The sequence below is a fragment of the Hymenobacter chitinivorans DSM 11115 genome (assembly GCF_002797555.1).
Taxonomy (GTDB): domain Bacteria; phylum Bacteroidota; class Bacteroidia; order Cytophagales; family Hymenobacteraceae; genus Hymenobacter; species Hymenobacter chitinivorans.
Genome location: NZ_PGFA01000003.1, coordinates 284,468 through 512,045, shown reverse-complemented (window position 1 = coordinate 512,045; position 227,578 = coordinate 284,468). Strand labels below are relative to the sequence as shown.

The 227,578-nt window shown below is 62.0% G+C and carries 199 protein-coding genes and 2 riboswitches (1 of these 201 only partly in view); of the genes, 96 read left to right on the top strand and 103 right to left on the bottom strand.

Annotated elements, in window-relative coordinates; translation table 11 throughout:
- Positions 1-39: 39 nt before the first annotated feature.
- From CLV45_RS19115 to CLV45_RS19100, 4 genes are all read right to left on the bottom strand, one after another.
- Positions 40-525, bottom strand: a complete 486-nt coding sequence (locus CLV45_RS19115) for a DUF5004 domain-containing protein (protein WP_100338073.1) — start codon at positions 523-525, stop codon at positions 40-42.
- A gap of 315 nt (positions 526-840) precedes the next feature.
- On the bottom strand, positions 841-2,280 hold the full coding sequence (locus CLV45_RS19110) for an SGNH/GDSL hydrolase family protein (protein ID WP_100338072.1): 1,440 nt from the start codon (positions 2,278-2,280) through the stop codon (positions 841-843).
- 20 nt (positions 2,281-2,300) lie between these two features.
- A complete protein-coding gene (locus tag CLV45_RS19105) occupies positions 2,301-3,551 on the bottom strand; it encodes an OmpP1/FadL family transporter (protein ID WP_100338071.1) in 1,251 nt (416 codons plus the stop codon).
- 131 nt (positions 3,552-3,682) lie between these two features.
- Positions 3,683-4,495 carry a cyanophycinase gene (locus tag CLV45_RS19100; RefSeq protein WP_100338070.1) on the bottom strand — a complete coding sequence of 271 codons (813 nt, stop codon included), beginning with the start codon at positions 4,493-4,495 and terminating at the stop codon, positions 3,683-3,685.
- Positions 4,496-4,963: 468 nt separating this feature from the next.
- On the opposite strand from CLV45_RS19100, the gene mgtE reads away from it, so the two are divergent.
- A complete protein-coding gene (gene mgtE / locus CLV45_RS19095) occupies positions 4,964-6,349 on the top strand; it encodes a magnesium transporter (RefSeq protein WP_100338069.1) in 1,386 nt (461 codons plus the stop codon).
- Positions 6,350-6,778: 429 nt separating this feature from the next.
- Here the strand turns inward: mgtE and arfB are convergent, their stop codons facing one another.
- From arfB to CLV45_RS19080, 3 genes are all read right to left on the bottom strand, one after another.
- Positions 6,779-7,186 (bottom strand): alternative ribosome rescue aminoacyl-tRNA hydrolase ArfB, encoded by a 408-nt coding sequence (gene arfB / locus CLV45_RS19090; protein WP_100338068.1) that lies wholly within the window; start codon positions 7,184-7,186, stop codon positions 6,779-6,781.
- Positions 7,187-7,234: 48 nt separating this feature from the next.
- Positions 7,235-7,666 carry a hypothetical protein gene (locus CLV45_RS19085; RefSeq protein ID WP_100338067.1) on the bottom strand — a complete coding sequence of 144 codons (432 nt, stop codon included), beginning with the start codon at positions 7,664-7,666 and terminating at the stop codon, positions 7,235-7,237.
- 71 nt (positions 7,667-7,737) lie between these two features.
- Complete coding sequence (locus CLV45_RS19080; protein ID WP_100338066.1) at positions 7,738-8,334, bottom strand: TetR/AcrR family transcriptional regulator; 597 nt, start codon at positions 8,332-8,334, stop codon at positions 7,738-7,740.
- A gap of 80 nt (positions 8,335-8,414) precedes the next feature.
- Between CLV45_RS19080 and CLV45_RS19075 the strand changes: the two genes are divergently transcribed.
- Together CLV45_RS19075 and CLV45_RS19070 are read left to right on the top strand one after the other, a co-directional pair.
- A complete protein-coding gene (locus tag CLV45_RS19075) occupies positions 8,415-8,777 on the top strand; it encodes a VOC family protein (RefSeq protein ID WP_100338065.1) in 363 nt (120 codons plus the stop codon).
- A gap of 93 nt (positions 8,778-8,870) precedes the next feature.
- Positions 8,871-10,931 (top strand): M13 family metallopeptidase, encoded by a 2,061-nt coding sequence (locus CLV45_RS19070; protein ID WP_100338064.1) that lies wholly within the window; start codon positions 8,871-8,873, stop codon positions 10,929-10,931.
- A gap of 327 nt (positions 10,932-11,258) precedes the next feature.
- Here CLV45_RS19070 and CLV45_RS19065 read toward each other — a convergent pair whose 3' ends face one another.
- Entirely contained in the window at positions 11,259-11,729 is a 471-nt protein-coding gene (locus CLV45_RS19065; protein ID WP_100338063.1) for a nuclear transport factor 2 family protein, read from the bottom strand.
- Between the two features lie 105 nt (positions 11,730-11,834).
- On the opposite strand from CLV45_RS19065, the gene CLV45_RS19060 reads away from it, so the two are divergent.
- On the top strand, positions 11,835-13,241 hold the full coding sequence (locus tag CLV45_RS19060) for a carbohydrate porin (protein WP_100338062.1): 1,407 nt from the start codon (positions 11,835-11,837) through the stop codon (positions 13,239-13,241).
- Between the two features lie 71 nt (positions 13,242-13,312).
- On the opposite strand, the gene CLV45_RS19055 is transcribed toward CLV45_RS19060, so the two are convergent.
- Positions 13,313-16,147: a PA14 domain-containing protein gene (locus CLV45_RS19055; RefSeq protein WP_170061899.1), complete on the bottom strand. Its 2,835-nt coding sequence runs from the start codon at positions 16,145-16,147 to the stop codon at positions 13,313-13,315.
- A 424-nt stretch (positions 16,148-16,571) separates the two neighbouring features.
- Here CLV45_RS19055 and CLV45_RS19050 point away from each other — a divergent pair, with 424 nt between their 5' ends.
- On the top strand, positions 16,572-17,570 hold the full coding sequence (locus tag CLV45_RS19050) for a DUF3667 domain-containing protein (protein ID WP_100338060.1): 999 nt from the start codon (positions 16,572-16,574) through the stop codon (positions 17,568-17,570).
- A gap of 2 nt (positions 17,571-17,572) precedes the next feature.
- Here CLV45_RS19050 and CLV45_RS19045 read toward each other — a convergent pair whose 3' ends face one another.
- Positions 17,573-18,160 (bottom strand): hypothetical protein, encoded by a 588-nt coding sequence (locus tag CLV45_RS19045; protein WP_211289973.1) that lies wholly within the window; start codon positions 18,158-18,160, stop codon positions 17,573-17,575.
- Between the two features lie 163 nt (positions 18,161-18,323).
- Here CLV45_RS19045 and CLV45_RS19040 point away from each other — a divergent pair, with 163 nt between their 5' ends.
- Positions 18,324-19,271: a 3-oxoacyl-ACP synthase III family protein gene (locus CLV45_RS19040; protein WP_100338059.1), complete on the top strand. Its 948-nt coding sequence runs from the start codon at positions 18,324-18,326 to the stop codon at positions 19,269-19,271.
- Here CLV45_RS19040 and CLV45_RS19035 read toward each other — a convergent pair.
- Both CLV45_RS19035 and CLV45_RS19030 read right to left on the bottom strand, forming a co-directional pair.
- Positions 19,268-21,370, bottom strand: coding sequence for a matrixin family metalloprotease (locus tag CLV45_RS19035; protein WP_157807651.1), 2,103 nt, complete (start codon positions 21,368-21,370; stop codon positions 19,268-19,270). The genes CLV45_RS19040 and CLV45_RS19035 overlap by 4 nt on opposite strands.
- 113 nt (positions 21,371-21,483) lie before the next feature.
- Positions 21,484-22,398, bottom strand: coding sequence for a DUF72 domain-containing protein (locus tag CLV45_RS19030; protein ID WP_100338057.1), 915 nt, complete (start codon positions 22,396-22,398; stop codon positions 21,484-21,486).
- Between the two features lie 389 nt (positions 22,399-22,787).
- Between CLV45_RS19030 and CLV45_RS19025 the strand changes: the two genes are divergently transcribed.
- The 4 genes from CLV45_RS19025 to CLV45_RS19010 all read left to right on the top strand — a co-directional run bounded on the left by CLV45_RS19025 (position 22,788) and on the right by CLV45_RS19010 (position 27,207).
- Positions 22,788-23,573, top strand: a complete 786-nt coding sequence (locus CLV45_RS19025) for a septal ring lytic transglycosylase RlpA family protein (RefSeq protein ID WP_100338263.1) — start codon at positions 22,788-22,790, stop codon at positions 23,571-23,573.
- 100 nt (positions 23,574-23,673) lie between these two features.
- Positions 23,674-24,267 carry an outer membrane beta-barrel protein gene (locus CLV45_RS19020; protein WP_157807649.1) on the top strand — a complete coding sequence of 198 codons (594 nt, stop codon included), beginning with the start codon at positions 23,674-23,676 and terminating at the stop codon, positions 24,265-24,267.
- An 86-nt stretch (positions 24,268-24,353) separates the two neighbouring features.
- Positions 24,354-26,792, top strand: a complete 2,439-nt coding sequence (locus tag CLV45_RS19015) for a penicillin acylase family protein (RefSeq protein ID WP_100338055.1) — start codon at positions 24,354-24,356, stop codon at positions 26,790-26,792.
- Positions 26,793-26,844: 52 nt separating this feature from the next.
- On the top strand, positions 26,845-27,207 hold the full coding sequence (locus tag CLV45_RS19010; protein WP_157807648.1) for a hypothetical protein: 363 nt from the start codon (positions 26,845-26,847) through the stop codon (positions 27,205-27,207).
- Between the two features lie 90 nt (positions 27,208-27,297).
- On the opposite strand, the gene CLV45_RS19005 is transcribed toward CLV45_RS19010, so the two are convergent.
- The 22 genes from CLV45_RS19005 to CLV45_RS18910 form a co-directional block, all read right to left on the bottom strand.
- Entirely contained in the window at positions 27,298-27,555 is a 258-nt protein-coding gene (locus CLV45_RS19005) for an arsenate reductase/protein-tyrosine-phosphatase family protein (protein WP_100338053.1), read from the bottom strand.
- A 113-nt stretch (positions 27,556-27,668) separates the two neighbouring features.
- Positions 27,669-28,208: a GNAT family N-acetyltransferase gene (locus CLV45_RS19000; protein ID WP_100338052.1), complete on the bottom strand. Its 540-nt coding sequence runs from the start codon at positions 28,206-28,208 to the stop codon at positions 27,669-27,671.
- 68 nt (positions 28,209-28,276) lie between these two features.
- Positions 28,277-28,867 carry an ArsI/CadI family heavy metal resistance metalloenzyme gene (locus CLV45_RS18995; RefSeq protein ID WP_100338051.1) on the bottom strand — a complete coding sequence of 197 codons (591 nt, stop codon included), beginning with the start codon at positions 28,865-28,867 and terminating at the stop codon, positions 28,277-28,279.
- A 32-nt stretch (positions 28,868-28,899) separates the two neighbouring features.
- A complete protein-coding gene (locus CLV45_RS18990; RefSeq protein WP_100338050.1) occupies positions 28,900-29,250 on the bottom strand; it encodes an ArsR/SmtB family transcription factor in 351 nt (116 codons plus the stop codon).
- Positions 29,251-29,449: 199 nt separating this feature from the next.
- The gene (locus CLV45_RS18985; RefSeq protein WP_100338049.1) at positions 29,450-31,567 is read right to left on the bottom strand and encodes a glycoside hydrolase family 97 protein; all 2,118 of its coding nucleotides are present in this window, start codon (positions 31,565-31,567) and stop codon (positions 29,450-29,452) included.
- A 243-nt stretch (positions 31,568-31,810) separates the two neighbouring features.
- The gene (locus tag CLV45_RS18980; protein WP_100338048.1) at positions 31,811-32,506 is read right to left on the bottom strand and encodes a hypothetical protein; all 696 of its coding nucleotides are present in this window, start codon (positions 32,504-32,506) and stop codon (positions 31,811-31,813) included.
- A gap of 232 nt (positions 32,507-32,738) precedes the next feature.
- Positions 32,739-33,830 carry a hypothetical protein gene (locus tag CLV45_RS18970; RefSeq protein ID WP_100338046.1) on the bottom strand — a complete coding sequence of 364 codons (1,092 nt, stop codon included), beginning with the start codon at positions 33,828-33,830 and terminating at the stop codon, positions 32,739-32,741.
- A gap of 175 nt (positions 33,831-34,005) precedes the next feature.
- Entirely contained in the window at positions 34,006-35,205 is a 1,200-nt protein-coding gene (locus tag CLV45_RS18965; RefSeq protein WP_100338045.1) for a cytochrome P450, read from the bottom strand.
- 105 nt (positions 35,206-35,310) lie between these two features.
- Positions 35,311-36,720 carry a radical SAM/SPASM domain-containing protein gene (locus CLV45_RS18960; protein WP_100338044.1) on the bottom strand — a complete coding sequence of 470 codons (1,410 nt, stop codon included), beginning with the start codon at positions 36,718-36,720 and terminating at the stop codon, positions 35,311-35,313.
- 49 nt (positions 36,721-36,769) lie between these two features.
- Positions 36,770-38,026, bottom strand: a complete 1,257-nt coding sequence (locus CLV45_RS18955) for a zinc metalloprotease (RefSeq protein WP_100338043.1) — start codon at positions 38,024-38,026, stop codon at positions 36,770-36,772.
- The gene (locus tag CLV45_RS18950) at positions 38,016-39,761 is read right to left on the bottom strand and encodes a prenyltransferase/squalene oxidase repeat-containing protein (RefSeq protein ID WP_157807647.1); all 1,746 of its coding nucleotides are present in this window, start codon (positions 39,759-39,761) and stop codon (positions 38,016-38,018) included. Before CLV45_RS18950 ends, CLV45_RS18955 begins: the two co-directional genes overlap by 11 nt.
- Before the next feature lie 449 nt (positions 39,762-40,210).
- Positions 40,211-40,375 carry a hypothetical protein gene (locus tag CLV45_RS25040; protein WP_157807645.1) on the bottom strand — a complete coding sequence of 55 codons (165 nt, stop codon included), beginning with the start codon at positions 40,373-40,375 and terminating at the stop codon, positions 40,211-40,213.
- 60 nt (positions 40,376-40,435) lie between these two features.
- On the bottom strand, positions 40,436-40,600 hold the full coding sequence (locus CLV45_RS25035; protein ID WP_157807646.1) for a hypothetical protein: 165 nt from the start codon (positions 40,598-40,600) through the stop codon (positions 40,436-40,438).
- A gap of 68 nt (positions 40,601-40,668) precedes the next feature.
- A complete protein-coding gene (locus CLV45_RS25030) occupies positions 40,669-40,833 on the bottom strand; it encodes a hypothetical protein (protein ID WP_157807645.1) in 165 nt (54 codons plus the stop codon).
- Positions 40,834-41,757: 924 nt separating this feature from the next.
- Positions 41,758-42,942 carry an ABC transporter permease gene (locus CLV45_RS18945; RefSeq protein WP_100338041.1) on the bottom strand — a complete coding sequence of 395 codons (1,185 nt, stop codon included), beginning with the start codon at positions 42,940-42,942 and terminating at the stop codon, positions 41,758-41,760.
- Entirely contained in the window at positions 42,939-44,192 is a 1,254-nt protein-coding gene (locus CLV45_RS18940; RefSeq protein ID WP_100338040.1) for an ABC transporter permease, read from the bottom strand. The genes CLV45_RS18945 and CLV45_RS18940 overlap by 4 nt, the downstream gene beginning before the upstream one ends.
- A gap of 29 nt (positions 44,193-44,221) precedes the next feature.
- A complete protein-coding gene (locus CLV45_RS18935) occupies positions 44,222-44,914 on the bottom strand; it encodes an ABC transporter ATP-binding protein (RefSeq protein ID WP_100338039.1) in 693 nt (230 codons plus the stop codon).
- A 54-nt stretch (positions 44,915-44,968) separates the two neighbouring features.
- Complete coding sequence (locus CLV45_RS18930; RefSeq protein WP_100338038.1) at positions 44,969-46,429, bottom strand: TolC family protein; 1,461 nt, start codon at positions 46,427-46,429, stop codon at positions 44,969-44,971.
- A 12-nt stretch (positions 46,430-46,441) separates the two neighbouring features.
- On the bottom strand, positions 46,442-47,593 hold the full coding sequence (locus CLV45_RS18925) for an efflux RND transporter periplasmic adaptor subunit (protein WP_245882916.1): 1,152 nt from the start codon (positions 47,591-47,593) through the stop codon (positions 46,442-46,444).
- A 762-nt stretch (positions 47,594-48,355) separates the two neighbouring features.
- A complete protein-coding gene (locus CLV45_RS18920) occupies positions 48,356-49,369 on the bottom strand; it encodes a hypothetical protein (protein ID WP_157807644.1) in 1,014 nt (337 codons plus the stop codon).
- 90 nt (positions 49,370-49,459) lie between these two features.
- Positions 49,460-50,323, bottom strand: a complete 864-nt coding sequence (locus tag CLV45_RS18915) for a 4-hydroxy-3-methylbut-2-enyl diphosphate reductase (protein WP_100338035.1) — start codon at positions 50,321-50,323, stop codon at positions 49,460-49,462.
- Positions 50,324-50,713: 390 nt separating this feature from the next.
- Entirely contained in the window at positions 50,714-51,517 is an 804-nt protein-coding gene (locus tag CLV45_RS18910) for an alpha/beta fold hydrolase (RefSeq protein ID WP_100338034.1), read from the bottom strand.
- Positions 51,518-51,719: 202 nt separating this feature from the next.
- Here CLV45_RS18910 and CLV45_RS18905 point away from each other — a divergent pair, with 202 nt between their 5' ends.
- From CLV45_RS18905 to CLV45_RS25165, 4 genes are all read left to right on the top strand, one after another.
- The gene (locus CLV45_RS18905; protein ID WP_100338033.1) at positions 51,720-53,573 is read left to right on the top strand and encodes a glycoside hydrolase family 35 protein; all 1,854 of its coding nucleotides are present in this window, start codon (positions 51,720-51,722) and stop codon (positions 53,571-53,573) included.
- Between the two features lie 144 nt (positions 53,574-53,717).
- Positions 53,718-55,868, top strand: a complete 2,151-nt coding sequence (locus CLV45_RS18900) for a glycoside hydrolase family 97 protein (RefSeq protein ID WP_100338032.1) — start codon at positions 53,718-53,720, stop codon at positions 55,866-55,868.
- A gap of 575 nt (positions 55,869-56,443) precedes the next feature.
- Positions 56,444-58,690, top strand: a complete 2,247-nt coding sequence (locus tag CLV45_RS18895) for a beta-1,3-glucanase family protein (protein WP_100338031.1) — start codon at positions 56,444-56,446, stop codon at positions 58,688-58,690.
- Between the two features lie 190 nt (positions 58,691-58,880).
- Positions 58,881-59,054, top strand: coding sequence for a hypothetical protein (locus CLV45_RS25165; RefSeq protein ID WP_170061898.1), 174 nt, complete (start codon positions 58,881-58,883; stop codon positions 59,052-59,054).
- Positions 59,055-59,161: 107 nt separating this feature from the next.
- On the opposite strand, the gene CLV45_RS18890 is transcribed toward CLV45_RS25165, so the two are convergent.
- From CLV45_RS18890 to CLV45_RS18870, 5 genes are all read right to left on the bottom strand, one after another.
- Positions 59,162-59,848, bottom strand: coding sequence for a sterol desaturase family protein (locus tag CLV45_RS18890; RefSeq protein WP_100338030.1), 687 nt, complete (start codon positions 59,846-59,848; stop codon positions 59,162-59,164).
- Between the two features lie 81 nt (positions 59,849-59,929).
- Positions 59,930-60,451, bottom strand: a complete 522-nt coding sequence (locus CLV45_RS18885; RefSeq protein WP_100338029.1) for a shikimate kinase — start codon at positions 60,449-60,451, stop codon at positions 59,930-59,932.
- Between the two features lie 147 nt (positions 60,452-60,598).
- Positions 60,599-61,654 carry an ABC transporter permease gene (locus tag CLV45_RS18880; RefSeq protein WP_100338028.1) on the bottom strand — a complete coding sequence of 352 codons (1,056 nt, stop codon included), beginning with the start codon at positions 61,652-61,654 and terminating at the stop codon, positions 60,599-60,601.
- A gap of 91 nt (positions 61,655-61,745) precedes the next feature.
- A complete protein-coding gene (locus tag CLV45_RS18875) occupies positions 61,746-62,855 on the bottom strand; it encodes a BT_3928 family protein (RefSeq protein WP_100338027.1) in 1,110 nt (369 codons plus the stop codon).
- A 269-nt stretch (positions 62,856-63,124) separates the two neighbouring features.
- A complete protein-coding gene (locus tag CLV45_RS18870) occupies positions 63,125-63,670 on the bottom strand; it encodes a DUF1599 domain-containing protein (RefSeq protein ID WP_100338026.1) in 546 nt (181 codons plus the stop codon).
- 115 nt (positions 63,671-63,785) lie between these two features.
- Here CLV45_RS18870 and folP point away from each other — a divergent pair, with 115 nt between their 5' ends.
- A complete protein-coding gene (gene folP, locus CLV45_RS18865; protein WP_317045127.1) occupies positions 63,786-64,601 on the top strand; it encodes a dihydropteroate synthase in 816 nt (271 codons plus the stop codon).
- Positions 64,598-65,434, top strand: a complete 837-nt coding sequence (gene cdaA, locus CLV45_RS18860) for a diadenylate cyclase CdaA (RefSeq protein ID WP_100338024.1) — start codon at positions 64,598-64,600, stop codon at positions 65,432-65,434. Before folP ends, cdaA begins: the two co-directional genes overlap by 4 nt.
- A gap of 46 nt (positions 65,435-65,480) precedes the next feature.
- Here cdaA and kbl read toward each other — a convergent pair whose 3' ends face one another.
- Complete coding sequence (gene kbl / locus CLV45_RS18855; RefSeq protein ID WP_100338023.1) at positions 65,481-66,728, bottom strand: glycine C-acetyltransferase; 1,248 nt, start codon at positions 66,726-66,728, stop codon at positions 65,481-65,483.
- 273 nt (positions 66,729-67,001) lie between these two features.
- Entirely contained in the window at positions 67,002-68,057 is a 1,056-nt protein-coding gene (locus CLV45_RS18850) for a patatin-like phospholipase family protein (RefSeq protein WP_100338022.1), read from the bottom strand.
- A gap of 250 nt (positions 68,058-68,307) precedes the next feature.
- Here CLV45_RS18850 and CLV45_RS18845 point away from each other — a divergent pair, with 250 nt between their 5' ends.
- On the top strand, positions 68,308-69,279 hold the full coding sequence (locus tag CLV45_RS18845; protein WP_100338021.1) for an NAD-dependent epimerase/dehydratase family protein: 972 nt from the start codon (positions 68,308-68,310) through the stop codon (positions 69,277-69,279).
- Positions 69,280-69,363: 84 nt separating this feature from the next.
- On the opposite strand, the gene CLV45_RS18840 is transcribed toward CLV45_RS18845, so the two are convergent.
- Together CLV45_RS18840 and CLV45_RS18835 are read right to left on the bottom strand one after the other, a co-directional pair.
- Positions 69,364-71,043: a T9SS type A sorting domain-containing protein gene (locus tag CLV45_RS18840; RefSeq protein WP_100338020.1), complete on the bottom strand. Its 1,680-nt coding sequence runs from the start codon at positions 71,041-71,043 to the stop codon at positions 69,364-69,366.
- Positions 71,044-71,292: 249 nt separating this feature from the next.
- A complete protein-coding gene (locus CLV45_RS18835) occupies positions 71,293-72,108 on the bottom strand; it encodes a TerC family protein (protein WP_100338019.1) in 816 nt (271 codons plus the stop codon).
- 211 nt (positions 72,109-72,319) lie between these two features.
- Here CLV45_RS18835 and CLV45_RS18830 point away from each other — a divergent pair, with 211 nt between their 5' ends.
- Positions 72,320-73,048 carry a DUF3891 family protein gene (locus CLV45_RS18830; protein ID WP_100338018.1) on the top strand — a complete coding sequence of 243 codons (729 nt, stop codon included), beginning with the start codon at positions 72,320-72,322 and terminating at the stop codon, positions 73,046-73,048.
- Between the two features lie 3 nt (positions 73,049-73,051).
- Here CLV45_RS18830 and CLV45_RS18825 read toward each other — a convergent pair whose 3' ends face one another.
- Positions 73,052-73,897 (bottom strand): hypothetical protein, encoded by an 846-nt coding sequence (locus CLV45_RS18825; protein WP_100338017.1) that lies wholly within the window; start codon positions 73,895-73,897, stop codon positions 73,052-73,054.
- Between the two features lie 142 nt (positions 73,898-74,039).
- Between CLV45_RS18825 and CLV45_RS18820 the strand changes: the two genes are divergently transcribed.
- From CLV45_RS18820 to CLV45_RS18810, 3 genes are all read left to right on the top strand, one after another.
- Positions 74,040-75,008, top strand: coding sequence for a YihY/virulence factor BrkB family protein (locus tag CLV45_RS18820; protein ID WP_100338016.1), 969 nt, complete (start codon positions 74,040-74,042; stop codon positions 75,006-75,008).
- 63 nt (positions 75,009-75,071) lie between these two features.
- Positions 75,072-76,232, top strand: a complete 1,161-nt coding sequence (locus CLV45_RS18815) for a hypothetical protein (RefSeq protein ID WP_157807643.1) — start codon at positions 75,072-75,074, stop codon at positions 76,230-76,232.
- Positions 76,233-76,304: 72 nt separating this feature from the next.
- Complete coding sequence (locus CLV45_RS18810) at positions 76,305-76,961, top strand: spondin domain-containing protein (protein WP_100338014.1); 657 nt, start codon at positions 76,305-76,307, stop codon at positions 76,959-76,961.
- Positions 76,962-77,021: 60 nt separating this feature from the next.
- Here the strand turns inward: CLV45_RS18810 and rlmN are convergent, their stop codons facing one another.
- Entirely contained in the window at positions 77,022-78,089 is a 1,068-nt protein-coding gene (rlmN, locus tag CLV45_RS18805) for a 23S rRNA (adenine(2503)-C(2))-methyltransferase RlmN (protein ID WP_100338262.1), read from the bottom strand.
- A 465-nt stretch (positions 78,090-78,554) separates the two neighbouring features.
- A riboswitch (TPP riboswitch) is annotated at positions 78,555-78,650 on the top strand.
- An 80-nt stretch (positions 78,651-78,730) separates the two neighbouring features.
- Between rlmN and thiS the strand changes: the two genes are divergently transcribed.
- The 6 genes from thiS (at position 78,731) to thiH (ending at position 84,315) form a co-directional block, all read left to right on the top strand.
- Positions 78,731-78,934: a sulfur carrier protein ThiS gene (gene thiS, locus CLV45_RS18800; protein WP_100338013.1), complete on the top strand. Its 204-nt coding sequence runs from the start codon at positions 78,731-78,733 to the stop codon at positions 78,932-78,934.
- Positions 78,935-78,968: 34 nt separating this feature from the next.
- The gene (gene thiC, locus CLV45_RS18795; protein WP_100338012.1) at positions 78,969-80,846 is read left to right on the top strand and encodes a phosphomethylpyrimidine synthase ThiC; all 1,878 of its coding nucleotides are present in this window, start codon (positions 78,969-78,971) and stop codon (positions 80,844-80,846) included.
- A gap of 89 nt (positions 80,847-80,935) precedes the next feature.
- Entirely contained in the window at positions 80,936-81,703 is a 768-nt protein-coding gene (locus CLV45_RS18790) for a hydroxymethylpyrimidine/phosphomethylpyrimidine kinase (protein WP_100338011.1), read from the top strand.
- Positions 81,690-82,310, top strand: coding sequence for a thiamine phosphate synthase (locus tag CLV45_RS18785; protein WP_100338010.1), 621 nt, complete (start codon positions 81,690-81,692; stop codon positions 82,308-82,310). The genes CLV45_RS18790 and CLV45_RS18785 overlap by 14 nt, the downstream gene beginning before the upstream one ends.
- Complete coding sequence (locus CLV45_RS18780; RefSeq protein WP_100338009.1) at positions 82,307-83,080, top strand: thiazole synthase; 774 nt, start codon at positions 82,307-82,309, stop codon at positions 83,078-83,080. The genes CLV45_RS18785 and CLV45_RS18780 overlap by 4 nt, the downstream gene beginning before the upstream one ends.
- Before the next feature lie 113 nt (positions 83,081-83,193).
- Positions 83,194-84,315, top strand: coding sequence for a 2-iminoacetate synthase ThiH (thiH, locus tag CLV45_RS18775; RefSeq protein ID WP_100338008.1), 1,122 nt, complete (start codon positions 83,194-83,196; stop codon positions 84,313-84,315).
- Positions 84,316-84,424: 109 nt separating this feature from the next.
- On the opposite strand, the gene CLV45_RS18770 is transcribed toward thiH, so the two are convergent.
- Entirely contained in the window at positions 84,425-85,039 is a 615-nt protein-coding gene (locus tag CLV45_RS18770; protein ID WP_100338007.1) for a thiamine phosphate synthase, read from the bottom strand.
- Positions 85,040-85,042: 3 nt separating this feature from the next.
- A complete protein-coding gene (locus CLV45_RS18765; protein WP_100338006.1) occupies positions 85,043-85,480 on the bottom strand; it encodes a thioesterase family protein in 438 nt (145 codons plus the stop codon).
- 19 nt (positions 85,481-85,499) lie between these two features.
- On the opposite strand from CLV45_RS18765, the gene mnmD reads away from it, so the two are divergent.
- The 5 genes from mnmD to CLV45_RS18740 all read left to right on the top strand — a co-directional run bounded on the left by mnmD (position 85,500) and on the right by CLV45_RS18740 (position 89,467).
- Positions 85,500-86,201 (top strand): tRNA (5-methylaminomethyl-2-thiouridine)(34)-methyltransferase MnmD, encoded by a 702-nt coding sequence (gene mnmD / locus CLV45_RS18760; protein WP_245882915.1) that lies wholly within the window; start codon positions 85,500-85,502, stop codon positions 86,199-86,201.
- Positions 86,202-86,248: 47 nt separating this feature from the next.
- A complete protein-coding gene (locus CLV45_RS18755; RefSeq protein ID WP_100338005.1) occupies positions 86,249-87,136 on the top strand; it encodes an archaemetzincin in 888 nt (295 codons plus the stop codon).
- 71 nt (positions 87,137-87,207) lie between these two features.
- Positions 87,208-88,422 carry a DUF2157 domain-containing protein gene (locus CLV45_RS18750; RefSeq protein ID WP_100338004.1) on the top strand — a complete coding sequence of 405 codons (1,215 nt, stop codon included), beginning with the start codon at positions 87,208-87,210 and terminating at the stop codon, positions 88,420-88,422.
- A gap of 2 nt (positions 88,423-88,424) precedes the next feature.
- Complete coding sequence (locus CLV45_RS18745) at positions 88,425-88,970, top strand: GDYXXLXY domain-containing protein (protein ID WP_100338003.1); 546 nt, start codon at positions 88,425-88,427, stop codon at positions 88,968-88,970.
- 8 nt (positions 88,971-88,978) lie between these two features.
- On the top strand, positions 88,979-89,467 hold the full coding sequence (locus CLV45_RS18740) for a hypothetical protein (protein ID WP_100338002.1): 489 nt from the start codon (positions 88,979-88,981) through the stop codon (positions 89,465-89,467).
- 77 nt (positions 89,468-89,544) lie between these two features.
- On the opposite strand, the gene CLV45_RS18735 is transcribed toward CLV45_RS18740, so the two are convergent.
- From CLV45_RS18735 to bshC, 4 genes are all read right to left on the bottom strand, one after another.
- Positions 89,545-90,063 (bottom strand): ExbD/TolR family protein, encoded by a 519-nt coding sequence (locus tag CLV45_RS18735; RefSeq protein WP_100338001.1) that lies wholly within the window; start codon positions 90,061-90,063, stop codon positions 89,545-89,547.
- Between the two features lie 14 nt (positions 90,064-90,077).
- On the bottom strand, positions 90,078-90,575 hold the full coding sequence (locus CLV45_RS18730; protein WP_100338000.1) for a biopolymer transporter ExbD: 498 nt from the start codon (positions 90,573-90,575) through the stop codon (positions 90,078-90,080).
- 71 nt (positions 90,576-90,646) lie between these two features.
- On the bottom strand, positions 90,647-91,225 hold the full coding sequence (locus CLV45_RS18725) for a 5-formyltetrahydrofolate cyclo-ligase (protein WP_100337999.1): 579 nt from the start codon (positions 91,223-91,225) through the stop codon (positions 90,647-90,649).
- Positions 91,226-91,436: 211 nt separating this feature from the next.
- Positions 91,437-93,017, bottom strand: coding sequence for a bacillithiol biosynthesis cysteine-adding enzyme BshC (gene bshC, locus CLV45_RS18720; RefSeq protein ID WP_100337998.1), 1,581 nt, complete (start codon positions 93,015-93,017; stop codon positions 91,437-91,439).
- 150 nt (positions 93,018-93,167) lie between these two features.
- Here bshC and CLV45_RS18715 point away from each other — a divergent pair, with 150 nt between their 5' ends.
- Positions 93,168-93,383, top strand: coding sequence for a hypothetical protein (locus CLV45_RS18715; protein ID WP_100337997.1), 216 nt, complete (start codon positions 93,168-93,170; stop codon positions 93,381-93,383).
- A 40-nt stretch (positions 93,384-93,423) separates the two neighbouring features.
- Here the strand turns inward: CLV45_RS18715 and rimO are convergent, their stop codons facing one another.
- The 9 genes from rimO to CLV45_RS25160 all read right to left on the bottom strand — a co-directional run bounded on the left by rimO (position 93,424) and on the right by CLV45_RS25160 (position 100,895).
- On the bottom strand, positions 93,424-94,737 hold the full coding sequence (gene rimO, locus CLV45_RS18710) for a 30S ribosomal protein S12 methylthiotransferase RimO (protein WP_100337996.1): 1,314 nt from the start codon (positions 94,735-94,737) through the stop codon (positions 93,424-93,426).
- Between the two features lie 149 nt (positions 94,738-94,886).
- A complete protein-coding gene (locus tag CLV45_RS18705; protein WP_100337995.1) occupies positions 94,887-96,038 on the bottom strand; it encodes an acyltransferase family protein in 1,152 nt (383 codons plus the stop codon).
- Between the two features lie 99 nt (positions 96,039-96,137).
- On the bottom strand, positions 96,138-96,857 hold the full coding sequence (locus CLV45_RS18700) for a hypothetical protein (RefSeq protein WP_100337994.1): 720 nt from the start codon (positions 96,855-96,857) through the stop codon (positions 96,138-96,140).
- An 86-nt stretch (positions 96,858-96,943) separates the two neighbouring features.
- On the bottom strand, positions 96,944-97,924 hold the full coding sequence (gene ftsY / locus CLV45_RS18695) for a signal recognition particle-docking protein FtsY (protein WP_100337993.1): 981 nt from the start codon (positions 97,922-97,924) through the stop codon (positions 96,944-96,946).
- Between the two features lie 195 nt (positions 97,925-98,119).
- Positions 98,120-98,281: a DUF4295 domain-containing protein gene (locus CLV45_RS18690; protein WP_073105196.1), complete on the bottom strand. Its 162-nt coding sequence runs from the start codon at positions 98,279-98,281 to the stop codon at positions 98,120-98,122.
- Between the two features lie 7 nt (positions 98,282-98,288).
- Entirely contained in the window at positions 98,289-98,471 is a 183-nt protein-coding gene (gene rpmG, locus CLV45_RS18685) for a 50S ribosomal protein L33 (protein ID WP_100337992.1), read from the bottom strand.
- Positions 98,472-98,620: 149 nt separating this feature from the next.
- Positions 98,621-100,279: an aminopeptidase P family protein gene (locus tag CLV45_RS18680; protein WP_100337991.1), complete on the bottom strand. Its 1,659-nt coding sequence runs from the start codon at positions 100,277-100,279 to the stop codon at positions 98,621-98,623.
- A 96-nt stretch (positions 100,280-100,375) separates the two neighbouring features.
- Positions 100,376-100,615 (bottom strand): 50S ribosomal protein L28, encoded by a 240-nt coding sequence (gene rpmB / locus CLV45_RS18675; protein ID WP_022825070.1) that lies wholly within the window; start codon positions 100,613-100,615, stop codon positions 100,376-100,378.
- A gap of 97 nt (positions 100,616-100,712) precedes the next feature.
- Positions 100,713-100,895 carry a DUF5522 domain-containing protein gene (locus tag CLV45_RS25160; RefSeq protein ID WP_100337990.1) on the bottom strand — a complete coding sequence of 61 codons (183 nt, stop codon included), beginning with the start codon at positions 100,893-100,895 and terminating at the stop codon, positions 100,713-100,715.
- Positions 100,896-101,028: 133 nt separating this feature from the next.
- On the opposite strand from CLV45_RS25160, the gene CLV45_RS18665 reads away from it, so the two are divergent.
- Positions 101,029-101,544, top strand: coding sequence for a DUF2314 domain-containing protein (locus CLV45_RS18665; RefSeq protein ID WP_100337989.1), 516 nt, complete (start codon positions 101,029-101,031; stop codon positions 101,542-101,544).
- Positions 101,545-101,553: 9 nt separating this feature from the next.
- On the opposite strand, the gene CLV45_RS18660 is transcribed toward CLV45_RS18665, so the two are convergent.
- Complete coding sequence (locus CLV45_RS18660; protein WP_170061897.1) at positions 101,554-102,483, bottom strand: LEA type 2 family protein; 930 nt, start codon at positions 102,481-102,483, stop codon at positions 101,554-101,556.
- Between the two features lie 204 nt (positions 102,484-102,687).
- Between CLV45_RS18660 and rocD the strand changes: the two genes are divergently transcribed.
- From rocD to CLV45_RS18645, 3 genes are all read left to right on the top strand, one after another.
- Positions 102,688-103,944, top strand: a complete 1,257-nt coding sequence (gene rocD / locus CLV45_RS18655) for an ornithine--oxo-acid transaminase (RefSeq protein ID WP_100337987.1) — start codon at positions 102,688-102,690, stop codon at positions 103,942-103,944.
- Positions 103,945-104,339: 395 nt separating this feature from the next.
- The gene (locus tag CLV45_RS18650; protein WP_157807642.1) at positions 104,340-104,945 is read left to right on the top strand and encodes an Hsp20/alpha crystallin family protein; all 606 of its coding nucleotides are present in this window, start codon (positions 104,340-104,342) and stop codon (positions 104,943-104,945) included.
- A gap of 100 nt (positions 104,946-105,045) precedes the next feature.
- The gene (locus tag CLV45_RS18645) at positions 105,046-105,588 is read left to right on the top strand and encodes a hypothetical protein (RefSeq protein ID WP_100337985.1); all 543 of its coding nucleotides are present in this window, start codon (positions 105,046-105,048) and stop codon (positions 105,586-105,588) included.
- 129 nt (positions 105,589-105,717) lie between these two features.
- Here CLV45_RS18645 and CLV45_RS18640 read toward each other — a convergent pair whose 3' ends face one another.
- Positions 105,718-105,912 carry a hypothetical protein gene (locus tag CLV45_RS18640; protein ID WP_100337984.1) on the bottom strand — a complete coding sequence of 65 codons (195 nt, stop codon included), beginning with the start codon at positions 105,910-105,912 and terminating at the stop codon, positions 105,718-105,720.
- A 192-nt stretch (positions 105,913-106,104) separates the two neighbouring features.
- Here CLV45_RS18640 and CLV45_RS18635 point away from each other — a divergent pair, with 192 nt between their 5' ends.
- From CLV45_RS18635 to CLV45_RS18605, 7 genes are all read left to right on the top strand, one after another.
- Positions 106,105-106,683, top strand: coding sequence for a hypothetical protein (locus tag CLV45_RS18635; protein WP_100337983.1), 579 nt, complete (start codon positions 106,105-106,107; stop codon positions 106,681-106,683).
- A gap of 70 nt (positions 106,684-106,753) precedes the next feature.
- Complete coding sequence (gene hemB / locus CLV45_RS18630) at positions 106,754-107,746, top strand: porphobilinogen synthase (protein ID WP_211289971.1); 993 nt, start codon at positions 106,754-106,756, stop codon at positions 107,744-107,746.
- A 228-nt stretch (positions 107,747-107,974) separates the two neighbouring features.
- Positions 107,975-108,289, top strand: a complete 315-nt coding sequence (locus tag CLV45_RS18625; protein ID WP_100337982.1) for a hypothetical protein — start codon at positions 107,975-107,977, stop codon at positions 108,287-108,289.
- A 13-nt stretch (positions 108,290-108,302) separates the two neighbouring features.
- Complete coding sequence (locus CLV45_RS18620; protein WP_100337981.1) at positions 108,303-109,256, top strand: DUF6745 domain-containing protein; 954 nt, start codon at positions 108,303-108,305, stop codon at positions 109,254-109,256.
- A 119-nt stretch (positions 109,257-109,375) separates the two neighbouring features.
- Entirely contained in the window at positions 109,376-111,223 is a 1,848-nt protein-coding gene (locus CLV45_RS18615) for a vWA domain-containing protein (protein ID WP_100337980.1), read from the top strand.
- Between the two features lie 423 nt (positions 111,224-111,646).
- A complete protein-coding gene (locus CLV45_RS18610; RefSeq protein ID WP_100337979.1) occupies positions 111,647-115,207 on the top strand; it encodes a PQQ-dependent sugar dehydrogenase in 3,561 nt (1,186 codons plus the stop codon).
- 141 nt (positions 115,208-115,348) lie between these two features.
- Entirely contained in the window at positions 115,349-115,855 is a 507-nt protein-coding gene (locus CLV45_RS18605) for a GNAT family N-acetyltransferase (protein ID WP_100337978.1), read from the top strand.
- A 23-nt stretch (positions 115,856-115,878) separates the two neighbouring features.
- On the opposite strand, the gene CLV45_RS18600 is transcribed toward CLV45_RS18605, so the two are convergent.
- Together CLV45_RS18600 and CLV45_RS18595 are read right to left on the bottom strand one after the other, a co-directional pair.
- Positions 115,879-116,574 carry a phosphatase PAP2 family protein gene (locus tag CLV45_RS18600; protein WP_100337977.1) on the bottom strand — a complete coding sequence of 232 codons (696 nt, stop codon included), beginning with the start codon at positions 116,572-116,574 and terminating at the stop codon, positions 115,879-115,881.
- Between the two features lie 183 nt (positions 116,575-116,757).
- Positions 116,758-118,218: an APC family permease gene (locus CLV45_RS18595; RefSeq protein WP_100337976.1), complete on the bottom strand. Its 1,461-nt coding sequence runs from the start codon at positions 118,216-118,218 to the stop codon at positions 116,758-116,760.
- Between the two features lie 111 nt (positions 118,219-118,329).
- On the opposite strand from CLV45_RS18595, the gene CLV45_RS18590 reads away from it, so the two are divergent.
- The 5 genes from CLV45_RS18590 (at position 118,330) to CLV45_RS18570 (ending at position 123,208) form a co-directional block, all read left to right on the top strand.
- Complete coding sequence (locus CLV45_RS18590; protein WP_100337975.1) at positions 118,330-119,271, top strand: cation diffusion facilitator family transporter; 942 nt, start codon at positions 118,330-118,332, stop codon at positions 119,269-119,271.
- Positions 119,272-119,335: 64 nt separating this feature from the next.
- A complete protein-coding gene (locus CLV45_RS18585) occupies positions 119,336-120,304 on the top strand; it encodes a cation diffusion facilitator family transporter (RefSeq protein ID WP_170061896.1) in 969 nt (322 codons plus the stop codon).
- Between the two features lie 391 nt (positions 120,305-120,695).
- The gene (locus tag CLV45_RS18580; protein ID WP_100337974.1) at positions 120,696-121,925 is read left to right on the top strand and encodes a glycoside hydrolase family 1 protein; all 1,230 of its coding nucleotides are present in this window, start codon (positions 120,696-120,698) and stop codon (positions 121,923-121,925) included.
- A 6-nt stretch (positions 121,926-121,931) separates the two neighbouring features.
- Positions 121,932-122,654: a phospholipase D-like domain-containing protein gene (locus tag CLV45_RS18575; protein WP_100337973.1), complete on the top strand. Its 723-nt coding sequence runs from the start codon at positions 121,932-121,934 to the stop codon at positions 122,652-122,654.
- A gap of 41 nt (positions 122,655-122,695) precedes the next feature.
- Positions 122,696-123,208 carry a methylated-DNA--[protein]-cysteine S-methyltransferase gene (locus CLV45_RS18570; protein WP_100337972.1) on the top strand — a complete coding sequence of 171 codons (513 nt, stop codon included), beginning with the start codon at positions 122,696-122,698 and terminating at the stop codon, positions 123,206-123,208.
- Here CLV45_RS18570 and CLV45_RS18565 read toward each other — a convergent pair.
- On the bottom strand, positions 123,205-124,089 hold the full coding sequence (locus CLV45_RS18565) for an alpha/beta hydrolase (RefSeq protein WP_100337971.1): 885 nt from the start codon (positions 124,087-124,089) through the stop codon (positions 123,205-123,207). The two genes, CLV45_RS18570 and CLV45_RS18565, sit on opposite strands and share 4 nt — an antisense overlap.
- A gap of 200 nt (positions 124,090-124,289) precedes the next feature.
- Here CLV45_RS18565 and CLV45_RS18560 point away from each other — a divergent pair, with 200 nt between their 5' ends.
- Both CLV45_RS18560 and CLV45_RS18555 read left to right on the top strand, forming a co-directional pair.
- On the top strand, positions 124,290-125,009 hold the full coding sequence (locus tag CLV45_RS18560) for a tetratricopeptide repeat protein (RefSeq protein ID WP_100337970.1): 720 nt from the start codon (positions 124,290-124,292) through the stop codon (positions 125,007-125,009).
- Between the two features lie 106 nt (positions 125,010-125,115).
- Positions 125,116-125,820 (top strand): outer membrane beta-barrel protein, encoded by a 705-nt coding sequence (locus tag CLV45_RS18555; RefSeq protein WP_157807641.1) that lies wholly within the window; start codon positions 125,116-125,118, stop codon positions 125,818-125,820.
- Between the two features lie 261 nt (positions 125,821-126,081).
- Here the strand turns inward: CLV45_RS18555 and CLV45_RS18550 are convergent, their stop codons facing one another.
- A complete protein-coding gene (locus CLV45_RS18550) occupies positions 126,082-128,532 on the bottom strand; it encodes a M4 family metallopeptidase (protein WP_100337968.1) in 2,451 nt (816 codons plus the stop codon).
- A 296-nt stretch (positions 128,533-128,828) separates the two neighbouring features.
- On the opposite strand from CLV45_RS18550, the gene CLV45_RS18545 reads away from it, so the two are divergent.
- Positions 128,829-129,596, top strand: coding sequence for an SDR family oxidoreductase (locus tag CLV45_RS18545; RefSeq protein ID WP_100337967.1), 768 nt, complete (start codon positions 128,829-128,831; stop codon positions 129,594-129,596).
- Between the two features lie 200 nt (positions 129,597-129,796).
- Here the strand turns inward: CLV45_RS18545 and CLV45_RS18540 are convergent, their stop codons facing one another.
- The 3 genes from CLV45_RS18540 to CLV45_RS18530 form a co-directional block, all read right to left on the bottom strand.
- Entirely contained in the window at positions 129,797-130,663 is an 867-nt protein-coding gene (locus tag CLV45_RS18540) for an ATP-grasp domain-containing protein (RefSeq protein WP_100337966.1), read from the bottom strand.
- 9 nt (positions 130,664-130,672) lie between these two features.
- Positions 130,673-131,989, bottom strand: coding sequence for an amidohydrolase (locus CLV45_RS18535; RefSeq protein WP_100337965.1), 1,317 nt, complete (start codon positions 131,987-131,989; stop codon positions 130,673-130,675).
- A 63-nt stretch (positions 131,990-132,052) separates the two neighbouring features.
- Positions 132,053-133,369, bottom strand: a complete 1,317-nt coding sequence (locus CLV45_RS18530) for an amidohydrolase (RefSeq protein ID WP_100337964.1) — start codon at positions 133,367-133,369, stop codon at positions 132,053-132,055.
- A 123-nt stretch (positions 133,370-133,492) separates the two neighbouring features.
- Here CLV45_RS18530 and CLV45_RS18525 point away from each other — a divergent pair, with 123 nt between their 5' ends.
- Positions 133,493-134,149: a phosphatase PAP2-related protein gene (locus tag CLV45_RS18525; RefSeq protein ID WP_100337963.1), complete on the top strand. Its 657-nt coding sequence runs from the start codon at positions 133,493-133,495 to the stop codon at positions 134,147-134,149.
- A gap of 242 nt (positions 134,150-134,391) precedes the next feature.
- Here CLV45_RS18525 and CLV45_RS18520 read toward each other — a convergent pair whose 3' ends face one another.
- On the bottom strand, positions 134,392-135,177 hold the full coding sequence (locus CLV45_RS18520; RefSeq protein WP_100337962.1) for an SDR family NAD(P)-dependent oxidoreductase: 786 nt from the start codon (positions 135,175-135,177) through the stop codon (positions 134,392-134,394).
- A gap of 96 nt (positions 135,178-135,273) precedes the next feature.
- On the bottom strand, positions 135,274-136,089 hold the full coding sequence (locus CLV45_RS18515; RefSeq protein ID WP_100337961.1) for a phytanoyl-CoA dioxygenase family protein: 816 nt from the start codon (positions 136,087-136,089) through the stop codon (positions 135,274-135,276).
- 211 nt (positions 136,090-136,300) lie between these two features.
- Here CLV45_RS18515 and CLV45_RS18510 point away from each other — a divergent pair, with 211 nt between their 5' ends.
- The 6 genes from CLV45_RS18510 (at position 136,301) to CLV45_RS18485 (ending at position 143,076) form a co-directional block, all read left to right on the top strand.
- The gene (locus tag CLV45_RS18510; protein ID WP_100337960.1) at positions 136,301-137,101 is read left to right on the top strand and encodes a WG repeat-containing protein; all 801 of its coding nucleotides are present in this window, start codon (positions 136,301-136,303) and stop codon (positions 137,099-137,101) included.
- Positions 137,102-137,559: 458 nt separating this feature from the next.
- Entirely contained in the window at positions 137,560-138,330 is a 771-nt protein-coding gene (locus CLV45_RS18505; RefSeq protein WP_157807640.1) for an energy transducer TonB, read from the top strand.
- 1 nt (position 138,331) lies between these two features.
- A complete protein-coding gene (locus tag CLV45_RS18500) occupies positions 138,332-139,117 on the top strand; it encodes an energy transducer TonB (RefSeq protein WP_100337958.1) in 786 nt (261 codons plus the stop codon).
- A 92-nt stretch (positions 139,118-139,209) separates the two neighbouring features.
- Positions 139,210-140,766, top strand: coding sequence for a hydroxymethylglutaryl-CoA reductase (locus CLV45_RS18495; protein WP_211289970.1), 1,557 nt, complete (start codon positions 139,210-139,212; stop codon positions 140,764-140,766).
- Between the two features lie 17 nt (positions 140,767-140,783).
- Entirely contained in the window at positions 140,784-141,497 is a 714-nt protein-coding gene (locus CLV45_RS18490) for a hypothetical protein (protein ID WP_100337957.1), read from the top strand.
- 10 nt (positions 141,498-141,507) lie between these two features.
- Positions 141,508-143,076, top strand: a complete 1,569-nt coding sequence (locus tag CLV45_RS18485) for a T9SS type A sorting domain-containing protein (protein ID WP_100337956.1) — start codon at positions 141,508-141,510, stop codon at positions 143,074-143,076.
- 108 nt (positions 143,077-143,184) lie between these two features.
- Here CLV45_RS18485 and CLV45_RS18480 read toward each other — a convergent pair whose 3' ends face one another.
- Both CLV45_RS18480 and CLV45_RS18475 read right to left on the bottom strand, forming a co-directional pair.
- On the bottom strand, positions 143,185-143,712 hold the full coding sequence (locus tag CLV45_RS18480) for a hypothetical protein (protein WP_100337955.1): 528 nt from the start codon (positions 143,710-143,712) through the stop codon (positions 143,185-143,187).
- A gap of 120 nt (positions 143,713-143,832) precedes the next feature.
- A complete protein-coding gene (locus CLV45_RS18475) occupies positions 143,833-145,041 on the bottom strand; it encodes a homogentisate 1,2-dioxygenase (protein ID WP_100337954.1) in 1,209 nt (402 codons plus the stop codon).
- A 256-nt stretch (positions 145,042-145,297) separates the two neighbouring features.
- Between CLV45_RS18475 and CLV45_RS18470 the strand changes: the two genes are divergently transcribed.
- A complete protein-coding gene (locus tag CLV45_RS18470; protein WP_245882914.1) occupies positions 145,298-146,329 on the top strand; it encodes a transglutaminase-like domain-containing protein in 1,032 nt (343 codons plus the stop codon).
- Positions 146,330-146,523: 194 nt separating this feature from the next.
- Here CLV45_RS18470 and CLV45_RS18465 read toward each other — a convergent pair whose 3' ends face one another.
- Positions 146,524-148,212: a S41 family peptidase gene (locus tag CLV45_RS18465; RefSeq protein ID WP_100337953.1), complete on the bottom strand. Its 1,689-nt coding sequence runs from the start codon at positions 148,210-148,212 to the stop codon at positions 146,524-146,526.
- Positions 148,213-148,622: 410 nt separating this feature from the next.
- On the opposite strand from CLV45_RS18465, the gene ruvX reads away from it, so the two are divergent.
- The 4 genes from ruvX to CLV45_RS18445 all read left to right on the top strand — a co-directional run bounded on the left by ruvX (position 148,623) and on the right by CLV45_RS18445 (position 153,732).
- Entirely contained in the window at positions 148,623-149,033 is a 411-nt protein-coding gene (gene ruvX, locus CLV45_RS18460) for a Holliday junction resolvase RuvX (protein WP_100337952.1), read from the top strand.
- Entirely contained in the window at positions 149,030-149,644 is a 615-nt protein-coding gene (gene def, locus CLV45_RS18455; protein ID WP_100337951.1) for a peptide deformylase, read from the top strand. The genes ruvX and def overlap by 4 nt, the downstream gene beginning before the upstream one ends.
- Positions 149,645-149,817: 173 nt before the next feature.
- Positions 149,818-150,795, top strand: a complete 978-nt coding sequence (locus CLV45_RS18450) for a zinc dependent phospholipase C family protein (RefSeq protein ID WP_100337950.1) — start codon at positions 149,818-149,820, stop codon at positions 150,793-150,795.
- 96 nt (positions 150,796-150,891) lie between these two features.
- Positions 150,892-153,732, top strand: coding sequence for a S9 family peptidase (locus CLV45_RS18445; RefSeq protein ID WP_100337949.1), 2,841 nt, complete (start codon positions 150,892-150,894; stop codon positions 153,730-153,732).
- A 76-nt stretch (positions 153,733-153,808) separates the two neighbouring features.
- On the opposite strand, the gene CLV45_RS25025 is transcribed toward CLV45_RS18445, so the two are convergent.
- The 3 genes from CLV45_RS25025 to CLV45_RS18430 form a co-directional block, all read right to left on the bottom strand.
- Positions 153,809-154,342, bottom strand: coding sequence for a hypothetical protein (locus CLV45_RS25025; RefSeq protein ID WP_157807639.1), 534 nt, complete (start codon positions 154,340-154,342; stop codon positions 153,809-153,811).
- A 55-nt stretch (positions 154,343-154,397) separates the two neighbouring features.
- Positions 154,398-155,366 carry a GDP-mannose 4,6-dehydratase gene (locus tag CLV45_RS18435; RefSeq protein ID WP_100337947.1) on the bottom strand — a complete coding sequence of 323 codons (969 nt, stop codon included), beginning with the start codon at positions 155,364-155,366 and terminating at the stop codon, positions 154,398-154,400.
- Positions 155,367-155,605: 239 nt separating this feature from the next.
- Positions 155,606-156,547 carry an ion channel gene (locus CLV45_RS18430; RefSeq protein WP_100337946.1) on the bottom strand — a complete coding sequence of 314 codons (942 nt, stop codon included), beginning with the start codon at positions 156,545-156,547 and terminating at the stop codon, positions 155,606-155,608.
- A gap of 324 nt (positions 156,548-156,871) precedes the next feature.
- On the opposite strand from CLV45_RS18430, the gene CLV45_RS25020 reads away from it, so the two are divergent.
- From CLV45_RS25020 to CLV45_RS18405, 5 genes are all read left to right on the top strand, one after another.
- Positions 156,872-157,051, top strand: a complete 180-nt coding sequence (locus CLV45_RS25020; RefSeq protein WP_157807638.1) for a hypothetical protein — start codon at positions 156,872-156,874, stop codon at positions 157,049-157,051.
- A 109-nt stretch (positions 157,052-157,160) separates the two neighbouring features.
- The gene (locus CLV45_RS18420) at positions 157,161-157,532 is read left to right on the top strand and encodes a DMT family protein (RefSeq protein ID WP_100337944.1); all 372 of its coding nucleotides are present in this window, start codon (positions 157,161-157,163) and stop codon (positions 157,530-157,532) included.
- Between the two features lie 125 nt (positions 157,533-157,657).
- Positions 157,658-158,398, top strand: a complete 741-nt coding sequence (locus CLV45_RS18415) for a hypothetical protein (RefSeq protein WP_157807637.1) — start codon at positions 157,658-157,660, stop codon at positions 158,396-158,398.
- Positions 158,399-158,464: 66 nt separating this feature from the next.
- Positions 158,465-159,160: a response regulator transcription factor gene (locus CLV45_RS18410; protein ID WP_100337942.1), complete on the top strand. Its 696-nt coding sequence runs from the start codon at positions 158,465-158,467 to the stop codon at positions 159,158-159,160.
- Between the two features lie 5 nt (positions 159,161-159,165).
- A complete protein-coding gene (locus tag CLV45_RS18405; protein WP_170061895.1) occupies positions 159,166-160,497 on the top strand; it encodes a sensor histidine kinase in 1,332 nt (443 codons plus the stop codon).
- Between the two features lie 133 nt (positions 160,498-160,630).
- Here the strand turns inward: CLV45_RS18405 and CLV45_RS18400 are convergent, their stop codons facing one another.
- The 5 genes from CLV45_RS18400 to CLV45_RS18380 form a co-directional block, all read right to left on the bottom strand.
- Entirely contained in the window at positions 160,631-161,374 is a 744-nt protein-coding gene (locus CLV45_RS18400) for an SDR family oxidoreductase (protein WP_100337940.1), read from the bottom strand.
- 74 nt (positions 161,375-161,448) lie between these two features.
- Entirely contained in the window at positions 161,449-162,342 is an 894-nt protein-coding gene (locus CLV45_RS18395) for a helix-turn-helix domain-containing protein (protein ID WP_100337939.1), read from the bottom strand.
- Between the two features lie 188 nt (positions 162,343-162,530).
- A complete protein-coding gene (locus CLV45_RS18390; protein WP_100337938.1) occupies positions 162,531-162,953 on the bottom strand; it encodes a hypothetical protein in 423 nt (140 codons plus the stop codon).
- A 215-nt stretch (positions 162,954-163,168) separates the two neighbouring features.
- On the bottom strand, positions 163,169-163,756 hold the full coding sequence (locus CLV45_RS18385) for a helix-turn-helix domain-containing protein (RefSeq protein ID WP_100337937.1): 588 nt from the start codon (positions 163,754-163,756) through the stop codon (positions 163,169-163,171).
- A 274-nt stretch (positions 163,757-164,030) separates the two neighbouring features.
- Positions 164,031-164,981 (bottom strand): DUF4062 domain-containing protein, encoded by a 951-nt coding sequence (locus CLV45_RS18380; protein WP_100337936.1) that lies wholly within the window; start codon positions 164,979-164,981, stop codon positions 164,031-164,033.
- A gap of 674 nt (positions 164,982-165,655) precedes the next feature.
- Here CLV45_RS18380 and CLV45_RS18375 point away from each other — a divergent pair.
- Positions 165,656-167,992 (top strand): patatin-like phospholipase family protein, encoded by a 2,337-nt coding sequence (locus CLV45_RS18375; protein ID WP_100337935.1) that lies wholly within the window; start codon positions 165,656-165,658, stop codon positions 167,990-167,992.
- A gap of 301 nt (positions 167,993-168,293) precedes the next feature.
- Here CLV45_RS18375 and CLV45_RS18370 read toward each other — a convergent pair whose 3' ends face one another.
- The 5 genes from CLV45_RS18370 to CLV45_RS18350 all read right to left on the bottom strand — a co-directional run bounded on the left by CLV45_RS18370 (position 168,294) and on the right by CLV45_RS18350 (position 173,589).
- A complete protein-coding gene (locus CLV45_RS18370) occupies positions 168,294-169,115 on the bottom strand; it encodes an MIP/aquaporin family protein (protein ID WP_100337934.1) in 822 nt (273 codons plus the stop codon).
- A 99-nt stretch (positions 169,116-169,214) separates the two neighbouring features.
- The gene (gene pulA / locus CLV45_RS18365) at positions 169,215-171,224 is read right to left on the bottom strand and encodes a type I pullulanase (protein WP_100337933.1); all 2,010 of its coding nucleotides are present in this window, start codon (positions 171,222-171,224) and stop codon (positions 169,215-169,217) included.
- 51 nt (positions 171,225-171,275) lie between these two features.
- Positions 171,276-171,773, bottom strand: a complete 498-nt coding sequence (locus tag CLV45_RS18360) for a hypothetical protein (protein WP_100337932.1) — start codon at positions 171,771-171,773, stop codon at positions 171,276-171,278.
- Positions 171,774-171,818: 45 nt separating this feature from the next.
- Positions 171,819-172,592 carry an alpha/beta fold hydrolase gene (locus CLV45_RS18355; RefSeq protein ID WP_100337931.1) on the bottom strand — a complete coding sequence of 258 codons (774 nt, stop codon included), beginning with the start codon at positions 172,590-172,592 and terminating at the stop codon, positions 171,819-171,821.
- A 64-nt stretch (positions 172,593-172,656) separates the two neighbouring features.
- Positions 172,657-173,589, bottom strand: coding sequence for a hydrogen peroxide-inducible genes activator (locus CLV45_RS18350; protein WP_100337930.1), 933 nt, complete (start codon positions 173,587-173,589; stop codon positions 172,657-172,659).
- Positions 173,590-173,728: 139 nt separating this feature from the next.
- Between CLV45_RS18350 and CLV45_RS18345 the strand changes: the two genes are divergently transcribed.
- Entirely contained in the window at positions 173,729-175,237 is a 1,509-nt protein-coding gene (locus tag CLV45_RS18345) for a catalase (RefSeq protein ID WP_100337929.1), read from the top strand.
- Positions 175,238-175,498: 261 nt separating this feature from the next.
- Here CLV45_RS18345 and CLV45_RS18340 read toward each other — a convergent pair whose 3' ends face one another.
- From CLV45_RS18340 to CLV45_RS18330, 3 genes are all read right to left on the bottom strand, one after another.
- Positions 175,499-176,836 carry a family 1 glycosylhydrolase gene (locus tag CLV45_RS18340; protein ID WP_100337928.1) on the bottom strand — a complete coding sequence of 446 codons (1,338 nt, stop codon included), beginning with the start codon at positions 176,834-176,836 and terminating at the stop codon, positions 175,499-175,501.
- 256 nt (positions 176,837-177,092) lie between these two features.
- Positions 177,093-178,769 (bottom strand): GMC family oxidoreductase, encoded by a 1,677-nt coding sequence (locus tag CLV45_RS18335; protein WP_100337927.1) that lies wholly within the window; start codon positions 178,767-178,769, stop codon positions 177,093-177,095.
- A 123-nt stretch (positions 178,770-178,892) separates the two neighbouring features.
- Positions 178,893-179,489, bottom strand: a complete 597-nt coding sequence (locus CLV45_RS18330; protein WP_100337926.1) for a gluconate 2-dehydrogenase subunit 3 family protein — start codon at positions 179,487-179,489, stop codon at positions 178,893-178,895.
- A gap of 291 nt (positions 179,490-179,780) precedes the next feature.
- On the opposite strand from CLV45_RS18330, the gene CLV45_RS18325 reads away from it, so the two are divergent.
- On the top strand, positions 179,781-183,776 hold the full coding sequence (locus tag CLV45_RS18325; RefSeq protein WP_157807636.1) for a T9SS type A sorting domain-containing protein: 3,996 nt from the start codon (positions 179,781-179,783) through the stop codon (positions 183,774-183,776).
- A 311-nt stretch (positions 183,777-184,087) separates the two neighbouring features.
- Here the strand turns inward: CLV45_RS18325 and CLV45_RS18320 are convergent, their stop codons facing one another.
- Positions 184,088-184,927 carry an SDR family oxidoreductase gene (locus tag CLV45_RS18320; protein WP_245882926.1) on the bottom strand — a complete coding sequence of 280 codons (840 nt, stop codon included), beginning with the start codon at positions 184,925-184,927 and terminating at the stop codon, positions 184,088-184,090.
- A gap of 428 nt (positions 184,928-185,355) precedes the next feature.
- Here CLV45_RS18320 and CLV45_RS18315 point away from each other — a divergent pair, with 428 nt between their 5' ends.
- The gene (locus tag CLV45_RS18315; protein WP_100337923.1) at positions 185,356-187,059 is read left to right on the top strand and encodes a hypothetical protein; all 1,704 of its coding nucleotides are present in this window, start codon (positions 185,356-185,358) and stop codon (positions 187,057-187,059) included.
- Between the two features lie 78 nt (positions 187,060-187,137).
- Here CLV45_RS18315 and CLV45_RS18310 read toward each other — a convergent pair whose 3' ends face one another.
- Both CLV45_RS18310 and CLV45_RS18305 read right to left on the bottom strand, forming a co-directional pair.
- Complete coding sequence (locus CLV45_RS18310; protein WP_100337922.1) at positions 187,138-188,256, bottom strand: alkene reductase; 1,119 nt, start codon at positions 188,254-188,256, stop codon at positions 187,138-187,140.
- Between the two features lie 142 nt (positions 188,257-188,398).
- Entirely contained in the window at positions 188,399-190,087 is a 1,689-nt protein-coding gene (locus tag CLV45_RS18305; RefSeq protein ID WP_170061894.1) for a PA14 domain-containing protein, read from the bottom strand.
- 161 nt (positions 190,088-190,248) lie between these two features.
- Positions 190,249-190,358: riboswitch (SAM riboswitch) on the top strand.
- Positions 190,359-190,429: 71 nt separating this feature from the next.
- Between CLV45_RS18305 and metH the strand changes: the two genes are divergently transcribed.
- The 9 genes from metH to CLV45_RS18265 all read left to right on the top strand — a co-directional run bounded on the left by metH (position 190,430) and on the right by CLV45_RS18265 (position 201,182).
- Complete coding sequence (metH, locus tag CLV45_RS18300) at positions 190,430-194,149, top strand: methionine synthase (RefSeq protein ID WP_100337920.1); 3,720 nt, start codon at positions 190,430-190,432, stop codon at positions 194,147-194,149.
- 195 nt (positions 194,150-194,344) lie between these two features.
- Entirely contained in the window at positions 194,345-195,301 is a 957-nt protein-coding gene (gene metF, locus CLV45_RS18295) for a methylenetetrahydrofolate reductase [NAD(P)H] (RefSeq protein WP_100337919.1), read from the top strand.
- A gap of 116 nt (positions 195,302-195,417) precedes the next feature.
- Positions 195,418-195,894 carry a tetratricopeptide repeat protein gene (locus CLV45_RS18290; RefSeq protein WP_100337918.1) on the top strand — a complete coding sequence of 159 codons (477 nt, stop codon included), beginning with the start codon at positions 195,418-195,420 and terminating at the stop codon, positions 195,892-195,894.
- Between the two features lie 251 nt (positions 195,895-196,145).
- Complete coding sequence (locus CLV45_RS18285; RefSeq protein WP_100337917.1) at positions 196,146-196,727, top strand: energy transducer TonB; 582 nt, start codon at positions 196,146-196,148, stop codon at positions 196,725-196,727.
- A gap of 53 nt (positions 196,728-196,780) precedes the next feature.
- Positions 196,781-197,317, top strand: coding sequence for a hypothetical protein (locus CLV45_RS18280; protein WP_157807635.1), 537 nt, complete (start codon positions 196,781-196,783; stop codon positions 197,315-197,317).
- Between the two features lie 59 nt (positions 197,318-197,376).
- The gene (locus CLV45_RS18275; RefSeq protein ID WP_100337915.1) at positions 197,377-198,897 is read left to right on the top strand and encodes an N-acetylmuramoyl-L-alanine amidase; all 1,521 of its coding nucleotides are present in this window, start codon (positions 197,377-197,379) and stop codon (positions 198,895-198,897) included.
- A gap of 153 nt (positions 198,898-199,050) precedes the next feature.
- Positions 199,051-200,451: an L-lactate MFS transporter gene (locus CLV45_RS18270; protein WP_170061893.1), complete on the top strand. Its 1,401-nt coding sequence runs from the start codon at positions 199,051-199,053 to the stop codon at positions 200,449-200,451.
- 33 nt (positions 200,452-200,484) lie between these two features.
- Positions 200,485-200,631: an MFS transporter small subunit gene (locus CLV45_RS25155; protein WP_170061892.1), complete on the top strand. Its 147-nt coding sequence runs from the start codon at positions 200,485-200,487 to the stop codon at positions 200,629-200,631.
- A gap of 107 nt (positions 200,632-200,738) precedes the next feature.
- The gene (locus CLV45_RS18265) at positions 200,739-201,182 is read left to right on the top strand and encodes a putative signal transducing protein (RefSeq protein ID WP_100337914.1); all 444 of its coding nucleotides are present in this window, start codon (positions 200,739-200,741) and stop codon (positions 201,180-201,182) included.
- A gap of 532 nt (positions 201,183-201,714) precedes the next feature.
- Here CLV45_RS18265 and CLV45_RS18260 read toward each other — a convergent pair.
- Complete coding sequence (locus CLV45_RS18260; protein WP_100337913.1) at positions 201,715-202,926, bottom strand: molybdopterin molybdotransferase MoeA; 1,212 nt, start codon at positions 202,924-202,926, stop codon at positions 201,715-201,717.
- A gap of 168 nt (positions 202,927-203,094) precedes the next feature.
- Between CLV45_RS18260 and moaC the strand changes: the two genes are divergently transcribed.
- Positions 203,095-203,586, top strand: coding sequence for a cyclic pyranopterin monophosphate synthase MoaC (gene moaC, locus CLV45_RS18255; protein ID WP_100337912.1), 492 nt, complete (start codon positions 203,095-203,097; stop codon positions 203,584-203,586).
- Complete coding sequence (locus CLV45_RS18250) at positions 203,576-204,766, top strand: NTP transferase domain-containing protein (RefSeq protein ID WP_100337911.1); 1,191 nt, start codon at positions 203,576-203,578, stop codon at positions 204,764-204,766. Before moaC ends, CLV45_RS18250 begins: the two co-directional genes overlap by 11 nt.
- On the opposite strand, the gene CLV45_RS18245 is transcribed toward CLV45_RS18250, so the two are convergent.
- The 3 genes from CLV45_RS18245 to moaD all read right to left on the bottom strand — a co-directional run bounded on the left by CLV45_RS18245 (position 204,763) and on the right by moaD (position 206,031).
- The gene (locus CLV45_RS18245) at positions 204,763-205,254 is read right to left on the bottom strand and encodes a DUF1905 domain-containing protein (RefSeq protein WP_100337910.1); all 492 of its coding nucleotides are present in this window, start codon (positions 205,252-205,254) and stop codon (positions 204,763-204,765) included. The two genes, CLV45_RS18250 and CLV45_RS18245, sit on opposite strands and share 4 nt — an antisense overlap.
- A 3-nt stretch (positions 205,255-205,257) precedes the next feature.
- Complete coding sequence (locus CLV45_RS18240; protein WP_100337909.1) at positions 205,258-205,674, bottom strand: molybdenum cofactor biosynthesis protein MoaE; 417 nt, start codon at positions 205,672-205,674, stop codon at positions 205,258-205,260.
- Positions 205,675-205,788: 114 nt separating this feature from the next.
- Positions 205,789-206,031: a molybdopterin converting factor subunit 1 gene (gene moaD / locus CLV45_RS18235; protein ID WP_100337908.1), complete on the bottom strand. Its 243-nt coding sequence runs from the start codon at positions 206,029-206,031 to the stop codon at positions 205,789-205,791.
- A gap of 129 nt (positions 206,032-206,160) precedes the next feature.
- On the opposite strand from moaD, the gene moaA reads away from it, so the two are divergent.
- The 7 genes from moaA to CLV45_RS18200 all read left to right on the top strand — a co-directional run bounded on the left by moaA (position 206,161) and on the right by CLV45_RS18200 (position 211,310).
- A complete protein-coding gene (moaA, locus tag CLV45_RS18230) occupies positions 206,161-207,168 on the top strand; it encodes a GTP 3',8-cyclase MoaA (protein ID WP_100337907.1) in 1,008 nt (335 codons plus the stop codon).
- Between the two features lie 286 nt (positions 207,169-207,454).
- A complete protein-coding gene (locus CLV45_RS18225) occupies positions 207,455-208,255 on the top strand; it encodes an alpha/beta hydrolase (RefSeq protein WP_100337906.1) in 801 nt (266 codons plus the stop codon).
- Positions 208,256-208,386: 131 nt separating this feature from the next.
- Entirely contained in the window at positions 208,387-208,950 is a 564-nt protein-coding gene (locus CLV45_RS18220; RefSeq protein ID WP_245882913.1) for an RNA polymerase sigma factor, read from the top strand.
- Between the two features lie 12 nt (positions 208,951-208,962).
- Positions 208,963-209,253: a hypothetical protein gene (locus CLV45_RS18215; protein ID WP_100337904.1), complete on the top strand. Its 291-nt coding sequence runs from the start codon at positions 208,963-208,965 to the stop codon at positions 209,251-209,253.
- 90 nt (positions 209,254-209,343) lie between these two features.
- Positions 209,344-210,042 carry a ClpP family protease gene (locus CLV45_RS18210; protein WP_100337903.1) on the top strand — a complete coding sequence of 233 codons (699 nt, stop codon included), beginning with the start codon at positions 209,344-209,346 and terminating at the stop codon, positions 210,040-210,042.
- A gap of 319 nt (positions 210,043-210,361) precedes the next feature.
- The gene (locus CLV45_RS18205) at positions 210,362-211,183 is read left to right on the top strand and encodes a sugar phosphate isomerase/epimerase family protein (RefSeq protein WP_100337902.1); all 822 of its coding nucleotides are present in this window, start codon (positions 210,362-210,364) and stop codon (positions 211,181-211,183) included.
- Positions 211,184-211,196: 13 nt separating this feature from the next.
- Entirely contained in the window at positions 211,197-211,310 is a 114-nt protein-coding gene (locus tag CLV45_RS18200) for an ATP-dependent Clp protease proteolytic subunit (RefSeq protein ID WP_245882912.1), read from the top strand.
- 73 nt (positions 211,311-211,383) lie between these two features.
- Here CLV45_RS18200 and CLV45_RS18195 read toward each other — a convergent pair whose 3' ends face one another.
- Together CLV45_RS18195 and moeB are read right to left on the bottom strand one after the other, a co-directional pair.
- Positions 211,384-212,562, bottom strand: coding sequence for a putative sulfate/molybdate transporter (locus CLV45_RS18195; RefSeq protein ID WP_100337901.1), 1,179 nt, complete (start codon positions 212,560-212,562; stop codon positions 211,384-211,386).
- A gap of 228 nt (positions 212,563-212,790) precedes the next feature.
- The gene (gene moeB, locus CLV45_RS18190; protein ID WP_100337900.1) at positions 212,791-213,909 is read right to left on the bottom strand and encodes a HesA/MoeB/ThiF family protein; all 1,119 of its coding nucleotides are present in this window, start codon (positions 213,907-213,909) and stop codon (positions 212,791-212,793) included.
- A 211-nt stretch (positions 213,910-214,120) separates the two neighbouring features.
- On the opposite strand from moeB, the gene fdhD reads away from it, so the two are divergent.
- The gene (gene fdhD / locus CLV45_RS18185) at positions 214,121-214,996 is read left to right on the top strand and encodes a formate dehydrogenase accessory sulfurtransferase FdhD (protein ID WP_100337899.1); all 876 of its coding nucleotides are present in this window, start codon (positions 214,121-214,123) and stop codon (positions 214,994-214,996) included.
- A 309-nt stretch (positions 214,997-215,305) separates the two neighbouring features.
- Here fdhD and CLV45_RS18180 read toward each other — a convergent pair whose 3' ends face one another.
- The 4 genes from CLV45_RS18180 to CLV45_RS18165 are packed head-to-tail and all read right to left on the bottom strand — an operon-like array spanning position 215,306 to position 222,516.
- Positions 215,306-217,741: a hypothetical protein gene (locus CLV45_RS18180; protein WP_157807634.1), complete on the bottom strand. Its 2,436-nt coding sequence runs from the start codon at positions 217,739-217,741 to the stop codon at positions 215,306-215,308.
- 36 nt (positions 217,742-217,777) lie between these two features.
- Complete coding sequence (locus tag CLV45_RS18175) at positions 217,778-218,923, bottom strand: DUF4249 domain-containing protein (protein WP_100337897.1); 1,146 nt, start codon at positions 218,921-218,923, stop codon at positions 217,778-217,780.
- Between the two features lie 11 nt (positions 218,924-218,934).
- Positions 218,935-221,694, bottom strand: a complete 2,760-nt coding sequence (locus tag CLV45_RS18170; RefSeq protein WP_100337896.1) for a TonB-dependent receptor — start codon at positions 221,692-221,694, stop codon at positions 218,935-218,937.
- A 57-nt stretch (positions 221,695-221,751) separates the two neighbouring features.
- The gene (locus CLV45_RS18165; protein ID WP_157807633.1) at positions 221,752-222,516 is read right to left on the bottom strand and encodes a hypothetical protein; all 765 of its coding nucleotides are present in this window, start codon (positions 222,514-222,516) and stop codon (positions 221,752-221,754) included.
- Positions 222,517-222,757: 241 nt separating this feature from the next.
- Here CLV45_RS18165 and CLV45_RS18160 point away from each other — a divergent pair, with 241 nt between their 5' ends.
- The 4 genes from CLV45_RS18160 to CLV45_RS18145 form a co-directional block, all read left to right on the top strand.
- Positions 222,758-223,081, top strand: coding sequence for a DUF7009 family protein (locus tag CLV45_RS18160; protein WP_100337894.1), 324 nt, complete (start codon positions 222,758-222,760; stop codon positions 223,079-223,081).
- Between the two features lie 44 nt (positions 223,082-223,125).
- Positions 223,126-225,684, top strand: a complete 2,559-nt coding sequence (locus CLV45_RS18155) for an FdhF/YdeP family oxidoreductase (protein ID WP_100337893.1) — start codon at positions 223,126-223,128, stop codon at positions 225,682-225,684.
- A gap of 107 nt (positions 225,685-225,791) precedes the next feature.
- Positions 225,792-226,136 carry a hypothetical protein gene (locus CLV45_RS18150; protein ID WP_157807632.1) on the top strand — a complete coding sequence of 115 codons (345 nt, stop codon included), beginning with the start codon at positions 225,792-225,794 and terminating at the stop codon, positions 226,134-226,136.
- A gap of 228 nt (positions 226,137-226,364) precedes the next feature.
- Positions 226,365-227,578 carry the 5' end (the start) of an FdhF/YdeP family oxidoreductase gene (locus CLV45_RS18145; protein WP_100337891.1) on the top strand. The gene runs 1,351 nt beyond the window's last position, so only the first 1,214 of its 2,565 coding nucleotides appear in the window; it begins with the start codon at positions 226,365-226,367; its stop codon lies beyond the right edge, outside the window.

Here is a 227,578-nt window from a genome sequence, read left to right as displayed (position 1 = left end):
CCACTACCGGCAGGCCACCCCGGGGGCAAACGGCCAGGCTTACTTCTTGGCGTAGGTATACGTAAATTTGTACTCGGCATTCTCAATGCGGCGAATACCACTTAGCTTCAGCGAGTTATCATTGAGCTCCACGAGGTTAAAGCTGCTGTTGCCCAGGCTTTGGATGCTGGTTTTGAGCACGGTTTCGTTGCTCTCGAACGACCAAGTGCCGGCATACTGCTGAGGACTGGTGGGCTCGCAGCGCGAGGGGCCTTCGTTGAGCACGCAGCTGCCGCTGGTTTCGTAGCGCATCAAATCGTCCTTGTCGCAGTCGTCGAGGTAGGGAAACAGGTCGGTTACGATGGTGCCGTCATCTGCCCGCAGGCCGGGGGTCACGGTCTGGCCCGTCAGCACCCAGTCTTTGCCCGACAGCATCTCGGTTTTGGTTTTGGGAGCGGGCTGGTTTTCCTTGTCTTTCGTGCAGGACGAAACCAGAGTAGTAGCGGCCAGCAAAGCCAGCATTGGGAAGCGGAAGTGCGTTTTCATAGCGCAGGTAGGAAGAAGGAGGTTGGGAAAAAGTATTGTTGCCCCGCCAGCAAGACGCCGGCTGCGAGTGTGCAACAAAGGTAGAATGCCGCCTCCGCGGCCCGCAAAAACGGCTCCTCACATGATTCGGCCCTAGCAACCTCCAGCGGCTCCCGCTATACATTTAACAATATTTTATTGCATCACATTTATATGTAGCCTTTCTCAGTTTCCGGTAGCCAGTCGGGCCCGGGGCGGTAGCAATCTGGTGTAGGGGCATAAAAAAAGCTCCTTCCCGGAAACCGGGAAGGAGCTTGTTAAGGCAGAAAGCACCCTTTATTGGGGGAACCGCACGCCCCGGTAATTACCGGCATTCACGAACGGCACCGAGGCCCCGTACGTCGCGTTGATGGCCTTGATCATCTCGTTGGCAACAATGGCGTAGCCACGGGGCGTGGGATGCACACCGTCCAGCGAGAACAGGTTGCCGGTGATGTAAGCCGACGTGTTGTTGATGTTATTGGTCACGATACCGCCGCCGCTTACTACCGTGAAGAAGGTGTTGGCATCGAACAGAGCCAGACCTTTTTCAGCCGCCTTGTTGCGGATAGTCGTGTTGAAAGACGTCAGCGCCGTGCGAATTGCGTTTTGCTCCGAGTCATCCAGTATAAAGGCGCTGGGAATCGGGTTTTCGTTGGTTACACCAAATACCTTGGTCGTATCGATGCCATAGGCTGCGAGGAACAGCGGGAAACCAATGGCGGGCTGCCCGCTCTGCCCGTAGATGTAACGCCAGGGACGACCCGTAGGCGTACCAACCAGAGGCAGAAACGGCGCGGCGGTCAGGGTGAACAGCTGCCGGCCAGTGCCGGCGGCATCCTTGATATCTGCCGTCGTGATAGGCTTGCGGTTAGTATAGCCCGGAGCACCACCGGCCGCCGAGCCCGACATTACGATGAGGCCAGGAACCTGCTTCGACTGCAGCGTGGCCTTAAACGAGGGGCCTACGGTGGTGAAGAACGGAATGGTCGTCACGTCGGGAATGGTTGCCAGCACACCTTTGGCACCATTGGCCGTCAACACGTTCACAATACGGTTGTACTTGAGCCGGAAGGTATCCGTGTTGGTAATGGTAGAAGCCGCGGCCGTGGAAGCCCCACCAGTGGTAGCGTAGCCCAGCACGTCGTTGTTGCCGAGCCAGTTAGTGAAGAACGTAGCAGTGGCGGCCTCGGCCTTCACGCGCTGGAAGTAGGTCTGGGTGGCGCTGGCCGTGGGCGTAATCCGCTCGAAGTAGGGGTTGCCCTGGGTGCTGCCGTAGCCCGGCGTCTGGATGTCGGCCAGGCGGATGCCAGGCACGCCCAGGTTGTTTACGGGGCCGTCGTAGCGCGTGTAGAGCAGCGGCGAGGCGCTGCGCACGGCCAGGTTGCTCGTCACCGAAGCCGTTACCGGGCTACCGTTGACAATGCCCACCAACCGCAGGTAGCCCGAGCCGTTGCTTTGCGCTTCGGTGAACAAAGGCTGGTTGAAGTCGCCGCCGCCGGCTTGCTTGAACTGCCCGGCCAGCAGGTTGGGATACGAGCTGAGCTGGCCTTCCAGGTACAGGCCCCCATCGGAGTAGCCGGCCGTCAGGGAGTTGCCCACCGAGATGTAGCGGGTGAAATCAGCCGAGCCTTTGCTGACCGGGTACTGATCCTCGATGTCGGGCTGACAAGCGGTAGTAAAACCCAGCCCCAGCAGTGCCACCGGCACCAACTTGCGAAACAATGTAGTATTCATGAGACGAGAGGCGATGGGAATTAGAAGTTATAATTCAGGCCCAGACCCGGAATTACGATGTTGGTCTTGTAGGTGCCGGCAATCCGGTCCGTCGTTTGGTTGTTGATCAGGTCCTGCTGGCTCTGGCTGCGCTTCTGGAAAGTCACAAACTGCGTGGAGAGGTCTACGCTGAAGTGCTCGTTCACCGCGTACGAAGCCCCAACGGTACCGCTGAAACGGTCGGCGTCGGGCGTTTCGGGCGTTACGTAGCCGTTTTTCACCGGTGAGTTGTCGTAGGCGCCACCCACGCGGGCCGTAAACTTATCCGTGACCTTGTATTGGCCGCCGAGGCGGAAGGTGAAGGCATCCTGATAGTAGCGCTTCGAGGTCGAGAAGTTCGAGGGGCCCACTACGTCGTTGAAGGCAAACTCCAGGTTGCGGTAGGCGCTCCAGTTCACGTAGTTGATATCGGCCCCGATGGTCAGCTTCTCGGTGGGCATAATCCCCAGACCCAGGCTGGTGGTAGCCGGCAGCGGCAGCGTCGCGCCAAACTTGGTGGCTTTGAACGACGAGGCGAAGGCCGCGCCGATGCCCGTGAAGGTTACGTCGCCGTCTTCTACCTGAGCGTCAATCTTGGACCGGTAGCTGATGCCCACCGACAGCTTCGAGGAAGGCTTGAAGAATACGCCGGCGTTGTAGCCAACTTTGGTCTTGGCTTTGCCGTCCAGCTCAATGTGGCCGTAGGAATCGGGCAGGGCAATATCCTTTTGCAGGTTTACGGCGCCGTAGGCCAGCACCGTCACGCCCACGCCCACGCTCAGCTGCTCGGTCAGGGCGTAGCTGAACGTTGGCTGCACGTAGATAGACTTCAGGTCGATGTCGGTCAGAGCCGTGCGGCCTTCCCAGCCTTCGGCATACTTGAGCGTGCTGCCGAAGGGCGTGTACACCGCAATGCCGGCGCGGAACTTGCCCTCGGCGGGACCGAAGCTAGCAAACAGGCCGAAGGGCGTGCTGATGGAATTGCGCAGCTCGCGCTGGGTAGTGCTACCCTCGGCCACGAAGGCGTTGCGGGCAAAGGTGAGGTTGCCGCCGAGCTGCACACCCCGCTCCCGCACCATGGCGAGGGCACCGGGGTTGTAGAACATGGCTGCCTGGTCCAGGGAAAGGCCTACACCTACGCCGCCCATGCCGTTGTTCTTTATCCCGGCCAGCGTCACTTGGTATCCACCCGCTGAGGCTGCCGTACCCGAGAGCAGCGCACCACCCGCGAGGAGTAGAGTTTTTAAATTCATAAAAAAAGGGGAAAGGGTGAGAATGAGGGGTTACTGGGATTAAATGTAGGGAGAAAAATGAATTAAATAGTCGGCGTGCCGACTATTTTCATTGGTGGGCAAACAGCGTTTGCAGCCCAAAAATGCAGCTATTATTCCTCATTTACTACCTGCCGGGTTTTCAAATTGAGCCGTTGCCCGCTCACTAGCAGGTGCACCCGGAAATCCTGGGCGGCCACGGGCTCCCCGCGGCCGATGCGGCCCAGGTTGTTGCCGTGCATGTGCTTGCCATCCACGGCCATCACCACGCCGTCGCCAAACACTTCGGCTTCCTGCCCCCGCCGGATGATAACGCCGGTTTCCTCGGCCAGGCCCAAGCCCAGGCACATGGAGTGCGTGAGCATGGCGTGGGCCAGGCGCCCAAAGCGGCCCCGCTCCACGAAGTGCTGGTCGATGAGCACGCCGCTGATCAGGCCCAGGCCGTGGTCGGTGCGGATGCCGCCCTTGCGCAGGGCCCGCCAGCCGTAGCCCGACACGAGCATGTGCTCGGGCATCACCGACGCCCCCGCGCTGGTACCGGCCACGATGAAGTCGGCCTGGGTGTGGTAGCGGTGAATCAGCTCGCGCAAAAACTCGGTACCACGCAAAAACTCGGTTATCATTTCCTGGTCGCCGCCGGTAAAAAAGACCAGGCGCGACTCTTTTAAGCGGCGCAGCGAGGCGGGCTTGTCGGCCGAGTGGCGCTCGTCGATCTTGACGTGGCACACGTTGGTGGCGCCCAGCTCCTTGAGGGCCTTGCTGTAGTTGCCGGCCGTCACGGTGGCGTCGCTGGCGGCCATGGCCAGAATCAGGATGGGCGCGGCCGGGTCGGCCAGCATATCGACGAGCAGGGCCAGCAGGGCATCGTCGTCGCCGCCGCCGAGGGCCACGAGCGTTCCGAGGGGTGACGAGGACGACTGGGGCATAATAAAAGGAGTAAGCAGGTTCAAATGTACACGGGATATCGATTTCCCAACGGGGCTGGCCGTGGGGAGTTGCCACCGTTGAGCTACTTAATAAGGTGGGTAGAAAGGGAAGGGCGTTACCAATTTGATTTATCGGGCCTTACCGAGCGGGTTATGCAAACATTATTTTTTCGAGGTGACCCAGGCAAAACCACGGCGGCTGAACCGGGCGCTAGGGCCGGCAACAGCCCTTGTCGGGCCGGCGGCAAGGGCCCAGAACCGGGTAGCAGCAGCTCGGCGGCACCGAAACCAGCCACCGCGGATAAGTCCAAGATTTGCGCCCGGGTCCGGGAATTGCCGGGCCAGGTTTGGCGTTACGGAAAATGATGGACTACCGCGCGGCCGGGCCAGTTTTTTGGTCTACTTTTGCGCGCCGAATTACTCACTCAATCTGCTGCCTAGCGAAGCACCTCCCTCCTGACTTTTTCCATGAATCAGCACCCGACCACTGACCAAATTACGTCCCTGATTCAGGAGGGCGAGTTTTTCAAATTAAAGGAAGTCCTCAAGTCGTTTGAGCCCTCGGAGCTGGTCGAGCTCATCGACAACGAGGAGGAGCGTGAGCAGCTCATCATCTTCCGCCTGCTGCCCCTCAAGCTGGCCACCGAAGTATTCGAGTACCTGGACCTGGACATTCAGCGCCACTTTCTGGCCAACCTGTCCCAGGACAAGATTTCGGACATTCTCAACGAGATGTCGCCCGATGACCGGACGGCCCTGCTGGAGTTTCTGCCCGACGACTTCGTGAAGGAGCTGATTCAGACCCTCTCGGAGCCGGAGCGGCGCGTGACCCTGGAGCTGCTGGGCTACCCCGAGTACTCGGTGGGCCGCCTGATGACGCCCGACTACATTGCCATCCGCGAGAACTGGTCCGTGCAGCAGGTGCTCGACTACATCCGGCGGCACGGCGGGCAGTCCGAAACCCTGAGCATGCTCTACGTGACCGACAACCGCGGGGTGCTCATCGACGACATCCGCATCCGGGAGTTCTTGTTGGCCGAGCCCGACCGGCGGGTGAGTGAGCTGATGGACCGCCGCTACGTGAGCCTGAACGCCATGCAGGACCAGGAAGCGGCCATCGACGTGTTTCGCAAAAACGACCGGGTGGCCCTGCCCGTCGTCAACGACGACGGGGTGCTGTTCGGCATCGTGACCATCGACGACATTCTCGACATCCGGGAAGAGGAAGACACCGAGGACATTCAAAAGCTGGGGGGCTCGGAGGCGTTGGATGAGCCGTATCTGGCCACGTCCATCTGGAGCATGGTCAAGAAGCGGGCCGGCTGGCTGGTAATTCTGCTCATCGGCGAGATGCTGACTACCTCGGCCATGCACCACTTCGAGGACGATTTGCAGAAGGCCGCCGTGCTGGGTCTGTTTATTCCCCTCATTATTTCGGCCGGCGGCAATGCCGGCTCCCAGGCCACGTCTCTCATCATCCGGGCCATGAGCCTGGGCGAGTTTACCCTCTCCGACTGGTGGCTGGTCATGCGGCGCGAAATCATTTCGGGCCTGCTGCTGGGTGGTATCCTGGGCGTGGTGGGCTCGTTGCGCATCATTCTCTGGGCCAACTACATTGACCCGGGCTACTTCGGTCCCTACTGGCTGCTGATTGCCGTTACCGTGGGCTTTTCCCTGCTGGGCATCGTGCTCTGGGGCGCTTTATCGGGGGCCATGCTGCCGATGCTGCTCAAACGCCTGGGCCTGGACCCGGCCACTTCCTCGGCCCCGTTCGTGGCCACGCTCGTGGACGTTACCGGCCTGATTATCTACTTCTCGGTGGCCACGATGGTGCTGCGCGGCACTTTGCTCTAAGCCGCCGCCGGGAGCAAAACGTCGGAAGTCCTTGCCGAGAATGCCGAAGCCCTTTACGCTGTCCAGAAAGTCACTTTCGCGGCCTCGTTAACCACTAACGTATCGTCATTAGTGACTAAGGCGTGCTCGGTAGTCATTAATGACGATACGTTAGTGACTAATGCTTCCGCAGAAGTGGCTAACGTATGTTCGGTAACCACTTTCCCTTCCCCGTTAGTGGCTAACGCGTCCTCGGTAGCCACTAAGGAGGAAGGGAAAGTGACTTTCAACGGCAAGAGAAGGGTTTAGCTGGCGGTCAGAGCCAGAATGTCGGCTTTGGAAGTTTACGCCAGCCTTTCGACAAAAGCAGCGCAAGATGCTTGAACCGCCCGGCAGCATCCTTAATGAAGCAGTGGGCCCGGGGCCGCGAATACGCCGCTTTGCTGCGGGCTAAAAATCCAGCTTGCCGCGGTTAGCCTTCTTTTCGCCGTGCTTTTTCTTGGACTCCAGGCGCTGCCGGACGGCGCCTTTGCTGGGCTTGGTAGCCTTCCGGGGCTTGGGCTTGTGCAAAGCCTTGCGCAGGGTGTCGTAGAACTTCTGGACCACGATTTCCTTGTTGCGCAGCTGGCTCCGGTCTTCCTGGGCCGTAAGCAGCAATTCACCTTCCGTCGTCAGCTTCGAGGCCAGCTTTGCCAGCAAGGTCTGCTTCTGCTCGTCCGTGAGCAGCTGGGAGTTGCCGAGGTGGAAGCGCAGCTCCACCCGGGACTCTACCTTGTTCACGTTCTGGCCGCCTGGTCCGCTGCTGCGGCTGGTTTGGAACTGGAGCTCGGGTAAGAAGGCGTCGGCGGGAGGAAGCATAGGGCAGAAACGGCGGAAACGCGGGAAAGTTAACGGAATACGGGTGGGTTAGAGCTGCTGCCAGAGCAGGAAGCTCAGCACCAGCAGCCGCAGCGTCCAGGCCAAAGTACGGAGCCAGTTGGTGCGCACCAGCCCGTCGATGGTAATGTAGTTGTAGCCGTCCCGGGTCAGGCGGTTGTGAAACGGCACCGAAATAAAGAAGGTCACCAGCCAGATACCTACTACCAGGGCCAGGCTCCACCACACGGCCGGGCCCAGCGCGCGGCCCACCCAGGCCAGCCAGCCGCTCAGTCCCAGCTCGGCCACCATCGGGCCCATCACCACCCAGCCCATGCGCCGCAAATGCGCCTGATGAAACGCCCCGAAGCCCGCGGCCGGCACCTGGGCAAAGCCGGGGTAGTGGGTGAGCTGCACCATCCAGATAACGCCGGTGAGGTAAGCCGCCAGGACCAGGTTGAGCAGCAGTAGTTTGAGGAGCATAGGGTTGGTGTTGCCGGTGAGGTGGCATCCGGGGCCACATACGCAGAAAGCCGCGGCGTGGCGCCGCGTGGTTAGGGAGCTTGCAGGGCCGCTACCACCACTTCCAGGGCTTGGTTCAGCTTCTGCTCCATGTCCTGAAAGTCGGCGGGCAGGTGCAAGCTCCCGTTCAGGGCAAAGCGGATCAGCTGGTAGAGTGGGGCAAAGGCCACGGCCCAATATACTTCGACTGGCAACTCCCGCAGCTCGCCCCGTTCCCGGGCGTGGCGGTAAAAGGCCCGGCGCTGCTCCCGAAACTCGGGATTCTCGCGGGCCGCCACGGCCGCAAAGTGGGGTGAGTTGATAAACTGCTCGGTGAAGGCAAACTCCAGCGGGTGCGCCACGAAGTAGTGAAAGGTATTGTGCCAGAGCACGCGCAGGCCCGTAGCCAGCGGCATCGTGGCGTCGAAACCCGCCAGCATGGCTGCATCCCCCTGCTGCCGCACTTCAAGGTAAAGGGTGTCGAGCAAATCCTGGCGGTTCTGGAAGTAGAGGTAAATAGTGCCGGGGGCAATGCCCGCCCGGGCCGCGAGGCGGGGCATACTCAGGCCGTGGAATCCTTCCTCCACTATCATAGCCAGGGCCGCCTGCCGGATAGCCTCGGCCTTGTCGAGCTGTTTCTGCTTAGCCATTATACAAAAATGAAAGACCTTTCATTTTTAGTTTTATCTTTGTTTCTCATCCTGTTACTCAACCTTAACTCCTGACTATCATGCAGCTCAACCACCTCAACCTGCCCGTGCCCGACGTGGCCCGGGCCCGGCAGTTTTTCGAAGAGTCCTTCGGCTTTACCTGCACCGACGTGAAGGGCGACAATGCCCTGGTGGTACTCCGCGGGCAGGATGACTTCCTGCTGGTGCTCATGCCCCTGCCCGAGGCGCAGCCCACTTACCCCAAGGCGTTTCACATCGGGTTTATGTGCGCCACCCCGCAGGAAGTGGAGCGCAAATATCAGCAACTGCAGGCCGCCGCGGTTCCTGTTGAGCAACCTCCCCGCAATCTGCGCGACACTTATACCTTCTACTTTCAGGCGCTGGATTTCCTGCTCGTGGAAGTAAGTGCCCCCGCCGCCTGAGCCGGCCGCTGGAAAGATGAGCATTTCCCGGCGAAGGAATGCGGGCGGCGCAGTATCTTGCTCTGACTATTCTTCCCCTTCTCAGCCTTTTCTATGCTTTCTGTTTCCTCGTTCCGGCCCTGGCGGCTGGCGGCTCCCCTCCTGCTGGGCCTGGCCCTGACGGGCTGCAACTCCGGCAACAAAGCCGGCGGCGCGGGTCAGCCCGACCTGCTGCAAGCCAACCTCGACACCACCGTGCGCCCCGGCGACGACTTCTTCACCTACGCCAACGGCGGCTGGCTGAAGCAGCACCCGATTCCGGCCTCCGAAAGCTCCTGGGGCATTGGTAAGGAAGTGCAGAACGAGGTGTACGCCCGCCTGCGCGCCCTCAACGAGGAAGCCGCCAAGGCCAACGCCGCGGCCGGCACGAGCCAGCAGAAAATCGGGGACTTCTGGGCCACCGGCCTCGACTCCGCGGCCATCGACAAGCAGGGCATTGCGCCCCTGAAGCCCGAGCTGGACCGGATTGCGGCCATCAAGTCGGTGGCCGACGTGCAGAGCGTGGTGGCCCGCCACAAGGTGCTGGGGGTGAATTCCCTCATTGGCCTCTACGTGGCGCAGGACGCCAAGAACAGCGACAAAATGGCCCTGCACCTCTACCAGGCGGGCCTGGGCCTGCCCAACCGCGACTACTACTTCAACAAGGACTCGCGCACCAGCAACATCCGCAAGGAGTACGTGCGCCACGTGGCCCGCATGCTGCAGCTCACCGGCCAGGACTCCGTAACGGCCCAGCGCCGCGCCGGCCAGATTATGCAGCTCGAAACCCAGCTAGCCGGCTCCTCGCGCAAGCTGGAAGATTTGCGCGACCCGTACGCCAACTACAACAAGCGCGCCGTGGCCGACCTGGGCAAAATCACCCCCGGCCTCGACTGGACGCCCTGGCTGGCCCAGATGGAGCTCAAAGCTGATACGGTGATTGTGGGTCAGCCCGAGTTTTACCAGAAAGCCGGGCAGCTGCTCAAGTCGGTGCCCCTGGATCAGTGGCAGGCGTATTTGCAGTGGCACCTGGTGAATGCCTTTGCCAGCCAGCTCAGCCGCCCCATCGACAACGAGCATTTCCGCTTCTACGGCACTACTCTGCAGGGTAGCAAGCAGCAACGGGCCCGCTGGAAACGGGTGCTGGACGAAGAGGAAGGCGGCATGGGTGAAATCCTGGGCCAGCTGTTCGTGAAAGAATACTTCGCCCCCGAAACCAAGGAGCGCTACGCCAAGCTGACTCAGAACGTGGTGGAAGCCTTCCGGGAGCATATCCAGGCCCTGACCTGGATGAGCGACTCGACCAAGCAGAAAGCCCTGGTGAAGCTGACCAAGATTACGCCCAAGGTAGGTTACCCCGACAAGTGGCGCGACTATTCCAGCCTGGAAATCAAGCGCGACTCGTACCTGGCCAACGTGATGCGCGCCAACGAGTGGCAGTACCGCTACAACATCCACAAGCTGGGCAAGCCCGTGGACCGCACCGAGTGGGACATGACGCCCCAGACGTATAATGCCTACTACAACCCCAGCAATAACGAAATCGTGTTGCCGGCCGCCATCTTCGCCATTCCCGGCCTGGAGGACAAAAACGCCGACGACGCCATCATCTACGGCTACGCCGGGGCCAGCACCATCGGCCACGAGCTGACCCACGGCTTCGACGACGAAGGCAGCCAGTTTGACGAGAAGGGCAACCTGCGCAACTGGTGGAGCAAAAAGGACCGCGCCGCCTTCCAGCAGCGCGTCAATGGCATCGTGCGGCAGTTCAACGGCTACACCGTCCTGGATTCCTTGCACATCAACGGCAAGGCCACGGCCGGCGAGAATATTGCCGACCTGGGCGGCATCGTCATTGCCTTCGACGCCTTTAAAAAGACCGAGCAGTACAAGAAGGGCGAGAAAATCGGGGGCCTGACCCCGACCCAGCGCTACTTCCTGGGCTATGCGCTAGGCTGGCAGAATCACCAGCGCAACGAGGTGCTGGCCCAGCGCATCCTGACCGACGTGCACTCCCCGGCCCAGTACCGCGTGAATGGCCCCTTCGCCGACGTGCCCGAGTTCTACGAAGCCTTCCAGGTGAAAGAAGGCCAGAAGCTCTGGCGCCCCGACAGCACCCGGGTGAAAATCTGGTAGAGGAAAAAAACCGGCCCTTGCGTGACAAAACGTGTCATTGCGAGGAGGCACGACGAAGCAATCAGTCCTCTGCGCAGTACGACCTGCCCTTTACCCAGAAAGCCCTTTCCCGCACGAGCAGGAAAGGGCTTTTTATTATCGGGATGTAGAGACGCATACTTGCGTCTCGTCGTTGAACGACGTAGTGGTTACACCGCGAAATAAATAACATCAGCAACGATTGAGACGCAAGTATGCGTCTCTACACGCAACGGGAAGGGCCTTCTGCGAGAAGAACGTTTGTTGCTAGCAGCGGACGAATTGCCGCTCTTCGCTCGCAATAACAGGCTACACCCCACGTGAAACCTTGAACTGCTGCAATCCTTCGGCGGCCGACTTGCGCACTTTGCTTTGCAGAAAAGACGTCCAGCCCAGCAGCCAGCCGATGGGGCCCAGGGCCTGCCGACTCCAGCGCCAGAAGTTGAACTGGTCGTGGTGGGTCAGGATCTTGCCGTCCTTGAAGGTGAAGCGGGCGTTGATGTGGTTGTGCACCCGCCGCTTGGTTTGGGAAAACGAGTAGTGCGCATCCCACACGGCCCGGCCCTGCTGGTCGTCGGCCTGGATGTGGTTGTAGGTCAGCTGCATGTCTTTACCCCGCTCGATGAGCATGCGCCACATGAGCCCGATATCCGCGCCTTGCAGCGAAAAGGCGGCATCGTCGAAGGTGGCCTCGGGGTGGTAGCAGGAAGCCATGGCGGCATGGTCGCGGCGCTGGAAGCTTTGGTAGAAACGGTGCAGTAGCTCTTCGTGGGGATGCATGGCGGGATGCGCAAGGTGGAGCTTAAAGGTGAACATTTTACTTCACCTATGCTTCACCGGCGGCCCAGACTTTTGCCCGCACTTCCGGCCTTTACTCTCCTGGACATGCCTACTTTTCTCCCGCGCCGAGCCGTCCTGCTCAGCGGCGGCCTGCTTTTTACCGCCGCGCTGGCCTCGGCCCAGGTAACGCCCCCGGCGGCCAGCTCCCCGCCTACTCCGCCGCCCGCCGCCCCGGCCCAGCAGCCCATTCAGGCCACTGCCACTCCCGATTCGACCCGGACCCAGCCCTGGAGCCTGCACTTTCAGCAAACCATTATCGACCAGTGGCACTCGGGCTTCTCGGCACCTTACTCGGGCCCCTACAGCCTGCAGGAGCACGAAAGCGCCAAGTTGTCGTTGACGACCACCGCCTTTATCAGCCGGCGGCTGTGGAAGGGCGGCACCGCGGTACTGAACCCCGAAGTGGCGGGCGGCAGTGGCCTGAGTAGCGCCCGGGGCATTGCGGGCTTCACTAATGGCGAAACGTTCCGCATCGGCGACCCGGCGCCAGTATTGTACCTGGCTCGGCTGTACCTGCGCCAGGAATGGGCTCTGAAACCCGAGCTACAGCCGGTGGAGGATGACCTTAACCAACTCGGCGGCGCCCACCCCACCCACTATCTGGCCCTCACGGCCGGCAAGTTCAGCGCAGCCGACTTCTTCGACCAGAACAGCTACAGCCACGACCCGCGGACCCAGTTTCTGAACTGGAGCCTGATGAGCAACGGGGCCTGGGACTACCCGGCCAACACCCGCGGCTACACCGTAGGGGCCTTACTGGAGTACGTGACGCCCGCCTTTGCCCTGCGCGCTGCCTCCACGCTGGTGCCCCAGCAGGCCAATGGCCCCGCCCTCAACTACCACTACGGCCAGGCCCACGCCGAAACCCTGGAGCTGACCTACTCCTACCACCTGGCCCACCGCCCCGGTACCGTGCGCCTGCTGGGCTTCCGCAACGTGGCCGGCATGGGCGACTACCGCCTGGCCACCCAGCGCCCCGACCACGACATCACCCAGACCCGCCAGACGGGCCGCACCAAAACCGGCTTCGGCATCAGCGCCGAGCAGGAGCTGACCTCGGACCTGGGCCTTTTTGCCCGCCTCAGCTACAACGACGGCCGCCACGAAACCTGGGCCTTCACCGAAATTGACCGTTCGGCCAGCCTGGGCGCCGTGAGCACCGGCCGGCGCTGGCACCGCCCCACCGACCGGCTGGGCGTGGCCGTGGTAGCCAACGGAATTTCGGACGAGCACCGTGCTTACCTGGCGGCCGGCGGCTACGGCTTCATCATCGGCGACGGAAACCTGAATTACACGCCGGAGCTCATCAGTGAAGTCTACTACAGCTTTGAGCTGCCCCGCTACCACGTGTCGCTCAGCCCCGACTACCAGCTAGTGCTCAACCCCGGCTATAACCACGACCGGCCCGGCCCGGTGCAGGTGCTGGCCCTGCGCCTGCACACCGAGTTTTAGGGGCCGAAGGGTCGATACAAAAAAGCCGCTACCCGGGCGGGTAGCGGCTTTTTCTGAGGAAGTAGGAAGGCTTACTCGATAACTACTTTCTGCGTGGTTACCCCGGTAGCGGCGGTAAGACGGAGCTGGTATAAGCCCGCGGCTAGGCCGGGCACGCGCAAGTCATACTCGGCAATGGCGGCGGCGGGCAGCTGCTGGCGGTACACCACCTGGCCCTGCAGGTTGAGCAGCTCCAGCTGGGCCGGGTCGGCGGTGGTTTGCTGTACCCGTACGGAAAAGGCGCCGTGGTTGGGGTTCGGGAACACCGCCGCCGTCAGGGTCGTGGGCTTGCTCACCCGCACCACCACTACGGGCGAAACCGATTCTTTGCCGTCCTTGTCAATCTGGCGGAGGCGGTAGTAGCTCAGGCCGGGCAGCGGGGCCCGGTCGGTGAGGTGGTAGCGCTGGGTTTGACTGCTGTTGCCCACGGCCGGGCGACTGTCCACGGGCTCAAAAATGACTCCGTTGCGGGAGCGTTCCACCAGGTACTTCAGGCTGTTGACTTCCTGGGCCGTGGCCCAATCAATAACCACGGAGTTGGCCGCGGCCGTGGCCTCGAAGCGCACCAGTTGCACGGGCAAAGGCTGACCAGTAGTGCCGGTGCAAGTAGCGCTGCCGGGCACTACCTGCCGGGCAATACTGGGTCCTTCGTACTCGAATACCAACCGGTTGGCGCCCGTATCTTCCCCGAACAGCAGTACAAAGTCGTGCAAGCCCGCCTCCAGCGGCAACGTCACGGAAGCGGTGGTAGGTCCGTGCCGGCCGCCGTTGTTGATGGCAGCCTGGTACACCCGCGGCGGCGACACCCGGGCGGCATTGTCCAGCCACAAGTAGGAAGCATCGTCGGAAGTGAGGTAGAACGTGTAACTGCCAGCCGTGGGCAGGGAAATACTGCCGCGGTACCGGGCGCTGTAGTGGTCAGGGTCGAGCAGGGTATTGTCGGCCGGCGGCAGCACGTTGCCCCAGCCGTCGTCGGCGCCGTAGTTCAGCCCGGGCTCCAGGCGCGTGATGAGCGGGGTATTATTTTCGAAGAAAGCCGGGTTATCATCAAAATAGCCCGCGTAGTATTCCCCGTACAGGCCAGCCGTGGGTGGGCTGCCATTCGGAGCACTCACCGAGCAGCCGGCGGGTGGTGGCGGCGCTACCGTGAAAACAAAGGCATCCTGAAAGGTAACGCTGCCCGCGGCGTTGGTCACGGCCACGTCTACGCTGTAAGTGCCCAGCGGCACGGTAGTATCCACGGCGAGGCGGCCGTTGTCGATATCAATGCTGATACCGGCGGGCAGGGCTGCGGCATTGGCCACGACGAAGGCTACGATGGCGCTTGGTGAAGCCAGATTTGGCAGCGGCGAGGCGCCGGTAGTGCCGGCCACCTGGGCCGCCATATGCGGTGAGTAGGTCAGATTGGAAGCCACGGGCCGCAGTGGCTGCACACCTGAGCACAGCGCCCCGGTGGGCACCACCTGCCGCGCCAGGCCGGGGCCTTCGTACTCCAGTACCAGGCTGCTGCCGCCGGTAGCTTCGCCGTATAGAATACGCACGTTGTGCAGGCCCGCGGCCATATACACATTGGCGGCCTGGGTAACGGGGGCGTGCAAGCCCCCGTTATCAATGGTCACGTTGGCCAGGCTGAGCGGGGTGCCCAGTGCGGCATTGTCCAGCCACAGGTAGGAGGCATCGTCGGAAGTAAGGTAGAACGTGTAGAAGCCCGGGGTGGCAATGCGCAGGCTGCCCCGCAGCTGGGCGCTGAACTCGTCGGGGTCGGCGGGGGTACCGGAGGCCGCCACCCCGGTCAGGTTGCCAAAGCTGCCGTCGGTTTCAAAATTGACCAGGGGCTCAATGCGGGTCAGGCCGGGGGTGGTGCTAAAAAAGCTCAGCGCATTGTTGAAGTAACCGGCGTAATACTCGGCGTACAGGCCGGAGGTGCCACTGTTGCCGGCCGGGTCGTAGCCGCTGCAGCCCGGCGGCGTGCCCGCAATTACCTCCACGGTCAGCACATCATCGAACGTACTGGTCCCATTGGCATTAGTTGCGGCCACGCTCAGACTGTAGGTGCCCAAGGGCGTATTGGGCGCCATGGAAATAACGCCGGTGGTGGGGTGAATGCTAATACCCGCCGCCACCGGACCCACCAGGGCATAAGCCGTTACTGCCGCGCCCCCATCCGTCACCGTGGGTGCCGCCGACGACCGAATGCTGCCCACAAAGGCCTGCAGAGTGGCCGGAAAATACGTTAGCGCCTGGGGGGGCCGGGCCGACTGGACCGTCGTGCAAAACAGCGTGGCGGGCACTACCTGCCGGGCAATGCCGGGCCCTTCGAACTCCAGCACCACAATATTGTCGCCGGTGGCCTCGCCGTAGTGCAGCAGCAGGCTGTGGACCCCGGCCGTGAGCGTCACGGTGCGGGACACCTCCTCCAGGGCATGGTAGCCGCCGTTGTCGATGGTGGCCGCGGCCGGGTCGGCGGGCAAGGCCACGGCGGCCTCGTCTAGCCACAGGTAGGAGGCATCGTCGGAAGAAAGGTAGAACGTGTACTGCCCCGTAGCCGGAATAAGGATGCTCCCGCGCAGCCGCAGGCTGAAGTAGTCCGGGTCGTCGACGGGGCCCGTGGCCACGCTGGTCAGGTCGCCAAAGCTCAGGTTGTCGGCGAAGTTGATTTGCGCGTCGACCCGGGTGAGCAGGGGCGGCCGGGTGTTGGTGGTAAAGAAGTCCGGGGCATCGTTAAAGAAGCCTGGGTAGTACTCGGCGTACAGGCCCGGGGCCGCGGGCTGCCCGGCGGGGTCACTGCCCGAGCAGCCCCCCGATTGAGCCCTGACCGCAAAGCTCAGCAACAAGCTTAACAGCAGCACAATACCGAAGCGAAGCAAGCGGACAGCAGAAATGAGAGTAAGCAACAATTTCATACTTTAGCTTTACATAGTACAACAAAAGAGCTACTTACCAAAGCTAAGCATTTTATAAATATTTGCAAGTTTTTAATTTTTAATTGGATTAAATAGTTTATAACTCCGTGATTCTATGGGCGCTGTTAGCTTGCTTCACCCGCCTACTGCTCCCGTTGGTCTACTTCTCTGGCTTTCTGAATACTTACTACTTGATTATCATATATATAAACCTGCTATTATTGCAATACCTTCTTACCCCAACACCTGGCCCGGCCTTATCCAAAAAAGGCGGCCGACGAATAACCGCTGATTTTTACCGGACTTACCGCGGAGCTGGGCTATTCCGAAACCGCGCTGTTTATTTGTGAAGACCTTACGGCTACCGGTTGCGTGGCCCTATTTCCTTATGGCCCACTCCCACGCTAAGCTTTCTGCCTGCGCCAACTGCAGCTACTCCTTCCCGGCCGAGCAGCCCGATGAGTTCTGCCCCCGTTGCGGGCAGCAGAATCAGGAAGTCAGCCTTTCCCTGGGCCACGTCACGGAAGAGTTTCTGGAAGGCATCTTTCACTTCGACAGTAAGGTATTTCGCACCGCCAAGCTGCTGCTCTTCAAGCCCGGGGAGCTGACCAAGCGCTTTTTGGCCGGCCACCGCATGCCCTACGTGCCGCCCATCCGGCTCTACATCTTTATCAGCTTCGTCTTTTTCTTTCTGCTGTCGATGAGTATCGGCCACAGCTCCAGCCGCCCGTCCAAGGAGCTTATGCAAAACAACCGGCTGCGGGCCGCGGCCGACTCGGCCCGCCAGAGTTCTAGCGGCCCGGCCAACATCATTGTTTTCGATAAGTACGATGACCGCATCGGCCTGAACGGGATGGATTTCAGGCAGGCCGAACTCATCAGCCTGAGTGAGAATCCTACCTCGGCCCGCATCGACTCCGCCATTCGCAGCCGGAAGCTAGAGCCCACGTTCATGCGCCGGCTGATGCTGCGTCAGACGGTGCGTACGTTGGATATGTCGCCGGATGAAATGACGCGGAAGTGGCTAAAAAACCTGCCCCTGCTCATGTTCGTCCTCATGCCGCTTTTTGCCCTACTCCTCAAGGGCTTGTACCGGCGGCAGCGGCAGTACTACCTCTCCCACCTGATTTTTTCGATTCACTTCCACTGCTTTGTGTTCGTGCTGTTCATTCTCAATCTGGGGGTGGGCCTCTTCACCAGCAGTGATTCAATGGACCTGCTGCTGATGCTACTGCCGGCCGTGTATTTCTTCCTGGCCCTGCGCAACAACTTTGGGCAGTCGGTGGGCAAAACCCTGGCCAAGGTGCTGCTGATGATGACCAGCTACGGCGTGGTACTGTTCACCGGCATGGTGTTGTCGGTGCTGGTGAGCGTGCTGCTGCTGTAGGTTTAGAAGTCGAACAGGCCGCGCCGCTCGGTGGTTTTCTCCTTCTTTTTGGGCTTATCCTTTTTGTCGGACTTGTCTTTGCCGCCGCCCAGAATACCGTCGAACAAGCCGGTTTTCTTTTCCTTCACAAACACGTAGCGCACCGAAAACGCCGTCGGGAACCGGGCCCAGTCGGCCGAGTTGAACTCCACGCTGGGTTTGAAGTCGAAGGACAGCACCACCGGGACAAAGGCTACTTTGTACTCGGCTCCCACGATGCCGTCGAAGCCGCCGAAGGCGCCGTCGTCCTTGTGGTTGCCCAGGTGGCCGCCGGCCCCGAGGTAGTAGTTGAGGCTGGGCCCCAGAATACCGAAGTGGCGCTCGGCCAGCACCGTGCCCGAAACCTCGCGGGTGCCCACGATGCCCAGCCCTTCCAGAGTTACCTTGTCCAGAATTTTCTGCTGCACCGTCACGCCGTAGCTACCGGCGCCCAGCCGCAGGCCCGCGGCCGTCCGGTATTTCTGGGCCTGGGCCGTGGGAGTGAGCAACATACACGCGGCGGCCAGCGCAGCGCCGCTGAGGCAGCGCGGAAAGGTGGAAGGAAATGTCATAATCTTTATGGGAAGTACTACCAACTCCGGTCGGTCATTGAGCGTTTGAACGTCCGGAGGCTGCTCAAAGTACGCGCCAACCGGGCAAAAAGTCCATTTTTCACCGGGCGCGGCGTACCTTGCCACCTCTTTCACCTGTTCTCCTACGTTTCTTTTTCCACCCGTGTACATTCATCAAGTGGCGGCCTACCTGCCGGCCCAAGTTATTACCAACGAGCATTTCACGCGGCTAAACGGCCTGTCGCACGAGTGGATTATTGAACGGACGGGAATTCGGGAACGGCGCAAGGCGGCCGTGGGCGAAAACACCAATACCATGGCCGTGGAGGCCACCGAGCGGGTGCTGGCCGACGCCCCGTTGTTTCCCGCCGCCGCCGTCGACCTGATTGTGGGGGCCACCTACACGCCCCACGACACGATTTATACCCTGGCCCACGCCGTGCAGCGCGCCATCGGCGTGACGGATATTCCGGTGGTCAGCATTTCGTCGGCCTGTTCGTCGCTGCTCAACGCCATTGAAATTGTGGAGGGCTATTTTGCCATGGGCAAGGCTAGCCGGGCGCTGGTGGTGGTGTCGGAGCACAATACGGCCTACAACAACGAGCAGGACACCGTGGCCGGCCACCTCTGGGGCGACGGGGCCGCGGCTCTGCTTATCAGCAAGGAGCGCCTCTCCCCCTCCGACTTGCTCGTGCGGGACCTGATTACGGCCGGGGCCGGGGGCATTGGTAAAGCCGACGAGGCCGTGACCCTGACGCCGGTGGCCAAGGGCATCATTATGCCCTACGGCAAAGACGTGTTTATCCACGCCTGCCAGTATATGGCCCGGGTTACCCAGCAAATTCTGGAGCGCAACCACCTGACCACCGACGAGTTGAACTGGCTGATTCCGCACCAGGCCAACCTGCGCATCACCCGCAACGTGCTCCAGACCCTGGGCTTGCCCGAGGAGCGGGCCGTTTCCAACATCGACCGGCTGGGCAACACGGGCTGCGCCGGCGCCGCCATTGCCTTGTCCGAGCAGCTGGAGCAGATTCAGGCCGGGGAGCGGGTGGTAGTAACCGTATTCGGCGGCGGCTACTCCTACGGGGCCATGCTGCTGGAGCGCTAGTTGATTTTGACGAAGTTGGTCGTGCCCGAGTTACCGTTGGAGTCGCGCCAACGCAGCACGTACCAGCCCGGGTGCAGGCTAGCCACGCTGATGGATGTCACGTTGGTGCCCGCCCGGCTGCTGATACCCTGGGGCTGGTAGCGCCGCCCCACTGCGTCGTAGATAAACAAAGATAAAATACCCTCGGCGGTGCCCGTAAACAGGAACTGCAGCTGCGTGCCCGTCACGGGATTGGGGAAAATCTGCAGGGCGGAGCGGCTCCCGGAGCCATCCTGCACCAAGCGAGGGGCCACGTTGTCGAGGCTGCCGTCGGGGCGGCGCACCCGCAGGCGGTAGTAGCTCAGGCCCGGCAGCGGCTGGGCATCGACCACGCGGTAGCTGTTATTGGCCGCCCCAGCCGCCACGGTAGCCACGGGTTGCCAGGCCGTGGTATCGGCGGCGCGCTCCACTACAAAGCTGCTCACTAGGCACTCGGCCCGCGTGGTCCAGGTTACTTCCGTGCCTGAGCCACTCACAAACGTGGCCGCTACTTTGGTCAGCGGAGCCGGCAGCATGGGCGAAGGGCCACAGCCGGCCGTCGGGAAGCTGCGGGTGCGCAGCACCAACTGGGCCCCGGTCTTATCATTAGCCGTCAACGTCCGGTTGGAGCGGCCCCGGCTTACGCCGAAATACATAACGGCCGTGTTGGTAATGACGTGGCCCAGCTGCTGGGCGTGCCCCAGCTCGTGCAGCACCACCGTTTCGAAGTCGAACTGCTGGGTGGTAGGCAGGGCCGGCCCGAACTGCCAGGCCACGCCGTCGTCGAACTGCATGTCGATTTCACTGACCTGAAAGCTGATACTACCATTGCTACCGATGCACCCTTTGTAGTAGCTCGTGGTGCGGCCCAGTACACTGGCCGGCAGCTCACTGCCGTTATCAAAGCCCACCGAGTTTTCCCCGTCGGTACCCGTGGTGGTCGTGGTGCGCACGGCCCCCACCGTCCAGTTGATGCCGGTTTGGCAGCGCCAGCCCGTTTCCAACGCCCGGCTGAAGGCGGCGGCAGCGGGCTGGTTGGCCGCAAAACCCGGCTCAAACCGAAACGTGTAGCCGCCTTCCCCATTCTGGTTGATGTGGTTGGGCCGCACAATGGTAGCGGCCCCCTGCACCTGCACGTTGGTTGCGGCATAGGGCACAATGACCGAAGCGCCGCTGGTGGCCTGCAGACTAGCCCCCGTAGTGACCCGCACCGGACCCGAGCCGGCCGGACTACCCGTGGGGCTATACGAAGGCACTCGCACCCGAATCTGGGTGTCGGTCCAGCTGAGGTAGTCGGAGGGCTGGGCCTGCACCAGGGAGGCGCCCCCATCGTCGGCGTTGCGAAACTCGACCCGGCCCGTGCCCTGGGTGGCTCCGAAGCCCGAACCGCTGATGGTCAGAACACCTTCCACGCCGGCCGGTACCACCGTGGGGCTGAGCGTGCTGACAACCGGCGCCTGGCCTTTGGCGGCTACCACGGGCTGAGTGCGGCGCTGCTGGGCCTGCTGCAGCGCCTCGTTGGGCTGTATCACCCGGCGGGGCTGGCCCAGGCTGGCGGCCAGCTCGTCGTAAAAACCAGCCCCGATAAGCGGGTAGTGGCGAAATGGCTCCGCGGCCGACGCATCGGTGAGCTGGTAGCGGATAAACCCTTGCTCACTGGCGTAGGGCGTCCAGGAGGCCGGGACGGTAGTGGCAAAGCCGGCCGATGTCAGGAAAAATACGCCCTGGTCACCGGGCTGCAGCTGCAGGGTGTTGGTCAGGCGCTGCTCGTCCAGGGCTACCCGGCCGCCCTCAGTAACGATGGTGAGCTGAGCGGGGGCCGTGCCTTTGAGCACGCTGAACACCCGCAGCTGGTGGGCTGTGTAAATGCGCTGGTGCCGGGTATCCCAGAAGCCCCGGGCATCCAGCACTTCGGCCTCCACGACCAGCGCCGCCCGCCGGGCCCGCTCGGCCGGCGCTACGGGTACCAGCAGGCAGTGCCCATCCGGTTCCTGAACTTGGGCCCGGCCCGGGGTAGCGGGCAAGCACGACAACACCAGCAAACCGGCGGCAAACCGGCGAAGAGTACTCCAAAGCTTCATAAACCAACGGTAAGGCAGCAGAACAGACGGCGTAGCCCAAGGTACGTTAATTCACGAAGTCCGGGTAGTGGCTCACCCTGGGAATCTGGTCCGCCCCCGGGGCTGGCAGTCATTTAGAACAAGCTGCCCTGCACCGGCTGCGGAATAATCTGCGGGGGCGCTATTGCCAGGCCAGTCAGGGCGTGCAGCTTCTCGATGAAAAACTGCGCCCAGAGCGGGGAGTGCATGATGTCTTTCTGGTGAATAAAGAAATACACCGTCTGCAGCCCGGCCTGCAGCCAGCCCGCAATCCGCTCGGCCCAGGCCGTGGCCCGCTCGTAGTCCGAGCCAATCAGGCCGTGGCCGTTGAAGCGGATAAAGGCCGTGGGCGTGGTCAGGCGCTGGTGCAGCACGTCGCGGCGGCCGGCTACGTCGGTCAAGACCAGGGTTTTGCCCAGGGCTTCGAGCATGGCAAACACCGAGTCGCGCACGGTGGTATTGGTGTACCAGGCCGGGTGGCGCAGCTCCACGGCCAGGGGCACGTAGTCAGGGAAGTCGAGCAGGTAGCGCTCCAGCCGGGGCAGGTGCTCGGGGCCAAACGTGGGCGGCAGCTGCAAAAAGGCCAGGCCCAGCCGCTCCTCCAGGCCGCTGATAGAGCGGCAAAAGGTCGTCGTCAGCTCGTCGGCGTTGTACAGCTCCCGGTCGTGGCTGATGCTCTGCGGAATTTTGGGGCAGAAGCGGAAGCTACTGGGCACCGCGTCGCGCCACTTGCGCACGGTGGGCGCGTCCGGAATCCGGTAATGGGTCGTGTTCAGCTCGATGCTGTTGAACTGCCGGGCGTAGTGGTGCAGGTAATCGGCGTCCTTGATTCCGGCCGGAAAATACGAGCCCAGCCAGGCCTTATTCGTCCAGATCGGACACCCTATATATATACGGGGCGCGACCGGGCCGGCCGCCTGGGCCCGGGCCAGCACGGCCGCCGTTTCGGGGTGGTCGGGCGGGAGGCGAAAATCAACGTAGCGCAGGTCGGAAAGACGGCCAAAATCCATGGGGCAAAGTACGGCAAAACCACCCAGCCGGACGCCTTACACCCTTAGCAAAATTCCGGGACTTTTACAACCCCGCTTCGAAGATAGCTCGGCCGTGAATGCCAAAATTTTTTTACCCCCGCATACTCTTATTTCTAACGCCGTTCGCCAAGCCTCTATTAATAGTGCAAAATCCGCCTTAATGAAACACAATCGGCTATTTTCCAAGTTTGAGAACAATTAATTAAATGCAAATTTTGTCAAAAAAAGACAATTTCACGCGTAGCAGCTTGACTAACGGCGTTGGAATCAGCTAGGTGGTTTGGAATCCTCTTCTAGATTTGTTCTGCTCACCAACCAGCAAACGAATGAAGTTGACACCGACACGACTGCATGTTTCCGGCTTGATGATGGCCTTGCTTTTTGCATTGTTCACGGCCCTCCCTCAAGCAGCCCGGGCTACGCGTTTCGAAGAAGAAAAACCGGCCTCGGCCTCGGCTTCCCGCGCCGTTGTGCTGCGCGGCCGGGCTTCGTGGTACGGCCGCGAGCATCAGGGCCACCGGACCAGCAACGGCGAACGGTTTGACCGCTTTAAGTATACCTGCGCTCATAAAACCCTGCCCTTCGGCACTAAGCTCCGCGTAACGAACCCCTCCAACGGCAAATCCGTGGTAGTGCGCGTTTCGGACCGCGGCCCGTTCCGCCACCAGCGGATTCTGGATTTATCGGAAGTAGCGGCCCGCCCCCTGGATATCGTGCGCCGCGGCGCCGTATCGGTCGTGGCCGAAGTAGTACCCAGCGACACGCCCCTGGGCCCGACCGACGCTCCCGCAAACCTGGCCGCTTTGGCCACCGACTCGGCCGTAACCACCCTGGCCGCCGTCACGACGCTGACGGACGTAATAGCCGGTGCTACCGAAGCCACCGACGTAGTGGTGGTTCCGGCCCCGATTCCCACCTTCGTGGTGCAGGCCGGCACCTTCGGCGACCCGCGCAACGCCCAGAACGTGCAGGCCAAGATTCAGGCCCTGGACGAGAAGCTGACCGTGACCATTGCCGAAAGCACCCAGAATGGCAAGCCCTACAACCGCGTTATTGTGGGCCAGTTTACCGACAAGGCCGAGGCCGAAGCCCTCAAGCTCCGCCTCAAGGAGCTGGGCATTGCGGGCCTGGTCCGGCAAGCCGAGAATTTGTAGCTCCGCAGGTATTTCTTCCGGAAACAGTAAAAAGGCCACTTCATGTGGCCTTTTTTGTTTTGCTTCGCCCCCAATTACACCTGTTCATCCTTTCTTTTTCATGAAAAAACTATTTGTTACCGGGGCATTGCTAGTAACCGCAACCAGCGCATTTGCCCAAACCGAGAAGGGCAGCCTGATGATAGGCTCTAATATTTCCGAGCTGCAGTATGCTTCCTCCAAGGGCGAGTCGAAGGAATTTGGCGTGGTCCTGACTCCCAACGTGGGCGTGTTCGTTGTCGACCGGCTGGCCCTGGGCGCGGAGCTTACGCTGGCCTATACTTCCACCAAGCTTCCCTCGTTTGGTACCACCTACAAAACCAGCGCCTTTACCTACGGCGTGGCGCCTTTTGCCCGCTATTACGTGGCCGATGGGCCGAAGCACAAGTTTTTTGGGCAGGCGCAATACGGCATTCTGGGCTACCGCATCAAGTATCCGGATGGGGGCCCGGCTCCGGTGGTCAAAGACTCCTACGGGCAGCTCGGGCTGAGCGTGGGCTACAACTACTTTATTTCCCCGAACGTGGCCCTGGAAGTAGCCCCTTATTACCGGCACGCCAACACGGATCTGGAGGCCGATACCCGCGCCAACCAGTGGGGCCTGGCCGTGGGCTTCCAGATTTTCTTCCCGAAAACGGCCGCCGCCGCGCAATAATCGTTTTTAACTAGTAATTATACTGGCCGTGCGGAGTTTTCCGGCGGCCAGTTTTTATTTTTAGCTACGCCCTGCCCACCCGGCTCATGAAGTGGATTAAAGCTCTCTTAGCTACTGCTCTTTCCCTGGCCCTGACCTGGGTGCTCAATACCAAACAGGGTGATATTCCACCTTTCGGCAAGTTTCTGAGCCCGTTTCAGGGCTTTTGGCGCAATGCCGAACCCGCCAACGGCTTTCCCGTGGCCCAAACCCTGACCCTGCCCGGCCTGCAGCAGCCAGTGCAGGTGCGCTTCGACGACAAGCACGTACCCCACATCTTCGCCCAGAACGACCACGACCTGTACTTTGCCCAGGGCTACCTCACGGCCCAGGACCGGCTCTGGCAGATGGACTTCGTGACCCACGTGGCGGCCGGGCGGCTGTCGGAAATCGTGGGGCCGGCCCGGCTTGAAACCGACCGGTTTTTTCGGCGCATGGGCCTCAAGTTCGGGGCCGAGAAGTCGACGGCAGCCATGCTGGCCGACCCCACGACCCGCACCGTGCTGACCTCTTACTCCGACGGCATCAACGCCTACATCCAGAGCCTGAGCCCGCGCGACTACCCCTTCGAGTACAAGCTGCTCGATTACGCGCCTGAGCCCTGGGAGCCAATAAAAAGCTCGCTGCTGCTCAAGTACATGGCCTTCGACCTGAGTGGCCGCTCCGACGACTTGCGCCTGTCCAACGCCCTGGGCAAATACGGCCCGGCAGTGGTCCAGGACCTGTTTCCGGACTACCCGCAGCGCGAAGACCCGATTGTACCCGTAGGCACGCCGCTCGATTTTAAGCCCCTGCCCGCCCCGCCCACGCCGCCTTCGTTTACGGCGGCCATGTCGAACAAAGTAGCTCAAAACGAACCCGACCCGGAGCTGGGGTCCAACAACTTCGCCGTGGACGGGAAAAAGTCGGCTTCGGGCTTCCCGATTCTGGCCAACGACCCGCACTTGCAGCTCAATTTGCCCAGCATCTGGTACCAGGTGCAGCTCTCGGCCCCGGGCGTGAACGTGTACGGCGTCACGATTCCGGGCGCCCCCACGGTTATTATCGGCTTCAACGACCAGGTGGCCTGGGGTGTGACCAACGTGGCGGCCGACGTGCTGGACTTCTACCAGCTCAAGTTTAAGGATGCTTCCCAGCGCGAGTACTGGCACGACGGGCACTGGAAACCGGTGCGCCGGGTGGTAGAGCACATTGTGGTGCGCGGGCAGCCCGACCGTTACGACACGGTGCTCTACACCCACCACGGCCCCATCGTGTACGACAAGGACGAGAAGCCCTTCATGACCCAGACGCCCACCCGCCACGCCATGCGCTGGACGGCCCACGACGCCGATAATGAGGTGCTGGCGTTTTATAAGCTGAACCGGGCCCGGAACTACCAGGACTACACCGCGGCCCTGAGCACCTACGGCTCCCCGGCCCAGAACTTCATCTTTGCCAGCAGCCAGAACGATATTGCCATCTGGCCCAACGGCCGGTTTCCGCTGAAGTGGCGCAACCAGGGCAAGTTCATCCTCGACGGTACCGACCCGGCCTACGACTGGCAGGGCTGGATTCCGCAGCAGCAGAACCCCCACGTGAAAAACCCGGCCCGGGGCTTCGTGAGCTCCGCCAACCAGTTTTCGGCCGGCCCCGACTACCCGTATTACCTCAACTGGCAGTACGGCAGCTACGAGCGGGGCCACCGCATCAACGAGCGGCTGGCCCGCATGACGCGCGTGACGCCCGACAGCCTGCGCCTGCTCCAGACCGATAACCTCAACCTCAACGCCCAGCTCATGCTGCCCCGAATGCTGAGCCTGGTGCAAGGGCAACCGCTGCCCGCTGCCCAGCAGAAAGTGTACGACGAGCTCAGCCGCTGGAACTACTTCTACGAGGCCGACGCCATTGGGCCCAGCATCTTTGAGCTCTGGTACAGCAACCTAGTGAAGCGCCTCTGGGATGATGATTTCGGTCTGCAGGCTACCGGCCTGGAAATGCGCGCCCCCAGCCGGGACCGGACCAACACCCTGCTACTGCAGGAGCCCACTTCCCGCTGGATTGACGACCGGCGCACCCCGGCCAAGGAAACCCTCGAAACCCTGGCCCGGCTGTCGTTGCAGTTTGCCACCGACTCGCTCACCCGCAAGTTTGGCGCCCTGGGCCCGGAGTGGCGCTGGGCCCACCAGAAAAGCACCGACATTCTGCACCTGGCCCAGCTGCCCGGCTTCGGCCGCCTGGATTTGAATGTGGGCGGCGGGGCTGGCATCGTCAATGCCACTTCCGAGCGGAACGGGCCGTCCTGGCGCATGGTTGTGGCGCTGGGCCCGCAGGTGAAGGCCTACGGCGTGTACCCCGGTGGGCAGTCGGGCAACCCCGGCTCGGCTTACTACGAGAACCTGATTGACACCTGGAGCGCCGGGCAGCTCACGGAGCTGGTTTTTCTGCGCAGCCCCGACGAAAAGCACCCCCGCGTGCAGGCCGCCTGGACGCTGCAGCAGAAATAACGCAGAACCCCTATCTTACCCTCGTTATTTAACCCTTTAACCATTACCCGTTATGCGTTTATTTCTAGTAATCTTCGTCTTGTGCGCCGTAGCGCAGTATTTCCTGCCCTGGTGGATTGTTACGCCCCTGGCCTTTGCCGCGGCTTTCGGGCTACCGACCTCCGGCGGCCGGGCCTTTATGGCGGGCTTCAACGGGGTAGGTATGGGCTGGTTTATGCTGGCCGTGTGGTTCAACGTCAAAAATGAGGGCCTGCTGGCCTCCCGCGTGGCCCAACTCCTTCCGCTCGGCGGCAGCAGCTGGGCCGTGGTTATTCTGGCGGCCGTGCTCAGCGGCCTGGTAGGCGGCCTGGCCGCTCTGGCCGGCTCCTGGACGCGCCAAGCCCTAGCTCCCCCGCCCGTCGCCCCGGCCCGCTAGCCGCCCGCAGGCCCCCACACAGAAGCGCCACTGCCCAAACCGGACAGTGGCGCTTCTGTGTGGGGGCCTTACTGCCCCTTAAAAACGCGGCTATGGCTTAACCGACGGGAAATAACGCGCGGTAAAAGCGTGGGCGTACTCGTTTACCAGGTTGCTGGTATGGTGGGCAATATCGACGCCGTCCTGCTGCATTACGGCAATAGCCTTCGGATTCACCCCGTGGGTTTCGATGCCGGCACTGTACACGGCGACTTGCTCGGCTAAGAGCCGGCTTAAGTATCCGTGCAACAGCTGACTACGGCAGGAATTGCCGGTGCCCAGCACCAACACGTTTGGCTTGTGGGACATACGAAGTAGCGAAAAATGACCGTCGGGGCCTGCAAAGCAGTGGTGGGTACGCCGGGTCGTTTAGTGTTAGCTTAGGAAAGGAAGGCGTAGCTGAGCGGCGGGGCCCGGCCGGCTTACCCTTCCGCGGCGGCCGGCCGCTCGGTGGTAGCCGGTAGCGGCGGCTCGGCCCCGACCACCGTGCTGCGGCGTTCCAGCAGCAGCGTGTCGCGCCAGAGGCCGTGGAGCTGCCCGATTCGCTCCCGGCGCCCCACCTGCCGAAAGCCGTGGGCCTCGTGCAACCGCACGCTGGCGGTGTTTTCGGGGAAAATGCCCGCCTGCAGAGTCCACATACCCTGCTTTTCTGACTCGGTAATCAGGGCCGCCAGCAGCTGCCGGCCCACGCCCAGGCCCCGGGCGGCAGTGGCCACGTACACGCTGACCTCCCCCACGCCTCCGTACACGCAGCGGCCCGAAACCGGCGACAGCGCCACCCAGCCCAGCACCTGCCCCGCCTCATCGAGAGCCACGAGGCGGCTGTGCGCCAAGTGGCCCTGGTCCCACTCCTCCCAGGCCGGGGCCGTGGTTTGAAAAGTAGCATTGCCGGTAGCGAGGCCTTGCTCATAAATAGTCCGCACCTGTTCCCAGTGGGCGGCGGCAAGAGGAAGAAGTTTCATACTGCAGACGATAATACATGATAAGACAAGCCCCACGCCGGGGCGGCCACGCGCGTGGAGCCGGCAAGTTAGCAGCAGGCCGGATCCAGGGCCAGCGTAGCGGGAGTACCGCAGCCGCAGCCCGGCTCGGCAGCCGGAGCAGTGGCGGCTATGGGAAAGGCCATAGCCTCGGCGGGAGCAAAGTGCAGCTCGGCGGGCACCTTGGCCGGTGGCGCAATGCAGCACTGCGAGGCGCTGGCCTGCTGGTACTCGTCCTGGTAGCGTGGGTCGTTAAATTCGGCGTCTTCGTGAAAGTAGTACACCTCCCACTCCACCCCGTCGGGGTCGTTTACCCAAAACTTGTCTTGCTTGGCGTAGCAGCAGCTGGTACCAATTTCTTCGCGCTGCACTAGCCCCGCCGCCCGCGCCACGGTCAGGCGCTCATCGAGCTCGGCCACGGTTTCTACCTGAAAGCCCAGGTGCCCAAAGTGACTGGCAACGCGCTGGGCATTTTCGACAAAGGAGATGATGAGCGAGGGTCGGTCCAGCACGTATTTGGCGTAACCCGGCCGGATTTTGGTGGCCGGCTGGCCAAAGAAGGTATTGTAGAAGTTGACCGTGGCCGTCAGGTCGGCCACATACAGCGAAACGTGCATCCGGGGGAAAACAGAGGCTGCCATACGAGTAGGGGTAAAAGGTGGGAAAATGAGAATCAGCAGGCGCAGGCGGTATCGGGCGCGCAGGGCGACGGGGCCGTGGCTTCCTGGAAAAAGGTCATAAACTGCTGCTGCACTTGCCGCAGCAGAGTCGTATTCAGGCAGTAGCACACCGTTAGGCCGTCGATTTCGCCCCGAATCATGTCCAGGGCTTTGAGCTCCTGCAGGTGCTGGGTCACGGTGGTGCGCGACAAGGGCAGCTCGGCGGCAATGTCGCCGGAAATGCAAGTGGTTTTGCTGGCCAGCAGCTGAATAATAGCCACCCGGGCCGGGTGGGCCAGGGCTTTGGCTACCCGGGCCAGCTGCTGCTGCTCGGTCGTAAAGGCGGCGGTTTTGGCGTGTGTCATAAGAAAAGCAGTGAACTATGTCGTAAACATACGACATTCTATGACGCATGTTTACGACATAGGCAAAAATATTCTCAACGGTTTCTCATCAGCCACCCAATTTTAGGCGCGCATACCTTGCGCAAAAGCACTCGGGCCAGGCTGTTCCAACAACCTGGCCCGTACTATAGGCTCCCTACTCAGCTCCGTGGCAGCCGGCTTACCGGCTCGGCTTAATGCTAATGGCCGTGCCACCCCCGGGGGCTAGTTGCAGCTTGAGCGTGGTTTTACTGGTTACTTTCTGCCGGCGAATCTGGTAGGCCTGCGGGTTTTTATCCCAGCTGCCGCCTTTGCCGTCGGCGTACAGAATGGCTTCATACTGCTGGCCCGGCGTCAGGAAGTCGAGCTTTATTTGCTGCTGCCGGGCCTGCTCGTCGGTGATGCTACCCACGTACCACTCGTCCTTGCCCTTGGCCTTGCGGGCGGTGGTAATATACTCGCCGGGCTCGGCCAGCAAGATGCGGGTATCGTCCCAGTCGACGGGTACGTCGCGGATAAACTGGAAGGCGTCGAGGTGCTGCTCGTAAGCTTCGGGCAGGTCGGCGGCCATCTGCAGGGGCGAGTACAGCGTCACGTACAGGGCCAGCTGCTTGGTAAGGGTGGTGTGCACCTGCTTGCCCTGGTTGCGCTGCGGGTTCCAGCCTTCCAGCTTGATCTGGAAGATGCCGGGCGTGTAGTCCATCGGCCCGCCGATGAGGCGGGTGAAGGGCAGAATGGTTTCGTGCTCGGGCGGGTTACCACTGCTCCAGGCGTTAAACTCGTTGCCGCGGGCCGCCTCACTGGCCAGCCAGTTGGGATACGTGCGGTGCAAGCCCGTGGGCCGCACCGACTCGTGCATGTCGACCATAATGTGGTTATCGGCCGTTTTCTGGGCCGTGCGCACGTAGTGGTTTACCATCCACTGCCCGTCGTGGTGCTCACCGCGCGGGATGATGCGGCCCACGTAGCCGGTTTTCACCGCGTCGTAGTTGTGCTCCTTCATAAAGCGGTAGGCCGCGTCCTGGCGCCGCTCGTAGTTGGTCACCGACGAGCTGGTTTCGTGGTGCATCATCAGCTTCACGCCCTTGCTTTGGGCGTACTGCTGCAACTCGGCCACGGCAAAGTCGGGGTAGGGCGTTACAAAGTCGAATACTTCCTCTTTCCAGTTGTTGGCCCAGTCTTCCCAGCCCACGTTCCAGCCCTCGACCAGCACGCTCTGCAGGCCATACTTGGCGGCAAAGTCAATGTAGCGCTTCACGTTGGCCGTATTGGCGCCGTGGTGGCCGTTGGGCGTGAGCTTGCCCCAGTCGGTATCGGCCAGCTTGATGTTGCTCACGTCGGAGTAGTTCCAGCTGGCCTTGTTGACGTGCATTTCCCACCACACGCCCACAAACTTCTGGGGCTGAATCCAGCTGGTTTCGGTCAGCTTGGTGGGCTCGTTCAGGTTGAGAATCAGCTTGGAAGCCAACACGTCCGGGGCCTTATTGCTTACAATAATGGTGCGCCAGGGTGTGTGTTCGGGCGCCTGCAGGTAGGCTTTGGCTCCGGTACCGGTGGCATCGGGCACCAGCTGGCTGCTCAGCCCGAAGGTTTTGGTATCCACGTTCAGCATCAGGGCCGGGTAGTTGACCAGGGCCGCCTCGTGAATGTTGATATAGAGCCCGTCGTCCGACTTGAGCATCAGCGGCGTCTGCACCCGCTGGGGCGCCGATTTGAGCTGAATGGCCTCGATATTGGCCGAGTTGACTTCGCTCAGGCGGGTAGTGCTGTAGGTGTACTCATTGGAGTCGTAGTCGCCCGGAATCCAGAAAGCTTTGTGGTTGGCGGGCAGGTTAAACTCGGTTTTTTCGTCCTGCACGGTGAAGTACTGCAGCGCGGACTGGGCCGGAAACTCGTAGCGGAAGCCCACGCCGTCGGCAAATACCCGGAACACGACGTCGAGCTGCCGACGGGGCGGGGCGGGCTGGCGCAGGTGCACCGTGAGCTGCTGGTAGTGGTTGCGGATGCTCCGAACCTCACCCCACACCGGCCGCCAGGTCTCGTCTACCTCTTTGGTTTCGCTGCCCACCACTTCCAGCGGTCCGTCGAATCCCTGGCCGTCGGCCAAGGCCAAGCCCAGCCGGGAGGGCTTGAGCACGGCTTGGGCACCATACTGCACGGCGTACGTGGGTTGCCCCCCGGGGCCCAGGGCAAAGGTGAGGCCTACTTGCTCCATCCGAGCCGTCAGCGGGACCGTAGTTTGCCCGTATCCGCGCAAGCCCGCGGCCAGGCCCAGCACAATCAGAAAAGTCTTCTTCATTCAATGTAGGAGTGAAATTCCAGTACCCCCTGCCCGCCGCCAGGCGAAGCACAGGTAGCCGCGTGCGTGCCGCCCGCGGGGCTTTTACCGCAGGAAAAGCGGCTACCAAAAGTAGGGAATAGTTGCGGAGTTTATTTAGCCTGCTCCCCCACCCACGGCCGACTGGCTCTACACGCAAAACGCCCCGCCGGATGGGCGGGGCGCGTTTTTTGGCGGGTAAGCTGGTCTGGCTAGCTCAATGGTCTATCCTGCGGCCAGTAGTGGTGCGCTCAGCTCCCGGCTGTAGCCCACCAGGCTCTCCAACAGCTCGTGCGGAACATTGCGCAGGCACGAAGGCGCCGTCGCCAGAAAGGCCGCGGCGGCTTCCCGAAACCGGGAGTACTGCCGCTGGTAGAATAGCTGCACCACCAACAGCCACTGCTGCAGAAACTCCTCCTGCGGTTCGTGCAGCACGAATTCCGGAGCTGCGGCCAGAATGGGGGTCATAAACGCCTCACTGTCGCGCACAAAAGACTCCGCATCGGTGCCTTTCTGCAGGTTGGTCAGCGTTTCGCACAGTATCAGGGCCAGCAGCGAGTACCGCATCTGAATCAGGTCGGCGTTGTAAACTCCCAGATAGTTGCGGTTCAGATCTGTCAGCACCCGGGCCCGCCCCGTCATCAGGAAGCAAATGGAGTCCGACAGAATTTCGAATCCCCGCTCGGGCTGCTGCAAGCCGAAATACACCTTGGCCAGGTTGTGGTACTGCGAGACCCGGTCGAAGACCAGGAACTCGAAGCCGTTGGCTTCCAGCGTAATGTTGTTGACCAGTGCGTTGTGCACCAGTTGAATGGCCTCGGTGGGGTTGCCGGTCCGATAATGGTAAAACGATTTGGAACGGTCGTAGATATTCGACAGAAATAGCTTCAGAACGGGCTTCTCTGCAGGTATTGCAGCCACGTACTTTTCTCCACGCTCAAAAAGATGGCGAGCCAGGTGGAGTCTTCGGCCCCCGGATTCGGCTGCTCCGTCGGCGAAGAGCTTAGAAACAATGAACAGAGTTTGTCGATCATGAGCAGGAAGAATACGGTTGAGGGCCTCAGTATAAACTTTGATATAGGTATTGGTTTCAATCAGCTGACTGCGGTTCCACTTCATCTTGGCGGATACCGGCGTGTTGGTCGTGGCCATACTAGCAGGATCTAACGAGGTTATACTTCAGCTCTACCTTCTTCATAAAGTTCTGCACGAAGGCGGGGCAGTCCTGGTCGTGGGCCTGGCTCTTATCGGGCCGGCCGCCGCACATGGGCAGGTAGATGCACGCCGAGCAGCGAATTTGGTGGGCCCGCAGCAAGCCGCTGATGTGCTCGTCGTAGAACCGGCGGGCCGCCAGGTTTTCGGCCGTATCCAGCTCTAGCGGGGCATGGTCCAGCTTCAGCACGGCCGCCGGCGTTTCGGCCCGGGCGTGGTAGAATTGGCCGGTATGGAAATAGGTATTGGTTGGGGCCGGCAACAGATTCAGGCACACCTTGTGCGCGCCCACCTCGTTGAGCCAGGCCAGCTCCTCTTGGGCGGCAGCCTCCGTCTTGGTCGCCGCCGCGGGCAGCAGCTGCACAAACAAGTCGGCCCCCAGCGCGTGCTTGAGCTGCTGAAACTCGTTCACAATCTCCACTACTTTCGTGCTGGCGCTGGTCGTCAGCAAGTGAATGGCTACCGGGGCCGTGGGCTGGCCGGCCATGGGGGCCTGCAGGGCCCGCAGCTCCTGAAACACCAGCGGCACCCGGGCCTGCTCCACCGGCAGCACCACCGAAACCTTGGTTATGCGGGCCTTCAGCACCCCGGCAAAAGTTGGCGCGGGCGCGGCATTTCCGGCTCCCAGGCTCACCAGCTGAAATTCCTTCGCCAGCTTGGCCACCAACGGCACATGGTCCAGAAAAGCGCTCAGCCAGTGAATGCGCTGCACGCCCGCCGCCACCGAAGTGCCGGCCACGATGAGTACCAGCTTCTTTTTCGAGGCCGCCCCGTGCTGGTCGAGCAGGTCGGCCAGGGTTTGCTGGAGTTGAGCATCCAGCACGGCCGCCGAGCCCAGGTACACCGACAGTTCAGCGCCGCTCGTGTCCAGGGCCATAAGCTGGTTGCGGGTAATAACCTCTTCCAGCTCGTCCTCATCCTCGGGCACAATCAGCTCGTGGTACATCAGCACGTTGAACAGATTGTCGGGAATAGCGGTGAAGTTGCCGGCCTGAATCAGGGACCAGACGTAGTTGGAAATGGTAATTCCCATTCCCTTCCGCGTCGAGAAAAGAATGCGCTTGGCCGTTGGGCTTTCTTCCGCTTCGAAAGCCTCCGATATCAGCGCGTATCTGGATTTCTTTAACTGCATACCCGTGTTCTTTTACACTGTAGAGTAAGATTTAGACCTGTTCGCCAAAGCACAGCGGCATATGCGCCGCTAAGCCTTACAGCGCCGGGTTCCAGCTTACGTGGAGCTTCACGGCCGCCGGGCCGCGCTGCACGTAGGGTGCGGTGCGCCACACGGTGCCGCCCTGCACGGGCGTGTAAGCCGTAGTGCGGGCAATGAATTTGCTCAGGGCCGTGCCCGCCTGCAGGTGGGCCAGGCGCGCGCCAATGCAGCGGTAGGCCCCCGTACCGTAGCTCAAGTGCGCCGGTTTGCGGGTCAGGTCCAGCCCATCGGGGTTGGTAAAGACGCTGGGGTCCCGGTTGGCCGCTCCCACGCAAATCAGGATCTGGCTGCCGGCGGCAATGGTTTTGGGGCCCAGCTGAATCGGGGCTTTGGCAAACAGCAGAAAGAACTGTACCGGACTGTCGTAGCGCAGCAGTTCGTCCACGCAGTCATACGCCCGGGCGGGTTGCTCGCGCAGGGTAGCCTGCTCCGCCTGGTGCTTATCCAGGGCCAGAATAGCGTTGCCCAGGAAGTTCATCATGTTGTCGTGGCCCGCGTAAAAGAGCAGGATCAGCATCGACAGGATAAACGACTCGTCTTCCTCTTCCCGGCGGCAGGCGTCTATTAGGGCACTGCACAGGTCGTCGCCGGGGTTGGCCTTTTTGTGCTCAATGAACGTGCGCAGAAAACTCAGAAACAATCCGCCGGCTCCCGTCGCCACCGGATTATATATCAGGCCCAGATACATACCATCTAGCTCGGCCACCGTAGTGCTGAGCGCCGGAATGTCCTCGTCGGGAATGCCAATGATCCGGCTGATGGTTTCGAACGTCAGCGGGTGTGCATAATCCCGGATAAAGTCAATTTCCTCCTTGCCGACCAGCTTATCCAGCAGCTTATCGGCCTGCTCCTGCATGGCTTTGCCGTCGAATTTTAGGTTTTTACCGGCCAGAGCGTGCATCACGTTTTTGCGGTAAGGCAGGCCGCTGTCGGGCGCAAAGGCAAACAGGGTTTTGGCTACTGCACTTTTCCCCGAAAACAAAATAGCCTGCGTCTCCGAGTCCTGGCCCCAGTGGGAGCACAACGGATTTTGCAGCAGCGACATAGCATCTTGATACCCCGTAATTACCCACTGCGTAGGCGATACCCGGTAAATTGGATTTTCCTTGCGCACTTTATGATAGGCCGGATACGGGTCAACCGTGGGAATGGGCATGGGGGCGCCTACCAGGAAGGAGGATGCTTTCGTGTTCATAAGAATAGAATAATGGTAAAATAATGAGATGGACTAATGTTGCACTAGGATATTGGGATGGCTACCCTGCCAGCTAATTCAGCCGAGTAACCGACTGGGTAGCCCTTAGCTGTAGCGTAGGAATTCTTCCTCGGCAAACGCATTTTCGAAGGCCGTCAGCACGGCGTCCAGCTCCGCCCGCGGGGTAGTAGCCAGCAGGTATTTAAACTCTACTTCCTTCTGAATATTAAACTTATACGGAGGACAGGCCGGAATTCCTTCCACCCACGACTTCGGGCAGCTGCCCCCGCAGATGGGCAGCAACCGGCAGCCGTGGCACGGGAATTTATCCGTGTCGCGCACGAGGCCATACCAATCGTTGTGGGGCTTGGAGTCGAACGTTTTGAGCGTATCCTGCTGCAGCGTACCGAGCTTATAGTTCTTATCCTCGTAAAATTCGGAATAGGATACTTCCGTGCAGTTGAAGATATTACCAAAGGCATCGTACAACTCGCCCTTGCCGCCGGTAGCCATGCAGGTGCTTTTCTTGCGCTTGTGCAGCACGGTCTGGAAGGGGTAGCCCAGCTTCACTTGAAGAATTTCCCACTGCAGCTTCAGGCGCGCAAACTGCTCCTTGGTCAGCGACTTGGTCTGGGCGTCATTGCCGCCCCACGAGTAAATTCCGATGAAATACAGGCTGTGAATCCGCCGGTGCAGGTTGTCGTCAGCAATCAGGCGAATCAGCGGCTCCACGCCTTCCACGTTGTTGCTATCCACGTTGCAGCGGATAATCATGCGGGTTTTGGCGGGGTCGAAATCGGCGGCGGAAACGATGCGCTTAATGTTCTGATAAATAATCTTAAAGGAAGGCCCGCCGGCCTTGGTAAAGCGGTGGCTGTCGTGGTACTCCTCGGCCCCGTCCAGGGTAATTTCGAACGTATCCACGTTGAGCTCCTGCACGAGCTCGGCAAAGATATTCTCCTTCAGGCTCAGGCCATTGGTTACAATTTTGCCGCCGATGTGCACGCTTGGGTCGGCAATGCGGGCGGTGAGGCGCCGGTAAATAGCCCGCATCTGGGGCAAGCCCATCAGGGGCTCAGCCCCAAACCAGCCAATATAAATTTTCTTGTAGCTACCCTGGGTAAACTTGTGGTAGATACGCTCGACGAGCTTCTCTACCAGCTCATCGGAAATACTGCTTTTCACGTGCTGCTGCCCGCAGTAGTAGCAGCCGAGCTGGCACATGGCACTGGGCTGGATTACTTCATTGAGCTGCCCTTGCTCGGATTCCCCAAAATCAATGTTTTCGTTGATAACGCTGGCCAGCTCATTTTCCTCCGCTGGTACCAGAATGCCGGCTTTGATCAGCTTTTCCTGAATATGTACCGGAATACTGCCCGCCAGATCATTCTTCAGAAAGTCGTGGCACAGACTGCTAAGTGAAACTACCTGCCCCGTCCGGGTTGCGTAAGCCAGTCGGTTGTTCTTGCTGTCGATTGGCTTCGTGATAATGGTATAATAGGAAAGCTTATACATATAGTACGGAACATAAATAGTTAATAAAATAATCCTAAACTTCTCGTAATCAAGCCCCGACGGTTACTGCTTCGGGTTGGGCCGGAGCCCGGTCTGCAAAATATTTGTCTTTTACGCCGCTAATAATAGACTTAATCAACATATAGTAGAAGACGAAAGGTACAAATAGTTTTGTAATGTTGCTCTTGAACCACAAAAAATCTATTTGCTGAAAGTCAAATAGCAGGCGGTGAACAAAGGAGTACAGATTAAGTGGGAAATACAGCAGGGAATGGTGGTTGAAAAGCAGCATGTAGCCGGCAAAGGCAATGAAGGCACCGGCTGAGACAAAGCCGTAGGCCGTCAGAAACAAAGCGCGGCGGCTATGGTCCCAGTTTTTGTTGATGCCGATGCACATACCAAAAAACTTACCCAGGGCCGTCATCGACTTGCCCTTCAGGTTGGAGATGTTCAGCGCGTCGCTCAGGGCCCAGTAGCCGTCGTAGCGCAGCAGCGGGTTGAGGTTGGCAGCAATGGAGATGCCGATGACGAAGGATACGTACAGCAGGGACTTTTCGTGGGTGAGGTAATACGCGCCCGTCAGCAGCACGCACATGAGCAGCTGCATATAAATGCCCCCAAAGTCCACAATCAGGCGCTGGTGGCGCTTCAGGCGCCAAGTGTCGGTTACGTCGGCGTAAAACACGGGCGTAAAGGCGTAGAACCCGAACCCAATGGCTCCACTGTTGGCCCCGAACCGCTCACAGGCCGCCGCGTGCCCAAACTCGTGCAGCAACAAGCTCAGGTACACCACCGAAATCAGCACGCCCAGCATTTTGGGGTTGGAATCGTGGTAAATGGCCTGAATGTCAATATTGAGCAGGAAGTTGGCCGCCAGAAACAGTAAACTGCTGATAAACACGACGACGAACAGCTTGACGTTGAAGAGAAACGTCAGGAAGGGAGTAACCTTTTTAACTACCGAGGCCGGCAGCAGCGTTACGCGCAGCTTGAGGTATTCGTCCTGGGCCTTGATGCGGTCCAGGTTGTCGGTATCGAAGATGCCGTAGCCCACCAGCTGCTTGTTGAAGATGGACACGATATCCTCCACCGAGAAGTTGACTTCGTTAGCCTGGTTAAAGGCGTAGGTGATATCCTCGATGTTGCGGTTGCCGTCAATCTGCTCGAGCAGGCTTTTGGTCAGCTGGTTGACATTCAGCTTAATGGGCGTAATTCCATCAATGCACAGCACGTAGGTATTCTTGTCGAACTGCACGTAGGTGTACTGTTCGGCCAGCTGGGGGACGTATTCCTTACTAATTTCCATAAGTGGCGGTATCTAATTGGTTATAGCGCTGCAGGGCCCGGAGCGAAACCGCAGTAGAAAACAGGTTGGCAATTTCCCCCGTAATGGAGTTACCGCCCCCGGCCTTGTTGATCTTGAGGCGCTTTTTGGACTGGTACCAATTCAGCGTCGTCGGGTTGGGAATCACCAGGAAGTTGGAGCCCGTAAAGCCCCCGTCCTCGTACTGATTGGCCAGCAGCCAGTCTTTCATCCGGGTTGCCGGGGCCTGGTAGGTGGCAAACAGCGCCGGCGAGGCCGAAATCGTGTCCAGCACCAGGGCGGTGTAGAACACGCTCTTCTGCTTTAGAATCTCGCACGAGAAGCTCCCATCCTTGTTTTGCTTGCGGATGATGTAGTCCAGGGCCTGCGTAATTTCGGCGGCGAAGTCGTCTTCGTCGCGCAGCATGGCCTGCACCACAAAGCAGGTAGGATACAGGTAGGAGGTCCACCAGTAGGGCTGCCACACGCCTTTCGCCGACTTGTTTTCCAGGATGTAGGCTTTCAATGCGGCCCGTTGGGGCTCGAAGCCGCTGCGGTCTTCCAAGTGGTTGAGGAAGTAGTAAGCCAGGGCACTGACGCAAATGTGGGCGCTGGTCCAGCCGTTGAGCTGGGTCTTTTTCAGGCCCAGCTGGCTTACCAGGTTAAAGGCCGTATCGGAGTAGGTGCGGAAACCGCCGGTGCTGGTTTGGCCCTCAAACCACGGGACCAGATAGGGCTGCACGGGCTGATCCGCGTTGTGCAGGGCAAATAGCACGCAGGTAGTCGAGTCGAAATCGAACACCCAGTCGGTATTATAGCCCCAGAGGTGGTCTTGCTGGTTAGCGAGCAAAAACTCGGTGGCCTTTACGAGGTTAGGATTGTCTTTTTCCAGGTAAGAAGCCACAAACCCCGTGGCCCAAACGTTGCTCAGGCCTTGCATGTTGGTTACCTCAAACCACGACCCATCGGTGCCCTGTAGGCGTTCTATATATTTTTTGGAGCGCGTAATGGCTTCTTGAATGCTTGTTTGAATGCCGAATTTGGTGCTGATAATCTTGTCCAGCAGCTTATTAACCCGGTAGGCTTGCACGTTGACCTTGTAGAAGTTGATCTTGTTTCTAACCAGGTCAATGATTTTGATGTAGTCCGTCAATTCGGCGCGGTAGGGCTCCACCTCGTCGATGGCCCGCTGGTAATAGCTCTTCGAGAGAGTCATCATCCGCTCGGCGGTTTCGGAGGTGAAGAGGTAGCGCTCCAGTACTTCCGGCGCATAGTCCTTCAGCTTCTTACCATTCGATTTGAGCCAGGCTTGCAGGAAAATATGGCCGAGGTTGTTTTTCTGGTACTGCAGGTCCTTTTTGAAGTCCTCCAGGTCGTCCTGGATGCAGCGCGCAATCGAGAAGTAGTCCAGTGACTGGGTCAAGGCCCGGTGCAGTTCGGTCTGGGTGCTGTTTTTGGCGTAGTAGGCATCGGCCCCCACTTTCGAGAAGGCGCACTTATTGATGGCCAGCCGGGTGTAGGTATCGAAGCTCATCTGCACGTTGTACTCCTTGTCGAGCAGAATACTGGCCAGGAACTCGTAGTTGCGCTGGTTCCACAGCACCCAAAAGGCGTCCTTCTTCCCAAAGTGCTTGGAAAGAATCTTCAGCGACTCTTCGTGGTAGATGTGGGACTGTAGCAGCAAGTGGCTCTCCCGCTCGGCGCTGGCCTTGCCGGAGATGTCATCCTTGTCGTGCATGGCGTCCAGGCACAACAGGTATTTGAAATAAAAGAAACCCGAGACGCACACTTGGTGAACAAACCAGCTGTTGCGTTCCCCAAAAGCTTTCCGGAATAAATAGGGAAAGGTTAAGTAATACTCCGAATCGAAGAAGGAATTAGGGAAAGCCAAATGCTTCAGACCACCTGGAAGTGAAACGTTGTCGTCTAAATAAGTTAAAAATGACTGGCGCAGATTCTCAGTTGTCTTTTCCAGATGAGAAAATCGCACTTTGCTAATGTCAATCATATAATTATTGTAAAAAACAGTTTCATAGTATTCTAACCAGCCCAAAATTCCTTTTCTGCAGATACCCAAAAAATGCTTAACAGTTTGCTGTTGCAGTTTACTGTTAAGCATTTTTTTACAAGCATCCATTTCACCGGCTGCGGACTACGAGTTACCTAGTCCACAGCCGGTGATTTAGATTAACCGATCCAGCATACGCCGTTAGCGGTGGCGTCAACCAGCGCTTCGGCGGAGGCCGTCATTTCCAGACGGTTTTCGAGTTCTTCTACGCTGAAGAGCTCGAGCTTCTGGTCTTCCGACAGATCCGTGATTTTGGACAGCAGTTGGGTTTGATCGTTGTTCATAAAAAAAGGAGTTAGAAAGTGGAAAAAAGGAAAAAAGGGTAAGCGGTAAGTAGATTCAGATTAACCGATCCAGCACACGCCGTTGGCGGTGACATCAACCAGCGAATCAGCCGAGGCCGTCATTTCCAGACGATTCTCGAGCTCTTCTACGCTGAAAAGTTCGAGCTTCTGGTCTTCCGACAGATCCGTGATTTTGGACAGCAGTTGGGTTTGATCGTTGTTCATAAAAAAGGAGTTAGAAAGTGAAAAAAAGGAAAAAGGGAAAAGGAAAAAGGTAAGCGGTAAACTAAAACCTAGCCGATCCAGCACACGCCGTTAGCGGTGGCGTCAACCAGCGCTTCGGCGGAGGCCGTCATTTCCAGACGGTTTTCGAGTTCTTCTACGCTGAAGAGCTCGAGCTTCTGGTCTTCCGACAGATCCGTGATTTTGGACAGCAGTTGGGTTTGATCGTTGTTCATAAAAAAAGGAGTTAGAAAAGTGGAAAAAAGAAAAAAAGGTGAAGTGCGTATTCTGTAAAAGCCAGCGACTCTTTACAGCAGTATTAATTAGACGTTTTGTGTAGTTACACGAGCCAGATCATGTCGGAAAAGCCGTTGGTTTCGGGGCTTACTGTAGCATCAGCGCCGGCAGTGCGTTCAAGGCGCTGCTCCATCTCTTCGGCATTGAAGAGTTTAAGCTTCTAATCTTTCGATAGGTCAGTGATTTGGTTCAGCAGCTGAACCTTGTTTTTGTGCACAAGAATATTGGTATGGCAAAAAATAGGAGTGCGAAATGCAATAAGAACCTTGAGCTTATATAGCAGACTGGCTTTGCCCGGTACTTCGCGCTAACCGGGGTGGGTTTAGCAAGCTGGCGTAGCGGCCACCAGAATGTCGGGGGCCATAACCCAGGGCTCGAACCCGTACTTCTAAAATCCCTCGTTGAGCGTAGCGGATGCTCCCCAAAGGCCTGAGTGGAGCGTGGCAGGCCTCTTTTGAGCTACTATGGGTGGGTGTGGAGAGGCCTGGTCCTACGCACCAGGCGTGGCAACTTGCTAATCAGGTATCCGGAGAAGAAAAGCGGCCTAAGATTTTCAGGTGGCCGCCGGTTGGCGCACTATACGCCCAGCGGTAAATAATATCCCTGTCAGTAATCAAATATCTATGCAGTAAAACTATTTATATTTAATTAAAAAACAAACTATTTAATTAAATATTTTCTATAATTTTTTAATTATTTTCCGAATGAATATTCAGCCAAAATTAAAAATAAATTACGCATCGATATTATAATTGCAGGCTATTATCCATCACCACTAATAATTTAAAAACCACCACTTAATATTGAAAACCAGCCCGAATAGCACTAGAATGTGTCTGCCATAACGCAAACGCGTGGAGTAATTACTCTTCCCGCAAGGATAGGGCTGGTCGGATGCCGGTGGCCAGCTGGCTAGGATAGAACGCGCACAAGGTTACTAGTCCGTAGATGAGGCCCAAGCCCAGAGCTATGGCTAGGAAATACACGCTGGCGGGCACATTGAAGACCCCTAGGATGGGAAATTGAATGACGGCCAATACTCCCAAACCCAGACCGAAGGTGGTGATGATTAGAATCTCGCCCAGAATCTGGCCGCTGATGGAGCCCGCACTAGCCCCAATGGCGCGGCGCAGGCCAATTTCTACCCGGCGGCGGCTGATATTGAGCCACATTACCCCAAAAATACCCAGGGCTACGTTCATCGTCAGGAACAAGCAAACGATACCGAGCATAGTGGGTAAGGCCAGCAGCATCTTGAGCTTGGCCAGGCGCTGTTCGCCCAGGGCCACAATCGTACTGTTCCAGGACGGGCTAGTCGAGTGAATTTGCTCCCCAAGCTGTTTTTTCAAAGCGGCTCCGGCCCCGGGAGCAACGCGCACCAGCAAGGTTGACAAGGCTTCCGTGGTATCATTGGGGCTTACGTAGAGCATGATGGCAGGACGGGGAGTGCTTAGCTCGCCTCCGGCGCGGTAGGAATTTGTAACCCCCACTACCTGCCATTCCTCCTGCAGCCCCCGCACGATCTTACCGATGGGCGACTCATTGGGAAACAAAGCGGCCCGCGTTGCTTCCGTAATAACAACCGGCCGGCGGGTGGCTGCTTCGTCGCGCCGGTCGAACCACCGGCCTTCGGCAATCTGCAGGTCCAGCACCTGCTGCAGCTCGGGACCCGCAAAGTAAATGTCGGTGCTGGGCGACTGGCGCTTGTTGGCGCCTTCGCCGGCGTCGAGCTTGGCGGTGCCGTTGTTAAAGGAGAAAGGCGTGTTTTCCCCGCTCCGGGCCACGCTCGTCACACCCGGTGTGGCTTTGAGGCGCTGTACTACTTGCTGCAAAGTAGCATACCGCTGCTCGCTCTGGGCTCCCTGCTTCAGGTTGATCTGCCACACGTCCTGGTAGTGAAAGCCCAGGGGCGTTTGGTAGTTCTGCCGCATGTACATAATCAGGCTAGCCACGGCAAACACCGCAATGAAGGCCAGGAATATTTCGGAAACGAGCAGGCCATTGGCCCGACGGCGGTTCCAAATGAGGGTAATGAGGTGCCGTATCATACCTTGAAATCTGCTTTGAGGGCCTGTACAACAGGCATTTTGGACATTTTATAGGCGGGGTAAGCCCCCGACAGGGCCCCGAAGAACAGGGCCGTTAGAATTCCGGCCCCGAAGACCCGCGCGTTCAGGGCGAAGTCGGAGTAGGGCATGAACTGGCTGTAGTTGAGCAGCATCAGCGCGCCGGCAGCCAGGGCCAGGCCGAGCAGCCCCCCGAGTAGGGTCAGGAAGATGTTTTCGAACAGGAACTGCGTGACCAGGGTGCGGGATGTGGCTCCGAAGGCCTTGCGCACGCCAATTTCGGAGGAGCGCTCCAGCATGCGGCTCACGTTCACGTTTACCAGGTTCAGGGCGGGCAGCAGCATAAAAAGCAGGGCCATTACCAGCGACACCTGCATCATGCGGCCCACGCCGCCTTCCGCGTCGGCGTTGTTGTTGAAGCGGGCCGTGAGCGAGGCCAGCAGCGTACGGGCATACGAGTGCACGGCTTTGTACTTTTTGGGGTCGGGCAGCGGTACTTGCCCCACAACACGCTCATACTCCTGCTGAATAGTTGCCACGTCGGAAGATTGCCGGGCCAGGGCAATAGCCTGGTAGTTGCCGATGTAGCCCGGGTCGCGCAGATCCTCGCTGGTTGTAGTCAGGGGCACCCAGAAGTCGGCGTAGGAGTTGGAGCGCGAAATCGGGACGTCGCGCACCACGCCCACGACGCGGTAGTGCACGGCGCCGGCCTCAAACGTGCGCCCGATGACGTTCGTGGTGGTGCCGAAGTACTTGCGGCTGGTGCTTTCGTTGATGACGGCCACCAGGGCGGCCTCGCGCACTTCGGCGGCAGTGTAGGGCCGGCCGGCTACGAAGTCGAAGTTGAGCACCTGCCAGAATTCACTGTCGGTGAGCTTGCGGTCCAGCTTCAGGGTGCTTTCGCCCACGTAGGCTTCCACGTTATTGTAGTTGCCTTCGCTCAGGGATATTTTCTCCGGGGTGCGCATGGGCCGCACGTAGCGGTCGAGAAAGGAGTAGCCGATAAAGCCGTTGCTTTGCCCTCCCTCCTGCGCCACCAGCTGAATCCGGTTGATGAATACCAGCCGGTCGACCTGGGTTTCGGGCGTGTGCGGGCCCACGGTGTAGTCGAAGATGGCATAGAGTACCAGCAGCACCATCAGGGTCAGGCTGGTTCCGAAGAGGCTGATGAACGTGAAAAACCGCCGCCGCAGCAGCACTTTCCAGGCTATTTTTAGATAATTGAGCAACATAGGATAGGAGGTTAAAACGCGTGCGGGCTTTAGTTTACCTGGCTGCCATCCAAGAGCCGGATCTGGCGCTTGGTGCGCTGGGCCTGGGCCTCGTCGTGGGTTACCATCACGATGGTGGTGCCCTCTTTTTCGTTGAGGTGGAGCAGTAGGTCCATGATTTCCTCGCCCATCACCGAGTCCAGGTTGCCGGTGGGCTCGTCGGCCAGGATAATTTCGGGCTCACCAGCCAGGGCCCGGGCAATGGCCACGCGCTGGCGCTGCCCACCCGAGAGCTGCTGCGGAAAATGGCTGATGCGGGCTCCCAGGCCCACTTTTTCGAGCATGGCCAGGGCGCGTTTGCGGCGGTCTTTGGCATTCATACCCGAGCGGTAAAGCAAGGGCAGCTCCACGTTATCCACCACCGACAGGTCATTGATGAGGTGGTAGCTCTGGAAGATGAAGCCGATTTTCTCGTTCCGCAGGCTGGCCAGGTCCTTCTCGGAATACGACTGCACCGGGCGGCCGTTCACTTCCACGGTGCCTACCGAGGGCTCGTCGAGCAGGCCCATCAAACTCAGCAGCGTGGATTTACCGCAGCCCGAGGGCCCCATCACGGACACAAACTCGCCGCGGTTGATACTCAGGCTCACGCAGTTGAGAGCGGACGTCTCAACGGTGCTGGTCTGGTAGATTTTCTCGATGTCAATAAGCCGCAGAACGGGCGCTTCAGCAATCTTAGTCATGGTAGTGGCTGTAAAGAGGATAGAGATAAATGAGACGAGGCTGGGCCGCCGGCGCTACTGAGCCGCCAGGGGCTGGTGCTTTTCAAAATCGTAGAGGGTGAGGGCCCGCAGGCGGTAGTAGGCCACCCACCGGGCCCGCAGGGCCGCTATATAGCTGCGGCGGGCCCCATCCTTAGCCTGGGAGGCCAGCCCCAGATCCGTGAGGCTAATGCGGCCGAGCAGGTAAGTGGTACGGGCAATGTCGTAGCGCCGCTGGGCCACGGAGTCGGCGTGCTGGGCCAGGCGGAGCTGGGCCGTGAGTTGCTCCTGCTGGCCGGCTTCGGTGAGCACGCTCTGGGCAAAGCTGCGCTCTTCCTGGGCCACGGAGTACTGCACTTGCTCGCGGGTGAGCTTGGCGGTTTTGACCACAGCCTGCCGGTGGCCCCAGTCGAGCAGCGGCATAGAAAAGGATAGCTTCACCTGCTGCTGGTTGCGCAAATCCTGCAGGCTACTATTCAATTCGGGTGCCTGGTTGACGTAGCCCAGGTTGGCCGACAACGTGGCCTGCATGCCGGTAGTGCCGCGGGCCTCGGCGACGTCGCGCTCGGCTTCGAGCAGGCGGCGCTGAAAGGCCAGAATAGCACTCCGGTGCTGGCGGGCTTGTTCCAGGGCCACTTCGGGCGCTATTACGGGCTGGGGCACTCGGCTGGGCACATCCAGGGCTGGGGCGCTGGCCAGGCCGGTGTAGGCTTGCAGCTCCACGGTAGCATTCTGGGCACTAAGCTGGGCCTGAATCTTGGCCTGCTGGGCGTCGAGCAGGTTGAGCTCCAGCTGCAGCAGGTCGCTTTGGGAGAGACGGCCCAGGCGGTAGCGCTCCTGCCCGATGCGCAGCAGCTCGTCGGTGGCCTGGGCGTTCTGGCGAGCTACTTCGGCATTTACCTGCTGCAGCAGCACGTCAAAATACAATTCGGTGGTGCGCTGGGCAATCTTCTCGCGCTCCTCCAGGTATTGGCGCTGACTTTCCTGGTAACGCAGGGGCTCAATTCGCCGGTTCCAGTGCAGCTCGTTGAACTGGCCGATGGGTTGCGTCAGCCCCAGGGTAAAGGGTTGGCTGTTGTAGCGCTTGGCTTTGCCGATAAAATCGTCGTAGCGCAGTACGTCGGCACCCACAATTACCTGGCCGCCGGTCAGGCCAATGTTCTGCTTGACCGCCAATCCCACGTTGGAGTTGTTGTTTTTGATTTGTCTGAATACGATAGAGCCGTCCTGGGGCTGCACCACGGGGGTAATCGTGCTGCTGTAGTTGGGCAGATTACCCTGCAGACCGATTTGGGGCCGGTAGGTGGAGCGGTAGTCGCGCCACTGCCAATAGCCGATTTCCCGGTCAGTATTGGCCTGCTTGCCAATAGCGGAGTGGTTCAGGGCCAGAGAAATGACCTCGTCGAGGTTGAGCGGGCGGCTGGCCGCCGTCTGGGCCGTAAGCTCATGGAGTGGCAGCCCCAGCAACGCCAGGAAAGGAAGAAAACGAAGTTTCATGGTCGTAGGGCCTTACTCGGTGATGCTCAGTTCGGGCGTATCCAGATGATCCTTCATGTCCGAGACGATGATTTGCTCGCCTTGGCGCAAGCCGCTCACAATCTGCACGTAGTCGAAGTTGCTGTCGCCGAAGCGTACGGTGCGCTGCGTGGCTTTGCCGTCCTTCACCACAAACACGGCCTGCTCCTGCCCGCCCTGGTAGAAGGCGCCGTTCTTGACCCGGACCACATTGTGGTGGCCCTTCGTCACCACGAATACATCCACGCGCAGATTGGAGCGCAGAGCCGGGTGGTGGTCCTGCTCCAGTTGGGCGTAGAACGTCACCACGCCCTTGTCTACCGCAGGGCTGATCGTACTGATCGTGCCCCGCAGGTCGGTGCCGTTGATGCGCACCACGACCGGGTCGCCCACGTGCAAAGCATCGGCGTAGGCATCGGAAATGGTGGCCCGCACCTTGAAGCTGCTCAGGTCGGCCACGCGGGCCAGCGGGGCGCCCTGCTCGACTGAGCCGCCGATGTCGTCATTAACCCAGGTGAGCACGCCGCCGTCCTGAGCACTGATGGTGGCCTGGGCCAGCTTGCCGGCCAGCTCGGCTATGGCGCGGTTCTGAATAGCCATGGTGTAGCCCAACTCCCGCACATCGGCTGCGTTGGAGCGCTGCTGGGTTTGGATTTGGCGGGCCAAACGGGCGGCCTCCAATTGGGCCACGTGCAGATTTAACTCGGCCTGGCGCACGGTTTCGGCCGTGCCGCCGCCTATTTTGAGCAGTTGTTGCTCATCCCGCAGGTTAGACTGTAGACTGCGGACCTTGGCGGCCTGCACTTCTACCTGAGTACGTAAGTCGTTCAGGTCACGCTCCAGTCCAAGCTGCAGCTGGGAGTTCTTGTTGCGGTTGCGCAGCTGTTCATCGTCTAGCTTAGCCAAGCTCGAAGCAGCGGCCTCCTTGTCCAATTCTAAGATGGTTTGGCCCGGAGCTAAATGCGCTCCTACCGCTACTACTACCTTACGAATTGTACTTTGAATAGGGCTGGTAATAACGGCCTCGTGGCCCGGAATCAAAACGCCCGCCGCAGTGAGCGAAGCTTCGACATCCCCGATTTCGACCGGCGCCGTTAGAATAACGCTCCGCTGAATACTAGGCTTCAGAAAGGAGCGGAAAGCCATAGTGCCACTCAAAAGCACTACCACCAGAGCTAAGCTCAGCAGCCAACGGCGCCGACTTTTCTGGCTTCTAACTTGGGAAGTTATAAGTCTGTCCATGTTTGTATAGAATATATGATAATTCCAAGCACAGTCACCAAGCTCCTAATTGGATTAAGTCCAACAAAGGCCAAAAGCAATAGCACTAACTGGGGATAATATAATTTTAACGCCTAACCAAGGTCAGGTAAAGTACTCCTAAGCAATAGCCCAATAATGGTGTAATGGCGAAACTACAGTACTCATGAAGCATACGCCGTAGCCTAGGCATGCTACCTTATTAGCCGAGCAGCAATCACGCATTCAGTTATTTATCAGTAACTTACTTTCGCAAGCACGACAAGACTACATAGTGGCCGTGGCTGAACAAAAGCGGCGAGAATGGGCTACCTGTTAGGCAGGTAAGACCGGAAGCTCGCCTTGCTGCGCAATGCTACCCGGCAGTGACCGATACAAGTGCAAAGCCACTTATACCAGTAAACCAGGCTAGGCTACAGTACCGAGAAAAACAAACGGGGGGTGGGGAAGCTGGGGCATATCTGCGGTGGATAAATGAAGTAAATATTAACTAACTAGCGTATCTAATAATTATGCTCCCAAATATGCAGAAATAATTTCAACAAATTCAAGAAGAGGCAAAATTTATTTTAAAAAATTTCCAAAAACAGCCTTTCAATAATATAACCAACTATCTTACAACTATTTGTGTCAACAAACCAATACTATTTAGCTTTCTATCGGGTGCGCAATGAGGCCGAATCGGCCGGCAAAGGTGTCCAGGATAAGGGTATGGTGACGGAAAGGCTCATTGCCCAGCATGCCGCCCATGCCTGATGCCCGCATTAGGACGTATTGCCACCACTTCACGCCCTGAATGTAGGTGACACGGCGCAGCGGCAGAGCAATGGCGCCCAGCTCCAGTTTGGCCTGGGTGGGCGCCGTATAGGCAGTTAGGGTATGCCCCCAGGAGTTTACGTCGCTGGTTTGCACTGCGGCCCCCACCTCGGCCAAAGCTTTCCAAGGCTTTCTATTCGTTATTAGGGCGTAAGCACTGCTACCCGAGTCGAATAGCAGTTCGTACTGCTGGCCCAGCAGCGTAGCGCGGAGCAATAAACGGCGCTTACGGAAGCGCAGCGGAATAAAAACTGCCCGGCGAGCCAGCGCTGCGGGTAGTTGAGGGAAAAGCTGAAACCGACGCTGCGCATAGTCGAGCACCAGCACCCGGTTTTCCAGCACGTCGGCCCCCAGCGTACCGATGATGAAGGGCTCGGCACTATCGGCGGGCAATTCCTCGTCGCCGTACTCTACTACCCGGACCTGGGCAGCTACTACGGTCGCCGCCCCAAGTTGGAAGCTGAAATTTGGTACGCTCGCGCCGTGTACCTGCACGACTGCCGCAGTAGCGGGATAGGCGGTTCGCAGAGCGTGCAGGGCATGCGCGTACAGCAGGGAAGAAGGCGCGCCGGTATCAAACTGGAGGTAGCAGGTAAGTGGACAACCGGGCAGCTGGACGGGCACGAGCAGGGCCGCGCAGGGCTCCGGCGGTACTGCATCCGGATCGGCCTGCCACTGGAAGGTGCACTGAGCTAGAATATTAGGCACGCTGAGCTGGTTTGGGGCCGGCTCAAACCGTTTGCGCAGGTAATAATACCCACCCAGGCCCCCGAGCAACAGCAAAGCCAGGGCGCCCGGTCCATATGTAGTAAGTTTTCCCGTCGAAGGACGAATTGCCGTAGGCATACACGTATCGTAATAATAAGTAAATCAGCTAGTAACACAGGCTAGACTTGCCCGCAGGATACTAGCTACCCCAAACCTTGGGGCGCTGACCTAACTGGCAATGGCCGGCACGGCTACCAGGGCGGCCCGGACATCTTCGAGCAGCCACATGGGCGTGCTGGTGGCCCCGCAGATTCCGACGGATTGGCCGGGCTCAAACCAGCCTAAATCCAACTCTTCGACTTTCGAAATGAAGTGCGTGTTCGGGTTGGCCGCCTTGCAGACCTGGTAGAGGGCTTTGCCGTTGCTGCTCTTGGTGCCCGACACAAAAACAATGTGGTCGAAGCGGACGGCAAAGTGACGCAGGTCTTTGTCGCGGTTGCTGACCTGCCGGCAAATCGTGTCGTTGGCTATTACCGTGTAGCCGCGCGCCTCCAGCTCCTGCTTGATGCGGTAAAAGCTGTCGGGGCTTTTGGTGGTCTGACTGTAGAGCGTCAGTTCCTGGGGCAGCGGGTGCTGCAGCAGCTGATCCAGATTTTCGAATACCACGGCGTTGCCCTGGGTTTGGCCCAACAGGCCCTGCACTTCGGCGTGGCCGTGGGTGCCGTAGATGAAAATCTTGTTTTGCTTGTCGTAGCTGGCCTTGATGCGGTTCTGGAGCTTGAGCACCACCGGGCAAGAGGCGTCAATCAGGGTCAGGTTGTTGAGCAGGGCAATCCGGTAAGTGCTCGGCGGCTCGCCGTGGGCCCGGATCAGCACCATTTCATTACGCAGCTGCGCAAAAACGTCATAAGTAATGATGCGCAGGCCCAGGGACTTCAGCCGCTCTACTTCTTCCTCGTTGTGCACGATGTCGCCTAGACAGTACAGATAGTCTTGGTCATCTAGTATTTCCTCGGCCATCTGGATGGCGTAGGTAACGCCAAAGCAAAAGCCGGAGTCCTGGTCGATACTAACGGTAAGATTATGTGCCATGTAATCGGGCTGGATAACGATAAAGGATAATTCTAAACTATAATCGAGGCGCTAAGCGCGCTAACAGGGCACCGCTTAGCGCTGCAACAAATTCACTCTACCAGCCAAGCAGCAAACAGGCGAGGCCGTGAAGCCAACTACCGAACCGACCGGGGGCTGGAATACGATAATACGCGTGAAATTATCGTCGCTGCTACGCGACTGGAAATATCAGCAGTACGGAAAAAAGGCGGAAACTACCAGGCGGGAAGCTTCGGGAGTAATACGGTAAGCGGTAATGATAGATGATATATAGCGCCGCAATATAAATTCTTTTTGTGAAATACTACAACTCGCGGCAATAATTAGCACAAAAGCCTACTTATCAGAATATTATTCACACTACCCTACTTAGTTGACGTGGCGAGACAAATAGGCTTCCAGCGCGTTCAGGGTTTCGGTGGGGGCACTGAGCTGGGGACAGTGCCCACTGACAGGCAGGGTAACCAGCGTAGCATCGGGAATAGTGGCCGCCAGGTAGTCGCCGACTTCGGGCGGGGCCACCAGGTCTTCGGCGCACTGCAGGAGCAGGCAGGGAGTACGCAGCTGGCCAACGTCCTGCCGGTTGTCGGACAGAAACGTGACGCGGGCAAACTGCCGGGCAATGGCGGGGTTGGTCTGGCAGAAGCTGTGGGTCAGTTCGGCGGCCAGCGTGGGCCGGTCGGGGGCCCCCATAATGAAGGGCGCGAAGGTATCGGCCCAGCCCACGTAGTCGGTTTCCATGAAGGCCAGCATAGCTTCCAGGTCGGCGCGGTCGAAGCCGCCGTAGTAGTTGGCATCGTTGATGTAGCAAGGCGAGGGGCAGAGCAGCAGCAGTTGCTGAAACCGCTCGGGGGCGGTAATGGCCGCCAAAGTACCAATCATGGCTCCGACGGAGTGGCCGATGAGGTAGATGGGCTGGTGGTTGAGGTGGTCACAGATTTCAAGCACGTCCTGGGCGTAGCCGTCCAGGGAGGCGTACTTGGCGGGTTCGTAGGCCGCCGCCACCGACAAGCCCGCCCCGACGTGGTCGAACAGCACCAGAGTGAAGTGTTCGGCGAAGGCCGGGGTGAGGTAGCGCCAGATGCTTTGGTCGCAGCCAAAGCCGTTGACAAAGAGCAGCGTATGGGGCCCGCTGCCGATTATATGGACGTTATTACGTTGTAGCACATTCATAGCGGCTCTACTCCTCCCTGATTAAATAAAAACGACAAGCTCAACAGTATAAATCTACTTATTCTAAAGATAATCTATTTCGTTGATTTTCTAACAAGAGCCAGTAAAGCCCAGGAGAGTGGCGGAACCGGGACCGGCTAGCTTGCAATACCGTACCCGGGATGGACGGGGCACCCTCAAAACCAGCTAACCTGAACTTGTCATGTGGAAGTTGCTACTCGGAATTTGGCTTTTGAGTGTGACGGGCCCAGTGCGGGCCCAGGCGCCGGCGCACACCTTCGCGCTGGCCGATGAGCAGTTTGTGCTCGATGGGCGGCCATTTCAAATGATATCGGGGGAAATGCACTACCCGCGGGTGCCCCGGAAGGCCTGGCGGCAGCGGATGCGCATGGCCAAGGCCATGGGGCTGAACACAATTGGAACCTACGTCTTCTGGAACCTGCACGAGCCGGCGCCCGGAAAGTTCGACTTTGCCGGCAACAATGACATTGCCGCCTTCGTGCAAACGGCCCAGCAGGAGGGCTTGTGGGTGGTGCTGCGGCCCAGCCCCTACGTGTGCGCAGAGTGGGAATTTGGCGGCTACCCGTATTGGTTGCAACAGGAAACCGGCCTGCGGGTACGCAGTAAGGACCCCAAGTTTGTGGCCGCCTACCGCCGCTACATTCGGGCCGTGGGCCGGCAGTTGGCGCCCTTGCAGGTAAACCACGGCGGCCCGGTGCTGATGGTGCAGCTGGAAAACGAGTACGGCTCTTACGGCAACGACCAGGACTACCTGAAGCTCAACCAGCAGCTCTTCCGGGAAGCCGGTTTCGACGGACTGCTCTACACCTGCGACCCGGCCAAGGACGTGGTCAACGGCCACCTGCCCGGCCTGCTGCCCGCCGTGAACGGGCTGGACAAACCCGGCCAGGTAAAGCAGCTGGTGCGGCAGTACCACGGCGGCAAGGGCCCGTACTTTATTGCGGAGTGGTATCCGGCCTGGTTCGACTGGTGGGGCACCCCGCACCACACCGTGCCGGCCGCCACCTACGCCGCCCGCCTCGACTCGGTGCTGGGTGCGGGCATTTCCATTAATATGTACATGTTTCACGGCGGCACCACCCGGGGCTTTCTGAACGGGGCCAACTACAAAGGACCCGGCAAACCCTACGAGCCCCAGACCAGCAGCTACGACTACGACGCGCCCCTGGACGAGGCCGGCAACGCCACGGCCAAATTCCGGGCGTTCCGGCAGGTTATCGAAAAGCACTTGCCGGCGGGTACCACGCTGCCACCGGTGCCGGCGGCCAAGCCCACGATGCAGCTCCCGCCCATTCCGCTGACCACGGGCCGCCGCCTCACCACCCAGCTGCCCAAGCCCCGGGTGAGTGCCCGGCCCCTGACGTTTGAGGACCTGAACCAGGCCTACGGCTTCGTGCTCTACCGGACCCAGCTCCAGGGCGGCCGCACCGGCACGCTACGCATCAAAGAGCTGCGCGACTACGCCGTGGTGCTGGTGAACGGGCAGCGCGCGGCCGTGCTGGACCGCCGCCTCAGCCAGGACAGCGTGGCGTTGACCTTGCCGGCCGGCACCGTGACGCTGGATATCCTGGTGGAAAACCTGGGCCGCATCAACTTCGGGCCTTACCTGAACGACAACCGCAAGGGCATCACCCGGCACGTCACCTTCGGCGGGCAAGAGCTGACCGGCTGGCAGCACTTCAGCCTACCCTTCGACGATATTACCAAGGCCGCGGCGACGTTGAAAGGCCCGCCGGCCAGTTCTGAAACCGGGCCGGTGCTGCGCAGCGGCAGCTTCACCGTAGCCACGCCGGCCGATACGTACTTGGATATGAGCCGCTGGGGCAAGGGCTGCGTGTGGCTCAACGGCCACCACCTGGGCCGCTACTGGGAAGTGGGCCCCCAGCAGACCCTGTACGTGCCGGCCGAGTGGCTCCGCAAGGGCCGCAACGAGGTAGTGGTGCTGGAGCTGCTCAAGCCCGGCCAAACGGAGCTGCGCACGGTGAATCAGCCGATTCTGAGCGTGGTGAAGTCGGCGGCCGGGGCTCAGCCCTAGCACGACGCGGCCGGGCTGCCGCAACCAAACCAACTGATAAAGCGGCGGATAGGAAGAGTTTCGGGGCAGGGTGGATTAGTTGCGTAATTTTTTCATTGTTTTGCCTTGCAAACCACTGAACTTCTAACGCCTACCTCCCACCCTATGAAATACAATTTACGCCGCCCGGCGGCTTTTTCCCTGCGGACTTTGGCCACCACCCTGGTGCTGCTGAGCCTGCTCTGGACCACGGCCCGGGCCGAGGAAATAAAGTCGCCCAACCAGCAGCTGGTCCTCACCTTCGCGCTGCAGAGCGACGGGGTTCCGACTTACGCCCTGACCTACAAAGGCCGGCCGGTGATTAAGACCAGCAAGCTGGGCCTGGAGCTCAAAAATGCCCCGGCCCTGACCAGCGGCTTTGCCGTGGCCGACGCCAAGCAAACTACCTTCGACGAGACCTGGCAACCGGTGTGGGGCGAAACCAAAAGCATCCGCAACCACTACAACGAGCTGACCGTGAACCTGCAGCAGGCCGCCACCAGCCGCACGGTGGTGCTGCACTTTCGGGTGTTTGATGATGGCCTGGGCTTCCGCTACGAGTTTCCGCTCCAGCCCAAGCTCGACTACTTCGTGGTGAAAGAGGAAAAGTCGCAGTTTGCCCTGGCCGGCGACCATAAGGCCTTCTGGCTGCCCGGCGACTACGACACCCAGGAATACAGCACCGTCACGTCGAACCTCTCGGAGGTGCGGGGCAAGATGAAGGCCGCCACCACGCCCAATGCTTCCCAGACGCCCTTCTCCCCCACCGGCGTGCAGACGCCGCTCATGCTCAAGAGCAAGGACGGCCTCTACATCAACATTCACGAGGCAGCGCTGGTCGACTATTCCTGCATGCACCTGGAGCTCGACGACAAGAACTTCGTGCTCGAGTCGCACCTGACGCCGGATGCCGCCGGCAACAAAGGCGAGCTGCAAACGCCCTGCGTGTCGCCCTGGCGTACGATTATCGTGAGCGACAAAGCCGGCGACATTCTGCAGAGCAAGCTGGTGCTGAACCTCAACGAGCCGAGCAAAATCAAGGATACCTCCTGGATTAAGCCCGTGAAGTACGTGGGCGTGTGGTGGGAAATGATTACGGGCAAGAGCACCTGGTCGTACACCAACCAGGAAAATATCAAGCTCGACGCCCTCGACTACGCCAGCGTGAAGCCCAACGGCACCCACGGCGCCAATAACGCCAACGTGAAGCGCTACATCGACTTTGCCGCCAAGCACGGCTTCGACGCGGTGCTGGTGGAAGGCTGGAACACGGGCTGGGAAGACTGGTTTGGCAAGCACAAAGACTACGTGTTCGACTTCGTGACGCCCTACCCCGACTTCGACGTGCAGGAGCTGAACCGCTACGCCCTGAGCAAGGGGGTGCGCATCATCATGCACCACGAAACCTCGGGCTCGGTGCGCAACTACGAGCGGCACCTGGACTCGGCGTTTCAGTTTATGAATAAGTACGGCTACACGGCCGTGAAAACCGGCTACGTGGGCGACATCGTGCCCCTGGGCCACCACCACTACGACCAGTGGGTAAACAACCATTACCAGTACGTGCTGGAAAAAGCCGCCGCGCATAAAATCATGGTGAACGGGCACGAGGCCGTGCGTCCCACCGGCCTGGCCCGCACCTACCCCAACCTGATTGGCAACGAAGCCGCCCGCGGCACCGAGTACGAGTCGTTTGGCGGCAACAACGCCGACCACACCACCATCTTGCCCTTCACCCGCCTCATCGGCGGCCCAATGGACTACACGCCCGGCATTTTCCAGACCAAGGTCAGTGCCTACAACCCGCAGAACAACTCCTTCGTGCACACCACCCTGGCCCGGCAGCTGGCCCTGTACGTGACGATGTACTCGCCCCTGCAGATGGCCGCCGACCTGCCCGAAACCTACGAGAAACACCTCGACGCTTTCCAGTTTATCAAGGACGTGGCCGTGGACTGGGACGCTACCGAAGTGCTGGAGGCTGAGCCCGGCGACTATATCACCTACGCCCGCAAGGCCAAGGGCAAGAGCAGCTGGTTTGTGGGCAGCACCAACGACGAAAACGGCCGGACCTCGAAAATCAGCCTGAGCTTCCTGGAGCCCGGCAAAAAATATGTGGCCACTATCTACGCCGATGCTAAGGACGCCCACTACGAGAAGAACCCGCAGGCTTACGCCATCCGCAAACAGACGGTGACCAGCAAAACCAAGCTGAGCCAGTACTGCGCCCCCGGCGGCGGTTACGCCATCAGCATCGTGGAGGCCGGCGCCAAGTAGCCTTTCCTCATTTCGCAGTAAGCCCCGCTTTACCAGGTGTAAGGCGGGGCTTTGCTTTTAAGAGTGCCGCGGTGAAGTTCTATTCCTGCCAACACAGGTTCTTTCCACCTCTTGTCCGGCTGCCACCTAACTGTTGCGGGTGGCTGAATGAATAACATAAGCAGGAGGAAACAACGTCCCGCATTGAAATATTTTCAAAAATATTACTTCAACAGCAGCATTTTTTACTTGTTTTTTAAACGAATAGCCTAAACACACACTTCATTGCCGGAATCCGGTATTTCTGCGCTAGTGGAAAAATGCGTGTGTGCCGTAACCAGAATGGCCGTGCGACCTAAGCGTAATTCAGGGACCTGCTTACCCGTTTTAGCAAAATGAAGTCCTTGCTTTTCTTGAAAAAGGCCTACTATATTTAAATCACACCAGCGGCTACGCAGTCTGTTTTAAACTGCTTCCTGGCTCCACCGCGGAGCTGCCGCGCTACTCCTTTCCGGCTTGTTCTACTGCCCTGCTTCCGGGGTGGTCGGCCGCGTAGTGCCCTGCTCTTTCCAATTCCCACTCTAACCCCAAACTCCATGAAAACCCGTACGCGTACCGCCTGGCGAAGCCTGTTGGTTTTGCTGAGCACCCTGCTCTTTTCGGCCACCAGCTGGGCCCAGGGCAGCATTCCGTTTACCATTGCCAACAACTCTCCCTTCCCCGACACCGACCTCTACGTGGCCATCGTCGGCATCGACCCGGCCGGCAACCACGTCTGGATCAACGCGGCCAACAGCCAGGTGCTGCCCATGTCCTCGTCGTATAACACCGTGACCGGGCCGACCTACAACGGCAACACCGGCCCGGGCGCCAACTCCAAGTACGCGGCCTGCTTTACGCGGCTGAGCAGCATCCCGAACAAGACCTTTACCCTGCCCTACATTGCCGGCTGCCGGGTGTTCATTTCCCGGGGCCAGCAGCTTTACCTCTACTTCTTCGGCGCTTCGGGGGCACCCTCGGGCTACGCGGCCCCGAACGCCCAGAACCCGAACGACCCGAACCGGGGCATCATGTACGAGTTCATCGAGCTGACCAACAACCAGTACGGCTTCTTTGGCAACACCACCCGCGTCGACGCCTTCCGCTACCCCATGGGCCTGGAATTGTTCGGCAACGGCTACCAGAAGCGCACGGGTGAGCTGAAATCCGCCGCCGACATCGTGGCCGCCTATAAGGCCAACGTGCCGACCGAGTTTCAGGGCACGGTGAACAGCACGACCGGCGAAATCACCTTCCCCTCCAAGACGCCGGCTTTCCAGGACGGCTCCAACGGCACCGTAGCCGGCCCCTACGGCCAGTACTTCAAGAGCTACATCGACGCCATCTGGAACAAGTATAAGACCACGGACCTGATTTTCTACGCCGGCAACGCGGGCGTATTCAAAGGCCGCGTCGATGCCAACGACCGGCTAGTCGTGGTAGGGCAGAATGGCGCTTTTGCCGGCCGCACGGGCATCATCAACGGCCGCCCTACTACGCAGATGGCCTTCGAAGGCAAAGGCTTGCTCGACAACCGGGTAAGCGACGGTGACTGTGACTTAGTAGTACAAGCCCAGATGACGGCCGCCATCAACCGCCACGTGGTGGACGTAACCACCGCCACGCCCGGGCAGCAGAACTGGTACGACGCCTCGAAGTACTACCAAGCAGGCCCAGCCAACTACTACGCCCGCTTCTGGCACCTGCCCGGTATCAGCGTGGATAACCTCAGCTACGGCTTTGCCTACGACGACGTGAATGACCAGTCGGCCACGCTGCAAACGGCCCAGCCCACCAAGGTTATTGCCACTTTCGGCGGCTTTGCCGGCTCCACGCCGCCTCCGGTTTCGGGCGTGGCCACCGTCTACAAGGACTGTAACTACACCGGCACGGCCGTGAACCTGCCCGCCGGCGACTACACCCTCTCGGCCCTGCAAAGCCGCGGCATCCTGAACGACGATATTTCCTCGCTCAAGGTGAATACCGGCTACGAAGTGGTGCTGTATGAAAATGACAACTTCGCCGGAGCGGCCCTCACGGTGGGCAGCGCCGGCAACGGCTGCCTGGTGAATAACCCGCTGGGCACCGGCAACTGGAACGACAAGGCCACTTCCGTGCGGGTGCGCACCGCCACCAGCTCCACGTTCAGCGTGACGCTGCAGGCCGAAGCCGCCAACGTGAACAACGGCATGACCGTGGAAACCACCACCGATGCGGGCGGCGGGCAGAACATGGGCTACGTGGACGCCGGTGACTACCTGGTTTGGAACGGCATCAACTTCCCCACCACCGGCACCTACACCATCGAGTACCGGGTGGCCAGCGGGGCCAGCGGCGGCACGATTTCGTCGGACCTCAACGCCGGCGCCATTCAGTTCGGCAACTCGGCCATCCCGGCCACCGGTGGCTGGCAGACCTGGACCACGGTGTCGAAAACGGTGACCATCAACGCAGGCACTTATAACTTCGGCATCTACGCCCAGACCGGCGGCTGGAACATTAACTGGGTCCGCATCACCAAAGCTGGGGCCGCGCGCCCGGCCCTGGCTACTTCGGCCCAGAGCAACTCCGAGGCGCTCCAGCTTTACCCCAACCCGGCGGCCGACAAGCTCTACCTGAACTCGGATACGCCGCTGGCTGGCAGTCAGTACCGGATTCTGGACATCAGCGGCCGGACCATGAGTAGCGGGGCTCTGGAGAGCAACACGGTGGAAGTAGCCAAACTGTCCGCTGGTATCTATACTCTGCTGGTAATTACGCCCGACCAGCAGCAGATTCTGCGCCGCTTTGTAAAAAGCAAATAGCACGGGATTCTGCCCCAATTAGAAAAGGCTGCCTCTGCAAAGGCAGCCTTTTCTGTTTCAACCCATCAGCTCGGTGCTCCCGGGCCGCGCCGGAGCACGGTGGGCCGGGTCAACCTTTTTGGCACGGGGTCAGTACGTAGTAAAGCAAGGCCTTGCGGGCCTCTTCCACACACTTCTCTTCGCCCTGACCATGAAAAACTACCGTTTGTACTTCCTGCCCGTTTTCCTAGTGTTGCTGACCTTTTCGCTCAGCGGCTGCGAGGTAGTTGGTGATATATTCAAAGCCGGCATGTGGACGGGCCTGATTGGCGTCGTGCTGGTCGTGCTGCTGGTACTCTTCCTGATCCGCAAGATGCGCGGGTAACACCCGGCGGGCTTTTCCCCGGCTACCCGGCAAAAAGCGCATCCTTTGACATAAAAAAAGCCCCCGGTAATACTACCGGGGGCTTTTTTTGCGCAAAGTCAAATGGGTTATTCGGCCGTGCTGGATTTTTTGCTGGGCATGGTCCCGATGATATGGTCCCAGAGCGTGGACGACACGCCGAAGGCAATTTCGTCCTGCCGGTAGTGGTGCTGGGCGTGGTGGGTCCACCACACTTTCAGGAAGTTCTTCGGGGGCGCGTAGGCGTGAATGGCGTAGTGCACAAACAGATACAGCGCGTAGCCGAAGGTGAAGCCGGCCAGAATGCCAAAGGCGTAGCTGCCGAAGGTGAAGCGGAAAATAAAGAACAGCAGCGAAGCCACGAACACCGTAATGATGGGCGGCATGGCCAGGCGGGTCTTGTCCTTGGGATACTCGTGGTGCACCCCGTGCATGGTGTACTGAAACTTGGCCCGCTTCGGCGTGGTGGCCGGAATGTGGTAGAGGTAGCGGTGCATGGCATACTCCACGTAGGTAAACATGAACCAGCCCAGCAAAAACAGCCCGAAGGCCGACAGCCCGTTGATGAAGCCGTGGGTCAGGCCGTAGTACAGGCTGCCCGCCGCCGTCAGCAGAAAGATGGATACCGGCAGGGCAATGTGGGTGTGGGTCAGGCGCTCCAGCACCGGGTTTTTGAACAGCTGAGCCGAACCCTTGTGCTTGGGTTTGATCTGGTCAGGCGTTTTTACCGGGGAAGGGGCTACTTCGGGGGCTGAGATGGAAGAAGCGGAATTCATAAGGAATGATCAGCTAGTAAGGAGAGGCAAAAGTACGCAGTGCGGCACAAACACTGCGCCGAATACGCGGCGGCGGGCAAATTAGCTGCTGGTCCGGTACTGTTCCAGCAGGCGCTGCACCACGGCCACCGTGCAGGCCAAACCCGTGCAGCGTAGCGGCGCGCGGCTATAAAACTGTTCCCGCGCGTCTAAGGTTTCGCGCAGGCGTTTCTCGAGGGCCTCGGGGCTACCGGCCTGGGCCAGCAGGGGCCGGCTGGCAGCCCCGCGCTGCAGCCGCCGCACCAGCTCTTCCAGCGGGGCGTGCAGGTACAGGGTGTAGCCAGTTTCGAGTAGCACGTCCAGGTTCTGGTGGAAGCAGGGCGTACCGCCGCCGGTGGCCAGCACCAGCCGCGGCAGCTCGGCCACCACCTCACGCAGCACGGCGGCTTCGCGCTGCCGGAAGTAGGCTTCGCCCTCGGCCGCAAAAATTTCGGCAATGCTGCGCTGCTCCCGCCGCACGATTTCGTGGTCCAGGTCCCGGAACGGCAGCCCGTAGGCCGTAGCCAACGCCCGGCCCAGCGTCGTCTTGCCCGCCCCCGGCATTCCAATCAAGTACAGACGCATGGCTTTTCTAATATGCTAATGGGTTGGAATGTGGGTAAGGTGCTAATGTAGTTCCGTCATTCTTCCTCGCAAGGACACATTCTATTCATTTCTCACATTTTCCACATTCAGCCTTAGCACATTCACCCACATTAGCACCTCAGCACATTAAGAGAGCTTTACCCGTGGGTCGAGCACGGCGTAGAGCACGTCGACAACGATGTTGACGACCACGAAGAGGAAGGCAATGAAGATAGTAGCGCCCATCACGACCGGGAAGTCCAGGTTTTCGACGGCCCGCAGCGTGACGGTGCCCAGGCCTTTCCAGTTGAAGATGTACTCGATGAAGAAGGCCCCCGCCATGAGCGAAGCCAGCCAGCCCGATACGGCCGTAATAACCGGGTTCAGGGCGTTTTTTAGGGCATGGCCCATGACGACGCGGTAGCCCGACAAGCCCTTGGCCCGGGCCGTGCGGATGTAGTCCTGGCTGAGCACGTCGAGCATGGAGCTGCGGGTAAGCTGGGTAATGACGGCCAGGGGCCGGATGCCCAACGCAAAGGCCGGCAGCAGCAGGTTGCGCAGCACCAGGTGGCGGCCCGTGAAGGGGTCGGTTTCGTAGAGCTGCCCGGTCAGGTTCAGGCCGGTCCAGTGGCTCCAGTAGAAGCCGAAGGTCATGGCAATCAGGATGCCGGCCACGAAGGACGGCACCGAAATGCCCAGCACGGACGTCGTAATCAGGGCCCGGTCGAGCCAGGAGTGGGGCTTGAGGGCCGCTAGGATACCAAAGGCAATGCCCAGCACCGCCGCCAGCAGCATGGCCGCCAGGGCCAGCCACAAGGTGCCCGTGAAATGGTCGAGCAGGATGCGCAGCACGTCCTTGTTGCTCTGAAACGAGCGGCGCAGATACGGTACTTTCAGCACCACGGCTTTTTCCCCCAGCGGCAGCAGAGCTACCCCACCGTACTTGGCCACCCCGGCCGAGTCGCGCGGGTGCAGGCCCAGCGGCGACACGTCGTTGAGGTAGCCCACCAGCTGCACCGGCACGGGCTGGTCGAGGCCCAGGTCGGCGGCAATGGCGGCACGGGTAGCCAGGTCCGAGCGTTGGCCGGCCAGCAGCGCCACCGGGTCGCCGGGCAGCACCGTAAACAGGAAGAATACCGTCAGGGCCACGCCGGCCAGCACCAGTACGCCCTGCAGCAGCCGACGCAACACAAAGGAAAGCATGGGGTAGTTGTTAGTTGTTGGTTGTTAGTTGTTAGTGGTTAGTGCAAAGGCCAACAGAACGACCTAACAACTGACAACCAACAACTAACGACTAAAGAAGCTCTTCCAGCTTGGCGCGGCTGGGAATGTCGTGGTAGTGGAACTTGCCTTTCACCACGCCGTCCTTGAGCAGCATAAAGCCGGGGTTGGAGCGAATCATGGATTTGAGCACCGTCGCGTCGGCGTAGTAGAAGGGGGCCGAGAGGTTGACTTCGTGGCGGAAGGCGTCGAACTCGGCCGGGCTGCTGCTGGTGATGATGAGCGGGGTAATCTTCTTCTTCGACGAGTCGGCCGATACGATGAGCTGGTTGATGAGCTCAAACCGGTCCCGGTCGGCGTGGTCGGTGTTCTGCACGATGAGCACCAGCTTATTGCCCTTGAGCAGTTCCTGGGTGTAGTCGCCCTGGTCGTTCCAGACCTTAAAATCGGTAATTTTCGGGGCCGACTCCGGGTTCAGGGCCACCATCTGCTTGTACTTCCAGGTCGTGTCGGTGGGGTACTCGGTAAACTCCTGGGTTTCGCCGTTGCGCTCCATGATGTACTTGTAGCGCATGGCCGCCGAGGGCTTCATCAGCTGCCCGATGTCGTTGCCGACCTTGTAGGGCAGAAAATCGAAGTAGGGCAAGTGGCCCAGGGCCCGCACCCCGATGCCGATGGCCACGGCCGAAGCCAGGGTGATGTACATGATGCCCAGCATGCCCTTGGCAAACACCCGGCGCAGGTAGCGCTGGTTGAAGAACACCACCGCCCAGAGCACGAGCAGGAACACGTCCTTGCTGAACGAGGTCCAGGGTGTGAGCTTGATAAAGTCGCCGAAGCAGCCGCAGTCCGTTACCTTGTTGAAGGCCGCCGAGTAGAACGTCAGGAAGGTGAAGAAGACCAGCAGCACCAGCAGCACCCACAGCGTTTGGCGCAGGTACCAGCGCAAGAGCAGCGCCACGCCCAGAATCACTTCCAAAGAACTCAGTGTGAGCGACAACAGCCGGGCACTGTCCTTGAACCACAGAAAGAAGCCGGCCAGGCTGGGCACGGCGGCCGCAAACACCTCAAAGTATTCTTCCAGCTTGTAGGCCGTGCCGATAGGGTCGTTGAGCTTGACCAGCCCGGAGAAGATAAACAGGCCACCCAGCAGCAGCCAGCAGATTCGGGTAATAAGTCTCATATAGGGGGTGATACTTGGGGCCTAGCGCGTGGAGTACAGGGCACCGGTACCAGTTTGGAAGTCAGAAGGCGAAGATTCGGCTATAGTACGCAGTTTTGAGCTCTGCAAGTTACTGAACCGGAGGGCACGCCCCAGGTTTTTGGCCAAAGACCGGTCAGCCCGGGGCAGAGGCGCCTAGTTGCGTGTCCTCATCCGCGCCGTACCATCGATTGTCGTTCAACGATTGAGACGCAACTATGCGTCTTTACCTCATTCGACCAACCCAAGCCCTAAGCGCTATACCCCAGCTTAATCAGGGCGAAGACGGCGTAGTTGAGCATGTCGCGGTAGTTGGCGTCCACGCCTTCCGAGACGCGGGTCAGGCCGGCCAAGTCCTCAATCTGCTTGGTGCGGTGCAGCTTCATCAGGATAATGTCGGTGATGCTTTCCACCCGCATCTGCCGCCAGGCCTCGCCGTAGTCGTGGTTTTTGGCAAACAGCAGGCGGCGGTTTTCCTCCACCTGCTCGTTGTAGGCGACCTCTACCTCGGTCGGTTCCAGGTCCAGGGGCGCGTCGGCGGGCAGGCGCAGCTGCATCAGGGCCATGACGCAGTAGTTGATGATGGCCACGAACTCCTCGTCCACGCCGTCGGCCACGAGCTGGGTGCCCTTCTCCTGGATGGAGCGGATGCGCTGGGCCTTGATGTAGATCTGGTCGGTGATGGAGGGCAGGCGCATGATGCGCCACGCGGTGCCGTAGTCGTGGGTCTTGGCCAGAAACAGGCGGCGGCATTTGCCAATCACCTGGTCGTACTCGTGCTGGGTTTGGTTACTCAAAATTTTCAGCCTACTTTTAAGAATCCCGGTTTTTAGCCTCTTTGCCATGTCTGCCCAGGCCGCGAAAGATACGTGTTTTTCTCCGAGGCAAACGCTGCGTTGCCCGGGGGGGCGCGTGCTGAATCTGGCCACGCCCCAGGTCATGGGCATCCTGAATCTGACCCCGGATTCGTTCTTCGCCAAGAGCCGGGTGGGCGGGCAGGATGACCTGCTGCACCGCGCCGAAGCCATGCTCACGGCCGGGGCCAGCATTCTGGACGTGGGCGGCTACTCTTCCCGCCCCGGCGCCGAGCACATCAGCGAAGAAGAAGAGAAAAGCCGGGTGCTGCCCGCCGTGGAGGCCCTGCGCCGCGCGTTTCCCCAGGCCTTCCTGTCCATCGACACCTTTCGCAGCAGCGTGGCCTGCGCGGCCGTGGCCGCCGGGGCCGACCTCATCAACGACATCAGCGGCGGGGAGCTGGATACCAACATGTTTGCCACCGCCGGGCAGCTGCAGGTGCCCTACGTGCTGATGCACATGCGCGGCACGCCCCAAACCATGCAACAGCTCACCGACTACCCCGACGGCCTCGTGCTGGAGTTGGTGCGCTACTTCCGCGACAAAGTAGCCCGCCTGCGCGCGGCCGGCGTCACCGACATTATTCTGGACCCCGGCTTCGGCTTTGCCAAGACGGCCACCCAAAATCACGAGCTGCTGGCGCATCTGCGCGAACTGCAACTGCTGGGCTTGCCCATCCTGGCGGGCCTCTCGCGTAAGGCCATGGTGTATAAGCCCCTGGGGCTGACGCCCGACTCGGCCCTGAGCGGAACCGTGGCCGTAAATACCATTGCCCTGCTCAACGGCGCCCGGCTCTTGCGCGTACACGACGTAGCCGAAGCCGTGCAAACCGTTCGGCTCGTTTCCCGCACCCTTCACCCCTCGTCCCCGTGATTGGCACCTTCAGCATCGGCTTCCTGCGCATTGGCTGGATAGACGTCGTGGACGTGCTGCTGGTTACGGTGCTGTTCTATCAGCTCTACAAGCTGCTGACGGGGAGTGTGGCGCTGAAGATTTTTCTGGGGCTGATGTCCATCTACTTGCTCTATCTGGTGGTGAAAGCCGCCGGCATGGAGCTGCTCACCAGCATCCTGGGGCAGTTTATGAGCGTGGGCGTGCTGGCCAGCATCATCCTGTTTCAGCAGGAAATTCGCCGCTTTTTGCTCACCATCGGCAAGGCCACGGCCTTTGATAGGATGCGAGTGTTTCCGTGGCGGCGCGACGCGCCCGCCGAGCGCATGAGCATCACGCCCTTCGTGGAAGCAGCCAAAAGCCTGGCCGGCAAAAATACCGGAGCCCTGATTGCCTTCCAGATGGTGTCGGATTTGAAGTTCTACGCCGACTCCGGCGACCTAATTGACGCCGCCGTGAGCAAGCGCCTGCTCATGTCGATTTTCAACAAGACCTCGCCGCTGCACGACGGGGCCGTGATTATCACTAATAACCGTATCAAGGCCGCCCGCTGCATCTTGCCCGTGAGCGAGAACCCCGACGTGCCCGCCTCCATGGGCCTGCGCCACCGCGCCGCCATCGGCCTCACCGAAGTCACCGACTCGGTGGTGCTGGTGGTGAGCGAGGAAACCGGGCAGATTTCGCTGGTCCGGGGCGGGGAAGTGTTCCGCAACCTGTCGTCCTCCGATTTGCGGGCCCGCCTCAACGAGTTCCTCTTCGACGCCGCCCCCAAGCCGGCCAGTACCTCGGCCTCGGCGGCGGAGGTAGCGGCGTAAAGGCCTCAGCTTGGCCCTCTCCTCGGGAGAGGGCCAAGCTGAGAAACTACGGCGTGTTCGTAACTACCTGGCCGGCTTCGGGTTGCTCGGCCGAGCGGTCCTTGAGTGTACCCAGTTCCCGACCGACTTCGATAAAGGCCTGGATGGCTTTGTCGAGGTGGGCGCGGGTGTGGGCGGCGGAGAGCTGCACCCGGATGCGGGCCTGGCCCTTGGGCACCACCGGGAAGTAGAAGCCCACCACATAGATGCCCTTGTCGAGCATCTTGGCGGCAAATTCCTGGGCCAGGCGCGCGTCGTAGAGCATGACGGGCACGATGGGGTGCTCCCCGGGCTTGATGTCGAAGCCGGCCGCGGTCATTTTCTCGCGGAAGTACTTGGTGTTTTCCTCGAGCTGATCGCGCAGCTGGGTGCTTTCGGTGAGCAGCTCCAGCACCCGCAGCGAGGCGCCCACAATGGCGGGCGCGAGGGTGTTGGAGAACAAATACGGGCGGCTGCGCTGGCGCAGCATCTCGATGATTTCCTTGCGGCCCGAGGTGAAGCCGCCCATGGCCCCGCCCAGGGCTTTACCCAGGGTGCCGGTAATGATGTCGACCCGGCCCAGCACGTCGCGGTACTCGTGGGTGCCGCGGCCGGTCTTGCCCAGAAAGCCCATGCTGTGGCACTCGTCAATCATAACCAGGGCCTGGTACTTGTCGGCCAGGTCGCAGATTTTATCGAGCTGGGCAATGGTGCCGTCCATGCTGAACGAGCCGTCGGTGACGATGATGCGGTGGCGGGTGCCCTTGGCCTGGGCGTCCTGGAGCTGGGCTTCCAGGTCGGCCATATCGTTGTGGGTGTAGCGGTAGCGCTGGGCCTTGCACAGGCGCACCCCGTCGATGATGCTGGCGTGGTTCAGGGCATCCGAAATAATGGCGTCCTGCTCGTTGAACAGGGGCTCGAACACCCCGCCGTTGGCGTCGAAGGCAGCGGCGTAGAGAATGGTGTCCTCGGTGCCCAGAAACTCGGCCAGCTTGGCTTCGAGCTGCTTGTGAATGTCCTGGGTGCCGCAGATAAAGCGCACCGACGACATGCCGTAGCCGTGGGTGTCAATGGCCTCTTTGGCGGCCTTGATTACCTCGGGGTGGGACGAGAGGCCCAGGTAGTTGTTGGCGCAGAAGTTGAGCACCTCCCCCGCTTCGTCGGTCGTGATTTCGGCACCCTGGGCGGAGGTAATTACCCGCTCCTTCTTGAAGAGGCCGTTGTCTTTGATTTCCTGGAGCTGCTGCTGCAGATCGGGCTGGAGGGTGGTGTACATGCGGTGAATGAGTGAATGAGTGACTTGGTGAGTGGGGTACGGCAAAAGTACGGACTTCGGAGGTTCTGCTCGTTCCTCGTCTGTCATCCTGAGCAGAGCGAAGGACCTTCCTTACCTACCCCACTGCTGCTCTTACCAATGTGACAAAGCCTTTTACTGCTGGTGTGGTGAAGGGCTTTGTGCATTTAACAAGTCTTGTCACTTAGGCGAGGAAGGTCCTTCGCTCTGCTCAGGATGACAGATGAAGCAAGAAGAACTTCACTCATTCACTGTTTACAGCCGGCGGCTCAGGAACTGCTGCACCCCGGCCTGGCCGCAGTCCAGGAGCTGCTGCTTCTGCTGGGCCGTGAGCCGCTTGATTTTGGGGTTGAAGCCAGCCGTGCTGATGCTCACGGTGCGGGGCCAGTCGGCGGGGCGGGCGGGGTTCAGGTTTTCCAGGGCCACGGTGTAGAGGGCGCCCACGTAGCTACCGAAGCTGTTGATGACGTACGGGGCCAGCTGCTGGCGGCCGTTGGCCAGGGTATCGTAGGCAATCTGCTCGGGCCGGTCGAGGCGCAGGCCCAGGGTTTCGGGGTTAACGGCCGGCTGGTGGGCGGCGGCCTGGGCGGCGGGCAGGTACTGGGGCTTATCGAATAAATCCACGGGGTAGTTGGCCAGCAGGCCCCCATCCACCAGCACTTCCACGGCCTGGTTCTTGGCGGGCTTATGCACCACGTGGCCCTGAGTATCAAGCAGCACGGCCCGGAAGTAGAGCGGGATGCTCATACTGATGCGTACCGCGTCGGCCACGCGCAGATCAGGATGGGTTTCGTAGCTGAAGACCTGCACCTGCTGGCGGGTCAGGTTGGTGCCGGTGGTGTACAGGTCCCGGCCTTTGCCCTGGGTTGCCAAGTCGTGGAGCTGAGCCAGGGTCAGGTCGGCCGAGCCGGTTTTGCGGGCCACCAGCTCGCCCATAAACTTGGTAAACTGGTCGCCGCGGTACCAGCCGTACTGCTTGATGAGCCGGGTGCTGCCCCCGAAGAACATCAGGCGGCCGTCGTTGAGGCGCTGCACGGGCATCTCATTCACGACGGCAATAATCTCGGCCGGCGAGTAGCCCACGGCCAGCAACGCGGCCTGAATGGCCCCGGCCGAGGTGCCGCCCACCCGCCGGATGCCGGCCAGTACGCCCTGCTGCTCCAGCTCCTGCAGGGCCCCGCCGTAGGCAATACCCCGGATGCCCCCACCTTCCATCACCAGGTTGCGGTAGGGGCGCACGGTGGTCGGTTGGGCCACCGCGGCCGTGGTCAGGCTCAGCAGCCCCAAAAACAGGCACAAATGACGCATCATACGCAGTTAGAATAAGGCCAGAAGATAAGGATACTACGGCGCTACACCAGCCGGAGCGCCATTCGGCGCGGGAGGTTGGCCACAGGGCAAAATCCTGTACGGGCCGACAAGGAATTAGCCCCGAACCACTTACCCGACCAACCCCGGTCCCGGCGACTTACGTACCAGCTCAACGGGGCAGCCCCACCCCACAAACCGCGTCTGTGCGGTATCTTTGCTTCCCCACTCCACCCTCCCACCCACTCTGCTCATGCACGCTACTCCCAGTGATACTATCCTCGTTATCGGCGCCGGCGGCCAGCTCGGGCTCGAACTAACCCACGAGCTGCGCCAGCGCTACGGCGCCTCCCAGGTGGTGGCGGCCGACGTGCGGGGCCCCAAAAACGCCGCCGTGCAGGAAAGCGGCCCGTTTGAGCTGCTCGACGTGCTGGATAAAAACCGCCTGGAAGAAGTTATCCGCCGCTACAAGCCCAAGCAGGTCTACCACCTGGCGGCCCTGCTCTCGGCCACGGCCGAGAAGAACCCCAAGTTTGGCTGGCAGCTGAATATGGACGGCCTGTTTCACGTGCTCGACGCCAGCGTAGACCTGGGCGTGCAGCGCGTGTACTGGCCCAGCAGCATTGCCGTCTTCGGCCCCGACACGCCCCGCGACAACACGCCCCAGCTCACCGTGATGAACCCCAACACGGTGTACGGCATCAGCAAGCTGGCCGGGGAACAGTGGTGCGAGTGGTACTTCCGCAAGCACGGCCTGGACGTGCGCAGCCTGCGCTACCCCGGCCTGATTGGCTACAAGAGCCTGCCCGGCGGCGGCACTACTGATTACGCCGTGGATATCTACCACAAAGCCGTGGCCGGGCAAGACTATGAGTGCTTCCTGCAGGAAGACACATATTTGCCAATGATGTACATGCCCGACGCGCTGAAGGCCACCCTGGACCTGATGCACGCCCCAGCCGAGCAAATCAAGATTCGCAGTTCCTATAACCTGGGCGCCATGAGCTTCTCGCCCAAGGAAATTACGGCCAGTATCCAGCGCCACCTGCCCGACTTCCGAGTGACCTACCAGCCCGACTCCCGCCAGCAGATTGCCGACTCCTGGCCCGCCAGCATCGACGACAGCCGAGCCCGCCAGGACTGGGGCTGGCAGCCCGACTTCGACCTGGACAAGATGACCCAGGACATGCTGCTACACCTCAAGCAACAGTTGCAGCCAGCCTAGCAGGCCATTCTGTTGCTGTAAAAAGGCCCCGTTGTCACGACAGCGGGGCCTTTTATTAAGCATTAGCGAAAAGCAGAAGGCGGGTTACTCCACCACTAGCCGGGTAACGGCCGCGCCGCAGCGCACCAGGTACAGGCCCGGCGCCAGGCCGGCTACGTCGAGTGTAGCGGTGGTAGCGCGGGCGGGCAGCAACTGGCGGCGCACCTCCCGGCCCAGGCCGTCGAGCAGCTGCACGGAGCGCGGAGCAGCCGTGGCCTGGGGCCAGATGAGGCGGGCTTGGGTAATAGCCGGGTTGGGAACCAGCGTGAATACTTCCGCGGGGGCAGTGGCCTTGGTAGCTGAAACCACGCCATTGAACTGCGCTACTAGTCCGTAAAATGAATTGCTGGAGCCGACGGTAGTAGAGCCAAATGTAACGGTAGGGCCCTGCGAATAGCCAACCATAACCCCTCCGCCGCGGCCATCGGCTACCAGCGCGTTTACAAACTGCTTATCGGCACCGCCCGCGCCCAAAGCCGAAACCCAGGTCCCCGCGGCATCGAGCTGGGCAACGAATATGTCGGCCGTAGGATCGGGAGCAGCAGCATTGGTGAGCGTGAAGGCGCCCAGAGCAAGGCTCGGGCTGCTAAAGGAGCCCGCTACTGTCACCGCGCCATTGGCACCAAGTACTAAGCGGGGATTTTCCTCATTGCCTAGGCCACCGGCCCGAACTGCCTGGGTCCACTGCCCGGCGGTGTTTCGGCGCGCGACGAAGATGTCACTGGTGTTGGAATAACCAGTGTCCGTATTGGCGGGGTCGGCGTTAACGAGCGTGGTGCCTCCGATGGTCAGTTTAGGACTTCTGAAGCTACCCACTACGGTTACGTTGCCGGCGGCGTCAAGGGCCATCTGGCCAATGGATTCAGTGTTAGGCCCGCCCAAGGAGGTTGCTTCCGACCACTTCCCATCCATGCCCAGTCGGCCCAGGAAGATGTTGGAAAAGGGCGTCGATGCGTCAGTGAAGCGGACGTTACCCATTGTAAAGGTACCGCCGTACTGCCCCGCTACCAAAACGGAACCATCGGGATAAGCAGCGAGTGAAGTAACCGATTCGTAAAAGCTCCCTTGGCAGCTGATGGCCTGCGTCCACTGTCCAGCAGGATTTAGCCGAGCCGCAAACAAGTCCGGGTAAATGGAAGCACGGGGGTCACTTGGCGTGCGAGTGACCGTAAAGGAGCCGAATGTAACCGCGTCACTATCAAAACTGCCTGCTGTTACTATTTGCCCGGCGGCATCCAGGGTCAAGGCGCTTATGCCCTCGTCTCCATAGCTCCCGGCCTGCACAACCTGGGTCCACTCCCCGGCGGGGTTGAGCCGGGCCACGAAGGCGTCACTTTTACCGTTACTGGTGGAGAGCGTGCGCGACCCAAACGTTACGGAAGTACCGTTTATCCCCCCGCCCACTGCTAGCTCGCCGCTGGGCAGTAACAGCAGAGCCGAAGCGCCATCGTCACCCTCACCACCGGCCCGCACAGCCTGCACCCACTGCCCCGCCGGGTTGAGGCGGGCCACAAAGATGTCGCGATTACCGGCGCTGTTCAGCGTAAACGAACCTAGCGTGAGAGTGCCCCCGAAGGAGCCCGCTACGACCACATTGCCGGCCACGTCGTAGCAAGTGGTGTTGCAAAAGGTAAGACCAGTGCCGGGGACAGAGGCCAAGGCCAAGGCCCGCTGCCAGCTTTGGGCGCGCAGAGCCGCGGGCAGGGCCAGAAGGAATAGCGCCAACAGGCTTATTCGCCGGTAGTGAGTACAGAAATGCATAGCAACCGATGTGGATGAGGGCGTGGTAATGCTTGAAGCAGTTACTGCTCAATAATTTGCGAGCAAGGCCCCAGCCCCGCCGGCTCCAAGAAACGGATAATTATTCGCACTGTAGTCAGCCAGAAAGCATTTCGCGGGCCGCAGTAATTCAAATTACTGCGGCCCGCGAAACGTCATTTATCAATCAATGGGGAAGCCTGCTTTTTTAGCCTTTTACCCCACCCTCTTCTTCTCCTCGGGCTTGCGCTTCGGAATCTTGGGCATGGTCATGTGCCGGGGCACGTTGAAGAGCCAGGAGGTAATGAGGGGCACTACGAAAAAGCCCACGGTAATAAGCGTCAGGCCCACGTCGGCGCCGTGGCTGCCCAGGAATACGCTGAACGGGTGGGTCGGCAGGTAATGCTCAAACAAGGACAGCATCAGCTTCAAACCCAGCACCCCGATAACGAGGAAGGCGGCCGTTTCCAGAAACGGATACTTGGCCATGAGCAGCACGAAGGCCTGGGCTACGAGCCGCATAGCCAGGATGCCGATAAACACGCCCAGGCAAATCAGAATCAGGTTGTCGGTGAAGGCCACGACGGCAAACACGTTGTCGATGCTGAAGGCCAGGTCCATGAGCTCAATCAGGGCCACGGTAGCCCAAAACTTGCCAAACAGGCCCAAGGTGCGCTTGTAGAGCCAGCTTTTCTCCTTGTCGATTTCCTCGTCCTCATCAGAGGACGAGGAGCGTTTGGGCTTAAACTGGTTGTAGGCCAAATACACCAGGTACAAGCCGCCCAAGGGCTTTAGAAACCAGAACTCAATTAGATAAGAAGCAAACAGGATGCAGATGCCGCGAAACACGTAGGCCCCGATGATGCCGTAGCGCAGGGCTTTGTGGCGCTGCTCCTTGGGCAGGTCGCCGACCATCGTGGCCAGTACCGCCGCGTTATCCACCGACAACAGGCTCTCGATAATGACCAGGTTGCCGACAATAGCCGCGGCGGCTAACGGGTTATCAAGAATTTGCTGGACGTGTGGATTCATAAAGGGAAACGAATGGTAAATCGGCGCCGGTCCTGATACGCGGCCGGAGCGGCGCTTGGTTATCTGAACACATCGGCCGCCGGGGCAAAGTTGCACAAGGTAAATTTTTCCCGGGCCAGGCTACTGGTTTGGGCGGCCCAATGCCCCAACCCGCGCCGCCGCGGGGCGTATGCCCAGCTACCCCAACGCGGGCCTATTTTGTCTTCTCCCCATGATTGTAAACCTTACGCCCGACGGCTGGCAGATTATTTACCAACAAGCCCACGCCTTGCTGGCGGCCCAGCTGGCCTGGCAGTGGCAGCCCTTCGGCCCGGCCGACCGGTGGGTGGGCCTGCTGGCCGCCATTGCCCAGCACGACGACGAGCAGGAACGCTGGGACGGGCACTACGGCCTGACGCCCGCCGGGGCTCCGGCCAACTTCACGATGAAGGAATTTTCCCTGGCCCAGGCCACCGGCGTGCTGCGGGCCGCCCGCTTCCAGGGCCAGTGGCGCAGCCTGCTTACTAGTATGCACCTGAGCTTCCTCTACGAGAGCCTGCGCGGGCAGCAGCCCGAAATCGACGCCTTTCTCGACGAGCAGAAAGCCGACCAGCAGCGCTGGCGCCGGGGCCTGAAGGTTACCAAAGCCGAAGCCCAGCAAGCCTACGACCTGATGCAGTGGTGCGACCGGCTCAGCCTGATTCTGTGCCGGCAGGAGCTACCCGAAATGGGCCGCCACCTCGAAATCAGCACCGGGCCCGATGGGCAGCGCCACGAGGTGGTGCAGCCTGCGCCCGGCGGCCCGGTGCAGGTCACGCCCTGGCCGTTTGCCACCCGGGAGTTCAGCGTGAGCGTAGAGGCCTGCCAGCTGCAACAATTGCAGTTCAAGGACGATGCGGAGCTGAGCGAAGCCATCCACCAGGCCCCGATTGTGACCCTGCGCTGGGATTTTGCCCGCTAGCCGCTATTCGAGCCGGGCCAGGGGCGCCGGGTTCTGCATCACGCCGGCGGGCACGGCGGTGCGGGCCGTAATGTGGTCCAGGTGGCGGCCGTCTTTGCCGTCGGTGCGGTCGGCGGCCAGCTTCAGGGGGCCGTACTGCTGGTAGCCGGTCCAGCGGCGGCGGAAAGCGGGCTGGGCGTCGGTGGCTTTGGGGAAGTAGGCCCACTCCTCGACCAGCTTGGTACGGGGGCTCACGTAGACTTCGTACTTATTGTCGGGCGTCACGCCCACGTTCTTGAAGGTCATGTTCAGCACCTCCGCCGGGGTGCCGTCCATCAGCTGGCCTGGGCCCTTGTAGGTCAGCGTCACGCCCGAATCCTTGAGCTTGAAGGGCATCAGCAGCCACCAGGAGTTGTTTACCCAAATCGGGTACATCCGGTCCAGCAGCTTTTTACCCTTCTCGGTGGAGGAAATATCCTGGCCTTTGCTGTAGGTGTGGCCCTGCTTGGTGGTGAGGTTATAGACGGCCACCAGCGTGTCTTTTTGCCAGCGGAAGTCCCCGGTTTGCTTGTCCCAGAGCTGGTAGGAGCCGTCCAGAAAGTCCCAGCCCAATAGCCGCGTTTGCTGCCAGGCCGCGTAGCCGCCCATCTGGTGCATCACCGTATCGGCCCAGGCCTGGGCGCGGGCGTCGGAGCCGGCCTGGTCGAAGCCCGCAGCGGCGGGATAGGGCGTGACGTTGCCGCCGGTAGCCGCCGCCCCAGCCGCCGCCGATGACGTGGTTTTGGTGGTGGTGCAGCCGCTGGGGCCGGTGAGCAGCAGAGCCAGGCCGGCGCCGGGCAGCAAAGACAGAACGTAGCGGGAAAGGAGCATGGAGCGAGAAGTAAAACGAGGCATTTGCGCCCCGCCAAAGCTAGCAACTGTAGGCACAAATGAATGGTTTTGGGAAGCTCAACCAAACGCCCCCGGCTTCGAGCCGTACTACCCCATACTTATCCTCCCAGCTTTCCGCCCCATGGCCACACACTACCGCCTTTCCGATGTTGTCGGCATTCTGAAAACCACGGCCAGCGAGTTCATGACCAATAACTCGTTTCGGCACGCTGCCGCCTTGTCCTACTACACTATTTTCTCGCTGCCGCCCCTGCTGCTCATCGTCATCACCGTAGCCAGCTCCCTGTATGGTGCCGAAGCCGTAACAGGTCAGGTCTACGGGCAAATGCGGGGCTTTTTGGGGGCCGACTCCGCCAAATTTCTGCAGGACTCCATTGCTGAGTTCACGAAGCAGCAGAAAAGCGGTGTGGCCTCCATCATCGGTATCGGCGCGCTTATTTTTGCTGCTACCACGTTTTTCGTAACGCTCCAGGAAAGTATCAACGACATCTGGAACCTGAAGGTGAAGCCCCGTAACGGCATTTGGCAGTTCGTGCGCGACCGGCTCCTGTCCTTCGGCCTGATTCTGAGCGTGGCGCTGCTGCTGCTCATCTCTTTTGTGATTAGCGCCGTGCTCAGCGCCTTCACCGGCAAGCTGCAGCAGTGGTTTCCCGAAGTAGGAGTCGTGGTTATCCGCCTGGTTGACTTCGTCTTGTCGCTCGGCGTCACGTCCCTGCTCTTCGCGCTTATCTACCGCTTCCTGCCCGACGCCATAATCCGGTGGCGCGACGTCGGCATCGGCGCTTTTATTACCGCCCTGCTCTTTGTATTGGGCAAGTTCCTGATTGCCTTCTACATTGCGAAGGCTGATCCGGGCTCGGCCTTCGGGGCGGCCGGGTCCGCTATTGTGCTCCTGGTGTGGGTCAACTATTCGGCCCTGATTATCTTCTTCGGGGCCGAGTTTACCCAGGAGTTTGCCGATGCCTTCGGCCAGAAAGTGCAGCCCAAGGCCCACGCTGTGCGCATCGAAACCCGGGAAGTGCCCGAGGGTGAAACCAAGGAGGAAATCAGCACCGGCCGGCCCCGCTCCACCGGGCGCTTTAAAAGTTAGGCTAATCCATTTTATTGGCTGACTGGCCGGAAAGGGGCTACATTTAAGGGTATAAATATCCTTATGTTGCCTTCATTCTTGCGTGGCCTGCTGCTTAGCAGTGGGGTTTATCTGCTGTTTAGTACCAGCCTTCAGGCCCAGCAAGCGGCCGTCCGGGTACTGGTCGTCAGTCCTTTAGTGGGCGAAACCATCGACCAGCAGGAAAAGCGCTACTACGGCCTGTTTCCGTATTTCTCCACTGCCGACTTTGATCAGGCCCGCTTCGAGCAAAGCTTGAGCCCCGACAGCACTATCACGTTGCAGGTTCGTTTTCTGAGTGGCACTAGTCGCAGCCGGGTCTTCACGCCGGCGCAGTTTGCCCAGGTGCGCCAAAGCATTGAGCTGCGCCAGCAGGAACTGGCCGGCGCCGGCACTTCGTCGACCGGGGCGCTGCAATACGGCCGCTCCTACGCCGTGCAAACCGCCGACGGCACCTCCTTCGTGGGTGTGCTCGTGACGGAGCGGCCCCAGGAGCTGGATTTCGACGTCAAGATTCTGGGGCCGCGCACGGTGCCGCGGGCCGACATCCGCCAATTGGAGCTGCTCACTCCCGAGCAAGCCCGCCGGGGCTGGGACCCGGTCGGCAATGGCACCCGCGTCTTTGGCATGCCCACGGCCCGGCCGCTGCGGCGCGGCGAAACCCTGGTGCAGGCCGCCGGGCTGCTGAACGTGGCTGCCAGTCACGGCTTCTCCGACCGGCTGAGCGCGGGCGGGGTCCTGGAATTGCCCGTCGGCCCCGGTTCTAGATCGTACGTCTCCCTGACGCTCACCGGCAAGTATGCGGTGCCCGTAGCGGAGAAATTCCACGTCGGGATGTACGGCGAGGTAACCCGGGCGTACGGCCTGCTGTTTGGCGCGGTCTACGGCCTGGGTACTTACGGCACTGCCGACCACAACCTGACGGCCGGCGTAGGCTACGGCTATGGTTATGGCCGCTTCGGCAGTACACCGGTTGTGGTGCTTGGGGGCGCCACCCGAATTCTGCGCCGGTTGTCGCTGCTCAACGAGACGTATATCTATGAAACCAACGTGTTTGGGGTAAAACAACGCCATTTACTCGGCTTGTTTGGGGCCCGAGTGGCAGCGTCCCGCCTAAGCGGGACCTTAGGCCTGGCCTACAGCGACGGCAGCGCCACGGCTCCCGCTTACTTGGAAGTAGCCTACCGGTTTGGGCAGGTCAAATAACCCGGCTATACCAAACCAGCAGCCGGCAGCGTTACGTTTATACTTTTCCTGCTCACCGCCAGCCGCTTACCTATGAAACAGCATTGGATGCTTATCCTGTCGGCTTTGCTGGCCGGCTGCGCCGAATCAGGCGACGACGACCAAGCTCCCGCCCCCGATACCACGGCCCTGTACCGCGTCACCTTCGAGGCCAGCTGGAGTGCCACCACCCACCCGGGTAGCTACCCGGTGGGGGCGCATTTTTCACCCCTCATCGGCGCCTCCCATGGGCACGACGCCGACGCTGGCCTGTTTCGGGCTACTGCTCCGGCCAGTCTGGGTATCAAAAATATGGCCGAGCTGGGCAACAACACCGCGCTGCGGAGCGAAATCAACACGCTCATTGCTCAGGGCAAAGCCTTTCGGCTGCTCGATGGCCGCACCGCCACCGCGTCGCCCGGCGCCCTGACCGATACTATCCGCCTGAGTCGCAGCCACCCGGCCCTGACGGTGGTAACGATGATAGCGCCCAGCCCCGACTGGTTTGCCGCCCTCGAAGTCCACGACCTGCTCACCACGACCGGCTGGGCCGCCACGCGCCGCATCCCGGCCACGTTCTACGATGCCGGCACCGACAGCGGCCCTGATTACACCTCCCCCGACCAGCCCACCACGCCGGTCGGCGTCGTCCGGGCCGTGAGCAACTCGGCTCCTCCCGTGGGGTATTTCGTGCTGGAGCGAATCAAGTAAAAACAGAAAGGCCGCTGAATTGAGATTCAGCGGCCTTTTGTGTGACTGCGCAGTCTTGATTTACGCTACCTCGGCTTTTTCCTTTACCGCCAGCTGCCCGCAGGCCGCGTCAATGTCCTTACCACGGGAGCGGCGGATGTTGGTTTGCACGCCCCGGTCGGCCAGGTACTTGTGGAAGGCCGTGATTTTATCGGCTTCGGCGTTCTGGTAGCTGGCGTTTTCGATGGGGTTATACTCAATCAAATTCACCTTGCAGGGCAGCCACTTGCTGATGGTGTACAGTTCAGCCGCGTCTTCGAGCGTGTCGTTGAAGTTCTCGAACACGATGTACTCGTAGGTGACTTTGCGGCCGGTTTTCTGGTGGTAATACTGCAACGCGTCCTTCAAAGCGGCCAGGGAGTTGGCCTCGTTGATGGGCATGATTTCGTTGCGCTTCACGTCGTTGGGCGCATGCAGCGAGAGGGCCAGATTGGCCTTCACGTCGTCGTCAGCCAGCTTTTTGATCATCTTGGCAATACCGGCGGTGCTGATGGTGATGCGGCGCGGCGCCATGTTCAGCCCGTCGGGGGCGGTGATGCGGCGCACACTTTCCACCACGTTGGCGTAGTTGAGCAGCGGCTCGCCCATGCCCATGTACACGATGTTAGTGAGCGGCGTGCCGTACTGGGCCTCGCACTGCTCCCGGATGCGCACTACCTGGTCGTAGATTTCGGCCGCGTCCAGGTTGCGCTTGCGCTCCATGTAGCCCGTGGCGCAAAACTTACAAGTCAGCGAACAGCCCACCTGCGAGCTGATGCAGGCCGTCATGCGCGTGTCGTGCGGAATAAGCACGCCTTCCACGATGTTGCCGTCGTGCAGGCGGAAGGCCGATTTGATGGTACCGTCGTTGCTGAGCTGCTGATTCTGCACCGCCACGCCGTTGATAACAAAGTACTTGGCTAGCAGCTCGCGGGTGCTCAGGGAAATGTTGTTCATTTCCTCAAACGAGCCGGCGGTATTCTTCCACAGCCACTCCAGCACCTGCTTGGCGCGGAAGGGCTTTTCGCCGTGCTCCACCATAAAGGCCTTGAGCTCGTCGGGGCTGAGTTTGCGGATGTCGCGCTTGGAAACAACGGGCAGGTCAATCATCATAACTGCAAAGATACGACAGGTGATTTAGTGAAATAGTGATTTAGTGAGTTTTAGGTTTACCTGCCCCTCACTATGTCGCTGGCCCTGAACATATCTGAGTTGGTAATAGTGCCTTCGATATAATGTGCTCAGGTGCTAATGTGTTAATGTGTTTTGAATGTGAGAAATGTGGTTGAATGTGCTGATGTGCTACTACTGGTCTGTCATCCTTCATCTGGCGTACGCTTGCGAAGGACCTTCCTCACCTGAGTGACAAGGATTGTTAAACGTGACAAAGCCCTTTACCACACTAGTAGTAAAGGACTTTTGCACGTTGGTATTCGCCTTTGTGGGACAGGCGAGGAAGGTCCTTCGGCTGCGCCTCAGGAGGACAGACGAAATAAAACCTGCCGACCCTCGCAATGACATAATTTTCACATTCCCCACATTAGCACATCAGCACATTACCCCCTACCTTGCCGGCATAAACTTTAGGGGTGTTCTGCCGCGCAGGACTGAGAAATACCCTTTGAACCTGATCCAGGTAATGCTGGCGAAGGGAAAAGTGACTGAAACGGGACCCGTCTCTGCCGGCCCGTGGCATGCGCCGCCTACTGTTTATTGTTTTGACTCCATCAACCTGCTAATCTGCTTGTTGCATGACGCTATTTGTCAACGATAAACCCCATGAGGCCCCGGCTTCCCCTACCCTTACGGCCACCCTCGACGGGCTGCAGCTCTTGCACCTGCGCGGCATTGCCGTGGCCGTCAACGACGTGGTGGTGCCCCGGCCCGACTGGCCCGCCCACGAGCTGCAGGCCCACGACCGGATTACGATTATTCGCGCCACCCAAGGGGGCTAGGCCGCGCCACGTCCCGTTTCCACTGCCTTTTCCGATGAAGAAAAAAGACCAAGCCCCCCAGCAGACGCTGGTGGAGCGCCAGCCCCTGACCGGCTCGCGCAAGATCTACGTGCCCGGCCAGCTTTACCCCGACCTGCGGGTGGCCATGCGCGAAATCGTGCTCAGCGACACTCAGCGCAAGTTCGACTTCGTGAACCCCACCGAGCAGAATTTGCCCGTGACGGTCTACGACACCAGCGGCCCCTACACCGACCCCAACGTGGCTATCGACCTTAAAAAGGGCCTGCCCCGCCTGCGCGAGGAGTGGATTCTGGGCCGCGGCAACGTGGAGCAGCTGCCCGGCACCTCGTCGGAATACGGGCAGCAGCGGGCCGCCGATACTTCACTGGACGCCTTGCGGTTTGAGCACATCCGGCGGCCGTACCGGGCCAAGCCGGGGCAGAATGTGAGCCAGATGCACTACGCCAAGCAGGGCATCATCACGCCCGAAATGGAATACATTGCCATCCGGGAAAACCAGCGCATTGATCAATTGGCCCCGGACGACCCGCTGCGGGTGCAGCACCGCGGGCACAGCTTCGGAGCCAACACGCCCCAGGGCTACATCACCCCCGAGTTTGTGCGCCAGGAAGTAGCCGCTGGCCGGGCCGTCATTCCCTCCAATATCAACCACCCCGAAGCCGAGCCCATGATTATTGGGCGCAACTTCCTGGTAAAAATCAACACCAACATCGGCAACTCGGCCGTGACTTCCAGCATCGAGGAAGAGGTGGACAAGGCCGTGTGGAGCTGCCGCTGGGGCGGCGACACGCTCATGGATTTGAGCACGGGCAAGAACATTCACGAAACCCGGGAGTGGATTATCCGCAACTGCCCGGTGCCGGTGGGTACGGTCCCGATTTACCAGGCCCTGGAAAAAGTGAACGGCAAGGCCGAGGACCTGACCTGGGAGCTGTTTCGCGACACGCTCATCGAGCAGGCCGAACAGGGCGTGGATTACTTCACGATTCACGCCGGGGTGCTGCTGCGCTACATTCCGATGACGGCCAAGCGGGTGACCGGCATCGTCTCGCGCGGGGGCTCGATTATGGCCAAGTGGTGTTTGGCCCACCACCAGGAAAGCTTCCTCTACACCCACTTCGAGGAAATCTGCCAGATCATGAAGGCCTACGACGTGGCCTTTTCGCTCGGCGACGGTCTGCGGCCCGGCTCCATTGCCGACGCCAACGACGAGGCCCAGTTTGCCGAGCTCGAAACCCTGGGTGAGCTGACCAAGATTGCCTGGGCCCACGACGTGCAGGTGATGATTGAGGGCCCCGGCCACGTGCCCATGCACCTGATCAAGGAGAACATGGACAAGCAGCTCAAGGAGTGCCACGAAGCCCCGTTCTACACCCTGGGCCCGCTCACGACCGACATTGCGCCCGGCTACGACCATATCACCTCGGCCATCGGGGCGGCCATGATTGGCTGGTTTGGCACGGCCATGCTCTGCTACGTGACGCCCAAGGAACACCTGGGCTTGCCCAACAAGCAGGACGTGAAAGACGGCGTCATTGCCTACAAAATAGCCGCCCACGCCGCCGACCTGGCCAAGGGCCACCCGGGCGCCCAGTACCGCGACAACGCCCTGAGCAAGGCCCGGTTCGAGTTCCGCTGGGAAGACCAGTTCAACCTCTCGCTCGACCCCGATACGGCCCGGGAGTACCACGACGAAACCCTGCCCGCTGAAGGCGCCAAAGTAGCCCACTTCTGCTCCATGTGCGGCCCCCACTTCTGCTCGATGAAAATCACCCAGGAAGTGCGCGACTACGCCGCCACCCAGGACATGACGGCCGCCCAGGTGCTGGCCTCGGGCATGGCCGAGAAGTCGCGCGAATTCGTGAATAAGGGCAGCGAAATCTACCTGTAGGCTAGTTGTTAGTTGTTGGTTGTCAGTTGTTAGAGCACAACCGACAGCAGAACGCCTAACAACTGACAACCAACAACTAACAACTAAACATGCGCCCTTACGCCCTGAGTATTGCCGGCTTCGACCCCAGTGGCGGGGCCGGTTTGCTGGCCGATAGCAAAACGCTGGAGGCCCTCGGCGTCTACGGGCTGGGCGTGTGTACGGCCCTGACGGTGCAGAACGACGTGGCCTTTGAGCGGGTGAGTTGGGTGCCGTTGGCCGACATTCAGGACCAGATCAGGGTGCTGCTGAGCCGGTTTGCGGTGGACTTCGTCAAAATCGGCTTGGTGGAGAGCTTGCCCCGACTGCTGGAACTGCTGCGGTGGCTGCGGCAGCACTACCCTGGTAAAAATATCGTCTGGGACCCGGTGCTGAAAGCTTCGGCCGGCTATGAGTTTCACCAGCACCCCGACGCCGCCCTGGTACAAGCCCTGGCTGCCGAGCTAACGCTGATTACCCCCAATCTGCCCGAGATGCTGCGCCTGTGGCCGGCGGCTTCGGCCGAAGAAGCAGCCGAAGCCGTGGCCGGTTTTTGCCCGGTGCTGCTCAAGGGCGGGCATGGCTCGGGAGACGAGTCGGTCGATATTCTCTTTGCCAACAATACCCAGTACCACTTCTCGCACACCCGCCTCCCCCACGGCGAAAAGCACGGCAGCGGCTGCGTATTGTCGGCTGCCATTCTGGCCCAGCTAGCCCTGGGACACGATTTGCCGACGGCCTGCCAGCGGGCTAAATGCTATACCACAGCCTTTTTGGCCAGCAACGACACGCTGCTGGGCTACCACTCTTTCCGCCACCTTCCGTATGCAGATCAGTAACCTCCATTTCATCACCAACCGGCCCGACCACGCCGAGCAAGCCTGCCGCGGCGGGGTGCGCTGGGTGCAGCTGCGGGTAAAAAACGCGGCACCCGACCACTGGAAGCAGCTGGCCCTCGACACCCAGGCCGTGTGCCGCCAGCACGGGGCCACGCTCATTATCAACGACAATCCCCAGCTGGCCCTGGAAATCGGGGCCGACGGGGTGCATTTAGGCAAGCAGGATATGCCGGCGGCTAAAGCCCGGGCGCTGGTTGGGCCCGGCAAAATTCTGGGCGGCACGGCCAACACCTTCGCCGACATCGAGCAGCTGGTGCAGGCCGGCGTGGATTACATCGGCCTGGGCCCCTTCCGCTTTACCACCACCAAGGAAAAGCTGAGCCCGATTCTGGGTTTGGAAGGTTACTCGGCTATTCTAAAGCAGTGCGCCGCGGCCGGCTTCACGATGCCCATCATCGGTATCGGCGGCATCACGCTGCCCGATGCGGAGGCCCTGCTGCTCACCGGCCTGCACGGCGTGGCCGTTTCGGGGGCCATTGCCAATCCCGCCGATATACCCGGCACGGCCGCGCAGTTTGTTCACCATTTGCAGGAACTCACTGTATGACAACTCACCCCCTGGTTATTGCCGGCCGCACGTTTTCGTCGCGGCTGTTTACCGGCACCGGCAAGTTCAGCTCGGCCCAGCTGATGGAAGAAGCCCTGCTGGCCTCGGGCTCGGAGCTGGTAACGGTGGCCCTGAAACGGGTGGATGTGACGTCGGCCGACGACGATTTGCTGCGCCACCTGGGCCACCCGCAGTTCAGCCTGCTGCCCAACACCTCCGGGGTGCGTACGGCCAAAGAAGCCGTGTTTGCCGCCCAGCTGGCCCGCGAAGCCCTGGAAACCAACTGGCTCAAGCTCGAAATTCACCCCGACCCCAAGTATCTGCTGCCCGACCCCATCGAAACACTCAAGGCCGCCGAGGAGCTGGTGCAGCTGGGTTTTGTGGTGCTGCCCTACATCCACGCCGACCCAGTGCTGTGCAAGCGCCTGGAGGAAGTGGGCGTGGCCGCCGTGATGCCCCTGGGCGCCCCCATCGGCTCCAACAAAGGCCTGCTCACCCGGGAGTTTCTGGAAATCATCATCGGCCAGAGCCGGGTGCCGGTGGTAGTCGATGCCGGTATCGGGGCGCCTTCCCACGCGGCCGCAGCCCTGGAAATGGGCGCCGACGCGGTGCTGGTCAACACCGCCATTGCCGTAGCCGGGCAGCCCGTAGCCATGGCTCAAGCTTTTAAAATGGCCGTGGAAGCCGGCCGCCTGGCCTACGAAGCCAAGCTGGCCGCCCCGGCCAGCCACGCCGTAGCCAGCTCCCCGCTCACCGCTTTTCTAGACTAGTTGTTAGTTGATTGGTGATTGTTAATTACTGATTGTTAAGTCGTTCTATTACCCCTCTGAATCAATAACCAACAATCAACAATTAACAATCAACAATTAACAATCATCAACCTATGTCCTTCCGCCCCATCTTCGAAGCCCACGCCTGGGACGACGTCAAGACCAGCATCTACGCCAAGACGGCGGCGGATGTAGAGCGGGCATTGGCGGCACCCAAACGGACGCTGGACGGCTTCCAGGCGCTGATTTCGCCGGCTGCCGCGCCTTATTTGGAGCAGATGGCCCAGCTTAGCCAGCAGCTCACGCGCCGGCGGTTCGGCAACACGGTGCAGCTCTACGTGCCGCTGTATCTGAGCAACGAGTGCCAGAACATCTGCACCTACTGCGGCTTCAGCCTCGACAACCAGATCCGGCGGCGCACCCTGAGCAGCGTGGAAATGCTGCAGGAGGCGGCCGTACTCAAAGGCTGGGGCTACGACCATGTGCTGCTCGTAACCGGCGAAGCCAACCAGACCGTGGGCGTGGATTATCTGGAAAAAGCCCTGCGCACGTTGCGGCCCCACTTTTCCCACATTTCCATGGAAGTGCAGCCCCTCGACCAGGCCGACTACGAACGGCTGATTCCGCAGGGCCTGAATACGGTGCTGGTGTATCAGGAAACCTACCACCAGCAGGACTACAAAAAGCACCACCCCAAGGGCAAGAAAAGCAACTTTCACTACCGCCTCGACACGCCCGACCGCCTGGGGCGGGCCGGCATTCATAAGATGGGGCTGGGCGTGCTCTTCGGCCTGGAAGACTGGCGCACCGACGCCTTCTACACCGCCCTCCACCTCGACTACCTGGAGCGCACCTACTGGCAAACCAAGTACAGCCTGTCGTTTCCGCGCCTGCGCCCCACCGAGGGTCTGTTGCAGCCCAAAGTGGAAATGACCGACCGGGAACTGGTGCAGCTGATCTGTGCCTACCGCCTGCTCAACGAGGAAGTGGAACTCTCCATTTCCACGAGGGAAAGCCCCACCTTCCGCGACAACATCATTCGCCTGGGCATCACCAGTATCAGCGCGGGCTCCAAGACCAACCCCGGCGGCTACGCCGTGGCCCCGGAGTCGCTGGAGCAGTTCGAGATATCCGACGAGCGCAGCCCCCAGGAAATTGCCGCCATGCTCCGCCGCCAGGGCTACGAGCCCGTCTGGAAAGACTGGGACCCGACCCTGACCGCTACCGTGCGGTAGCTGCACGGCAGTAGCGCGAACTTTAGCTGCGCTGACCTCTGGTTGTAGTTCGCGTACCTGAACGACAATCGTTGTAATGGCGCGGGGCACGCGAACTACACAGTTCGCGCTACAGCGGTTGGGCGGCCAGCTGCTGCAGCTCCCGAAACACCCCGACCGGGTCGGGGTGCTGCCAGATGGCCCCGAGCACGGCCGCGCCCGCAAAGCCCAGCTGCCGGACCGGGCCCAGGGTCGAGGCATCGATGCCGCCCAGGGCTACCACTTGCGGCCGGAAAGCGGGCCGGGCCGCCCAGCGTGCCAGGGCCGCTTGCAGCTCCTGGGGCTGGAAGGCCGCCGAGTAGCCCACTTTGCTGATGCTGTTGAAGATCGGGCTTAGAAACACGTGGTGGTAACGCCGCCGGTGGCGCTCCACTTCCTCCAGGCTGTGAAACGAGGTGGACAGGAGCTGGCCGGGAGCCGGGGTGCCGCGCCAGGCTTCCCGGGTAGCGGCGGGCAGGTGCAGGCCCTGCAGGGCGTAGTCGCGGGCCAGCTCGTGGTGCTGGTGCAGCATGATGCGGCCGTGAAACTCCCGGGGCACGGCCCGCAGGTAGGCCTCCATCTCGGCCCGGGAGGCGCCGGGCTTCCGCAGGTGGAGCGTGGGCAGGCCCGCTTCAAAGAGCCGCGCCAGCACGTGGTGCTCGTGGGGCAACAACCAGGGCGAGGAAATAAGCAGCAGCGGAAACATACCTTACGCTTGGAGGTCGGCACCGAGGCGGGCCGCCACTTCCGGGGCCAGGCTGCGCAGCTTGCGGGTGTTGTAGTCGAAGAGCAGCATGCCGGTTTTGGCCCGCGCAATTTCGCGGCCGTCCTGGTTTTTCACCCAGTACACCACGTCGAAGCCGTATTTGTTGAGGTCGGTGGCGGCCAGCTGCAGGTGCAGCACGTCGCCGTAAAAGGCCTCCCCCTTGTACTCGATGGCCACGTCGGCCATGATGGTACCCAGGCGCGTAACGTGGTCCAGCTCGTTGAGGCCCACGTGCTGCAAGAACTGCACCCGGGCCTCGTGCAGGATGCTGAGCAGGGCATCGTTGCCGAGGTGGCCGCCGTAGTTAAGGTCGGTGATGCGGACCGGCACCTGCACGGTCAGGGAATATGTGGTGGGTAACGCTACTTTTACGCGGGCCATGTTGCCAAAGACAGAAGTTATGATGCACGAAACCGAAGGCGGTGTAAAAGTAGAAGTTCGGACCACAGCCGATGGTTCGAGCACCCTGTACGTGCCCGCCCTGGATGAGCACTACCACTCCACCCACGGCGCCCTGCAGGAAGCCATGCACGTGTACCTGGCCGCCGGGCTGGAGCCCGCCCTTACCCGCGGCCCCGGCCCGGTGCGGGTCCTGGAAATCGGCTTTGGCACCGGCCTCAACGCCCTGCTCACCCTGCAGCGCAGTCTGACGGCCAGCCAGATCATCGAGTACGACACGCTGGAGAAATACCCCCTGCCGCCGGCCGTCATCCAGAGCCTGGGCGTGGAGCGCTACGTGCTCAACCCCGAGCTGCGGGCCTACCACGAGTACCTGCACGCGGCCCCCTGGCACGAAGCCGTGCACCTGACCGAGCACTTTGTGCTGCGCAAGATGCCCGCCGCCCTCCAGGATACCGCCCTGCCCGCCCAGCACTACGACGTGGTTTACTTCGACGCCTTTGCTCCCGAAAAGCAGCCCGATATGTGGACCGAAGCCGTCTTCGAGCAGCTGTTTGCGGCCACCGCCCCCGGCGGGGTACTGGTGAGCTACTGCGCCAAGGGCTCCTTCCGCCGCAGCCTCAAGGCCGCCGGCTGGCTGGTGGAAAAGCTGCCCGGCCCGCCCGGTAAGCGTGAGATGACCCGGGCCCGGAAGGATGTGTAAACTAACCCACTGGCATAAGCTGTTTACAAAAATTCTGGCTGTTCCGAATGGCGTATCTTTTTTTCCCGCTGCTGGTTTTTCTTTTTTCCTGCGGGCGCAGCTCATCTGTTGCTTCCTTTTCGTCAGCGGCGGAAAGCTACTTTCAGGCGATTCAGAAAAACGACTTTCCCCTGAAAAAGCCGCAGCCCGGCGAGTGGCTCTACGAAAATCGGGAAGCCGGGCAAAACCTGGAAGCCTACCAGCAGCTTCCGCCCTTCCGCCCCGATTCACTTACCCGAACCATTTATTTACAGCCCGTGGGCCGCTTCTCAGCCCTACAGCGCCAGGCCCTGCAAGCCACCCAGGAGTACTTGCGCATTTTCTACCAGCAGCCGGTGGTGCTGTTGCCGGCAGTAGCCGATACGCTGGTTCCGCCCGGGGCCCGGCGCCGCCAGAATGGCCATGAACAGCTGCTGGCGCCCTACCTGATCAACTACTACCTGAAAACCCGGCTTCCCCGAACCGGACTGGCCCTGATGGCTATTAGTGCCAAAGACCTGTATCCTGAAGCTGACTGGAACTACGTCTTTGGGCAGGCCTCTTATCCGCACCGGGTGGGCATTACGTCTATTTACCGGCTGCAGGATCAAACTCTAACGCCTAAAAACTACACCCGCTGTCTGACTCGGCTGCTCAGCATTTCGTCCCACGAAATCGGGCATATGGTTTCCCTCCACCATTGCACGTATGCCCGCTGCGCAATGAACGGGACTAATAGTCTGCCGGAAACAGACGCCACGCCTAACCGCCTCTGCTCGGAATGTCAAACCAAGCTCTACTGGAATTTCCGCTACGACAACGTCCGCCGCTTGCAGGAATTGGCGGCCTTCTTCCGTAAAAACCAGCTGCGGCGAGATGGTGCGCTTGCCCAAATGGACCTTCGACAGTTGCGCTGAGCCTAGTTTCATCAGGCCTTGCTTTCCCTGGTAGCGCCGGCTTTTATTCCTTTTCTGCGTAAAATTTACTTATGAGTCGAAAGCTGCTTGAAACCGACGGGCCCGAGTGGGTACGCAAGGGCATTATCACCGAGCAGCAGCACCAGCAGCTTCTGGCCCTCTACCCCGAGGACCAGCACGTGGTGGGCTTGCTGCCGCTGCTGGGCTCGTTGCTGCTGGGCCTGAGTGCGCTGAGCATAGTGGCCGCCAACTGGCAGGGCCTGCCCGAGTGGCTGCGCCTGCTGCTGCTGCTGGGCAGCATGGGCGGAGCCTACGCCGGCGGCGAGTATTTCCTGGCCCGCCGCAATGAGTCCCTGGGCATTGGCCTCATTGGGCTGGGCCTCATCCTATTCGGCTGCGGCATCATTCTCACCAGCCAGATGTACCAGCTCATCGGCTACGACGCCCCCGGCCTGCTGGCCTGGGCCCTGGCCGGCACCGCCCTCACCTACCTCTACCGTAGCCGCACCATCTTCGTGCTCATGGCCGCCATCGGCGGTATCGTGCAGGGCTACAGCACCGGGCAGCTGGGCACGTTCAGCTACCTCACCGCGGCCCTCACCGTGGTGGGCCTGGGCTACTACTGGTGGCGCCACCCCGACGCGCTGCTGGGCACCGTGCTGGCCACTGGCCTCTTATGGCAGGCTGGCCTGCTCATCGGGCATCTGCACGCCAAAATCACCTGGTTCTTCATCCCGGCCATGCTCATCTACGCCGCCGGCGACTGGCAAACGGACCGCTCGGCGGGCCGGGCTTTGCAAACTCCGCCCCTGGCTTCGGCCTTCCTCTTCACGCTGGGCCTGGCCCTCTACGGCGAGGCCGATACCTACGCCGGCATGCTGCGCCCGCCCTTCCTGGCTTATATCGGGGCTTTGCTGGGCGTATTCGCTTTGTCGCTTTGGGGCAAGTACCGCCGCAGCCGCCCCGGCAGCGCCACCGACTGGCTCCTGCTGCTGCCCGGCTTCTACCTGCACGGCGGCCTGGCCCTGGCCATTGCCACGCTGGTAGTGCTCTACGCCTACTCGGGCACTGTGCTGTGGCGGGCCCACCAGGAAAACAACGCCGACCGGGTCACCCTGGGCACGGTTCTGTTCATCGTCACTACCATGGTGGCCTACTTCAAGCTGACCTGGGCCTTTATGGATAAGTCGCTGTTCTTCCTGGTGGGCGGCGTGCTGCTGCTGGGTTTGAGCTGGTATCTGCGGCGCAAGAACGCCCAATCATTATCGGCTAAACAGCCCGAGTAAGCATGGCAACGCCCGTCTCCACCACCTCCTTCACCCACCGCCGCCTGATCAAGCTGGCCGTAGCGGCCCAGATGCTCTTCATCCTGGCCGTGGCCGGGGCCGGCTACGCCACCACCGCCCTGGGCCGCACCGTCACGCTGCGCACCACCCCCGTCGACCCGCGCGACCTGCTCTACGGCGACTACCTGCGGCTCACCTACAGCATCAGCCAGGTGCCGCCCACGCTGTGGCAAGGTCCCCAGCCGCCCCGCAAGCACCAGCCCGTGTACGTGCTGCTCCGCCCCCAAAACGGTGCCTACGAAGCCACGGCCGTGTCGGCCACTGAGCTCACCCCCACGGCTCCCGACCAGGCCGTGCTGCGCGGCTGGGTCACCGACAGCTGGCGCCACGGCCTGCGCCTGCGCTACAACCTGGAGCGCTACTACGTGCCCGAAGCCACGGGTAAGGAGCTCCAGAAAACCGGCGGCCGGCGGCCCTTACTGGTCAAGGTGAGCGTGGCGCCCTGGGGCCAGGCCCGTATTACCAGAGTCGAAGAGCTGCCGAAGTAGCCTAGCCCATGTCAGCCAAACCAGCTCCCGCAGCCATTCTCACCATCGGGCTTGGCGCCCTGCTCTTAGCCGTAGCACTGACCGGCGTCACCGTCGGCTTCGACCAGCTGCTGGCTTCCAGCATCGATATTCAGCTGCACAACACCTATTTCGTGGCGCCGCCTTACCTGCTGATACTTGGGCTGTTTCTGCCCCTGCTGATTGGTGGCGTGGGCAGCTACCTGCTTGCCCGGCGTTATCGGTCCGCGGCCTTGGCCCTGCTGGGCTTGGGAACAATGTTTATCGGCCTGTGCTCGTGGCTGCTCTACACCCTGAGTAGCCCTCTGGTAGGCACCACTGTCTACCCGCCCCTGGACCCCACCGTCCCGCTGCCCGTCAGCCCGGAAAGGACGTTCGACAGTATGCTCCTGCTGGTTATTCTACTGCAGTTTGCAGCAGTGCTGGCCGTAATCGGCGTAAGCTACAAAGCCGGCCAACGCTCCGCACGACGGGTATAGGCGTGCCTTTTAACTACGCTTCAAATAGGAGCCGGCCTAGTACAGCGTCAGTCATAAACTACAGCTCGCAAAGCGAATTACAAACCGTGCTGCTTGAGCAAGGCGTAGTCACGCTCGGACAGGTCTACTACAGCGCATCTCTTTTGGTCAGTGATATTCATTTCGTCCAGCGCATCCACCAAGTCGCGGTACTTCGCATTCGAGCTTGGCTTGATGAGCACCACGGATCTAGAGTCTTGCTGGCGTACTTCAAGCAGAAGACGCCGCAGACCAGCCGCACCACCATGGATAGTATGCAACTCGGGCAGCTCGTCCGAAAACAAACCTCCCCGATAGTAGTGTGCCTGTCCATTCTTGCCCAGTATGAGCGAGAGGCTATTATCGATTCCGAAGCAGATTGACTCATTAGGATTGCGGAGATAATTCGCCGGCATCGTCAGCTGCATCACCGTTGGCTTCACGAAATCAGCCGCCAGTAGAAAGAACGTAACCAGCAAGAAGCCCAGCCCTACCATGGGCGTCATGTCGGGGTGCAGGATACGGCGGAAGTGGCGGCGGGCGGAGCGCAGGCCGGGAGCGGATTGGGGAGTAGCCATACGAGCGAGGGGGTTTACAGACCGTTTTGCCGGAGCAGGGCGTAATCGAGCTTTTGCAAATCCACCACCGCGTATTTTCTCTGGTCGGTGATGTTCATCTCATCCAGCGCGTCCACCAGGTCGCGGTACTTGGCTCCCGGTCCGGGCTTGATCAGCACCACGACTTTAGGATTACGGTACCGGGATTCCAGCAGCAGGCGGCGCAGGCCCGGGTACCCATTACGAATGGTCTGCAGCTTCGGTAATTCCTCGGCAGAGAATCCGCCCCGGTAATAGTGAATCTGGTGCTGCCGGCCCAGCAGCAGCGTCAGGCCGTCACTGGCCGGAAACCGGTTCAGGTACTGCTTATGACTCCGGGATGGCATCGTCAGCTGCAGCACGGTTTGCTGGATTGGCTTGGCAGCTAGCAGCAGGGCGGCCAGCACCAGGCCCACACCTAACATGGGCTTCGTATCCAGGCGCGGGGTAAGGCGGATGCGGCGGCTGGCGCGGGCAGAAGTTGGGGTAGCCATAGAGCGGGCGGGTTGGTGACCAGACGCCCGGCCAACGCTCCGCGGCAGCCATTTGTTGTGGCCGGTCGGCGCTACCGCTCGAAGCGCCACACCCGGGTGGGCGTCACGCAGCAGTGCAGGCGCACGTCGCCCTCCCAGGCGTCGGCGATGCGCAGCACGGGGTCCTCCAGCGAGAGGCCGATGAGCAGCACGTCGGGGCGGCACTGCAGCAGAAACCGGTCGTAAAAGCCTTTGCCGTAGCCCACGCGGTTGCCGGCCTCGTCGAAAGCCAGCAAGGGCAGCAGCACCGCGTCCAGCTCCTCGGGCATTACCTCCTCGGCATTCAGGGGCTCGGGCACGTCCCAGGCGTTTTCGACCAGCTCGGTCTGGGGCGTGAGCAGGTAGTGGCGCAGCGAGAGGCCGTCTTCCTGCATCACCGGCACAACCACGCGCACCTGGGGAAACTCGCGCCAGAAGCGCCGGATAATGCCCCAGGTATCCAGTTCCCGCTGCCGCTGAATGGGCAAAAACACGTGCACGGCGCGCAGCTGGGTCAGATAGGTTTCCTTGAACAGGCGCGCGGCTACCTGCTGGCTGCGGGTCGCCAGCTCCAGGTCCGACATGGCCCGGCGCCACGCCAGCATCTGCCAGCGCAGGTCACTTTTCAACATAAGTCAGCATGGCACTTTAGAGGTACTGGAATAATTCTGAAACGGTACGCCAACGGGCTTTTACGCAGCTCGCCAGCCGGTGGCCCGGGGCAGCAGCAAGAAAGGCGCACAGGTAAAACGGAATTGAATAAATCCGGACTAATATAACGCAGAACGGGCGCCCCGGCAGTACCGGAAGCGCCCGTCGGCTAGCTGTGCGCTGAAGCAGGAGTTATTCCTCTTCCACAATGGCAAATTCCAGGGCCAGGGGCTCGAAGTCGGCCAGCAACTGCTCAATAAACCCGGGGTTGTTGATTAAAATGGACAGCACGTTGTCGACGCGCTCCTGCAGGTCGCCGCCGGGGAAGAGCTTGTCCTTCAGGGCCGTGAGCTGGGAATAGGCCGTTTCGTGCTTGGCTTCGGCGGCCTTGCTCAGGCGCTTTTCCAGGCCGGCCACGCCGCCGGCCGTTTTCTGGGCTTCGGCCGCCACGGTTTTCACCAGGGTCGGGTCGAGGCGCTGGGCCAGCTCGGTGATTTGCTGGAAGGCGGCGGCCAGGGCCTGCTGCTGCTCCCGCAGGCTGATTTCCTCCTGGCCCAGGGTGGCGCCCACCTGCTTTTTGAGCTCGGGCAGGGGCCGAAAAATATCGGCTGGCGTAAGGCCCAGCTTGCGCAGCTTGCCGGCGTGAGCCTTGCCCAGGTACAGGGCCGAGTTGCGCAGCAGCAGCATCGGGAAAGGCACGTTATTGTCGCTGAAGACCTGCTTGAGCTGAAACCAGTAGGCCACTTCCGCCCCGCCGCCGATGTAGCAGAGGTTGGGCAGCAGCAGTTCCTGGTACAGGGGCCGCAGCACCACGTTCGGGCTGAAGCACTCGGGCCGGGTGCGGGCCAGCGTCAGCAGCTCGTCCTGGGTGTAGCAGAGCTCGGTGTTGCGGATGGCGTAACAATCGCCTTCCTGCTCGATTCGCTCCCGCTTGCCCTCGTTGGTCAGGAAAAACAGGTTGAGGGGCCGCGAGTACACCTGGGGCTTGTAGCCGGCCGCTTCGAGCTGGGCGTTGGTGGCCTGCACGGCTTTGTTAGAAGCCTGCTCCCGGATTTCGCGCTCCAGCACCGGCACCAGGGCCTGTTTCAGCGTGGCACTGTCGCCGTCGATGCTCACCAGCCCGTACTCCCCAAACAGGGCGTGGACCAGGCGGCGGGTAGCGTCGGTGAGGGTGGCGCCGGCCTGGTACGCCTCGCGAAAAGCGGCGGGCACGTCGGCGGGCAGCTGGTCGAGAATCTGCTCGGCGAGGCCATCCAGCGCCATGCGGCCGACTGGGCCACCCACCTGCTCACTGTTCCACTCGTGCTTTTTGCCGAAGAGGTGGAAGTGGTTGATTTCGGCGAAGTCGTGGTCCTCGGTGGCCATCCAGTACACCGGCACGAAGTCGTACTGCGGGTACTGCTCTTTCAGCTGCCGGCTGAGCTTGAGCGTGGTGACAATCTTGTAGATAAAGTACAGCGGCCCGGTGAGCAGGTTGAGCTGGTGGCCGGTGGTGACGGTAAAGGTTGTGGCCTGGCTGAGCAGCGCCAGGTTGGCCGCCACGGCCGGATTGATGTCACCCAGACCTTGATACTGCTCTTGCAGGGCGGCTACCAGCCGCTGCCGGGCCTCGGGCGAGTAGGCGGCCTGCTTCTCCGTTATCTGGGCTTCAAACTCCTCCAGCTTCGGAAACCGGTGGTAATACGGCTGCAGCGCGGGCTTCTGACTGATATAATCGGCGAGAAAAGACGAAAAGGCGCCCGTGGCGGCGTAGCTAAGATGATGCAGGGGCATACAGCAGGGAGAAGTCAATTGGCGGTGCAAGGTCCGGAAAAAAAGTACAGCAAAGCCGCAACTTCCGGCACTACCGGGCGCACCTCGCAGCACGTTTTGCTGTTGACAAGGCTCTACGTCCGACTTGAATAGCTGTCAAACCACCACCGCATGAATCTGTTTCAGCTCCTGGGCCTGTGGCTGCTCATCGTGCTGCCCCTGCCCTGGATATACACGCTCATTTATATCCAACGCGGCGAATTCCCCGGGCGCTGGGAAAAGCGCCGCTGGTTCCATACCGTACTCACTCAACCACTTATCGGCCTGGTGCTCTATTGGACCCGGGGCTACCGTCGGCGCCGGTCCAAACGAAAAAAAGCTGCCTGAAGGGGCAGCTTTTTTCTTTTCTACAGGTCGGCCGAGGCCGTTACACCAGCTTGCCGTAGAGGTCGAAGTCGGAGGCGTCGGTGATTTGCACGTTGGCAAAGCCGCCGAGCGACACGTAGGTATCGGGCGTGGCCGGCACCAGCACTTCGTTGTCCACTTCCGGCGAGTCAAACTCGGTGCGGCCCACGAAGTAGCCGCTTTCCTTCCGGTCGAACAGCACCTTGTACACGTTGCCGACTTTCTGCTCGTTGAGCTCCATCGAAATGCCCTGCTGCAGCTCCATAATCTGGTCGGCGCGGTCCTGCTTTACTTCGGCGGGCACGTCGTCGGCCAGGGTGTAGGAGTGGGTGTTGTCCTCGTGGGAGTAGGTGAAGATGCCCAGGCGCTCAAACCGGGTTTTCTCCACGAAGTCGTAGAGCTCCTCGAAATCCTGCTGGGTTTCGCCGGGGTGGCCGGCAATAAGCGTAGTGCGCAAAGCAATATCGGGCACCCGCTGCCGGATGGTATCCACCAGCTCCACCGTGCGGCGCTTGCTGATGCCGCGGCGCATGGTTTTGAGCATGTTATCCGAAATGTGCTGCAGGGGCATATCCAAGTACTTGCAGATGTTGTCCCGCTCCATCATCACGTCCAGGGCATCCAGGGGGAACTGCGACGGGTAGGCGTACTGCAGCCGGATCCAGTCGATGCCGTTCACGTCGGAGAGGTTGCGCAGGAGGTCGGCCAGCTTCCGCTCCCCGTACTTCTCCAGGCCGTAGTAGGTCAGGTCCTGGGCAATGAGAATCAGCTCCTTAGCACCCATCGAGGCCAGGCGCTTGGCTTCCTTTACCAGGTCCTCGATGGTGCGGTCTACGTGCTTGCCGCGCATCAGCGGGATGGCGCAGAACGAGCAGGGCCGGTTGCAGCCTTCGGCAATTTTGAAGTAGGCGTAGTGCCGGGGCGTGGTAATGAGCCGCTCGCCCACCAGCTCGTGCTTGTAGTCGGCCTCCAGGGTTTTCATCAGCTGGGGCAGCTCCAGGGTCCCGAAGTAGGCGTCGACCTGCGGAATTTCCACTTCCAGGTCGTCCTTGTAGCGCTGCGAGAGGCAGCCCGTCACGTAGAGCTTGTCGAGGCGGCCGGCTTCCTTCTCGTCGGCGTAGCGCAGGATGGTGTCGATGCTTTCCTGCTTGGCGTTGTCAATAAAGCCGCAGGTGTTGATAATCACGATGTTGGCGTCGCTCTTGTCGGCCTCGTGGGTTACCTGGAAGTTATTGGCCTGCAATTGTCCCATCAGCACCTCCGAATCGACGAGGTTTTTGGAACAGCCCAGGGTAATGACGTTGACTTTATTGGCCAGCTGGCTTCTTACTTTCATGCGAGTGGTATAAGCGGACGACCGGGCAATTTCTTAGCAGTGAGAAAGTTGCCGGTTGGGGTCCGCAGCGGAATTTGGTGCGCAAAGGTACGAACTCGGCAACGCCTTTTCCTACTCGGATTGTTCCTTTTCCCAGTCAAGGCCCGGCGCTACAGTCCCCGGCCGCCGGTGAGCAGGCCGTATACCGCCGGGGCCACCCGCCGCAGTCCGGCCCCCAGCAGCACGGCCAGCGCCACCACGGCCAGGGGCAGCAGCAGGTACACCAGTAGGTTTTGGCCCGGCCAAAGCCGCAGGGCCGCTTCCGTGGCATAGTTTACCAAGGGCACGTGCAGGGCGTAAATCATGAAGGAAAAGCCCGTGAGCCACCCAAACCACCGCTGCCGCATGGCCCCGCGCACCAGGGCATCGGTGCCGAACCACATAACTACTACGCCCAGGCCCTCGCCGGCCCGGTGCAGCAGCAGCATCGGGATAAAGGGCGGGTGGTCGGAGGCAAAGGCCAGGTAGGTTTTCCCGGCCAGCACCGCCAGCCAAACCACCACCAGCACGCCCGGCCGTAGCCAGCGGGGCGGCGTGAGCAGGTTTACGTCGCGCTTTTGCAGCCAGATGCCCAGCGCAAAAAAGACCAGCCCCGTGCCCTCCAGCAGCGGCGGCACGCTGATTTCGAGCAGCCACAGCAGTCCGGCTACGCCAAAATAGATGGTTGGCGCCTGCAACACCGCCTTGCGCAGCCACGGGTAGGCCAGGTTATACACCAGCAGGCTGCGCAGAAACCACAGCTGAAACGGCACCGGCAGCAGCAGCCACCGCAGCAGCAGTTCCTTGGCACTGTAGCCACTCACCAGCGGATTGTCGGGCCCGAAAACGCTCAGCTCGGCGGCCAGCACCAGCTGCCGGGTGGGCGGGTACTGCTCCAGGGCCCAGGTGAAGCCCAGCCCGAGGGCACTCCAGAGCAGGTAGGGCACCAGCAGCGTCAGCACCCGGCGCTTCACCCGGACTTTGTGCGAGGCCCTAGTGTCGTGAAACGCAAACAGGTAGCCGGAAATGGCAAATAGAATCGGGATGCGGAAGCGCAGCAGCCCGTTGGCCAGGAAATACTGCAGAAAGCTGCCTACCGACAGAGGCTCGTCTACCGGCGTCCAGGGCTGCAGGTAGCGGGAGTGCAGGTTGTAGCCGTGCACGTACACCAGCAGCACCATGGCCACCAACGACCAGAACCGCAGCTTCTGGCTCAGAAATGGGTCGAGACGGGCCGGAGTAGCTTCGGCTACCGACGCTTCGGGGGAGGAAACAGGCTGCATATTCTGGCAGATGCACCTGGAAGCAAATCAGTTGTCTAGCTAGCTTTCCACTTCGCCCTAACTTAGTGGATGCGTGTACCAAAGGCCAATCAGCAGCCCTTACCCACGGTTTTCGGTTACTTGCTCGTGCTTGGCAATGAGGGCCTGCATCAGCTGCTGAGCCGCTACCAGTACGGGCCCGCCCATTTCATCCTCCCACAGCGTGTTAAACGGAGCCTGCCCAAAGTGCAGCCCCGAGGGCGTGAGTAGGTTAAGGCGCACCTGCCCCGGGCCCGGCGCGGCGGGGCGGGCCTCTTCCCAGGGCCCAATCCGGTCGGCAACCCGCTGCCCGGCCGCCCGCAAGGCCCCGATATGCGGTGCCAGCGAATCGTCGGGATTTTCCCACACCACGCCGGCCCCGCTGTAGTTGTAATAGCGCGCCGAGCCGTCGGCGTAAGCGGCCAACAGGTCCAGACCCTGTTCCAGGCCTACTTCCACCACCACGCCCAGTACCTGCTTAGCGGTTTCAGACGGCGGCGCCACGCCCAGCTCCCGCAAGGCCTGCCAGGCCTGCAAATACTGCCGCGACTCCAGCTTCGGAGTAGTCAACACCTGCCGGAGGGCTTGCTCGGCGGCAGCCGTGTCGCCCTGGGCGCGGGCCTGCTGCGCCGCCGCAAACCACTTCCAGGGCTCCTGTCCGCGCACCTCCGAGTCGGCGGCGGGCCACTGAGCCGAGGGCAGGTCGCCGAACAGCAGCTCACGGATGCTGGTGGGCGGTGGGACTGAAGCTGGAGCCGGGGCTGGCCCTTTGAGTTTGTTGAAGAATTGCCGAAAGCCCATAGCGTCGCGTTGAATGGTCGGGCCAAAGTAACGCAAAAGCGCCACCGCGGCGGGCGGTGGCGCTTTACATTGAGCAGTCGGTCAGCTTACTTTTTCGAAAACAGCGAGTTGACGTAGGTATGCCGGTCGAACAGCTGCAAATCGGTCATCTTCTCACCCACCCCAATGTAGCGCACCGGGATGTTAAACTGGTCGGAAATGCCAATCACCACGCCGCCCTTGGCCGTGCCGTCGAGCTTGGTAATGGCCAACGCCGTCACCTCAGTGGCTTTGGTAAACTCCTTGGCCTGCAAAAAGGCGTTCTGCCCCGTGCTGCCATCCAGCACCAGCAACACTTCGTGGGGCGCATCGGGAATTACCTTCTGCATCACCCGCTTGATCTTGCTGAGCTCGTTCATCAGGTTCACCTTGTTGTGCAAACGGCCGGCCGTATCAATAATGACGACGTCGGCGCCCATTTCCACACCTTTCTGCACCGCGTCGTAGGCCACGGAGGCCGGGTCGGTGTTCATGCCGTGCGAAATAACGGGTACGCCCACGCGCTGCCCCCAGATGATAAGCTGATCCACGGCGGCGGCCCGGAAGGTGTCGGCGGCGCCGAGCACCACTTTCTTACCGGCCGAGTGGAAGCGGTGAGCCAGCTTGCCGATGGTCGTGGTTTTGCCCACGCCGTTCACGCCCACCACCATAATCACGAAGGGCTGCCCGTTGTTGTCGGCCCGGTCGAGGATGGCCCGGGAGCCGGTAGCTCCGCTGTTGCCGTCGAGCAGGCCCGCAATTTCCTCGCGCAGGATGCGGTCCAGCTCGCCGGTGCTCACGTACTTGTCGCGGGCCACGCGCTTCTCGATGCGGTCAATGACTTTGACCGTGGTTTCGATGCCCACGTCGGCATGCACCAGCACGCTTTCCAGGTCGTCGAGCACGGCTTCGTCGACCGTCGCCTTGCCGACTACGGCCTTGCTGAGCTGCTCGAAAAAGCTGGATTTAGACTTCTCCAGGCCTTTGTCCAGCGACTCTTGCTGTTCCTTGCTCTCCTTGTCCTTCTTAAAGAAATCGAAAAGTCCCATTCGCTAGTGCTTGATGCTTAGTTGTTGGCGCTTAGTTGCGCAACGGCCACAAGGCCGCTGCAAGGTTGCTTTTTATCCGCGGTTCAGCACTAAGCCCAATCCGGCAAGCACGCGCAACAAATCCTTTTACACGCAAAAAAGTCCCACGGCGGCGGGACTTCTTCACTTCATTCAGGTACGCCCGAAGGCGCCGAATTACTTCGTGCCGGAGGCAATAAACTCCTGCACTTTGTCAACTGGTACCATCTCCTCGCGGAAGGTGTAAGCGCCGGTTTTAGGCGACTTTACAGCGCGGATGACCTTTGCCCAGTCTTTGCCGCCTGCTACTTTCAGGGTTGCTACTACTTTCTTAGCCATCGCTCAATTACTTGATTTCCTTGTGGACGGTCATTTTCTTGAGCACGGGGTTGAACTTCTTCAACTCAACACGCTCAGGCGTATTCTTACGGTTCTTGGTGGTAATGTAGCGCGAGGTGCCCGGCATACCCGAGTTCTTGTGCTCGGTGCACTCCAGGATTACCTGCACCCGGTTTCCTTTCTTAGCCATCTCGACTTGGGGTTTTGGATTAAGGACTGCAAAGGTACAAGTGTTTTCGGAATTGTCAAACCGTCAGCCAAATAGTAGCATAGATTTTTCCGGTTTTACGCGTAAACCCACCGAAAGCGCCCTTAATTCCCCTATTCACTCAGCAGCAGCTACTTCAGAACCGGCAGTTTGAAATTGTCCAGGGCGCTGGATTTAGCCATGGTCGCCTCGATTTCGGCTACTGTGCGCGGAGCCCCGGCCGACAGGTTCTCGTAGCCGGCCTTGGTAATTAGCACGTCATCTTCAATCCGGACGCCGATATTCCACCATTTCGGGTCGCAGGGGCTGTTGGCGGGAATGTAGATGCCGGGCTCCACGGTGATGACCACGCCGGGCTGTAGGGGCCGGTAAGTGCCCCGGTCGTGCACGTCGAGGCCCAGGTAGTGGCTGGTGCCGTGGGGAAAGTAGCGGCGGGCCTCGGCGGCGTCCTTAATGATGCCGAGCTTGAGCAGGCCCTCGTTGATAACCTGCTGGGCGGCTCTGTGGGGGCCCTGAAACTCGCTGCCGGGCTTGCACTCCTTGAAAGCGGCTTCCTGGGCGGCCAGCACGAGCTCGTAAATCTGGCGCTGGGCCGGGGAAAACTTGCCGCTGGGTGGGGCCGTGCGGGTCACGTCGGCGGAGTAGCCGTGGTACTCGGCCCCGCAGTCCATCAGGATCAGGTCGTTGCCGAGGCGGGGCTTGTCGTTGGTTTCGTAGTGCAGAATGCAGCCGTTGGCCCCGGCCCCGACGATGCTGGGGTAGCCCTCAAACTCGGCCCCGTAGGTACGGTACACGTACTCGTGGATGCCCTGCACGGCGTTTTCCGACATATCGGGCCGCAGGGCCTTCATGACTTCCTGCTGGCCGGTGGTGGAAATCTGAATGGCCCGGCGCAGCAGCTTGATTTCCTCCGGCGTCTTGATTTCGCGCAGGCCACTGAGTACTTCCGCCATGGTAGAACCGTCGTAGCGGCCGGGTACGGGCTTATTGGCAACGGCTTTCTGCCGCTCGGCCTCGGTGGTGGCTTTGCGGTAGGCCTGGATGTAGGGGTCGGCGGCCACGGCGGGCAGGGCCTGGCTCTGGGCTTCGAGGTAGGGCAGCAGGTTGGCGGCGTTGGCCAGGCCCGCCCGCTGAATCAGACTGCGCAGCTCGTTTACGGCCGGATTATAGTCGGCCGGCACGCCCGCCAGACGGCGAAAATCGGCTACAAGATTGTAGAGGTCGGCCGGGTCGCGGGCTTCGTCGCGCACATCGGCGGGCAAGTCCAGGAAGAGTACCTGGCCAAAGTCGGCCCACTTGATACCGGCGGTGGCAAAGGCTTTATTGTCGGCGGTGTACTGGAGCTGAAGCTGCTCTTTGGCCCCGGCGGCCCCCAGCCGGCGGCCGGTCCAGGACTCCCGCTGCGGGTCGCGGGGCTGGGTAAACAGGGCCTCCGTGATGCCACTCTGCCCGCCGATGGTCTGGGGCTCCTTGAAGAGCACCAGCACCGCGTGGGGCTCGGTGTAGCCGGTCAGGTAATAGAAATCCGGATCCTGGTGGTAGATGAAGTCCACGTCGTTGGCCCGGTTGCGGACGGGGGCCGCAAACAAAACGGCAACGGAGTGAGCCGGCAGCGCTTGGCGCAGCAGCTCTCTCCGTTGCCGGTGAAATGCGGGGTCCAGGAAATCAGTGGGACGTTCGGCAGCGGCAGTACGCTGAGCGCGAACTTCCGACGTGAGGCCAGCCAGTGAAGCCGTCAGGGCGACGGTCAGGAATACCCGGGACGATTTTAACAGAAGGGGATAGAGCATAAGTACGGCAAGGACCCCAAACCGCCCGGCACGTTGCGTGCGGGGTCAGTTCAGCGGATTCGGCCGTAAGATAGTGCTCCGGGCTTCCGGAAAAATCTAGTAAACGATGAAGCCCTGCTCCTTGGCCTTCTTCAGGACCGACATGATGCCGTTCTTGTTGATGGTCCGGATGGTGCTGGTAGCTACTTTCAACGTAACCCAAGAATCCTCTTCGGGGATGTAGAAGCGCTTCTTCTGCAGGTTCGGGTAGAACTTGCGCTTGGTTTTGTTGTTGGCGTGCGAAACGTTGTTGCCTACGCGGGTACGCTTGCCGGTCAGATCACAAACTCGTGCCATGATATCGAGGGACTTAGAGGTTTCAATGCTGGAAAAAGGGACGCAAATATCGGTATTTACGGGACAGTAACAAACCGGTGCGCTGAAAAATAAGCGGTTAGCCCTGGTTTGGGGCCTTGGGCGCGGGCTTACTGGTGCGGGAAAAACCCCACGGACAGTGTCGGCAGCCACTTTTACAGCAGAATCCGCGGCGCAAATGATATTGTTCGGTAAAGACCATAAAACCTTCCGGGGTCAGGTAATAGTCGCCCGGCTGCAGGGGTTGCGGTTGGAGTGCCATACGGCGGCAAGTTACCACCAAAAGCGCCGCGGCCTGCTGCCCCCGTAGCTGGCGGCCTAGCTTGGCTGGCTAAAATGGCGCCCTTTTCGTACCTTAGAACACCCGCTGCACCCCGGCTGCCGCCGGCCCTGCCATGTCCTCATTCCGCGCTGCTTTTCTGTCGTTATTGCTGCTGCCCGGCTTGGGATTCTCGGCCTGGGCCCAGCAAGCGGTGCCCGACAAGCCCGTAAGCATAGCCACCGGGACCGAGGCCGGCTCGGTGGGCCCAGCCCAGTCCATGGCTCTGTTCGACCAGCTGATTGCCAAGCCCATGAAAGAGGCCCTGCGCACGTTGCCCCAGGCCAAAAAACGGTTTGAGGCGGGCCTGAAGCCGGGCGAAACGTTCTACCTGACTACCCGCGTCGTGGACGCCGACGGCAAGTTTGAGCAGGTGTTTGTGCAGGTCCGGCAGTGGGAGGATACCTACGTGCAGGGCACCATTGCCAATGCGTTGCAAATCGTGCAGGGCTACAGCACCGGCCAAACCCTGGAATTCACGACCAGCGCCGTCTACGATTGGACCATCGTGCGGGCCGACGGCTCGGAAGAGGGCAACTACGTGGGCAAGTTCCTCGACATTCAGAACCGGCTCGACCGGCTGGGCGAGTAAGGGGGCCGGTTATTCGCCCTCACCCTTCTTGGGAATATTCTTCAAATCCTCCAGGTTGCCGGTGCTGGCGAAGTTCATGGTCATGTCCTTGGGGTTGTGCTGGCCGGCGGCTACTACTACGTGGCCGTCCAGCTTATAGGGCGTTTTTTCGGCTTTAAATAAGGTTTTGAAGGCAACCTTGGGCATGCTTTTGGGCTCGAAGCGCACCCGAATCGGCATCATTTCGGTGCCCCTGGTGCGGAACGAGACGTCCTTTTCCTCCGTGCCCTGCACCTGCATATCGTCGCTGATGCGGAAGTCGTACTTCACCTGCCGGATGGTGAAGGGAAACGGGTTGTAGTTGGTGACTTTCAGGTTGACCACGGCCTCCCCGTTTTTCAGGCCCAGGTGCTCCACGTCGATGTCGGCCACCTCGATTTTGGGCATTTTGGGCACGTAGACGCGCTTGGTGACTTCCACCGGAATCTGCTGGGAGCCGGCGACGGGCAGCGTCGTAAACAGGGTCATGACCATCTGCACGTCGACGCAGTCCTGCTGGCTGGTTTTGATTTTGTCCCGGACTTTGCTCAAATCCACGGACATGGGCACGGTTAGGTGGCTGACGCCCTTGCTTTGGAGCACGGTGCCCCGGTCTTTGGCGCCGTGGGCCAGCTCGGCGCCGTCCACCCGGGTCACGTAGCGGAAGCTGTCGACTTTGAGGGTGATGGGCATCTGGTTGCGCAAATCGACCTTCATCTGGGCCTGCAGCTCACTGGGCGTAATGTTGCCCACGGTCATGGTGGCGTTTTCCAGGGTGGGCAGCAGTTCCTTGCCTTTCTGGGCCAGCACCTGCTTGCCCTTGTCGGAGCGGAAATACAGGTAAGCGCCGGCGCCGAGCAGCAGGAGCAGCAGCAGAATCCAGAGGCCGGGATGACGGCGGGAAGCAGAACGGGTAGCCATGATGAGTAGGGTAAGAATGAGACACGGCGCCCGAAGCTCAACAATAAAACATTGATATTCAGGCACATATATTTTAAGCTTACGTATTCCGGCCATTCGTTTGTTATAGCCCAGCTGCCACTTTTCGCGCGCCTAACGCCTTGCGGGCTTTTGCGTAGTTTTGGGCTAGCTGAATTCCTTTCCTTGGCTTAACTCCCTCCCACCATGCACGCTACCCCCACCCAATCCGCCTCCACCACCAGCCGCAGCCAGGAGCTGATGGCTTTGGAAGACCGTTACGGCGCCCACAATTACCACCCCCTACCCGTGGTGCTCAGCCGGGGCGAAGGAGTGCACGTGTGGGACGTGGAAGGCAAGCAGTACTTCGACTTTCTCTCGGCCTATTCCGCTGTCAATCAAGGCCATTGCCACCCCCGCATTGTGGGAGCCATGGTGGAGCAGGCCCAGAAGCTGACCCTGACGTCCCGCGCTTTTTTCAACGACCAGCTCGGGCCGGCCGAAAAGCAGCTCTGTGAGCTATTTGGCTACGACAAGGCCCTGCTGATGAACTCCGGGGCCGAAGCCGTGGAAACCGCCCTGAAGCTGGCCCGCAAGTGGGGCTACCAGGAAAAAGGCATTGCCCCCAACCAGGCCCGGATTCTGGTGGCTGAGCACAACTTCCACGGCCGCACCACCGGCATCATCTCCTTCAGCACCGACGCCGACAGCACCGGCGGCTTCGGCCCCTACATGCCCGGCTACCAGGTGGTGCCCTACGACGACCTGGCCGCGCTGGAAGCAGCTCTCCAGGACCCGCACGTCTGCGGCTTTCTGGTGGAGCCCATTCAGGGCGAAGCCGGCGTGATGGTGCCTTCCGACGGCTACCTGGCCCACGCCCACGCCCTGTGCAAGCAGCACAACGTGCTCTTCATTGCCGACGAAATCCAGACCGGGCTGGGCCGTACCGGCGAACTGCTGGCCGTGTGCTACGAAGGCGTGCACGCCAACATCCTGATTCTGGGCAAGGCTTTGTCGGGCGGCACGATGCCGGTATCGGCGGTGCTGGCTTCGGATGCCGTTATGCTCACCATTCAGCCCGGGCAGCACGGCTCCACCTTCGGCGGCAACCCGCTGGCCTGCGTGGTGCTGCGCGCCGCCCTCGACGTGCTCCACGACGAGCACCTGATCAGCAACTCCAAGGCCCAGGGGGAAGTGTTCCGGGAGCGGATGCGCCGGGTGATGGCCAAGCGCCCCGAAGTGGTGGAGCTGGTGCGCGGCAAGGGTTTGCTCAACGCGGTGGTTATCAAGCCCCACGCCGACGGCCGCACCGCCTGGGACGTATGCGTGAGTTTGATGGAGCGGGGCCTGCTGGCCAAGCCCACCCACGGCGACATTATCCGCTTTGCCCCGCCCCTGGTCATTACCGAGGAGCAGATGCACGAGGCCTGCGACATTATCGAAGAGGTGATTCTGGCCTTCTAAGCCACCGTTTACCTTGCTTAATTAAGCGGGCCTTCCACACTGGAAGGCCCGCTTTTTTTGTTCTCGCGCCAGGGCCGGCCACCCAGCTTTTGCCCGCGGCAAAAGCTACTGCCGCGCCTACGTACTGGCCGTAAGCCCGCCTTATAAATCGGGACGAAAAGCTCAGTTTAACTACTGAAATCGGGGCAAATAGCCCGCTCGTCAGCAACATGCGGCCCGCGGCTCAGGTATCGGCAAGCAGTGGCGCTCCGACCCGCATTCCGCTTCCCGACGGTGCTTCCTGGCGTCTTACGCTCCAACTGTGGGCCCGGCGCCTTTCCTGCTCCAATTCTACCCTTTTCCCTACCAACCCAACCTACTTTTCTTTCACCCAGTCCCTTTTAACCCACTTTCGCATGGCTATTCACAAGTATCAGGACCCGTTTGCCGACATGATGCCCGCGACTTTCAGCTCGATGCTGGACCGGTTCTTCAACGACTCGTTGGCGGCCCGGGGGCGCGTGGCCAGCTTCTCGCCCCAGGTGGATGCCTACGAAACCGAGCAGGGCTACCAGATTGAAGCGGCCCTATCTGGCCTCAAGCGCGAAGACATCAAAGTGGACTTTCACCGGGGCCGCCTCACGATTTCGGGGGAAACAAGCATGCAAAGTGAGCAGAACCAGCGCCGCTACCACGTGGTGGAAAGCGCCTTCGGCTCGTTTCAACGCTCTTCCCAACTGCCCGAAACCGTGGGCCCGAGCCGCATTGAGGACTCGTTTGAGGATGGCATGCTGCGCATCGTGGTACCCAAGGACGAGCAGAAAACCATGCGGCACCAGATTCAGATTCGGGGCGGGCAGCGCGAAAACGGCGGCGCGCAACTCTCGGGCCGCGTGAGCCAGCAGGCCCCCGACGTGCCGGTGCAGAGTGATGGCACGGCTGCGGACGGGCAAAGCCCGGCGCAGGATCAGGGCCAGGAGGGCCCCGTGGCTAGTGCGGAAGACAGTAGTTCGAGCGGCTAGGTCTTCGGCTACGCTCCTGCAACCCCGCGCAACCCTGCCCCCTACTTTCCCGAAAGCTAAGCGGGCCGCCTTATCTTGGCGGTCCGCTTACTTTTTGCCCATGACCGTACTTTCCGCCCGCCGCCTGGCACTTTGCGCTATTATCCTGCTCACCAGCTGCCGCAGCGAAAAGGTGGCTTTTCAGTTCCGCCCTGCGTCAGCCGCCGCTACTTCTGCTTCCGCAGTTGCCGAAATGCCGAATTTGGCTTCCCTGACACCCGAACCCGGCCCGGAACCCGAACAACCAGCACCAGCTCAGGAAGCCCAGCCCAAGCGTAGTCGGGCCCTGGCCGCCCGCCCGACTACACCCAGCCGGCAGCTGACCCGCCCCCAGTTGCGCCCCGCCCGGCAGGAAGCCCAAGGCCTGCGGGCCCGACAGGCGGCGCGGCCCCGGCGGGCGGCCGACAACGAATCGGACGTGCTGCACGTGGTGCTGGGCTCTTTGCTCATTATCGGCGGCGTTATTCTCGGGCTGCTCATTGGGGGCTGGCTGGGCCTGGGCGTGGGCGCGGGCGTGGTTATTCTGGGCTATTACTTTCTGGTGATGGGCATCGGGGGTTCCCATGCCTGGCGGGAAATTTTCCAGGAGTTTTTCAATCTATAGCTGGAGCGCCGGCCCAGTACCCTCACCGGCCGGCATCCTAATTGTCGATAAGTAGGTTGCTAACAGAGCGAGGCCCACCCACCGTCGGCAGACGATGCGCGGGCCTCGGTGGTAAAGGGCGCGGGACGGCTAGCCGTTGCTCTTGCCTTTCTTGGCCCCACCGCTGTGGCCTTCCCGGCTGGGCTTATTCTCGCCGCGGGTGTTATCGGCGCCGCCGGCGACGGGGCCTTCGTGGGGGCCGCTGGGCTGGCCGGGGATGCCGGGGGCTTTCTTGCCGGTTTCGGCGCTGTTGGGGTGCTGGGGAGTTTGCTTGCTGTCTTTCATGGCTGTCGTCAGAATTGGTGGTAAATAGCGCAGTGAGGCGCGGACACCTCGCCGGTTTTTACGGCCAATCCGGCGGCGGGGTCCGGAAAAATTTGGTGCTTTTTAGTAGCGTTGAGCTTCGTATTGAACCCGTTACGGCATTTTGCCGGGCTGCTTTCCGGCCGCGGCCCATGCCACAGCTACTGGCTTACTATGTCTCCATTTTTTATCAACCCGCGCCAATTTACCCGCTTGCCCTACATGTGGTTTGGGCTGCTTCTACCGAGCTCTTTGGCTAGCTACCGGAGCGAAAAAGCCGCGTTTCACTTCACGGCCCCGGTCGTTTCGGCCCCGGCACCCGCCGCTTTGCCCGAGCCCCGGCCCCCCGTAGCTTCGCGTGCTGCCTCGCCCCGCACGACCAGCCCCGAGCCGGTGCTTCCCGCGCTACGCGTTGGTATTTCCCGCACTTCGCTCAGGCCGGCCACCGAAACCCAGGCGGCCCGCCACCTCACCCGGCCCATTTCCCGCGGAGCCTCCCAGGCCCGCCCGGCGCCCCACGCCCCAGTCCTGGCGCCCCACGCCCCAGTCCTGGCGCCCCGCAAGCCCCGGCAGGCCCTGTCGGCCACCGGGAGCTTCCTGCAGATTCTGGGCACGGCTGTGTTTGTGGCCGGCATTGTGCTGGGGCTGGTAATGGGGGGCTGGGCCGGTTTTGGCATCTTTGCCCTGGGCGCGGTGCTGGGTCTGCTGCTGGCGTTCTGGGGCAGCTTTATTATCGACGGTGAACTGCCGTAAGTCTGCCCGGCTGCGCAACCTTATCTTTGCCGGCGTTGTTTTGCCCGGTTGAATCTTTCCAAACGTATCAATGGCCATCCTCCCCACTCACCGCCCTCGGCGCAACCGTAAGTCTGAAGTCATCCGCAACATGGTGCAGGAAACCAACCTGACTACCCACGACTTCATCTACCCGGTGTTCCTGATTGAGGGCCAGAATCAAACCCTGGAAGTAAGCTCGATGCCGGGCATTCACCGCTTCACCGCCGACCGTCTCATCGACGAAATCGGCCAGGCCGTGGAGCTGGGCATCAAAGCCTTTGCACCTTTTCCAAGCATTAATGACGCCCTCAAGGACCGCTTGGCCAAGGAATCGGCCAACCCCGAAGGCCTGTACCTGAAAACCGTAGCCGACATCAAGCGGCAGTTTCCCGATGTGGTCATCATGACCGACGTGGCCATGGACCCCTACTCCTCCGACGGGCACGACGGCGTGGTGGACCCGGAGTCGGGTGAAATCCTGAACGATGCTTCCCTGGAAGTACTGGGCCAGATGGCCCTGGCCCAGGCCCGGGCCGGCGCCGACATTATCGGCCCCTCCGACATGATGGACGGCCGCGTGGCCTGGATTCGGGACGTGTTGGACCGCAACGCTTTTTCGCACGTGAGCATTATGAGCTACACGGCCAAGTACGCTTCGGCCTTCTATGGTCCCTTCCGCGACGCGCTGGACTCGGCGCCCAAGAAAGGTGACAAGAAAAGCTACCAGATGAACCCGGCCAACAAGCGCGAAGCCCTGCGTGAGCTGGCTCTCGACGAGCAGGAAGGCGCCGACATGGTGATGGTAAAGCCCGCCCTGAGCTACCTCGACGTGATTCACGTAGTGAAAGAAAAGACCCACCTGCCCGTGACGGCCTACAACGTATCCGGCGAGTACGCCATGATTAAGGCCGCCGCCCGCAACGGCTGGGTCGATGGCGAAAAGACCATGATGGAAGTGCTGCTCAGCATCAAGCGCGCCGGCGCTGACGCCATCCTGACCTACTTTGCCAAGGAAGCCGCCGAGGTGTTGCGCCGCGGCTAAGCTCCCTTGCTGAGCTCAAAACAAACGCACTATATATAAAAGGCCGTTCTGCTTGGCAGAACGGCCTTTTGCGCTTTTACAGAGGACTCAATACTAAATTAATTAGTAAATATTTCTTTCATATATAGCCTTAATTCGAGCCATTTCGTAATATTACGCAAGCAATGAGTAGCCATCAGCTCCACTTCTTTAGCAAATAGTTTTTAGCAAACCATTTTAGCAAACGCCATGACTCAATCCCCTTTTCAGTATCGCCACGGTGACGTCCTGATTGCTCCGGTGGCGGCCTTGCCCGCCGGCGCGGTGCCGCGGACGGGTTTGGTGCTGGCCCACGGTGAGCATACCGGGCACAGTCACCGCATTCGGGAATCTGGAGCGGCCAGCCTCTACGTGTACGGCAAGGAACTGTATCTGCTGGTTTCCGCCCCCACGGCGACGGTAGTCCACGAAGAGCACCGGCCCATTGAGTTGCCGGTGGGCGTGTACCGCGTCTGGCAGCAGCGCGAATACACCCCTTCTGCCATCCGGACCGTAGTAGATTAAAAATCTGCCGCTTATGTTCAGCATCAACGCCCGGGGCCGCCACCTGCGCAAGCCCGCTGCCCAAGCTCCGCCGGCTGCCGAGCCAGCCGCACCCTACAGCACCCGTCCGCCCAGCGCACCGGCTCCTACCTATCCACTCGTTCCGCCTACTGGCCCGGTGCGCGCTACGCCGGAGGTGGCGCGGGCCCTGCTGCTGTCGGGCCGCCAGCCCGACGAGCTGATCGTCAGCGGGGCGCTGCGGCTGAACGGCGAGCCGCGGCTGCGGGAGTTGCCCCGGTTTCTGGAATGCACCCACCTGGAAGTTAACGACTGCCCCAACCTGGAGCTGCTGCCCGAGCGCCTGCGCGCTACCAGCGTGCAGGCGGCCCGCACCGCCGTCCGGGAGCTGACCGGCGACTGGCTGGTGCGCGAAACGCTCAACCTGAGCGGTAACCGGCAGCTGCGGCGCCTGCCCGAGCGCCTCACGGCCCGCGCCCTGGACGTCTCCAGCTGCTCTTTGCTGGTGCAGCTGCCGGCCACGATTCACCTGACCCACTGGCTGGAAGTAGCCGGCAGTGGCCTTACCGGCCTGCCCAGCGGCCTGCGGGTAAATATTCACTGGCAGGGCACGGCCGTGGACGAGCGGACCGCCTTCCGGCCCGAGGATCTGAAGGCCGTCGATATTCTGAACGTGCGCAACGTGACGCGGCGACGGGTGCTACTGGAGCGGTTCGGCCTCGACCGGTTTGTGCAAGAAGTAGGCGGCCTGATTATCGACCGGGACCGGGATGCCGGCGGGGAGCGGCAGCTGCTGAGCATCCCGCTGGAGGGCGACGAGCCCATTGTGGCTCTGCGCGTCATCTGTCCCTCCACGGCCCACACGTACGTGCTCCGGGTGCCGCCCCACCTCCGCACCTGCCGCCGGGCCGCCGCGTGGCTGGCCGGTTTCGAGAATGAGCACGACTACCGGCCTTTGATTGAGACCTAAGGGGCGTGGGCATATAGCCCAAAATGAATATGTAATTTCTTAACTACTTTCCCGCCCCTGGTCCAGGTGTGGGCCGGGTTTTACTTGCCCTATTTTCCCTATTTCCTTTCCATTTCCCTATGCAAATAACTCAGCAGCCCACCACCCCGGTGCTTCTCGAAAACCTGGCCGATACGACCAGTTTGCTGTTAAAATTTCGGGAAGACGTCCCCAATCCGCAGCGCCGCCCGCTGAATGTGGCCCTCGTAATTGACCGTAGCGGCAGCATGGCCGGGGCCCCGCTTCGCTATGCCTTGCAGGCCGCCGCCAACTTCGTAGACCGCCTCACCGCCGACGACCGGCTGAGTATTGTCGTGTACGACGACGTAGTGAGCACCCTGCTAGATGCCCAGCTCGTGACCGACAAGGACGGTATCAAGCGCATGTTGCAAGGAGTGCGGGCCGGGGGCCTCACCAACCTGAGCGGGGGCTGGCTGCAGGGCTGCGAGCTGGTAGCCAAGCACAAAACCGACCAGCACGTCAACCGCGTGCTGCTGCTCACCGACGGGCAGGCCAACAACGGCATTACCAACCCCGCCATCCTGATTAATACCGCCGCCAAAAAGGCTGAGGAAGGTATTACAACGACCACCCTGGGCTTCGGGAGCCATTTCGAGGAAGATTTGCTGATTGGTATGGCCCGGGCCGCCGCCGGCAACTTCTACTTCATTCAGTCCCTGGACGATGCGGCCGACGTGTTCGGCATTGAGCTCGACAGCCTTAAAGCCATTGCTGCCCAAAACCTGACCGTTACGCTCACGCCCATCAACGCCACGGAAATCGGGGATGTGCTGAGCCTGGCCCGGCAGGAAGCCCAGTCCGATGGCCGCATGGTCCTGCACCTGGGCGACGTGTACGAGAATGAGGACAAGGTTCTGGGGCTGCAATTACGACTACCGGCCCTGCCTACCGGCGCCCACCAGCTGCTGCACGTAGCCTACCGGGCCGACGCCATTCGCAACGGTAGCATTGAGGCTATTGCCGGCGAGCATACGGTGCAAGTTACGGCTGGCAGCATTGAGGCCGTGGCCGTGGCTTCCGATGGGGGCGTCATGCTGGAACTGGCCCGCCTGCGCATTGCCCGCGACAAAGAGCGGGCCGTGGACCTGGCCGACGCCGGTAAGCACGCCGAGGCGGAGGCCTTGCTTCACCAGCTGGTGGCCGAGCTAACTGCCAAAGGCCTGCACGAGCACTTTGAGATTGCCGAGGAAATTGACCAGATCAACCACTACGCCCAGCGCATTGCCAGCCGCCACCTCGACAACGAGAGCCGCAAGGAGCTGCGCGACCAAGCCTTCCAGGGCCGCCGGGCCCGGGTTGACTTGGCCGGCCGGGGGGTGAGCGTCGACCAGGCGGCCCACGCTCTGCCGGTGGTGAGCGAGCCGGGCACGGGCGTCGAGCTGGTTTGCTTCCGCGAGGGCGGCAAGCTGCGCGTGCGGGTCGTATCGGCCGGCTTCGACGATTTGAACATCCAGTTTCCCCGGGCTATTCGGGCCGAGGGCGCCCACTATATCGTGGAGGAGCTGGAACGCAGTGCCGATGGTACTTTTTACCGGGCCAAGGGCACCATTACCCGCCTGGTGCGGCCGGGCGAAACCGATCCGCTGGCCGGCGGCCACTCTGGCTCCTCGCGCAGCCGCAGTACGGGCAGCACCAGTGCCCGGGCGGCCAAGCCCGCCGCCACCCTGGCCGATTTGGAAGAAACGGACACCATTGGCTCGGGCATCCTGATTCAGTGCGTAAAAGACGGGAGCAAGCTGCGGGCCCGCGTGGTGAGCGACGGTTTCGACCCCAACTGGAACATGCGCTTCCCCCGCGGCATCCGCGACGAAAGCACCCTGTTCGTAGTGGAGCAAGTGAATACCGCACCCGACGGCAAGTCCTACATTGCCAGCGGCGAAATCAAAAAGTTTGTGCAAACCACCTAGGCCAGCGCTAAACGCCCTAGTAAGCAGCCCGGAGTTCCTGTCGAGACAGGCGGCTCCGGGCTGTTGTGTTGGGGCCATACCACTGAATCCGTGGTTCCGGGCCGCCGTTCTGACTCAGCCCAGGCTCCGGTACCAAGGACATTACGCTCTCTGTCTGGCACTTGACTACTGTTGAGCTCCCGCAACAATGACATAATCTTAACACCTCAACGCCGGGCCAAATGGCGGGCTTTGCTTATCTTCATTAGATATAGCTAATTCTTTCTTTTTGCAGCTCAACCGTAACAGGGCCATTGCGTTACGCTTGACTTGCTTGTGCCCCGCTGCTTTTTTCTCCTCTAACCACCGGTTTTGTACCGGCGGCGACTCACCTATTGTAAACCCGCTTCAGTCCTATGTTCCACAACCTCTACCAACTCCGCTATGAAAACACGTCTTCGTATTGGGCGGCCCACCGGCCGCCAGATCCGCCCGTCGACGGCTAAGCTGCAAACGGCCATACTGCTGATTCTGCTGAGCTTACTGGCCTTAACCACCGTCAACGGCCAAACCTTCCCGGCGGGCTTCAACCAGGTGCCAGTCAGCAGTGGCATCAGCAACCCCACAGTGCTAGCCTTCGTCCCCGACGGGCGCATTTTTGTGGGGGAGCAGGGCGGGGCCTTGCGCGTGATTAAAAATGGGGCCTTGCTGGCCACGCCGTTTGTGAGCCTCAGCGTAAATTCCAGCGGGGAGCGGGGCCTGATCGGCATCACCCTCGACCCCAGCTTCAGCTCCAACGGCTACGTCTACCTCTATTACACGGTGAGTACGGCGCCGGTGCACAACCGCATCAGCCGCTTCACGGCCGCCGGCGACGTAGCGGTGGCGGGCAGCGAGGTGGTTATCCTGGAGCTGGACCCGCTCAGCTCGGCTACCAACCACAACGGCGGAGCCATGAGCTTCGGGGCTGATGGCAAGCTCTACGTGGCCATCGGGGAAAACGCCAACGGTAGCAACGCCCAGAACCTGGACACCTACCACGGCAAGTTTCTGCGCATCAACCCCGACGGCTCGGTACCGGCCGGCAATCCCTTCGCTACGGGCTCCGAGCAGCGCCGCCGGGTGTGGAGCTACGGCTTGCGCAACCCCTACACCTTTGCCATTCACCCCACCACGGGCCGGATTTTTCTCAACGACGTCGGCCAGAACACCTGGGAGGAAATTGACGACGCTACCGCCGGCGGCCGCAATTTCGGCTGGCCCGCCACGGAAGGCGCGACCACCGCGGCCGGCGTCACGAGCCCGGTCTTCAGCTACCCCCACGGCACCGGCGACGGCAAGGGCTGCGCCATTACGGGCGGCACGTTCTTCACCCCGGCCAGCACCAACTACCCGGCCATCTATGCCGGCAAGTACTTTTACCAGGACTTGTGCAATCAGTGGATCAACTACATTGACTTGTCGGGTAGCACGCCGGTCCGCTCACCCTTTGCCACGGCCCTGCCCGGCAACGCCGTGGGCCTGACCACCGGCCCCGATGGCAACCTATATTACCTGAGTCGCAGCGCCGGGGCGTTGTATAAAGTAGTATACACGCCCTCGACCAGCATTCCCGTTATTACTGGTCAACCAGCCAACGTGAGCGTGCCCCCGGGGCAACCGGCTTCGTTTACGGTAACCGCCACCGGCACGGCCCCGCTGAGCTACCAGTGGCAGAAAAACGGCGTTAACATCACCGGGGCCACCAGTGCGACCTACACCATTGCCAGCGTAGCGGCTGCGGATGCCGGTCAGTACCGGGCCGTGGTAACCAATGCCGTGGGCTCAGCTACCAGCAATGCGGCTACGCTCACCGTGACGGCGCCTAACACGGCCCCCACGGCCCAGATTCTGACGCCGGCTGCGGGCACCACTTACGTGGCGGGCACCACCATTACCTTCTCCGCCGACGCTACGGATGCCGAGGATGGGGCATTGCCGGCCAGTGCCTTCAGCTGGCGAGTCGACTTTCACCACGACACCCACGTGCACGACGGCACGGCCTTCAACCAGGGCCTGAAAACGGGCTCCTTCGCCATTCCCAACACCGGCGAAACGGCGGCCAACGTGTGGTACCGCCTGTATCTGACCGTAACGGATGCCGGGGGCCTGAAAACCACCGTGTCCCGCGACATTTACCCCCGCACCTCGGTCTTGACCCTGGCTACCAACCCGGCCGGCTTGCGCCTCACCCTCGACGGGCAGCCCTTAACCACGCCGGCCACCATCACCAGCGTGGAAGGCATTCTGCGAACCTTGGGCGTGGTTAATCCCCAAACGGTGAACGGCGTGACCTACGAGTTTACGGGCTGGAGCCAGGGCGGGGCGGCCACCCAAACCCTGACCACGCCCACCGACGACGCCACGTACACGGCCAGCTTCCGGGTAGTGCCCGCAGGTCAGGCCGTTACCAGCTTCACGCTGTTCAACGCCGATACCGACCAGCCCATTGCCGGCTACGACCCACTGCCGGCCGGCGCCGTGCTCAACCTGGCAACGCTGCCCTCCCGCAACCTGAACATCCGGGCCAATACCAACCCGGCCACCGTGGGCAGCGTGCGGTTTGGCTACGATGCCAACGCCAGCTTCCGCACGGAAAACGTGGTGCCCTACGCCCTGGCCGGCGACAATGGTCCCACCGATTACCTGCCCTGGACGCCCGCCGTTGGCAGCCACACCCTGACGGCCACCCCCTACACCGCCACCGGCGCCACTGGCACGGCCGGCCAGGCCCTGACGGTGTCATTTACCGTGACGAATGCCGCGCCCCTGCGCACTCCCGAAAACCCCACCAATACCGTGGCGGGCCTCGATTATGGTTACTATGAAGGCTCCGGCTGGAGCGTGCTGCCTACCTTCTCGGCTTTGAGCCCCGTCAAAACGGGTTCGGTAACGAGCTTCGACCTGAGCCCCCGCACCCGGAACGACGACTTTGCCTTCCGCTACACCGGCTACGTGCGCGTGCCCACCGACGGCGTGTATACCTTCTACACCACTTCCGACGATGGCAGCCAGCTGTTCATTGGCAACCAACTGGTAGTCAACAACGATGGACTGCACGGCGCCGCGGAGAAGTCGGGCACGATTGGGTTACGGGCGGGCCTCCACGCGCTGACGGTTACCTTCTTCGAACGGACCGGAGCCGAAGTGCTGGGCGTAAGCTACGCGGGTCCGGGCCTGGTCAAGCAAGCCGTACCGGCGGCGGCACTCGCCCGACCGGGCAATGCCGTAGCAGCCGTTTATCTATCTGACCTTGCCTGGGTAGCGGCTGGTAGCGGCTGGGGACCAGCAGAGCGTGACGGCAGCAACGGGGAGCAAGACCCCGGGGACGGCAAAACGCTGAGCCTGGGGGGAGTCTCGTACGCCAAAGGTCTGGGTGTGCACGCTTCCTCCGACATCGTGTATGCCCTGAACGGGGCGTATTCCCGCTTTCTGTCCGACGTGGGCGTGGATGATGAAGTAGGCAATAATGGCACGGTAAATTTCCTGGTATACCTGGATGGCGTCCTGGCGTACACGAGCGGCCCGCGCAGCGGCAGTTCGGCCACCACCAGCCTGGACCTGGATGTAACCGGTAAAAACGAGCTGCGGCTGGTCGTTACCAACGCCGACAACGATAACAGCTACGACCACGCCGACTGGGCCGGGGCGCGTTTGGTGCCCACCGGGGGCGCGCAGACGGCCTTACGTACCCCGGTTGCCCGCCCCAATCTGCTACCATTCAATCTTTATCCCAACCCCGCTCGCTCTGCCGTGACCTTCAGCTTGCAGCTGCCCGAAGCCGGCCCCCTCCGGGTCACCGTGCGCGACGCGCTAGGCCGGCAGGTAGTGGATGCTACCCAGGCAGCGCCGGCCGGATATTCAGAGCAGAGCTTATCCTTGGAACGCTTGGCGCCGGGTCTGTACTTTGTAACGGTGCGGGCTGGTAGCCAAAGCAGCACCCAACGACTGGTGGTGAGCGAATAGCCCCGCCTTCTCCTGCTCAAGTTCAACAGGGCGAATCCGGTGGATTCGTCCTGTTGAGTTTTTAGGCTCTATTGTTCCTGGCACCCCATGCGGCAGGTGTAAGCTGAATAGTGTATGTTCAGGCCGCCAAAACTGCCCCCTATGCCCGCTATTCGCCTTGCTACTCCCGCCGACGTTCCTGCCATCCTGAACCTAGTGCGCCGCGTGGTGCCGCTGATGCAGGCCAGCGGCAACCAGCAGTGGTCCGCTGACTACCCCAACGAGGCAGTGTTTCAGGATGATATTGCCCGGCAGCAGCTCTGGGTAGCCGAGTCAGACGCACAAATAGTCGGGGTGGCTGCCCTTACCCAGGACCAGGACGAAGAATATGCCCAAGCCGACTGGGACCCCACCGAAACGGCCATTGTCACGCACCGCCTGGCCGTAGACCCCGCGGCCCAGGGCCAGGGGGTAGCGGCCGCGTTGCTGGCCCAGGCCGAGGAGCTGGCCCGGGCGCGGGGCCTGAAGTCGCTTAGGGTGGATACCAACTCGGAAAACACGGCTACTCAGCGGCTATTTCCGAAGCTGGGGTATCGGTTTGCGGGCGAAATCACGCTGGGCTTTCGGCCGGGGCTGCGGTTTTTCTGTTATGAAAAGCGGCTTATTTAACGTTCAGGACGGTAACGCTTAACTTACCCAAAGAAGTAGCTGGCCAGGCTCCGGACGCTGTCGAAGAGCTCGTCGAGCTGGTAGGTCATCAGAAACAGGGCCGCGTAAAACGGGCTGGGGTGGAGCTGCTGCCAGCGCAGCAGGGGCGTAAAAAGCCGGTCGCGCACCGGGGCGTAGTTGGTAGCGCAGGCCGATAAAACGCCCAGCAGGGCTCCGGCCAGGATGTCGGTGGGATAGTGCAGGCCCAGGTACACCCGGGGCAGGCAAATCATGAAGGTGGCGTAGAGCAGGGCCAGCACGCCCAGGCGGCGCGAAACAAAGCAAAAGCCGGTAGCCAGGGCGAAAAACAGCGTGGCATGGTCACTGGGAAAGGAGTTGCTGTGGTCGGTGATATTGGCCAGGCCCGGAAACTGCTGGGCCAGGTGCAGCTCCGGATTGTGAATGGGCCGGGCCCGGAACGGCACGGTATGGGTGGCGAAGCGGGCCACGCCCATGGCCAGCAGGCAGCCCCCCAAGATGGCCAGCAACGTTTTGCGCAGCGGAAAGTCGGTGTCGGTGCTGCCCTGCTGAAACCATAGCCACCAGAGCATGATGGTAAATACCCCGCCCTTGAACAGGTTGTTTTCGCTGAGCATTATCATCAGACTATCAAAGCTGGGGGAGTGCCGCAGAAAATGATCGAGGCTAACCAGGAGGGTGTGGTCGAGAGCAGGAAGCATAGCTTAAAAACTCTTGTTGCAGTGGATGGGAGGGAGGAAACAGCCATCTATTTACTAATAATTTTTATATAAATTATTATAAAGATTATATAAAATTTTAAGTTGGTTTTACTATTCGTAGGACCAGGAGTATGCTCCGACAACGGCAAACTGGGCGCGGTACTAGCCGCAGCCAAACCGGCGTTACCCGCGCTTGGCTTCGGCCGGAATTTCCTGCTGGCCCGGCAAAAACGGCCACTGCCGCCGCTGTCGGCTCCAAAGCAGAAAGGCTACCGTACCCAGGGCCATCATGCCCAGGGCGGCCAGCTGAAAATACAGCCGGAAATGCCGGCCGCCCCACTCTACTTCTACCGGCGCAATGCCCCAGAACACGGCCAGCCACACCCCAATGGCCAGCACTACGGGCAGCGGATAAAGCGGCATACGGAAGGGCAGCCCGGCCGTGCCGCGCCGACGGCGCAGCAGCATGAGGCCCACGGCCTGGCCCACAAACTGCACCAGGATGCGCATGGCCAGAATGGCCGAAATAACCTCGCCCAGCCGAAACAGCAAACTGAACACGAAGCCCACGCCGCCCAGCAGCAAGAGCGACACGTAGGGGAAATCTTTGGTGGGGTGGAGCTTGCCGAAGATGGGGAGAAATTCGCCGTCGGCCGCCGCCGCGTACGGAATGCGGGAGTAGCCCAGCAGCACCGCAAATAGCGAGGCAAAGGCCACCAGCAAGACCAGGCCCGTGGCCACCGTGGCGGCGGCCGGCCCGTAGAGCCGCTCGACGAACACGCTGACGATAAACTGCGACTTATCCCCGGCCCCGGCCTGCCAGGCCTGCACCTCCTGCCAGGGAATCACGGTGCCCACGCTCCAGTTGAGCAGCAGATACAAAGCCGCAATGCCCAGGATGCTCAGGAAAATACTGCGCGGAATCACGCGCTGCGGCTCCCGGATTTCGGCGCCCAGGTGACACACGTTGTAATAGCCCAGGTAGGAATAGATGGTCTTGACGGCCGCCTGCCCCATGGCCACCGACAGCAGCAGGCCCGGCAGCACCGGCAGCCCGCCCGTGGGAAAAATATCGACGTGGTGGTTAGCGTGAGTTACGCCGCCCACTATCAGCCAGCCCATGAGGCCCAGTACGCCCACCCACAACGCCACGCCCAGCTTGCCGATGTCCTCGATGCGGCGGTAAAGCAGCACAATGAGCAGCAACACCACCGTGCCGGCCACCAGCTTGGGCTGCCACCACTCGGGCAGGGGCACCAGGTAGCCGAAGTACTGGGCAAAGCCGATGGCGCCCGAGGCCAGCACCAGCGGCGACTGAATCAGGGTCTGCCAGACGTAAAGAAACGACATGTAGCGGCCCCATTTCTGCTCGCCGTAGGCCAGCTTGAGAAACTTATAGGAGCCCCCGGCCTCGGGGTAAGCCGCCCCCAATTCACTCCAGATCAGCCCGTCGACGGAGGCCAGGGCCGCGCCCACCAGCCAGGCCAGCAGGAAGTTGGGCCCCATCAGCCCCATCACCAGCGGCAGGGTCACGAAGGGGCCGATGCCGACCATGTCAATCATGTTCAGGGCCGTGGCCTGCACCAGGCCCAGGTTGCGGCGCAGCTGGGGCTGGGGAGTCGAGTCGGTAGAAGGTTGGGTCATAGAGGCGTAAAAGTCGGATAAAAGCGGATTGTTCAAAGCCGGGTGCTAACCTGCGCTCTGGCCAACGCGTACCACCGGTACTTCATCCTTTCTTCATCTTTCCTTCATCCTATGGCCGGAAGCTCCTCTAAGCTGGTTGTGTACGGGGCTATTGGGGCCAACGTCGCCATTGCCATTTCCAAATTCGTAGCCGCCTACTTCACGGGCTCCTCGGCCATGCTTTCCGAGGGAATTCACTCCCTGGTGGACAGCGGCAACGGCCTGCTGATTTTGTGGGGCCTGCACCGCAGTGAGCAGCCCGCCGACGAGCAGCACCCCTTCGGCCACAGCAAGGAGCTCTACTTCTGGACCGTCATCGTGGCCGTGCTGGTATTTTCGGTGGGCGGCGGCCTCTCGCTCTACAAGGGCTGGGAGCATATTCAGCAGCCCGCGCCCCTCTCCGACCCCACCTGGAACTATTGGGTGCTGGGCCTGGCCATGCTGTTTGAGGGCATAGCCTGCTTGCTGGCCTTCCGCGAGTTTCAGAAAACCCGCGGCAACGTGGGCTTCTGGCAGGCACTGCGGGCCAGCAAGGACCCGGCCGTGTTTGCCATTCTGCTCGAAGACCTGGCTGCCCTGGTAGGCCTGGTCATTGCCCTGGCCGGCGTGTTTTTCGGGCATCTGCTCCAGAACCTTTACCTCGACGGCGCGGCCTCGATGACCATCGGTCTGCTGCTGATTTGCATGGCCGTCTTTATGCTGCGCGAAGCCAAGGGCCTGCTCGTGGGCGAAGGCGTGGATGCCCCCACCCTGGCCCGCCTCAGCGCCCTGGCCGCCGCCGACCCGGCCGTGGCCCAGGTGCGCAACCCGCTTTCCATGTACCTGGGGCCCACCGACGCCTTTCTGGCCCTCGACGTGGAGTTTCGGCGGGAGTTGAGCGTGGTGGAGGTGGAGCAGGCCGTCGACCGGCTGCAGGACGCCGTGCGGGCCACTCACCCCGAGTTCCGGCGCATTTTTATCGAACCCAAAGTCCTGCCCGCGGCCCCGGCCCCCAACCAGCCGGGCCCGGCGTAATTCGGCAGGCCCTGACTACCTTCGCCCCGGCCCTGGGCGGCTTCCACAGCACTTTTTACTCCTTATGGCAGATCCTAATTCTTCAAAAACCGCCCTGTTCGGGGGCATTGCGGCCAACGTTGGCATTGCCGTTTCCAAATTCGTAGCCGCCTATTTCACGGGCTCCTCGGCCATGCTTTCCGAAGGAATTCACTCCCTGGTAGACAGCGGCAACGGTGTGCTGCTGCTCTACGGCATCAAGCAAAGCCAGAAGCCGGCCGACCGGCGCCACCCCTTCGGGCGCAGCAAGGAGCAGTACTTCTGGGGCCTAATTGTGGCCGTGCTGATTTTTGCCATCGGCGGCGGTATGTCGTTTTATGAGGGCATCAAGCACATCGAGCACCCCGAGCCCCTCACCGACCCGCTCTGGAACTACATCGTGCTGGGCGTGGCCATCCTGTTTGAGGGCTGGGCCTTCTGGCTGGCCGCCAAAGCCCTGACTCAGGCCGGTGCCGGCAGCGGGCTGGGCTTCTGGGGGCAGCTGCGCACGAGCAAGGACCCGGCGGTGTTTGCCTCGGTGCTCGAAAACCTGGCCGCGCTGGTGGGCCTGGTGCTGGCGCTGCTGGGTGTGTACTTCGGCCACGCCCTGAACAACCCCTACTTCGACGGCGGCGCCTCGGTGGCCATCGGGCTGCTGCTGATGCTGGTGGCCGTGTTCCTGGTGAGCCGCACGAAAGGCCTGCTGGTGGGCACCGGTGTCGACGACGCCACCATCGACAGCGTGATGAGCATCGTGAGCCGGCAGCCCGGCGTGGAGCAGGTGCGCCCCCCGCTGACGATGTACCTGGGCCCGGCCGACGTGGTGCTGGCCCTCGACGTGGATTTTCACGACCATCTCTCGGCCGTGGAAGTGGAAGTAGCCGTGGCCTCGTTGCAGGACCACCTGCGGGCGGCCCATCCCGAGTTCAAGCGCATTTTCGTGGAAGCCAAGAGCCTGACCGGCAAGGACCGGGATACGGAGCTGCCCACCAACCAGGTAACACCCCAGATTTAAGGCCGGAAAAGCGGGCGGTTACGTAGCCACTTGATTAGGTATACAAAGTTTTGAAACGACCAGCATGCATACCGAATAGGTATACATACTGGTCGTTTTGGCTATGGCGGCTACCCGCTGGGTATACGCATCTATTATTTTTATTAGTGTTTATACCAGTATGGTATCCATCTGGAATAAAATTAGTGAAGCGCATACCATCGTAGCCCGCCCGCTTTATCGTGGCCTGAAGCCTAGTTATGGGGCTTGGTAAGCGCCTGCCGCGGCTGGCTTGCCTCTGCAGGGGGCGGGGTAAGCCCAACCAATCCAGCCGTTTTGAGGTACATTAGGCAGTAGTCGGGCTTGGCAAGGCCGGGCTGCCGCCTTATTTTGCCCGTAAAACCCTGCGCTTATGACGTCTTCCGCTACGACGCACACGAATCCGTTTCGCTCTTTCTGGATGGGTGGCTTTGAATGCACCGACCAGCTCAATGCCTTCGGGCACCGGGTTGATTTCCTGACCCTGACCGGCCACCTGCAGCGCCTCGACGCCGATTACCAGGACCTGCAACCCTTCAATATCGGCAGCGTGCGGGAAGGCATCCGCTGGAGCCAGGTCGAGAAAGTACCGTATCAGTACGACTGGAGCACGGTGCAAGTCATGCTCGACGCGGGCCGGCGCCACGGCATTCAGCAGATCTGGGACCTGTGCCACTTCGGCTACCCCGACGATTTGACGCCCCTGCACCCTATGTTTGCCCGCCGCTTTGCCCACCTCTGCCGGGCTTTCGTGGAGTTTTACCGCGGCCAGCGCCCCGACGATACGCTCATCGTGACGCCCATCAACGAGGTGAGCTTCATGAGCTGGCTGGGCGGCGACGTGCGCGGCACCTCGCCCTACTGCGTGGGCCAGGGCTGGGAAGTGAAGCGCGGCCTGATGCGGGCCTACATTGAAGGCGTGGCCGCCCTGCGCGAAGCCGACCCGGGCATCCGCATCCTGACCACCGAGCCCCTGATTCACATCGTGGCCGCGCCCGGCGCCGACGCCCACCTGCGGCAGCGGGCCCGAGAGTTCGACGAAAACCAGTTTCAGGCCGTCGATATGCTGTCTGGCCGCCTCTGCCCCGACCTGGGCGGGCGCCCCGAATTCCTCGATTTGCTAGGCTTTAACTATTACTACGACAACCAGTGGCAGCTCGACCCGCACCAGACCCTGCCCTGGGCCAACGACTTCAACGACCCGCGCTTCCGGCCCCTGAGCTTCCTGCTGACCCGGGCCTGGCAGCGCTACCAGCGCCCCGTGGTGCTCACCGAAACCAGCCACCCCGGCATCGACCGGCCCGCCTGGATTGAGATGATCGGGCGGGAGTGCGCGGCGGCTTTGCAGGCCGGCGTGCCCGTATTCGGGGCCTGCCTCTACCCCATTATCGACCGGCCCGACTGGGACCACCTCACGCCCTGGCACCGCGCCGGCCTCTGGGACGCCGACACTACCGCCCCCGACCCCGGCCTGACCCGCGTGCTGGACGCGGCTTATGCCGAAGCCCTGCTTCAGGCCCAGGAAACCGTGTCGGCCGCTATTCCCAAGCCTATTACGCTCGTTACGGAGTCGGATGTGGCCTTGTCGTTGTCGTTAACCTAACCCGGTATGAGCGCCTCTTCCTCCGACGCCGCGGGCACACGGGCCCTGCTGCGGCAATTTGAGCAGTCCTTTGCCGATTCAACCTTGTCGGTGGCCGAGGCGCGGGCCCTGCGCAGCCGCCTGGCCGCCCACGGGCAGCAGGGCCCGGCCCTGACGACGCTGCGCCAGCAGCTGTTTGCCCTGGCCCGGGAGCGGTTCAACTCGTTTGAGGACAAGGCCGTGGTGGAGTGGCTGGAAGCGGCCAGCGCCCTGCTGCTGCCCCTGGCCCCGCCCCAGCCGGCCCAGACCGCCGTGCATTTCAGCCCCGGCACCGAGTGCGTGGACGCCATCCGGCAGTTTATCAGCCACGCCGCCCACCAGCTCGACGTGTGCGTGTTCACCATTTCGGATGACCGGATTACCGACTCCCTGCTGGCCGCCCACCGCCGGGGCGTGACTATCCGCCTGCTCACCGACAACGACAAGCTCTTCGACCGGGGCTCCGACATCCGGCAGCTGCAGGCCAACGGCATTCCCGTCCGCATCGACCAGACCACGGACCATATGCACCACAAGTTTGCCCTGGCCGACCGGCGCCTGGTGCTTACGGGCAGCTACAACTGGACCCGCTCGGCGGCTACGGCCAACCTGGAAAACCTGCTCATCACCGACGATACCACGGCCGTGGCGCGCTACCAGGGCGAGTTTGAGCGGCTCTGGGCCGCAATGACAGTCTTCGAGGGCCACTAATTCCGACGGCCGCACTACGTTACCAGCGTTATCTTTGCGCCATGCCCGCTCCTGCCCCCGACTACGCCTATTCCTACCTGCCCACGCCCATCGGCCAGCTGGAACTGCGGGGCTCAGAGGCCGGCCTGGCCGCCGTGACCTTTCTGGACGAAGCCCAGTCCCAGCCCAATACCGCCGCGGCTGCTGTGCCGGCCTGCCTGCGGGAGGCCCACCAGCAGCTGCAGGCCTACTTCGGGCGGGAGTTGCGCGACTTTTCCCTGGTGTATGACGTGGCCCGCGGCACCGAGTTTCAGCAGCGGGTGTGGCAGGTGTTGCAGCAGGTAGGCTACGGCCGCACGGCTTCCTACCTCGATTTGGCCCGCCTGCTAAACAACCCCGGCGCGGTGCGGGCCGTGGGCGCGGCCAACGGGCAGAATCCGCTGGCCATCGTCTGGCCCTGCCACCGCATCATCGGGGCCGGCGGGCAGCTCACGGGCTACGCTGGCGGCCTGCCCCGCAAAAAGTGGCTGCTGGCCCACGAGCAGCCGGCGGCCCAGACTTCACTGTTCGGCTAGCGGGCGGCCCCCACGAATTTGAGTAGCTCCTGGTAGACCACGTTGTTTTGCCAGTAGAGCTGCAGCACCATGGGCACGTGCTTTTTGCCGGGCAGCACCGAGAATTGCGGCTCCCGCCCCAGCCCTTTGAGCTTCTGCCGGAATTTCGCACTGCTGCTGCTAATCGAAGGGTAGGTTTCGCCGCCGACAAACATCAGAAAAGGCGGCGTGGCGGCCGTGACGTAGTACATCGGCGACACGGCTTTCCAGACGGCCGGGTCTTTGCCGAAGGGCACCAAATACTGCTCGTCGCCGCCGTACTGCATTTTGCGCAGGTAGTCGTACATATCCAGGCCCGCGGGGTCGTCGAGGATGGCGCCGCGCACGGGGTTGGTAGCCAGGCCCCGGCGGGTGAAAAGCGTGTTGTCGGCGGCCAGCAGCGCCGCCAGCCCGCCCCCGGCCGAGTGACCCATGGTAAAGAGCCGCTGCGGGTCGCCGCCGTACTGGGCAATGTGCTGGGTGGTCCAGATGACGGCCCGGGCGCAGTCGTCGGCCATGGCGGGCACCAGCACCGTGGGTGCCAGGCGGTAGTTGATAACGACGGCCACTACGCCCTGCTTGGCCAGGCGCCGCCCGATAAAGGAGTAAAAGTTCTTGTTGCCGCTGTTCCAGCTGCCGCCGTGAATGAACACGACTACCGGGTACGGCGCGGCCGCCTTACGGCGCGGGGCATACACGTCGAGGCGGTGCCGCTCGGCATCGAAGCCGGCTTCGGTGGTGGGCACGTAGGTTAGGTTAGCAAAGCGGCGACTGGGGCGGGCCTGAGCCATTTCGTGGGCCACGAGCACCAGTAATACTATCAATAACACGGCTGGCAGCGCCAGCAGGCGGGAAAAACGCATAAGAGCAGGAAGGAAGGCGAAGTTTGGGGCCGGGCACGGAACCCGGCGCGGGGCTATATACTTTACTAGCACGGCTACCGGTTTGGCCGCCGCGCTAGGACCAACGCGCCCGGCCGCGCCGGGTTGCCGGCAGCCCCTCTATATTTGCCTGCTGGCCTCGGCCTTGGCTCTTCGTTCTTTTCCCTCCGTTGCTCTTTCCCATGAAAAAATACCTGTTGCTCCTCGTCTGCGGCTTGGCCCTGGCCTCAGCCCCGGCGCACGCCCAGCGTAAAACCAAAGTCAAAGTAAAAACCGGCGAGGCAGGCTCGGCTGCCAACCGCCTGCTGCCGCTGTTCGGGGGCTTGTCGGTGGAAGCAGCCCAGCAGCTGGCGGGTCCGGCTTTCCTGGCCGACATTGACCGCAATTTCCCGTCGCGCACCGAAGCCAGCAAGTTCTTTTCTACCAAGGGCTACGAGTACCTCACCGAAAACCAGGCCGACACGGCTCTGTACCGCTTTAACCTGGCCTGGCTGCTGGACCAGAAGAATGCCGATGCCTACCGGGGCCTGGGCGTTATTGCCAGCCGCAACCCCACCCCCGACGAGAGCATCAGCCTGCTGCTGCAGGGCCTGACGGTGGCGCCCACCAACGCGCTGATGCTCTCCGACCTGGGCACCAGCTACCTGATTCGGTACGGACAAACCAAAAAGAAAAAGGACCTTGACCAGGCCCAGCAGCAGCTCGAAAAGGCCCTGGCCGCCGACCCCAACAACGCCTACACCTGGCAGCAGATGGCCCGGGTGCACTACCTGCGCGAAGACTACGCCAAGGCCTGGGAGGCGGTGCACAAAGGCCAAAGCCTGAACGTGAGCAGCCTCGACCTGGACCTGGTTAGCGACCTATCCGCCAAGCTGCCCGACCCCCAGGGCATGTTCAAATAAGCTTCGCCGCGGCCCCGGTCAGCAACGGAAGGAGCTCGGCGTGCGTATTCGGGCTGCTCACCAACTGTATTTGGCCGTGAACTTTCGCCTGACTTTACTCGGCAGCTTGCTGCTTTTTTCGCTGTACGCGCACACTGCCGCGGCCCAGGGCCCGGAGCGCCGCCGCCGGCACTTTACCAACTCGGCCCGCCCTTACCACCGCGGGCCGGTGTATTTTACCCTGGGGGGCGGGGCCGCTTTTTATAATGGCGACTTGGCCGAAAGCTTTGCCGACAACCTGCCCGGCCCCAGCGGCAGCCTGGGCGTGCTCTACATGGTGCGGCCCCGGGTAATTGTGGGCAGTGAACTGTCGCTGTTTAAGCTTGGTGCCAAAGACCAGCTGCCGGAGCGGGGGTATGCTTTTCAGGGCAAAAACGGTGCCCTCACCGGCTTCGTACGCTACGAGCTAACCCGGGACGAGGCCGAGTTTGCCGATTCGCACGGGACGGCCTCCCTGATTAAACCCTACGTCAAGGCCGGCGTGGGGGTGCTGCTCTACACGCCCGAATCGTACATGGGCAACGGCCGCCCGGTGCCCAGCACAACTTTCCTGACCGCTGAGCGCAACGACTACCCGGCCACGGCCCTTATTGCGCCCGTGGGTCTGGGCCTCACGTTCCGTCTCTCGCCCCGGCTCAATGCCTCGGCCGAGGGCTCGTACTACTTTACTTCCACCGACCACCTCGACGACATCAGCCAGCGTGGCAATGCCACCCGCAACGACGGATTCGGCTTGCTGGAGCTCAAGCTGGAGTACTCGCCCTGGCAGTAAGGCTGCCGCGTTTACCACTATATCCAAACGCCCTCCCACGCACACCGGGGAGGGCGTTTTGCATCAGGCCAGGTATGCCTAGTACCTCTGCTAGCCATGGGCTGGACTTCGATAAAGCCCTGGGGCTGCCCTGTATCAGTTTTCCCCACGAGCCCAGGCCGCAGACGGCCCTACTAGAGTTCGACCGAAGCCCACCCCAACAAACGCAAAAAAGGCCCGTCAAGCGACGGGCCTTTTTCAATCCTTGGCAAGTAGACTCGCCTATTGCTTCACGAAGCGCTGACGGTAGGTCATCTGCCCGTCGCTCACGGTCAGGGTGTACATACCCTTGGCCAGGTTGGCCACGTTCAGTTGGCCGTTGCCTTCGTAGCGAGCGGCTTCGATTACGGCACCGCGTACGTCCATTACTTTCACCGAAACCACCTGCGCGTTGTTGGGCAGCGCGATGTTGAGCAGGTCGGTAGCGGGGTTGGGGTACACGTCGAACTGGGTCGAGGAGCTAACTGCCGAGATGCCATTCAGGCCGGCGAAGGCCGTGCCACCGCTGATGGTCACGCTGTAGTCTTCGGTTTCGCCGTAGCTGTAGGCGTTGCAGCTGGTCGTGGCCGAGTTGTCGCTCATCACTACCCGCATGCGGGTCTTGCCGTTCTTGGCCGTGGTGGGCACCGTGAAGGCAAAGCTGCGGGTGGCCGTCGAGGTGCTGGCAGCGGCGTTTACTACCAGTTCGCCGGCGTCGGTGAACAAGCCGTTCTGGTTGTAGTCGATGTACACTTTGAAGTACTCCGAGTAAGCCGTGCCCGTGAACCCAGCGCTAACGCTGATGGTCTGCGAGGTGCCGCCGGTCAGGGTGGGCGAAGTCAGGGCCGTGCCGTTGTAGTAGCCGGCGTCGGCGCCCGAAGTGCGGCTCAGCGTACCCAGGGCCACGTAGTCGATGTACTCATACGATACGCTGGTGCCTTTCGAGGTGCAATACGTCGGCGTGGTCGGCGTGGTGCCACCGCCGCCACCGTAGGCCGCGCCTACGCCCACGGCGTACCAAGCGTTGGTAACGGCCTGGACCTGAGCCGAACCAGCCCCGTAGAGGTCGGTAGCGGCCTGAATGGAATACGTGCGGGCTGAAGCGTAGTTCGACGAAGCCGTCAGGTACACGCTTTCGGTGCGGTAGGCAATTTTGGCGGCGGCGTCAATGCCCACGCCGGTTACGCTGAAAGCGCTGCCGATGTCGTTGGTGCCGCTGCCCCCCACGGCCACGCGGTAGAACCAGTGGTTCAGCACGCCGCTGTTGGTGTGTACTCCGCCGTAGTCGTTCGACTGGCTCGGAGCGGTGGTCGTAGCTTTCCAGTAGGTGCCTTTGTAGGTGTCGGGCTGGCCTTCGGCATTCGGGTTGCTCATCGAGCGCAGGCCGGGGCGCTGCTTGTCGATGTCTTCCCCAATCAGCCAGGTCGACTTGGTCAGGCCCAGCTGGGCGGCCGTGTAGGCTTCGATGGCGGCCCCCCAGATATCGGAGAAGCCTTCGTTCATGGCGCCCGACTCGTTCTGATACGTCAGGTTAGCCGTCTTTTCGCACACGGCGTGGCCGATTTCGTGGCCGCACACGTCCAGGGCCGTCAGGGGGCGGAAGCGGGTGGCTCCGTCGCCGTAGGTCATGACCGAGCCGTTCCAGTAGGCATTTTCGTAGCCCACGCCGTCACCGGGGGTGTCGTCGAAGTGCACGTAGCTCTTGATTTTGGCGTTGGCGTTGTCGTAGGAGCTGCGGCCGTGCACCAGCTTCCAGTAGTCGAACGTGGCCTGGGCGCCGAAGTGGGCGTCGCCGGCCACGTTGTCGAAGTTGGCGTTGTTGTACTCAGTCCAGCTGTTATCGGCGTCGGTGAAGTCCACGGCCGAGGTGTAGCTGTTGCCTTTGCGGCAGTTGTAGGTTTCGATGCCCAGGCCGCGGGTGTACTCGCGCAGGCGGTACTGGCCGGCTACTACCGTTTCGTTGGCCAACGAGCGGGTGCCGCTGTAGGCCGTAGCAAACGTAGCCGTAGCCGCCGTGTGCTTGATAATGGCATCCTGCAACACCACGGCGCCGGTGGCGGCATCCACGTAGACGTAGGCGCGGCTCAGGGGCTGCTGGGCGTAGATGTTGAACTTCCAGGCCAGCGTGGGCTTACCCGACTCCTGGTTGTTGACGATAACCAGCTCGCCCTGGGGCTTGTAGGTGGCGGCGGGGTTGTTTTCCTGCTCTTTCAGGCCGGCTTCCTCGCGGGCATCCTGCCACATGTATTTCTTGGCGCCCACAAACTGCAGGGCCGACTGCAACGCGGCCTGCGCGCTGAGGGCGGGCGTCACGTTCAGGTTGCTGATCCGCTCGAAGTTGCCGGTCATGCTCTGCACGGCGCCTTGCTTGGCGTGCAGCGTGTAGGCGGCGTGCTCTACTTTGATGCCTTTGTAGTACTGCTCGTAACGCTCGTGGGCATAACCCAGCTGGTCGATTTCCGTTTTGCTACGGAGCATCTGGTCATTGTTGCTCATCTGCAGCTGCTCGGCCAGGGCCTTACGGGCGTCGTTGAGCGTGTAAGCGGGAGCGTCAGCACGGAAGGCAATCAGTTCCAGGGTGCCTTTGTCCGATAGGACTTTCTGCTGAACGGTGGCTTTGTCTTGGGCCTGGGTGGTGGAGCAAGCAAGGCCGCTAGCCAGTAGCACAGCTACTGCCGAGTACTTTTTTTTCATGAATGTGTGGTTTGGAAGTGGGGAGAAAGGATGGGGTGCCGGGATGACTACCAAGCGTTAGCAAGGTAATAATTTCTTAACACCAGGCGCATTCTACTGAACATATCATCACAAGGTTCGCCATATCCATGAAATATTCGCAACCTTTTCGCAGATAACTGAATTTCGCCCGCACCTGGTTTTTGCAAGAATTTGCCTTTCCTCTCACTGCCAGACACTTCGAAAAAAGTATTGGCACTGCCCAAAATTTTATACGTTTCCAAAATTTTTCACTCACGGACCTAACATATAGAAATATGAATAAACGCTGGAACCTCGAGGGTAAAGTAGCTTTGGTAACCGGCGCCTCCAAAGGCATTGGGGCGGCCGTGGCCGAGGAGTTGCTGCGCTTTGGCGCCACCGTCATTGCCGTGGCCCGCGGCGCCGCCGACCTCGACGCCCAGGTGGCGCAGTGGCAGGCCCAGGGCCTCGACGCCCACGCCCTGAGCGCCGACCTGAGCCGTCCCGACGAGCGCGAAAACCTGCTGCGCGAAGTGAGCCGGCGCTGGCCCAAGCTCCACATCCTGGTCAACAACGTGGGCACCAACATCCGCAAGTCGACGGCCGTGTACAGCCCCGAGGACTACCGCCACGTGATGGAAACCAACCTCGAATCCACGTTTGGCATGTGCCAGGCGGCCTACCCGCTGTTGCAGCTCGAGGGCGGGGGCTGCATCGTCAACATCTCCTCGGTGGCCGGTTTGGTGCATTTGCGCACGGGCTCGGTGTACGGCATGACCAAGGCGGCCATCATTCAGCTGACCCGCAACCTGGCCGTGGAATGGGCCCCCGACAATATCCGCGTCAACTGCATTGCGCCCTGGTACATCCGCACGCCGTTGGCCGCGGGCGTGCTTAGCAACGAGCAGTATCTGCAGAGCGTACTGGACCGCACTCCACTGCAGCGCATCGGGGAGCCCGAGGAAGTGAGCAGCGCCGTGGCGTTTCTGTGCCTGCCCGCCGCCAGCTACATCACCGGCCAGACCCTGAGCGTCGACGGCGGCTTCAGCGTGAACGGGTTCTAGGATTCGCATTGCCTGTCCTTGCAAGGCGCAGCGCGAAGCCATCCATCCTCTGCGCAGCACGACTCATTCTTTTACCAGAAAGCCCTTTCCCGTATCAAACAGGAAAGGGCTTTTCACTTTAGAAGGCGTCGCACATTTCAGCGGACGGATGGCTTCGTGCCTCGCAATGACACACGAGGCAACGACATCAAATTCCGAACCTACTGCTGCAAGGCTTGCTCGTAGCGGGCCAGGGCGCCTTCGCTGGAAGCCAGGTAGAGGAAAGGCTCGATGAGCTCGAGCTCCATGAGCAGGAACTGGCCGTCGGCATCCACGCCGTCGACGCGGGCGTAGAGGCAGCCCTGGGCAAACTGGTCGATGATCCGGTCGGCGGCCTGGCGCAGGTGGGCCGGGGCTTCGCGGGGCTCGATGCCGCCGCCGAGGTAGTGCTGCACCCGGAAGTCGCCCGACTTGGGGGTTTTGAGCACGCAGTGGCTGAACTGGCCGCCCAGGTAAATCAGGGACCATTCGCCCTCGGTCTGAATCTGGGGCTGGAAGGGCTGGACCAGGAAGTCTTCGTGCTGCACCAATTCGGTGAGCTGGGGCAGGCGCTCGGCGGTTTCGAGGCGGGTGAGGGTGAACGTGTTTTTGGCGCCCCCGCTCACGGCTGGCTTCACCACCAGCTGGTCGCTGCCGAGTTTATCAAACAGCTCATCAATCACCACGGCACTGCCTTTGGGCAGCCAGTGGGTGGGCACAATCGGGATGCCGGCCTGCTCCAGGTCGCACAGGTATTTCTTATCGGCATTCCAGCGGATGATGCTCGACGGGTTGAGCAGCTCGATGCCGGTGGCGTCCATCCGGTCGAGCCAGGCGTAGAAGTCGTCGACCCGGTCGAAGTAGTCCCAGGGGGATTTTACCACCACTTTGTCGTAGCCAGCCCAGTCGACGGCCGGGTTGGTCCACACCCGCGGGGCTACCTGGTGGCCTTGTTCGCGCAGGTAGCGGGTGAGCAGGCTGTCTTCATCTTCCACGGTGGGCGCGGCGTACTGCGTCAGACTTTCGCAGGTTACGAGGGCAATGTTCATCGGGGTACCTTACTTTTTCAGAGTTAAATAATCAGCGGCCAGGGTGGCCAGGGTTTTAACGCCCAGCGTCAGCCCACTTTCGTCGATGCGGAAGCCGGCCGTGTGGTGGGGGGCGGTGGTGGCCGGGTTGGTGCCGGGCGTCATGCCGCCCACGAAAACGAACAGGCCGGGTGCTTTTTCCTGGTAGAAGGCAAAGTCCTCGGCCCCGGTTACGGCCTTTTGCAGCACCACTTTACGTTCGGCGCCGGCGGCGGTGCGCAAGGAAGGCAGCATCCGCTCGGTCAGCTTCACGTCGTTGAAGGTCACGGGCGTGTAGTTCACGATGTCGACTTCGGCCGTGGCCTGGGCACTTTCGGCAATGTTGGTGGCCGTACGGCGGATGTCCTCCCAGATTTTGCGCTGCATGTCCTTGTTGAGCGTGCGAATCGTGCCCGTCAGCTCCACCTGCTCGGGGATGATGTTGTTGCGGACCCCGCCGTGCACCATGCCCACGGTAATAACGGCCGCGTCTTCGGTGAGCTGGGTTTGCCGGCTCACAATGGTTTGCAGACCCATCACAATCTGGGACGCCACTACCACCGGGTCCACGCTCAGCCAGGGGTAGGCGCCGTGGGCCGATTTGCCTTTTACTTTAATGGTAAAGACGTCGGAAGCCGCCATTTCGCCGCCCGGCCGGTACTTCAGCGTCCCGACTTCGGTCTGGGCGTTGATATGAACCCCGAACACGGCGTCGACCTTGGGATTTTCCATGATGCCTTCTTTCACCATGAGCTTGGCTCCGCCTTCCACGCCGGGCAAAGAACCCTCTTCGGCGGGCTGGAAAATAAACTTGATGGTGCCGGGCAAGTCTTTTTTCACCTGACTCAAGACCTCGGCCGCGCCCATGAGCATGGCTACGTGGGTGTCGTGGCCGCAGGCGTGCATTACGCCCACTTCCTGCCCGTTGTACTGGGTGCGGACCTTGCTGGCGAAGGGCAATTCATTCTTTTCGGTGACGGGCAGGCCATCCATATCGGCGCGCAGGGCGACTACCGGACCGGGCTTGCCGCCGCGCAGAATGCCTACCACGCCGGTGCGGCCCACGCCGGTTTGCACTTCCAGGCCCAGGCTCTTGAGGTGGGCAGCCACGATGCCGGCCGTGCGCGTCTCCTCGTTGCCCAGCTCCGGGTTTTGGTGGAAGTCGCGCCGCCAGGCTATGACTTTGGCCTCCTCAGCGGCGGAGAGCTTGGCAATGCGGGCATCCAGGGCCGCGTTTTGGGCCTGGGTATGGTGGGGCAGCAAGGCGCCCGTGAGCAGGACGGCCAGGGCGTACTGAGTTGGCTTCATCGGTGGAAAGGTCAGGTAGAATCGGGGGATAGAAACGAAAGGGCGCGGAAGGTTGCCGGCCGGCTATTTTTTCATGCTCAGGTAGTCGGCGGCCAGGGTAGCCAGGGTCTTGACGCCCAGCGTGAAGCCGCTTTCGTCGAGGGTGAAGCCGGCCGTGTGGTGGTCGGCGGTGGTGGCCACGTCGCCGCCCTTGCGCATGCCGCCCAGGAAGACGAACACGCCGGGCACCTTTTCCTGGTACAAAGAGAAGTCCTCGGCCCAGGTGTTGACTTTCACTTCCTGCACGTGGGCCGCCCCGCCCGCCACGCGTTGCAGGGTGGGCAGCATTTTGGCCGTCAGGGGCAGGTCGTTGAAGGTCACGGGCACGTAGGGCACAATGTCAACCTCCACGGTGGCCCCGGCGCTTTCGGCAATGCCGGTGGCGGTGCGCCGGATGGCGGCCCACACCTGCTCCTGGGCCTTTTTGTTGAAGGTCCGGATGGTGCCGCTCAGCTCCACGTCGGCCGGAATAACGTTGTAGCGCACCCCGCCCTTGACCGTGCCCACCGTCACGACGGCCGCATCATCGGTCAGGTTCACCTGCCGGCTCACGATGGTTTGCAGGCCCACGATAATCTGGGCGGCCGTTACCACGGGGTCCACGCTGCTCCAGGGCCGGGCCCCGTGGGCGCCTTTGCCAATGACCTTGATGGTAAACCGGTCGGAAGCCGCCATTTCACCCCCGGGCCGGAATGAGAGGTTGCCGACTTCGGTCTGGGCGTTGATGTGCAGCCCGAATACGGCATCCACCTTGGGTTTTTCCAGCACGCCTTCCTGTATCATGAGTTTGGCCCCGCCTACCACGCCGGGCAACGAGCCTTCCTCAGCGGGCTGGAAAATGAACTTGATGGTGCCGGGCAAGTCTTTTTTCACCTGGCTCAGCACCTCGGCCGCGCCCATCAGCATGGCCATGTGGGCGTCGTGGCCGCAGGCGTGCATCACGCCCACGGGCTGGCCCAGGTAGGTGGCTTTAACGGTGGAGGCAAACGGGACGCCGGAGGTTTCCGTGACGGGCAGCCCGTCCATATCGGCGCGCAGGGCGACTACCGGACCGGGCTTGCCCCCGCGCAGAATGCCCACCACGCCGGTGCGGCCCACGCCGGTTTGCACTTCCAGGCCCAGGCTCTTGAGGTGGGCAGCCACAATGCCGGCCGTGCGCGTCTCCTCGTTGCCCAGCTCCGGGTTCTGGTGGAAGTCGCGCCGCCAGGCTATGACTTTGGCTTCCTCAGCGGCGGAGAGCTTGGCAATACGGGCATCCAGGGCCGCGTTTTGGGCATGGGCGGTGGAGGCAGCAGTGGCCAGCAAACCAGTGGCAAGAATAGCAGAATAGAAGTATTTCATCGGAAGCCGGCAAGGCGGGGGTTGAACTGGCAAGGTACAATGCGGGGCTGATTTGCGGCTAGGCTGATTTTTCACCGGGGGCCGGGCGGCAGCTGCTACTTTTGCCTTTCAACCCCGCGCCGTATGCCCCTACCGTTCGCCCTGCCCCCCGCGCCGGCCGCCGCCGAGCCCACCTGGCCCCAGCTGTGGCGGCAGCCGGCCTTCCGGGTACGGCTGCTGAGCATTCTGGCGCTGCTGCTGGCCCTGGGGGCCGCTATTCCGCGGTTCTTCGCCTTTATCCAGGCCCGGCCCGGGGTGGTGCTGCCCGACCCGGTGCTGGCCTGGCTGCCGGCCCACGACGTATCCTGGCTCACCTTCGGGGCTATTTACCTGAGCATTGCCGTGGCCGTGGTGCACCTGGTGCCGCGGCCCCGGCTGCTGCTGCGGGCCCTGTGGGGCTACGGCCTGCTGCACGGCTTCCGGCTACTCACGCTCTGGCTGCTGCCCCTGGAGCCGCCCACGGGCCTGGTGCTGCTCCACGACCCGCTGGTGGACAACCTGTTCTACGCCTCGGCCACGCCTATTACCAAGGACCTGTTCTTCTCGGCCCACACCGCCACGGTGCTCCTGCTGTACCTCACCGTGCAGCACCCGGCCCTGCGCCGCGGCCTGCTGCTGGCCGGCGCCCTGATTGGCCTGCTGGTGATGGTGCAGCATGCGCACTACACGTATGATGTGCTGGCCGCCCCCGCGTTTGCCGGCCTGAGTGCCTGGCTGGCCCGCCGCGTGGCCCGCTACTAGGTTTTACGTCGTTGTTCACTCTGTCATCCCTCCCGCTTCGACTGTCCTCCTGAGTGCAGCGGAATGAAGGACCTTCCTCCCCTGAGTGACAAGGCTTATTAAACGTACAACAGCCCCTTACCAGCGGCGCGGTAAAGGGCGGTTGCACATTGGCATTTGCCTTTGTGTGGTAGGTGAGGACGATCCTTCGCTCTGCTCAGGATGACAGGGTAAACAACGTCGGCGCCGGCCCTGCGCCGCTTCTACTTCAGGTGCTTCTCGTAGATGTTGGCCGCAATTTTCTCGGTCAGGGACTTGGGCACCAGGCTGGTGAGCTTGGCCGACACCTTGTTGAGGGCGCCGGGAATTACCTCGGCCTCGCCGGCCAGCAGGGCCGTGACGCCGAACTTGGCTACTTGCGCGGGCGTCATGGAGAGCTTGGCCGATACTTCCTGCAGGCCCGCACTCATGCCGGCCCGGTCGGCGAAGTCGGTGGTGGTGGCGCCGGGGCTCAGGCAGGTCACCGAGACGGGCGACTCGCGCAGCTCGTAGCGCAGGCCCCGGGAGAAGGTGAGCAGAAAGGCCTTGCTGGCCGCGTAGAGCGTGAGCGTGGGTACCGCCTGGTAGGCCGCCGTGCTGGCAATGTTCAGAATGTAGGCCTTGGGCTGCTGCCTGAGCAAAGGCAGCAGCTGGTGGGTCAGCTCCACGGGCAGGAGCATGTTGAGCTGCAGCATGTTTTGCTGGGCAGCCAGGGGCAAGTCCTCAAACCGCCCCCAAAGGCCGTAGCCTGCATTATTAACCAGCACCGCCAGCTCCGGGGTCTGGGCCCGGGCCCACTCGGCCAGCCGGGTAGCCGCCCCGGCCTCGGCCAAATCCAGGGCCAGGACGCGGGCCTCCACCTGGTACTGCTGGCCGAGCTCCGTGGCCACCTGGGCCAGTTGATCCTGGCTGCGGGCCGTGAGCAGCAGGCTGTAGCCGCGCTGGGCCAGCTCGTGGGCCAGGGCCCGGCCAATGCCGCGCGAAGCGCCGGTAATAAGTGCGTAAGGCATCTGTGAATGAGTGAAGTGGTGAATGAGTGAAGTAGTGGAATAGAGCAGACGGGAGCTACTGAACGCAACTCACTCATTCGCTCACTCACTCATTCACTATTTCACCAGATGAAGAAACCGCAGGTAAAACGGGGTGGGGCTGTCGGGCTGCTTGGGGGAATACTTGCCGCTGATGACGGGCACGTACATCACCCGGCGGCGGGAGGCCTCGCCCACCAGCGGCGACTGGGCCACGCGGTGCCACATGCGGCCGTCGTGCACGGTCAGGTCGCCGGGCTGGGTTTCGACAGCCAGCTCGTTGGGGTCGTACGACACGTCCTTGTAGTACTTCTTGCGAAACAGCAGCTGGTGCAAACCCTGGCGGTGAGTACCGGGAATGATGCGCAGCCCGCCGTTGGTGGCCGCCGTGCCGTCCAGGTGCAGGCCCACGTTGAGCATGGGCCCGATGCGCTTGCCGTAGAACACGTCCCGCAGCGAGTCGGTGTGCCAGCCCATCTGGCTGAACTCCGAGCCGGGCACGTTCACGTAGTGGTTGATGACCAGGCCGTCCTTCTCGTTTTCGCCCACGCGCCCGTTGGGGGCTTCCAGCAATGGGAACAGGGCCTCGAAGCGCGGGTCCTGGAGCAGCTCGTGCAGCACGGGGCTGTGCTGGGAGGCAAAGGCGAAGCGCTGCACGATGCGGGAGCCGTCCACGTCACGGCCGTACTTGATGGGCACGCCGTTTACTTTTTCCACGCCTTCGGCCAGCCAGCGGGCCTGCACCTGCTCGGTAGCGGCCAGCACCTGCTGCACCTGCTCGGGCGGGAGAAAGGCCCGGAAGTGCAGAAAGCCGTGCTGCCGGAAAAACGCCCGCTGCTCAGCCGTGAGCCCCGGGCCCAGCGTGAAGCGCGGGTAGGTTGGAAGTAGGGACATAGCGGTAGTGCAAAAGAATATGGGTTGAGTAGCGCCCTAAAGGTACGAACCCCGGCTGCTGCTCCCATGGTAGAGCCTCAAAACAAGCCCGGAGCGGCGATGTTGGCCGCCCAGTCGGCCCGGCCTGGGCCGGCCAAGTAGGCCCGGCGGCGGTGAAGCCCCGGTGAAGTCCGCCTTTCTGATTCAGGCTCAGCCTCGTATCTTAGCGGTAATGTCTGGCTTCTCCCGCGTTTATTTCTTCCCCAAATCGGTGGCTCTGCTCCTGCTGGCCCTGCTGCTGACGGCCACCAGCCCGGCCCAGACCTCCTCGGCCCGGCTGATTCCCTTCCGCCAGGGCACCAAGTGGGGCTACGTCGACCAGCACCGCCGCCTGGTGCTGCCCCTGCTCTACGACGAGGCCGGGCCCTTCGTGCGGGAGCTGGCCTGGGTGCGCATCGGCCCCCTGTACGGCTACATCGACGGGGGCGGCAACCCCGTCACGCCGGTGCAGTTTACCAAGGCCAGCACTTTTGTGCGGAACCGGGCCACGGTGGAACTCAACGGCGAGACCTTCCAGATCGACGGCTCGGGTAAGCGCCTGACTACGCCGCCCGAGCCCGAGCCCGAAACCGAATTTCTGACCCAGGGCGACCTGCTGCGGCAAAACGGCAAGGTTGGCTTCCGCTTCACGGTGGGCCAGGCCGTGGTGCCGAGCATCTACGACGAGATTGTGGAGAACTACAACGGCCTGCTCTTCGTGCGCCAGGGCGCCAAATGGGGCGTGCTCAACAACAAGGGCAAGCTGATCCTGCCCCTGGAGTACGACGCCATCCGGGCCGTGGAGGCCAACAACTTCGTGCTGCCCGTGGTGGAGCAGCAGGGCAAGCTGGGCTACCTGGCCGAGGACGGCACCCTGCTGGTGGCTCCCAAGTACGCCGCCGCCGAGCCCTTCGTGGCCGACGTGGCCCGCGTCACCACCCCCGACGGCCGCACGGGCTACATCGACACCCGCGGCCGGGAGTATTTCGACTAGGCGCTTTCTGCCAACCCCACTCGGCACCGCTCCAGATAGACCTGCCACCAGTAGCCAAGGCCTCCGGAGGACCTTGGATACACCCGGCACCGGTGCCGGGTGTATCCAGGGTCCTCCGGAGGGTATCGGCACCGGTGCCGGATGCCTAATGAGTACTCTGGAGGCACTCGGCACCGGTGCCGGATGACTAATGAGTACTCTGGAGTTATCCGGCACCGGTGCCGGACGACTAATAAGTGCTCCGGAGTCATCCGCCACCGGTGCCGGATGTATGCCGAGCACCCGGGAACCGTCCGGCACCGGTGCCGGGGAGTTTCGGAGGAACTCGAAGACTGCCTTTGGCCGGGAAGCCGCAAAAAATCAGGCAGAAATGTATCTTTCAGATGCGGCCGGAGGCCGGAGCCGCGTTAGAGCTGCGCGGGCCTTTTCCCGTCCCCCTTCCCACCCACCCCGAGACTATGCTTGCTCTGCCTCTGCTCAACGTGCGCCTGAATGCCTGCTCCGAAGACTGGCAGCAGATGACGCCTACCGCCCAGGGCCGCCACTGCCGCAGCTGCGACCGGGAAGTGGTGGACCTGACCGCCGCCACCCACGCCGACCTGCTGGTGGCCCGCGCCGCTTCCCCCGATGGGCGGGTCTGCGGGCGGCTGCGCCGGGAGCAGCTGGCCCCCGCGCCCCGGCTCGGCGCCCGGCTGCGGCGGTTCGTGGTGGCGCTGGTGCTGGTCTGCGGGCTGGGTTTGACCAGTGGCGAGGCCTGGGCCCAGGTGCGCAAAGCCACTACCGCCCACAAGCCGGCGGCCCGCAAGCCCGTGACCCGCAAACCGCCCCCGGATGTAGAAGCCGTCACGGAGCTTAGCGGAGACCTGATAATCGACGTTCCAGAGCCAGAGCCGGTGGCTGCTACAGGTCCGAAAGTATACACCTATGTAGAGCAGATGCCCCAGTTCAAGGACGGCGGGTGGGCAGGCCTCCTCGATTTTATAAAGCGTAACCAGCAATGGCCCGCTGCCGCCAGTGTTGAGGCAGAGGGGAAGGTATTCGTCAAATTTATCATTGATAAGACCGGCCCAATCCGGGATGCCGAGGTGCTCAAAAGTCCTGACCCAACTCTGAATGCCGAGGCGTTGCGTTTAGTGCAACTGTTAGATGGCAAATTTGTGCCTGGTCGCCAAAATGGGCAGGCCGTGGACGTGTACTATACGATTCCGGTTACCTTCCAGATAAAGTAAGATGCTCAGCCTGCCCATCCTCAACGTCCGCCTGAGCACCTGCCATGAAGACTGGCAGCAGATGACGCCCACCGCCCAGGGCCGCCACTGCCAGAGCTGCCAGCGCACGGTGGTCGACTTCACCCACGCCACCCAGGCCGACCTGGATGCCGCCCGCGCCGCCTCGCCCGACGGCCGCCTGTGCGGCCGGTTTCGCCGGGAGCAGCTGGCCCCGGTGCAGCCTCTGGTACAGCTGCGCCCCAAGCTGCGGCGGTTTCTGGTGGCGCTGGTGCTGGTGTGCGGCCTAGGGCTGACCAGCGGCGAGGCCTGGGCCCAGGTGCGCAAAGCCGAGCTGAACACCCGGTTTGAGCCCACCACCCAGCTGCAGCTCAAGACGCCCGAGGAGCTGAGCCCTCTGGCTCCGACAACGGCCGAGGCCCCCGAGCGGATGCTCTTGGGCGAATATGTGGAGGTGATGCCCACATTCAAGGGCGGCATGAAGGGTCTGCAAGCTTACATGCGGCAAAACCTGCATTACCCCGACAGCACCACGGCTTCGGGCAAGGTGTTCGTGAGCTTCCTGGTCACCAAAACCGGGGCTATTGCTGATGCCAAGGTCTTGAAAGGTATTGGCCCGCTGCTTGATGCCGAAGCCCTGCGCGTGGTGCGGCAGATGCCGGCCTGGGAGCCGGCCCGTCAGAATGAGAAGGCCGTGGATATGCGCTACACCCTGCCCATTACCTTCAGCCGGGAGCCCGCCGACGCGGCCCATACGCCCAAGGGCCGGCGCCGGGCCGCGGGCCGGTAGCCGCTATTTAGCAGGGCAGGCCGCCGGTTCGGGGAAAAATTCGCACTTTACTCCCGCCATATTCCCCACCGAACCCCATCCGCCAGCGCCCTATGATCTTTACGCCCAGCCCCATGCTCCTGAAGCTGCTCTACACCCGCGGCAGCCTGCACAACACGCCCGAGGGCGTGGCCTTCAGCATCAAGAACCGCCTCGACACGGTGCGCATCACCCGCATCGACTCGGTGCTGATTGATGGGCAGCGCCTAGGCGTGGAGCAGATTGCCCTGGATTTCGGCAACGGCGACGTGCGGCCGGCCACCGTCTTCAACGCCGACAGTGCGGGCTACGAGCTGCCCGTGGGCCAGGCCGCTACCTTTCACCTGGTCACCGAGCAGCTCAAGGAAGGCATTCACACCGTGGCCGTGCAGTTCTCGGCCGACCCGTTTGGCGACCTGAACGTGGAGGTGGAAGATGCCATTGTGAACCTGCCCACGGGCCGCACCCGCATTCCGCGCCAGGACCAGGACGACTACTCCGAGGCCGCCATTCAGGCCCGGCAGCGCTTCGCCGAGGAGTTTTCGGGCCAGGAGTTCAAGCACCTGAAGCACTATTCCTTCGATGCCCATGACCTGCAGGGCAACTGCGAGCATTTCACCGGCGTGGCCCAGATTCCGGTGGGCCTGGCCGGGCCGCTGACCGTCAACGGGGAGCACGCCCAGGGCGAGTTCCTGATTCCGATGGCCACCACCGAAGGCACGTTGGTAGCCAGCTACAACCGCGGCATTCAGGTGCTCAACCTCTGCGGGGGCGTCAAGTGCACCGTCATCGGCGACGCCATGCAGCGGGCCCCGGTGTTCGTGTTCGACGACGCCCGCGGGGCCCGGGACTTCGGCAAGTGGGTGGAGCAGGAAATCGAGCGGATCCGGCCCGAGGCCGAAAGCACCTCCCGCGTGGCCAAGCTCCAGTACATCGACACCTATTTGAGCAACAAGTTTGCCTACCTGCGCTTCAACTACAGCACCGGCGACGCGGCGGGCCAGAACATGGTGGGCCGGGCCACGTTTGCCGCCTGCTCCTGGATTCTGGAAAACTACAAGGGTGCCCCCATCCGCCATTTCTACCTCGAATCGAACTTCGCCACCGACAAGAAAGCCAGCCAGATCAACGTGATGCGCACCCGCGGCAAGCGCGTGGTGGCCGAGGCCGTGGTGCAGCGCGACGTGCTCCAGCAGCGCATGCGCGTGACGCCCGAGCAGCTGGCCTACCACGGGCAGGTGAGCAACGTGGGAGCCTTTCTCTCGGGGGCCAACAACAACGGCGCCCACTCGGCCAACGGCATTACGGCCCTCTTCATTGCCACCGGCCAGGACGTGGCCAACGTGTCGGAATCGTCGGCGGGCATCCTCTACTCGGAAGTCACCAAGGACGGCGACCTGTACCTGAGCATCACCATTCCGTCCCTGATTGTGGCTACCCACGGCGGCGGCACCGGCCTGGCCACCCAGAACGAGTGCCTGCGCATGCTGGGCTGCGTGGGCCGGGGCACGGTGAATAAGTTTGCCGAAATCGTGGCCGGCGTGGTGCTGGCCGGGGAGCTGAGCCTGGGCTCGGCCATTTCCTCCTCCGACTGGGTCAGCTCGCACGAGCAGTACGGCCGCAACCGGTAGGGCAGCCATTTATCACTATGAAAAAACTTCTGTTGCTGGGCTTATGCCTGCACACCTTCTCGGCCTGGGCCCAGTGGGGACGCACCTACGAGGAGGTGGCTACTACCGTTTACCTGCGAGCAAACGACCCGGGCCGCTTGAAGGCCCTGGCGGAAGAAGCGGCCCGCTCTCCGGAGGCCTACCTGGTGCCGATCTGGCAGCCGGCCGAGCTGCTCACGGTGGGTAACACCAAGCGGCAGGTGCGGGAAGCCCGCTACAACGTGGCCCACGGCCTGCTCGAAGTACAAGACTCGGCCGGGGGCTTTCGGGTGTTTCCGCCCGGCAGCCTCCGGGGCTTTACTTTAGGGCAGGGCCAGCAGAGCCGCCGGTTTTTCACCCGCTTGTGTCGCGGCACCGGCTCCGACCGGGAGTTTGTGGAAGTGCTGACGGCCGAAGCCGCCGGACCGATAACCATTGCCTTCCACCACGTATTCGTGGATCAGCCGGCGGATATCCACCCCGTTCTGCAGGTCGAAATCAGAAAGGCCCGCCGCGTGGTAATCCAGGAGGTGCTGGCCGGCGCGGGACCAGCGGCGCCCTTGCAGCCGTTGTCTTTAGCCAAACGGAATGTGCTGAAGCTGTTTGGTAGCCGGGCCAAAGAAGTAGAGACCTATGCAACGAGCAACAATCTGCAGTACGAGCAGGTGCAGGACGTCGTCCGGCTGGCCGACTATTATAACTCTTTGAAATAACCCTCTGCCGATGCGTGCAGCTGTATTCTTTACCTGGGCCGGGGTCGGCCTTTCTACCTCGGTCCTGCACGCCCAGTCCCAGCATCCCAACGTGCTGATTAGCGTGCAGAACTCGCCCAACGAGACGAGCATTGCTATCAACCCCAAAAATACCCAGCAGCTGATTGCCGGGGCCAACCTCAACAACCAGTACACCTCCCAGGACGGGGGCCGCACCTGGAGCTGGCGCACCCTGACCTCGCCCTACTCGGTGTGGGGCGACCCGTGCGTGGTGGCCGATACCACGGGCGCGTTCTACTATTTCCACCTCTCCAACCCCGGGGCCACTTCCTACTCGTTTCCGTTTATCGACCGGCTGCTGGTGCAGCGCACCGCAGCGGCCAGTCAGCCCCTGAGCTACCGGAGCTACTTTGCCCTGAACCCGCCCAAGCAGCAGGACAAGGAATGGGTGGTGGTAGACCCCAAAACCAACGCCCTGTACGCCACTTGGACCGAATTCGACAACTACGGCAGCCTTAGCACCCGCGACAGTACCCGGATTCTGTTCTCCAAATCCCTGGACCAGGCCCAGACCTGGAGTACGCCCCAGCGCATCAGCTTCTACGGCGGCGACGCGGTGGATGAGGACGCCACCGTGGAAGGCGCCGTGCCGGCCGTGGGCCCCAACGGGGAAGTGTACTCGGCCTGGGCCGGGCCCCGGGGCATCGTCTTCAACCGCAGCCTCGACCGGGGCCTGACCTGGCTGCCCAAGGAGCGCACCATCGTGAGCCAGCCCGGCGGCTGGGATTACGCCATTCCGGGCATTTCCCGCGCCAACGGCCTGCCCGTCACGGCCTGCGACCTGAGCCCCGGCCCCTACCGCGGCAACCTGTACGTGAACTGGAGCGACCAGCGCAACGGCCCCTCCGACACCGACGTGTGGCTGGCCCGCAGCACCGACGGCGGCCAAACCTGGGGCGCCCCGGTGCGCGTGAACAACGACCCGCCGGGCCGGCACCAGTTTTTCACCTGGATGACGGTAGACCAGAAAACCGGCTACCTCTGGTTTGTCTTCTACGACCGGCGCAGCTACCCTGACACCCGCACCGACGTGTACGGGGCCCGCAGCACCGACGGGGGCCTGACTTTCCAGAACTTCCGCCTCAGCCAAAGTCCGTTTCTGCCCAACGAAGGCACCTTCTTCGGCGACTACACCAACATTACGGCCCACGACAACGTGGTGCGCCCCGTCTGGACCCGCCTCGATAATACCCAGCTCAGCGTCTGGACGGCCCTGATTGACGTGACGGTGCTGGCCGCCAAAGGCCGGGGCGCCCTGCCCGAGCTCATGCTCCAAACCTACCCCAACCCGGCCAGCCACACCCTGCACCTGGCCCTGGACCTGCCCGCCGCGGCCCTGACCCACGTGGAGCTGCGCACCACCACCGGCCAGCTGCTGCGCACGGCCTTGCACCAGACGCTACCGGCCGGCCACCAGCAGTTCACCGTGCCCGTGCAGGATCTGCCGGCGGGCATCTATCTGCTCGACGTCAAGATTGGCACCCAAAGCCTGCACCGCCGCGTGACGGTGCTGCACTAAGCTCGCAGCGCAAGCTTTAGCTGCTGACACTCCGACTCAATTTCCTAAAAACGCAACAAGGGCCGCTGAAACCAGCGGCCCTTGTTGCTACTCGTCCAATCCGGGGATTTACAGCGGGTCGGCGGTTACTTTAAACTTGGAATCGGCGCGCACGGTGATTTCGCGGGCAATGGAGCGGTTTACCGTGGCCTCGGTGTAGAGCGTGTAGCTGGGCGCCTTGATGTACTTATCGAGCTTGGTGCCGCTGGAAGTCAGCTCGATGCTGGACACGCCCTTGGGCACAGCGTCGAGGTAGGCCAGGGGCACGATGTCGTTCTGGTCGGTGCCGATGGAGATTTTGATTTTGCTCAGGAAGTCAAAATTCTCGGCCTGGGGGTCGGTGATGGTGAGCGAGAGTTTGCTCAACGACACGTCCTTGACCAGGTCGGCGCTGGTGTTGTTGTTCTTGAAGGTCTCGCTGGCATTCACTGCCACGGGCACGGGCAGCACCACGGGCGTGGGAATAAAGGCCGAGCTGGCCGGGACCTTGATGTTCTGGGAAGTCGAGATTTCGAAGGTCAGCAGCTGCTGGATTTTCTTGCAGCTCATAAAGCCCAGCAGCAGAAACAGCGGGGCCATCAGAAGGACTTTTTTCATGCTAGTCGATTGTTGCAGTGAAGGTTGGAGGGAGAGTAGAAAACGCCTAACGCCCCCGGCCCTGCTTTAGTGCCGGGGGCGGCAGTAGCGGAAGATAGTACTTTTCGGCGGCTGCCGCAGCTAGTCCATCATGTCGGCCGAGCGGGGCGGCTCGTGCTTGAAGTCGGGGTTCCAGCTCATCGGGTACTTCTCATCCAGGTAAGGCAGGGCCGCTTCGGTCAGGTACAAGGGCCGGAACGTGTCGACCATGACGGCCAGCTCGCGGGTTTCTTTTTTGCCGATGCTGGCTTCCACCGTGCCCGGGTGCGGCCCGTGCGGAATGCCGCTGGGATGCACCGTAAACGAGGCCAGATCAATACCCTTGCGCGACATAAAATTGCCGGCCACGTAGTACAGCACCTCGTCGGAGTCCACGTTGCTGTGGTTGTAGGGCGCCGGGATGCTGTCGGGGTGGTAGTCGAACAGGCGGGGCACGAAGGAGCAGATGACGAAGTTGTGCGCCTCAAAGGTCTGGTGCACGGGTGGGGGCTGGTGAATGCGGCCCGTTATCGGCTCAAAATCATGAATACTGAAGGCGTAGGGGTAGAAATATCCGTCCCAGCCCACCACGTCGAAGGGCGAGTGGCCGTAGGTGAGCTGGTGCAAATAGCCTTCCTTCTTGATCTTGACCAGGTAGTCGCCCGACTCGCGCACATCGCCGGTAATGAGCTGGTGGGGCGGGCGGATGTCCCGCTCGCAGTAGGGCGAGTGTTCCAGCAGCTGCCCAAAGTGGTTGCGGTAGCGCCGGCAGGTTTCGACGGGGCTGAACGACTCGATGATGAGCAGCCGCACCGGTCCCTCATCGAAGTGGAGCTGGTGAATGATGGTGCGCGGAATTACGACGTAGTCGCCGGGCTCGAAGCGCACGATGCCCAGCTGGCTCCACAGCTCCCCGCTGCCCTCGTGCACGAAAATCACCTCGTCGGCCAGGGCATTCTTGTAGTAGTAGTCCATGCGCCGCTCCGTGGGGTTGCAGATGCTCATGGTCACGTCGGCGTTGCCGATCAGCGTTTGGCGGGCCTGCAGGTAGTCGCCGCCGGTGGTGGTCTGGCTCAGGGTGCGCAGGTGGCTGGGCTCCAGGGGCCGGTCTTTGAGCAGCTTGGGCGCGTAGGGCACCGGCTCGCCGACCTTCTTAATTTGGGTGGGCGGGTGAATGTGGTAGAGCAGCGACGAGACGCCGTGAAAGCCCAGGGTGCCCACCAGCTGCTCGGAGTAGAGCGAGCCGTCGGGCTGGCGAAACTGGGTGTGGCGCTTGTGCGGAATCTGACCGATACGATGGTAGTAGGCCATACAAAGGGAATTTTTCGGGTGGGAAAACGGGTGGGTTCCGGTTGGTGAAGGTAAGCACTACGGGCCAAAAGCCGGCGGCCGGGCTCTGGGGTTTACGTACGGCCCGAGCCGGCCAGCGGGCCGAAGTGGGAAACAATATCCCTGGAAATGAATTCTCTTCCTGGTCCAGGTGTCTTAGCAGCTACCGTTGGCTGCGTACCTTTGCGGCTGTCAGTAACTGGCATTCTACGGCTATTCCACTTTTAGTACTTTTCTAGTGTCCTTCTCCTCTTCGCTGCCCAAAGCCTTTTCATTGCTGCTGCTGGCCGGCACCCTGCTGTCCTGGAACGGCAAGTCGCCGGTGAGTACGGTGCCGGTGCGGGCCCGCACGTTTGCCTTCGAATACACTGCTACGGTTAAGGATTTGCCGGCTCAGGCCAAGGAAACCGACCTCTGGATTCCGGTACCGCACTCCGATAAGTCCCAGGACATCAAGAATCTGGTCATCACCGCTCCCTACCCCTACGAGCTGCTCGACGCGGCCCACGGCAACAAGGTGCTCCACCTGCGCGTGCTCAGCCCCGAGCCCACCAGCTTTTCGGTCAGCATGAAGTTTGAGGCCACCCGGCGCGAGCACAAAAACCCGGTGCTGGTGCCCGAGGCCGGCGGCAAAAAGGAGAAAGAAGCTGCCGACCCCGACATGCAGCGCTGGCTGCAGGCCGACCAACTCGTGCCCCTCGACGACAAAATCCGGCTCTGGGCCCAGGAAGTGGTGGCCAAGGCCAAGGCTAAAACCGACCTCGAAAAAGCGCAGGCCATCTATAACCACGTGGTCAGCACCGTCAAGTACGACAAAACCGGCCAGGGCTGGGGCCGCGGCGACATCTACTACGCCTGCGACGCCCGCCGCGGCAACTGCACCGACTTCCACGCCGTGTTCATCGGCTACTGCCGGGCCGTGGGCATTCCGGCTCGCTTCAGCATCGGCTTCCCGCTGCCCACCGAGCGGGGTGAGGGCGAGGTGAAAGGCTACCACTGCTGGGCCGAGTTCTATACCAAAGCCACCGGCTGGGTGCCCGTCGACGCTTCCGAGGCGGCCAAGGACCCGTCGCGCCGCAACTACTTCTTCGGGGCCCACGACGAAAACCGCGTCGAGTTTACCCGGGGCCGGGACCTGACCCTGGCCCCGCGTCAGCAGGGTCTGGCCCTCAACTACTTCATCTACCCCTACGCCGAAGTCGACGGCAAGCCCTTCACTTCCATCGACAAGCAGTTCCGCTACCACGATGTGACCCAAACGGGCAAGTAAGCGGCGGCTCTGCCCCGAACCGAAGCGGGTCCTGGGTTTACTGGTTGCGGCCAGCAGCCCAGGACCCGCTTCGGTTTCTGCAGTCGGAAAGCCACCCGCATCTTTCGGATTCTTGCCCGGCAAGCAAACCAAAACCGCCCCGGATTTCCAGCTGGAAGTCCGGGGCGGTTTTGGTTTGCTTGATTAGGGCCAGCCTACTTCAGCAGGCCCAGCAGCGTGGTGCCATTGTCGCCGAGGGCGCGCAGGGCCTGCTGCAACTCCGCGTCCTGGTCGCGCAGTACCTGGTAGTAGGCCGTTTTGCCGTAGGCGCTGCGGGCAATCAGAGCCTTGAGCTGGTCTTTGAGCAGCACCGAGCAGCGCTTCAGGCCGGCGGCATCGGCGGGCACCCCGTCGTGGGCAGCCTGGGCGGCCAGGGCCTGCAGCTGGGCATCCGAAATGCGGAACGTGCTGTTGAATTGCTCAAAGCGCAGGCCTTCGAGCTCGGCTTTGTGGTCCTGGTAGAAGTTCAGGGCAAACTCCCGCACCAGGTTGTGGCTCTGCAGGCGGGTGTAGTATGGTGAGTAGGCCGACGTGTCGCGGGGCACAAACAGGTCGGGCATAATGCCGCCGCCGCCATACACGGTGCGGCCCTTATCGGTGCGGTAGCGCAGCGAGTCGGCGAAGTGGATGCTGTCGGCGTGGAAATACTCGCCGTGCTTCTGGCGCTGGGCCAGCTCCTTCTCGTACTCCTCGTAACCACCGCGGTACGACTTCTGAATCGAGCGGCCCGAGGGCGTGTAGTAGCGGGCAATGGTCAGGCGCAGCTCCGAGCCGTCGTTGAGGGCAATGGGCTGCTGCACGAGGCCCTTGCCGAAGGTGCGGCGGCCGACTACCAGGGCCCGGTCGTGGTCCTGCAGGGCGCCGGCTACCACTTCCGCGGCCGAGGCGCTGCCTTCGTCCACGAGTACCACCAGGGGGCCTTCCTCAAACTCGCCCAAGGTGCGGGAGTAGGTCTGGGTGTCGTACACGTCGCCTTTGCCGTCGGTGTACACGATTTTCTTGGTGCCGCCGATAAACTCGTCGGCCAGCTTGGTGGCCCGGTCGAGGTAGCCGCCGGGGTTGCCGCGCAAGTCGAGCACGAGGCGGGTCAGGCCCTGGCGGCGCAGGTCGCCGAGGGCCTGCTTGAACTCGTCGTAGGTGCCGCTGGCAAAGCGGCTGACCTTGATATAGCCGGTTTCGTTGTCGACCATGTAGGCCACGTCCACCGAGCTGTTTGGAATCCGGTTGCGGGTCACAAGTACACTCAGGGGCTTGGCCTGGTGGCGGCGCTGCACCAGCAGCTGCACCTTGCTGCTGCGGGGGCCGCGCAGCTTGCCAAACATCTGCTCGGTGGTGATGTGCACGCCCGATACGGCCTCGTCGTTCACGGCCAGGATTCGGTCGCCGGGCTGCAAGCCGGCCTGCTCGGCGGGTCCGCCGCTCAAGGGCGAAACGACGGTTACGGTGTCACGGAAAATGTTGAACTCCACGCCCACGCCGTCGAAGTCGCTTTGCAAAAAGGCCGAAGCCTGCTGCTGCTGCCGGGCCGGAATAAAGACCGAGTGCGGGTCGAGGCGCTCCAGCATGCGGCTGATGGCGTAGTCGGACAGGGCCTCAGCATCCACGGAGTCCACGTAGTCGCGGTCCACGTAGCTCAGGATTTCTTTGAACTTTAGGTAGCCCCGGGCCGTGCCGTCGGGGTTTTGGTCGGAAGGCCGAAACGGATTTGCTCCCAGCAAAATACCACAGGCCAGCACCACGGCCAGCAACAGCGGCTGCCGCACCTGGGCCCGCGAGTTGCGGGGGGCAGCGGCCGGCGAGCTTACCGGAATGGGCGCCTGAGCATCGTTTGGCTCAACGTTCATAAGCGACTGAGAGAGTAGAAGTTCGGACGATAAATGAAGATGTTGAGTAGCGGTAAGCTTCCAAAACTATTAAAACTTTTCCAAGAAACCACGGGCTAACATAGAACCATGAGCATTTTCCAATATCAGTGCAATTTGTTCTTAATTAAGAACTATATTCACCAACACAGACTCGTAATTCTCCAAATGGGCTTCGCGCTTAAACAGCTGAAGCACAAAGATAAATCTAGCATTTTTCGAAGGCCCACGGATTTAGACGAACTTGGCTTCTGACGGGTTGGGCAGGTGGCCGCGCGAGCCTAACGCAGTTGCCGCGGGGCGGCGGCTAATGCCACCAATCTTGCGGGCTATCGTATCTTTGCCCAGTGGCCGGGGCGTATGCTCCGGTTGCCGTCATTTTCACGCTTTCCATGGGACGCATCCTTGCCATTGACTACGGGCACAAGCGAGTCGGACTGGCCGTCACGGATCCGCTCCAGCTCATTGCCACGCCGCTCGAAACCATTCACAGCCAGGACCTTTTGACCTACGTCAAAACCCTGCACGCCCGCGAGCCGCTTTCGGCCCTGGTCATTGGCATGCCCAAGACGCTGCTGAACGAAGCTACCGACTCGACCAGCGCCGTGGTGGGCGTGGTGCGGCGCCTGCGCAAGGACTTTCCCGAAGTGCCGGTCCACGAAATTGACGAGCGCTACACCTCGCGCATGGCCCACGCGGCCATGCTGGCCGGCGGGCTGTCCAAGAAGGACCGCCGCGACAAGGCCACCGTCGACAAGGTGAGTGCTACCCTGATTTTGCAATCTTTCCTCGAATCCCGATGATTTACCCCATTGTTGCCTTCGGTGACCCCGTCCTGAAGACCCGCGCCAAAGACATTCCCGCCGATTTGCCCGCCGCCGAGCTCAAACAGCTCATCGACGATATGTTTGCCACCATGTACCACGCCAGCGGGGTGGGCCTGGCCGCCCCCCAGATTGGCAAGAGCGTCCGCCTGTTCGTAATCGACTCGGCCCCGATGGTGGGCGACGAGGACGAAGACGAGGAGGACCAAGAAGCCGCGGCGGAAGCTGACCCGACCGAAGCGCCGGTGAAGCGCGCTTTCATCAACCCCGTAATGGTGAGCGAAACCGGCGAGGAATGGGGCTTTGAAGAAGGATGCCTGAGCATTCCCGGCGTACGCGAAACCGTGTACCGCCACGAAACCATCGTGATTCGCTACGAAGACGAGCAGCGCGTGCAGCACGAGGAAACCTTCTCGGGCATGACGGCCCGCGTGATTCAGCACGAGTACGACCACCTGGAGGGCGTGCTGTTCACAGACCATATTTCCAGCTTCAAAAAGCAGCTCATCAAGGGCAAGCTCACCCGCATCAGCAAGGGCGACGTGAATGCCGACTACCGCATGCGCTTCGCCGGCCAGGGGCGGCGCTAAGCTACTTATTGTGAAGGAGTAGAACTCGTCGGTCGGGCCGCAGAAAAGCGCGCCGGACCGACGAGTTTTTTTGTTACTTAGGGGGCGTACTATTCCTCTGTCATCCTTCGCTGTGCTCAGGATGACAGAGGAAATGATAACAGCATAAACAATGAATTATTCTCTCCGACTCTATGCATAAAACCTTTACTCTGGTGCTTTTAGTGGTATTGGCGCTGCTACCCCAAAGGCCCCAGGCCTGGGGGTTTTTCGGGCACCGGCTGATTAACCGGCTGGCGGTGTTTACGCTGCCGCCGGAGATGGTCGGGTTTTACAAGGCCAACATCGACTATATGACCGAAAACGCCACCCGGCCCGACTCCCGCCGCTCGGTGGTGCCCGGTGAAGCCCCGCGCCACTTCCTGGACGTGGACGTGTACGGCGACAGTGCCCTGACCAAGCTGCCCCACAACTGGGCCGACGCCATTGCCAAATACGGCGAAGACTCCTTGATGAAGCACGGCATCGTGCCCTGGCAGGTGGTGAAAATGAAGTACCAGCTGACCGACGCTTTCAAAAAGCGGGATGCCGACCGGATTCTGAGCCTCTCGGCCGACATGGGCCACTACATTGCCGACGCCTGCGTGCCGCTGCATACCACGCACAACTACAACGGGCAGCTCACCGGGCAGCGTGGCATTCACGGGTTCTGGGAAAGTCGGCTGCCGGAAATCCTGAGCGCCAACTACGACTTTTTCGTGGGCCAGCCGGTGTACCTCAAGAACCCGACGGAAACCATTTGGCAGGCCGTGGGCCGCTCCAACGCCGCCGTCGACTCGGTGCTGGGCTTCGAGCGGAAGCTGACCACCGAGTTTGCCGAGGACCGTAAGTTTGGCTTCGAGGAGCGCGGCAACCAGACCGTGCGCGTCTACTCCCGGGACTTTACCAACGAGTACCACCAGCGCCTCAACGGGCAGGTGGAGCGGCAGATGCGCCTGGCCGTGAAGCTGGTGAGCAGCTACTGGTACACCTGCTGGGTAGACGCCGGGCAGCCGGATTTGGGCAAGCTGCCCCGCGCGGCTTCCGAAACCGAGAAGCAACGCCTGGCCAAAGAATCGGCGGAGTTGAAGAACGCGCCGGCCCAGGCCGCTGTTCCGGGCCACGAAGACTAACCAACGTCCCGCCCGCCGGCTGCAACCACCGGGCGGCTTTTCCTTCTTTTGCTGAAACCCAACCTTCCCTGCTTTTTCAGGGCTACGCTTCTATTGATGTATAAACCGTTTGCCTTGCTGGCCGGCCTGGCTTTCCTGCAGCCCGCCGTTGCCCAGCAAACCCCGAAAAAGCCCCTCGACCACTCGGTGTACGACCAGTGGCAGAGCGTGGCCAACCAGAAAATCAGCCAGAACGGCAAGTACGTGCTGTTTCAGGTGAAGCCCCAGCAGGGCGACGGCACGCTCTACCTCAAGACGGCCACCAACGAAACCCTGCGCCAGGTGAGCCGCGGCGACTCGGCCCAGTTTACGGCCGACTCCAAGTTTGCCGTCTTCAGCATCCGGCCCCAGTACCACGTGGTACGCCAGGCCAAGATCAAGAAGAAAAAGCCCGCCGACATGCCCAAGGACTCCCTGGGCGTGTATACCGTGGCGGGCAATAAGCTGGTGAAGTACCCCAACGTGAAGTCGTTTCAGCTGGCCGAAGACGCGGCGGTGCTGGCGTTTCTGGGGGAACGGCTGCCGGTGAAGGACGCGGCCAAAAAGGTCCCGACCGACACCATCAAGAAGCTCACCGACCAGCTGCTCGAAGCCAAGAAGGAAGGCGCCCCGCTGACGGTGGTAAGCCTGCTGACGGGCAAGACCAGCACGTTTGACTTCGTGACGGAATACCAGGTGAGCAAGCCCGGCAACAAGGTGGGCTTTGCGGTGGTGGCGCCCAAGGGCAACAAGGACGTGAAATCGGGCCTGTACGTGCTGGACGTGGCCTCGGGCACGGCCAAGCTGGTCAGCGCCAGCAAGGGCGTGTATAAGAACATTGCCTTCGACGAGGCCGGCAAGCAGGTGGCTTTCACGGCCGAGAAGCACCCGGAAAAAGCCCTGGTCAAGCCCTTTAGCCTGTACTATTCTGATTTGGGTGCCGACTCGGCCCGGGTGCTGCTGAAGCCGGGCGCGACGCCCCTGCGCAAGGGCTGGTCGCCGAGCGGCTTTGGTAAGGTTTCGTTCAGCAAGAACGGCGAGAAGCTGTTTTTCGGCACGGCCCCCGACCCGATTCCGCAGGACACCACGATTGTAGACTTCGAGACGGCCAAGCTCGACATCTGGAACTACAAGGACGACTACCTGCAGCCGATGCAGCTTAAAACGCTGAAAAAGGACTTGCAGCGCAATTACTTAGCGGTTATCTACCCCAGGAAAGACGGCAAGTTTGTGCAGCTGGAAGACGAGTACCTGCGCGACTCCTTCCTGCCCGAAAATACCAACGCCGAGTACATTCTGGCCGTGACGGACACCGGCAAGCGAGTCTCGATGCAGTGGGAAGGCACCACGCTCAAGCAGGCCTATTTGGTATCGACGGTGAGCGGGGAGCGGGTGGCTGTTAACCCAAAGGCCGCCAAGAGCCGGTTCCAGATGTCGCCCGACGGCAAGTACGTGACCTGGTACGACTACGTGGGCAAGAACTGGTTTGCCTACGCCGTGGACGGCCGCAAAACCGTGAATCTGACCGGCAAGCTCAACGTGTCGTTTACGGATGAGGAAAACGACTCGCCCGACGACCCGCAGCCCTACGGCCTGGCCGCCTGGACCAAGGACGATGCGGCCGTACTGCTCTACGACCGGTACGACATCTGGAAAGTAGACCCCAAAACCGGCGCGGCCGTGAATTTCACGAACGGCGTGGGCCGCAGCACCAAGCAGATTTTCCGCTACACGATTCCGGTCGAGAAAAAGAAGTTTATCGAGCCCAAGGACGAGCTACTGCTGCTGGTGCAGAACGAGACAACCAAGCAGTGGGGCTACTCCCGCAAGGGCATCAGCAGCCTGAAAGCCCCCGAGGCCCTGGTAATGGCGCCCTTCGGCTATTCCAACCTGATGCAGGCCAAAAAGGGCGACGCCTTTATCTACACCAAGTCGAACGTGAGTGCCTCGCCCGATTTGTACGTGAGCCGGGACTTGAAAAAGGAAATCAAGCTGAGCAGCATCAACGCCCAGCAGAAGGACTACAACTGGTTTACGGCCGACCTCGTGCACTGGACCACGCCCAAGGGCTACAAGGCCACCGGCGTGCTGTACAAGCCCGAGAACTTCGACCCGGCCAAGAAGTACCCGATGGTGGTGTATTTCTACGAAAAGCTTTCCGACGGCCTGTATAAGTACACGGCCCCGGCCCCCACGCCTTCCCGCCTCGACATTGCCATGTTTGCCAGCAACGGCTACCTGGTTTTCACTCCCGACATCAGCTACACCATCGGGGAGCCGGGCCCGTCGGCAGTGGAGTTCATCAACTCCGGCGTGGAGGATTTGAAGAAAAACAGCTGGGTGGACGCGGCCCACATCGGCCTGCAGGGCCAGAGCTGGGGCGGCTACCAGGTGGCCTACCTCATCACCCAGACCAACATGTACGCTGCGGCCTGGGCTGGTGCCCCGGTGGTGAACATGACCTCGGCCTACGGCGGCATCCGCTGGGAATCGGGTATGAGCCGGCAGTTTCAGTACGAGCACACCCAGAGCCGCATCGGCGGCACGCTCTGGGACCAGACGGACCGCTACATCAGGAACTCACCCCTGTTCCAGTTGCCTAAGGTCCAGACGCCGGTGGTAATTATGTCGAATGATGCCGACGGGGCCGTGCCATGGTACCAGGGCATCGAAATGTTCACCGATTTGCGCCGCCTGGGCAAGCCCGTGTGGCTGCTGCAGTACAACGGCGAGGCCCACAACCTGGTGAAGCGCGAAAACCGCAAGGATATTTCGGTGCGGGAACTACAGTTCTTCGACCACTACCTCAAGGGTGCCCCCGCCCCGGTGTGGCTGGAGCGCGGCGTACCCGCCGTGGAAAAAGGCCGCAACTGGGGCCTGGAAACGACGACAAGCAGCGCGGTGAAAACGACGCCGTAGGTGAATCCGCTAGGCTGACAAGGCCCGCTGCGTCCTCGGCGCAGCGGGCCTTGTTTTTTCTGTCAAAGCCGGGGTACTAGTACTCTATAAAGACTTTACCCAGGGATATTATCCGGCGGTAGCTTACCAGACTATCATACAAAAGCTGGCCCCGCAAGGACTCTAACAGCCGTTGGTTGCGCAGCGTATCCGCTGACAGAATGTGGAGTGAATCACCGCTAATGATGAATACTGGGTGCGAAAAAACCGGGTTTCCGCGCCATTTGGCGTTGTGCAGCTGGGTGTGGTAGAAGTAGTACAGGCCATTACAGTTGGTGGAGTTGACTATTGGCTGAATAGTCAAGGCTGAAACAAAAGGCTTTTTAAACGGCGGGCCGGACTTCAGGGCCCGATACTGCGCCGCAAACTGCCGAAACAGCTTGGGGCGGCAGGTACAGGCATCCTCCAGCAGAACGTATTCCCGCCGCGGTGCATTACGAAAATGCCTGCTGTGATGCGGAACAGGAACTCTTAGGCGTGCTTTTGCCGCGTGGTACGACTCTTTGCCACAACCTAGCAGCAGAAACCCGATTACCCCAACCCATAAATACGTGCTTAAGCGCTGACTCACGTGCTAGCCAAAGTAGGGTTTGCTTCTGTGCAGGCTATTCCGTAGCTACTCCTCCTCACACCACCTCCACTACGGGCAGCCAGGCTACGAACTGGCGCAGGCCCTCGGTCAGGCTAGTGTGGGGCGCGTAGCCGAGCAGAGTCTGGGCTTTACGGATATCGGCGAAGGTGATGTCGACGTCGCCGGCCTGCAGGGGCTCGAAGCGCAGCTCGGGCGCGATGCCCACAGCCTGCCCCACAGCCTCGATGAGCTCCAGGAGCGGGATGGGTCGGCTGTTGCCCAGGTTCACGGTTTCGAACACGCCGGTGTGGCTGAGCAGGTAGCGCACCCCGCGCACAATACCGTCTACGGTATCGGCCACGAAGGTATAGTCGCGGGCCGTGCTGCCGTCGCCGAATACCGGAATGGGCTGGCTGGCGCGCAGCAGGCGCGCAAACTTGTGAATGGCCAAATCGGGGCGCTGGCGCGGGCCGTACACGGTGAAAAACCGGGCGTTCAGCGCGTCGAGCTGGTAGAGGTGATGGTAGGTGTGGACCAGCTCCTCGCCGGCCAATTTGCTGGCCGCGTAGGGCGAAATGCAGGTGGCCAGCGGGTTCAGATCTTCCCGGAAGGGCTTCTCGGTAGAGTTGCCGTACACCGACGACGACGAGGCGAAAAACAGCTTATTGACGCCCTGCTGCCGCATCCACTCGAGCAAGTGCAGCGTGCCCATGACGTTGTTTTCCACGTACGCCGCCGGCTGTTGCACCGAGGGGCCCACGCCGGCCTTGGCCGCCAGGTGCACCACTACCTCGACCGGTACCGGGGGCAGGGCGGCGGGACCCTGGCGCAGGTCGGCTTCGTAGAAGGTGAAGTGCGGGTGTTCGGCAAAAGCGGCCATATTCTGCTCCTTCACCGCCCGCGGGTAGAAGGGGTCAAAGTTGTCGAGGCCCACCACGCGGTAGCCCTCGCGCAGCAGCCGCTCGCACAAGTGGGAGCCGATGAAGCCGGCGCAGCCAGTAACAAGAACGGTGAATGAGGACAAGCTAGTAGAACTAAGAATAACTGCCGGGTAAAGGCCACCACAACCACATCAGCTGTATGATGTTCAGTTTACTGCCGCCGCGCAGCGGGTCAGCGGCCAGGCAGAATCGGAGCAAGCTAGGGAAAGATGTTCCGTTTTCCGCTTTTCCCCTTCTACAACCAGCCACTCCGGCCGGGGTTTGTCGACGGTCGGGCGGCTGGGCAGTTGCTCGGCGCCGCCCCCCTTTGGCCCCGCACCCGCTACACGGCCTCGGTTTCGTGCAGCCGGTCCAGGTCCAGCACCACCACGCCGTCGTCCTCGATGTCGTAGGCGCGCACGTAGCGGCGGTTCCACTCCAGCTCGTCGAAGCGGTAGGAGTTGCGGGCGTGCACGTCCTGAGCAAAGGTGTCGTCGTAGCCCTTCAGGGAAATCAGAATTTCGGCGTAGCGGGCCGTCAAATCCTGCTGGGTGAGGCCGTGCAGGGGGCTTTCCGGAGTGATGTCGTGGGCAATGGTCCAGTTCAGGGGAAAGAAATACACCGAGTCGCGCTCCAGAATCAGGTTGTGGTAGCTGCGGTTGCCGTCGGGGTCGGTGAACTGCAGCAGCACCCGGGCCCGCAGCTCCACCAGGGTGCTGCGGTGGCGGTTGGCCACCCGAAACTGCAGGCTAGCCTGACCGTTGGGGCGGGTCGTAATCAGGGCGGTGCGGCTGAAGAGGATGCCCGCCCGGGGCCGCGAAAACCGCCCGTAGAGCAGGCCCGTGGCCAGGGCCGCCATCAGCAGGCCGGTCATGGCCTCGGCGCTGGCCAGCAGCCCGGTCCCGATGCTGTTGGGGGCAATGCCGCCGTAGCCCACGGTGGTGAAGGTTTGGACGCTAAAGAAAAATGCCTGCAGAAACGGCGGAATGTGGGTGAGCGTGGCCGTGCCGCTCAGGTGCTCCAGGCCCAGCCACAGGTAGCCGGCCGCAAACAGCAGGTTGACCAGAGTAAGTCCGCTGAAGACCAAACCCAGAAACGGCAGCCAGTCCATGGTAATCAGCTCCTGGTACAGGTCGCGCACGTGGGCCTGGCTACTACGGCGGCGCACGTTGAAGGAGCCGTCGTGGTTGATGGCCCGGCGCGTGGGCTGGCCAAAGTTGACGCCAATGCCCGGGTCGAGCGGACTGGCGGGCTTCGAGGGAGCAGGACGGGGAGCAAGGGCCATAACGCCGCCAAGGTAGCTACTTTCGGGGCTCCGTAAACCCAGCCCACGCGCAGGCCGGGCGCTTTTGCTACCTTTCCAAGCCGGTTAATTCCGCTCGGCTAAGCCGGCGGCCCAGTTACCCCCACGACGCTGCTCATGCACTTCCTGACTCGCACCAAGCTGCGCCTGGCTTTCCTATGGGGGCTATTGGTACTACTGATATTTAACAAAAGCCTGTATGGGCTGCTGCTGCAAATTCTTTTCCCCGGCTATGGCAACCGGAATTTGACGTACCCGGAATGGCTGCGACTGAAAACGGTAGAAATCAGCTGGCACCGGGCTGTTATGCTTTTGCTGTTTGGCCTGCTGGCCGCCGGCCTCTACAACTTCCGCTGGCTCAATCGGGACTTTCCCCGTAAAGACGGACCCTATAACTGGGCCCAGCTGCTCACCTTCATCCTGGTACTTTTGCTGCTGCTGCTCGGCTTTGTGGCCCTTACAGCAGGGGGTGGAATGCTGGGCTAAGCAGCCGCCCATTCCCGGCCTGCTTATCTGGCAACGGTCCTTGGGCCAGGAGTCGGCACCCGGCCCGCTCCAAACTCGTACTGCGCACTATTCTTTGTATGCTGCTCCTATGAAAGGTTTCTACACCATCCTGCTGCTCACCATCTCCAACCTGTTCATGACCTTCGCCTGGTACGGGCACCTGCAGTTCAAGAAAATCACCTGGCTGCACGGCCTGGGCCTGGTGGGCGTGATTCTCATCAGTTGGGGCTTGGCCTTCTTCGAGTACGTGTTTCAGGTGCCCGCCAACCGCCTGGGTTTCGAGGAAAACGGCGGCCCCTTCAGCCTGTTTCAGCTCAAGGTGATTCAGGAAGTGGTGAGTCTGACGGTCTTCACGCTCTGCGCCGTCTACGTATTCAAAACCGACAAGCTGGGCTGGAACCACTTAGTGGGCTTCGGGCTGCTGGTGGCGGCGGTGTACGTCATTTTCAGGAAGTGGTGAGCAAGGGCGAAATGGGCGGCGGCACCTGAAGAAAAATTAATGTGAGCTTCAGCCCGTCGTTAGGTACGCCCGGCACCTTTGAAGTATCGATTGGGAACAAGCCCAGTTATTAGCTTCTCGCTTGTATGCTTAAATCAGTCCACTTCTTACCGTTGCTCCTGCTCCTGCTGGCCGGCCCCCTACCCAAGGCCCTGGCCCAGAAGCCCCGCCACCCTTCCCCGCCGGCCCTGGCCACCCAGGAACGCTCGGGCACGCTGCTACGCTACACGGCCAACCCCGAAGGCCTCTACGACGGCTTCATCTACCAGGCCGGCGGCACCCAGGACTCGGTGCACTTCCTGCCCGACCTGGCCGAGTCCCTGATGACCGTAATCAAGCCCGGGCAGAGCATCCATTTCACCACCACGCAGCACCAGCTCCAGGAAGGAGGTGCCCGCCGGGAATTGGTGAGCGTCAAGCTCGGCAAGAAAACCTTGGTCATGGCCCTGCCGCCACCTCCGCCGCCCGCCCCGCCGGTGCCCGGCCAGACGCCTGGTGAGCCACCCATGACGCCGCCCCCACCCCCGCCGGCCCCGCCCCTGCCCCCGGTGGGCAAGCGCAAGCCGGTAGCGGTGGAAGGCCGCATTACGGCCCTGCGCAACGACCGGCAGGGCCACCTGCGGGCCATTATGCTGGCCGACCAGACCCTGCTGACCGTGCCGCCCCACGTGGGTGTGCAGCTGGCCGACAAGCTCAAGACCGGCACCACGCTGCAGGCTACCGGCCTGCCCCTGGAGCTGCACCGCGGGGCCGTGGCCGCTGATAAGCTGCGCCGCATTCATGCCCTGACCCTTACCGTGGACAACGTCCAGTTTCTCATCAACTAGCCTAAGCAAGGCCTACCACCCGCCCGGGTAGTAGGCCTTGCGTGCATTTGCTTAGCTTCGCTGCCCATGCGAATTCTGCTCATTGAGGATGAGGCCCGCCTGGCCGGCTTTGTGCAACAGGGTCTGGTGCAGGCCGGCCACGTGGCCGACGTAGCCGCCACCGGCCCCGAAGGCCTGGAGCGGGCCGCCACTACTAGCTACGACGTTATCCTGCTCGACTTGATGCTGCCCGGCCAGAACGGCTTCGAGGTGCTGCGCAACCTGCGCGAGTTCGGCCTCGACGGCGTGCCGGTCATCATCCTCAGTGCCTTGTCCGACACCCCCCACGTTATCCGGGGGCTCGACGCCGGGGCGGTAGACTACCTGCGCAAGCCCTTTGAGTTCGACGAGCTGCTGGCCCGGCTGCGGGCCGTGGAGCGCAAGCGCGGCAGCCCGGAAGCCGCCGTGCTCCGCCTCGCCGACCTGGAGCTGGACCCAATTCACCGCTCGGTGACGCGGGCCGGACAGCCACTCACGCTCACCAACCGGGAGTTTGCCCTGCTCGACTTGCTGCTGCGCAACGCCGGGCGCGTCGTCACCAAAACCCGTATTGCCGAAAAGGTCTGGGACGTGGACTTCGACATGGGCTCCAACGTTATTGAGGTGCACATTTCCCAGCTGCGCCGCAAGCTGGACCGCGCCTTCCCCGACCGGCCGCCCCTGCTCGAAACGGTGGTGGGCCATGGCTACCGCCTGGTAGGCAGCCCCACGGCTTCCCTGTAATGCCCATGCTGCGCCGCCCGCTTTCTTTGCGCACCAGCCTGTTTCTGGCCCTGGCCCTAGTAGTAGGGCTCACCACCGGGCTGGCCGGGGGCTACCAGTACCTGCACCTGCGCCAGGTGCTAAGCCGCGCCGACGACGCCCGCCTGCAGGCCCGTGCCACGCTGCTGCTAAACCGTACCGAGCTAGGCAACGACCGGCCCGTGGTGCCCCTGCCCGACCAGCTCGACGAGCGTATCCTGGTGCGCTACGTGGCCCCGGGCGCCCCGCCGCTGGAAATATTCCGCTCGGCGGGCTGGCCCGGTTTCACAACGGAGGGCTGGCGGCGGGTGCGGGTACAGCGCACCATGATTCTGCGCCCCGACGACCACCTGGAGCTGTGGTTGGCCCACCCCGATACGGCCCTGCACACCGAGCTGGCCCAGGTGCGGCAGGGGCTGCTGCTCACGGCCCTGGGCAGCCTGCTGCTGGCCGTAGTGCTGGCCCTGGCCCTGGGCAACGTGGTGCTGCGGCCGTTGCGGCGCATGGCCCAGGCAGCGCGGGCGGTGGCTACGGCCCGGGACGCCGTGTCTCTGCCCGTGCCCGCCACCTACGACGAAGTACAGGAACTGGCCGAAGCGCTGAACGCCATGCTGCGGCGCCTGCGCGAAGGAGCCCAGCTCCAGGACAACTTTCTGGCCGCCGCCGCCCACGAGCTGCGTACCCCGCTGGCGACGTTGCACACCGGCTTGGCCGTGACCCTGCTCGACCCCGCCCTGCCGGCCGCCAACCACCAGCAACTGAGCGGGCAGCTCGAAGAAATCCGGCGGCTGAGCCGCTTGGTCGATGACTTCCTGCTGGTCAGCCGCCTCGGGGCCGAGGCTTTGCCCCTGCACCTGCACCCCGTGCTGCTCGATGAGCTGGTACTGGCGGCCACCGACCGGCTCCTGCCCCGCTTCCGGACTGCGGGCCGGCCGCTGGAGCTGCTCTTCGACGAACAGGTTGCTTCCTATCAGGTGCTGGCCGATGCCGACAAGCTGACGACGGTGCTGCTGAACCTGCTGGAAAATGCCATGCGCCATGCGCCGCCGGGGGCAGCCGTGCAGGTCGTCGTGGGCCGGGAGCCGGGTTCCGCGGGCCTGTTTGCCGCCGTCCGCAACCCCCTGCCTCATTCCCTGGGCGACTTGAGCCGGCTGACCTCGGCCTACTACCAGGCCGACGTGCTCAGCGACGGGGCCGGCCTGGGCTTGTGGCTCAGTAGCCGCATTGCGGAGCTGCACGGAGCCCGGCTGCTGTTGCGTGAGGAAGACAATATTTTTGAGGCCCGGGTGCAGTTTGCCGTTTCCGGCAGCGCCGCGTAAGCAACATGAACGAAGCACGCACAAACGACAAGAGGCTGAAGCTACGGGGGCTTTGGCCTCTTGTCGTTTTTCACACGGGGTATTGTCAGTTCTGGCGTTGGTTAGAAGCTAGCTTCAATCACACTGACCGCGTTTACCAGGGGATTTCGCCGGTTTCGGGGTTGTATTCCTCGCTGACGAACTTGCCGGTCGGGCCGTGGGCGTCCAGCAGGGCGTACTTCACGACCCGGGCGCCGGCTTCCTGCACGGTGCCGGTGCCGCGGTGGCCGTTGAAATCGGTGGCGACGAAGCCCGGGTCCACGGCATTCACTTTGAAGGGGGTGTCGCGCAGCTCGTAGGCCAGGTTGATGGTGTACATGTTGAGGGCCGACTTGGAGGAGTGGTACACGGCCGCTTTGTGGTCGTAGTACTTGTACCCGTGGGCCGGGTCGCTGTGCAGGGTCAGGGAGCCCTGGGCCGAGCTGACGTTCACGATGCGGGGCTCCGGCGACTCGCGCAACAGGTCGAGAAAGGCCTGCGTGACGGCTATTACGCCAAAGAAGTTGGTGTCGAACACCTTTTTAAACTGACTGGGTTCGGCGGTGAGGGCCGACTGCGGCATGCCGCCGTTGATGCCGGCGTTGTTGATGAGCACGTCGAGGACGGTGGTGTGCTGGCCGACGGTTTCCCGGGCGGCTTTTACCGAGGCGGCGTCGGCTACGTCGAGCTGGATGGGCTCTACCTGGGTGAGGCCTTCGGCATGCAGCCGGGCCACGGCTTGCTGACCGTTGGAGAGGTCGCGGCTACCGAGGTACACGTAATAGCCCTGTTGCAGGAGCAGGCGGGCGGCTTCAAAACCGATGCTTTTGTTGGCTCCGGTAATCAATGCTTTCTTCATGGAAATGTGGTGCTTGGTTGAACAGCACAAAGCTACCGGGCCCTAGTAGCGTCATTGTGGCACATTCGTCGGCATCACGGGTACATTTCGCGGCTGCTGGCGCGGTACTCGGCCGGGGTGAGGCCGGTTTCGCGCTTGAAGAAGCGGCTGAAGTAAGAAGCATCGGCAAAGCCCAGGTCGAAGGCAATTTCCTTCACCGACTGCGGGGTGTGGAACAGCAGGCGCCGGGCTTCCAGTACCAGGCGCTCCTGAATGTGGGCAATGGCCGGCTTGCCGCTCTGGGCTTTCACCACCTCGCTCAGGTGCCCGGCCGAGATGTGGAGTAGGGCCGCATAGGCGCTTACCTCGTGCCGCTCGCGGAAGCACTCCTCAATCCGGGCCCGGTACCTCTGGAGCAGCAGCTGGTCGGCCGAGGGCTCGTCGCCCGGAAACTGCGCCGTGTAGAGCCGGCTGAGGTAGGTGAGCAGCACGGTGAGGTGGGCCGTGAGCATGGGCTGCTGCCACTCGCCGGGCTGCTGGTACTCGGCTTCGAGCTTGGTGAAGAGGTCTTCCACGAAGGCGACGTCGGCCGGCGCCAGGAGCAGCTCGTGGCCGTTCTGGGGGTTGCGCAGCAGCGGCAGCTGCGCCAGGGCCGCGTTGGGCTGCAAGGCCAGAAACTCGCGGGTAAAGGCCAGGCTGAACCCCCACAGCGGCAGCAGCTTTTCTTTCAGCTGCAGCTGGCCGGGGGCCGAGAAGTACAGCGCATTTTCTTTCAGCACGTAGGGCGTCATATCCACCCAGTGCCGGCTACCGCCCCGCTGCACGAACACCAGGTGGTAATAGTCCTTGCGGTGGGGCCGCAGCATGTTTTGCCGGAATGCCGGCTGCTGTCCTTGCGCCCGGGCCAGCTGAAGCAAGCCGCTGCCGGGCGTTTGCTGCGGCGTGAGGGGATACACGGGAACGGGCTGGTCGAGAAGAAGCGTGGACATACCCGAAAGTAATACCCCGGCCGGCCAGTTTACACGGTTGGGAGCTTTTTACCCGGGGCCCGAGGCTGGCTCCTGGCGCGGCGGCGCGGCCAGACTAGCCCCGCCGAGCGGCTTTTTCGTCGCGGTACAGCCACAAAAAAGGCGGCCCCTCGTGGCGGGCCGCCTTTCAAATCATAGGAGCGCGGGCATCACGCCGCTAAGGTGGCGCGGTGGTCGGTGACGGCTTTTTGGGCGGCCAGCAGGATGGCCACTTGCCCGTCCAGCAGGTCGTCGTCCACATCGGCCAGGTAGGCGTCGGCGCCGGTATCGTCGGTGACGGCCAGTTCGAGCCGGTCGCGCTGGGCAGTGGCCGTAATCAGGGCTTGCTTGATGCGCGTCCACTCGGTTTTGGTGAGGTCAGGGTCGGCCAGGTCCTGGGTGTAGCGCTCCACGGCGGCGGCGGCTTTGGCCAGGCGGGTGGCCGTGCTGGCGGTGCGCAGTTCGTCGGTTTCGTCGGCGAAAGTGGCGTTGTAGTCGCGGTGCTGGTAGGTTCGCAGCTTCAGGGCCAGGGTGGCCAGAACGGCGTCGCACTCGGCGCGGGACTTCAGGAAAGTAATGGGGTTAGCAGGCATACAAAAAGGGGTTAAACAGTAGAAAATAAGACAGGCCTATTCCCAAAAGCCTGACCGACCAGCAGTGCGGGGCGGCATAGTGCAATAAGGCGTAACGAATTGAGTACTAATTGGGCGGAGCGGCCACGACGACCCGCCCGGGCCAGGGGCCGGGCACGAGGGATAGTGCTTAAATGTAGCCGGCAAGCTCGACTGGCCCAAGCCCCAGCCCCTATTTATTTTGGGGCTGGGGCCAGCAGCTTTTCCAGGGCCGCAGCTTCGGTTTCCAGGGCCTCGGCCCGCAGCCGCAGCAGGTGCCACTGGGCCAGGGCCTCGGGGTCCAGGGCAGTGGGTCGGGTATCGAGCCAGCAGCGCTGAAACCACTGCCGGTAGGCTGCCTGCCCGGCCGGCGTGGCATCGAGCACGGGCGGGGCCAGGGCGTCGGCCTTGGGCAGCGGGGCCAGCAGCGCGGGCAGGGCCCGGGCCCAGCGGGCGGCCACCGCCGCCCGGGCTTCCAGGGGCAGCATTTCGTAGCGCAGGTTAGTGGCCCGCCAGCGGCAGTACCGCAGCCGCTCCTGCAAGGGGCCGGCCGCGAGCTGGCCCTCGGGCACGGCAGGAGCCGGCGCGGGCTCGTCGGGCATCTGCTGGGTCAGGGGCGCCAGGGCATCGAGTAGGGCTAGACTGGGCCGGCGGCGGCCGGCTTCGAGGTGGCTGACCTGTGACCCCGGCACCCCCAGAAATTCGGCCAGCTGGTGCTGGGTAAGGCCAAAATACGCGCGGACCTGCGCAAACAGGGACGAGGAGTGATTTGCGGGACGGGGCATGGGAGAAAAGTGTAGAAAACCTCGACTAAAATAGATTTATATTCTACAGGGTGTGTAGAATATAAATCTACTTTAGTCGAGGTTTTCTACACCCAGTGCTGTAGTTATCCGCTGACCGGTAGCGACGCACCTATTCCAGTGGAACCTGCTGCTGCACTATGGTCCTAACCGGCTGGCCGAGCTGTTAGCCGCAGCAGGCGCACCGGGGTACATGGGTGGAGTTTTGGGCTTTTCATCGGGAGCGTAGGACGGCAGTGGCCAGAGCTAGGTGAAGTTACTTAAGATGAGAATAGCGAATTAAAGTGTAAAGTTCTGAGCCTTTTTCAGTCAATTTCCACACGTCATAAGCAAAGATTTCTTTCCACTGCGACAGACCAGGCTGGTTTGAGGACATTGTTTCGGTGGTTGTCAATCCTAAACGCACCAATTCTTTTAGTGCGTTTTCAATGGCATTGTAAAAATTATCGTCCCTCCCTTTATTTTTATCAATTTCGTTTGATATACCACCTTTGCTTGCGTCTGGCTGTAACGAGCTAACAGCCATAAATACTTCGTATAGATTTACTTTAACAGCATGGTCTTTATCTGAAGTAATATATGTTTCGCTGATTACTTTTTTCAAAACATCTATTTTACTATTGAGCTGGCTTTCGGCTATTTGTGCTTGGAATTTCTTGTTTTCTTTGATTAATCGCGCCAATTCCTCTGCTACCTGCGGGCTAGCTGCTTCTGTAGCCCGCACCCAGCCAGTGCGCGGATTGATAGCAATTTCATTACTGAGCGAAAGCGAAATGTGATAAGCCAGCTTATCAGTCGTATCCCAGAATTTGATAACTCGGGCTTTGCCAACCTTGCTTTTGAAAGCATCAAGCTTTTTTTTTGCTTTTGCCTCCACTTGACTAGCGGGCCATTGCGCGTTCTTATCAATGACGAATCCTAGACGTGGAATCCCCTGCTCTCCGGCATAGTCGTACTCCTGCTCTGTGTAGCTGAGGCCGCTGCCAGGGTCAATTGAGCCGTAGCGATGGGCCAGCACTACGAGGTAGTAATCGGAGCTATCGATATAGCTTCTGATGGTTTCCCATTGGGTTTGATCGCCAGCGTTGAACATCTCCATGCCCACGGGCAGGTGGCCGAGTTGGAGCACGGCCTTCACTACTGCATCGCGGTGCTCTTTGAGGTCATCGAAGGTGGAACTAATGAAAACCTGGTATTTTTTGGCCATAAAATCTAGTAGAAGTATTAGCAGCAAAGTAACAAAATAAGGGGCCGAACCTTGCAGCTTGGTGCCATTGCTTACGCTGACCTTCGATGACCAAATAGGACTGCATGAGGCGTAGCTTATTTTTCAATTTTTCAGAAAATAGGCTACGCTTGAAATGGTTGGGTCTCAGTCCGGCCGCTCCGGCAGTCGCTCGGCTATTGCCGAGTGACGACTACGCCAGAGGGGATCTGCGCCGCGCGTCCCGCGCCGATAGAGGGCGGTTCGCCTCTAGAGGCCGTTGCACAATGTAGAGACGCATATTTGCGTCTCGTCGTTGAACGATTAGGCCCTCACGCAATCCTCAGCAAACAACGATTGAGACGCAAGTATGCGTCTCTACACCCAGGCGGCGCGGTACAATTCGTAGCAGGGCGACGCAAGCGCAGCCAGGCAAGAAAATTTCCGGATGAAATCTCATCGGTATGCGGTCTACCAGACCGGCTTAGCTGCCCGAAAGCGCCCGGAAATCAGGCGGTTTTTATGCCTAGCCCAGTGGATAGACAGGCCTAAACACCGGTTCAGCTTACGGAAGGACCGCGAACATTCCTCTTCATCTATATAATGGGCAACTCCCCTCCCCTGAATGCGTAGGGAAAGCCGAACCCGAACCCGGGCCGTTTACTCCCCTGACCCCTATGCGCAACCTCTACTGCTGGTGCCTGCTTCTGCTGGTATCGGCCTTTTCCATATCTCCCGTTTCGGCCCAGAAAGTGGGCCTTGTACTCAGCGGCGGCGGCGCCAAGGGCTTGGCCCACGTGGGCGTGCTCAAGCAGCTCGAAAAAAACCGGATTCCCATCGACTACATCGTGGGCACCAGCATGGGCGCCATCGTGGGCGCCCTCTACGCGGCGGGCTACACGCCCAAGGAAATCGAGGAAATCGTGCTGGCTCCCGCCTTTCAGGACTGGGTGTCGGGGGTGCCGCTGGAAGGCAAGGTGTATAACTACTACGACGTGGAACCCAGCCCCGCCGCCCTGCACCTGCGCCTGGCCGTGGACTCGTCGCTCCGCACCCGCGTGACGCCCAAGCTGGTGAACGACGTAACCCTGAACTACGTGCTGGCCACCATGCTGGCCCCGGCCGGCGCCATTGCCGACTACGATTTCAATAAGCTGCTGGTGCCCTACCGGGCCGTGGCCTCCGAGGTGTTCACCCGCGAGAAAGTGGTGCAGCGCAGCGGCTCCCTCTCCGACGCGGTGCGCAATTCCATGGCCTTTCCGCTGGCCTTCCGCCCCATCCGCCAGGCCGACGGCCGCTACCTTTTCGACGGGGCCGTGGTGGATAATTTTCCCACCGGGGTGATGCGCGACGAGTTTAAGCCCGACATCATTATCGGCGTGAACGTGGGCGACGTGGCCTTCAACAAGTACCCCAAGGAAAAGGACGACCAGCTGCTGACCAGTACCCTGATTTTTCTGGGCTCCAACGTGGCCGATACCACTTCGGTAGGCCGCAACGGCATCTTCATTCAGCCCGACCTGGACGGCATCACCGCGGCCGACTTCAACAAGGTGCGGCAGCTGGTGCAGCTGGGCGAGCAGGCCGCCGACAAAAAGATGGAGCTGACCCTGCGGCGCATCAGCCGGCGCGAAGACACTCTGGCGTTGCAGCAGCGGCGCCAGGCCTTCCGCAACAAGGCCCCCCGCCCCGACTTCAAGCAAATCACGGTGCAGGGCCTGCCCCGGCAGCAGCAGGATTTCGTGCGGCGCTTCTTCGTCAAAACCGGCACCAATTACTCGCCCGGCGACATTGAGGAAGGCTACTACCGGCTCGTCAACAACGACTTCTTCAACAACGTCTACCCCCGCATCCGCTACGACCAGAAGCAGGAAGGCTACGTGCTGGGCATCGACGCGCGCCAGAACAGCAACCTCACCGCCGACCTGGGCGTGATGCTCTCGACCCGCTCGATGAACAACTTCTACATCGGGGGGGCGTACCGCTACCTGAACCGCTACCTCTACACCGTGCGGGCCGATGCCACCATCGGGCGGTTCTACAACGGGGCCCGGGGCTCGTTCCGGGTCAGCATTCCGGGCCGGATTCCGCTCTATTTCGAGCCCACCGTGACTTTCAACAACTTCAACTACCAGGACACCGGTGGCCTGCTGGGCACCACGGCCCAGAACACCCAGCTCAGCCAGCGCGACTTCAAAACCGAGCTCCAGATTGGCTTCAGCCCCAACTACCGCAGCCGCTACACCCTGAGCGGGGGCCTGTTTACCAACCGCGACCAGTACGCCAACACCGACGAAATCAGCTCCAACGCCACCCTCGACCAGGACCGCCTGCAGGGCCTGACGGCGGCCGGCCGCTTCGAGCGGAACTCGTTGAACCGCCGGCAGTACGCCGTCAGTGGCCGCCGCGTCGACTTCAGCGTGCGGGGCGTATCGGCCCAGGAGAAGTACACGCCCGGCACCACGGCCGGGGAGCTGCCCGAGCGTACCAAAAACCAGACGTTTCTGAAAGCCAACCTGTTTATCGAGCAGTACTTCACCTTCAACAAGGTCGATTCGGTGGGCCGCAAGGTGAATGCCTGGGGCTATATTTTCGACGCCGTGGCTACCACGCAGGGGCCGTTTGCCACCTACCGGGCCTCGCTCACCTCGGCCCCGGCCTTTTTGCCCCTGCCCGACTCCCGCACCATCTTCCTGGACCGTTACCGGGGCACGGCCTACGCCGCCGTGGGTTTGCGCTACACCAAGGCCGTGCTGGGCCCGGTAGAATGGCGCACCGAAGTATACACCCACGTGCTGGTGCGGCAGTGGGAGCGGCAGGAAGCCAACACCGTGCTGGCCCGCCGCGGCAACACCATCAGTCGCCCCTACCTCACGGCCATGACCGGCCTGGTCTACCAAACGCCCGTCGGCCCGGCCTCCCTGCAGTTCATCCACTACGACGACCAGGACCATAAATTCGGCGTCTTCGCCCACATCGGCTACGTCCTCTTCCGTGACCGGGCGCTTGATTAAGTGGTGACATGGTAAGATGGTGAAATGGTGAAATGGTGAGTTTGCTGTTCTGTCATCCTTCATCCGGCGTACGCTTGCGAAGGACCTTCCTCACCTACCCCACTCAAGGCAGTACCAACGCACAAAGGCCCTTTCCCGCTCAGGCAGGAAAGGGCTTTTATGCGTTTAATCCGGTTTGTCACTCAGGTGAGGAAGGTCCTTCGCTCTGCTCAGGATGACAGATGAAAGAGGACAGCCGAAAAAAGGGGCCAGAACGACAACTCACCAGTTCACCACTTCACTATTTCACCATCTCGCCACTTCACCGCTCCTGCGGATACACCGGGGGCTCGGTGGCGTGGGGCGTGTTGGGGGCGGCAGCGCAGCCGGCCAGGATGGCGCAGGCTAGGTCCTGGCCTTTGTAGACCTTGTTGAAAAAGACGGTGGCCAGCAGCATGGCCCCGATGGGCGCCACCCAGTAGAGCCACAGGCCGGTGTAGCTCTGGGCGGCCACGGCGCTGCCCAGGGTCCGGGCCGGGTTGAGGCTCATGCTGGACAAAGGGCTTTCGAAGGTAATGTAGAGCAGCAGCAGCCCGCCGATGAGCCAGCCCGTCGACTTCTTGAGCCGCTCGTGGTGCAGGGCCAGCAGCATGACCACCATCAGGATAAAGGAAATGACGAACTCGGCGCCGAAAGCCACCAGCTGCCCGTGCTTCTTGGGCTCGGTTACCATGTAGTTGACGGCCGGGTGCGCAAAGTACTGGCCCAGGGTCAGCTTGAGCAGCTGGCCCATCAGCAGGGCGCCGGCCAGCTGGGCCAGGATGTACCACAGGGCATCGGCCCGCCGGATTTTGCCCAGCTGCCAGAAGGCCAGCGTCACGGCCGGGTTGATGTGGGCCCCCGACTTCTTGCCCCACGGATTGTACACCAGCACCACAATCACCAGCCCCATTCCCACCCCGATGCCGGCCCGGCGCAGCAAATCCTGCCCGGCCAGGGCCTGGTAGGCCGGGGACTCCGGGTGTTCAAACAAAATGGTGAGCAGCGTGCCGCAGAGCATGAAGAAGCCAATGCCCGCCGCCTCGGCCGCGTAGTGCGGCCAGTGCCGGCGCCCGGCCCGGCGCATTTCCGAAAGTAAAGCCATTCGTGGAGTTGCTGAAATCAGGCGGGCGGGGCAAGCCCGTCCGCAGGACTCTTACCCCGCCCGCGGCTCCGCGGTTACGCCCGCCGGGCCACCGGGGCGCTAGGGCTGCACCAGAATCAGGGCCGAGGAGGCGGGCAGCGTCAGGGGCTTCCCGGCTTCTACCACCAGCTTGTCGAGGCCTTTCTGGCTGATATCGGCACCCCGCAGCACCACCGAGTACGTTCCGGCGGGCACGGCCACGGCAGTAGCCGCGCGGTTGCCGTTCAGCAGCACCGTAATCGTGCCCCAGTCGTCGCCGCCGGCGTGGTTGAGCAGCTGGTAGCCAATGGTATTGGTGGGCATGTTCGGCAGAAAGGCCAGGTGCTTTTCGACCAGCTCCCGGGTGGGCAGGCGGAAGGCCGGGTGGGCTTTGCGCAGGGCCAGCAGCTGACGGTAAAACTCGAATACGTTTTGGTACTGCGCCTTGCGGGTCCAGTCGAGCTGGTTCACGTTGTCGGGCAGGTTGTAGGAGTTGTGGGAGCCGCCCTTGGTGCGCAGAAACTCGTCGCCGACGGGCAGAAACGGAATACCTTGGCTGGTAAAAACGATGGTGTTGCTGAGCACGTCCATCCGGATCAGCTCTTCCTCCGAGGCGCCGGGGTTGGCCACGGTGAGCTTGTCCCAGAGCACCCGGTCGTCGTGGCAGGCCACGTAGTTGATGGCCTGGCTGGGCTCCTTGGCCCAGGGCGCCTTGGCGTAGTTCACCCTGGAGTAGTCGAGCCCGGGGTGCTGGGTGGCCCCCACGATGCCGAACTTCACGCTTTCCTCCAGGCCGGGCTGCCCGCTGGCAAAGCCCGGCTCGTTCTGGCGGGCGTAGTGGCCTTTCACCGCGTCGCGCAGCTCGTCGCCGAAAGCGGCAATCCGGTCCAGCTTGAGGATGTTGGCCTTCACGGCCCTTTCGGTTTCGGGCAGGGGGCTGCTGCCGGCCGTCCAGCCTTCCCCGTACACGAAAATGCTGTGGTCCACTTCATCCAGGGCCACGCGCACGGCCCGCATGGTGCGCAAGTCGAGCACGCCCATCAAATCGAAACGGAAGCCATCCACGTGGTATTCCCGGGCCCAGTACGCCACCGACTCCACGATGAGCTTGCGCACCATGGTCCGCTCGGAGGCCACTTCGTTGCCGCAGGCCGTGGCGTCGGAGTAGGTGCCATCGGGCTTCTGGCGGTAGTAGTAGCCGGGCACGAGCTGGTCGAAGGAGCTGCGGGCGGCATTGGCGGTGTGGTTATATACCACGTCGAGCACCAGACGCAGGTCGTGGCGGTGCAGGGTCTGGATCAGCTGTTTGAATTCCAGGATGCGGGCGGCGGGGTTGGCGGGGTCAGTGCTGTAGGAGCCCTCGGGCACGGAGTAGTGCAGCGGGTCGTAGCCCCAGTTGTAGCGGTTTTCCTCCAGCCGGCTTTCATCCACGGACGCAAAGTCGTTGGTGGGCAGCAGGTGCAGGTGGGTGATGCCCAAATCCTGCAAATGCCGCAGCCCGGTGCTCACGCCGCCCGGGCCGTGGGTGTTGGTTTCGGTCAGCCCCAGGAACTTGCCCTGGTGCTCGATGCCCGACTGCGGGTGCATGGACAGGTCCCGGACGTGGGCTTCGCCAATGACGATGTCGGTGGCCTGCCTGAGTTCGGGGCGCCGGTCGTCGGGCCAGTCGGCGGGACTCACTGTGGCCGGGTCGAGCAAAGCGCCGCGCAGGCCGTTGAGGCCCACGGCGTGCACGTACGGGTCGGGCACCTCGGCCATTTGCCGGCCCCCGATAGTAGCCTGCACCACGTAAAAGCGGCCCGGCGGCTGGGCTGGCAGCTGGTACGCCCAGGTCCCGCCCGCCGACTTCTGCATGGCGTACGTGGCCACCGGCGCCCCGCCCGTGCCCTCGGCGTAAAGCTTGAGCGCCAGGGCTTCGGCCGTGGGGGCCCACACCCGCAGCGTGGCCTGGCCCCGCACGAAGGTCAGGCCCAGGTCAGAGCCGTTGTAGGTCGGGTAAGCGGCAAAGTTGGGAATCTTGGAATCGGTTTTACGGGAAACGGCGCAGGCGGTGGCCACGGTCAGCAGGCTTAGGAGCAGCAGAAACTTCATGCAGGTAAAGTTGCTCAAAAGCGGGCAGGAATGAATGGCAACCAACCGAAGCTACACCGGCTCCTCGTAATCGTAGAGGACATCAGCATCGGCAACGTACCACGCCAGAAACTCCGCCAGGGAAGTGGTCAGCACTTTGAATACCTGCTTAGTGGGCATAATCCCGATTCGGTAGCCGCTGCCATCAGCATCGGCAATAAAGCCGTACACCCAGCTGCGGTGCAGGTAATCGACGAACTCCGTTATGGCCGCCTGCCCCTGAATAGCGGAGTGCGAGGTTCTTACAAGCACGGCTTTGTTCTCCGTGCGCAACGCCTCCACTGGTAGCAAGGAGAAGCCATTCTCGTCCATATAATTTGGATATAGCTGCGGGGGGCCACTTACAGTGCTGTAGAGCAACTCAAAATCCGGGGGCAGCACTACGCTATTGGTAGCGGCTACTTGCCGCACGTAGGCTAAGTCGGCGGGTGGGCAGGCAATGGCCTGGCGCTGCCAAAACTGCCGGAGCTCCATAATACTGGCGGCCAAGCTGTTGTTTGAAGGAATCATGCGGGCAGAAGGTACTGGTTGCAGTTGAAATGCAGCCACGTAAAACTACAGCCCATTCTTTCCCACAAACTCCCGCAGCAGTTGGGCTACTTCCTGCGGGGCCTCCAACGGGGGTAGGTGGCCCACCCCGCCCAGGATTTCCAGGGGCGTGTTGTCGGGCAAATACGGCAAGGTTTCCAGGCCGTGCACCGAGGGCGACATAATCGGGTCGGCGCTGCCGGTGATGATGAGGCAGGGCCCCTGCACCAAACACAGGCGGGCCGCAATATTTTCTCGGCTGCCGTAGCGCATCCAGGCGTCCCAGGCCGGGTGGGAAGCCCGCAGGTTGTCTTCGATGACGCTGGCCCGTACCTCGTCCGGCACGGGCTTCACCAGGATTTTGGCCGCCGTAGCCGCCGCCGCTGCCGGGCGGCCGAAGGCTTTGAGCGAAGCCGCCCGGTCCGCATCGGTCATGGGCTCGATGGTGGGCGGCGACGGGCCCACCAGCACCAGGCCCCGCAGGCCGGCGGGCTGCTCCGAGGCCACGAACATGGCCGTTTTGGCCCCCATGGAATGGCCCACGAGCACAAAGTTGGTCAGGCCGCGCTGGGCAATAAAGGCCAGCACGTCGGCGGCGTAGTCTTCCACGGCGTAGCCCAGGGCCGGCGCGGGCGCCTGCCCGAAACCGCGCAAGTCGGGGGCCAGGCAGTGGAAGTCGGCGCTCAGCTCATCCATGACGAGCCGCCACTCCCGGCCGCTGCCGGCCCAGTAGTGCAGAAAAACGAAGGTCAGCGGACCGGTGCCGGCTTCCAGCGCGGGTAAATCAATGGGTTGGGGCATGAGGCAGGCAGTTGCTTTCCCTTGAACGTACGGAAACCACCGCCGGGCGGCGCAAGCTCGGCCGTTACTTCCACCGAATTTTCTGCCCGGCCCGGCCCACCTGCAGCCGGGCGGGCAGCCGGGCCAGGATTACGTCGCGCAGGGTGGCCAGCAGCGGCAGCCGCACAAAGCCGTAGTGCACCACCAAGCTCACCTCCCGCACCGGCTCGGGCGCCGCGAAGCGCTTCACCATCGGGTTGCGGCCCACTTCCTCCAGCACCGACAATTCGGGCACCAGGGTGTAGCCGTTGGTGCGGGCCACCAGCTGCTTCAGGGTTTCGATGGAGCCGCTTTCGTAGGTGTAGGGCCGGGGCGTGGTGGGGGCGGGCGGGTTGCAGAGGTTGAGCACCTGGTGGCGGAAGCAGTGCCCCTGCTGCAGCAGCCACAGCCCGTCGGCATCGAGGTCGGCGGGTTCGAGCAGCTCCTTGGCATACAGCGGGTGCGCTTCGGCCACGTAGCCCAGAAACGGCTCTTCCAGCACCGGAATTTCGCGCAACGCTTTGTCGTCCAGTGGCGTCACGAGCAGGCCCACGTCGAGGGTGTGGTCTTTGAGGCGCTGCATGATGGCGGCCGACTGCAGCTCCTCCACGTGTAGGCGCAGGCCGGGGTAGCGCCCGGCCAGCTCCACTAAGAATAGCGGCACGAGGTAGGGCGCCAGCGTCGGAATCACGCCCAGGCGCAGCTCGCCCACCACGTCGCCCTTTTCGAGCTGCACTACCTCGTGGAGCTGCTGTACCTCGCGTAGCACTTGCCGGGCCTGCTGCACCACTTTGGCCCCGGCGGCCGTGGGTTGCAGGCCCTTGCTGGTCCGGTCGAAGAGCAGCACGCCCAGTTCCTCTTCCAGCTTCTGCACCTGCATGCTCAGCGTGGGCTGGGTGACGCAGCAGGCCGTGGCGGCCAGCACAAACTGCCGGTGAGTGTCGAGGGCCACAATGTATTCGAGCTGCTGCAAATTCATGCCGCAAGTATAACCATTAGCTATATACTTATCATAAATATCAATTTTCATTATACCGCAGGAAGCTCAACCTTTGCTCCGCGCCGGTTTAGTCGGGCGCTACTGCCGACCTCCAACCTTTTTCTGCATTTCTGTTCCAATGGAAGAATCCACTCAACCTAAGAAGCTGACTACCGCTTCGGGCCGCCCGATTTTCGATAATCAAAACTCCCAGTCGGCCGGGGCCCGTGGGCCGCTACTGCTGCAGGACTATTTCCTGCACGAAAAGTCGGCCCATTTCAACCGGGAGCGGATTCCGGAGCGCGTGGTCCATGCCAAGGGCAGCGGCGCTTACGGCAAATTCACCGTCACGCACGACATCACCCACCTGACCCGGGCCAAGCTGTTCAGCAAAGTCGGCAACGAGTGCAAGCTGTTTACCCGTTTCAGCACCGTCGGCGGCGAAAAAGGCTCGGCCGATACCGAGCGGGACCCCCGCGGCTTCGCCCTGAAATTCTACACCGAAGACGGCAATTGGGACCTGGTGGGCAACAACACGCCGGTGTTCTTCGTGAAGGACCCGCTCAAGTTCACCGACTTTATCCACACCCAGAAGCGGGAGGCGCGCTCCAACCGCAAGTCGCCCACGATGATGTGGGACTACTGGAGCCTGAACCCCGAGAGCCTGCACCAGGTCACGATTCTGATGTCGGACCGCGGCACGCCCTACGGCTACCGCCACATGCACGGCTATGGCTCCCACACCTTCTCGCTGATTAACGCCGAAAATGAGCGCACCTGGGTGAAGTTTCACTTCCGGACCCAGCAGGGCGTCAAGAATTTCAGCAGCGAGGACGCTACCCGCATGAAGGGCGAGGATCCGGATTTCGCCCAGCACGACCTAGTCGACGCCATCGACAACGGCGACTTCCCGCGCTGGACGATGTTCATCCAGACCATGACCGAGGAGCAGGCCCGCGACTTCCGCTGGAATCCCTTCGACCTGACCAAAGTGTGGCCCCAGGGCGAATTCCCACTCCAGGAAGTGGGCGTGATGGAGCTCAACCACATTCCCGACAATTACCACGCCCATGTGGAGCAGGCCGCGTTTGCCCCCGCCCACGTAGTGGACGGCATCGGCTACTCGCCCGATAAAATGCTGCAGGGCCGCATCCTGAGCTACCCCGACGCCCACCGCTACCGCCTGGGCGCCAACTACGAGCACCTGCCGGTAAATGCCTGCCCCTTCGGCTTCAGCAACTACCAGCGCGACGGCCGCATGGCTCTCGGCGACAACGGCGGCCCCGGCCCGAACTACTTCCCCAACTCCTTCGACGGCCCGGTAGAAGACAAAACCCAGGGCGAGCCCGCCCAGGCGCTGGATGGCTTTGCGGCCCGCTACGACCGGAACGAAGGCCCCGGCAACGACGACCACTACACCCAGGCCGGCAACCTGTTCCGCCTGCTCGACGCCCAGGCCCAAAAGAACCTGATCAGCAACGTGGTAGGTGCCATGAGCGGCATCGACGGCCCCAAAAAGGACCTCATTACCCAGCGCCAGCTGTGCCACTGGTTCCGCGCCGATATTCGCCTCGGTATGGCCATTGCCAAAGGCCTGGGCGTGGACGCGGAAATGCCTACTGAACATGTAGCCGCCGCCACGGTTTAGTGTAGTAAGTACCTGACCTACCTTTTTCTGCACCAAGAGCCGGCTTCCGCAAGGAGGTCGGCTCTTTCGGTTTTCGCACGTCTTTTTTGTGTCCTTGCGAGCCGCGCGAAGCAATCCGTCCTCTGAAATGCGTGGAGTACCCTGAAGTGAAAAGCCCTTTCCTACATGCGGTAGGAAAGGGCTTTGTGGTAAAAGGGCATTCCGTTCTGCGCAGAGGACGGATTGCCACGGCCTTTGGCCTCGCAATGACAGGTTCTGTTCTTACACCTCCACTTTCAGCGTGGCGGGCTGCTTCGTGACCTGGAACATTTCGCCGTGGGGCACGATGGTAATCTGGCCGTACTCCTGCAGCAGCTGCCGGTAGGCTTCCGATACTTTGCGGGGCTTCCGGTCGAGGTCGTAGAGGCCGCAGGCGTTGACTTTACCGATTTTCTGGGCCAAACCAATGTCCCAATCCACCTGGTCGATGAGGGAATACCAGGTGAAGCCTAGCACGGGAATGCCTTCTTCGCGCATCCTGAGGATGTTAACCCACTGTTTCCAGAGCCAGGTGGGCGCGTCGTGGGCGTTGAAAACGTTGGTTTCGGTGTGCATCACCGGCTTGCGGTAGCGCAGGTAGTACTCGTGGGTGATGTTGTACCAGCCCAGCACGTCCATGCTGGTGCATTCCTCGCCGTTGGGCAGAATGATTCGCTCGTTGCGGCCGTAGTAGTCATTACCCATCACCTGGTAGCCCGGCGGCTCCCCGGCCATAAACCAGTCGTACTCCTGGCGGGTCATGCCATTATCGTAGAGGTAGTTGAGCACGTCGGCGTCGGGGTGGCGGGCGTAGAGCAGGTCCAGGGCCAGGAAGCGCAGCTTGTTTTCCAGCTTGATCCGGGCGCAGGGGTTGGCGCGCAGCTCGTGGATGTACTCGGCCGACTCGCTTTGCACGATGATGCAGTCGGGCCGCACCTGGGCAATCTGCTGGTTGGCCATGATGCTGGCCGCCACCAGGTGCTTGATGGCCGTGACAAAGCCCTGGTCCGACTTGAGCTGCTCGTTCCAGATGCCGTCTTTGGCGCTCATGCGGGCCGTGACGAAAATCTCGTTGACGGGCGTGTAGTAGCGCACCCAGGGGTAGCGCCGGGCCACGGCTTCGGCGTACTCGGCGAAGTACACGGGCAGCTCGGGATTCTGGAAGTCGCCGAGCCAGTCGGGCACCCCGAAGTGGAGCAAATCCAGAATCGGGGTGATTTCCAGGCGCTGCATCTCGGCCATTACCAGGTCGGCAAACTCCCAGTCGTACTTGCCCGGGCCCTGGTGGATGCTGTAGTACGGCAGCCCGTAGCGCAACACCTTCAGGCCCATATCTTTCACCAGGGCCAAATCCTCTTTCCACCGGTCGTAGTGCCCGCACTCGGCCAGCAGGTCGCGGCGGGTTTTGCCGTGGTCGATGGTAGGGTACGAGCACTCGATGCCGGTGGCAAACATGAAGTTGCCGGGCTCCCCGGTGGGCAGGCCGCTACCGTCGCGCCCCCCGGCCCCGCCGAATTCGTCGCCGGCGTAGTTGCCTTCCCCGAACCGGGCTTTGATATGCTTCAAAAAGTCTTTGGCCATAGGATTCTAGTAGAACGACACTCCCCTCCTTCCTTTAAGGCGGGGTGCCCGCAGGGCGGGGTGGTCAATCGTTGCTGGTGTTGTTTAAGCGGATGTCGTTTAGATTGACAGTACTTGGTTTGATAAACCCTTGAAGGATAAATTGTTTGACGTTAATGGCCGTTTTGCAACTAAGCAACGATTAACCACCCCGCCCTTCGGGCACCCACGCCGCTTGATGCGCGGAATTTAAAGGAAGGAGGGGAGTGTCGTTCTATTACTTCTGGCTTTCCAGGAATTTATCGGCGGTGCGCAGGGCCAGGGCCATGATGGTCAGGGCGGGGTTCACGCTCAGGGCGCTGGGGAATACCGAGTTGTCGCAGATATAGAGGTTGGGCACGTCGAAGGCTTTGCCGTTGGCGTCCACCACCGCGTCGTCGCCCGAGAGGCCCATGCGGGCCGTGCCAATGACGTGGGCCGAGCGGGGAAAGGCCCAGATATCGGTGGCGCCGGCGGCTTCCCAGATCTGCCGCATCAGCTTTTCGGCGTGGGCGTTCATCCGGATTTCGTTGTCGTGGTTGGTGAAGTGCAGGCGGGGCTTGGGCAGGCCGCGGGCGTCTTTTTCCTCGGCCAGTTCCAGGAAGTTGTCGGCGTGGGGCAGGCAGTCGCCCAGGATGTTGATGCCGGCAATGTGGTTGTAGTTCTGCATGTACTGGCGCAGCGGCTCGCCCCACAGTTTGCGGCCCCGGGCCACCTGCCCGGCAAACGTAACGGGCATTATGCCAATGCTTTGCAAAAGGTAACCACCCGCAAAATCCGCGTCTTTGGGCCGGAAGGTATCCTGGGAAATCAGGGAGCCGGGAATGCCCTTGAAGGGCCGGATTTCCTCGGCAAAGGTGCCAAACACCTGCACGCCGGGGTGGGCCATGAAGTTGCGCCCCACGTGCCCGCTGCTCAAAGCCAGCTCGTTGAGCAAGAGCAGCCGCGGCGTTTCCACCGCGCCGGCGCACAAGAACAAATGGCGGCAGCGCAGGCGCTGCTCCTGCCCGTTCTGCTGGTACACTACCCCGGTGATTTTGCCCGTCTCGTCCCGCTCGATTTCCGTGACGTAGCAGCCGGGCCGGATATCGGCGCCGTGGGCGGCGGCCAGGGGCAGGAAGGTCACGTCCATGCTGGCCTTGGCCCCGGTGCTGCAGCCAGCCTGGCAGAAGCCGCGGTTGGTGCAGGCCTCGCGCCAGCCCACACCCTCCTGGTAGTAGCGCGCCGACAGCGCCGCATTGGCCGCCGGCGAGGTTTTGATGCCCATTACCTCACAGCCGCGTTGCATGAGCTGGGCGGCGCCATTGAGCGGCAGCGGCGCCAGCGGGTAGCCTTTGCGGCGGGCCGGCCCCCACGGATACGGCGTGGGGCCGGAAATACCCAGAAACTGCTCCAGCTCCTCGAAGTAAGGCTCCAGCTCCTCGTAGCCGAAGGGCCAGTCCTGGCCCACGCCGAAGTCGCGGTGCAGGTGCAGGTCTTCGGGCTGAGGGCGGGGCGTGTAGGCCGTGTAGTGCAGCGTGGAGCCGCCCACGCCGGTGCCGGAGTTGTTTTTGCCGAAGGCCACCGGGTCGTGGCCGGCCGAGAGCCGCTCGTCGTTCCAGAACAGGAACTCCTGGGCTTTTTCGTCGGTGGCAAAGTCCTTTTTGGGGTCGTGCCAGGGGCCGGCTTCCAGGGCTACCACCTTCAGGCCGGCCATAGCCAGGCGGGCCAGCAGCGGCGCCCCACCCGCCCCGGTCCCGATGACGATGCAGTCCACGGTTTCGGCCGGCACGGGGATTTCCAAAGGCGCGGGCTCGGGCACAATGGCCGATGCCAGCACCGGCGTATCAGCCAGCAGACTTAGCAGCAGCGGGTCCTGAATTTCGGGCTTAACCGGGTTCAACACGCCTTCTTCCAGGGTTTCTTCGTCGGGCATAACGGTGAATGAGTAAAATAGTGAATGAGTGAATGAGCTAGATTGGTGAATAAGTGAAGAGTCAGGTTCAACCGGTTCGGTGCCGCGCCATAGGCTACTTCACTCATTCGCCACTTCACTCATTCACAGCTCTTCCGGCTCCCGGGCTTCTTTTTCGTTGAGGGTAATTTTCGTCCAGCCGGGCGCGTCGGCCATGCCTGCGTAGCCGATTTCCTCCTGGGCCAGGGGGTGGGCATAGTAGTTTTCGGTCAGCTCGGCCAGCAGCTCCTCGAAGAAGCGGTTGGCCGATACTTTTTGCCAGATGCTGCCCGGCGCGGTTTCGTCTTGCACGGCCTGGAGCACGGCGTCCTGCTGCGGGCCGGTCAGGTCTTCGAATTCCTTCTCATAGAGCAGTTTGGCGCTTTCCCGAATGCCGCCCAACCCCAGGCGGTAGGCTTCCCGGTCGGGGGGCAGCACGTCGTAGCGCCAGCCGTCGGAGCCGCCGGTGAGCAGGCGCTGGTCGATGGCCGAAGCCAGCTCGATGGGGACTTCCCGGTCGGGCTGCGGAAACAGGCGGGCCGCCACCATGCGCAGCAGCTCGTAGGTGCCCGCGTCGAAGAACTGGGGCTCGTACTCGGGCGCGTCGAGGCGGGCCTGCAGGGCGGTGCGGGTGGCTTCGGTCACGAGGTCGGTGGCCAGCAGGGCGCGCACCGAGCCCGGCGGGTAAGGAGAGAAAGCCATGTCGAAAGGGGAAGCCATAAATGATACGTTACTGACGAGCTAAGCATCCATAAGGTTATTGCCGTTGAGCTCCGGATTGCCTGATTAACCGCCGGCCGGGCATTTTGTCCGCCCGATTCACAAAATAATCAGCCCGTTAGGCCGCACCAGCCAGCCCGGGGCAGCGAGGTTGGCGGCGGAAGCCGCGGCTTGTTCTGCGCCCTTTCTATATAGTAGAAGGGCAACACTACGCCAGGTTTTGTCTACCTTGAACAGGATTTACTACCACCTGTGGCACCTCACATATTGCGTATGAAACAACTTCTTTACTCACTGCTGGCTTTGGGACTGGCTCACCCGGCCGCCGCCCAGCTCAGCGGCACCAAAACCATTGATCCGGCGGGTTCGGGCCCGAGCAACTACCCGACTTTCACGGCCGCCATTACCGCCCTCAACGCCGGCGGCGTGGGTGCCGACGGGGTATTGTTCCAGGTGAAAAGCGGGGCCGTCTTTGCCGAAATTGCCCCGGCCATTACCGTGAGCGGCACGGCCACGGGCCGGATTATCTTCCTTAAGGACGGCTCCGGCGCCAACCCCAAGCTCCAGGGCGTGGGCACGGGCGCCACCGACGCCGGCCTTACCCTCGACGGGGCCGACTACGTGACCATCAACGGCATTGACGTGGTGGACGCGGCCACCAACACTACGGCCGCCCAGCAGCTGGAGTACGGGTTCTGGCTGAAAAACGGGGCCACCAACAACCTGGTGCAGAACAGCACCGTGGATTTGAACCGGGCCAACACGACCAAAACCTCCGGGGTGTTTATGCAGGACGGCAACAACAACCTGAACCGCTTCCTCTCGAACACGATTCAGGACTGCTTCTACGGCTACAACCTCGACGCGGGCAGCACCAACTACGACAACGGCAACGAAATCGGGATGCTGGCGGGCGGGGCGCCCAGCCGGGTGCTGACCATCGGGGCCGGGGCGGCCAACGTGCCCACGGGCGTCGTCTACGGTATTTATTTGCGCAGCCAGACGGCCGCCAAAGTGGGCAGCACCGAGGTTTCGGGGCTCACGGGCACCAGCTCGGTGTACGGTATCTACTCGACGGGCACGGGCAACACGGCCGACATCTTCGACAACCGGGTGCACGCCCTGACGGCCACCAACAGCTCGGGCGCGGCCCAGGGCATCTACGTCAACAGCGGCTTGACGCACAGCATTTACCGCAACTACACCTACGACATTGCCGCCACGGGCGCCACGGGCTTCGCCTCGGGCATGGACATTACGGCCGGCACGACCAACAACGTCTACAACAACTTCGTCTACGACATCCGGGCCCTGGCCAGCACGGCCGGTACCTCGGTGCGGGCCCTGAGCTTCCGCGGCGGCACCAACAACTACTGCTACCACAATACGGTGGTGCTCACCGGCGCGCCCACGGCGGCCAGCAACAAAAGCGGGGCCTTTTACATTTCGGGCACCCCGCCGGTTGACCTGCGCAACAACATCTTCGTCAACCTGATAACCCTGCCCAGCGGCGGGGGCGGGGTGGCCGCGGCTTTCTTCAAAAGCACCGCCGTGCTGACCAACCTGGCCGCGGCATCCAACAACAACCTGTTCTACGCCGGCACGCCGGCGGCCGAAAAGCCGATTTTCTACGGGGTGGCCACCACGCCGGCCGTCGACCAGACCCTGGCCCAGTACAAGCTGCGGGCCGCCCCGGCCGACCAGAGCGCCGTGACGGAGAACGTACCCTTCGTGAATCCGCTGACCGACCCGCACCTGCAGGCCGGGGCCGCCACCCAAGCCGAAAGCAGTGGCCAGAGCCTGGTGAATTCGCCGCTACCCGTGCCCACGGATATCGACAACGCCGCCCGCACCGTGGCCACCCCCGACCTCGGCGCCGACGAAGGCAGCTTCCAGGTGATTGATATTACGGGCCCCAGCATTGCCTACCAGCCCCTGCCCAGCACGGCCAGTGCCGGCAACCGCAGCCTGAGCGTAGTCATTACGGACCCCAGCGGCGTGGCTTCCGGCGCTACCACCGGCCCGCGCCTGTACTACAAAAAGAAAACCGACGCCAACGTCTTCACCGAGCCCAACGACGCCACCGGCAACGGCTGGAAATGGGTAGCGCCCGGCCCGGCCCCCACGACCAGCTACATTTTCACGCTCGACGTGAGCAAGCTGCGCAGCGTGCCCGCCCCCGGCGACTCCATCCAGTATTTCGTTACGGCCCAGGATTTGGCCGCTACGCCCAACGTTAGCGCTTCGCCCGGGGCCGGCTTCGCGGCTACTTCGGTGGCCAGCATTACCAGTGCCCCCACCAAGCCCAGCGCCTACAAGATTCTGGGCCTGTTGAGCGGCATCAAAACCGTGGGCACCGCCGCCACCGCCGACTACCCCACGCTCACGGCCGCCGTGGCCGACCTGAACAGCAAGGAGTTGGGCGGGGCCCTGACCCTGGTGCTGCAGGATGCCTCCTACCCCACCGAAACTTACCCGCTGACGCTCAGCGCTAATACCGGCAGCAGCGCCACCAACGCCATTACCATCCGGCCCGCCGCCCTGCGCGCCGTGACGCTGGCCGCCAACGCTACCACTCCGCTGTTCATCATCGATGCCAGCTACGTGACGCTGGAAGGTCTCTCGCCCGTTGGCAACAGCGGCAGCCTGGCCCTGACCAACGCCGGCACGGCCGCCAGCAGCGGTGGCATATTTGTAACGGGCCGCGACGTAACCTTGCGTGGCCTCAGCATTCAGGGCAGCAGCTCGGCTACGGCTTACGGCGTGGCCTTCAGCGGGGCTACTAATGGCACCGTACGGGGCTGCCTCATCACCCGCACCAGCACCGGTATTCAGGCCCAGTCCAACTGCGTCAACTTCACGGCCGCCGGCAACACCATCGGCAGCACCACTACCGCGGCCGACAAGATTGGGACCAGCGGCATTGTAATAACGGCCACCCAGGGTTTTGCCGTCAACAACAACACCATCACTGGCATCACCCGGGCCGTTAGCCCCTCGGTGGCCGGCATCGTGGTGGGCACTACTTCGGTCGACGGGGTTATTGCCGCCAACCAGATTCGCGACATCGTGCACACGGGCACCGGTATTTCCGACAGCTACGGGGCCTACGGCATCCGCCTCTCGGCTTCCGGCGCGGCGGCCAACGTAGCGGTGGTCAACAACATGATTTCGGATATCCTGAGCTCCGGCGACGATGGTATTTCCTTCACCCCCCAGGGCGTGTATATGTCGACGGGCGGAGGCTACAAGCTGGGCTTCAACACGATTCGCCTCACCGGCAATATTGTTTCGGGCACGACGCCCACCACCGGCGCCGTCACGGTGGCCAGCGGCGTAACCGACGTGTCGCTGGTCAATAACATCCTGGTCAATCAGCAGACGGCCACGCCCACCGGGGGCCGCACCTACGCCGTGTACGCGGCGGGCACTACCTCACCCTTCACCCTGATTGACAATAACGCCTACTCGACGCAAGGTGCTACGGCCAAGCTGGCTTACCTCAACGGGGCCGAGCGCACCACCCTGGCCGCCCTGCGCGCCGCCACCGTCCAGGACGCCAGCAGCCTGCTGGCCAACCCGGTCTTCACCCTGACCACGGCCGGCGACCTGCACCTGTCCACGGATTCTAACTGCAACCTCGACGGCAAAGCCCGCGCCGTAGCCGGCGTGACGCTGGACATCGACAACAACGTGCGCAATACCAGCACGCCCGATATCGGAGCCGACGAATTTACGGCTACGGCCCGCCTGGCACCCACGGCGCCCAATAAGTTCGGGTTCCTGAACCAGACCATTCCCAACCTGACGGCAACCACGGCTGCGGGTGGCACGGCCGTATGGTACAACGATGCAGCCCTGACCCAGCGTTTGTTTGCCGGCCCCAGCTACGCCACCGGCCGCACCGCCGTGGGCACCTACACCTACTACGTGGTTGACTCGCTGAATGCCTGCGTGAGTCCGGCTACCACCGTGCGCCTCAACATCTCAGGCCCCGACGCTACCGTGGCCGCCCTGCGCGATTTGAGCATTTCGTGCTACCCCAACCCCGCCCACGGTACGGTAACGCTCCAGGTGGAAGGCCCGGCCCGCACGATTTCAGCCCAGCTGCTCGACGCCCTGGGCCGCCCCGTGCTCCAGCAGACGGTACGCCACGACGCTCCCGCCACCCAGCACCCCCTCAACCTGCAGGGCCTGGCCAAAGGCATCTACCTGCTCCGCCTCACCACCGAAGGCCAGACCACCGGCCGCCGGATTGTGGTGGAGTAACCATAGCTAAGGCTAAACAAAAGCGCCGCTTCCGGACTGGAAGCGGCGCTTTTGTTTAGTATCATAAAACTAGAACGTCATGTCGACCAGCGGGAGACATCTCGCGTGCTATAGTATCTGTCATGCTGAGCGGAGTCGAAGCATCTCTACCGCCGTGGTTATTAATCAGCATTGCAGGAGAGATGCTTCGACTCCGCTCAGCATGACCTTCTTTGTCCAACAACGTCAGCACGCGAGATGTCTCGCTTGGGCTCGACATGACGTTCTAGTTTTATGCTTGAGAGTGCCATTCGGCGTTTTTGCGTCCTTTTTTACTGGTCGCTGGAGAGCTTGCCGCCGGTGACGTGGACCAGGCTGCCGGTCATGAAGGAGCCATCCTGGGAGGCTAGCAGCACGTAAGCCGGGGCCAACTCTTCGGGCTGGCCGGGGCGCTGCAACGCCACTTCGTAGCCGAACTTCTCGATTTCCTCGGCCGGCATGGTGGCCGGGATGTTGGGCGTCCAGACCGGGCCGGGCACCACGCAGTTGACCCGGATGTTCCGCTCGCCCAGGTGGGTGGCCAGGCTCTTGGTGAAGGCGTGAATGGCCGACTTGCTGGCCGTGTAATCAATCAGCAGCGGGTTGCCGGTGAGGCCCACGATGCTGCCGGTGTTGATGATAGAGTCGCCGGCCTGCAGGTGGGGCAGGGCCGACTGGGCCATCCAGATGTAGCCCAGAATGTTGGTGTCGAAGGTGCGGCGGATTTGCTCCTCGGGAATGTCCTCGAACTTCTCCTGAGCCATCTGAAACGCGGCGTTGTTGACCAGAATGTTCAGCCCGCCCAGCTCGGCCAGGGTGCGGCGCACGGCCTGCCGGCACTGTTCCGGGTCGCGCACGTCGAGCTTGAGCAGGATGCAGCGGCGCTTGCGCTTTTCCACCTGCCGCTTGGTTTCCTCGGCGTCGACGTCGTTTTCGTTGTAGAGCACGGCCACGTCGGCGCCTTCCAGGGCAAAGGCAATGGCTACGGCCCGCCCGATGCCGGAGTCGGCGCCGGTGACGAGGGCAATTTTACCTTCCAGCTTACCGGCGGCTTTGTAGTTGGCAAAGTCGGTGTCGGGCTGCTGCTGCATATCGGCCTGCTTGGCCGGGTAGGGCAGCTTTTCGGCTTTCATATCCTTGGCCGTGGGGCGTTTTTCGGGTTTGGGGGCGGCCGTTTTCTTCGGGGCGGGAGCTTTGGCGGAAGCCGATGCTTTTTTGGCGGGCATAGCAGAACGGAATAATGAGGATAGCTGAGCTTACGGAAAAACCCGTCCGGAAGCTGCCGCCACCGATTTTTAGCCCCGAGTTTTGTCGACGATGCTGCTTGTCACAGTTTTATCCTTCTCCAACTATGTTGTGACAAAAGGCGTCACAAACTTATCCGTGGTTCATTTTTTTGTGACAACTCATCCAGCTCCTTCGCCCCGGTTTGTGCGCGCTTATTCGGGGATAAGTAGGTGTTGGTTTCTGGCGGCTACCCACGCCGACGTATTCCTGGCAGGAGCATTTGGGCCGACGGCCGGCGGGCTGCTACCTTCGGTCGTGTCGTATTGCTGCTCCCATGATTTCTAAGCTGCCCTGGAATCTGCTCAACCGTCTGGCTTTCGGGCTGGCCGTGCTGCTGCGCTGGGCCCACGAGCTGGCCATGCCCCAGCTCACGCGCGACATGCAGACCCAAACCGAAAGCGCCGTTAACCTGCTGCGCGGGCACGGGGTGAGCTTGGCGCGGGTCAATTGGCAGGACTTGTCCCAGCCCGTATTCGAGCCCCTGAACCTGTGGCCCCCCGGCTACGCCTGGCTGATGGCCTGCCTGCTCCAACTCTCCCCGAGCGTGCTGCTGGCCACCCAAATCATGCACTGGGCCGGGCTGCTGGGCTTGCTGCTGGCCTGGTGGTATTTGCTTAAGCCCTTGCGCGGCACGCTGGCACCCTGGGCCCCGGCGGCCTTTTTCCTATTCTGGGGCCTGAGCAACGCGCCGTTTCACCTGCTCTTCGGCACCGATTTGCTGGCCCTGGCCCTGTACTCGGGCGGGTTGGCCCTGCTGCTGCACCTGCTCACCCGACCCGCGGCGGCCCGGCGTAAGTCGGGAGGCTACGCGGCAGCTTTGCTGATGAGCGGCCTGGGGTTTGGGGCCTGCCTGATGCGGTTTGCCTACTACCCGCTGGCCTTTTTTCTACCGCTCACGCTGCTGATTTTCGGTTGGCGCTGGCGGCCGGCCCTGCGCCGCCCGGCCCTGGCGGCCTTGGGGCTGCTGACGCTGCTGGTGGGCGGCCTGCTGGTGTACCAGGCCCGGGTGGCCGGCGACGCGTATTATATCACCCAGTTTTACACCCAGCTCACCACCGAACCCAGCACCCGTGCCACGCTGGGCCTGTATTGGCACCATTTGCTCCAGCTCGACCCGGTGTTGTACCACAGCTTTTTCTCGAATGAGCTGGACTACAGCCGCCTGCCCCAGGGCGCGGTGGTGCGCACGGTGGCCGTAGTGGCTGTTTCAGTTTTGGTAGCCGGGCTACTGAGTCTGGGACTAACCCGTGAAGTAGGCGCGGCGCGGCGGCGCGGCCGGCTCTGGCCCACGCGCCGCCTGCTGTTGCACCTGCTGTTGCTGGGCACGGCCGGGCTCTGCGCGGGGCTGCTGGTGGCGTTGTCGCTGCGGTATCCGGCGGCGCTGGTGGGCTGGTTTGCGGGCGGCGTGTGGACTTACGTGGCCGATACCCGGTATTTTCTGCCGGCTTTTCTGAGCGTGTCAGCTATGCTGCTGGTACTGGTGCTGGCCCGTTCGCCCCGGCTGCCGGTGGGGCTGCGGGGGCTGGGCCTGGGGCTGCTGGGCGCTTCGCTGCTGCTGTCCCTCGTCACGCGGGACCGGCGCACGGCCCAGCTCGTGGTGCAGCAACCCAACTTTTCGATGGACCAGCGGCCCGGCCAGCCCGCCGACGTGCGCCGCCTCGACAGCCTGCTGCGCACGGTGCAGCCCGGCGCCCCGGTGCTGTTTGGGCGCAATTACTACAATAAGCGGGTGGAAATAGCGGCCCGGCTGGCCGGCCACATCATTCTGGACGCCGACTCGCTGTTTGCTCACCAGCCCCTGCGCACCAGCCGGCCGGTGCTGATGCTGTTCGACCTGAACCCGGCCACCCCAGCTAACCCGGCCGTTACCGAGTTCCTACGCCGGCATCACGCCCAGCCCCGGCTCGGACTCCCGGCCCTCGGGGCCCAAATCCTGAGCCTGCAAATCAGACCCGACTCGACGGCGGTAACGCCCTGAAAACACGAATATGTATGCACGAAAAAAGCCCGGCCGCATGAACTGCAGCCGGGCTTTTTGCACCGTATTATTTAGCGCCTACTGCTCCGTGGCTACCGGAGTTTCCTGCAGCGAGGGATAGTCGATATAGCCTTCGTCGCCGCCGGCGTAAAACGTGGCGGGGTTGGGCGTGTTCAGGGCCGCGCCCTGCTCGAAGCGCTCCACCAAATCGGGGTTGGCAATGAAGGGCACACCGAAGGCAATCAGGTCGGCCTCGTTGTTGGCCAGGGCCTGTTCGGCCGTTTCCTGGGTGTAGCCGCCGTTCAGAATGAAGGGGCCGGTGAAGATTTTGCGCAGGTGAGCCGCTACCAATTCCTGACCGGGCTGCGGGGCCATGGGGTGGCCGGGCAGGGCCTCAATGACGTGCAGGTAAGCCAGGCCCAGCTTATTGAGCTGCTCGGCCACGTAGCTGAAGGTTTTCACGCGGTCCGAGTCGTTGATGCCGCCCATCGCGCCGGTGGGTGCCAGGCGGATGCCCACCCGGTCGGCGCCGAAGACGTCGGCGGCGGCCTGCACTACTTCCAGGGCAAACCGGGCGCGGTTTTCCACGCTGCCACCGTACTCGTCGGTGCGCTGGTTGGTGCCGTCCTGAATGAACTGGTCGACCAGGTAGCCGTTGGCGCCGTGAATTTCGACGCCGTCGAAACCGGCTGCCTTGGCGTTGGCGGCGGCTTTGCGGAAGTCATCCACTACGGCTTTCACTTCGGCCGTTTCCAGGGCCCGGGGCGCGGGAATTTCCTGCATGCCGTTGGTGGTATAGGCCTGCACGCCGGTGGGCTTAACGGCCGAAGGCGCTACGGGCAGCTCCCCGTGGTGGAAGTCGGGGTGGGAAATGCGGCCCACGTGCCAGAGCTGGATGAAGATCCGGCCGCCGGCGGCGTGTACCGCGTCGGTGACCTTGCGCCAGCCCGCCACCTGGGCTTCGGAGTAGATGCCGGGCGTGAAAATATAGCCCACGCCCTGGGCCGACACCTGGGCGCCTTCGGTAATGATCAGGCCGGCCGAGGCGCGCTGCACGTAGTACTTCACCGTAGAGTCGGTGGGCACGTTGCCGTCGTTTTTGGCCCGGCTGCGGGTCATGGGGGCCATTACCAGGCGGTTGGGCAGCGTAAGGGCGCCCAGCTGGTAGGACGAGAAAAGATTGGAAGTCTGGCTCATGGTTGCGAAAAATAACGTCAGGCTATAAAGACCAACCATAGTGGCCGGTCGGTTGACGTCTCCCAACCCATGTAGCTACACAAATGTTTATTGAATCTGGTTCTTCCCTCCTGCTCCCCCTCGGCCCCAGGTGTACAGGCTACTACCGCACCACGATTTCCACCCGCCGGTTGCGGGGCCGCTGCTGCGGGTCGCGGTTGTCGGCCACCGGGCGGGTGCCGCCGTAGCCCCGGGCCGTGAGCCGCACCGAGTCGACGCCCTGCTGCACGAGGTAGCGGCGCACCACCCGGGCCCGCTGCTCCGACAACAGCAGATTTTTGGCCGGCTCACCCACGTTGTCGGTGTGGCCGGCAATTTCGAGCTGCAGCCCGGGCTGCTCCCGCAGCTTTTGCACCAGGGCGTTCAGCAGCGGCCGGGACGATGGCAGCAGCGTGGCCGTGCTCTGGGTGAAGTACAGCTGGGACAAGGTTACGGCTGCCCCTTTGCTCAGCGCACTCAGGTCGGGCAGCTCTACCACCGGCTCCGCTACCCGAATAGGCACTGCTGAGGGCTTAGCAACTACCGGCCGGGCTGGTCGGGCTACGGCTAACACGGGCTTGGGCGCAGCTACCGGGACTTTCGCGGGCCGCGCCACCACCGTAACCGGCGCGGGTTCGGGCAGCGGCCGGGGCAGCTCCGGGTACAGAAACTGCTGGGGTATCACGGTCAGTCCGGCGCGGTCCTTGGCGGCAAAAGCAGCTTCCAACGTAGCCGGGTTGCCCAGCGCCGCCGGCCGGGCCCACGAGAGGATGGCCCGCGAAACGCCCTGCACATTTTTGTAAGTCAGGTCGATGCGGTACAGCTGCCCGGCCTGCAGATTGTACACCATATCCACGGGAATCGGGGGCTTGCGGGGCCGGAAATACTCGGGTTCGTACTTCTCCATGGCCAGCACATTTTCGTCGGCAAAGCGCACGTCGGTGGCATCGTCCCACTCGGTATGCAGCACGTAAATCCCGGATTCGGGGGCCAGGACGTAGCCCGTCCAGCGCACCGAGAAGCCCTGTCCCGGCACGCCGGGCGCAGGCGCGGTGCCGCGCCAGGTCACGTTCACCTTCGGCTCTACCCGGCTGTGCACCGCCGCTCCCCGCACCGAGCCGGCATAGTACGTGGCTTGCAACCCGATACCGCCCGGCAGCCGGCCGGGCACCGTCACGCCGCGACTGGGTTTGACGGCCGTAGCCGTTGTCGGGGCCGTTTTAGTGGCTGGTGCGGCCATGCTGCTGATGGCTCCGCGCGTGGGAGCAGCCGGAAGTTTTGCCGCAAAGGGCTGGGCGGCAGCGGGCAGACTCACGTACAGATTACTGGTCGGGACGGGTACCGGCTCGGCGGTGGAGCCGGGTAGCTGCCAGGCCAGTAAAGCCTTCGTATCCCGCTCTACCTGGTAGTATTCTACCCGCACCGAGTAGTAGCGGCCCGCGGTAAGTTTCATTTGCGCAGTGTAACGCGTGACGGGCTGGTCGACCCAGGAGTCCAGGATCTGGTGCCCACCGACCCAGACGCGCATGCCGTCGTCGGAGGCCATGACGAAGGTATAGGTGCCGGTTTTGGGGGCTAGCACGAAGCCCGTCCACCGCGCCGAAAACCACGTGCCGGGCACCCCCGGTGCCGGGGCCACGAAATATTTGATGGGCTGACCAGGGCCGCTTTGCCGCCGACTCCAGTCGAAATTGACAGCCGGGTCGACGCGGGTTAGCACTAGCTTTTCGAAGTTTTTGCCGTCGTAATACTGACCCCGCAGGCCGTGCTCAGCGGGCGGCGGCGCCTGGGCTTGCAGCACACCGGGCAGCATGAGTAAAAGAGCTGTGAGAGCTCGACTGGGTAAGAGTAAGGTCATAGCAGCGGCAGATAATCCAGAATTATGGCCCGAATAAAGGCAGGTAGGGCAAGTCGTAACGCCCCAAGGTCGCCTAAAATTGGATTCTGGAATTTCCTGCGCTATCTTCGCTTTGTTACTTATCCAGAAAGACCGAGGGATTGGGCCCGACGACGTCTTAGCAACCTGAAATAAAACAAGGTGCTAACTCCCATTCTAGAGCTGCGGCTCTGGAAGAAGATAAGAACAGGACGCGCCCCTGCGCGGCTCTTTCTGGATAGGCACTTTTTCGCCGCTAGTTTCCTTAACTGAGCCGATATGCAACCGACGACGCTCCGCCCCGACTCCCCGCTTTACGACATTCTCCAGCAGCGCATCCTCGTGCTCGATGGCGCCATGGGCACCATGATTCAGCGCCACAAGCTGGAGGAAACCGACTTCCGCGGCTCCCGCTTCCAGGACCACCCCAAGCCCTTGCGCGGCAACAACGACTTGCTCAGCCTGACCCGCCCCGACATCATCCGGGGCATTCACGCCGATTACTTCGCCGCCGGGGCCGACATGGTGGAAACCAACACCTTCAGCGGCACCACCATTGCCCAGGCCGACTACGGCTTGGAGCATATCGTGTATGAGCTCAACTTCGAGTCGGCCCGCATTGCCAAGGAAGTAGCCGACGAATTCACGGCCCAGAACCCGCAGAAGCCCCGCTTCGTGGCCGGCGCCATTGGGCCCACCAACCGCACGGCGTCGTTGTCGCCCGACGTGAACCGGCCCGGCTTCCGCGCCGTGACCTTCGACGAGCTGGCCACGGCCTACCTGGAGCAGGTGCGCGGCCTGGTAGAAGGCGGCTCGGATACGCTGCTCATCGAAACCATCTTCGACACGCTTAATGCCAAGGCCGCCCTGTACGCGGTGCAGAAGTTCTTCGACGAGGGCGGCAAAGTGGTGCCGGTCATGATTTCGGGCACGATTACCGACGCCTCGGGCCGCACCTTGAGCGGGCAGACCGTGGAGGCTTTCTGGAACTCTATCAGCCACTTACCCCTGCTGAGCGTGGGCCTGAACTGCGCCCTCGGGGCCGACCAGCTCCAGGTCTACGTCAAGGAGCTGAGCCGCATTGCCGACGTGCATATTTCGGCTTACCCCAACGCCGGTCTGCCGAATGCCTTTGGTGGTTATGATGAGTCGGCCCAGGAATTTGCGGCCGTCGTGGAGAACTACCTCAAGGACGGCATCGTGACGGTGGCCGGGGGCTGCTGCGGCACCACGCCCCAGCACATTGCCGAGCTGGCCAAGCTGGCCGAGAAATACCAGCCCCGGAAGTTGCCCCAGGTGCCCCAAGCCACCCGTTTGGCCGGTCTGGAGCCCTTCGGTATTTACCCCGATTCGTTGTTTGTCAACGTGGGGGAGCGGTGCAACGTGACTGGCTCCCGCGCCTTTGCCCGCCTCATCCGGACCGGCGCCTACGAGCAGGCCTTGCAGGTGGCCCGTGACCAGGTGGAAGGCGGCGCCCAGGTCCTGGACGTGAACATGGACGAGGGCATGCTCGACTCGGAGCAGGCCATGACGACGTTTTTGAACCTGATTGCCTCCGAGCCCGACATTTCCCGGGTGCCGGTCATGATTGACTCCTCGAAGTGGAGCGTGCTCGAAGCCGGCCTCAAGTGCGTGCAGGGCAAGAGTATCGTCAACTCGATTTCGCTCAAGGAAGGCGAGGAAGTATTCAAGGAGCGGGCCCGCACCGTGCGCGCCTACGGAGCCGCCATGGTCGTCATGGCCTTCGACGAAAACGGCCAGGCCGACTCCTTCGAGAAGCGCATCGAAATCTGTCAGCGCAGCTATAATATTCTGGTGAACGAAGTCGGTTTCCCGGCCCAGGACATCATTTTCGACCCCAACATCCTGACCGTGGGCACCGGCATGGAGGAACACCGCAACTACGCGCTGGACTTCATCGAGGCCGTGCGGTGGATTAAACAGAACCTGCCCGGCGCCCTGACCAGCGGCGGGGTCAGCAACATCAGCTTCTCGTTCCGCGGCAACGACGTGGTGCGCGAGGCCATGCACTCGGCCTTCCTCTACCACGCCATCCGGGCCGGCCTCGACATGGGCATCGTGAACCCCAGCCAGCTGGGCGTCTACGACGAAATTCCCAAGGATTTGCTCGAACTGGTGGAAGACGTGCTGCTCAACCGCCGCCCCGACGCCACCGAGCGGCTGGTCGACTTTGCCGACACCGTCAAGCAAAAGGACAAGGCCGAAGTAGTAGCCGACGCCTGGCGCAGCCTGCCCGTGGCCGAGCGGCTGCAACACGCTCTGGTGAAGGGCATTACCGAGTTTATCGACCAGGACACCGAGGAAGTTCGCCAACAAGTGGGCCGCCCCCTGGAAGTAATCGAAGGCCCGCTGATGGCCGGCATGAACGTGGTGGGGGACCTGTTTGGGGCCGGCAAAATGTTCCTGCCCCAGGTGGTAAAGTCGGCGCGGGTGATGAAGAAAGCCGTGGCCTATCTGGAGCCCTACCTGCTGGCCGACAAGCAGGGCTCAGAGCGGCAGACGGCGGGTAAAATCCTGCTGGCCACCGTGAAAGGCGACGTGCACGACATCGGCAAGAACATCGTGGGCGTGGTGCTGGCCTGCAACAACTTCGACATCGTGGACCTGGGCGTGATGGTGCCCCTGGAGCGGATTCTGGACGAAGCCGTGAAGCAGCAGGTCGACGTTATCGGCCTCAGCGGGTTGATTACCCCGAGTCTGGATGAAATGGTATACGTGGCCCAGGAAATGGAAAAGCGCGGCCTGCAAACTCCCCTGCTCATCGGTGGGGCCACCACCTCCCGCCTGCACGCGGCGGTGAAGATTGCGCCCCACTACTCCGGTGCCGTGGTGCACGTGCACGACGCCTCCCGCTCGGTGGGCGTGGCCGCCAGCCTGCTCGGCTCCAGCCACGAAACCTACGCCCGCGCCGTGCACGACGAGTACACGACCCTGCGCAACGACTACGCCGGCCGGCAGCGCGAGAAAAACTACCTGCCCATCGAGGCGGCCCGGGCCAACGGCTTTAAGTCGGACTGGGACGCGGTGGCCATTACCAAACCGACTTTCCTGGGCACCAAAGTCCTCGACAACTACCCGCTGGCCGAGCTGGCCGAATACATCGACTGGACGCCCTTCTTCCACACCTGGGAGCTGAAGGGCCGCTACCCGCGCATTCTGGAGGACGAAACCCTGGGCGAAGCCGCCACCAAGCTCTTCGCCGATGCCCAGGCCATGCTGCAGAAAGTCATTGCCGAAAACCTGCTCACGGCCCGGGCCGTGGTGGGCTTCTGGCCCGCCAACACCGTCGGCTACGACACCATCGAAGTGTATACCGACGAGCAGCGCGACACCCTGGCTACCGAGTTCTTCACCCTGCGCCAGCAAAGTGAAAAGGCCCCTGGCGTCCCCAATATTGCCTTCTCCGACTTCCTGGCGCCCAAGGAGTCGGGCCGGGCCGACTACCTCGGCGGCTTTGCCGTCACGGCCGGTTTGGGCATCGAAAAGCTTATCGAGCAGTTTGAGGCCGACCACGACGACTACTCCGTCATCATGATCAAGGCCCTGGCCGACCGGCTGGCCGAAGCTTTTGCCGAGCGCCTCCACCAGCGGGTGCGGGAAGAGTTCTGGGGCTACGCATCCGACGAAAAGCTCAGCAACGACGACCTGATTCAGGAGAAATACCGCGGCGTCCGGCCCGCGCCCGGCTACCCCGGCTGCCCCGACCACACCGAGAAAATCACCCTGTTCCAGCTCCTCGACGCCGAAAATCAGACCGAAATCAAGCTCACCGAAAACCTGGCCATGTACCCGGCTTCCTCGGTCAGCGGCCTTTACTACGCCCACCCCGAGTCGCGCTACTTCGGCCTGGGCAAAATCGGCCGGGACCAGGTCGAGGACATTGCCCAGCGCAAAAACATGCCGCTGCCCGAGCTGGAACGGTGGTTGTCGCCGAACCTGAACTACGACAATACCGCCGTGCCCGTCACGGCTTTGTAAAAACCAAACTCCCCTCCTTCCTTCAAGGAGGGGTGGCCGAAGGCCGGGGTGGTTTGTCATTGTTTAGTTGGGTATTTCAGCCGTGAACTATTCAACTAAACAACGATTATCAACCACCCCCAGCCCCTCATCATCTGAGGAGGGGAGCTACCATTACCACTGCAATGACCCGCGGAGCTGGCCTTCGCGCTGTATATGAAAGTAACCGAACACCTGTCCCGCGCCGACGGCAAAACGCTGTTTTCCTTCGAAGTGCTGCCGCCCCGCAAGGGCGAGAATATCCAGACGCTGTTTTCCAACATCGAGCCCCTGCTGGAGTTCAAGCCGCCGTTTATCGACGTGACCTACCACCGGGAGGAGTACGTGTACCGCCAGCACCCCAACGGCCTGCTGGAAAAGAAAACCGTGCGCCGCCGCCCCGGCACCGTCGGCATTTGCGCGGCCATCAAAAACCGCTTCGACGTGGACACCGTGCCCCACCTCATCTGCGGGGGCTTCTCGAAGGAGGAAACCGAAAACGCCCTGATTGATTTGCACTTCCTGGGCATCGACAACGTGCTGGCGTTGCGCGGCGACCCAATCAAGAGCGAAGGCCACTTCAAGGCCGAGCCCGACGGCCACGCCTACGCCTGCGACCTGATCGGCCAGGTTTCCAACCTCAACAAGGGCGAATACCTCGACGAAGAGCAGGACGACACCTGGGCCACCGACTTCTGCATCGGCACGGCCGGCTACCCCGAAAAGCACTTCGAGTCGCCGAACTACGGGGCCGACCTGCGCTACCTCAAGCACAAGGTGGACCGCGGCGCCGACTACATCGTGACCCAGATGTTTTTCGATAACGAGCAGTACTTCAACTTCGAGAAGCGCTGCCGCGACGCGGGCATCACCGTGCCCATCATTCCCGGCCTTAAGCCCCTGACCACCAAAGGCCAGCTCACGATGTTGCCCCGTTCCTTCTACCTCAACATTCCCGAGGAGCTAGCCGAGGCCGTGCACCACGCTCCCGACAACGAAGCCGCCCGCCAGATCGGCATCGAGTGGTGCATCAACCAAAGCAAGGAGCTCATGGCCCACGGCGTGCCCTGCCTGCACTACTACTCCATGGGCAAGTCCGAATCCATCCGCCGGGTGGCCTCCCAGCTGTTTTGAGAGGTGAAATGGTGAACTTGTGAAATGGTGAGTTTGACGTTCTACTAGCGCCACTTGCGCCAACTGTGCCGCTAGAACGTAGAACTCACCATTTCACAAGTTCACCATTTCACTTTATGTCAACCCTCGACGACCTGTTTGCCCAGCTGCGGGTGGCTACCACGCCCACCGAAATTGACGCCCTGCAAAACGGCATCTGGCAACTGTGGCTGATGAGCGGAGACCCGCGGCTGGACAAGGAAATGGAAGCGGGCCTGCGCGTGCTGGCCGCCGGCGACTATACGGCCGCCATTCGGGTATTTACCGGGGTTCTGGAGCAGCAGCCCGAGTTTGCCGAAGCCTGGAACAAGCGCGCCACGGCCTATTACCTGCGCGGCGAGTACCGCGCCTCCCTGCTCGATATTGCCCAGACCCTGCAGCGGGAGCCCCGGCACTTCGGGGCCCTGTCGGGCTGGGCCACTATTCTGCAGACCATGGGCGACTACCGGGCGGCCCTGCGGGTGCTGCACCGCCTCGAAGCCCTGTGCCCCTACCTGCCCGGCCTGCAAGCTCGGCTACACGACCTGCGCGACCAGCTCGACGAAAACTTATAGCGTGATTTTATTCTTGCGCAGCTCTATATTAATTTTTAACTTTACTGAGCTTCTGCCTTTTTCAAAAAAGATGGAACAGGTGTTTTTTTGGCTTCTTTGCCTTGAATAACAACCACTAAACAGCTTTTCGATTCATTTCACCTTACTGTAGCAGTCCGTTTTCAATAGAACTATTCAGGCAAGCAGTATAAACCGAATTCCCCCCTCGGTTGACTGCGGCTGGTTTTGTTGAAGCAGTTTCCCACCCGTCTATGAAAAAAACTGTACTCGTTGTACTGTTGGCTTGCGCGTTGCCAACGGTTAGCTGGTCCCAGCGCCTCCGCAAATCTGAGTTTGAGAGCGGAATGATTGAAAAAGGCAACAAAGTCGGCGTCTGGGAATACTACGCCTACACCCGCGACGGCCGGCAGGTAATCGTGCAGAAGTACGACCACACGACCAACAAGCTGGTTTTTTTCCGCCCCGTGGAAGACGTGCCCTACGATGTGGAGCTGCAGCCCGGCCAGTGGACCCGCAGCCGCGTCGACCAGCCCCCTCTCTTTATCGGCGGCGACCCGGCCCTGGCTACGTATACCACCAAGCTGGTGTACCCCACGGTGGCCCAGGACCGCAAAATCCAGGGTAAAGTCCTCATTTCCTTTGCCATCGACACGCTGGGCCGGGCTTCGGGCCACAAGGTGCTCATGAGCGTGGGCGGCGGCTGCGACGAGGAAGCTCTGCGGGTGTGCCGCACCATCCCAAACCAGTGGATTCCGGCCCGCAAAGACGGCCGGGCCGTGCCGGTGGTTTACGAGCTGCCCTTCACCTTCCGCCTCCAGACCGCGGCGCAGTAGCTTGGCCGGGACCGGCCGCAAATCCTGGGCGCGCCGGTTACGTACAGCACTGCATGATACGACTCCGCCTCCCTTCCCTGACTGCGGCCCTGTTGCTGGGCCTGACGGTGCTTTCCGCCTGCGACAGTACTCCGCGTGAGCGGCAGGAAATCGTGCGCGACGAAGCCCGCAAGCTGGACACGCTGGCCGACCGCGCCGCCGATAAGCTCCGCAATGCGGGCCGGCGCGCAGCCCGCTACGACTCCGCCGCCCGGATTCGCAACCGGCAGCCGCTCGACGCGGCGGCTACGGCCACGTTCACCCAGCAGCTGCTGGGCTCTTACGCCGACGTTGAGAAGCTGACGCCCGCCACCATCGAGCCGGCCTACGTGCAGCTGCTGCGCCAGACCCGGGCCCAGCGCCGCCAGTGGACCCAGCGCGACTGGGACTACGCCACCAGCATCTACAAGCGCCTCAATGAGCAGCTCAAGGCCATCCGGCTCGACGTGAAAGGCCGCGACGAGCTGCACATCCGGGCCCTGCAGGCCGAGTTTACGACCCTGGAAACCAGCCGGGACGTGAAAGACCTGGGCGCCGCAGTAAAGGAATAATCGGACGTTTTGTGCTTTCAAAAGCCCCGGCGCAACGGGGCTTTTTTGCGTTTTCTCCTATGGCTAGCTTTCTTTCCGGCCGGCTCGGCCTGCTGCTCTTACTGCTGCTGGCGGGCAGCTTTTCCGCCGGGGCCCAGGCCCTCATTGAGTCCGCGGAAACCGTGCCGGCCGTGAATCAGTGGCTCGGGCCCGGCGACCGGCTGCAGGTGCGGCTCAAGGGCCGGCCCGGGCAGCGCGTGACTTTTCTCAACGGTCAGCCCATGACCGAGCTGGCCCCGGCCCTGACTAAAGGCCAACGCGGCATTTATCAGGGCACGTACGTGGTGCAGCCCGGCGACACGCTCCAGAACCGGCCCATCCTGTTTCAGGTGCTGCGCAACGACACGGTGGCCCTGGCTGCGGCCTTCAGCAAAAGCCGGGTGCGGTTTCTCAGCCCCCACCAGCCCCAGCTGGCCCTGACCAAAGGCCCGTTGGCTTACCTCAACTACGGCCTGGGCGAAGACCGGCTCGGCGGGGCCAAGTTCGGCTACCTCGACTCGGCCGTGATGCTCCACCTCACGGGCATGGTGGGCGGCCAGTACCGGGTGCGCCTGGCCGAAAACCAGCTGGCCTGGGTGCCCCAGGACGTGGTGCGCCTGCTGCCGCCCGGGGGCTTCGTGCCCGCCTCCCTCACCGGCTCCTGCAGCGTCACCGGCGACTCGCTCTACGACTACGTGCAAGTGCCCCTCGACGCCCGGCTGCCCTACCGCTCCCAGCTCCTGACCAACCCCACGCGGCTGGTGGTCGACGTTTTCGGGGCCACTTCCAATACCAACTGGATAACCCAGCGCGGCACCACCAAAGAGTTGGGCGACGTGTACTATGAGCAGCCCCAGCCCGACGTGTTTCGCCTCATACTCCCGCTCCAGCACGCCCAGGCCTGGGGCTACGGCATCGAGTACCGGGGCACCACGCTGCGTATCCGGGTGAAACGGCCGCCGGCCAAGCTGCGCCTGCAGGGCCTCACCATCGGCCTCGACGCGGGCCACGGCGGCGACAATGTGGGAGCTACTTCGCCCAGTGGCAGCCAGGAGAAAGTACTGACGTTGGCCATTGCCCAGAAGCTGCGCCAGGAGCTGGAAAAAGCCGGGGCCCGGGTATTGATGACCCGGGAAGCGGATGTGTCGGTGGAAAATGGCTCCCGGGTGCTGCGCATGCGTCAGCTCAACCCCGATTTGCTGCTCAGTATCCACGTCAACTCCTCGGGCAGCGCCGCCGTGCAGGGCACCAGCACCTACTACCGCTACGTGGCCTACCGCCCCCTGGCGCTGGCCATCTACAATGAAATCCTCAAAACCGGCCTCAAGGGCTTTGGCAACGTGGGCAGCTTCAACTTCAATTTGAACGGGCCCACCGAATACCCCAACGCCCTGATTGAAACGGCCTTCGTCTCGAACCCCGCCGACGAAAAGCGCCTGCTCGACCCGGCCTTTCAGCAGCAGCTGGTCGAGCGAATCCGGGCCGGAGTCGAGCAGTTTCTGAAGGACACCCAGGCCAAGGGGCCCCGGGGCTGGCTGCTGCACGAGCCTGCCCAGAATTAAACAATACCGGAATACTGCTGCTTCCGTACTAGTTCCGCCCGGCAAGCGGCTATTGGGCTTCTTGCCGGGCCGGCCATTCTGCAGCCGACTGCCCAGTGGGCCTCGGCCGGCACTGCGCTCTTTTTCCCCTCCTTACCCCCAACCTCAACCCCCATGGCCGATTCTCTTCTGGACCGCAGCCGCACCATTGCCCCGCCGGGTTACAACCGCTGGCTGGTGCCACCCGCCGCACTGGCTATTCACCTGGCCATCGGGCAGGCCTACGCCTTTAGCGTGTTCAACAAACCCCTGGGCGCCCTACTCAGCGGCAACGTGGATAAGCCCGCCGCCGCAGACTGGACGCCAAGCCAAATTGGCTGGACGTTTTCCCTGGCTATTGTGCTGTTGGGCTTGTCGGCGGCTATTTTCGGCAAATGGCTGGAGCGGGTGGGCCCGCGCAAGGCCATGCTGGCCGCCTCGCTCTGCTTCGGGGGCGGCTTTCTGATTGGCTCCCTGGGCGTATCGATGCACAATATCTGGCTGCTCTACCTCGGCTACGGCGTGGTGGGCGGCATCGGGCTGGGCATCGGCTACATTTCGCCCGTCAGCACGCTTATTAAGTGGTTTCCGGACCGCAAGGGCGTGGCTACCGGCATGGCCATCATGGGCTTCGGCGGCGGGGCCATGATTGGCTCCCCGCTGGCTAACAACCTGATGGCCCACTTCAAAGACTCGGCCCCGCTGGGCGTGGCGCCCACGTTTATCGTGATGGGCCTGATTTATCTGGCCTTCATGCAGTTCGGCGTCTGGACCATCCGGGTGCCGGCCGACGACTGGAAACCCGCCGGCTACGTGCCCAATGCCGAGCACAGCGCCCTGATTACCACCGGCAACGTCTCGGCCGACAACGCCATTAAAACCCCGCAGTTCTGGCTGCTCTGGGTGGTGCTGCTCACCAACGTGACGGCCGGTATCGGGGTGCTCGAAACGGCTTCACCTCTCATTCAAGAAACCTTTTCGGATGCGGCTATGGGTACGGGCCGGGGCGTCACGGCGGCGGCGGCGGCGGGGTTTGTGGGTTTGCTGAGCTTGTTTAACCTGCTGGGCCGCTTCTTCTGGTCGTCGGCTTCCGATAAGCTGGGCCGCAAAGTCACCTACGCCATTTACTTCGGCCTGGGCATTGCCCTCTACGCCCTGATTCCCAGCCTGGGCCACAACCTGCAGCTGACTTTGTTCGTGGTAGTGGCCTGCGTGATAATCAGCATGTACGGCGGCGGCTTTGCCACCATTCCGGCTTACCTGTCCGATTTATTTGGTAAGTACCAGGTGGGCGCCATTCACGGCCGCCTGCTCACGGCCTGGAGCACGGCCGGGGTGCTGGGCCCACTGATTGTGCACAACCTGCACGAGGGCGCCCAAGCCAAGGGCCTAACCGGCGCGGCGGCCTACCAAAACGTGTTCTACACCATGGCCGGCCTGCTGGTACTGGGTTTGCTGGCCAACCTGGCCGTGACGGCCGTCAAGGACCAGTACTACGAAAAGGGCGCCGTAACGCCCGAGGCCGGCGGCCACTAGGTTTTCTTTTCTCACCCGCTATTTTCTCTTCCGATGGACTCGAAACCAACCTCTTCCCCGGCCGCTGCCGAGCAACCCGCCCTGGGCGGCTCGGTGGTGCTGGCCTGGCTGTACGTGGGCATTCCGCTGGCCTGGGGCGTGTCGCAAACCTTTATCAAGGCCCTGGCTCTGTTTAAATAGCCACCTGGCCCCCGGCCGGCCGCAACCCGGCGAAGAAAAAGAGCATTTGGCACGCCGCCGAATGCTCTTTTGTTTGTTACTTACTCTCTGACTTGTAGCCTTTTCCCATGACCTCCCAGCCCGCCGAGGACCGCATTGTGGTGCTTGAGTCCTTTGCCGACCCCATTACGGCCCACCTGGCCAAAAGCCGCCTCGAAGCCGAGCAGATTCCCTGCTTTCTGACCAACGAAAACCTGGTGGGCCTCAACCGCCTCTACGGTCCGGCCTCGGGCGGGGTGCGCCTGCACGTGCGCGAGCAGGACGTGCCGGCCGCCGTCGAAATCCTGCGCTACGAAACCGTGCCCATGGCCGTGTCGCACCCCGACGACGAGCCCCAGCCCGACATCGTACGCTGCCCCCAGTGCGACTCTACCGACGTCGCCTTCGGGCCCGCCACCCGCAATACCTACAGCTTCCCCATGCTCATGCTCTCGGTGCTGCTGGGCTACCCCCTGCGCGGCAAGCGCTACCACTGCTTCCACTGCCGCCACGAGTTCAAGCGCCCCGGTTAAGGCGCTAATTCTTAAGGTGCTGAGGTGAGGGAATGCGCTTTGAATGTGCTGAATATGGAGACTGTGTGCTTGCGAAGCGTAGCCGTGGCACCCGAAGGAGAGCGTAGCTAATCCGTCCTCTGCGCAACTAGTTCTGCCCTTCCTCCACCAAGCACCGTCCGTCTGCCGGGCCTGATGGCTAGACTCACGCCCGGGCCCGTCCGTAGCCCCGGCAATTGCCTTCCAAACCGCGCCGTGAGGCTCCGCAACCCTGCCCCAGCCGGCCGCAACCCTAGCGCGAGCCTCCGATATTCCGGCAGGTGCTTTCGAAGCCCCGGCGCGCCCGTCCGAAACCTCAGCGCGAGCGTATGAAACGTCAGCGCGTGCATTTATTGGCCTTTGGGAAGCCCCAGGGCACATTCCGGATTGCGCCGCTTGAGCTGCTGCCAACCGAAAACCGCCCCCAACCAGCCGCGCAAACCCACTCAAAGGCCCCAGCCCCGAGGCGCACCACTGCTTCTACCTCCCCAAACTCATTCACTCATTCACCGCCTCACCGAAACCGCACCAGCGGGTAGGCGTCGCCGGCTTTGAACTCGGTGGGCTCGGGGGGGAGGCGCAGGAAACCGTCGCAGTGGAGCAGGGAAGCCAGGTCGCCGGAGCCGCCGATTTTCTGGGGGTGGGCCAGCAGGTGGCCGAAGGGCGCGGTTTCGAGGCGCACCGGCAGGAAGTAGGTCATGCGGGGCGCGAAGGTGAAGTCGGTGGCCAGCAGGGCGGCGGGGCGGGGCAGCTTGCGGTGGGGCTGCTGGCAGCGGCGCAGCCAGGGCCGCACGTACTGGTAGAAGTTGACGAAGGTGGACACCGGGTTGCCGGGCAGGGCAAACACCACCGCGCCCCCGGCTTTTTCGCCAAACCAAAAGGGCTTGCCCGGCCGCTGCTGCACCTCGTGAAAATGCTGGGTCACGCCCAGCTCCTGCAGCATGGCCGGCAGAAAGTCGGCCTGCCCCTTCGACACGCCCCCACTCAGCACCAGGGCGTCGAAGGCGTCGAGCAGGGGTGGCAAGCCCTGGCGCAGGGCCGCCTGGTCGTCGTTGAAGTGGAAGGCCTCACTCTCGGCCCCGGCCTCGTGCAGGGCGGCCTGCACCATGTAGGCATTGGAGCGCCGAATCTGGTGGGGCAGGGGCGTCTGGGTGAGCTCCACCAGCTCGTCGCCGGTGCTGACCACGGCCACCCGCAGCTTCCGGGCCACCTGCAACTCGGCGGCCCCGATGGTGGCGGCCACCGCAATTTCGGCCGGACTCAGCTTCACCCCGGCCGGCAGTAGCAGGTCCCCGGCTTCGCGGTCCACGGCTTGGTGGTGCACGTTGTGGCCGGCCGCGGGCGGCGGCACCTGCAGGGCTGCCACGCGCTGCCCGTTCACCACGTGAAACTGCAAATCCTCGTAGCGCACCACGGTGTCGGTGCCGGGCGGCAGGGCGGCCCCGGTCATGATTTCAACGGCGGTTTGCGCACTACTCAGCGGCTGGGGCAGCATGCCGGCCAGCTGGGTGGCGCTGATGGGAAACGTCGTTTGGCCCGCCGCCACATCCTCGAAAGCCAGGGCAATGCCGTCCATGGCCACCCGGTGGAAGGGCGGAAAGTCGCGGTCGGCGTGCAGGGGCTCCTGCAATATGCGGCCCACGGCCTCGGTGAGCGGGATGGTTTCGGTGGGCCGGGGCCGGGCCGTGGCCAGCACCCGGCGCGTAGCGTCTTCGACAGAAATCATCTTACGGAGGAAATACGTTAGCAGCGCGAGGAAGGAGAACAACGCAAAGTACGCCCGAATGGATGTACGGCGCGGCCGGTTACCCGGCCGGCCCGACTCAGATCGGGCCGTTTGTTGCAACTTTCGGCCCCGCTGCGGCTTTGTAAGCAGTTACCTTTCCTTTGTGTCATGCCCGATTCTTCCCGCTCCCTGACCCACCTCAACGCCGCCGGCCAGCCCGCCATGGTCGACGTGGGCGCCAAAACCCCGACCCGCCGCGTGGCCCGGGCCCGCAGCCGCGTGTGGCTAGGCCGCGAAATCCTGCGCCTGGTGCAGGCCGGCGACCTGCCCACCCGCAAGGGCCCGGTGTTTCAGACGGCTATTCTGGCCGGCATCATGGCCGCCAAGAAAACGGCCGACCTGATTCCGCTCTGCCACCCCCTGGGCCTCGACGACTGCCAGGTGCAGATTGAAGTAGTGAGCGAGGAAACCATCCATATCATTTGCACGGCCACCGTGACGGGCAAAACCGGGGTGGAAATGGAGGCCCTGACCGGCGCCTCGGTGGCGGCCCTCACCGTGTACGACATGTGCAAGGCCCTGTCGCACGACATCGTCATTCAGGAAACCCGCCTGCTGGATAAAACCGGCGGCAAAAGCGACTTTCACCATGCCGACTAACCCGACCTCCGCAACGCCCGGCGCCGCCAAGCCCCGCACCAAGCACGCGGCCCTCGTGCGGCCCACGGTGGGCGAGTTTGGCCGCCAGGAGCTGGCTATTCTGGGGGCGCCCTGCGGCAAAATCAAGGAGCTGGTAACCCGGCTGCTGCCTTACGTATCGGCCACGCTGAGCGTGGGCTACGTGGATGCTGACCACGCCGCCGGCGACGAGGCCGACAGTGGCGGAGCGGGCGGAGCCAGCCCGATTATGCAGGCCGGGGCCCGCGCCGAGCTGACCGACAAGATTCATTTCCGCCGCGTAGACCAGCGCCGGGAGCTGGACGGCTTCGCCCAAAAGGAGCTGCTCTTCCACCAAAGCCTGGTGCTGGTGAACGGTAACCACTTCCGGGCCAAGCAGCAGATCATCATCCTGGACCCGGCCAAGCCCCTGGACAAAAAGCTCGACCGGCTCACCGACGTGCAGCTGATTCTGCGGCCCGAAGGCGTAACCGAGTTGCCCGCGGTGCTCCAGCAGCATTTCGCCGGCCAGGACATTCCCACACTGGCCTTAGCTGACACCGAAGCCATTGCCGACTTCATCCAAGGCTGGTGGCAGCGCAGCTTGCCGCCGCTGCGGGGCCTGGTGCTGGCCGGAGGCCAAAGTCAGCGGATGCAAACCGACAAGGGCCGCCTCAACTACCACGGCCTGGAACAGCGCGAGTACGCCGCCCGCCTGCTGGCCCAGGTGTGTACCGACGTGCACGTGTCCTGCCGCCCCGACCAGGTGGCCGAATTGCCCGCCGGCCTGCGGCCCCTCCCCGACCGGTTTCTGGACCTGGGTCCGATGGGCGGCATCCTCTCGGCCTTTCAGCTCGACCCCAACGCGGCCTGGCTGGTGGTAGCCTGTGACCTGCCCTTTTTGTCGGAAACGACCTTGCAGCACTTGGTGGTAAACCGCAACGGCGCTAAAGTGGCCACGGCCTTCCAAAGCCCCGAAAACGAGTTTCCCGAGCCGCTGATTACCATCTGGGAACCCCGCGGCTACGGCACGCTGCTGCGGTTTCTGGGCCTGGGCTACTCCTGCCCCCGCAAGGCCCTGATCAACTCCGACATCGAGCTGCTGGCTGCCCCCGACCCGCGGGAGCTGCGCAACGTGAATACGCCCGAAGAAGCCGCCGCCGCCCGGCAGGAGTTGCTTTAGGGAGTGTCGCGGCCGATGAACCGCTCCTGCCCCAGCAGGAAGCGGATGGCTCTTTGCACGTTGCGCTCCACGCTTTCCTCACTTTTCAGAAAGGAGATATAACGCACGATTTCCAGGCGCCGGGAGGCGGGCAAACCGTTAAACACCGCGGCGGCAGCCGCATTTTCGGCCAAGGCCTGGCTTAGCCGCGGGTGCACGGCCAGCTCCCGGGAGGCCGGGTCGTGGCGCAGGGTGAAGAGGGCCGTGTCGCCGACTTCCTTGCCGGCGGCCTGCCGCATGGGGCCGTTCAGGTACAAGCGCCACTGGCCGGCGTATTTTACCAGGGTTTGGGGAAACACGTGCCCGTCGATGGTCAGCTGCACCGGAATCGGGCCCTTGCTTTTGCCGGCTGCGGCAAACAGCGCCTGCAGCAGCGGGTCGGGCACCAGCACGTACGGATTAACGCCAATCAGCTCGATACGGGCCGAAAACGGGGCCGATGCTTCCATACGCTAGGGGTGGGCCGCTACCCAAACGGAGCCGTCTTCGTACTCTTCCTTTTTCCAGATGGGCACCACCTGCTTGATGGTGTCGATGATGTACTGGCAGGCGGCAAACGAGTCGGCGCGGTGGGGCGTGGACACGGCCACCACCACGGCCACGTCCCCGATGTCGAGGCGGCCCTTGCGGTGCGTTACGGCCACCTGGCGCAGCATGGGCCACTTTTCCTGGGCCTGGGCGGCCACGTGCTCCATCTGCCGGATGGCCATGGCGTCGTAGGCCTCATAGTCGAGGCGCACCACCCGGCGGCCGGTGCTTTGGTTGCGCACCGTGCCAATGAAGGTATTCACGGCCCCGGCGCCCTCGTCCTGCACGGACGCCAGCACGGCGGCCACGTCAATGGGCTGGTCGGTAAGATGTATTTTCATGTATCAATCAACAGTTAACGGTTAACGCTCGACCTTCACTATTTCCCAGCCCCGTAGCGCCCAGTGGGCACCAGAGCAGCTGTTAAATGATAAATGGCACTTGTTAGATGACCCTTACCCCCCGCTCACGGGCGGAATCAGGGCTATTTCGTCGCGCTCCTGGAGCTGGTAGTTGTCGGTGGCATACTCGCTATTCACGGCCACGGCCAGGCTGCTCAGCTCCCGCAGGGCCGGATACTGGGCTTGCAGCTGCTGCATCAGGCCGGTTACCGACTGCCCGGCGGGCGTGTCGAGGTCGAGGGAGGAAATGCCTACTATTTCTTTGGCAATGCCAAAAAGCGCAATTTTCAGTTTCATTTGTTTGTCTGTACTCCGGAGGCAGTATACGCGGCCGGCGTGGGAACAGAAAAGCCCGTTCCCGGTTTTTTGTTCTGCATCCCTTTCCGCGCGTCTGCGTTGAGTGGTTAGTTGTATTTCCGCTGGTTTATGTCCGTTGCTCCTCCTGTTTTGTTTGATAACCACGGCCGGCCGCTGGAATACCTGCGCCTGGCCGTCACGGACCGCTGCAATTTGCGCTGCTTTTACTGCATGCCCGAGGAAGGTATCCAGTATTTGCCCAAGCAGGAGCTGCTGACCTACGAGGAAATGGAGCGGGTCGTGGCCTTGCTGGCTGGCCTGGGCGTGCGCAAAGTGCGCCTCACCGGCGGGGAGCCCTTCGTGCGCCGCGACTTAGTGCCCTTCATCGGGCGCCTGAGCGAAATCCAGGGCATCGACGATATCAGCCTGACCACCAACGGGGTGCTCACCGCGCCCCACATTCCGGAGCTGGCCCGCCTGGGCATCCGCACCGTCAACCTGAGTCTGGACACGCTCGACCGGGCCCGCTTCGCCCGCATCACCCGCCGCGACGAGCTGCCGCGCGTCCTCGACACGTTTTACGCCTTGCTCGCGGCCGGTATCAAGGTCAAAATCAACGCCGTGGTCATGGACGGGCAGAACATTGAGGACCTCGTGCCCCTGGCCGAGCTGACCCGCGAGTTGCCCGTGGACGTGCGCTTTATCGAGGAAATGCCCTTCAACGGTGGCAGCCACGGCGCCATCCAGATTCCGTGGAGCCATGTGCGCATCCGGGAGCACCTGGAGCAGCACCTCGGCTTGCTTACCCCCCTTGCCACCAAGCCCGGCGACACGGCCTCGCACTACACCGCCGCCGGCCACCAGGGCCGCCTGGGCATTATTGCGGCCTACTCGCGCACCTTCTGCGGCACCTGCAACCGCCTGCGCCTCACGGCCGAAGGCGGCCTCAAAACCTGCCTCTACGATCAGGGCGTGCTCGACGTGCGGGCCCTGCTGCGGGCCGGCGCCCCCGATGCCGACGTAACCGCCGCCCTGGCCCAGGCCTTCCGCCACCGCGCCGCCAACGGCTTCGAAGCCGAGCGCCAACGCCCCGTTCACCAGCTCAGCTTCGAGTCGATGAGCACGATTGGAGGATAAGAGGTGAAATGGTGAGTTGGTGAAATGGTGAGTTGTCGTTCAACGATGCCTGTCACCTCCTACCTGTCATCCTGAGACGAAGTCGAAGGGCCTTCCTCGCCTACCCCACTACCGCTTAGTGCCAACGTGCAACAGCCCTTTACCGCGCTGGTGGCAAAGGGCTTTTGGCGTTGAATCGAGCTTGTCACCGAGGGGAGGAAGGTCCTTCGCGCCGCTCAGGATGACAGCGTAAATAATAGCCTGGCCGTAGGACAAATTCCTTGGAACCTCGTAACCTTAGGCTGCTATGAAGGTCTTGTTCGGAATCGTGGGGTTTGTGGCGCTGCTGTACGTGGCGGTGCTGGTGGTGCTGTATTTCAAGCAGGAACGGCTGCTGTTCTTTCCCACCAAGCTGCCGGCCGACTACCGCTTTTCGTTTGCCCAGCCCGCCGAGGAACGCTGGATAACCGCCGCCGACGGCACCCGCCTGCACGGCCTGCTGTTTCCGGCTGACTCCGCCCGGGGCCTGATTTTCTACCTCCACGGCAACGCCGGCGCCCTCGACAGCTGGGGCGAGGCGGCCTCCCTTTACACCCGACTCGGTTACAGCGTGTTCATGCTCGACTACCGGGGCTACGGCAAAAGCGGGGGCACTATCAGCAGCCAGGAGCAGTTTCTGGGCGACGTGCAAACGGCTTACCAGCAGCTGCTACCCGAGTTTGCCGAAGAGCGCACCATCATTCTGGGTTACTCCCTGGGCACGGGCGCGGCGGCCTGGCTGGCGGCCCAGCACCACCCGCGCCTGCTGATTCTGCAGGCGCCCTACTTCAGCATGCGGGCCACGGCGCGCCAGCATTATCCCTACGTGCCGGGCTTTATTGTGCGCTACCCCCTGGGTACCGACGCCGTGCTGCCTCAGGTGAAATGCCCCATCGTCATCTTCCACGGGGAGCACGACGAGGTCATCGACTACCAGACCACCATGCAGCTCAAAGCCCTGCTCAAGCCCCAGGACCAGTTTATTACCCTGCCCGGCGCGGGCCACAACGGCATGACCAGCAACCCCGACTACCAAGCCGGCATCCGCCGGATTCTGGGTAGCTTGTAGAACAGAGCCAACTGGCAGCGGGCGGCTTGAGAATTTTTTTTCGGGTCCTTGGGGTGATAGTTGCCCCAAACGCGGATTAACTACCAGAACGGGCTTCTCACTTTCCCCGGTTAAGCTTTTACGCTATGCAAATGGACACTTCGGCAACTCTACGGCAGGCGCTGCTCACGCATCGGGAACAAACCCTGACGCGGCTTTACCAGCGGACTTTCCCCCTGGTGCGCCGCTACGTGCAGCAGCACGGGGGCTCGGCCTCGGATGCCAAGGACGTATTTCAGGACGCCATGGTCGTTTTCTACGAGAAGGCCACGGCCGAAAGCTTCGCGCTGACTTCCTCGGTGAGCACCTACCTGGTGGGCATCAGCCGCAACCTGTGGCGGCGGGAGCTGACCCGGCGCCAGCAGCTGCCCGCTACCAGTTTGGGTGCGGAGCACGAGCAGGCAGTGGCCGAGGATGTTGGGCCGGGCGCCGATGAGCGGGAGTCCTTGCCGGTGTTCGACTACGTGGCGCAGCTCGGGGAACGGTGCAAAAACATGCTGCTGGCCTTTTACTACTTCCAGCAGCCCCTGGAGCAGATTGCCAGCTCGCTCCACTACGGCAGCATCCGGTCGGCCACGGTGCAGAAGTTTAAGTGCCTGGAGCGCCTGCGCAAGTCGGTGCGGGCCGTGGTAGCCGAAGCCTTAGCCCACCACTAAGCCATTACCGCCATGCGCCCCGCCCTCGACCAACTCCGGCTCATCGAGCACCACTTGCTGGGCTGCCCCACGCCCGCCGAAGCCGCCCAGTGGCAGGTGCGCCTGCTCACCGACCCCGAGCTGGCCACCGATGCTATGGCCCAGCGCCAGCTCTACCAGACCCTGCACGAGGCCGGGCGGCGGCAGCTGCGCCAGGAGCTGGAGCTGATTCACAGCCGCTTCGAGCGGCAAACCCGGCGCCGCGGCTGGCTCCACAGCGCCACCGAGAACCTGCGCCGCCTGCTCGGCAAGCCCCGCCGCTAGCCCTTCCCTTTCCCGCTTTCATTCCCCGCCCGGCCTGGCAAAATCAGACCGCCGGGCTTCCCATGTCCATTCCTTACCCTTTCATTACCCATGCTACACTCCCAGGAATTCCGCAAGTTTGCCGTGCGCGGCCAGGGCCTCACCGGCGCCAGTATCGACCGGTACCAGCACCAGCTCGAAGGCCGTTTCTACCCCCAGGTTACGGGCATGACCCGCTCCGTCATTGAGGAGCGGCCCACGCGCTTCGCCGAAATCGACGTGTTTTCCCGCCTCATTATGGACCGGATTATCTTTCTGGGTCAGGCCGTGGACGACAACATTGCCAACATTATCAACGCCCAGCTCTTGTTTCTGGAGTCCGTGGATGCCAAGAAGGACATCCTGCTCTACATCAACTCACCGGGCGGCTCGGTGTACGCCGGGTTGGGCATTTTCGACACGATGCAGTACGTGAATCCCGACGTGGCTACCATCTGCACCGGCCTGGCGGCCTCCATGGGGGCGTTCCTGCTCACCGGCGGGGCCATCGGCAAACGCTCGGCCCTGCCCCACGCCCGGGTCATGATTCACCAGCCCTCGGGCGGAGTGCAGGGCCCCTCGGCCGACATCGAAATTACGGCCCGGGAAGTGGTCAAGCTGCGCCAGGAGCTCTACCAGATTTACGCCGAGCGCAGCGGCAAAACCTACCAGCAAATCCACGACGACTCGGACCGCGACTACTGGATGCGCGCCGACGAAGCCCGGGAATACGGCCTAATCGACGAAGTGCTGGAGCGCGGTAAAGCATAGCTAGGGCCGGGCCGCTGCCGCTCAGTACGGAGCCTTCGTACCCAATCAGAGCGGCCGGCAAGAAAACTCGTGGGCTGCGTACCCCTACTTCAGCCTACGGGCAGCATGAACCTAGCTACCTGCCTGATCAACGGCGCTTTACCGTCCCGAACCAACGTTTACGATGCGTGCCAAAGGAATTTTTGCCTTGCGTACTGCTTCTGTCAGCGCAAATGTTGATTTGCCAATATTATTGCACTTACATAATCCTATATTTAGAACGCACCAATCTTATTACTTAACCCCCAAATCAATGGCACGTTATCGGCTTACCCTCAACATGGAATATATTAAGCATGCGGCCCAGGGATTTCAATGGGGCGTAGAAAAAGCCGCCGCCTTAGGCTATCAATACGTGGAGCCCATGATTCACACCGGCTGGGACTTGCTGAGCGAGGTCGACTTTTTCCACTCTTTCTCGACGCAGGAGGACCCTTTGCTCATGCGGGATATTTGCCGGAAAGCCGGCGTGCAAGTAAGCAGCATTAGCGGGCACAGCCCCCTGATGAAACCGGAAGCCGCCGTCCCCCGCCTCACCCAGGCCATCGTATTCGCGGCGGCCTGCGGGGCCAAATTCGTGAACACCGATGACATGAATAAGCCCGACTGGATGGACGACGAGCTGGCCCATACCCTGATGAAATACACCTTGACCAAGGCCAACTTCGTGGCCCAGCGGCACCACGTCTTTATTTGCTTGGAGCCCCACGGCACGTACAGCTGTACTTCTGCGGGCCTGTTGCGCTTGGTTGAGTTGGTACCCTCCCCCTGGATTCGCGTCAACTGGGATACGGGCAACTTCTACTTGGCGGGCCTGGAAGACCCGTACGAGGGGCTGGAGCGGGTACGGGAGCATGTGGTACACGTACACGCCAAAGACATCAGCCTGCAACAAAGCCAGGCGGAGCGGGGGCTGGTAACGGGCACTCCGGTGGGCTGTGCCTGCGGGGAGGGCGAGGTAGATTGGGAACGGGTGATTAACATCCTGGACCCGCTCGACCGGGAGATATTCCTGAGTGTCGAGTGTGGGCAAGTGGATGAGGCCGAAAGAAGCCTGGCGTATCTGAAAAAGCTGCTGGGCAATAAACTCCTCACTTCGTAGCGCCACTTTACCTGTGCGTGCTGCATATAAAGAGCACATCCACGACGCCCCGGACCGTGACTACTCGATGCGCGCCGACGAAGCCCGCGAGTATGGGCTGATTGGCGAGATGCGCGGCAAGGAGTAAGGGATTCGGAAGTTGCCCCGGCTCTCCAAACATTTGTTGGAGAGCCGGGGCAACTTTTCCGGCTTACTACCATTTACTTGCCCAGCCCCACCCACCCACGCTTCATGGCGTAGTACGCGGCCGTGCCCACTACCAGGCCCACGAGGTAGCCGTAGGGCAGGCCGCTGCAAAGCACACCCACCAGCAAAGCCACCGTTAGGTCAGACTTGGAGGAGGTCAGGTCACGGAGGAGGGTGGCCAGGGTAAGGGCCTCAAAGAGCAGCAATACGCCCAGAATAGGCAGGGGGAAAATTTGGACGACGTCGGCGAAGCCCTGGCTGAAAAACAGGCCCAGCACCAGAAACAGCCCGCCGTAGAGAATAACCGAGCCGCCGGTGCGGGCCCCGAAAGCGTAGTGCCCCACCATGCCGCCCGAGCCGTGGCAGACCGGAAAGCCCCCGAAAAACGGCGCTACCAGGTTCATAAGCCCATACGTGAAGCTGATCTGGCGCACCGAGACGTCCTTCTCGGGGTAATGGTCGTGAATGACCTGGCGGGTGGCCAGGATGGAGTTGCCGAGCGACAAAGGAATCTGGGGCAGGGCCAGCAGCACGGCCCCGGTCAGGATGTCGGCGCGCTGGGGCACGTGCCAGCCGGGCAGGTGCAGGCCCAGGGCCTGTTGGGCGGTAGCCAGGTCGAGCTTGAAGACCAGCGCGTAGATGATGCCCAGCAGAATGACCAGCAACGAGGCCGGCCAGCGGCGGTTGCCGAGCAGCAGCACCGTCACGACAAACGCCGCGGCGGCCAGGGCGTAGCCGGGGACACCGTCGGCGGGCACGTATTCTTTCAAAGCCAGGGTGGAGAGCTGCAAGGCCAGCCCGAACTGAATGCCGCGCACCACGGGCTTGGGAATGAGCCGGGCCAAAGCATCAATCAGGCCCGTAACTGATAAGACCAGCATGCTGAGGCCGATGGCCAGGCCGCCGCCGAAGATGATGCGGCCGGGAATTTTCTGGGCAATAACCAGGGTGGCAAAGGCCTTGAGGGGCTGCACCGGCATGGGCATGCCGTACCAGTAGCCCGAAAACATCTGCAAGAGCCCAAACACGATGAGCAGCCCGGCGCTGTCCACGCCCGAGGCGGCAATGACACCGATGAGCAGGGGCAAATCGGTGCCCAGGTCGCCGAAGGCCCCGGCCAGCTCGTTCCGGTCGAACCGGATGCGGCGGGTGGGCGCGGCCTGGGGTGTAGATGGAGGATGCAGGGTAGGCAAGGGTAAATTTTGGCCTTAAGGAAAGTATCAATTGAACGTCATGCTGAGCGCAGCGGAGCGGAGTCGAAGCATCTCTACCGCCGTGGTAATTAATCAGCATTGCAACAAAGCGGTAGAGATGCTTCGACTGCGCGTTGCTCCGCTCAGCATGACGGATGCCATTACAACGTCAGCACGCGGGATGTCTCGTCTCTGCTTGATGCGCAGAATACTCGACATGACGTTCTTTTAGAATGACGGGCTGCTGTTTTCTTTCTCAGCCGCCGCCTCCTGCCAGCCCTCAAACCCGCCGCTGAGGTTCAGCAGATTATCGAAGCCGAACTCCTGCTGCAGCTGCTGAATGGCCAGGGCGCTGCGCCGGCCGCTGCGGCAGTACACCACGATGGGAAAGTGCCGGGGCAGCTCTTCCACGCGCTGGGCCAGGCTGCCGAGCGGAATCAGGGCGGCGCTGGGCAGGTGGCCGGCCTGGTACTCGACGATTTCGCGCACGTCGAGCAGAAACGGGGGCACTTCCGAATCGAGCTGCTGCTGGAGCTCGGCGGGCGTAATGGTCGTGACTGGTGCCTGGCAGAGCTCGGCGTAGTCGGCCGCGTCGGCGGTGTCGAGGTTGATGGCGGCCCGCTCGGGCTGGCGGGCAAAGCGCAGGGTGCGGGTTTGGAACGACAAGGCATCGAAGAGCCAGAGCCGGCCGGTCAGGATTTCGCCCAGGCTGAGAATGACCTTGAGGGTTTCGGTGGCCTGGGCGCAGCCCACCAGCCCGGGCAGCACGCCCAGCACCCCGATAACCGAACAGTTGGGCGCCTCGGCGGCCGAGGGCGGCTGCGGAAACAGACAGCGGTAGGTGGGCCCGCCCTGGTAGTTGAACACCGACACCTGCCCCTCAAACTTGTAGATGGCCCCCGACACCAGGGGCTTGCCCAGGCTCACGCAGGCGTCGTTGAGCAGGTAGCGGGTCGGGAAATTGTCGGAGCCATCCACCACCACGTCGTACTGGGCTACCAGCTCCCGCACCGAGGCCACGTCGACGCGGCGGGGCAGCACCTCGCAGTTTACCAGCGGGTTGATGCGCTGCACGGCCCGGGCCGCGGCTTCGGCCTTGGGCTGGCCCAGGTCGGCGGGGCCGAAGAGCACCTGGCGCTGGAGGTTGCTCATTTCCACCTGGTCGCCGTCGGCAATGCCCAGGGTGCCCACGCCGGCGGCGGCCAGGTACTGCAGAATGGGGCAGCCCAGGCCGCCGGCGCCCACCACCAGCACCCGGGCGGCCTTGAGCTTTTCCTGCCCCGCCTCCCCGATTTCGGGCAGCTGCAAGTGGCGTTGGTAGCGGTGACGTTCGTCGGGAGTAAGCACGGGAAGAAAATGCTAGATGTTGAAGGCGGAAGGTTGAATTGGGCGCAATGACGTACTACGCAGGAACCCTGGTCAGCGGAGCGCCCGGGTTTCACCGGTTTTCAAACTTACGTTCCCGGCGGAAAGTTATCCTGCTACCCGCCAAGAAATCCAGTCTGGCCCTTGGTGCGGCCCTGGTTCACCATTCCACGCTCATCATTCAACACTTCCGATGCCTACGCCGCCCGTTTTCCTGCCCCCGACCAGCTACGATTACCTCACGGTGCACAAAGTATCCGGGGCGGAGCTGCGGGAGGCGTCCGACGTGGTAGCGGCCGAGGAGCCCCTGGAAATTCGCCTGGGCTACGGGCCCGCCGGGCAGCGGGAGCACCGCACCCTGGCCATTACCATGCGCACCCCCGGCCACGATATGGAGCTGGCCGCCGGCTTTCTGCTCACCGAAGGCATTTTGCAGAGCCGGGAGCAGCTGGCCGGTATCCGCTACTGCCCCGACGTGACCAAGGAAGAAGAGCGGGAAAACGTGGTGCGGGCCGAGCTGGCTGAAAGCGTGGAAGTGGCGCTGCCGCGGCTGGAGCGGCACTTTTACACCTCTTCCAGCTGCGGGGTGTGCGGCAAAACCAGCATCGACGCGGTGCACGCCGCGGCCTGCCCGGTGCTGCCCACCGACGGGCCCTACGTAGCCCCCGAGGTAATTCACGAGCTGCCGGCCCGGCAGCGGGCGGCCCAGGCCCTGTTTGAGCAAACCGGCGGCCTGCACGCGGCGGCCCTGTTTTCGCCGGCCGGCGAGCTGCTTTTGCTGCGCGAAGATGTGGGCCGGCACAACGCCCTCGATAAGGTTATCGGGGCGGCGCTGCTGCAAGGCTGGCTGCCCCTGCACGACTCCATTCTGCTGGTCAGCGGGCGGGCTTCGTTTGAGCTGGTGCAGAAGGCGGCCGTGGCCGGCATTCCGGTGCTGGCCGCCGTGGGCGCGCCCAGCTCCCTGGCCGTGCAGGCCGCCCGCGACTTCGGCATGACGCTCTGCGGCTTCGTGCGCCAGGGCCGCTACAACGTGTACTGCGGCCCGTGGCGCCTGCAGCCGCCGGCCTAGGCCGGCCGATAGCTTCGGAAGCCCAACCAATAGGTTCCGAACCCCAACCGACCACTTCGGAAGCTCTCCATTAACGTTCGGAAGCCCGTCAGATACCTTCGGAAGGTACCCGGCTGGCTTCCGAACCCCGACCGACCACTTCGGAAGCTCTCCGGACAGCTTCGGAACCTATCCTTTGCTCCTGGGAAGCTCAGCCGACCACTTCCGAAGTCCTCCCGACAGCTTCGGAACCTATCGGTTGGGGTTCCGAAGCTCAGCCGACCACTTCCGAAGCTATGTGGCCTGCTTACAAAGCCCACGGCGGGCTTTCTACAGGGCCGGTTTTACCTCGAAAGTAGCCGTAGTACTGCCGGACAGGCCATTTTGGCTGAGTCCCTGCACCACTACCCGGTAGCGGCCCACCTGGTCGGAGGTATAGAAGCTTAGCTCTGGCAGCGCGCCGGGCGTGGTTACCACTTCGGGGTTCCAGTAGAGCAGGTTGCGGAAATCGGGCAGGCGGCTTTGCTGCTGGGCAGGCGTGTCGTAGCGCGGGGCGTAGAAGTCGCGCTGCCCCTGCAGGCCCTCGTATTCCTGCAGCAGGGCGTGGGCATCGAGCGGAAAGCCGGCCAGGTCGCCCTTGTAGGTGGTGTAGCTCACGATGCCCGGGTGCACGAACGGCCCCACGAAGTAGCGCTTCGTGACGACCTCCAGCTTCTGCACTTTCAGCGGGTCGAAGGCCATGATTTTGTTGGTATCGAACACGGGCATGCCGTCGAGCAGCACCAGCGGGTTTTCCTGGTACTCGCGGGCATTATCGTCGGGCACCAGGAAGTGGAAACCGTCTTTGCGGATGCGGACCAGCACGCCGGGCACGTATTCGCGCATGACTTCCTCCATGACCTTAAAGCGGGTGTAGGCATCGAGCAGATACCGCTCGTCGGGCCGGCCATAAAACGCCAGGCTGTCGGTGGGCGGGGCCAGGTAGCGCGCGGGGCGGCTGCCAAAAAACTGCTGCTGCACCTGGGCCTGCACGTGGCGCCGCCGCAGGCTGCCGGCCAACGCCTCGGTCAGGACCAGGCCGGCCGGCCGGGCCGCCGGGGCGTACTGCTCAGAAAACGGGTTGAGCAGGTCTACCCGGTAGAGGCTGTCGGCGGTGGTGGCGTTGGGCTGGAGCACGAGCTGCCGGGGGCCGTACCAGTCGGCGGTTTCGAACTGCACGCTGCCGTCGGCCTTGCTCACCGAGTTGTAGAGCTGAATGGCCCGGCTGGGGGCGGCTAGGTAAATACCCACGCCGGCCGTGGGCGCCCCCGTCAGGCGGTGCACCACCCGGCCCCGCACCAGGTGGCCGTTGAGCTCGGGCAGATACGCCGGGGCGGGCGGCCCGCTGAGCACCTCGGCCCAGCGGAAGCGGCTCCAGCCCTGGGTCAGCATCAGGTTGTCGGTGGCCGCCGCGGCCTGGGCATCAGCCTCGGGGGCGGTGCAGTAGTACGCCGGGTTTTCGATGGGGCCCTTCACCTCGGAGCTCAGCCACAGGTAGCTGCTGATATCGGGCCCGCCCAGCGCAGTGAGAGAGTCGAGCTGGTAGACGGCCACCGACAGATTGGCGGGGGCAGCGGAGGCCCCGGCCGCGAGCTGCAGGGTTACTTTCTGGCGGGCGGCGTACTGGCTGTTGTCGGGCCGCACCGTGAGGCCCAGGCCAGCCGACGGCGGGCGGAAGTAGAGCCGCTCACAGACCGGCTCCCGCCGGCTGTTGAACAAGGTGAAGTGGGTAATGCCGGCCGTCAGCTTGCTTTTTTCGACCCCGAACACGGCCTGGCCCTGCACCAGTGCGGAGGCGGCGGCCACGGCCACCTGCTGGCGGGTGTGGGCCAGCAGGTACAGGTTTTCCCCGGCCAAAGCCGCCCCCTGGGTGCGCACGGTTACGCGCAGCTGCCCGGCATCCGCGTCTTCCAGGCGCAGCACGTAGCCCTGCTCCCGCACGGCGGGCAGTGGGCAGGTAATGGTTTGCTGATTGGCCAGCCGAATGACGGCCTTGTAGCCCGAGCCCGCCGCCGCGGGCGTAAATGCGAAGCTGCCCAGGCCAAATTTCAGGGTTTTGAACGTGGCCACCGGCTGGCCTGCGGCATCCAGCACGCTGCCTTCGGCGGCCACACCCCGGCCCCGGGCATCAGTTATCTTGAAGCCGACTTTGCTGGCGAGGCCCTGCACGAGGTAGCCGCCTTCGGGAAAAAACTGCGGGTCGTAGCCAGCGGCGGGCTTATCGGCGGGTGGCCCCACCGGCACGCGGGTATTGACGATGGTAACCGGGCAGTGAAAGTAGAGCTCCGGGCCGAAGTTGCGCATCCAGCTGGTGTAGGCCCGCACCGTGTAGGTACCCGAAGGCAGGCTGGCGGGCAGCACCAAGGAGCCCTGTCCGGTGGCGTGGCGCAGCCCAAGCTTAGCCTGCAGCACGGGCCGCTGCTCGGCGTTTAGCACCTCTACGTAGGCTACGGTGCTGGCCGCCAGCGGCTGCTGGCGCTGCCCATCCACGGTGTAGAGCTTAAACCACATGGTTTCGCCGCTCACGTAGCTGGGCCGGTCGAGGTGGGCAAACAGCTTTTCGGCGGGCCGCTGCTGGGAGTAGTGCCGCAGCCGGCGGCTGAGCTGGGCCAGGGAGTCGGCCTGCCCAAAGGCCGGGGCTGCCCCCAGCAGGCCCAGGGCCACGGGCAGCAGCCGGCCGAGCAGACGGGGCCCAAAACGGAGCAAAAAGGGAGAAGAAAGCAGCATACAGGTACAGCCTACAGGACGGTGGAACACGGCGGGTTATTGCCAGAAGTCGGGCCGGCGGTTGGTGCCCCGGCGGCGGCAGTCGGCGCACTCGGCAGAGGCGCTGGAGTAGCCCACAATGGTGTTGGACATGGGTGCGTACACGGTGTAGAGCGGCAGCACGACCGACGTGCTGAAGACGGTGGGCACCCGGGCCAGCGGCACGGTATCGGGCGGGGCGCAGTTGTAGCCGGTTTCGTACTGCTGCGTCAGCGGCAGCTCATTGCTGGCAATGAAAATGCGCTTCTCCGTTACGGTGCCGGCGCCCACGTAGCCCACCACCGGCTCAGTGGCATCGGTCAGGCTCTGCACGTTGCCGGTCAGCTGGCTGGGCACGGGGTCAAAGAGGCCGCCCACGCTTTCGGTGTTGGATTTGAGCTGTTCCCAATAGGCGTATTCTTCGGCCGTCTGGGCGTACTGGCGCACTTGCACGCTGTACTTGAAGCGCAGCTTCACCGAGTTGGCCGGCAGCAGAATTAGCGGGTAGCGGGCCACCACGTCCTGGTTGAGCCGGGCCGTGGAGTTGATGGCAATGCTGGTGGAGCCGGCCGTGCCCCAGCACTGGTAAATATCCTCGGCGCGGGGCTGCATCCGGCCATTCACGTATTCCAGGCCCGAGCGGTAGGCGGAGTGGAATTCCCAGGTTTCGGTGTAGGTCCAGCGGTAGTAGCGCGTGCTGTTGGTGGCGTCGTGGGCGTTGACGTACACCCGCACGCCCCGGTCTTCCACCGCCCAGGGCAACTCGTCGATGGGTGGCGCGACTTTCGGCGTCACCAGGGCCGAGGCGTATTCGCGGCCCCCGGCCGTGCGCAGCCGCAGCTGGTAGCGGCGGGCCGGGCTCAGACTCAGCGCCGCCGAGGTGTAGGTGCCCGGCACCTGCTCACTCAGCGGGTACGAGGTGCCGGCTTCATCCTGAATAGCAACCGTGGCCCGGGGCTCGGCGGCCGGCGCGCCCGAATTGGCCACGTTCTGGGTGCGCGACAACCGGATGCTGGTCACCCCGTTGATGTTAATAAAGCCGCTTACCACCAGATAGTTGGGCGCCGAGCGAATAACCTCGGGCTCGAAGGGGTCGACGCAGCCGGGCAGGGCCAGAGCCAGCCACAGGCCGAGCAGCAACGGGTACAGACGCGGTAAAGACATAACGTAGCGCACTAGAATTTGAAGTTGTAGGTCACCGTGGGAATGGGCCGCCCAAAAATGGAGAGCTGGTAGCCCTTGATCTGGCCGTTGACGGATTTGAAGTAGACCGAGTACGGGTTGTGGCGGCCGGTCAGGTTGTAGATGGCCAGCGTCCAGGAGCTGTGAGCCAGCTTTTTGGCCTTGTGCCCGCCCTCAATGTTCATGGCAAAGTCGACGCGGTAGTAGTCGGGCACGCGGTAGGCGTTGCGGTCGGAGTAGAGCACCCGCGGCACGTCGTCGACGTAGTAGCGGGCCAGGGGCAGGGTAATGGGCCGGCCGGTGCTGTAGTTGAAGTTGAGCGAGGTGCTGAAGCGGCGGCTGAAGCGGTAGTTGCCGGCCAGGGTCACCTCGTGGGGCTTGTCAATGTTGCTGGGGTAGTACGCCCCGCCGTTGATTTGCTCGGCCGGCGTGCCCGCGTTGGCCCGCACCAGGGAGCGGGAGTAAGTATAGTTGAGCCAGCCGTTGATTTTGCCCGTCGATTTGCGAATGGAAAACTCCACCCCGTAGGCCTTGCCCTCGGCATTGATCAGGTCGGTTTCCAGGTGGTGGTTGAGCAGCAGCCGGGCTCCGCTTTTGTAGTCCACGAAATCGTGCATGCGCTTGTAGTAGCCCTCCACCGAGGTTTCGATGGTGTTGCGGCGGAAATTGCGGTAGTAGCCCAGTGCCACCTGGTCGCCCACCTGGGGCCGCACGTAGGCGTCGCTCAGCTTCCAGGTATCGGTCGGCGACAACGACGTAGTATTCGACAACTGACTGATGTACTGACGGGTGCGGTTGTAGCTGGCCTTCACCGAGGAGTTGTCCGACAGCGCGTATTTCAGCGAGGCGCGGTATTCGGGGCCGTGGTAGGTGGCCATGGCTGCTCCCGCGCCGTAGCGTACCGTGTCGGTGATGTTGGCGGTGGTGCGGGGCAGGCCGGGCGCGTACTGGCTGACTGCGCGCGGGCCCAGGGCCTGGTAGAAAGAGTAGCGCAACCCCAGCTCCAGAGCCAGGCGCGGCGTTATTTCAATTTTATCGGATACGTACAGGGCCGTTTCCTGGGCCTGTTCCCGGTCCAGCTCGTCGGGCCGGATCAGTGACTCCGCCCCGCTCGGCACCAGCTTGCCCGCATCGACGCGGTAGCGCAAGGTGCTGGCCCCAAAGTCGACGGTGTGCTTGGCGCTGGGGAAGTAGCTGAAGTCGGCCTGGGCCCCGAGCTGCCGGATGCCGAAAGTCAGCTCCGAGGCATTGACCGGGTTTTTCCGGCTGCTGATCTGGTACTGATACTGGGTGTAGGTGGTGGTAAGCACGCCGTAGAGCTTGTTGCCGAAGAGGTGCTTCCACTTCAGGCTGCCGCTGCGGTTCTGGTAGGCGTAGGAAGTGTCGGCCGCCAGCCGAAACCGGTCCTGGCTGAAGTAGCCAGTGGCGTAGAGCGTGTTGTTGGCGTTGAGCTCGTGGCTAAGGTGGGCGCTCAGGTCGTAAAACGAGGCCGCGCTTTCCTTCAGGTCCTGGTTGGGCAGCAGGTGCAGAATCCAGTCGGAGTACGAGGTGCGGGCCCCAACCAGAAACGAGCTTTTGTCCTTGATAATGGGGCCTTCCAAGGTGAGCCGGCTGGTCAGGGCCCCGATACCGCCCGAGCCCGAAAGCTTCTTCTTGTTCCCGTCGCGGGTGGCAATGTCGAGCACCGAGGACAGTCGGCCGCCAAACCGGGCCGGAATGGCGCTTTTGTAGAGCTCCACGCTCTTAAGAATGTCGGGGTTGAAGGCCGAGAAAAAGCCGAACAGGTGGCTGGGGTTGTACACCGTGGCGTCGTTGAAGAGAATCAGGTTCTGGTCGGTGCCCCCGCCCCGCACGCTCAGCCCGGTGCTGCCCTCCCCCACCGACTTCACGCCCGGCAAGGTCAAAACCACCCGCAGAATATCGGTTTCGCCGAAGGCCGTGGGCACCTGCCGGATGGTGCGGATGTCGAGCTTTTCCAGGCCCATCTGCATCCCGGCCACGTTCTTGTCCTTTTCGGCCTCGATGACGACCTCCTTCAGGTTGGTGATGTCCTCGTCGACTTCCACGTCGAGCTTGCCACTGGCATTCAGCTGCACCTGCCGCCGGGTGTTCTTGATGCCCAGGCCGCGGATATTAAGCGTGTAGCGGCCCGGGGGCAGCGTCAGGGCGTAGTAACCAAACTGGTCGGTGGTGGCACCCACGGCCGGGGCCTCCACGTACACGGCCGCGCCCGGCACCGGCTCCCCGGAGCGGGCCTCCCGGATATGGCCCGCCAGCGTGGCCTTGCCCGCGGCACTGCCGGCGCCCGGCCGCCCGATTTCGTACAGCCGGGCGGCATCGGCGGCCCGCACCGGCGCGGTTTCCGCTGGTTTCTGCTCCTCCGCGACTACCACGGCGGGCCCGGCCCGGAAGTAGCCGGCGGGCAGCTCGGTAGCTACGGGCAGGCGGGGCGTGATAAAGACGGTGTGCTCCTCGGCGTCGATGGCAAAGCGCAGCTCGGTAGCGCCCAGGGCCTGGGCCAGCACGGTGCTCAAGGCCTGCTTCTGGACCTGCAGCGTGATGCGCCCGGGCCCGGTGGCCGTGGTGTCGAAAAAGAACCGGTAGCGGGTTTGGGCTTCGAGCTGCCGGGCAAACTGCTCCAGGCTCAGGCTCTGGAAGCTGCCGCTCACCACGGGCTCCGGAGTTTGACCGTAACCGGCGAAGGAACCAACAAGCAAAAGAATACAAAGCGTAAGCCGGTAGATATACTGCATACTTTAGGCAAGGATTGTCGAAAAAATAACTCTGTTATAACCGGCCGCTGTCCGGCCTTACTGCCCGGCCGCCGGCGCCAGCGTGGCGGCGTAGCGCGCTAGGGCCACCAGCGACTTTTCCCGGTACGCCGCCCCAAACTTCAGCTTCTCGGTCCGGATGTACTTGCGCAGGGCGGCTTTCTGCGTGGGCAGGGCGGCCAGCACCTCACTGGCGCTGCTGGCTTTGGCATAACGACGCCCGGCATAGACGAAAAACTCATCTCTCTCGGTTATTTCGCCCTCCAGCTGCCCGGCCGAGGCGCGTTCCTGCAAGTTCTTGTGGCGCAGGGCCAGCAGCTGCACGGGCCCCTCTACCAGCACTTCGTAAAAGCCGGGCCGGGCCGGCGGGCCCTGGGCCGAGTCGGCCCCGGCCCGCAGGTGCACAAAGGAGTGGCCGGCCACCACAAAGCGCTGCACTTTGTCCTTGATTAGCCGCATTTCCAGGGTGCCCTGCGGAGCGCCCAGCACCAGCTCGTCGAGCACGATGTCGTAGAACAAGGGCACATTGGCGTAGGTCGAGCCGGCGTACTCGATGGTCGCCGCCCGGGGCTGGGTCGACTCGAAGAACGGGTGGCCCACGATGTAGCGCTTCACGTAGCTCACGTACTCGGGCCCGTTGTAGAGGCGCGACTCGTAGCCCAGCGCGGCCGAATAGTGTCGCTGCAGGCGGCGCAGCGTGGCGGCCGAGTCGGGGCCGACGATACTGGGCCCCTGGGCCCGGGCCGAAACGCCCAGCAGCAGGCCGGCGGCCAACGCCAGATAACGAGTAATACGGGGTAGCATTGGGGCGTAATAAGTAGACTTACAGGAACTAGCGCCCGACAAGCTACGAACTAGAAGCCAAAGCATCGGCGGCGGCCGGCGCTTTCGGGCTCGAAGCTCCGCTAAAGCCTTTGAGCAGCGGCCGAAACCAGGATTTTACCGTGGCGCTTGGCCCAAGAAAGTCGGGGAAAATACCTCGGCCGTTGCCACCCCAACCGGGTCCGCCGCGTACTTATTTTACTATCTGACCTACTCCCGCTTCATGAAACTCCGCTTTGAAGACCATTCGCTCCGCCTCCGGCTCTCGGAAGAGGAAGTCCAGCAGTTTGCCCAGGCCGGCCGCGTAGCCGTAACCGTGCCGCTGGGCCCCACCGCCGCCGACCACCTGACCTACGCCCTGGAACGGGCCGAGAATGAAGAGTTCCGCATCACCCACGGCGCGGGGGCCATTACCGTGAAAGTACCCGCCACCCTGGCCCACCACTGGACCAGCACCGACCAGAACGGCCTGACCGCCACGCTGATGATGGCCCAGGATCAGCCCCTGAAAATCCTGATTGAAAAAGACCTAGACTGCCGCCACTAGCGGGCCGGGCTGTTACCTCACCAGTGCTATTTCCTATCCGCGTCATGGATAAATCTCCCGCCTACGACCCCAGCCAGGCCGGCAAGACCGAGCAGCAAACCGCCGGCAACAACGTGCCCAAGAGCGGGCAGCGGCCCGACCAGGGCACCGCCCCCACCAGTGACAACTGGAGCACCTCGCCGGCGCGTCAAACCCTCGACGACCGGATAATGGAAGCCCCCGACACGCTCGGGGCCAAGCACCGGCACCCGATTCTGGCTCAGCCCCCGGAAAAATTTACCGGCCTCAAGCTCACCAAGCCGGCCACGGTAGCGGCGGGCATCATGGCCGTGCTCAAGTCGGGCGCCTTTGCCGTGGACTACGAAGGCCCCGTGCGCGGCACTCAGGCCCTGCTCAAGATGAACCAGAAGGACGGCTTCGATTGCTCCAGCTGCGCCTGGCCCGACCCGGACGACCACCGCTCGGTGGCCGAGTTCTGCGAAAACGGCGCCAAGGCCACGACTTCGGATGCCCAGTCGGATCCGGTGGGGCCGGAGTTCTTTGCCCGGCACAGCCTGGCGGATTTGTCGCGCATGACGGACCGGGACCTCAACAACGCCGGCCGCCTGACCCACCCGATGGTGCTGCGGCCGGGCGCCACCCACTACACGCCCATTTCCTGGCCCGAGGCTTTTGAATTGGTTGGGCAGGAGCTCAACGCGCTGCCGTCACCGCACGAGGCCATTTTCTACACCTCGGGCAAAGTGCCCAACGAGCCGGCCTATCTGTACCAGCTCTTCGTGCGGCAGTTTGGGACCAACAACCTGCCCGACTGCTCCAACATGTGCCACGAAAGCAGCGGGGCGGCCCTGAGCAACACTACCGGCCTGGGCAAGGGCTCGGTCACGCTCAACGACATCTACGACGCGGCCGTCATTATTATTATTGGGCAGAACCCGGGCACCAACCACCCGCGCATGCTCACGGCCCTGCAAAAGGCCAAACGCAACGGAGCCAAAATCATCAGCATCAACCCCCTGCACGAGGCCGGCCTGCTGCACTTCAAGAACCCCCAGGACTTCATGAACCCGCTCAAGGCCCTGGGCACCCTGCTCGGCGACGGTACGCCCATCACCGACGTGTACTTGCAGGTGCGCATCAACTCCGACCAGCTCGTGGTGCGCGGCCTGATGAAGTGCCTGCTTGAAGCCGAGGAACTAAACCCCGGCCAGGTGCTCGACCACCACTTTATCCGGGACTACACCACCGGCTACGCCGAGCTGGTCGAAAACCTGAACAACACGAGCTGGGCCGATATTGAGGAAGCCAGCGGCCTGACCCGGGCCCAGATTCAGGAAGCGGCCAACGTCATTGGCCGCCACAAGCGCATCATTACCTGCTGGGCCATGGGCCTGACCCAGCAGAAAAACGGCGTGTATACCATCCAGGAAGTCGTGAACCTGCACTTTCTGAAGGGCGCCGTGGGCATTCCGGGCGCGGGGCTGTGCCCGGTGCGGGGCCACTCCAACGTGCAGGGCGACCGGACGATGGGCATCTGGGAGCGGCCCACCGCCACCTTCCTGGATTCGTTGGCCCAGGAGTTCAACTTCGAGCCGCCCCGCGAGTACGGCTTCGACGTGGTGGAAGCCGTGAAGGCCCTGCACGACGGCCGGGTGAAGGTGTTCATGGGCCTGGGCGGCAACCTGCTCGGGGCCTGCTCCGACACCGAATTCGTGGCCGAGGGCATGCGCAAGCTCCGCCTCTCGGTGCACGTGACGCCCAAGCTCAACCGGGGCCACTTGGTGAACGGGGAAATGGCCCTGCTGCTGCCCTGCAAAACCCGCATTGATATCGACATGCAGAAGTCGGGGCAACAGTTTATGACCTGCGAAAACTCGATGGGCGTGGTCAGCATGAGCAAGGGCGTGCTGGAACCCATTTCCGACCAGATGCTGAGCGAGGTGGCCATTGTGAGCGGCATTGCCCTGGCCACCCTGGGCGAGAAAAGCACCGTGGACTGGGTGGGCTGCACCGAAAACTACGACCTGATCCGGGACTACGTGGCCCGCACCATTCCCGGCTTCGAGGACTTTAATACTAAGGTGCGCCACCCCGGCGGCTTCTATCTGCCCAACGGCCCCCGGGAGCGTAACTTCACCACCGACAACGGCAAGGCCAACTTCACCTGCACCCCGCTGGAAAAGCACGTGCTGGAGCCCGGCCAGCTCGTGCTGATGACCATCCGCAGCCACGACCAGTTCAACACCACCGTCTACGACTACAACGACCGGTACCGGGGCATCCACGGCGAGCGGCGCGTCATCTTCCTCCACCCCGAGGACATGGCCGAGCGGGGCATCCGGGAAAAGGGCCTGGTCAACATCACCAGCCACTTCGAGGGGCAGCAGCGCCACGCCGAGAAGTTCATTGCCGTACCCTACGACATTCCGCGGGGCAACTGCGCCGTGTACTTTCCCGAGGGCAACGTGCTGGTGCCCATCGGCTCGGTGGCCTACCGCAGCAACACGCCCACTTCCAAGTTCGTCATCGTGACGGTGGCCCCGGTGGAGCTGCCCGTCGGTACCCAGCTTCCCACGGGGCAGCAGGTGGCGGTGCCGGCTTAACAGGCGCAAGTGCTTCTTACCGAGCCCGGTCGTTTCTACGGCCGGGCTTTTTGCGTATCCTTAGGGCGGCTTTTTACCGGTCCGTTCCGCCTTTGCTTTTTCTGCGCATGAAAAAATACTTGCCCTTGCTGGCGTTGCTGTTATCGGGTTGCCTACCGGCCAGAAAAGTTCTACCCACCACGGAAGACCGCTCCATAATGCTGCTGCAGGAAGATGGGAGGGTAGTTATTTCCTCCCTGAACTCAGCGCAGCAAACCAAAATTATTCACCAGCAGCAAGCTGGCGACACGCTCCTGGTGGCCTACAAAACCTGGGTTCCTCTGTTCCGCCGCGAGTACTCGGCGGCGGAGTCTACCGTGCCGCTGACCGCGCAGATCCGCTACGTGAAGTGCGCCAACCGCCGGTATCGGGTGGTGCAGGCGGCGGGCGGCTTTCGGCTGGAGCAACTGTAGCCACCGGCGGCTATATAGGAGCAGAAACAGCTGAACTGCCTGGTTTCGGCAACCTGGGCCGGAGCTTCTGCGTCTGCCTACTAGTACTGTTCAGCCCGCCGCGTAACCTTATCGGCACTAACTGCCCGGCGTATTCGCGGGTGGCTGGGGATGAGCAGCCCGGAGCTGGCCGCTGGAAAAATACCCCGCATGGCCTATCCTTTTCCCCTTTTAGCTGTTGAGTATACCATGGAAAAGTCCCCCGCTGAAGACCCCGGCCAGGCTGGCAAAACCGAAGAGCAAGGCGCTAAGGCCAATGCCCCCAAAAGCGGGGAACGGCCCAGCCAGGGCGCAGCTCCCGCCCCCGACCACTACCGCCCCGACCCCCAAGCCCAACGAGACGAAAGCGTGATACCCGCCCCCGACGTAGCCAATGCCAAGTACAAGCAGCCCATCCTGGCCCAGCCGCCGGATGCCCTGACCGGCCTCCACCTCGAAGAGCAGGCCAAGGTCGCGGCCGGGGTAACGGCCGTGGTCAAGTCCATGCAGTTTAGCTGGACCGAGGGCGGCATGGCCCGCGGCACCAAGGGCCTGCTGCACATGAACCAGCTCGACGGCTTCGACTGCTCCTCCTGCGCCTGGCCCGACCCCGACCACCACCGCTCGGTGGCCGAGTTCTGCGAAAACGGCGCCAAGGCCACCGCTTCCGACGCCGACGATAAAGCCGCCGGCCCCGAGTTCTTTGCCAAGTACAGCCTGGCCGAACTCTCGAAGATGACGGACCGGGACCAGAACAACGCCGGCCGCCTGACCCACCCGCTGGTGAAGCGCCCCGGCGACAACCACTACTCCCCCATCGAGTGGCCCGCCGCTTTCCAGCTTATTGCCGATAACCTCAACTCCCTAGCTTCGCCGAACGAGGCCGTGTTCTACACCTCGGGTAAGGTGCCGAATGAGCCGGCGTTTCTGTTTCAGCTCTTTGCCAAGCTGCTCGGCACCAACAACCTACCCGACTGCTCCAACATGTGCCACGAAAGCAGCGGGGCGGCATTGAGCCCCACGCTGGGGCTGGGCAAAGGCTCGGTCACGCTCAACGATATTCACGAGGCCGAAGTCATTCTCATTATTGGCCAGAACCCGGGCACCAACCACCCGCGCATGCTCACGGCCCTGCAAAAGGCCAAGCGCAACGGAGCCAAGATTATCAGCATTAATCCCCTGCGGGAGGCCGGGCTTAACCACTTCAAGAACCCCCAGGACTTCATGAACCCCCTGAAGGCCCTGGGCGCCTTGCTCGGCGACGGGACCCAGATTACCGACCTGTTCCTGCAAGTGCGCGTGGACGGCGACATGGGCGTGCTGCGCGGCATCATGAAGCACCTCTTCGAGGCCGAGGACCGCAACCCCGGCCAGGTCGTGGACCGGCCCTTTATCGACAAGTACACCACCGGCTTCGACTCGTT

What these genes read in the sequence shown, in the direction of transcription:
- CLV45_RS18175 (WP_100337897.1), bottom strand. Translation starts at nt 218,923, where the DNA reads ATGTCTTTACCGCGTCTGTACCCGTTGCTGCTCGGCCTGTGGCTGGCT.
- CLV45_RS18180 (WP_157807634.1), bottom strand. Translation starts at nt 217,741, where the DNA reads ATGCTGCTTTCTTCTCCCTTTTTGCTCCGTTTTGGGCCCCGTCTGCTC.
- mnmD (WP_245882915.1), top strand. Translation starts at nt 85,500, where the DNA reads ATGATGCACGAAACCGAAGGCGGTGTAAAAGTAGAAGTTCGGACCACA.
- CLV45_RS19100 (WP_100338070.1), bottom strand. Translation starts at nt 4,495, where the DNA reads ATGCCCCAGTCGTCCTCGTCACCCCTCGGAACGCTCGTGGCCCTCGGC.
- CLV45_RS18835 (WP_100338019.1), bottom strand. Translation starts at nt 72,108, where the DNA reads ATGAATCCACACGTCCAGCAAATTCTTGATAACCCGTTAGCCGCCGCG.
- CLV45_RS18810 (WP_100338014.1), top strand. Translation starts at nt 76,305, where the DNA reads ATGAAACAGCATTGGATGCTTATCCTGTCGGCTTTGCTGGCCGGCTGC.
- CLV45_RS18620 (WP_100337981.1), top strand. Translation starts at nt 108,303, where the DNA reads ATGTTCAGCATCAACGCCCGGGGCCGCCACCTGCGCAAGCCCGCTGCC.
- thiS (WP_100338013.1), top strand. Translation starts at nt 78,731, where the DNA reads ATGACGCTATTTGTCAACGATAAACCCCATGAGGCCCCGGCTTCCCCT.
- CLV45_RS18335 (WP_100337927.1), bottom strand. Translation starts at nt 178,769, where the DNA reads ATGCCCGACGAAGAAACCCTGGAAGAAGGCGTGTTGAACCCGGTTAAG.
- CLV45_RS18210 (WP_100337903.1), top strand. Translation starts at nt 209,344, where the DNA reads ATGCTACACTCCCAGGAATTCCGCAAGTTTGCCGTGCGCGGCCAGGGC.
- ruvX (WP_100337952.1), top strand. Translation starts at nt 148,623, where the DNA reads ATGGGACGCATCCTTGCCATTGACTACGGGCACAAGCGAGTCGGACTG.
- CLV45_RS18525 (WP_100337963.1), top strand. Translation starts at nt 133,493, where the DNA reads ATGCCCCTACCGTTCGCCCTGCCCCCCGCGCCGGCCGCCGCCGAGCCC.
- CLV45_RS18600 (WP_100337977.1), bottom strand. Translation starts at nt 116,574, where the DNA reads ATGCTTCCTGCTCTCGACCACACCCTCCTGGTTAGCCTCGATCATTTT.
- CLV45_RS19035 (WP_157807651.1), bottom strand. Translation starts at nt 21,370, where the DNA reads ATGAAGCTTTGGAGTACTCTTCGCCGGTTTGCCGCCGGTTTGCTGGTG.
- CLV45_RS19010 (WP_157807648.1), top strand. Translation starts at nt 26,845, where the DNA reads ATGCGTTTATTTCTAGTAATCTTCGTCTTGTGCGCCGTAGCGCAGTAT.
- CLV45_RS18945 (WP_100338041.1), bottom strand. Translation starts at nt 42,942, where the DNA reads ATGATACGGCACCTCATTACCCTCATTTGGAACCGCCGTCGGGCCAAT.
- CLV45_RS19075 (WP_100338065.1), top strand. Translation starts at nt 8,415, where the DNA reads ATGCAGCTCAACCACCTCAACCTGCCCGTGCCCGACGTGGCCCGGGCC.
- CLV45_RS19000 (WP_100338052.1), bottom strand. Translation starts at nt 28,208, where the DNA reads ATGAAACTTCTTCCTCTTGCCGCCGCCCACTGGGAACAGGTGCGGACT.
- CLV45_RS18565 (WP_100337971.1), bottom strand. Translation starts at nt 124,089, where the DNA reads ATGCGTTTTTCCCGCCTGCTGGCGCTGCCAGCCGTGTTATTGATAGTA.
- CLV45_RS18895 (WP_100338031.1), top strand. Translation starts at nt 56,444, where the DNA reads ATGAAAACCCGTACGCGTACCGCCTGGCGAAGCCTGTTGGTTTTGCTG.
- CLV45_RS19015 (WP_100338055.1), top strand. Translation starts at nt 24,354, where the DNA reads ATGAAGTGGATTAAAGCTCTCTTAGCTACTGCTCTTTCCCTGGCCCTG.
- CLV45_RS25160 (WP_100337990.1), bottom strand. Translation starts at nt 100,895, where the DNA reads ATGGCACTCCAACCGCAACCCCTGCAGCCGGGCGACTATTACCTGACC.
- CLV45_RS19060 (WP_100338062.1), top strand. Translation starts at nt 11,835, where the DNA reads ATGCCTACTTTTCTCCCGCGCCGAGCCGTCCTGCTCAGCGGCGGCCTG.
- CLV45_RS18445 (WP_100337949.1), top strand. Translation starts at nt 150,892, where the DNA reads ATGTATAAACCGTTTGCCTTGCTGGCCGGCCTGGCTTTCCTGCAGCCC.
- CLV45_RS18320 (WP_245882926.1), bottom strand. Translation starts at nt 184,927, where the DNA reads ATGAAAGCCGAAAAGCTGCCCTACCCGGCCAAGCAGGCCGATATGCAG.
- CLV45_RS18930 (WP_100338038.1), bottom strand. Translation starts at nt 46,429, where the DNA reads ATGAAACTTCGTTTTCTTCCTTTCCTGGCGTTGCTGGGGCTGCCACTC.
- rimO (WP_100337996.1), bottom strand. Translation starts at nt 94,737, where the DNA reads ATGAAAGTAAGAAGCCAGCTGGCCAATAAAGTCAACGTCATTACCCTG.
- CLV45_RS18965 (WP_100338045.1), bottom strand. Translation starts at nt 35,205, where the DNA reads ATGAACACGAAAGCATCCTCCTTCCTGGTAGGCGCCCCCATGCCCATT.
- CLV45_RS19080 (WP_100338066.1), bottom strand. Translation starts at nt 8,334, where the DNA reads ATGGCTAAGCAGAAACAGCTCGACAAGGCCGAGGCTATCCGGCAGGCG.
- CLV45_RS18725 (WP_100337999.1), bottom strand. Translation starts at nt 91,225, where the DNA reads ATGTTGAAAAGTGACCTGCGCTGGCAGATGCTGGCGTGGCGCCGGGCC.
- arfB (WP_100338068.1), bottom strand. Translation starts at nt 7,186, where the DNA reads ATGCTTCCTCCCGCCGACGCCTTCTTACCCGAGCTCCAGTTCCAAACC.
- CLV45_RS18665 (WP_100337989.1), top strand. Translation starts at nt 101,029, where the DNA reads ATGTCCTCATTCCGCGCTGCTTTTCTGTCGTTATTGCTGCTGCCCGGC.
- CLV45_RS18395 (WP_100337939.1), bottom strand. Translation starts at nt 162,342, where the DNA reads ATGTCCACGCTTCTTCTCGACCAGCCCGTTCCCGTGTATCCCCTCACG.
- moaD (WP_100337908.1), bottom strand. Translation starts at nt 206,031, where the DNA reads ATGAAACTGAAAATTGCGCTTTTTGGCATTGCCAAAGAAATAGTAGGC.
- hemB (WP_211289971.1), top strand. Translation starts at nt 106,754, where the DNA reads ATGGCCATCCTCCCCACTCACCGCCCTCGGCGCAACCGTAAGTCTGAA.
- CLV45_RS18900 (WP_100338032.1), top strand. Translation starts at nt 53,718, where the DNA reads ATGAAATACAATTTACGCCGCCCGGCGGCTTTTTCCCTGCGGACTTTG.
- CLV45_RS18375 (WP_100337935.1), top strand. Translation starts at nt 165,656, where the DNA reads ATGCGCAACCTCTACTGCTGGTGCCTGCTTCTGCTGGTATCGGCCTTT.
- CLV45_RS18465 (WP_100337953.1), bottom strand. Translation starts at nt 148,212, where the DNA reads ATGAACGTTGAGCCAAACGATGCTCAGGCGCCCATTCCGGTAAGCTCG.
- CLV45_RS18360 (WP_100337932.1), bottom strand. Translation starts at nt 171,773, where the DNA reads ATGATTCCTTCAAACAACAGCTTGGCCGCCAGTATTATGGAGCTCCGG.
- CLV45_RS18535 (WP_100337965.1), bottom strand. Translation starts at nt 131,989, where the DNA reads ATGAAGCCAACTCAGTACGCCCTGGCCGTCCTGCTCACGGGCGCCTTG.
- CLV45_RS18385 (WP_100337937.1), bottom strand. Translation starts at nt 163,756, where the DNA reads ATGCCCCGTCCCGCAAATCACTCCTCGTCCCTGTTTGCGCAGGTCCGC.
- CLV45_RS18310 (WP_100337922.1), bottom strand. Translation starts at nt 188,256, where the DNA reads ATGAGCCAGACTTCCAATCTTTTCTCGTCCTACCAGCTGGGCGCCCTT.
- CLV45_RS18220 (WP_245882913.1), top strand. Translation starts at nt 208,387, where the DNA reads ATGGACACTTCGGCAACTCTACGGCAGGCGCTGCTCACGCATCGGGAA.
- CLV45_RS18995 (WP_100338051.1), bottom strand. Translation starts at nt 28,867, where the DNA reads ATGGCAGCCTCTGTTTTCCCCCGGATGCACGTTTCGCTGTATGTGGCC.
- CLV45_RS18940 (WP_100338040.1), bottom strand. Translation starts at nt 44,192, where the DNA reads ATGTTGCTCAATTATCTAAAAATAGCCTGGAAAGTGCTGCTGCGGCGG.
- CLV45_RS19110 (WP_100338072.1), bottom strand. Translation starts at nt 2,280, where the DNA reads ATGAATACTACATTGTTTCGCAAGTTGGTGCCGGTGGCACTGCTGGGG.
- CLV45_RS18155 (WP_100337893.1), top strand. Translation starts at nt 223,126, where the DNA reads ATGGATAAATCTCCCGCCTACGACCCCAGCCAGGCCGGCAAGACCGAG.
- CLV45_RS18780 (WP_100338009.1), top strand. Translation starts at nt 82,307, where the DNA reads ATGACAACTCACCCCCTGGTTATTGCCGGCCGCACGTTTTCGTCGCGG.
- CLV45_RS18925 (WP_245882916.1), bottom strand. Translation starts at nt 47,593, where the DNA reads ATGGCTTTCCGCTCCTTTCTGAAGCCTAGTATTCAGCGGAGCGTTATT.
- CLV45_RS18505 (WP_157807640.1), top strand. Translation starts at nt 137,560, where the DNA reads ATGCTTGCTCTGCCTCTGCTCAACGTGCGCCTGAATGCCTGCTCCGAA.
- CLV45_RS18595 (WP_100337976.1), bottom strand. Translation starts at nt 118,218, where the DNA reads ATGACCCAACCTTCTACCGACTCGACTCCCCAGCCCCAGCTGCGCCGC.
- CLV45_RS18340 (WP_100337928.1), bottom strand. Translation starts at nt 176,836, where the DNA reads ATGGCCAAAGACTTTTTGAAGCATATCAAAGCCCGGTTCGGGGAAGGC.
- CLV45_RS18660 (WP_170061897.1), bottom strand. Translation starts at nt 102,483, where the DNA reads ATGGCTACCCGTTCTGCTTCCCGCCGTCATCCCGGCCTCTGGATTCTG.
- CLV45_RS18405 (WP_170061895.1), top strand. Translation starts at nt 159,166, where the DNA reads ATGCTGCGCCGCCCGCTTTCTTTGCGCACCAGCCTGTTTCTGGCCCTG.
- CLV45_RS18420 (WP_100337944.1), top strand. Translation starts at nt 157,161, where the DNA reads ATGAAAGGTTTCTACACCATCCTGCTGCTCACCATCTCCAACCTGTTC.
- CLV45_RS19065 (WP_100338063.1), bottom strand. Translation starts at nt 11,729, where the DNA reads ATGCATCCCCACGAAGAGCTACTGCACCGTTTCTACCAAAGCTTCCAG.
- CLV45_RS18785 (WP_100338010.1), top strand. Translation starts at nt 81,690, where the DNA reads ATGCAGATCAGTAACCTCCATTTCATCACCAACCGGCCCGACCACGCC.
- CLV45_RS18735 (WP_100338001.1), bottom strand. Translation starts at nt 90,063, where the DNA reads ATGGCTACTCCCCAATCCGCTCCCGGCCTGCGCTCCGCCCGCCGCCAC.
- CLV45_RS18700 (WP_100337994.1), bottom strand. Translation starts at nt 96,857, where the DNA reads ATGGGCTTTCGGCAATTCTTCAACAAACTCAAAGGGCCAGCCCCGGCT.
- bshC (WP_100337998.1), bottom strand. Translation starts at nt 93,017, where the DNA reads ATGCCCCTGCATCATCTTAGCTACGCCGCCACGGGCGCCTTTTCGTCT.
- CLV45_RS18740 (WP_100338002.1), top strand. Translation starts at nt 88,979, where the DNA reads ATGTCAGCCAAACCAGCTCCCGCAGCCATTCTCACCATCGGGCTTGGC.
- CLV45_RS19020 (WP_157807649.1), top strand. Translation starts at nt 23,674, where the DNA reads ATGAAAAAACTATTTGTTACCGGGGCATTGCTAGTAACCGCAACCAGC.
- CLV45_RS18615 (WP_100337980.1), top strand. Translation starts at nt 109,376, where the DNA reads ATGCAAATAACTCAGCAGCCCACCACCCCGGTGCTTCTCGAAAACCTG.
- CLV45_RS18770 (WP_100338007.1), bottom strand. Translation starts at nt 85,039, where the DNA reads ATGTTTCCGCTGCTGCTTATTTCCTCGCCCTGGTTGTTGCCCCACGAG.
- CLV45_RS18165 (WP_157807633.1), bottom strand. Translation starts at nt 222,516, where the DNA reads ATGCTACCCCGTATTACTCGTTATCTGGCGTTGGCCGCCGGCCTGCTG.
- CLV45_RS18880 (WP_100338028.1), bottom strand. Translation starts at nt 61,654, where the DNA reads ATGCTTTCCTTTGTGTTGCGTCGGCTGCTGCAGGGCGTACTGGTGCTG.
- CLV45_RS18225 (WP_100337906.1), top strand. Translation starts at nt 207,455, where the DNA reads ATGAAGGTCTTGTTCGGAATCGTGGGGTTTGTGGCGCTGCTGTACGTG.
- metH (WP_100337920.1), top strand. Translation starts at nt 190,430, where the DNA reads ATGCAACCGACGACGCTCCGCCCCGACTCCCCGCTTTACGACATTCTC.
- CLV45_RS18215 (WP_100337904.1), top strand. Translation starts at nt 208,963, where the DNA reads ATGCGCCCCGCCCTCGACCAACTCCGGCTCATCGAGCACCACTTGCTG.
- CLV45_RS18690 (WP_073105196.1), bottom strand. Translation starts at nt 98,281, where the DNA reads ATGGCTAAGAAAGTAGTAGCAACCCTGAAAGTAGCAGGCGGCAAAGAC.
- CLV45_RS18585 (WP_170061896.1), top strand. Translation starts at nt 119,336, where the DNA reads ATGGCAGATCCTAATTCTTCAAAAACCGCCCTGTTCGGGGGCATTGCG.
- CLV45_RS18450 (WP_100337950.1), top strand. Translation starts at nt 149,818, where the DNA reads ATGCATAAAACCTTTACTCTGGTGCTTTTAGTGGTATTGGCGCTGCTA.
- CLV45_RS18150 (WP_157807632.1), top strand. Translation starts at nt 225,792, where the DNA reads ATGAAAAAATACTTGCCCTTGCTGGCGTTGCTGTTATCGGGTTGCCTA.
- CLV45_RS18985 (WP_100338049.1), bottom strand. Translation starts at nt 31,567, where the DNA reads ATGAAGAAGACTTTTCTGATTGTGCTGGGCCTGGCCGCGGGCTTGCGC.
- CLV45_RS18315 (WP_100337923.1), top strand. Translation starts at nt 185,356, where the DNA reads ATGATTTCTAAGCTGCCCTGGAATCTGCTCAACCGTCTGGCTTTCGGG.
- CLV45_RS18905 (WP_100338033.1), top strand. Translation starts at nt 51,720, where the DNA reads ATGTGGAAGTTGCTACTCGGAATTTGGCTTTTGAGTGTGACGGGCCCA.
- CLV45_RS18830 (WP_100338018.1), top strand. Translation starts at nt 72,320, where the DNA reads ATGATTGTAAACCTTACGCCCGACGGCTGGCAGATTATTTACCAACAA.
- CLV45_RS19070 (WP_100338064.1), top strand. Translation starts at nt 8,871, where the DNA reads ATGCTTTCTGTTTCCTCGTTCCGGCCCTGGCGGCTGGCGGCTCCCCTC.
- CLV45_RS18570 (WP_100337972.1), top strand. Translation starts at nt 122,696, where the DNA reads ATGCCCGCTCCTGCCCCCGACTACGCCTATTCCTACCTGCCCACGCCC.
- CLV45_RS18950 (WP_157807647.1), bottom strand. Translation starts at nt 39,761, where the DNA reads ATGCACGACAAGGATGACATCTCCGGCAAGGCCAGCGCCGAGCGGGAG.
- CLV45_RS18370 (WP_100337934.1), bottom strand. Translation starts at nt 169,115, where the DNA reads ATGGCTTTACTTTCGGAAATGCGCCGGGCCGGGCGCCGGCACTGGCCG.
- CLV45_RS18380 (WP_100337936.1), bottom strand. Translation starts at nt 164,981, where the DNA reads ATGGCCAAAAAATACCAGGTTTTCATTAGTTCCACCTTCGATGACCTC.
- CLV45_RS19085 (WP_100338067.1), bottom strand. Translation starts at nt 7,666, where the DNA reads ATGCTCCTCAAACTACTGCTGCTCAACCTGGTCCTGGCGGCTTACCTC.
- thiH (WP_100338008.1), top strand. Translation starts at nt 83,194, where the DNA reads ATGTCCTTCCGCCCCATCTTCGAAGCCCACGCCTGGGACGACGTCAAG.
- CLV45_RS18305 (WP_170061894.1), bottom strand. Translation starts at nt 190,087, where the DNA reads ATGCTGCCCGGTGTGCTGCAAGCCCAGGCGCCGCCGCCCGCTGAGCAC.
- CLV45_RS18325 (WP_157807636.1), top strand. Translation starts at nt 179,781, where the DNA reads ATGAAACAACTTCTTTACTCACTGCTGGCTTTGGGACTGGCTCACCCG.
- CLV45_RS18790 (WP_100338011.1), top strand. Translation starts at nt 80,936, where the DNA reads ATGCGCCCTTACGCCCTGAGTATTGCCGGCTTCGACCCCAGTGGCGGG.
- CLV45_RS18915 (WP_100338035.1), bottom strand. Translation starts at nt 50,323, where the DNA reads ATGGCACATAATCTTACCGTTAGTATCGACCAGGACTCCGGCTTTTGC.
- CLV45_RS18250 (WP_100337911.1), top strand. Translation starts at nt 203,576, where the DNA reads ATGCCGACTAACCCGACCTCCGCAACGCCCGGCGCCGCCAAGCCCCGC.
- CLV45_RS25020 (WP_157807638.1), top strand. Translation starts at nt 156,872, where the DNA reads ATGCTTTTGCTGTTTGGCCTGCTGGCCGCCGGCCTCTACAACTTCCGC.
- CLV45_RS18350 (WP_100337930.1), bottom strand. Translation starts at nt 173,589, where the DNA reads ATGAATTTGCAGCAGCTCGAATACATTGTGGCCCTCGACACTCACCGG.
- CLV45_RS18510 (WP_100337960.1), top strand. Translation starts at nt 136,301, where the DNA reads ATGTCTGGCTTCTCCCGCGTTTATTTCTTCCCCAAATCGGTGGCTCTG.
- CLV45_RS25040 (WP_157807645.1), bottom strand. Translation starts at nt 40,375, where the DNA reads ATGAACAACGATCAAACCCAACTGCTGTCCAAAATCACGGATCTGTCG.
- thiC (WP_100338012.1), top strand. Translation starts at nt 78,969, where the DNA reads ATGAAGAAAAAAGACCAAGCCCCCCAGCAGACGCTGGTGGAGCGCCAG.
- CLV45_RS25030 (WP_157807645.1), bottom strand. Translation starts at nt 40,833, where the DNA reads ATGAACAACGATCAAACCCAACTGCTGTCCAAAATCACGGATCTGTCG.
- CLV45_RS18290 (WP_100337918.1), top strand. Translation starts at nt 195,418, where the DNA reads ATGTCAACCCTCGACGACCTGTTTGCCCAGCTGCGGGTGGCTACCACG.
- CLV45_RS18825 (WP_100338017.1), bottom strand. Translation starts at nt 73,897, where the DNA reads ATGCTCCTTTCCCGCTACGTTCTGTCTTTGCTGCCCGGCGCCGGCCTG.
- CLV45_RS18955 (WP_100338043.1), bottom strand. Translation starts at nt 38,026, where the DNA reads ATGGAAATTAGTAAGGAATACGTCCCCCAGCTGGCCGAACAGTACACC.
- pulA (WP_100337933.1), bottom strand. Translation starts at nt 171,224, where the DNA reads ATGAAGTTTCTGCTGCTCCTAAGCCTGCTGACCGTGGCCACCGCCTGC.
- kbl (WP_100338023.1), bottom strand. Translation starts at nt 66,728, where the DNA reads ATGTACACCACCCTCCAGCCCGATCTGCAGCAGCAGCTCCAGGAAATC.
- CLV45_RS19005 (WP_100338053.1), bottom strand. Translation starts at nt 27,555, where the DNA reads ATGTCCCACAAGCCAAACGTGTTGGTGCTGGGCACCGGCAATTCCTGC.
- CLV45_RS18560 (WP_100337970.1), top strand. Translation starts at nt 124,290, where the DNA reads ATGAAAAAATACCTGTTGCTCCTCGTCTGCGGCTTGGCCCTGGCCTCA.
- CLV45_RS18530 (WP_100337964.1), bottom strand. Translation starts at nt 133,369, where the DNA reads ATGAAATACTTCTATTCTGCTATTCTTGCCACTGGTTTGCTGGCCACT.
- CLV45_RS18960 (WP_100338044.1), bottom strand. Translation starts at nt 36,720, where the DNA reads ATGTATAAGCTTTCCTATTATACCATTATCACGAAGCCAATCGACAGC.
- def (WP_100337951.1), top strand. Translation starts at nt 149,030, where the DNA reads ATGATTTACCCCATTGTTGCCTTCGGTGACCCCGTCCTGAAGACCCGC.
- CLV45_RS18400 (WP_100337940.1), bottom strand. Translation starts at nt 161,374, where the DNA reads ATGAAGAAAGCATTGATTACCGGAGCCAACAAAAGCATCGGTTTTGAA.
- CLV45_RS18205 (WP_100337902.1), top strand. Translation starts at nt 210,362, where the DNA reads ATGGAATATATTAAGCATGCGGCCCAGGGATTTCAATGGGGCGTAGAA.
- ftsY (WP_100337993.1), bottom strand. Translation starts at nt 97,924, where the DNA reads ATGGGACTTTTCGATTTCTTTAAGAAGGACAAGGAGAGCAAGGAACAG.
- CLV45_RS18815 (WP_157807643.1), top strand. Translation starts at nt 75,072, where the DNA reads ATGTTGCCTTCATTCTTGCGTGGCCTGCTGCTTAGCAGTGGGGTTTAT.
- CLV45_RS18355 (WP_100337931.1), bottom strand. Translation starts at nt 172,592, where the DNA reads ATGCCCCAACCCATTGATTTACCCGCGCTGGAAGCCGGCACCGGTCCG.
- metF (WP_100337919.1), top strand. Translation starts at nt 194,345, where the DNA reads ATGAAAGTAACCGAACACCTGTCCCGCGCCGACGGCAAAACGCTGTTT.
- CLV45_RS18745 (WP_100338003.1), top strand. Translation starts at nt 88,425, where the DNA reads ATGGCAACGCCCGTCTCCACCACCTCCTTCACCCACCGCCGCCTGATC.
- CLV45_RS18275 (WP_100337915.1), top strand. Translation starts at nt 197,377, where the DNA reads ATGGCTAGCTTTCTTTCCGGCCGGCTCGGCCTGCTGCTCTTACTGCTG.
- CLV45_RS18245 (WP_100337910.1), bottom strand. Translation starts at nt 205,254, where the DNA reads ATGGAAGCATCGGCCCCGTTTTCGGCCCGTATCGAGCTGATTGGCGTT.
- CLV45_RS18850 (WP_100338022.1), bottom strand. Translation starts at nt 68,057, where the DNA reads ATGATGCGTCATTTGTGCCTGTTTTTGGGGCTGCTGAGCCTGACCACG.
- CLV45_RS18390 (WP_100337938.1), bottom strand. Translation starts at nt 162,953, where the DNA reads ATGCCTGCTAACCCCATTACTTTCCTGAAGTCCCGCGCCGAGTGCGAC.
- CLV45_RS18330 (WP_100337926.1), bottom strand. Translation starts at nt 179,489, where the DNA reads ATGGCTTTCTCTCCTTACCCGCCGGGCTCGGTGCGCGCCCTGCTGGCC.
- fdhD (WP_100337899.1), top strand. Translation starts at nt 214,121, where the DNA reads ATGCCTACGCCGCCCGTTTTCCTGCCCCCGACCAGCTACGATTACCTC.
- CLV45_RS18520 (WP_100337962.1), bottom strand. Translation starts at nt 135,177, where the DNA reads ATGCCTTACGCACTTATTACCGGCGCTTCGCGCGGCATTGGCCGGGCC.
- rpmG (WP_100337992.1), bottom strand. Translation starts at nt 98,471, where the DNA reads ATGGCTAAGAAAGGAAACCGGGTGCAGGTAATCCTGGAGTGCACCGAG.
- CLV45_RS18550 (WP_100337968.1), bottom strand. Translation starts at nt 128,532, where the DNA reads ATGAAAAAAAAGTACTCGGCAGTAGCTGTGCTACTGGCTAGCGGCCTT.
- CLV45_RS18410 (WP_100337942.1), top strand. Translation starts at nt 158,465, where the DNA reads ATGCGAATTCTGCTCATTGAGGATGAGGCCCGCCTGGCCGGCTTTGTG.
- CLV45_RS18605 (WP_100337978.1), top strand. Translation starts at nt 115,349, where the DNA reads ATGCCCGCTATTCGCCTTGCTACTCCCGCCGACGTTCCTGCCATCCTG.
- CLV45_RS18680 (WP_100337991.1), bottom strand. Translation starts at nt 100,279, where the DNA reads ATGCTCTATCCCCTTCTGTTAAAATCGTCCCGGGTATTCCTGACCGTC.
- CLV45_RS18755 (WP_100338005.1), top strand. Translation starts at nt 86,249, where the DNA reads ATGGCGTATCTTTTTTTCCCGCTGCTGGTTTTTCTTTTTTCCTGCGGG.
- CLV45_RS18270 (WP_170061893.1), top strand. Translation starts at nt 199,051, where the DNA reads ATGGCCGATTCTCTTCTGGACCGCAGCCGCACCATTGCCCCGCCGGGT.
- rlmN (WP_100338262.1), bottom strand. Translation starts at nt 78,089, where the DNA reads ATGATTGACCTGCCCGTTGTTTCCAAGCGCGACATCCGCAAACTCAGC.
- CLV45_RS18910 (WP_100338034.1), bottom strand. Translation starts at nt 51,517, where the DNA reads ATGAATGTGCTACAACGTAATAACGTCCATATAATCGGCAGCGGGCCC.
- CLV45_RS19050 (WP_100338060.1), top strand. Translation starts at nt 16,572, where the DNA reads ATGGCCCACTCCCACGCTAAGCTTTCTGCCTGCGCCAACTGCAGCTAC.
- CLV45_RS18970 (WP_100338046.1), bottom strand. Translation starts at nt 33,830, where the DNA reads ATGGGAATTACCATTTCCAACTACGTCTGGTCCCTGATTCAGGCCGGC.
- CLV45_RS18845 (WP_100338021.1), top strand. Translation starts at nt 68,308, where the DNA reads ATGCACGCTACTCCCAGTGATACTATCCTCGTTATCGGCGCCGGCGGC.
- CLV45_RS18645 (WP_100337985.1), top strand. Translation starts at nt 105,046, where the DNA reads ATGACCGTACTTTCCGCCCGCCGCCTGGCACTTTGCGCTATTATCCTG.
- CLV45_RS25155 (WP_170061892.1), top strand. Translation starts at nt 200,485, where the DNA reads ATGGACTCGAAACCAACCTCTTCCCCGGCCGCTGCCGAGCAACCCGCC.
- CLV45_RS18820 (WP_100338016.1), top strand. Translation starts at nt 74,040, where the DNA reads ATGGCCACACACTACCGCCTTTCCGATGTTGTCGGCATTCTGAAAACC.
- moaC (WP_100337912.1), top strand. Translation starts at nt 203,095, where the DNA reads ATGCCCGATTCTTCCCGCTCCCTGACCCACCTCAACGCCGCCGGCCAG.
- CLV45_RS18160 (WP_100337894.1), top strand. Translation starts at nt 222,758, where the DNA reads ATGAAACTCCGCTTTGAAGACCATTCGCTCCGCCTCCGGCTCTCGGAA.
- CLV45_RS18515 (WP_100337961.1), bottom strand. Translation starts at nt 136,089, where the DNA reads ATGTCCCTACTTCCAACCTACCCGCGCTTCACGCTGGGCCCGGGGCTC.
- CLV45_RS18495 (WP_211289970.1), top strand. Translation starts at nt 139,210, where the DNA reads ATGATCTTTACGCCCAGCCCCATGCTCCTGAAGCTGCTCTACACCCGC.
- CLV45_RS18590 (WP_100337975.1), top strand. Translation starts at nt 118,330, where the DNA reads ATGGCCGGAAGCTCCTCTAAGCTGGTTGTGTACGGGGCTATTGGGGCC.
- CLV45_RS18430 (WP_100337946.1), bottom strand. Translation starts at nt 156,547, where the DNA reads ATGGCCCTTGCTCCCCGTCCTGCTCCCTCGAAGCCCGCCAGTCCGCTC.
- CLV45_RS18765 (WP_100338006.1), bottom strand. Translation starts at nt 85,480, where the DNA reads ATGGCCCGCGTAAAAGTAGCGTTACCCACCACATATTCCCTGACCGTG.
- CLV45_RS18610 (WP_100337979.1), top strand. Translation starts at nt 111,647, where the DNA reads ATGAAAACACGTCTTCGTATTGGGCGGCCCACCGGCCGCCAGATCCGC.
- CLV45_RS18705 (WP_100337995.1), bottom strand. Translation starts at nt 96,038, where the DNA reads ATGCAGCCTGTTTCCTCCCCCGAAGCGTCGGTAGCCGAAGCTACTCCG.
- CLV45_RS19105 (WP_100338071.1), bottom strand. Translation starts at nt 3,551, where the DNA reads ATGAATTTAAAAACTCTACTCCTCGCGGGTGGTGCGCTGCTCTCGGGT.
- CLV45_RS18490 (WP_100337957.1), top strand. Translation starts at nt 140,784, where the DNA reads ATGAAAAAACTTCTGTTGCTGGGCTTATGCCTGCACACCTTCTCGGCC.
- CLV45_RS18580 (WP_100337974.1), top strand. Translation starts at nt 120,696, where the DNA reads ATGACGTCTTCCGCTACGACGCACACGAATCCGTTTCGCTCTTTCTGG.
- CLV45_RS18635 (WP_100337983.1), top strand. Translation starts at nt 106,105, where the DNA reads ATGTCTCCATTTTTTATCAACCCGCGCCAATTTACCCGCTTGCCCTAC.
- CLV45_RS18240 (WP_100337909.1), bottom strand. Translation starts at nt 205,674, where the DNA reads ATGAAAATACATCTTACCGACCAGCCCATTGACGTGGCCGCCGTGCTG.
- CLV45_RS18280 (WP_157807635.1), top strand. Translation starts at nt 196,781, where the DNA reads ATGATACGACTCCGCCTCCCTTCCCTGACTGCGGCCCTGTTGCTGGGC.
- CLV45_RS18170 (WP_100337896.1), bottom strand. Translation starts at nt 221,694, where the DNA reads ATGCAGTATATCTACCGGCTTACGCTTTGTATTCTTTTGCTTGTTGGT.
- CLV45_RS18885 (WP_100338029.1), bottom strand. Translation starts at nt 60,451, where the DNA reads ATGCGTCTGTACTTGATTGGAATGCCGGGGGCGGGCAAGACGACGCTG.
- rocD (WP_100337987.1), top strand. Translation starts at nt 102,688, where the DNA reads ATGCACGCTACCCCCACCCAATCCGCCTCCACCACCAGCCGCAGCCAG.
- CLV45_RS19025 (WP_100338263.1), top strand. Translation starts at nt 22,788, where the DNA reads ATGGCCTTGCTTTTTGCATTGTTCACGGCCCTCCCTCAAGCAGCCCGG.
- CLV45_RS25165 (WP_170061898.1), top strand. Translation starts at nt 58,881, where the DNA reads ATGAAAAACTACCGTTTGTACTTCCTGCCCGTTTTCCTAGTGTTGCTG.
- CLV45_RS18480 (WP_100337955.1), bottom strand. Translation starts at nt 143,712, where the DNA reads ATGAAAAAAGTCCTTCTGATGGCCCCGCTGTTTCTGCTGCTGGGCTTT.
- CLV45_RS18285 (WP_100337917.1), top strand. Translation starts at nt 196,146, where the DNA reads ATGAAAAAAACTGTACTCGTTGTACTGTTGGCTTGCGCGTTGCCAACG.
- CLV45_RS18475 (WP_100337954.1), bottom strand. Translation starts at nt 145,041, where the DNA reads ATGGCCTACTACCATCGTATCGGTCAGATTCCGCACAAGCGCCACACC.
- CLV45_RS19045 (WP_211289973.1), bottom strand. Translation starts at nt 18,160, where the DNA reads ATGACATTTCCTTCCACCTTTCCGCGCTGCCTCAGCGGCGCTGCGCTG.
- CLV45_RS19030 (WP_100338057.1), bottom strand. Translation starts at nt 22,398, where the DNA reads ATGGATTTTGGCCGTCTTTCCGACCTGCGCTACGTTGATTTTCGCCTC.
- CLV45_RS18545 (WP_100337967.1), top strand. Translation starts at nt 128,829, where the DNA reads ATGAATAAACGCTGGAACCTCGAGGGTAAAGTAGCTTTGGTAACCGGC.
- CLV45_RS25035 (WP_157807646.1), bottom strand. Translation starts at nt 40,600, where the DNA reads ATGAACAACGATCAAACCCAACTGCTGTCCAAAATCACGGATCTGTCG.
- CLV45_RS19115 (WP_100338073.1), bottom strand. Translation starts at nt 525, where the DNA reads ATGAAAACGCACTTCCGCTTCCCAATGCTGGCTTTGCTGGCCGCTACT.
- CLV45_RS18920 (WP_157807644.1), bottom strand. Translation starts at nt 49,369, where the DNA reads ATGCCTACGGCAATTCGTCCTTCGACGGGAAAACTTACTACATATGGA.
- CLV45_RS18500 (WP_100337958.1), top strand. Translation starts at nt 138,332, where the DNA reads ATGCTCAGCCTGCCCATCCTCAACGTCCGCCTGAGCACCTGCCATGAA.
- CLV45_RS18990 (WP_100338050.1), bottom strand. Translation starts at nt 29,250, where the DNA reads ATGACACACGCCAAAACCGCCGCCTTTACGACCGAGCAGCAGCAGCTG.
- CLV45_RS18890 (WP_100338030.1), bottom strand. Translation starts at nt 59,848, where the DNA reads ATGAATTCCGCTTCTTCCATCTCAGCCCCCGAAGTAGCCCCTTCCCCG.
- CLV45_RS18730 (WP_100338000.1), bottom strand. Translation starts at nt 90,575, where the DNA reads ATGGCTACCCCAACTTCTGCCCGCGCCAGCCGCCGCATCCGCCTTACC.
- CLV45_RS18715 (WP_100337997.1), top strand. Translation starts at nt 93,168, where the DNA reads ATGAATCTGTTTCAGCTCCTGGGCCTGTGGCTGCTCATCGTGCTGCCC.
- CLV45_RS18345 (WP_100337929.1), top strand. Translation starts at nt 173,729, where the DNA reads ATGGAAGAATCCACTCAACCTAAGAAGCTGACTACCGCTTCGGGCCGC.
- CLV45_RS18540 (WP_100337966.1), bottom strand. Translation starts at nt 130,663, where the DNA reads ATGAACATTGCCCTCGTAACCTGCGAAAGTCTGACGCAGTACGCCGCG.
- CLV45_RS18650 (WP_157807642.1), top strand. Translation starts at nt 104,340, where the DNA reads ATGGCTATTCACAAGTATCAGGACCCGTTTGCCGACATGATGCCCGCG.
- rpmB (WP_022825070.1), bottom strand. Translation starts at nt 100,615, where the DNA reads ATGGCACGAGTTTGTGATCTGACCGGCAAGCGTACCCGCGTAGGCAAC.
- CLV45_RS18575 (WP_100337973.1), top strand. Translation starts at nt 121,932, where the DNA reads ATGAGCGCCTCTTCCTCCGACGCCGCGGGCACACGGGCCCTGCTGCGG.
- CLV45_RS18935 (WP_100338039.1), bottom strand. Translation starts at nt 44,914, where the DNA reads ATGACTAAGATTGCTGAAGCGCCCGTTCTGCGGCTTATTGACATCGAG.
- moaA (WP_100337907.1), top strand. Translation starts at nt 206,161, where the DNA reads ATGTCCGTTGCTCCTCCTGTTTTGTTTGATAACCACGGCCGGCCGCTG.
- CLV45_RS18625 (WP_100337982.1), top strand. Translation starts at nt 107,975, where the DNA reads ATGACTCAATCCCCTTTTCAGTATCGCCACGGTGACGTCCTGATTGCT.
- CLV45_RS18640 (WP_100337984.1), bottom strand. Translation starts at nt 105,912, where the DNA reads ATGAAAGACAGCAAGCAAACTCCCCAGCACCCCAACAGCGCCGAAACC.
- CLV45_RS18260 (WP_100337913.1), bottom strand. Translation starts at nt 202,926, where the DNA reads ATGATTTCTGTCGAAGACGCTACGCGCCGGGTGCTGGCCACGGCCCGG.
- CLV45_RS18485 (WP_100337956.1), top strand. Translation starts at nt 141,508, where the DNA reads ATGCGTGCAGCTGTATTCTTTACCTGGGCCGGGGTCGGCCTTTCTACC.
- CLV45_RS18875 (WP_100338027.1), bottom strand. Translation starts at nt 62,855, where the DNA reads ATGAGACTTATTACCCGAATCTGCTGGCTGCTGCTGGGTGGCCTGTTT.
- CLV45_RS18415 (WP_157807637.1), top strand. Translation starts at nt 157,658, where the DNA reads ATGCTTAAATCAGTCCACTTCTTACCGTTGCTCCTGCTCCTGCTGGCC.
- CLV45_RS18750 (WP_100338004.1), top strand. Translation starts at nt 87,208, where the DNA reads ATGAGTCGAAAGCTGCTTGAAACCGACGGGCCCGAGTGGGTACGCAAG.
- CLV45_RS18265 (WP_100337914.1), top strand. Translation starts at nt 200,739, where the DNA reads ATGACCTCCCAGCCCGCCGAGGACCGCATTGTGGTGCTTGAGTCCTTT.
- mgtE (WP_100338069.1), top strand. Translation starts at nt 4,964, where the DNA reads ATGAATCAGCACCCGACCACTGACCAAATTACGTCCCTGATTCAGGAG.